Below are 210,370 nucleotides of genomic sequence, written 5' to 3'. Positions count from 1 at the left end.
GTGGTGGGTGATGACGGGCTCGAACCGCCGACCCCCTCCGTGTAAAGGAGATGCTCTACCAACTGAGCTAATCACCCCCGCTGTGTGGAGTCGCATTATAGGGATCGCGTGAAATGAGTCAACGCTTTTTAAAAGGAAAATGTGCGTTCGTCTTAAAATTAAACAAGATGTTGCGATTTCAGGCAAAAGCGGTAATGCCCTGGCGGATTTTGCGGCAAAGGCAGCGTGAAACAAAGGGTTTGCCGTTGAGGAATCATCTGCTGATGATAGAATGTTGCCCACTTTCTTCTGGATTTATCAGACCTCCCCAATCTGATAGCGTAAAAAGGCAGCTGTTAATGAAAATCAAAACCCGCTTCGCACCCAGCCCAACGGGCTACCTGCACGTTGGCGGCGCTCGTACCGCACTTTATTCCTGGCTGTTTGCCCGCAATCAAGGCGGCGAGTTTGTGCTGCGTATTGAAGATACGGATCTGGAGCGCTCTACCCAGCAGGCTATCGACGCGATCATGGACGGCATGAACTGGCTCAGCCTGGACTGGGATGAAGGCCCTTATTACCAGACAAAGCGCTTCGATCGTTATAACGCGGTTATCGACCAGATGCTGGAAGCGGGCACGGCCTATAAATGCTACTGCTCGAAAGAGCGTCTGGAAGCACTGCGCGAAACGCAGATGGCCAATAATGAAAAGCCTCGCTACGACGGCCGCTGCCGCGACAGCCACGAGCATCATGCAGATGACGAGCCTTGCGTGGTTCGTTTTCGTAATCCGCAGGAAGGCTCGGTGATTTTTGACGATCGGATCCGTGGCCCAATCGAATTCAGCAACCAGGAGCTGGACGATCTGATCATCCGCCGCACCGACGGCTCGCCGACCTACAACTTCTGCGTAGTGATCGATGACTGGGATATGGAAATTACCCATGTGATCCGTGGCGAAGACCATATCAACAATACGCCGCGTCAGATCAACATCCTGAAAGCGATTGGCGCGCAGGTACCGGTTTACGCCCACGTCTCAATGATTCTGGGCGACGATGGTAAAAAGCTCTCCAAGCGTCACGGCGCAGTGGGTGTAATGCAGTATCGCGACGACGGCTATCTGCCGGAAGCGCTGCTCAACTACCTGGTGCGTCTGGGCTGGTCGCATGGCGATCAGGAGATCTTCAGCATCGAAGAGATGAAGCAGCTGTTCGATCTGGATGCGGTCAGCAAATCCGCCAGCGCCTTTAACACGGAAAAGCTGCAGTGGCTGAACCACCACTACATCACTACGCTGGCACCAGAGTATGTGGCGACGCATCTGCAATGGCATATCGAGCAGGAAAAGATCGATACCCGTACCGGTCCTGAGCTGGCGCAGCTGGTTCGTTTACTCGGTGAGCGCTGCAAAACCCTGAAAGAAATGGCTGCTTCCTGCCGCTACTTCTATGAAGATTTTGCAGAATTCGATGCGGATGCAGCGAAAAAGCATCTGCGTCCGGTTGCCCGTCAGCCGCTGGAGCTGGTGCGCGACAAGCTGGCTGCTATCAGCGTATGGAATGCGGAAAACGTCCACCAGGCGATTCAGTCAACGGCGGAAGAGCTGGAAGTGGGCATGGGCAAAGTCGGCATGCCGCTGCGCGTGGCCGTGACCGGAGCAGGGCAGTCGCCTGCGCTGGACGTGACGGTAGAAGCGATTGGGCAGAGCCGCAGCGTGGCGCGTATTGAAAAAGCGCTGGGCTGGATTGCGGCTCGCGAAGCGCAGGCTTAACGGCGCGCTCTACAATAAAAGAACCGGCTGTGGCCGGTTCTTTTTTATCAGCGTTAAAACCTAAAAAGTAAGGATGTTATTTCTCTGCCTGAGAAATATCCAGCCGCAACAACATTCCCTGAATGCCTTCGCGTAACAGTAACGCATAGAGCTTTTCCTGTTCTTCGCTATTCATTTGCTGAATGGACGTCATCAGCAGGGCAGGGAGAGAGTTTTGGGTGACGCGGTAGGTAGCGGTCGGCTCGGCGATATGGCGGGTAGACTTCAGGAAGTTTCTTACATTCTCATCAATATGGATCATTCTGGCCTTACCACCCTGTACACCGGGTTTAGGCACGGTAGTCCACTGCTCTTTCTTGACCCACTTGTTGATAGTCTGACGGCTGAAACCTGTTTCCTGAGCCAGCTCTTCCGGCGTTAACCATTCCTTTTTCATTATGCAATATCCTTTTTGCGTTGATATGTAACGGACATATATTACAGGAATTTATTGTTCGAACAACTAACAGGCAAGACTAAAATGAGCAGATAATTGCTTTCGGGTCGAAATTAGTATCCCTCTGCCCGCAGACAGAGGGAAAGAACGCTTAGCGTGGAGCGACAGCAGAGGTATCCTGCGGACGATAAGCGAGGTAATAGGCCAGGCCAACAAACACCGCGCCGCCAACCGTATTGCCAAGGAACACGGCGACAAAGTTAGGCAGATACTCGGCCCAGCTCAGCTGACCGGCAAAAATAGCGGCCGGTACGATAAACATGTTCGCCACTACGTGCTGGAAACCGATCGCCACAAAGGCCATTACCGGGAACCACATCCCAAAAATCTTGCCGACCATATCTTTACTGGCGAAAGCCATCCAGGTCGCCAGGCAGACCAGCCAGTTACAGCCGATGCCGGAGATAAAGGAGTGCATGAAATCGGCATGAACTTTGGCAGAGGCGATTGCGACGGTCTTCTTCAGATAGTCGCCTTCAGTCATGCCAAGAACGTGACCGAAAAACCAGGCAACGGCGATGCTGCCGATAAAATTGGCGATGGTGACCCAGAACCAGTTACGGACTACGCTAAAACCGCTGACCTGACGCGCAAACCAGGCGATCGGCATGGTCATCATATTACCGGTCAGTAGCTCGCCACCGGCCAGCACGGTCAGGATAATCCCTACCGGAAACACGGCGGCGCCAAGCAGGCCACCGAATGAACCCCAGTCGGCAGGCAGCTGGTTAATAACATGGATATCCAGCAAAAAGCCGGTAGCGATAAAGGCACCGGCGATAAAGCCAAGGATCAGCAGGGTAGGAACGGAAGAACGGCTTTTAGCTACGCCGGCCTGAATAGCGACCGCGGCGATTTCTTTAGGTGAATACAAGGACATAGTGGCTCTGATTCTGGTGTAGTGAAAGAAAGGCTGAACGCAGGCGTTATATAGGCCGTTACTCAGCGCTGACAAGGGCTTGCCCCCCTAAAACGCGAGGAGTTTTGCACGTGAATTTAACAAAAACAAGCATGAATAGATGAACAATTAACGCTCTGTTTACAGGATTAAACCAGCCCGGCTGTGATTGCAGTAATAATGTTGCTGGATTGCGTTCAGGACGTCATATAATCGCCGCTAAAGCCGCGTTTAAGGCAGTTTATGCTGCGTGGGCAACAGGCGCGGGCAGGGAATTCAATCGCTTTGATCGCTTTTTCAGCGATCGATCGCGGATTCGCATTTTGCCGTTGACACCATCAGCCCGGTTTCATATTATGCCCGCCGTCAAGACGACAAAGGTTTTTCGGCTCGGGGGTATAGCTCAGCTGGGAGAGCGCTTGCATGGCATGCAAGAGGTCAGCGGTTCGATCCCGCTTATCTCCACCAACTCAAATCATTTTCTTCTTACATCAATCTCCCTTTTTGCTGCATCTCAATTCAAAATCGCCTGTCTTCTCTGCTATAAAACTCAATACCTGAATCCGTAATCTTTTCCTGTTGCCTTAGCTTGCCGCTGCGCCTGATATATTCTTTAGCAAAGCTCAACGCTTTTCTGTGCTGCGTCTGACAAGCGAATTTAAGCGTGTATACAAATTGTCGCGGGTAAATTCAGTCGGCAGGTTTAGCCCGGAAAAAGCGGAGACATTGGCCTCCGCTGGGATTAGTAGAATGTGGGTTCAGGCTGGCCGCTCGCTATCCTGTAAGCCCGGCGGCAAATGTTAACATCAGTTCAGCCAGCTTTTGCGGCGTCTGTAGCGGCATTAAATGGCCTGCGCCCACAATCACTTCCAGCCGGCTGCCGGGCAGATGAGAAAGCGTTAGTTGCTGCTGATCTTCTGGCGCGGGCACCTGATCGTCATTTGAGCCAGCAATCAGCAGGGCAGGGTAGTTAAGCGTGCCGATCTTCTCAGACCAGTCTTCCCGGCTGCCCGCTTCGGGCCAGGCGCGCCAGGCTTTCAGGTTAGCGCGCTGCGCATCCTGAATAGCAATCTCGCGCAGGGCATCTGGCAGGCGCTCGCTGGCTGCGGTATCCACAAACTGCTCCGCTTCTTCGCGGCTGCCGCTGTAATTTATCTGGCTGGCGCGATCTTCATCGCTCATCGGCTGTGGGCCTGGCGGCGAAGGCGCTACCAAAATTAGCCCTTTTAAGTAGTCCGGCTGGCGGGAAGCCAGCGCTAAAGCTACTTTACCGGTCATGGAATGGCCGACCAGAATGCAGTTTTTCAGGCGCAGATCGCGAATGCTTTGGTCGAACTGCGTCGCCATTGAGGCTACGTCATAGCCTTCCGCTTCGCCTGCGGCGCCAAAGCCAGGCGTATCCAGCGTCACGCAGCGATGCTGCCCGTCCAGCCAGCTGATGGTTGGATACCAGGTATGGCCTGAACCACCCAAATAGTGCAGCAACACGAAAACCGGCGCGTCGTTTTCTTTGCCATGCAGAGAATAAGGCAGCATCAGGACTCCTTGCGTAATTGGTCTTTTACATCGCCAAGGCGGGCTATTGCTTGCTCATCATAGCCGCGCTCACGCAGAGGTTGATTGACTTCTGCTGTCAGATCCGGCACATAGCCTACTAAAATTTCGCCCGGCGCCGCAAAAGTGACCTTGCCCAGCGCTGCGGGTAGCAGCAGCGTTTCCGCTTTTCCCAGCGTCCAGCTTTCGCCAGCCGCCTCTATCTGTAGCGGTTCGCCCAGGTTAGAAATAATGCGCGCGCACTCAAAGCTGTAGCTATACGCAGCGGTAAGCTGCCAGCGCTCCAGCGCAAAATAAGGCCCGGCGCAGCAGAAAAGGCGAGTAACCTGTGCATTTTCCTCCACCGTAAGTCCCTGATGCGGCTGCGTGGTCAGCTCGGGACGTAATTCCGCCAGCAGCGCGTCGATATTCTGCTCACGCTCCTGCGGCGAAATCTCGCTGCCGTCCTCCATGCGCCACGGCATCGCGTGCTGCTGGATATTGGAGGTCTGCTCTATTTCATAAATCAGCGTATCCGGCCCGAAAGAGTGCAGCATACCGCCGGGCACGTAGAAGGTATCGCCGGTTTTAACCGGATAACGCACCATGACCTCATCATAGTTTTCAGCCAGCAGCGCAGAACGCAGTTGTTGCTGGCCAACCCCGGGCTTGATACCCGCCAAACAGGTCGCGCCGGGCGCTGCCCACAAAATATGCCAGGCTTCGCTTTTACCGTTGGGCTGTTGCTCAAGGCGCTGCGCAGCTTCGTCGTCAGCATGCAAATGCACGGGCAGCATGCCCGTCCCGTCAATAAACTTGCTCAGTAACGGAAAATGCGGGCCGCGCCAGCCGGGCGCTACCAGCTCGTCGGGATAGCGTTCAGTGAGTTCATGCAGGCTCATTCCGGCATAGTCGCCGTTTTTTATCGTGGCGCGCATGCCTTCCACATCGCTGACTTCCCAGGTTTCCGCGATGCGTTCATCGGGCAGGCCAGCTTTACCAAGGCGGGTTTTGATCAGCTCGCCGCCGAAAATATGTGTGGCTATCGGCAGCGTCAGCCGTAATGGATAGGCTTTCATTATCGCTCCTTACAGCATGCCCGTTCCCTGACCACGGTCTGCACAAGAGAGCGGGCAAAAAGAGGGGAAAAGCGTGAAGCCGCAGCTCCACGCCTCGGCTATCAGATAATAGCGACGCCGCCGGTCACGGCGATAGTGGCACCAGAGATATAGCTGGCTTCATCGCTGGCCAGCATCACGTAGGCGGGTGCCAGCTCGGCAGGCTGGCCGGCACGCTGCAGCGGCACTTCGCTACCAAAGTTTTTCACCTGCTCAGTTGGCATAGTGGTTGGGATCAGCGGCGTCCAGATTGGGCCAGGTGCCACGACGTTAGAACGAATGCCTTTCTCGGCCAGCAGCGCGGCCAGGCTGCCGGAAAAGTTAACGATCGCCGCTTTGGTCGCGGAATAGGCGATCAGTTTTGGCTTAGGCTGATCGGCATTGATCGAAGCGGTATTCACGATCGAGCCACCAGCAGGCATGTGCGGTACCGCTGCCTTGCAGATATGGAACATCGCGTAGAGATTAGTCTTCATGGTGCGGTCAAACTCATCATCGCTGATCTCATCCAGCGACTCACGGGTCATCTGGAAAGCTGCGTTGTTGACCACCACATTGATTTCGCCAAAAGCTTCTACCGCCTTGCTGACAATCGCGCGGCAGTGTTCCGCTTCGGTCACGTCGCCTGCAACCAGCACGGCCTTACGTCCCGCTTCCTCAACCAGACGCGCAGTTTCTTTCGCATCTTCGTGTTCATCCAGATAGGAAATCAGGACATCAGCGCCTTCACGAGCGTAAGCAATAGCTACGGCGCGGCCGATGCCTGAATCACCGCCGGTAATAATCGCTTTCTTGCCTTTCAGGCGGCCAGAACCCTGATAGCTGGCTTCGCCATGATCGGGAACGGGCTGCATTTCATTAGTGGCTCCCGGCCAGGACTGCTGCTGTTCTGGTAGTGGAGGTTGGGGGCGATTTGTCGTTGACATAGGCTCTCCTCTGCAACCAGCAAAAATGCCGGTAGTTAATGGGTTTAGCTGCTGCCCGAACCGTAGCCAGGGCAGCAACAAAATGAATAGCAAAGCTTTTTTCAGCAGTTTTTAACCGTCAGGCAATAAGCATAGTTAAAAAAAACGAAAGTGCTAAACCGATTCGGCGAGCGGATGAGGAGAGTAAGGCAGGAAAAACGGGCCGCGATAAACGGCCCGGCAGGATCAGGCGTGTAAAGTCAGCACATTAAAACCGTGGGTGCCGTCGCGATCCAGTTGCGCGATCAGGCCATATTCCCACTCAAGGTAGGCCTGCATCGCTGCGGCTGAGTTATCGGTGCCTTCATAAGGACGGCGATAGCGATCGTCCCGACGCTGTAGCAGGCGCGTTTCGCCCTGTTCCACAGGTAATCCCGCCGCGCGCCAGGCCGCATTGCCTCCTTTTAACACCGTTACTGGTTTTCCGGTCAGCGCCGTTAACTCTTCCACGGCGTAGCGGGCCAGCAGGCTGCTGCCGCAGGTTACCACGTAGCGCTCCGCTTTCGGCAGCGCGGCATCGCCCTGCAACGTCAGCAAAGAGCGCTGAAGCCAGGCCGCGCCGGGAATATGGCCTGCGGCGTAGTTGGCGCTGGTAGTAAAATCCAGCACCTGCGTATCGCCAGCTTCCAGCCATGCCGCCAGCTCAGTAGGTTCAACCTCCGGTAATTCCGACAAAGGCGGTACTGCCGGTTTCCAGTCGCCGCGTGCGGTAAAACTTTCTCTGCTCGCATCGTCCACTACCGCGACATCCCAGCCCATTTGCGCCAGCCAGGAAGCGCTCATCTCGGCGCGCGCTTTTTTATCGTCGATCAGCACAATAGTTGCGCCGCGCACGCTGGCATAGTGATCGGTTTCCTGTACCAATTGACCGCCAGGAACGTGACGGGCCTTTGGCAGATGGCCTGCCGCGTACTCTTCGGCATCCCGCACGTCGAACAGATAAACCGTGCGCTGCGTTTGCTGCTGCAATGCTGCCAAATCGGCAAGCTTAATGCGCTTAACGCCCGCGCGATCGGCGACTTCTCTGGCGCTGCGTGCCGCCTGAAGCTGCGCCGTTTCGCTTACCTCACCATAGCGGCGGCTTTGCTGATGCTCCAGCGCCAGCCCGGCCAGCGTCCAGCCGATAGTGCCATTTCTTAACGCATAAACCGGATTGCGTACGCCCGCGTTAACCAGCGACTGCGTGCCGATAATGCTGCGAGTGCGGCCCGCGCAGTTAACAATAATTTTCGTCTCGGGCGACGGTGCCAGATCTTTGGCTCGCAGCACCAGTTCCGCGCCCGGCACGCTGATGCCGCCTGGAATGCTCATGGTTTGATATTCGTCGAAGCGGCGGCTGTCCAGCACCACGACCGGCTCGCCGCTCTGCAACAGGGCATTGACCTCTTCCGCCGCCAGCGAAGGCGTATGGGCGCGGCTTTCAACCAGCTCACCGAAAGCTTTGCTTGGGGAGTTAACATCGATAAAAAGCTCGCCGCCTGCTTCGCGCCAGCCCTGTAAGCCGCCAGCCAGCAGCGCCACGTTGCCGTAGCCCAGCGCAATGAGTCGCCTCGCCGCTACCTGCGCCAGGCCTTCACCGTTATCGTACAGGGTAACAGGCGTCGACAGACGTGGAATACGGTTAAGAATTTCGATTTCCAGCTTCGACAGCGGAATATTTACCGCAAACAGCGGATGCCCGTCCGCGTAGGATGCTTCTTCCCGCACATCTACCAGCGCGATTTCCTGGCGCTGTAACAGGGCATAGCGAATATCGCCAAAGTGACGTAAGGGCAGTGAAGTTTCAGCCATGTGAGAGATCCCAGATATTAGGTAAAAAAGCGTTGTTATAGCCGGAGATAAAAGGTTTTTCGTCGCCGTTGTCGCTATAGACGGCGCGTCTTACCGCGCCGATATTGCCGCCGTAAACGTGAATGCTTATCGACGTGCGATCGGCAAAAGCATTGCTGACCTGATGGATATCGCCAACTTCAGGCGATACAGCTTCCACATCGCCAGGGTTAAGGCGAACCGGTTGGCCCTCAGCGCGTAGCTTACCCTGATTGTCGCGGCTAAAATTTTGCGAAACCTCTGCGCCGCGCAGCATGCCAATTAGCCCCCAGACGCGATGGTCATGCACCGGCGTGGACTGGCCCGGCCCCCAAACGAAGCTGACGACGGAAAAGCGTTGCAGCGCGTCGGCATGCAACAGGTATTGCTGATAACGCTGTGGGTCGGGCTGCGTAAAAGGCTCGGGCAGCCAGTCATCGTGACGAATTAGCTGCTTAAGCAGTTCGCCGCCCTGTTGCAGGATCCTTTGCTCTGAGGGATCTGCCTCAAGCAGCTCTGCCAGCCCGCCGACAAAAGCGCGCAGGCGATGATGTTGCGGTTCACTCATGGGCTGGCTCCTGATTAGCGATGGCTACCGGGCTGGTGGTTTGCGTAGCGGTTTCGGCTACCTGATTAGCCTGACCTGACAGCTGATAATCAAAGGCCTGGCGGACGTCCACGGCTTTCGGCAATACCCGGTAGCGATAGAAAAAGTCGGCAGAGTGCTGCAGCGTATCTGCCAGCGCAGGCGAGAAATTCACCGGGCGAATCTGAGCATCGGCGATCCAGCGCTGGGTAATGCTTTGCGGCATCCCTAAAGATTTGCTTAGCGCGCTGGCAAACTCGGCTGGGTGCCGGGTCGCCCAAACCTGTGCTTTAGCCAGACGGGCCTGCAAATCGGCGATAGCCTGGCGTTTGGCCGGATCTTTCAGTGATTCTTCACGGGCAAGCGCGTAGGAATAGCCAGAAAGAATGCCTTTTCCGCCGCCCTGAGGCACCAGCACCGCTTTATCCACGACCAGCGCCGAAGAAACATAGGGTTCCCAGGTGGCCCAGGCATCTACAGCGTGGCTCGCCAGCGCGGCGCGGCCATCGACCGGCCCGAGAAAGCGCAGCTTGACGTCGTCAGGTTTCAGCCCGGCGCGCTCAAGCAGCCCCAGCACCAGATAGTGTCCCCAGCCGCCGCGGTTAACGGCAATCTGTTTACCTTTTAAATCTTTCAGGCTGTGGATGCCGCTATCGGGTCGTGTCAGTAGCGCAATACTGTCGGGATTGTTTTGCCAGGCGCCTACAGCCTTCACCGGCGCGCCAGCGGCATAAACAAACAGAAAAGGCAGATCGCCGGTAAAACCGACGTCCAGCGCGCCAGCGTTTAACGCTTCCTGTACCGGCGCGCCTGAATCAAAGGAGGTAAGTTTCAAATCGTAAGGCAAATTATTCAGCTCGCCGGACTCGCGCAGAGAGATAAAGCGATCGCCCTTAACGTCGCCCAGCCGGAGTGTCACTTTTTCTGCTGCGGCGGCGGTAGCCACAATCGAGAGCAGGATGGCGGCAACCAGACGCATCAGGCGCTCCTTGCAATACGGCGTGCCGCAACTTTTTCGCGCGTCAGCGGGATCAGCTCTTTGCCATATTCCAGCGCGTCGTTCAGCGGATCGAAACCGCGGATCAGCACGCTCTCAATGCCCAGGTTGTAGTAATCCAGCAGCGCGTCGGAAACCTGATCCGGCGTGCCCACCAGCGAGGTGGAGTTATAGCCGCCGCCAACCAGTTTGGCGATGCCGGTCCAGAGATTTTTATCCAGCCGATCCCCTTCATTCGCGGCGGCGAACAGGCGTTCAGCACCCACGCTCTGCGGTTTCGGCAGGCCGAAATCGTGACCGGAGGCCAGCAGCTTCTGCCGGGCCGTTTCGCGGATATACTCCGCCTTCTCCCAGGCTTCTTTTTCCGTAGCGGCGATAATAGGGCGGAACGAAATATTAAAGCCGATCTGCCGTCCGTGACGGGCAGCGGCAGCGCGAACGGTACGCACGGTTTCAGCTGCGCCAGCCAGCGGTTCGCCCCATAGAGCGAAGGTATCAGCGTGCTTAGCCGCGACGCTAATCGCTTCCGGCGAAGAGCCACCAAAATAGATTGGCAGATGCGGCTGTAATGGCTTAACGGCGGAAAAAGCCTGCTCGGCCTGGTAAATCTCGCCTTGATGATCGAAAGGCTCCGTGGCAGTCAGGCTGTTTCGCAACACCTGCAAAAACTCGTCGGTACGCGCATAGCGTTCGGCTTTATTAAGGAAGTCGCCGTCGCGGCGCTGTTCAGCATCGTTGCCGCCGCTAATAATATGCACCGCAAGGCGGCCATCGGTGAGCTGATCCAGCGTTGCCAGCTTGCGCGCGGCGAGCGTAGGGGCAACAAAACCAGGACGATGCGCCAGCAGAAATTTAATTTTAGAGGTGTTTGCCGCCGCATGGGCCGCTACCAGGAAACCATCGGGCTGATCTGACCAGTAGCCGACCAGCACGCGATCGAAACCTGCCTCTTCGTGGGCGCGGGCGAAGTCAGCAATATACTGCTTGTTAAAAAGGGGGCCGCTGGGCGCGATGATTTCCGAGGCCAGGCGATGGCCGATCATGCCGAGAAACTGAATGCTCATGCTGAATTCTCCGAAGTAGGGGCTGCCGAACGAGGGCGCAGAAGAAAACCCTACTTTCAGAGATGTAAGCTGTGAAATTCCTATATCCACTGAGGAAAGCAGAAAAACAGCTAAGGCCGGTTATGTTTTTTTTGCATAAATAACGCTCAGGATTGGTATTTAGCCAGGTGAAAAAGCGATGTTAGTCTCAGTTTTTTGCCAAACGGAATCCTGTGCATGCTGCGTCTCTCTGTTTTAGCCCTGCTGACCACGCTTTTCACTTCTTCTGCGATAGCCGCCGATACGCTCTCCATAGGCGATCAGCGCGGCAACGCCAAAGCCATTCTGGAAGCGGCTGGCGAACTGAATAACCTTCCTTATACGCTGGAATGGCACGAATTCGCCAACGCGGCGCCGCTGCTGGAAGCGATGCGCGGCGGCTCGATCGACGCCGGTTCGGTGGGCGATGCGCCGCTAACCTTTGCGGTAGCGGCCGGGCTGGATGCCAAAGCGATCCTGGCGACGAAATACGCCGGTAACGCCATTATTGTTAAAAAAGGCAGCGCACTGCACAGCGTTGGCGATCTGGCAGGCAAACGTCTTGCTACGGTAAAAGGCTCTTCCGGGCATAACCTGGCGCTTCAGGCGCTGGCGAAAGCGGGCGTCGACCCGGAACAGGTTAGTTTCGTCTTTACGACGCCAGCCGAGGCGACCCTGGTGCTGGATCAGGGCGGCGTGGACGCGGTTTCCACCTGGGAGCCTTATGTCTCTTTTGCTACCCACCAGTCCGGGGCGCAAATCATTGCGGATGGCGAGAACTATCCGGCGCTGAACTATCTCGTCGCCAGCAATAGCGCTATCGCAAATAAAAGCAGCGAGCTGCACGATTTTAGCCAGCGGCTTATCCGCGCTCGCGCCTGGGGAGAGCAGCATCCGCAAGCTTATGCCGCCGTAATCAGCAAACTGCTGCGCATTCCGCAGGAAGTAGCGCTGGCGAAAGTGCAGCGAGAGGTTAATACCGTGGTCGATAATCAGCAGCAGGTGCTGGCCGTGCAACAGGCTACTGCGGATCTTTATGTCAAAAATGGCCTGATCCCCGCTTCCCTTAAAGCGGACACGTTTATCGATCTCAGCCTCTCGCAGGAGAAATAGTATGCATCTGGCGCTTTATCTCAGCGACACTGGGCTACACGCGGGTGGCTGGCGGCATCCCGATGCGCAGAATCACGATCCCATGGCGCTCGACACCTGGCTCAGGCTGGTGAAAAAAGCGGAAGAGGCTAAGTTCGATTTTGCTTTTGTCGCCGATAAACTCTCTATTGACGATATCTATGGCGACAGTATTACCACCACGGTGCAGTATCGGCCTGGCTATGCGCGCCCGGAACCTATGGCGCTGCTAACGGCGCTAAGCTTGTTTACCAGCCAGATTGGGCTGGGCGGCACGCTTTCCACAACCTACGGCGAACCTTTTCATGCCGCGCGAACCATCGCCACGCTGGATCATTTTAGCGCGGGAAGAGCGGCCTGGAACGCCGTGACCTCCACCAATGATGGCGAGGCCAGAAACTTTAGCCGTCAGCAGCATATGGCGCATAAAGAACGCTATCAGCGAGCCGCCGAGTTTATCGATGCGGTTCACCAGCTTCTCGCCAGCTGGCAGCCGGATGCGCGGGTAGCTGATAAAGAGAGCGGCATCTATGCGCTGGCTGAAAAAGTGCGCTACACCCGTTTCAATGGCGAACATTTTCAAATAGACGGGCCGCTTACGGTTGCCGCGCCACCGCAGGGCAGGCCGGTGCAGATTTTGGCTGGCGTCTCGCAAGATTTTCAGGACGTGGCGACTCGCGTCGCGGAAGTGATATTTACTGTCCAGCCGGAACGGCAGCGGGCGCAGCAATTTTATCAGCAGTTTAAAACCGCTATGGTCGCGCAGGGACGTAGGCCGCAGGCGTGTAAAATCCTCCCCGGCATTATGCCCATCGTCGGCGCAACGCTGCGCGAAGCGGAAGAAAAGCGCCGCCAGCTTGACGAGCTGGTTAACCCGCTGGCCGGGCTTAGCTTTATGTCAGCCAGTATGAATTACGATCTTTCGCAGCACGATCCCGATGCGCTTTTCCCGGACATCTTTGACGCTATCAGCGGTAGCAAAGGGCGTTTCGCTTACGTTATTAGCGAAGCGCGCAAACAGGGTAAAACCCTGGCGGAAGTGGCGAAACGCTATGCGGCCAGCGCCTCTTTTCCGGTGCTGGCAGGCACGCCGGAAAGCATTGCCAGCGAAATGATTGCCTGGGTGGAAAGCAAAGCCTGCGACGGTTTTGTGCTGATGCCGGCCGATATGCCCGCCTCGCTGAACGATTTTGCGGATTTAGTGGTGCCGGAGTTACAGCAGCGGGGCGCGTTCAGAAGTGAATACCGGGGCAGCACGCTGCGCGATCATCTGGCGCTGCCGCTGGCATAAAAGCTGTGGTGTTACGCCCGCCGAAAGCGGGCGCATAAAATTAAAAGGTTTCCTGGATAAAAGGCTTACGGGTGATTTTTCCGGCCTGCTCAGCTTCTTTCCTGGCCTGCAGAAATTGCTTAAGCATGGCGTTTTTTTGCGCGCGGATAGCGTCGTAATCAATTTTAGTGTCGGGGGTTGCCGTCTTCCGTTTGTAGCACATAAATTGCTCCTTTTTTGTCTACCCTGAGGTTATGTAGGCCAGCCTGCTGTCTGACCAGCCGATCGTATATCCTGATTAGTTGAGGAGTATACGCCTGGAAGGTTAAGATTTGTATATTTTCTCGCCTGGCAATCTGCAAGATAACGTCGATTAAAGAGTTGTAGAGAAATAACGTTTCATGCAGCGTAAGAATGATGGCCGTCGGCGGTCTGTCGAACATATCGCAATCGGGATGGTGCTCTGCTTCGATGTTATAGAAACTGATCACGCACAGATTACAGCAGCTCAAATCAGCTTTTGTCAGTTCTTTAAGAAGCGGCATATCGCCAGGCGCTTTCATACAAAAGACCAGCCGGAAAGTGAGCTGACGCTGAAAGTCGGCAGAAAAAGTGAATCTGATATCCATCGTTCTGTAGACGTCAAAGCCCTGTAGCTCGCTGTGTAAAATTTCGTAGTGGCAGTCCGTCATAGCTAATCCTCATCCTGAGACCTGATTGGCTGCTTTATAGCACTACTGTTTATGCGGGTTAAAGGCGTTGAGGTCGTTTCCAGCGTATAAAATCCGTTCACGCGAGACGCAGCACAAAAAAGGGGCGAATCACCGATTCGCCCCTGATACGTTCTTTCGTCTCTTAGCCCAGCACTAAACCAGCAACGGAAGCGGAGAGCACGCTGACCAGCGTTGAGCCGTACAGCAGCTTAAGGCCAAAGCGCGACACCACATTGCCCTGTTCTTCATTCAGGCCTTTAATAGCGCCTGCCACGATGCCGATAGAAGAGAAGTTAGCAAAAGAAACCAGGAACACGGAGAGAATGCCTTCGCCGCGCGGCGACAGCGTACCGGCAATTTTTTGCAGGTCTATCATCGCCACGAACTCATTGGAAACCAGTTTGGTGGCCATGATGCTGCCAGCCTGCAGCGCTTCGCCGGATGGAACGCCCATCACCCAGGCGAATGGATAGAAAACATAGCCCAGCACGCTCTGGAAACTGATACCGAAAAGCGTATTAAACAGCGCATTAACGGCGGAGATCAGCGCGATAAAACCGATCAGCATCGCGGCGACGATTACCGCCACTTTAAAACCGGCCAGAATATATTCGCCCAGCATTTCGAAAAAGCTCTGATCCTGATGCAGATTGCTCAGCTTGAGATCTTCTTCGCTTTCAATGCGGTAGGGGTTAATCAGCGACAGCACGATAAAGGTGCTGAACATATTCAAAATCAGCGCAGCCACCACATATTTTGGCTGCAGCATAGTCATATAGGCGCCGACGATAGACATGGAAACGGTAGACATGGCGGTTGCGGCCATGGTGTACATACGGCGCTGCGACATCTTGCCCAGGATATCCTTATAGGCGATAAAGTTTTCTGACTGTCCCAAAATCAGCGAGCTTACCGCGTTAAAAGATTCCAGTTTACCCATGCCGTTTACTTTGGAGAGCACGGTGCCGATCGCCCGGATAACCACGGGCAGAATACGGAAGTGCTGCAAAATGCCGATTAGCGCGGAAATAAACACGATAGGGCAGAGGACGTTAAGCCAGAAGAACGCCAGGCCTTTGTCGTTCATCCCGCCGAAGACGAAGCTGGTGCCCTGGGCGGCGAAGCCCAACAGTTTGTCGAAGAAACCGGCGAAGCCTTTGACAAAGCCTAAGCCGATTTCAGAGTTCAGGAAGAACCAGGCCAGTAAAACTTCAATGACCAGAAGCTGAACAACAAAACGGACGCGGATATTTTTTCGATCGCTGCTGACCAGTAAGGCCAGCAGCGTCACCACTACCAGCGCCAAAGCAAAATGCAGAATGCGGGACATGAATGCTCCAAATTTGAAGGCTGTTATATTTCGCTGCACATTCTATGTAACAAGTTGCAGAAAAACGAGACTAAAGCCTCAATATAATAAATTCGTATCGACTTAAATCGACAATTCCTGCTCGTTAACTTTCCGGTACTGTTTAAAAAACCACCCAATAACTTGTGGGGGAATAGTTTTTAACCTACAGTAGACATGTTGGTTACAAAGCGGTCACGAAAAACTCTTTTCCAAAGTATAGCAAAGGCTATACTTTTTAGCGTAGGCTATCACAGCGATAAGTTTAACCAGTGCAAATGATGTTGATAATCATTATCATTTGAATGACAATACGCTTCTCGGGTGTATTAAGGGGTATAAGCATGTTTGAAGGCCGCACCGCGGAGCAAAGCGTCCGGAGTTCCCGCAAAATCAAATTTGCGCTGATGGGGCCAGCCTTTATTGCGGCGATCGGCTATATCGATCCCGGCAACTTTGCTACCAACATTCAGGCCGGTGCTTCCTACGGCTACAGGCTGCTGTGGGTAGTAGTCTGGGCAAACATTATGGCGATGGTCATCCAGCTGATGTCCGCCAAGCTCGGCATTGCCACTGGTAAAAATCTGGCGGAGCATATCCGCGATCGTTTTCCCCGGCCTGCCGTCTGGTTTTACTGGATTCAGGCAGAAATCATCGCGATGGCGACCGATCTGGCGGAATTTATCGGCGCGGCCATCGGTTTTAAACTGATTTTCGGCGTTAGCCTGCTACAGGGCGCAGTACTGACGGGCGTGGTGACTTTCCTGATCCTGATGCTGCAAAGCCGGGGACAAAAGCCGCTGGAGAGGGTGATCGGCGGTTTGCTGCTGTTCGTTGCGGCGGCCTATGTAATCGAACTCTTTTTCTCGCAGCCGAAAGTTGTAGATTTGCTGCAGGGCGTAGCCGTGCCGACGCTGCCAACTGCTGATGCAGTACTGCTGGCGGCGGGCGTACTGGGCGCGACTATTATGCCCCACGTTATTTATCTGCATTCATCCTTAACGCAGAATCCCAACGGCGACAGCCGCGAGGAGCGCTACTCTTCCACCAAACTGGATGTGGCGGTAGCGATGACCATCGCAGGCTTCGTCAACCTGGCGATGATGGCGACGGCGGCGGCGGCCTTCCATTTCAGCGGCCATACCGGCGTAGCCGATTTGGATCAGGCTTATCTGACGCTCGACCCGCTGTTGGGTCGCGCGGCGGCGCTGGTCTTTGGCCTGAGCCTGCTGGCCGCCGGGCTCTCTTCCACCGTCGTGGGCACTATGGCGGGCCAGGTAGTGATGCAGGGCTTTATCCATGTCCGTATCCCGCTGCTGATTCGCCGCGTGGTAACGATGCTGCCTTCATTTATTGTTATTCTGGCGGGCTGGGAGCCAACGCGTATTCTGGTTATGAGCCAGGTATTACTTAGCTTTGGTATTGCGCTGGCGCTGATCCCGCTGCTCTCTTTTACCGGCAACCGCGAACTGATGGGCGATTTGGTTAATTCCCGCCTGATGCAGGCGGTAGGCAAGGTAATAGTCGTTATTGTCATCGCGCTGAACTTTTATCTGCTGTTCTCTATGGCAACCGGTATTTAGCGCGACGAAAGCCTGAACGCTTATATTCCTCCCTTTTTGCATTCACGAACCCTACATTTATGTGGGGTTTTTTTATGTTTTCTGCCGGGTAAACCGCAGCCTGACTCCGACTGAATAGAGTGAGGTTATTCTGTTTTTTCCTTGGGCTGGCTGACAGGGTTGTGCAATTAATTATTAATAATCAATAAGTTATTTTAAAAACGTGCGGCGACACAACCGGATAAATTTGGTTTAAGTCCTTTTTGGGATAATGCCAATTTATAGGGCATAACTTTACTCATATTATGGTTTCTTTACGCATTTTTGATGCTTCCTCTTGCCAGGAGTTTTTATGAACATCAAGTATCGTCCGGATATTGACGGCCTGCGCGCGTTAGCTATCGTGCCTGTTTTGCTGTTCCATGCCGGTTTCAGCACCTTTTCCGGCGGTTACGTCGGCGTTGACGTTTTCTTTGTGATCAGCGGATTTTTAATTACTTCGATCCTGTTGAAGGATATTAAAAATAACAGCTACAGCATTATCGACTTTTATGAGCGGCGTATTCGCCGTATCTTCCCCGCGCTTTTCTCCGTCATCCTGTTTGTTTTGCTGGTGGCGCCTTTTGCGCTGCTGCCTGATGACTACAACTTTTTGCCGAAAGAGGTTGCCGGCGCGCTACTGTTTGTCTCGAACATCGTTAGCTGGCGCAAATCGGGCTATTTCTCCAGCGATGCAGAAGAGCGGCCGTTGCTGCATACCTGGTCGCTGGGCGTTGAAGAACAATTTTATATCTTTGCGCCGATTATCCTGTTTTTTATTCTGGTAAAGCTAAAGCGCAAACCCGATCTGTTTCTGCTCGCTATCTTTGCTCTCTCTTTCCTGCTAAGCATTTTCCTCACCCATCCAAAACCTTCTGCCGCTTTTTATCTGCTGCCTTCGCGCACCTGGGAGCTGATGGCCGGTTCTCTGCTGGCGCTGAACCGCGTGCCGAAACCGCGCAGCGCCGCGCTGAATGAACTGATTGCGCTGGCGGGCTTTGCGGCTATTGTCGGCAGCGTATTCTGCTTTGATGCCCATACGGCATTCCCTGGCTACGCCGCAGCGCTACCGGTGTTTGGCAGCGTGTGCATTATCTACGCCGCGCAGCAAACGCTGGTCGGCAAGCTGCTGTCGCTGAAGCCGGTGGTGTTTATCGGGCTGATTTCCTATTCGCTTTACCTCTGGCACTGGCCGCTGATCGTCTTTTTCCGCAACTGGAACCTGCTGATAAATGAAGGCGGTCGCTGGCTGGTGGTGGCAGTATCATTACTGATTGCCACGCTCTCCTGGCGCTTTATCGAACGTCCATTCCGTAACCGCAGCGCCTTCCCGGCGGCACGCCTTTATAAAACCAGCGCAGTCGGCCTGGCTATCCTGGTAGCGGTCAGCGCGGCGACCTGGAGCCAGGGCGGCTGGCCAACGCGCTTTACCCCGCAGACGCAGGCTTTTATTGCAGCGCACCAGGATTTCAGCCCGGCGCGGGGCCGCTGCCACTTTAACGGCGGCGTGCCGGATACCTCCAGCTACTGCCACTTTGGCGAAGCTAAACCTACGGTAGCCGTCTGGGGCGATAGCCACGGCGTGGAACTTTCCCGCGCGCTGGGCAACCAGAATATCTCGCTGTATGAAATTACCTACTCAGCCTGTCCGCCTGCGCTCGATTTCCAGCTGGAAGTACGCCCGGACTGTATTGCGCATAACCAGCGCGCTATCAATTTCCTGGAAGCAGATAAAGCCATCAAGGTGGTGGTGCTGGCCGCTCGTTATGAGGCCTACCCAACGACCTTTTACCGCAATATGAATAAAACTGCGGAACAGCTGATAGCGCACGGTAAGAAAGTGATTATTGTCGGGCCAGTTCCTTCGCCAGGCGTGGATGTGCCCACCACGCTGGCGCGCGGTCGCGATCCGTATTTCACGTTTAATAATCCGGCTATCGAAAATATTCAAAAATACATCGATGCAGACGTAGTGCGCTTTATGCCTTCGTCCGTGCTTTGTCCGCAGAATAAATGCAGCATGCTGGTCAATGGTAAGCCGCTGTTGTTCGACAACAACCATCTGAGTATGGCGTCCGCTAACTATGTGGCAGGCTACCTGTCACGTACCGTTAACGCACAACAAAACAGCGATGGCCGATCGCAAAAGCTGGCAAATCTGTAATAAAAAAAGCGGAAGAGGTAGCTCTTCCGCTTTGACTGCTGACAAACTTAAAGCGATGGAGGGCCTGTGGAGCACTACGGGCCATGGACGGTCCGTACTGAGCTGCTATGGACGGCGCTTTTTGCGTCTTTGCGGAAGACACAGGCCCTCCTGAGCAGGCACCCGCTATTTTGTCATCAACCTCAAGCGGAAGAGATAGCTCTTCCGCTTTGACTGCTTTACCAGCGGCCGTCGTGATGGCGGTCGCGCTCGTGACGCCATTCGCGCTGCCTTTCATGGTCGCGCCAGCGCTGATCGCGTCGCCACTCATGGCGGTGGCGCATCTCCTGATGACGACGCCACTGTTCATGACGCCACCAGCGGCCTTCGCCGTAGCGATAGTTGTTACGCCACCAGTGACCGTCGCGCCAGCGGCCGCCGTCCCAGTAACGTCCATGACGATCGCGATCGCCTAAATGTAGCGACACGCCCGGTGCCAGCATAATCCGGGCGCTGTCAGCCTGCGCTGTGTGCATAGCCAACGGTGATAAAGTCGCCAGCAAGGTGGCGATAAGCAATAAATGTTTCATTTTCTCTCCTTATTAGCGGCACAGCTGCTCCGCCATGGTGCCAGTATTATAAAGAGAAGGTTAAGGTTGCGCCTGGCTAATTCCTAAAAGCGTCAAAAAATTGTTAAGAGAAATGTCATATGGCGAGGCCGCCGCAGGGCGCGGCGGCGAAAGGGTCAGGCAAGAATGCTGTCGATATGTTCCAGCTCGCTCTGGCTGAATTCACGCTGCGCCAGCATGCCAACGGCATCATCTATCTGGCTGGTCTTGCTGGCGCCAATTAATACCGAAGTCACGCTGCTGTTGCGCAGAACCCAGGCCAGCGCCATCTGCGATAGCTTTTGGCCACGCTGCTGCGCCAGTTCGTTCAGCCGCCGCACTTTCTCCATCTTCTCCGGCGTTAACTGCTCGCTGCTCAGAAACCGGCTGCCGCTGGCGGCGCGTGAATCCTCAGGGATCCCTTTCAGATAACGATCGGTCAGCATCCCGCCCGCCAGCGGCGAAAAGGCGATACAGCCAACGCCCTGCTGTTGCAGCACGTCCAGCAGGCCGTTCTCCGGTGCGCGTTCAAACATGGAGTATTTCGGCTGATGGATCAGGCAGGGCGTACCCAGCTGCTTCAGAATGGCGATCGCTTCCGCCGCCAGCTCTGCCGGATAGTTGGAAAGGGCGATATAGAGCGCTTTGCCCTGGCGCACCAGATGATCCAGCGCGGTCATGGTTTCTTCCAGCGGCGTTTCCGGGTCCGGGCGGTGATGATAAAAAATATCGACATACTCCAGCCCCATGCGCTTCAGGCTTTGGTCGAGACTGGCTATCAGATACTTACGCGATCCCCAATCGCCGTAGGGCCCGTCCCACATCGTGTAGCCCGCTTTGGAAGAAATAATCAGCTCGTCGCGCAGTGAAGCGAAGTCCTGACGCAGGATGCGGCCAAAGTTCTCCTCTGCCGACCCCGGCGGCGGCCCATAATTGTTGGCGAGATCGAAATGGGTGATGCCCTGATCGAACGCATGCCGCAGCAGCGCGCGGCTGTTCTCTACCAGCGTGCTGTCGCCAAAGTTATGCCACAGGCCGAGCGATACGGCGGGCAGCTTCAGGCCGCTGCGGCCGCAGCGATGATAACTCATTGTCTGATAACGTTTTGCATCGGGCTGATAGGCCATAGAAGTTCCTGTGCTCGGAGAGAAAGATGCGGTAAGCATCACAGTGTATACGGTTACACTAAGTCGGATCGCGCGGCGGATCGCAACTTGCGGAAAAGCTTTTTACTCATTTATGGCTTTATGCAGCGGCTTATCGCGCGGTAACAAATTTTCAGCAGCAGAATTGCCTTAAGCTGACCATATTTGTGCTTAATAAGGGCAGCTATACTATTGAGCATGCTATTTATGGTGGGCAGTGCGGTTACAATAACGCCCTGGTTCGATTGCAGGAAGTGGTAAAAGTGATTGAACCGGCCTCGCGTCTCTGGCTGGTGGAGGTTATGCTGCCGCAACTGGAGTTATTGCCGCTGCCAAAGCGCCTTGCAGTAGCGCCATAAAGGCAATGGGTGACAAAAAGTCTGATAACGACCTTCAGATTCAGATTGATGCCCGTGGGAAACTGCCGCCGGTGCAGGTAAGGTAGGCGGTCGCAGCGCGATTTTACGCTGGCCCGCAAGGGTTGGGCGTTGTTGTTTGAGTGGGGGAAATTTATAGTGTGTACAAATGACGTAAGCGGAGCAAAACAATAATGACTAAGTATGCTTTGGTAGGTGATGTAGGCGGCACCAACGCGCGCCTGGCACTGTGTGAAGTCGAGAACGGTGCCGTATCACAAGCCAAAACGTTCTCCACAGCAGACTACGATAGCCTTGAGGCGGTCATCCGTTTTTATCTTGCCGAGCAGCAGCAGGATGTCACGGATGGCTGCATCGCCATCGCCTGCCCGATTACCGATGACTGGGTTGAGATGACCAATCATGACTGGGCTTTCTCCACCAGCAAAATGAAAGCGAACCTGGGCTTCGAGCACCTGGAAATCATCAATGATTTCACCGCCGTGTCGATGGCTATCCCCATGCTGACCGAGCAGGACGTGATGCAATTCGGCGGCGGCGCGCCGGTGAAAGACAAGCCGGTTGCCGTTTATGGTGCCGGAACGGGTCTGGGCGTAGCGCATCTGGTGCACGTCGATAAGCGCTGGGTCAGCCTGCCGGGCGAGGGCGGTCACGTCGATTTCGCCGCCAACAGCGAAGAGGAAGATCTGATCCTGGAGGTGCTGCGCGCCGAGCTGGGCCACGTCTCTGCCGAGCGCGTGCTGTCTGGTGCGGGCCTGGTCAATCTTTATCGCGCTATCGTTAAAGCCGATAATCGCGTGCCGGAAAACCTGAAGCCGAAAGATGTTTCCCAGCGCGCGCTGGAAGATAGCTGCACCGACTGCCGTCGCGCCCTGGCGATGTTCTGCGTGATTATGGGGCGTTTCGGCGGCAACCTGGCGCTGACCATGGGCACCTTCGGCGGCGTTTACATCGCTGGCGGCATCGTACCGCGTTTCCTGGAGTTCTTTAAGGCTTCCGGTTTCCGCGCCGCTTTTGAAGATAAAGGCCGCTTCAAAGACTACGTGCAGAATATCCCGGTTTATCTGATCACCCACGATAAGCCAGGCCTGCTGGGCGCGGGCGCGCATCTGCGCCAGACGCTGGGCAGCATCCTGTAACAGAAAAGGGTCGGTTTACCGGCCCTTCAGACTGCTGATAAACGTAAAGCGATGGAGGGCCTGTGGCTGGAGTACTACGGGCCATGGACGGCCCGTACTGAGCTACCACGGACGGTGCTTTTTGCGTTTTTGCGGAAGACACAGGCCCTCCTGAGCCGGCACCGGCATACTTCGGCATCAATCTCCCTTGCTATAGCCGCATCAGCTGGCGAAACTCCCGCACCTTGCTGCGGCTGACCGGCACCTGAAAATCCAGATCGCGCAGCTTCAGCATATAGGTATTGTTAAACCAGGGTTCGATTTCGCGGATCTTGCTTAAATTCACGCAGTAAGAGCGATGACAGCGGAAAAAAGCCTCCTCCGGCAGTCGGCTGCAAAACTCGGTGATATTCATCGACATCACGTACTCTTCCCGCCGCGTATAAACAAAGGTCATTTTTTCGTGGGCTTCGGCATAGTAAATGTCGTTGATATCCGTAACGATAATCCGCTCATCCTTCACCAGATTAATGGTATGTACCTGGCTGCGTGGGCTTTCTGCGCTGCTTTGCGTCGCCTGCTGCAGCGTATTTTCCACTTTGCGCAGCATAGTGATAATACGCATCTCATGATAAGGCTTGAGGATATAGTCAAAGGCCTCCAGCTCAAACGCTTCCACCGCGTGCTCTTTATAGGCGGTGATAAAAACAATCAGCGGCCGATGGGCGAACTTGCTGATATTTTGCGCCAGCAGCACGCCATCCAGCGAGGGAATATTGATATCCAGAAAAATCACGTCCGGCTGATGGTTTTGCAGATACTTCAATACGTCCAGGCCGTCGTCAAAGGTCGCCTCGATCTGTAGCTGGCTGTGCTGGCGGATCAGCCAGCTCAGCTCCTGCTGCGCCAGAAATTCATCTTCTACAATAATGGCTTTCACATCGCTTTCCCGGTTAAGGCGGCGTCAGGCCGCTAGTAAGACAAATCGGGCAGGCTCGCCCCTTTTTTATTAATATAAAAGGCGATTTCAGTGCCCGGATTCAGCCGGTGAATATGCAGTCCTTCGCCATAAAGCAGCCTGACGCGATGATGCACGTTCAGCAGGCCAATCTTGTTGCCAGGCATTTCATTGCTTTCCACCCGCCGGATCACCTCTTCGCTAATGCCGTTGCCTGTATCCCGTACCGCAATACGTATACGTTCGCCGGTATCCTGCACGCTGATAGTGACCACGCCTTTGCCGCGACACGGGTGCACGCCATGCACAATGGCATTCTCTACCAGCGGCTGGATCAGCAAACTCGGTAACGAACAGCTGATATCTTCGTCGATCTCATAGATTACCGTCAGCTTATCGCCAAAGCGCGCCTGCTCAATAGCGATATAGTCTTTGATCTGATAAAGCTCCTTACGGATATCAATGATTTCGTCGTCGTTCAGCTCAAGGTTATAGCGCAGATAGCGAGAAAGATTACTGATAAGCTGGCGCGCGGTGTCCGGATTGATACGGATAGAAGAAGAGATAGCGTTCAGCGCGTTAAAAAGAAAATGCGGATTAATTTTGCTTTGCAACGCACGCAGCTCGGCTTTATTCGCCATCTCGCGTAGCTGCTCGGCACGCGACACCTCCAGCTGCGTGGAGATAATTTGCGACAGCCCGACGGCCATCTCGCGCAGCGACCAGGTAATACGGTGCGCATGGCGATAATAAATTTTCAGCGTGCCGGTGACTTCACCCAGCTCGCGCAGCGGGATCACGATCATCGAATGGATTTCCGGCGTGCGGTGCGCCTCATCATTATTGCGGATAATGATTTCGCCGTTGGCGATAGCTCTGGCGGTGGTGGGGCTGATACCGTCATCGCCTTCGCGATAGTTTTGTTCACCCACGCCAACATAGGCCAGAATCTGGTTTTTATTAGTGATGGCTACCGCATCCGCGTTGATATCGTCGCGAATAATCTCGCACACTTTGCGCAGCGAGCTGCTGTTGACCTGACGGAACAGCGGCAGGGTTTTATTAGCGATATCCAGCGCCAGCTTGGCCTGCCGGGCGGCTATGGCCTCTTTTTCGCCCTCGACGCTCTGGATCAGCAAAACGATCAGGCCAATGCTGGCCGCGCCCAGAATCATCGGCACGGCAATCTCTTCCACTATCGCCATGCCCAGCGCGTATGGCCTGGCCCAGGCCAGAATCAGGATCATCGTCAGCGACTCGCACAGCATGCCGCCGACAATACCCACACTCCAGCGCCGCTCTTTTGCCACCTTCAGATTAATCCAGCCTGAGGCGATACCGGCGATAATGCTGGTAATTAAACAGGGAACGGAAGTCACGCCATGCACATCAATCAAGAAGCGGTGTAGCCCGGCCACCACGCCGGTCACTATGCCGACCCAAGGGCCGAACAGAATGCCGCCGGACATAATAGCGATAGTGCGCACGTTAACCAGCGACCCATCGACATTGATGCCGCTCCAGGTGCCGAAAAGCGCGAACAGCGAAAAAATAGCCGTTACCGCGATCAGCTCCTGCCGGGAGTGCTCATCCTTTTGCAATAGCTGGCGGAAGTGCGGAGTTCGCGTTAAAAAAAACAGACAGATAAGCATTAAGGCGGCGCGGTCTATAACCGCGAGCAACATCTCAAACATCGAATGCACGGGCGCCTCGGCTGGCGATAAAAAGTTGCTCCATAATAAGGAAAGCGGACGGCAAGCGCACAGGGATTTTGCCTGCATTAATAGCTACCCATGCCAAAAAGCGTCATTACCCTCAAAAAGGGGAAAACCTGGTAGCAAAAAGGGGATGTGTTTTGTTTGGTGCCGCAGATAGCTTTACAAGCCGGGCGTGCTGCAGGATAGTCTGTTTGTGGCCGCTTTCAGCAGCAGGCTGCCACGAGTTTTGTTCCCCGTTTGCGAGGCGATTATGCAACTCACTACCGAAAGATTGCTGCTGGCAAAGCTTCAGCCAGAAGACTGGCCGCTGTTTCAGCAGGTGCACAGCGATGCGGTCAGTATGCAGTATATCAGCGCCGTACCGCAGCCAGCGGATGTTCGCCAGCGCTTTCAGACCCGGCTACAGCCCTGGCAGACCACCAGCCTGCATATGCTCTGCCTGACCATAAAACTCAGAGAAAGCGGCGAGCCGCTGGGGCTGATAGGGGCGAATGCGGAATGGTCGCCGTGGCGGCAGGCCGAGGTCGGCTATTCGCTGCTAAGCCAGCAAACCGGCAAAGGCTACGGCAGCGAGGCGCTGGGCGCACTGGCCGACTGGCTGTTTACCGAATGCTGTTTCCACAAGCTGAAAGCGCAGGTGGTCGAGGGCAACTGGCCTTCGCGGCGCATCCTGGAAAAAAACGGCTTTCGGCTTGAGGGCACGCTGAGAGAAAACTATCTGCTGCGCGGCGAATGGGTAAATGACTGGCTGTTCGGCAAGCTGGAATCAGATTAATTCGGCTCGACAGCCTGGCGAATTTTGCGCTATGGTCATCTCTCGACCAGTTTCTGGTCAGCGTCGCTCGGACGGTTCCGGGCGCTAACGTTTACAGAGGTCCCTATGGCTGATATCAGCTCTGCACGCCGTTTTTCCCGTATTGAACGTCTTCCGCCCTACGTTTTTAATATCACCGCCGAACTGAAAATGGCGGCGCGCCGCCGTGGCGAAGATATTATCGATCTCAGCATGGGCAACCCGGATGGCCCTACGCCGCCGCATATTGTCGAAAAACTCTGTTCAGTCGCACAGCGTGAGGATACGCACGGCTACTCAACCTCGCGCGGGATCCCGCGTTTACGCCGCGCTATTTCTCGCTGGTACGCAGATCGCTATCAGGTGGATATAGATCCGGAATCAGAAGCCATAGTCACTATCGGCTCGAAAGAGGGGCTGGCGCACCTGATGCTGGCAACGCTCGACCACGGCGATACCGTACTGGTACCGAATCCCAGCTATCCGATTCATATCTACGGCGCGGTTATCGCAGGCGCTCAGGTTCGTTCGGTGCCGCTAGTGGAAGGAGTAGACTTCTTTAACGAGCTGGAGCGCGCCATCCGGGAAAGCTACCCCAAACCTAAAATGATGATCCTCGGCTTTCCGTCCAACCCAACGGCACAATGCGTAGAGCTGGATTTCTTTGAGCGAGTTATCGCACTGGCTAAGCAATACAACGTGCTGGTTATCCACGATCTGGCCTATGCCGATATCGTCTATGACGGCTGGAAAGCGCCTTCCATCATGGAAATCCCTGGCGCGCGCGACGTGGCAGTAGAGTTTTTCACCCTTTCCAAAAGCTACAATATGGCGGGCTGGCGTATCGGCTTTATGGTCGGCAACAAAGAGCTGGTGGCGGCGTTGGCAAGAATTAAAAGCTACCACGACTATGGCACCTTTACGCCGCTACAGGTTGCCGCTATTGCCGCCCTGGAAGGCGATCAGCAGTGCGTACGGGATATCGCGCAGCAGTATAAACGCCGCCGCGATGTGCTGGTAAAAGGGCTGCACGAGGCGGGCTGGATGGTGGAAGTACCGAAAGCTTCCATGTATGTCTGGGCGAAAATCCCGGATCATTACGCGGCGATGGGGTCGCTGGAGTTTGCCAAACATATGCTGCAGGAGGCCAAAGTCTGCGTCTCGCCCGGCATAGGTTTCGGCGACTATGGCGATACGCATGTGCGTTTCGCACTGATTGAGAACAGCGACCGTATCCGTCAGGCGATCAGAGGCATTAAGGCGATGTTCCGCGCCGACGGTATCCTGCCGGGAACGGCGAAAAGCGAAGAAACCGCCAGCCAGGCGGAGTAAAACCAGCTGCATAAAAAGAGCGCTCTCGTCCGGCGCTCTTTTTTTCCTCGAAACTCACGGCGATCTCTGAAACAGAGCGGGTCGTTATGTCTCAGCGTTGAGGGTAAGCTTGCTGAGCTACAGCATCAGATAAAAAGTGCCTACCCAGGCCAGAAACAAAAACGAAATGCCCATTAATGCATATTTCACTGCAAAACTCCTCTGAGCGACGGCGGCCTCGTCAGCCCGCGCTACCGGTTACTGTGACAGAATCGACCGCTAATTTACCCGCTCCGCCTGATAAAATAAAGTTGCTATCCGCAGGAATTATCTACTTTTTAAGCGCCCTGAACGTCCGGCTCAGCGGCTTAGCTCCGGCACCACCGACATCCCTACTTTAAGACGCGCCAGATCGTCCTGGCCGGGCTCCAGCAGGATCTTCACCGGCAAACGCTGCGCGACTTTGGTGAAATTGCCCGTGGCGTTATCAGCAGTGATAGCTGCGAAGGTAGAACCGGTCGCAGGCGCTACGCTATCGATATGGCCGCGCAGCGTGACGCCAGGCAGCGCATCCACGGTCATCGTCACCGCTTCGCCGATTTGCACATTAGCCAGCTGTGTTTCCAGAAAGTTCGCCACCACATAAGTTTGCTGGAGCGGCACCACGGCCATCAGGCGTGTACCGGCGGAAACCCATGCGCCCTGACGGGCGGCGCGCTGGCCGACAGCGCCATCAATAGGCGCGGTAATGACGGTATAGGAAAGATTCAGGCGCGCCTGATCAACGCTGGCCTGAGAAGCGGCGATATCCGCTTTAGCCTGGCGCAGGCTGGCCTCAAGGACGCCTACTGCTTTACGTGCGGCCAGCGCGGCGGCCTGGCTCTGTCGCAGCTGCGCCGCTGCTTCCTGCATTGATGCGCTGGTTTTCTGCTGCTCGTCCGCTGTCGCAGTGCCGGTTTTTAACAGGCGGCGATAGCGTTCGGCGTTTTGGCCCGCATAGTTCAGCGTCGCCTGGCTGGCCGTCACGGCGGCATCGCTTTGCGCAATGGTCGCCTGCTGCTGCTCAAGCTGCGCCTGTACGCTGCTCATTTTTGACTGGCTTACGGCCAGATTTGCTTCAGCGGTTTCCAGCGCGACGCGATAGTCCCGATCGTCGATCGTCGCCAGCGTGTCGCCCGCTTTAACCTGCTGGTTATCGCCGACGTTGACGGTGCGAATATAGCCGGACACTTTCGGTGCGATAGCAGTGTAATCGGCGGTGACTACGGCATCATCGGTACGCGCCTGGTGGCGGCTCATGGCCGACCAGACGAAAAAGGCGATCGCCAGCAGGATCGCCAGCAGCGCGGCCAGCGCCAGGGTTCTTTTTGCAGGAGTGAAGCTCATCATTATTATCTCGTGGCTTTAGTTTGAATAAGGGTTTGCGGCGGCCAGACGCGTTTGGGCAGCCAGGCGGTCAGCAGCACCAGCAGCAGGGCGAAGCCGATAATCAGCAGATAGGCATCGCTGATGCTCAGGATCACCGCCTGGTGTTTAAGCAAGGTGGCGAAGTGGCTCAGGTTTTCGGTGGAGCTGGCCGAACCGTCCGGCAGCAGCGGCTGCATCGTTGAGGCGCTGGCGCTGTTGTTCGCCGTCATCAGCCAGGGACGGTTGCCCAGCTGATCCACCAGGCTGTGCGAATGAAATTTCTCGCGGTGCGTCAGAAAATTCTCTACCAGGCTGCCTGCCGCCACGCTGGAAAAGCCGCGTACGGTATTAAACATCGCCGAGGCGTAAGGCCCTTCCGGCGGCTGCACTACGCTGGTGGCGCTCATCAGCACCGGCAGGATCAACATCGGCTGGCCAAAGGCCTGCAATACCTGAATCAGCCAGAAGTTCTGCCTGGCCCAGTCGTCGGTAAGCTGCATGCCCATCACGCAGGAGAGGCTCAGCAATGCCGCGCCGCAGGTCAGCATCCAGCGGCAATCCACCCAGCGAATATTCAGCAGGAACGCCATCAAAGGCGCGATCAGCAGCTGCGGCAGACCAATAGTTAACGCCAGCGGCGCGAACTGCACGGTGCGAAAACCTTCAACCTGGCCGAAATAGGCGGATGGCAGAGCGGAGCCGGAGAGCGCCACCAGCAGCACGCCAGCCAGCACCAGCAGCCCGTGCGTCAGGTTTCTTCGCGCCAGCATCTGTAGCTTGAACAGCGGTAGCGGATGCGACCATTCGTTGAATAAAAACACTACCAACAGCGCTATAGAAGCGAGCAGCATGCCCGTAATCAGCGGCGAATTAAACCAGTCGAGCCTTTCGCCCTGCGACAGCGTCAGCACCATCAGCGCAATCCCGCTACAGCCGGTCAGCATGCCGAACAGATCGATCTGCTTAAAGCGCTCCAGCCGCAGCGGATCCTGCGGCAATCCCCAGCCGATCAGCAGGCTGGCGACCAGGATCGGCGGCACTACCTGCCAGAAAACAAACTGCCAGCCTACGGCATCCGTCCAGAAAGCCGCCAGAGAAGCCGCCACGTTGGGGCCGAAAGTGGCGGTCAGCGCATAGGCGGAAAGCCCATACAGCTTGATGCCGGGCGGCAGAAAACGCAGCGCCACCGTCATCAGCAGCGGCGGCAGCGCGCCGCCGAACAGGCCCTGAATCACGCGCAGGCCGATAAACAGCGCTGGCGTGGCGGCAAAGGGCTGTAAAATACCGGTCAGCGCGAAGCCGAAGGCCACGGCCAGCGCGAAACGGCGCAGCGACAAAGTCACCGCAAACCAGGGCGCGATCATCATTGCCGCCACTTCGGCAGCCTGATAGGCCGAGGTAATCCAGGTTGCCTGATCGTAGCTAAAGCCGATAGCGGCGCGGACGTCGGCCAGCGCCAGATCGGTTACGCGATCGTTTAAACCTGAAGTCAGCGCAGCAATCAGCACGCCCACCAGACCCAGCGCCAGACGCAGGGTAAAAGGGTGGGATGCCGGGGCTGCGGGTTGAGCATTCATAGCAGGTGCTCCGCAGAGAGAGTTATTGTGATGCACTGTATTGCATTGTGATACAGTGGCGCTGATATTACCTTGTGGTTAACTGTATTGCAATGTGATACGGCCACGGAAAGAGTGCTAAAGTAACGCCATCAACAAGGAAGGAAATCTTATGTCTGAACCTGTGGCTTTACGTGATGAAGAGCGTACCGGCGGTATTCAGGTTATCTCGCGCGCGGCTAAAATTCTTAATGCGCTGGGCGACAGCCCCAACGGCATGAGCCTGGGCGAAATCGCGCAGGCCGTCGATCTGCCGCGCTCGACCGTACAGCGTATTGTCGGCGCGCTTGATTCCGTTCAGCTGGTTCGTAGCCAGGGCGCGCGCGGCGTACGTTTAGGCCCGGCGTTATTGCGTTTGATCGCCAGCGTGCATACTGATGTGGTAGCGATAGCGCGGCCCTGGCTACAGTCGCTTTGCGATGCCACGGGCGAAACGGTTTCGCTGGCGCGGGCCAGCGGCCTGCAGCTGGCTATCGTGCACTACGTGGTGGCCGACCGCGAGCTGCGCGTGGTGCCGCGCATCGGACTAAATTTGCCGCTTTACAGCACTTCCGGCGGCAGGGCTTTACTGGCGCTGGACAGCGATGAAGAAGCGAGAGCGCTGGTGGGCGAAGCTTATGAGGCTATTACCGAGCTGACCGTTAAGGCTTTTCCCGATCTTACGGCAAGGCTACAGGAGATCCGCCGCAGCGGTATTTCCTACGATCGTGGCGAGACGCTGGAAGGGATCTCCACCATGGCGGTAGCGTTAGATACCATACTGGGACGCTTTTCCATCAGCTTACTGGTTCCTTCTGCCCGTTTCCAAAAGCACGAAGCGCTCTTCCGCGAAGAGATCCTGAAGTGCAAAGAAGCGCTGGTGGATGAAATTGGCAAAGCGGCATTACGTGACTGACAGGAGCGGCAAATGAACAAGCTTTTAGTGGCGGTAGATAATTCGGCGCTGGCGCGCAAAGTGGTTTCTCTGGCGACAGAGCAGGCGCTGGCGCAGGATGCTGACGTAGTAGTCTTATGCTGTGTAGATGCCAGCTACGCCAGTACCACGGCGGATTACGTGATTGAAGCGGGCGAAGATCCCGACGACTTCGGCAGCGCGCTGGATGAGCAAAATACGGCGGAGGCAGCCGTACGCCATGCGCTGGCGCAGCTACAGGGAGGCGGCGTTCGCGCGACCGGGCGGGTGCTGGCAGGCGAATCGGCTGAAACTATCGTGGCGCACGCCAATGCCATCGGCGCAACCATGATTATTATGGGCCGTCGCCATCTCTCTTCTTTTAATCGCTTACTGAAAGGCTCGGTCAGCGCTGCCGTCATCGAGCGCGCCAGCTGTCCGGTATTGGTAGACGTACGCGCTGACTAAAAGGTTTTACGGCACTTCAGGTTAATTTCTCTGCGGGCGCAAAAAGTATACTCTCGCCCGCGTCCCGAATTCAGTGCAAAAAAAAGCCCGCTCGCCGCGGGCATAACTACTTGTAATTATAAATAAAATTCCTGGTGTTACGCAGACATGTCGCTGTGTCTGGACTTATATTGGCATTCATTTTTGCCCGGCGCTACACGGCTTCCTGAATCGATTCAATCGGTAAAATATTGCAAAGCTTACGAAAAAAAGCGCAAAAGCAGCCTTTTCCGATGGAGATAAATCGCCAGATCCGTACCATGCGACGGCGGAGAAGGAGTAAAACATGAAAAAAAACCTAATTGGTGTAATGGCGCTGACGGCCTTGCTGTTAACTGGCTGTACTTCCAACAAGCCTGGCGCATTTGAAAAAGTAGGTGAAGATCCTGCGGTAAATAGCGTGCTCTATCGTTACAACCCTGAAAAAGTAGACAAAGCAGCGATGCTACAGGATGTGGAAAACTATTGTGCAGACAAAGGATTTGATAAGGTTGAACCTATTAAGCCGCAGGAGAGCCGGCTGCCGGGATTAATGAAAGCCTGGTACCAGTGCAATTACAGCATTAAAAGCTAATAAAAAAGGGCGGGTAATTACCCGCCCTGGATACTGCATTTTATTTTTATATTGCCGTGTGCAGGCTTTGCCCGCTTGAGGTCATTACGCCTCTTTTACCAACCCCGATGCGGACCATGATGGCCGCCGTGGTGATAGCCTGGCCCACCGTGGTGGCCGCCGCGATAGCCGTCGTGGATAATACAGCCGCTTAGCATGCTTATTACGCCCAGAATAGCTAAAGATTTAATTAGTTTCATTATGCTTGCTCCCTTCCTTTCCAATAGCTAACACTCTACAAAACAAAAGTGGAGGAATAATGCCGCTTTTGTAGAGTTATTAGAGGAAATATTTCTAAATAATTCATGAGAGAAAGTTTGCTTTTTGTTTGGCCGGAAAGAAATAAGAGAAGGCTTAAAAAAAGGCTCCTTAAGACAGAATGTTCTTAAATAAGCGTGTTGCGCAGCGAAAATACTATAACGAAAATTTGCGTTAATGACAGCAGGAAGAAATTTCCAGGATAGACTTAAGGCAACTTTTTATGACAAGGATACGCAATGAATTATCAGGTTAAAAATGTGCTGGCGGCCCAGGCAGAGCTGGGCGAGTGTCCGGTCTGGTCAGTACGCGAGCAGGTGCTTTATTTTGTCGATATCCTCGCGCCAGCGCTCCATCGCTTCGATCCGCAAAGCGGCGAACATAAAGTGATGCCCATACCTGAGCATATCGGCTGTTTTGGGCTGAACGAGCAGGGTGGTTTCGTTGCCGCGCTACGAAGCGGCGTGGTGTTGCTGGATGAAGAGGGGAAAATTACCCGCCGTGTGGCAGATAACCCCGGAGAAGCGGCCTTTAGCCGTTTCAACGATGGCCGTGTCGATCGTCATGGACGCTTCTGGTGTGGCAGCCTGTGGGAGCCGCAGGATCGCAACGGCGGCAAGCTTTGTCGGCTGGATGAGCATCTGCGCCTGACCGTTGAGGCGGAAGATATCAAAATCTCCAACGGGCTGGCTTTTTCCCCTGATGATCAATGGATGTACCACACCGATACGCCAAATGGCGTGCTGTATCGCTACCCGATAGATGATAAAGGCGATATTGGCCCGCGCGAAGTATTACGTCGTTTCGAAGGCAAAGGCGGCCTGCCGGATGGCGCAGCGGTGGATAGCGAAGGCTTTTACTGGTCAGCGATGTTCGATGGCGGGCGCATCGTGCGTATCAACCCGGAAGATGGCGAAATCGTTGATGAAATTAAGCTGCCGGTGCGCTGGCCGACCATGGTTGCCTTCGGCGGGCCAGAGCTGAAAACGCTGTATATCACCAGCTCACGTGAAGATCGCAGCGCCGAAGAGCTGGCGACCTGGCCGCAGTCTGGCGATTTGTTAGCGGTAGAGGTCGACGTAGCAGGTCTGCCGGAGCCGCTTTACCGTATGGCTTAACGAGAAAGAGCCAGCAAGGCTGGCTAACAATGATGACAAAGTATGCCGGTGGCGGCTCAGGAGGGCCTGTGTCTTCCGCAAAGACGCAAAAAGCACCCTCCGTGGTAGCTCAGTACGGGCCGTCCATGGCCCGTAATGCTTTGCTCCAGCCACAGGCCCTCCATCGCTTCAAGTTTGTCCGCAGAAAGAGCCAGCTTTGCTGGCTCTTTCTGCGCTGGCGGAAAACTTTTACAGCGGCTGCGCCTGGCGCAGCGCTTCCTGCTCTGCAGCTGGCGCATGAGGCAGGCGGATAGTTATGGACATAATCAGCGACAGGGCCAGCAGCGCCATAATCAAGCTAAAGGTCACCATAAAGCCGCCGAACAGCGAGGCAATCAGCGAGCCGAGCACGCTGCCAATACCGAAGCCCAGATAGAGCAGACCATAGTTTTTGGTCAAATTATTCAGGCCGAAAAAGTCGCTGACCAGCGAAGGATAGACGGTAATGGTGCCGCCGAAGCTAAAGGCCACGCAGGCTACGGAGATAAAGAAAGTTGTCTCGTTCATATGGGTAAACAGCATAATACCCATGCCCGCCAGCGATACGACCTGTGCCAGCGTAATCACGCGAATGCGCGCCATTTTATCGGAAAGCACACCCAGCACCAGGCGACCGCTAAGATTGGCGATAGCGATCACCGTTACCGCGCTGGCGGCAGTTTGTGTGGAAAGATTCACCAGGCCTTCGCCGATATCTTTTGCCACGCCAATTACATACAGGCCGCTCATGCAGGCCGTCAGAAACATCACCGCCAGCATCCAGTACTGCGGCATACGCACCGCCTGCGCCAGCGAAAAGTCGCGCATGCTGTTGACGCTGCCGGTCGCTGCCTGCTGTTTCGGCGCATCCTTCATCAACAGCGCGCCCAGAATAATCATGGTCATGGCGATACCGCCCCAAATCAGGAAAGTATTTTCAAGACTGTTAACGCTCAGCAGATAGCTACAGATAAATTTGAATCCCAGACTGCCCAAGCCGTAAGCGCCGATAGCACAAGCGGAAATTACGCCTTTGCGTTCAGGAAACCACTTTACGCAATTGGACAGAGTCATCAGATAGCCCGCGCCGTCGGCCAGCCCTACCAGCACGCCCGCGCTGAGATAAAGCATAAACAGATTATCGGCCTGCGAGGTCAGGAAAAAGCCGCAGGCCATTAGCACGCCCGCGCCGATAGTCACATTGCGCACGCCGAAGCGTTCCTGAAGCTTCCCGGCCAGCGAAGAAGCTACCGCCAGGCCCAGGCTCAACAAACCAAACGAGAAAGCGACCTGGCTGACCGGGGCTTCCAGCTTATGGGAAAGCTGGCCGTTAAACAGGCTCCAGGTATAAACCGAGCCGAGCGCGAACTGCGTAATAATGGTGCCGGCCAGCGTAAGCCAGCGAACGCGGTGACTAACGGGTTGTGTGCTCATGGGATGCTCCCGGGAAGAGTAAGAAATTAAGCACAGAATAATGCGGGTTTTATTAGCGCGGGGGATTGGGGGCATGAACTGCCGCCATTCGGGAATGAAATGCCGCTGGGGCGGCATAAACGGCGGCGGGAAAAACAAGCAAGGCGGGCAAAGCGGCTGCCCGCCGTCAGCACTATTCCGTTGGCTGAAGCCGCAGGCTGCGCAGATCGTTGCCGGTCGGCGTCTGGTGCACGCGCAAACCAAACTCCGGCAGCACGGCGAAAATATGATCGAAAATATCGGACTGGATCCGCTCGTACTCCAGCCAGACGGTGGTATTGGTAAAGACGTAAATTTCCAGCGGCAGACCGTCCGATCCCGGTGCCAGCTGGCGCACCATCAGCGTCATGCCTTTATGGGTATGCGGATGCGCTTTTAGCCAGGCCTCCAGCCAGGCGCGGAAAGTACCGATGTTGGTCATGCGGCGGCCGTTGAGCGGCGTGCTGGTATCCAGACCGGCATTATAGGCCGATACTTCCTGGCTTTTGCTTTCCAGGTAAGGCGACAGCAGCTGGGCACGTTTTAGCCTTGCTATCTCTTCTTCGCTCAGGAAATGGATGCTGGTGGTATCGATATTTACGCTGCGTTTGATGCGGCGGCCGCCCGATTCTGACATCGCGCGCCAGTTTTTAAACGAATCAGAAATCAGCGCGTAGGTAGGAATAGTGGTAATAGTGTTATCCCAGTTGCGCACTTTAACCGTGGTCAGCGCGATATCGACTACAGCACCATCCGCGCCATATTTAGGCATATCCAGCCAGTCGCCCAGCTTCAGCATATTGTTAGCGGAGAGCTGAATGCCCGCCACCAGCCCTAAAATAGGATCTTTGAATACCAGCATCAGCACGGCGGTCATGGCGCCCAGGCCGGTCAGCAGCACCAGCGGCGACTTGCCGATCAGCACGGAAATAATCATCAGCGCTACCAGCAGTGCTGCAATCAGTTTCAGGCTCTGAAAAATACCGCGCAGCGGCATCTGCCGGGCAATCACGCTCTCTTCCGACAGATCCAGGAAAATATCCAGCAGCGAAAAGAACATCAGCAGGCCGAAAACCATTACCCAGACTTCGCTGAAAATCATTAACGCGCTGTAAATCGGCTCGATGCCGGAGAGAAAAAGCTCCAGCTGAATCTGCAAAAACAGACCCTGCATCAGCAGGGCGAAGCGGCTGAACAGCTTGTTGTCGATCAGCGACTTCGGCCACTGACGGCTCGATTTTTCCGCCATGCGCCGCAGCAAAGGCAGCAGGACGCGATGCAGCAGACCGTGCGCGATCAGCGAGATCAGCAGAATGATGGCCAGAACGGCAGTAAGCGCAATCAGCGGCGCATAGGGCAGCGCAAAAGCGTTGAGCTGCGCAAGAATAAACTGGTGCATAAATTGAGTTCCCTTTAGTCAGGCTGTTCCGAAGGTCGCAAAACGAGAAAATAGCGCGCGGCGGCGAAAAAACAGACGTTATGCGGGGCGTCAGGGTAGCCTGGCCGCTGCGGCAAAATCAAATCGGATTTTCCTCAGGCTTTTATGCTGTCTGTTGAGCTGCCTGGTTGTCCGGGCCCGCTCAGGTTTTCACCAGTTTTGCCGATAAACGGGGAAGGCGAGGACTTTTCGTTACTCGCTATCTATCAACCTGGCTTTGCCACTTTTTGACGTAAGGAATTTATTATGCCGGGGATACCAGTTCGTTTATCAGGGAAATTGATTTTTGGCGGCATCGCGATGCTGCTGTTAACCATGCTGCTGGTTTGGTTTGCTATTTCCCTGCGCGGCCAGCCGCGCGTGGTAGCCGCCAGCAACAGTATGATCCAGCAAACCGGCGAAAACATCGTTGGTCAGCTTAACCAGCAGCTACTGCGTGTCGAAGGCGAAGTAGTCAGCGTGGCGCGCCTGGCAGAAGTTTTGCCACACCAGGAAGAGCTGTTTAAAAGCGTGCTGCCGCAAATTATCGACGGCAAGGGCGATAAAAGCATCGCGGGCGGCGGCGTCTGGCCGGAACCCGATGCCTTTACCCAGGGCGTTGCCCGCCGCAGCTTTTTCTGGTCGCGCGGCGCGGATGGCGCGCTGGCTTATTCCGACGGCTACAACGCTGCTGGCAGCGCGGGCTATCACAATGAAAGCTGGTATACCTCAGCCCGTAATGCGTCACGCAATAAGTGCGACTGGTCGGAAGTTTACCAGGATCCTGTTTCTCAGGTGAATATGGTGACCTGTAGCGTTCCTTTCACCCAGGGCGATAAGTTCGCTGGCGTGGCGACTTTTGACGTGCTGCTGGATAACCTTTCCGGCTTTATGCAAAACCGCGGCGGCCTGACCGGCGGCTATGCTTTTGCACTGGATGGCGCGGGCAACGTGCTTTATTTTCCCGGCAGCAAAGATAAGGCGCTAAAAAAATTTAGCGCGCTGGCGGCTGAAAAACCCTGGCTGGCGCCGGTACTGAAAGGCGTGGCGGAAAATAAAAGCACGACCACGCTGAACGGCGTAGAGGACGGCGTGCTCAACCAGAATACGCAGGTCACGCTGTTCAGAATGCCGGATACCGGCTGGGTTATCGGGCTGGTAACGCCGGAAGCGAAAGTTACCGCGCTGGCGGACAACATCCGTCAGGATATCTTTATCGTACTGATCCCTGCGCTGTTGCTCCTGTTGCTAGTAGTGTGGATCTTCGCCCGTCGTCTGGCGGCAAGGCTGGAATCCACCCGCGCGGCGCTGGATGAAATCGCTAACGGCGATGGTGACCTGACTCGCCGCCTGGCCACCGCAGGCAAAGATGAGCTGGCTGAAATCGCGGTCTCGTTTAACCAGTTTGTTGATAAAATCGCGGGCGTTATCACCAGCGTGCAGGCCAGCGGCGTCAATGTCGCCGCCAATGCCAGCTCGCTGGCGGAAAGCAATCAGGCCTTTTCCGCTAAAATCAGCGACCAGGCGGCGGCGCTGGAACAGAGCGCGGCAGCGATGGAGCAGCTCAATGCTACCGTGCAGCTCAATGCGGAAAACACCCGTCTGGCGGACTCTTTTACCGAACAGACGGCGCAAATCGCTCGCAGCAGCAGCGAGGTGATGAACCAGGTAATCGCCACTATGGCCTCGATTAAAGCTTCATCAAGCCGCGTAGGCGAGATCCTCAGCGTGATCGACGGCATCGCTTTCCAGACCAATATTCTGGCGCTGAATGCGGCAGTGGAAGCGGCAAGAGCAGGTGAGCAGGGGCGTGGGTTCGCAGTGGTCGCCTCAGAAGTACGCGCGCTGGCACAACGTAGCGCCTCGGCTGCTCAGGAGATCAAAGAGCTGATCGGCCAGTCTGATACTACGGTATTGACCGGTAGCCGACTGGTGGAAGGCGCAGGCGAAAAGCTGGCGGGGCTGGTCAACGACGTCCTGAAAGTTAAAGAGGTCGTCGGCGAAATCCGCGTGGCGGGCGATGAGCAGAGCAAGGGCATCAGCGAAGTAACGCTGGCCGTCTCGCAGATGGAGCGCAGTATCCAGCAAAACCTGCTGCTGATAACGCAGACGGCGGAAAACACCGAGGCGCTGCGTACGGAAGCCTCGCAGCTGGCTCAGGATATCTCTTCTTTCCGGGTCGCTTAAATCAGGTTGTCTAAGGAAACCCGGCGTAATGCCGGGTTTCAGACTGCTGAACCTGAAGCGATGGAGGGCCTGTGGCTGGAGCAAAGCATTACGGGCCATGGACGGCCCGTACTGAGCTGCCACGGATGGCGTTTTTTGCGTCTTTGCGGAAGACACAGGCCCTCCTGAGCAGGCACCTGCATACTTTGTCATCAACCTCACCCGGCGTCATGCCGGGTTTTTTATCAGCAATAGCGCGGTTTATAGATCAGCGTCTGCATCCAGCCTTCGATATCTTCCGGTTCCTTAATCCCAGCCAAACCGTGCTTACACAGGTAGCGAACCAGGCCTGTAGCTATGGCTAACTCCGTATTGAGGATATCGGCCTGGGAAGGATAGAGCTTGCCTTTCTCCCGATCCGCCTTGCTGACCTGTTTTGCGCACAAACGGGCCGCTTCGATAAACAGCTTGTCATCCACGCGCGCCGGTCTGGCTGCATAAATCGCCAGGCTTACCGCCGGGAAAATATAGAAATTATTAGCCTGGCCAGGATAGCGCGTTTCGCTGCCGATCTTCTCTTCGCCAAACTGTACGCCTGCGGCGAACAGCGCTTTACCCTCGCTCCATTCGTAAGCCTGCTTAGCCGTACATTCCGCATTTTCAGTAGGATTGGACAGCGCAAAAATGATTGGTCGATCGTTGAGGCGGCTCATTGCTTTTACCACGCCTTCGCTAAACAGGCCGCCCTGAGTGCTGACGCCAATCAGCATGGTCGGTTTAACCTGCTCAACGACCTTTTGCAGATCCTTTTCGCTCGCCATGTCACGAGCGTAAACCTGCTGTGAGGCATTCAGGTCATCCCGATCAACGGTAATAAGTCCTTTTTTATCAAACAGCGTAATGGCTCGCCGCGCTTCATCCTTATCCGCGCCTTCCTGCGTCATCGCTTCGACCAGCATATCGGCGATGCCAGTGCCCGCCGAGCCTGCTCCGGCAAACAGCACGCGCTGATCGGTAAGCTTGCCGCCGGTCGTTTCCAGAGCGGTCAGTAAACCGGCGAGTACCACGCTGGCCGTGCCCTGAATATCATCGTTATAGACCAAAGCCTGCTGCTGGTAACGTTGCAGATAGCGAATCGCATCGTCGCCTTCCCAGTCTTCAAAATGGATACAGCAGCCGGGAAAAACCTCTTCCACGGCGGCGACAAACTCATCCAGTAACTCATCCAGCGCCTGCTGCCCGAGCTTTTCCTCACGCAGGCCGGTATAGAGCGGATCCGCTTTCAGCTTTTGATTGCCGGTGCCGATATCCAGATGAACCGGCAGCAGCCCTTCAGGCGGCACGGCGGCGCAGGCGGTATAAAGCTGTAATTTGCCAACCGGGATTGGCGCGCCGTTAGCTCCGATATCGCCCAGGCCAAGAATGCGCCCGCCGGAGGTCACGCAGATAAAACGCACCTCTTTCTGTGGCCAGTTGCGTAAAACTTCTTTCAGGCGGCCTTTCATCTCGCGCGTCAGGTACATGCCTTTAGGACGGCGATAAAGATGGCCATATTTGCGGCAGGCATCGGCGATAGTGGGATCGTATACCAGCGGGATAAAAGTCACGGGATCGGACATCAGGGTGGCGTAAAACAGCGTTTCGTTGCGGTCAGCCAGCTCCTGAAGATAGATAAACTTCTCAATATCATCGGGTTTATTATCCAGATGCTCCAGCACGCGCTGCATCTGGGTTTCCAGCGAATCCACTACCGGTGGCAGCAGTCCTTCAAGATGCGCCTCTGTTCTTTCCTGCTGACTGAAAGCCGTATCTTTATTTTTTATGGCTGAGTGCAACAGGCGATAATCTGGTTTGGTCATTATGTTCCCTTTTGGTCAAAACGGGTCAGGCCCCTACAAGCTAAAGACTAAGCCTGGTCGAGAGACGCCGGATTTGCCGGGACGGAAATGTAACAAAATCAGAGGGAAGGGCGACAAACAGGGTGGAGGGATGGCGCGGCATCCGTGCTGCTTTACTTTTATGCTGCCCGTCATATTGAGCGGTCAGCGCCACGGCGGGAGTTTACTTGATATAGCTACGAATCGCGTCCGCAATAGCTTTGTTGGGGCCGCGGTGATCTTCGCGCTGCTCCGTATCATCTGCGACTTTTTGCAGATATTTATTCAGCTTGCCGCCGGTAGGCACATTGCCATAGGCAATCAGCATTTGCACAATCTGCCGCAGGGCAAGCAGTTCGACGGTAAGGCGTTCAACAACAGGATCTTTATCTGGCATTCGGGGGACTCCGGTAGGGTTTTCCATTCACTTGGTGCCCAGTTTACGCCCGACAGCCAGCAACCAATCCGTGGAATACCGCCACAGAACGGCGTTAAATCCTGGCCGTCGCCTGGCTCAGGAAAGATAAAGCACCGCCTCGGGCGCCTGTAATAGCGAGTAAAGTTCTGTGGAAGTTGCGCCGGACAGATCACGCTGCTGTTGTAGCGAGCTGTAGCGCATCGAACGTATTCTCTTCAGCTGCTGCCAGACCAGAATAGCGGAGGCCGCCAGCGAACAGGTGTTATCGCCTTGTGCGCAAAGCAGCGTGTAATGCCACTCTTCATCCAGTTCGTTAGAGAAAAACTGCACGCTCTCCGCAGGCAGTAGCGCACGCAGATCCGGCAGCAGAAACTGGCTGACGCTGCGGGTAAGACGTAGAGTAAAAGTAGCTGGTCGCATCGCGCATTCCTTGTCGTTAACTGGACGGGTTCAGACGCTGTCGCGCTCACTATGACGCCACTCCTCTGGCCCCATCAGCTATCTTAGAGAATCCCGGTTGAAGTTCAACGCGTTAAAATCGGATTTTGGCCCGGATTAGTTTTCTTTAGCCGACAATTAAAAACAATCAGAGCCATCCGAACAGGAGTAGTCATGAAAAAAAATATGGTGTTTATCGGTGCCTTACTGGTTGCTGGCTGTGCGCAAAATGCACCGGCGCCGTTAACCATGAAAAACCCGGCGGCGGCCTACTGCGTAGAGCAGGGCGGTAAATCAGAAATAGTAACAACATCAAAAGGGCAGACAGGCTACTGCACGCTACCTTCCGGCGAACGCATTGATGAATGGACGCTGTATCGGCGGGATCATCAACAAAGCCGTGCCGAATAAAGGCCGAATATGGCTGGCGCTTTCCGGGTGAAAAGAACGCGTCAGCTAATTTATTATTTCGCTATTATAAATATTTTATTAAATTCAAATTGCGAAATGCAATTCAATAAATTCCTGCAATGGCTATATTAAAGGACACCATCATAGAATGGTGGTCTTTTATTTCAAAGGAAGAGGCATTCCTGACCATATTGGAACTTGATCGGCACCTTTATCTGGATTATTATCGCCTGCCTGTGTTTAGTGGTTTTTTAAGCATTTTTCTTAGAAAAAACAGCGACATGAAAAAGGAGCTCTTCATCAATGTGCGGTAAAAAAGCCATTATTTTTCTATTGATCAGGAAGAGGATATTAGACATTTTTCCTGGGGAAATATTTTCTGATGAATTAAAAAACCTTCATTCTATTAACCCACGTACAGGTAAAAAGGCGATAGCAGCCTTATTCGCTACTTAAAACGTTGAAAGCTGTATTCAGCGCTGGAAATAAAACGGATTTATTAGCTGCTCAGTAAAATTTTTGCAGTTCAGGACTCAGGCAAGGAGCAATTATGAGAGTCACTATAAAAGAAAGGCGGCCCATTGCGGCGCGCGATAAACGTTGGGCGCAGGCCAGCGCCCGCTGGCTGAAAAACCGCGGAGTAACGCCAGACCAGATATCCTTCGCCAGTATTTTCTGCGCGCTATTCGCCGCCGCAGCGTTTTTATTTGCCTTTACGTTTTCTTCTGTCTGGATAAGGGGCTCGCTGCTGCTGCTGGCGGCGATAATGATTCAGGGCAGGTTGCTCTGCAATCTGCTGGACGGCATGGTGGCGGTGGAAGGCGGCCTGGCAAGCCCGGCAGGCCCTGTTTGTAATGAACTCCCCGATCGTATCTCTGACTCGCTGATATTTGTTGCCGTTGGCTACGGTATGCCGCTTATGCCGCAGGCGGCAGCGCTGGGCTGGTGTGCGGCACTGTTGGCACTGATGACGGCATATTTACGCCTGCTTGGCGGCACCTGCGGCCTGAAGCAGCCTTTCTTTGGGCCAATGGCAAAACAGCACCGAATGGCTCTGCTGTTCGGCGGCGCGCTGCTGGCTGCTCTACTGCCTGCCGAGAGTGGGCAATGGCTGCTCTGGCTCTGTCTTTGCATCGTTAATATCGGCACGCTTGTTACCTGCTGGCGGCGGGGCCAGTACCTCTTCATCTCGCTGCGGCAGCAGGCGGAAAAGCAGGGAGAGGAAGATGCAAAATAGCAAAAAAATGCCGCTGGATAAGCGTCTGGCCACCGGGTTTCTGGTTAACCTGTGCCGCCTTTTAACCGGGATCCGCGCCCGCTGGCTCGCGCCGCTGCCGGAGGATCAGGTCAGGATCTATTATGCAAATCACAGCAGCCATCTCGACGGCATGGTGATCTGGGCCAGTATGCCAGCCCATTTGCGCCAGCGCGTGCGTCCGGTCGCCGCTGCGGATTATTGGCTTACCAGTAATATCCGACGCTACGTTGCCACGCGGTTATTTAATTCGGTATTGGTAAAGCGCCGTGCATCGGCAGAAGCCGACGCAGCAGATAATCCTCTGGCGCAGATGTCGGAGCCGCTGCGCAAAGGCGAATCCCTGATAATTTTCCCGGAAGGCACTCGCGGCGATGGCGAAGCAATCGTGAGGTTTAAAAGCGGTATCTGGCACCTGAGCCGGCTTTATCCTCAGGCCGAGCTGGTGCCGGTATATCTGGAAAATCTTAACCGCGTGCTGCCGAAAGGATCCCGCCTTATCGTGCCCATACTCTGTTCAGCAACCTTTGGCAAACCGGTCGCGCCCTGCGGCGAAAAAGAAGAGAAACAGGCTTTTCTACAGCGGGTAAAAGAAGAGCTGGAGGCTCTGAAACCATGATTATTCAGGACAAAGCGTTAGAAATCTTGATCGGCGGACTGTTTGGCCTGTTATTGCTCGCCACGCTGGCTGGGAAGCTACTTGTTTGGTTTAAAGGCCGCTCTCCGGTAATTGATAATCTTAATGCCCGCATCCGCGCCTGGTGGGTAATGTGTATTTTTTCCGTAGCGGCATTATGCTTTGGGCCTGTTGGCTCGACATTACTTTTTGCAGCCATCTCTCTGCTGGCGTTAAGAGAATGCATTACTTTAACGCCAACCCGGCGTGGCGACCATGAGGCGCTCTTCTGGTGCTTTTTTATTATCCTGCCCGTGCAGTATCTGCTGGTTGCTACCCAGTGGTACGGTTTTTTTGCGGTTTTTATACCGGTTTATGCCTTTCTGTTTATTCCTGTCCGCATGGCGCTTGCGGGAGATTCATATAACTTTCTGGAAAGAAGCGCCAAAATTCAGTGGAGCATGATGGCTGCCGTCTACTGCATCAGCCACGCGCCGGCTTTATTGATGCTGCCCATTGCCGGTTTTGAAAATCAGAATATCAAGCTACTGCTGTTCCTGATGATCGTGGTACAGATTTCCGACGTATTACAATACGTTTTCGGCAAGTTATTCGGTAAAAGGCCCATAGCGCCGCGCCTGAGCCCAAATAAAACGCTGGAAGGCTTCGTCGGCGGTATTGCCGCAGCGACGCTGGTTGGAACCCTATTATGGTGGGCAACGCCCTTCACGCCTTGGCAGGCCGCGCTGATTTCTTTGGTTATTACGCTACTGGGCTTTGCTGGCGGGCTCTGCATGTCGGCAATCAAGCGAGATCGCGGCGTTAAAGATTTCGGGGCAATAATCGAAGGCCACGGCGGAATGATGGATCGTATTGACTCGTTATGCTTTGCTGCACCGATATTTTTTCATCTGGTGCGCTTTTGGTTTACCTGAGCCGCGATTGTTTATCAGACGTTGACGTTGAATGTTAAGGCTCAGACGGCTGTCAACGACCTGCTGCGAAAGAGAATGACCGCGAAACATTGGTTTCAGTGGGTTTTTGCGAACTAATACGGATGGCGGCGAACTGTGAAATGGCGTCCCCTGCAGGAATCGAACCTACAACTAGCCCTTAGGAGGGGCTCGTTATATCCATTTAACTAAGGGGACAGCGGCAGGGAGTATAGCGCGTTTTTAGTCGCAGATTAAGCACTTACCCAACTGACTGCTGGTTTTATCGGCAGCTGTAAAGCTTTCATTACTTTTTCTCGGGTGCGATCAACAAAGCCTCTACGCTCTGATAACGTGATTTTTGTTCTGGATCAATATGCGCCCTTTGACACAGGCATAGTGTAGGCCTCGTCCGCTTTTCCACTTCCAGAGAGGTCGCTATGTCCCTGAAACTATCCCTTGCTCTTATCCTGCTGGTCTGGCTTGGCTATGTCGCTTTCGCCAGCAACTTCTACCTGCACACCTTCGCGCTCTTTAACCACTAAGGTGGTTAGCATCAGGCGATAACGGCAGCGACCCAGGCGGGACGTCTGCCGTTCAGGCGCTACTCTTCCTCAGCTGCCGCTTTCTCCTTTTTCTTGCGTCTTTTCTTCGCTTCCGCCTCTGCTTTAGCGCGGGTACTCATATCATTGCGGATTTGCGCATGGCTGATTAGCGCAAAGATAAAGGTACCGCCAATGATATTGCCCGCCAGCGTCGGCAGGGCGAAAGGCCAGATAAACTCCTGCCAGCTGATAAGGCCGTTAAACACCAGATAGAGCACCTCTACCGAACCCACCACGATATGCGCCAGATCGCCCAGCGCCACCAGCCAGGTCATCAGCACGATCACCCAAATCTTTGCGTTGCCTGCTGAAGGAAACATCCACACCATAGTGGCGATAATCCAGCCCGATATCACCGCGTTGGCAAACATTTCGCCCGGCGTATTCTCCATGACCTTTTGACTAATGCTCACAAAAGCCTGCCGCGTGGCGTCGTCAAAAATCGGCATATGGGTAAAGGCCAGCGAGGCCAGCGCCGTGCCAATCAGATTGCCGAGCAGCACCACTGACCACAGCCTCAGCAGCAAAACCAGATTACTGCTGGTGGGTTTATGCATCACCGGCAAAACGGCGGTGACGGTGTTTTCCGTAAACAGCTGCTGGCGCGCCATAATGACAATGATAAAACCAAAGGTGTAGCCAAGATTTTCCAACAGAAACGCGCCGGGCACGCCTTCAAGATGGGCCTGAAAGATGCCTTTCGCCATCAGCGAAGCGCCCATCGACAGCCCGGCGGCAACGGCGGAAAACAGCAGCGCCAGGCTGTCACGCTCCAGCTCTTTTTCGCCATCCTGACGGATCTCTTCGTGAATAGCCGCCGCACGCGACGGCAGTACTTCCTCATCCACTTCTATCTCTTCTCCTTCCTTCTCTTCGCTTTCGACTTCCACATTATCTTCTTTCATTTTTCCTGCTCCCGTTATCGCGGATCGACCATCCTGCCTAAGCGTAGCGGGTTTTAACGTTGCTGAAATGTAACTGTGTTTCCGCATAAGCGTAACAAGGATTTAACGAAGCCTTTTTTTTCAGCAGCGCAGCGGCAAAAAAGAGCATAATAGCGGCAACTTAAGCACATGGCCGCACTAGCCGGGCTGCGATACCATTATCAGCTGTGGTACTATTTCACTCATTATTAACAAGCGCGATGCCACCTGATGCTCCAGGCCCATAATCTGTGCTGCGTACGTGACCAACGGACGCTGTTCAGCGAACTCAGTTTTACCGTTTCCGCAGGCGATATTATTCAGATCGAAGGCGTTAACGGCGCGGGGAAAACTTCGCTGCTCCGTATTCTGGCCGGTTTAAGTCGGGCAGAGCAGGGCGAAGTGCTCTGGCAGCAACAGCCTACCCGTAAACAGCGTGAGGTCTGGCACCGTGCTTTGCTTTATTTAGGGCATCAGCCTGGGGTAAAAGCGGTATTGACTGCACGAGAAAATCTGCAATTTTTTCATGCGGCGGAACCCCTGGAGAAGCTGTGGCAGGCGCTGGAAGAAGTGGATCTGACGGGCTATGAAGAGATACCCGTCGCCCAGCTTTCCGCCGGCCAGCAGCGCCGGGTAGCCCTGGCCAGGCTCTGGCTGAGCGATGCGCCGCTGTGGATCCTGGACGAACCGCTGACCGCGATTGATAAATCGGGCGTCGCGCGGCTGATGCAACTGTTTGCCCGGCATGCCGATAACGGCGGCTCGGTGATCCTGACTACCCATCAGGATCTACCCGATCCAGCAGGGCGCGTGCGTAAAATCCAGCTAACCGCTACGGAGGCAGAATAATGCTGGGACGCATTATTAAACGCGAGCTGCGCGTAGCCTTTCGCAACGGCGCGGAAATTGTCAATCCGCTGTGGTTTTTTCTGATCGTAATCACGCTGTTTCCGTTGGGTATCGGCCCGGAGCCGCAGCTGCTGGCGCGTATTGCGCCGGGCATCGTCTGGGTCGCGGCGCTGCTTTCTTCGCTGCTGGCGCTGGAAAGGCTATTCCGCGATGATTTTATCGACGGCTCGCTGGAACAACTGCTGCTGCTGCCCACACCGCTGCCGATAACGGTATTGGGAAAAATAATCGCACACTGGCTGGTGACCGGTTTGCCGCTGCTGTTGCTGTCGCCGCTGGCGGCGCTGCTGCTGTCGCTGGACTTCGCTACCTGGCGCGCCATGGCGTTATCTTTGCTGCTGGGTACGCCGACGCTGAGTTTTCTTGGCGCGATAGGCGTCGGCCTGACGGTAGGCCTGCGTCGCGGCGGCGTTCTGCTAAGCCTGCTGGTGCTGCCGCTGGCAGTGCCGGTGCTGATTTTCGCCTCGGCGGCCATTGACGCCGCCGGGATGGACCTGGCGATAAACGGCCAGCTGGCGATTTTAGGCGCCATGCTGGTCGCCAGCGCCACGCTGGCGCCTTTCGCTACGGCGGCGGCGCTGCGTGTTAGCGTTCACTAACAATAACAGATCGAAACGCTTTACTTTTACATGAGCAATTGAACTATGTGGAAATGGTTACACCAGTTGGGGAAGCCGGACAGGCTTTACCGAATATGCGGCCGTCTGCTGCCCTGGTTTGCAATCGCGGCGGTCGCCACGCTGGCTACAGGATGGATTTGGGGATTTGGTTTCGCGCCGGCGGATTATCAGCAGGGCGACAGCTACCGCATTATTTATATACACGTTCCTGCCGCAATGTGGTCGATGGGCATCTATAGCGCAATGGCGATAGCTGCTTTTACTGGCCTGGTGTGGCAGTGGAAAACCGCCGATCTGGCCGTGGCCGCTATGGCGCCGGTTGGCGCGGTATTCACCTTTATCGCGCTGGTAACCGGTTCCGCCTGGGGAAAACCGATGTGGGGAACCTGGTGGATTTGGGATGCGCGCCTGACGTCAGAACTGGTGCTGCTTTTTCTCTATATGGGCGTTATCGCGCTCTACAACGCCTTTGACGATCGCCGCATGGCGGGCCGCGCTGCCGGTATCCTGGTGCTGGTCGGCGTAGTGAATCTGCCAATTATTCACTATTCGGTCCAGTGGTGGAACACGCTACATCAGGGCTCGTCTGGTGTTCTCCAGCAGGCTATCGCGCCTTCAATGCGCACGCCGTTGCGCTGGGCAATTGCAGGCTTCTGGCTACTGTTTATCACGCTGACGCTGATGCGCCTGCGTAACCTGCTGCTGTCCAGCGAGCGCCATCGCCCCTGGGCAAAAGAAGTCGCGGAAAAAGGAGCGCGCCCATGACGGCTTTCTCATCCTGGCAGGCTTTCTGGGCGATGGGCGGCTACGCCTTTTACGTCTGGCTTGCTGTAGCCTGTACATTGATTGCGCTGGGCGCACTGGTGTTGCACACGCTGGTTGTCCGCCAGCGGCTGCTGGCCGATATTCGCCAGCGCGAATCGCGGGAACGCCGGATTAAAGCGGCGAAACTAAAAAAGCAGGGAGCACTGCAGTGAATAACCGTCGTAAAAATCGTCTGCTCGTAGCGGTAGCGATCCTGGCCGGTCTTGGGCTGGCTACAGCGCTGGTCATGTACGCGCTGCGTTCCAATATCGATCTATTTTACACCCCCAGCGAAATCCTTAACGGCAAAGGCGAAAGCCTGGAAAAACCAACGCCGGGCCAGCGCCTGCGCGTCGGCGGCATGGTGATGCCGGGCAGCGTTAAGCGCGATCCCAACACCCTACAGGTTTCGTTCAAGCTCTACGACGCTAATGGCGTAGTGAGCGTTAGCTATCTCGGCATTCTGCCGGATCTGTTCCGGGAAGGGCAGGGCGTAGTGGCGCAGGGCGTTCTGGAGCCGGGCAACCTGATAGAAGCGAAAGAAGTGCTGGCAAAGCATGATGAAAAATATACGCCGCCGGAAATTGAGGACGCGATGAAAAAAAACCATAAAATTGCGCAGGCAGGCCAGCCATGATGCCGGAAATTGGCAGTTTTCTGCTTGCCCTCGGCGTGGCGCTGGCGCTGCTGCTTAGCGTCTACCCATTATGGGGGGCTTCCCGCCAGGATACGCGGCTAATGGGGCTGGCCAGGCCGTTGAGCTACGCGCTGTTTGCCTGCGTGCTGGCTGCTTTTGCAGTGCTGGTTCATGCTTTTGTCGTTAACGACTTCAGCGTTGCCTATGTCGCGACTAACTCCAATACGCTATTGCCGGTTTACTACCGAATTGCGGCAACCTGGGGAGCGCACGAAGGCTCGCTGCTGCTGTGGCTGCTGCTGCTCAGCACCTGGACACTGGCAGTGGCGCTGTTCAGCCGCTCAATGCCGCTGGATTCCGTTGCCCGCGTGCTGGCGGTAATGGGAATGATCAATCTGGGATTCCTGCTGTTTATCACGCTGACCTCTAATCCCTTTACCCGCACCTTGCCTGACTTTCCAATCGACGGTAGCGATCTTAACCCGATGCTGCAGGATATCGGCCTGATCTTCCATCCGCCGCTGCTCTACATGGGCTATGTTGGCTTCTCCGTGGCCTTTGCCTTCGCTATCGCCTCGCTGATGACGGGCAGGCTGGATACGGCCTGGGCGCGCTGGTCGCGTCCATGGACCACGGCGGCCTGGGTTTTCCTGACTATAGGTATCGTGCTTGGCTCAGCCTGGGCCTATTACGAACTTGGCTGGGGCGGCTGGTGGTTCTGGGATCCGGTTGAAAACGCCTCCTTTATGCCGTGGCTGGCGGGCACCGCGCTGATCCACTCGCTGGCGGTAACGGAAAAACGCGGCACCTTCAAAGCCTGGACGGTGCTGCTGGCGATTACTGCGTTTTCGCTTAGCCTGCTGGGGACATTCCTGGTGCGCTCAGGCGTGCTGATCTCTGTGCACTCGTTCGCTTCCGATCCGGCACGCGGCATGTTTATCCTGGCTTTCCTGGTAATTGTGATTGGCAGTTCGCTGCTGCTTTACGCCGTTAAAGGCAGCAAAGTACGCAGCCGCGTGCAAAACGAGCTGTGGTCGCGCGAAACTTTTCTGTTAGGCAACAACATCCTGCTAATCGCCGCCATGCTGGTGGTGCTGCTCGGTACACTGCTGCCGCTGGTGCACAAACAGCTGGGGCTGGGCAGTATTTCAATCGGCGAGCCTTTCTTCAATACGCTCTTTACCTGGCTGATGGCGCCAATGGCGCTGCTGCTGGGCATTGGGCCGCTGGTGCGCTGGCGTCGTGACGAGCCGCAAAAATTGTGGAAGCGGCTTGCTATTGCGCTGGTAGCTACGCTGGTGCTTTCTATAGTGCTGCCATGGCTGATGCAGGATCGTATTGAGGCAATGACGGTAGTTGGGCTGCTGATGTCGCTATGGGTAATCTTCCTGACGCTGATGGAACTGCATGAGCGTGCTACCCATCGTCACAGCTTCTTCGCCGGGTTGCGCCATCTCTCGCGTAGCCATTGGGGCATGGTATTGGGCCACCTTGGCGTCGCCGTAACGGTTATCGGCATCGCCTTTAGCCAAAACTACAGCGTAGAGCGCGATGTACGCATGCGCGCGGGCGACTCAGTAGATATCCATAACTATCACTTCGTCTTCCGCGATGTACGCAACCTCCAGGGCGCCAACTACTCCGGCGGCGTCGGTATTATTGATGTCACGCGTAACGGCAAGCCAGAGGCGACGCTGCACGCGGAAAAACGTTATTACAGCGTTGCGCATACAATGATGACAGAAGCAGCAATCGATGGCGGCTTTACGCGCGATCTCTATGCGGCGCTGGGCGAAGAGTTAGAAGATAACTCCTGGGCCGTGCGTATCTATTACAAACCTTTTGTTCGCTGGATCTGGTTCGGTGGCCTGTTTATGGCGGTCGGCGGTATTTTTTGCCTGCTGGATCCGCGCTATCGTTCGCGCAAGAAGGTGGCGGCATGAAAAAAACCCTTTATATTCCGCTGGCGCTGTTCCTGCTGCTGGCTGCCGCGCTGATGTGGCAATTAACGCGTAACGCCAGCGGCGACGATCCCACAAAACTGGAGTCGGCGTTGGTCGGCAAACCTGTGCCAGTTTTCCGGCTGGAATCTCTGGATCGGCCGGGCAAAACTTATGACCAGTCAGTGCTGCACGATGGTAAACCGATCCTGCTAAACGTTTGGGCGACCTGGTGTCCGACCTGCCGCGCAGAGCATCAGTACCTTAACACGCTGGCGGTGCAGGGCATTCGCGTGGTAGGTCTGAACTACAAGGACGATCGCGGCAAAGCCGTTAACTGGCTGAACACGCTGGGCAATCCCTATGCGCTAAGCCTCTATGACGGCGACGGCATGCTGGGACTGGATTTAGGCGTCTATGGCGCGCCGGAAACTTTTTTAATCGATGGTAAAGGCATCATTCGCTATCGTCACGCCGGAGATATGAACGAGCGGGTATGGCGCAGCGAAGTAAAACCTTTATGGGATAAATACAGCAAGGAGGCAGGAACATGAAACGGATTTTACTACTCGCCGCGCTGATCTTTTCTTTCAGCGTGCTGGCGGACAATATCGATACCTATAAATTCGCTTCGGTGGCGCAGGAGCAGCAATATCGGCACCTTACCGAATCGCTGCGCTGCCCCAAATGCCAGAACAACAGCATTGCCGATTCCAATGCGATGATCGCGGCGGATATGCGCCTGAAAGTTTACGAGCTGCTGCAAAACGGGCAGACGCCGGAGCAGATCAAAGCCTGGATGGTGGCGCGCTATGGCAATTTCGTCACCTACGAACCACCAGTAATGGCTTCAACTCTGATCCTCTGGGCTGGCCCGGTGCTGTTTGTTGTGGCAGGCGCGCTGGTAATAGTTTTACGCAGCAGAAAACGCACAGGTGCCGTGTTGGATGCAGAGCAGCAGGCGCGGCTCGACGCGCTTTTAAATAACAGGAAAAAACCATGAGTGGATTCTGGCTCACCGTTCTGCTTTTACTGACGGCCGCCAGCGCGCTGCTGCTGTTTGCCGGAGGCCGCAAGCGCGCCTCGCTGGCAGCAGATCGCGATACGCTGAACAAAAACTTTTACCAGCAGCGTCTGAAAGAGCTGGAGCAGGACGAAGACCAGGGCGTGGTAGCGGAGCGCCCGGAAATGATCCGCGAGCTACAGCAAACGCTGCTGCTGGATATTCCGCAGGATGAGCAAATCCGCGAGCGCGCCGTCAGCCGCTGGGTACTTCTGCCCGGCGTACTGATATTAGTGCTGGTCAGCCTGGGGCTTTATTTCAAGACTGGCGGTTTTGCTCAGGTACTCGCCTGGCAGCAGGTTAATAACGAACTGCCTCAGCTGCGCGCGCAGCTGATGGATCCGCAGGCAAAGCCGCTGACGATGGAGCAGCTTGCCCGGCTTGGCCTTGGCATCAGAACCTCGCTGCAAAAGGATCCGCGCAACGTCAACGACTGGCTGATGCTGGGCCGTATCGGTATGGTGCTTAACAATGCCGCAACCGCGACCCAGGCTTTCCGCCGTGCTCTACAGCTGGCGCCGGAAAACCCGGAGGTCAGGCTAAGCTATGCCGATGCGCTAACGCGTTCGCAGGATCCGCAGGATAATCGGCAGGCTACGGCTATGCTGAACGAGATGCTGAAAAACGATGGCGACAACATTCGCGTGCTCAGCCTGTTGGCATTTAATGCTTTTAGCCAGCAGCGCTACGCCGAAGCGGTAGCGACATGGCAAAAGCTGTTACAATTGTTACCGGCTAACGATAAGCGCGTGGACGCCATCCGCCGCAGCATCGAACAGGCTAAAACCGAATCCGGCGGCCAAACCAGCCGACTGGCATTAACCGTAACGCTGGCGGCGGGCGCAGAAAAATCCTTGCCTGCGGATGGGATCCTGTATATTTCAGTTTCTGACGGCGTGTCGAAAGTGCCGGTGGCGGTGAAAAGAGTGCCGCTGAGCCGTTTCCCGATCTCGCTGACGCTGGATGACAGCAACGCCATGATGCCCGAGCGTCTGCTTTCCGCTCAGCATCAGGTGCAGGTCAGGGCGCGCATTTCGCGCGACGGCAGCGCTAACCCGCAGACCGGCGACTGGTTCGGCGTCAGCGCGGTCACGCCTTTTGATGGTCAACAGCAGCTGGCCGTTGAGATTAACCAACAGCAGCCGTAGTCGGCTTTATTTAACAGGGAGAGAGAGATGAACTACCGCGTAACGGCCGTAGCGCTGGCCAGCGTTCTGCTGATTGGCTGCGCCAGCTCGCAGACGGCGGATGAGCCGCAGGGGCGCTCCGATCCGCTGGAAGGCTTCAACCGCACGATGTTCGATTTTAATTACAACGTGCTGGATCCCTATGTGGTCCGTCCGGTTGCCGTTGCCTGGCGCGACTACGTGCCTATGCCCGCACGCACCGGCCTGAGCAATTTCCTCGGCAACCTGAGCGAGCCTTCCACCATGGTGAACTACTTTATTGAGGGCAAACCTTATAAAGCGATGATCCACTTTAACCGCTTCTTCCTGAACACGGTTTTAGGGCTGGGTGGCTTTATCGACGTGGCGGGTATGGCTAATCCGGCGCTGGTAAAAGAAGAGCCGCGCCGCTTCGGCAGCACGCTGGGCAACTACGGCGTCGGCTACGGCACCTATGCCGAGCTGCCAGGCTACGGCAGCTTTACGCCGCGTGAAGACGTAGGTGGCCTGGTGGACGATCTCTATGCGCCATTAAGCTGGCTGACCTGGTGGATGACCGCTGGCAAATGGGCGCTGGAAGGCGTAGAAACCCGCGCGCAGCTGCTGGACTCCGATGGCATCCTGCGCAACTCGAAAGATCCTTATGCCTTTATGCGCGCGGCCTATTTCCAGCGGCACGACTTCCTTGCCAGCGACGGCAAGCTAATCCCGCAGGAAAACCCCAACGCCGCCGCTATCCAGGGCGATCTTGACGACATCGACGCCAACTGATTGCATCCGACCAGAAAAGCAAAAAGGCCCGATGCGGGCCTTCAGATTGCTGACAAACCTGAAGCATTCGTCAGGCCTGGCTCTTTTACAGCAACACGGCGGCTTGATAGCGGCAGAGGCAGAGCGGATAAGTGGACCGTTTGGCGCATGGACGCGCCAACCGAGCCCACAGGGACCGTGTTCACGGCGTGTCCATGTTCCGCTCTGCCTCTGTCGCTCTGTCACCGATTTAAACGCAACATGGGGTTTGTCATCGACCTCAAAGGCCCAATACGGCCTTTATAATCAGAACTTATAGTTAAAGCTCGCGCCGTAAAGCCAGGCTTTGCCGGTAGAGCGGAAAGTATAAGGCCCTTCCTCAATGGTCACATGCTGGCCATGCATATAAGAAAGCCCCACGTCCACAGAAGCATCCTGGTTAAAGGCGTAGGATGCGCCAGTACTCAGCCACAGGCGATCCTGATCCGGGATGGAAATTGAACGTTTATCGGCCGGTACCGGGCTATCGTCAAAGGCGATACCGGCGCGGAAAGTCCAGTTATCGTCATAGAAATAAGAGGTGCCCAGCGCGATGCGATACGCATCTTTATAACTCTCATCTTTGTAAAACAGCGTCTGGCCGTTGCTGCCGGTCGCTTTCAGTTCCTGGAACTGGCTCCAGCTTGTATAGGCCATGCTGTAGTGCACGGCCCACTGCGGCGCAACTTTATGATAGCCGGAGATTTCCCACATTTCCGGCAGGTTCAGCGTCAGCGCGCCCGGAATGGTCGAGCCGCCCGTGCCAAAAGGCAGGCCTAAATTACGCGCCTGGTTAACCGGATTGATATAGCCTGGAATGCTGCTCTTATAATCCCCGTCGAAATCAACTTTCACTTCCGAGCGGTAAGTCAGGCCGAAACGGTTATTCTCGTCGACTTCATACAGGATACCGGCGTTCCAGCCGTAGCCCCACTCATCGCCTTTCAGGTGCGCGATTTGCGTATCTGCCGGGAAGCCCAGCGCGCTGCCCGCTTCGCCCGCATAGCGTTCGATTTTGGCGCGCGCGTAGACGGCGTCAAAGCCTACACCAAAGCTGAAGTGCTGATTCAGGCGGTAAGCCGTACTTAAATTAAAATTAACGGTTTGCAGGTCGGTTTTGCCCGCATAAGGGCCTGCTGCGTAGTCATTATTAAATTCTGTCGCCAGTCCGTAGTTAGAGGTGGCGGAGGCGCCGAGCCACCATTGATCGCTTAACGGCTGCACATAGTGAATATTAGGTACCCACTGTGTTGGCGCGATATTGTTGGCATTCAGACTTTGGCCGCTGGCGCTGGTGCCGTCAATGCTGACACCGGGATCGATAAATACTGCGCCCACCGAGAACATAGGGCGATCCATCAACGCCATCGTAGCCGGGTTACGGCTGGCGGAGGCAGCGGTATCGCCCATCGCGCCTTCGCCTGAGTAAGCTCGGCCCAGACCAATAGCGGAAAACTCATTGAGCTGGAAGCCGGCAGCGAAAGCCTGAGAAGAAATAAGGGTCACTGCGGCTGCTAAAGCAGACTTCGCAAACAGGTTTTTATGGTTCATGACCATAACCTCTTTATCTGATTATTATTCATGCCGTCGCCTGAGCAACGGCTGGACGCTAAAGGGGCTGAAAGACGGCTAACTAATCAGACCAGTGGCCCCAGTATAGGTCTGGCCCCCGTTATTGTTGCAATATTGTTTTATAAAGTTTTCTAAAATGATCAATAAAAAGCGATCTGCTTAACAAAAACCTTCTGGTCTTGCCAGAGCGCATTGAGTCTAGCCTGTTTCAGATCAAATTTATCGTCGATTTTCATTACTTAAAGCTGTCTGTTCACCGAATTGCCGGACAGAAAAAGAGGGCAGGCGTAGAATAGATCTCTGTGACCTTAAGCCTGCGCCCCTGGCGCACGTTAACCGGAGGATCTTATGACCCATGCCATAAAAAAATGCAGCGCCAGCGAAACCGCCGCCTGCTGCTGTGTGGATGTCGGAACCGTCATGGACAACAGTGACTGTACCGCTTCCTGGTGCCGTCTCTATGCAAGCCGCCAGCAGGCCGAAGCTGCCCTGCAGCAGCTAATTGAAAAAGCGCGTCAGGTCGAGTCGGAACCCTGTGACATCATTGGCCGTTTCGAAGATAAACCGGATGGCGTCCAGCTCGACGCTTCATTCACCTTCTGCTGCCAGGCGGAAACCATGATTTTCCAGCTGGGGCTGCGCTAGCGCTCGCCACACGGTTTCGGCGGTGCTGATTTTCTGCCGTACAATGAGTGGGTCTTGCCCGCTCATTGTTCCAAAGCGTGGCTCTTCTCGCAAATTTCCTTTCAATATTATGCAAAATGTAAAAATCTGGTTAACAATAAACAGGTCAGACCTCTTTTGGCAGTGATGCCGCCGATTTTTACAGGTGATTAATGAAAACCCTACTGACGCGTCAGGGGCAGCGCATAGCTATTACGCACGGTCTGCGTACGCCTTTCGCCCGCCAGGCCACGGCGCTACAGGAAATTCCCGCCATTGAGCTGGGCCGCATGGTGGTCAACGAGCTGCTGGTGCGCAGCGAGCTGCCGCCGGAAATTATAGAGCAGCTGGTATTTGGCCAGGTCATTCAAATGCCTGAAGCGCCAAATATTGCGCGGGAAATCGTGCTTGGCGCAGGTTTAAGCGTGCATACCGATGCCTATAGCGTCAGCCGCGCCTGTGCTACCAGCTTTCAGGCCGTCGCCAACGTGGCCGAAAGCCTGCTGGCCGGGACTATTCAGGCCGGTATTGCTGGCGGTGCCGACTCTTCCTCCGTATTGCCTATTGGCGTCAGCAAAAAGCTGGGGCGCGTGCTGGTGGACCTCAGCAAAGCCAAAACGCTGCTGCATAAGTTTCGGTTGCTCAGCCAGCTTCGCCCGCACGATTTACTCCCTGTACCGCCAGCCGTAGCGGAGTATTCCACCGGCCTACGCATGGGCGATACCGCCGAGCAGATGGCGAAAAGCTATGGCATCACGCGGGAGCAACAGGACGCATTGGCGCATCGCTCTCATTTGCGCGCGGCTAAAGCATGGGAAGAGGGCTGGCTGGCGCAGGAAGTGATGACGGCTTATGTGCCGCCGTGGCGCAGCCCTTTGCAGCAGGATAATAACGTCCGCCTGCACTCAAACCTGAAAGACTACGCCCGGCTGCGTCCCGCCTTTGACCGTAAGCACGGCACGGTGACGGCCGCCACCAGCACGCCTTTAACTGACGGCGCGGCAGCGGTAGTGCTGATGACGGAAGCCAGGGCAAAGGAGCTCGGCATTGCGCCGCTCGGCTATCTGCGCAACTATGCCTTTACCGCCATCGGCGTGCAGGAAGATATGCTGCTGGGCCCGGCCTGGGCTTCGCCGCTGGCGCTTGATCGTGCAGGCATCACCTTAGCCGATCTGACGCTTATCGATATGCACGAAGCTTTTGCGGCGCAGACTTTAGCTAACCTTAAGATGTTCGCCGATAACAAATTTGCTCGCGAAGTGTTGAATCGGCCGCAGGCGCTGGGCGAAGTGGACGAGGAGAAATTCAACGTGCTGGGCGGCTCTATCGCTTACGGCCATCCCTTTGCCGCCACCGGCGCACGGATGATTACCCAGACATTAAATGAACTGCGGCGTCGCGGCGGTGGTTTAGGGCTGGTCACAGCCTGCGCCGCTGGCGGCCTGGGCGCGGCCATGGTTCTGGAGGCGGAATAATGACGGCCTTTACCTTTAGCCTGCGTGCAGACAACGTGGGCGTCATTACCTTTGACGTGCCTGGCGAAAAACTGAATACGCTCAGGGCGGAATTCGGCGAGCAGCTGCGTGAGGCTATCGCTCAGGCTCGCCGTCAGCCGCAGCTTGCCGGTCTGGTATTTATCTCCGGCAAAGCGGATTCTTTTATCGCAGGCGCGGATATCACCATGATCGCCGCCTGTCGCTCGGCGGAAGAAGCGGCCGCGCTCGCACGTCAGGGGCAAAAGATCATGGCGGAAATTGCGGCGCTGCCTTTTCCGGTCGTGGCGGCTATCCACGGTGCCTGTCTGGGTGGCGGACTGGAGCTGGCGCTGGCCTGCCACCAGCGCGTCTGTAGCCTGGATGAAAAAACGCGGCTGGGGCTGCCGGAAGTGCAGCTGGGCCTGCTTCCTGGCTCTGGCGGTACGCAGCGGCTGCCCAGGCTCATCGGCGCTTCGCAGGCGCTGGATTTAATGCTTACCGGCAAAACGCTGCGTGCGAAGCAGGCGGCGAAGCTGGGGCTGGTGGAAGAAGCCGTACCTCGCTCTATCCTGCTGGAAACAGCTGTCGAAAGGGTGCTGAAAAGCCGACTACCGCGTCGGGCGTTGCCGCTGCGCGAGCGTCTGCTAAATTCGCCGCCGGGGCAGGCCTTACTGTTTAAGCTGGCGACGCGGCGGGCCGAAGCCAAAACCCGTGGCAACTATCCGGCAACGCGCAAAATTCTTTCTGTGGTACGTACAGGACTCAGACATGGCCGTAGCGCGGGCTATGCTGCTGAAGCTAAAGCGTTTGGCGAGCTGGCGATGTCACCGGAATCAGTGGCGCTGCGTGCGCTATTTTTTGCAACCACGGAAATAAAGAAAGAGCAGGGTGCCGAAGCCATGCCCGAAGAGCTGAAAAAGATCGGCGTGCTGGGTGGCGGGCTAATGGGCGGCGGCATCGCTTACGTCACTGCCTGCCGGGCAGGTCTGCCGGTGCGTATTAAAGATATTAAGCCTGAAGGGATCAATCATGCGCTGAAATACAGTTGGGATCTGCTGGGGAAAAAGGTTGCCCGCCGCCACTTAACCCCGGCGGAACGCCAGCGGCAGATGGCCCTGATCGGCGGCGGTATGGACTACCAGGGATTTCGCCATCGCGATGTGATTATCGAAGCGGTATTTGAAGATCTGTTCCTGAAACAGAAAATGGTGGCGGAAGTGGAAGCCAGTACTGCGCCCGCGACAATTTTCGCCTCCAATACTTCCTCGCTGCCAATCCACGAAATCGCTGCTCACGCGCGCAGGCCAGAAAATATCATTGGCCTGCACTATTTCAGCCCCGTGGATAAAATGCCGCTGGTCGAGGTGATCCCGCATGCCCAAACCAGCGCTAAAACCATAGCTACTGTGGTCAAATTAGCCAGGTTACAGGGCAAAACGCCGATTGTTGTCGCCGATCGCGCGGGTTTCTACGTCAACCGCATCCTGACGCCCTGCATCAATGAAGCACTGCGCTGCCTGCTCGAAGGTGAACCAATAGAAAATATTGACGGCGCGCTGATGGATTTTGGTTTTCCCGTTGGGCCAATCCAGCTGCTTGACGAGGTTGGCATCGATACCGGTGCTCATATTCTGCCGGTGCTGGAAAAAGCCTGGGGCGAGCGGTTTAAAGCGCCGCCAGAGCTGGAGGCTATCCTCAACGATAACCGTAAAGGGCGCAAAAACGGTCGGGGCTTTTATCTTTACGCTAAAAAATCAGGCGGTAAAAAGCGTGCGGATGCTACGATCTATAAATTACTGAACCTGAATCCCAAAACGCACCTTAGCGCGGAACTTATCGCCCAACGCTGCGTGTTGATGCTGCTGAACGAAGCGGCCAGAGCTTTTGACGAAGGCGTGATCCGCTGCGCGCGCGATGGCGATATCGGCGCGGTATTCGGCATTGGCTTCCCGCCGTTTTCGGGCGGCCCGTTTCACTATATGGACGCGCTGGGCGCGGGCCGGATAGTGGCACAGCTGGAGCAGCTTTCCCAAACCTGCGGCGCGCGTTTTACGCCCTGCGAGCGCCTGAAAAAAATGGCGCAAACGGGAGAAACCTTTTACAAAACGGCAGTTAAGGTGAATACCCAGCCTGATTCAAAGGGTTAGATCGGCGGCCTTTGGCAAGTGATATCAACGCCTCAATAACGGCAGGTTATTTTGTAAACAATCGGTTGACTTGCCTTTGGGCATTAGGGTACAACACAGCGTTCATTCACAGAGTGAAGAGTCGGAAAACGCGGTTTTCCGGCGTTTATGTTTAATAACAGCGGTGCACTATGCAAGTTTTCATTATGCGTCACGGCGATGCGGCACTGGATGCAGCCAGTGATGCGGTAAGACCTTTGACTCATTGCGGCTGCGATGAATCACGACAGATGGCGGGCTGGCTCAACGGCCAGACGGTGGATATCGATCGGGTGCTGGTCAGTCCCTATCTGCGAGCAGAACAGACGCTCTCAACGGTGCGCGAGGCGCTGATATTGCCTGCGGAGCAGGAAGTATTACCGGAGCTGACGCCGGGCGGCGATCCTGGCCTGGTGGCCAGCTATCTGCAGGTACTGGCAAAAGAGGGCGTCAAAGCCGTGCTGGTGATCTCCCATCTGCCTTTGGTGGGCTATCTGGTTTCTGAACTTTGCCCGCAGGAGGCACCGCCGATGTTCGCTACCTCCGCCATCGCCAGCGTAACCCTGGACGGCGAAAGCGGCTGCGGCAAGCTGGAGTGGCAGGTTAGCCCACGGCGGCTGGCAAAAGCGATGTAAACGGCCGCGCGCTGGCTGGATAAAAGCGCCAGCGCTTTCCCGTCCTGATAACCTCTCGCTACGGCAGCTCGGGCGGCTGCCACTCTTCCACTTCTATCAGCACCAGCAGTGCGGCATCGCCGCCGAACAGCTTCGGTGCCTGGTGAAAAGCCATCACCATAGGATGCTGCGCCAGCCACAGCGGCGTTTGCTGTTTCAGCACGTGCTTGCCGTGACCGTGCATTACGCTGGCGCAAAAAATATGTTCGCGGCGGCAGGCCGCAATCAGCGCTCCCAGCTCCTCTTTTGCCTGCTTCTGCGTCAGTCCGTGCAAATCCAGAAAGATTTCCGGCGTATAGTCGCCGCGCCTGAGCTTTTTCAGCTCGTAATGGCTGACGTCGCTGCGCACGTAGCGCACCGGCCCTTCGTCGGAAAGCAGCGGCTGGAATTCGTCGGAAAAGTAGTGGCTGTTATCCATTTGCTCTGACAGCAGGCGCTTTTGCGGCACCTGCGAAAGTTTTTTCTGCGGCGTTTTATGCACCACGGTGTCCTGAGCCAGCCTGCGCGTGCCGGTCATCAATCCACGAAACAGCGCTTCATCTTCGGCGCTCAGGGGCTGTTTTTTACTCATCATATCCTCGGGCGGCGGGATTATCCGCAATATTGCCCTCAGTCTACCCTTTCTGCAGCCTGCAAATAAACAAATGTCAGTTTTTTCACGCCCGTGCGCTGGATTCTCGTCAGCTTCATGGCAAACTAGCTGCCGAGTTGAGTTTGGCCTGTGGAGGGCACTTTGGACAAAATTTTCGTTGATGAGGCAGTCAGTGAGCTGCATACCATTCAGGATATGCTGCGCTGGACGGTCAGCCGCTTCGCGGCGGCGGATATCTGGTACGGCCACGGCACCGACAACCCCTGGGACGAAGCCGTTCAGCTGGTGCTGCCTACAATCTATCTGCCGCTGGATATTCCGGAAGATATGCGTACCGCGCGTCTGACCTCCAGCGAGCGTCACCGCATCGTCGAGCGGGTGATTAAACGTATCAACGAGCGCCTTCCCGTCGCCTATCTCACCAACAAAGCCTGGTTCTGCGGCCATGAGTTCTATGTGGACGAGCGCGTACTGGTGCCGCGTTCGCCGGTAGGCGAGCTGATCAACGAACGCTTTGCTGGCGTTATCGCGCATGAGCCGAAACATATCCTGGATATGTGCACCGGCAGCGGCTGTATCGCTATCGCCTGCGCTTACGCCTTCCCGGAAGCGGAAGTCGATGCCGTAGATATCTCTACGGATGCGCTGGCCGTAGCAGAACAAAACATAGCCGCACACGGCATGGAACATAACGTCACGCCAATCCGCGCCGACCTGTTCCGCGAGCTGCCGAAAACGCCTTACGATCTTATCGTCACCAATCCGCCTTATGTGGATGAAGAAGATATGGACGATCTGCCCGACGAATATCGCCACGAGCCGGCGCTAGGCCTGGCAGCGGGCCGCGATGGTCTGAAGCTGGCGCGCCGCATTTTAGCCTGCGCACCGGACTACCTGAGCGAAGAGGGCGTGCTGGTGTGCGAAGTAGGCAACAGCATGGTGCATATGATGGAACAGTATCCCGACGTGCCTTTTACCTGGCTGGAGTTCGCCAACGGCGGCGACGGCGTATTTATGCTGACCCGTCAGCAGATTGTCGACGCGCAGCACCATTTCAGCATTTATAAAGATTAAGCCCGGGTCAGAACAGATGAGAACCCTGAGCGCGGCCAGGGTTCAGCATGGCAGGTAAATAGCCGCTTAAAGAACAATCCAGGAGTTTTAATGGCTGGTAACACTATTGGACAGCTCTTCCGCGTCACAACCTTTGGTGAATCTCACGGACTGGCGTTGGGCTGTATTATTGACGGCGTGCCGCCCGGTATTCCGCTAACGGAAGCGGATCTGCAGCACGATTTGGATCGCCGCCGTCCCGGCACCTCGCGCTACACCACCCAGCGCCGCGAACCGGATCAGGTGAAAATTCTCTCCGGCGTATTTGAAGGCGTGACCACCGGCACCAGCATCGGCCTACTGATTGAAAACACCGACCAGCGCTCACAAGATTACGGCGCGATCAAAGATCTGTTCCGTCCCGGCCATGCAGATTATACCTACGAGCAAAAATATGGCCTGCGCGACTATCGCGGCGGCGGGCGTTCATCCGCACGCGAAACCGCAATGCGTGTGGCGGCTGGCGCTATCGCCAAGAAATATCTAGCCCTGAAGCACGGCGTGAAAGTGCGCGGCTATCTGGCGCAGATCGGCGACGTGGCCTGCGAGCTGAAAGACTGGGATCAGGTCGAGAAAAATCCTTTCTTCTGCCCGGATCCGTCTAAAATTGAGGCGCTGGACGAGCTGATGCGTGCGCTCAAGAAAGAAGGCGATTCCATCGGCGCGAAAGTCTCGGTAATGGCGGAAAACGTGCCGGTAGGTTTGGGCGAGCCGGTCTTCGACCGTCTGGATGCCGATCTGGCGCATGCGCTAATGAGTATCAACGCGGTAAAAGGCGTGGAAATCGGCGACGGCTTTGCTGTAGTCACCCAGCGTGGCAGCGAACACCGCGATGAGATCCGCGCGGAAGGCTTCCAGAGCAACCATGCTGGCGGCATTCTGGGCGGCATCAGCAGCGGACAGCCGATTCTGGCAACGCTGGCGATGAAGCCAACCTCCAGCATCACGGTGCCGGGCAAAACCATCACCCGCACAGGCGAAGAGGCAGAGATGATCACCAAAGGCCGTCACGATCCTTGTGTAGGGATCCGCGCCGTGCCGATCGCGGAAGCGATGATGGCGATCGTGCTGATGGATCATTTACTGCGTCATCGCGGCCAGAACGCGGACGTGCAGACGGTAATCCCACGCTGGTAATCATCATGAAAAAGACGCTGTTCGCGCTGTGCGGCCTGCTGCTCAGCGCTTCTACCCTGGCGGCCACGCCCTGGCAGTCGATTCAGCAGCCGATAAGCGGTTCGCCGCAGTCGATAGGCTCTTTTGCCAACGGCTGCATCGTTGGCGCGCAGCCGCTGCCGCTTAACGATCCCACTTATCAGGTAATGCGCCAGGATCAGCGTCGTTTTTATGGTCATCCCGACCTGATCCTGTTTATTCAGCGTCTTGGCGCGCAGGTGCATAACCTACAGCTGGGCGAGGTACTGATCGGCGATATGGGCATGGCGGCGGGCGGTCGCTTCAGCAGCGGCCACGCCAGTCATCAGACCGGGCTGGATGTGGATATCTGGCTGCAGCTGCCGAAAGCGCGCTGGAGCTCGCAAATGCTGCTGAAGCCGCAGCCGCTGGATTTGGTGACGGCAAACGGCAAAGACGTGGTGGCTCGGCACTGGCAGCCGGAAATCGACAGCCTGATTAAACTGGCAGCGAAAGATGACGATGTTACGCGCATCTTCGTCAATCCGGCGATTAAAAAACAGCTTTGTGCGGATGCGGGCAGTGACCGCGACTGGCTACGCAAGGTGCGTCCATGGTTTGGTCACCGCGCGCATATGCACGTCCGTCTGCGCTGTCCGGTAGGCAGCATGGAGTGCCAGGACCAGCCAGCCCCGCCGCCGGGCGACGGCTGCGGCGCAGAGCTGCAAAGCTGGTTCGAGCCGCCAAAACCGTCCGGCGCACCGGTAAAACGCGAGCCGCCGCCGTTGCCTGCCTCCTGCCAGGCGCTGCTGGATAAACATCTGCTTTAGGAAAAGAAAATGGAATGGTTTGCCGTCAGTCCGCTGCTGCTTGGCGTGCTGTTTTGTATTGCCGTGCTGGCCGCTTTTATCGACTCTATTGCCGGCGGCGGCGGGCTGCTGACTGTTCCAGCGCTGCTGGCAGCCGGGCTTTCTCCGGCTCAGGCGCTGGCGACGAATAAATTGCAGTCGGTAGGCGGCTCTTTCTCCGCCAGCCTCTACTTTATCCGGCGCAAGGCGGTAGATCTTAAGGCCCAGCGACTGAATATCCTGATGGCCTTTATCGGGTCAATTATCGGCGCGGTGCTGATCCAGCATATTCAACCGGGCCTGCTGCGTCAGGTGCTGCCGCTGCTGATTATCTCTATCGGTCTCTATTTTTTACTGATGCCTAAGATCGGCGAAGAAGATCGCCATCGTCGCCTGCACGGCCTGCCGTTTGCGCTGGTGGCGGGTGGCTGCGTTGGCTTCTATGATGGTTTTTTCGGGCCGGGCGCAGGCTCCTTTTATGCGCTGGCCTTTGTCACGCTCTGCGGCTTTAACCTGGCGAAATCCACCGCGCATGCCAAGGTGCTGAACTTCACCTCCAATCTCGGTGGCCTGCTGTTTTTTATCTTCGGCGGTAAAGTAGTGTGGGGCACTGGACTGGTCATGCTGATCGGCGCCATCTGCGGCGCGCGGCTGGGCGCCAGGCTGGTACTGAGCCGTGGCCAGCAGTTAATCCGGCCAATGGTGGTTACCGTTTCCATTGTCATGAGCGCGAAGCTGCTTTATGACAGCCACGGCGCGGAAATCGCTGCCTGGTTCCGCCATTTAGCGGGCTAAGTTTTTATCCTGACGCGTCGTAAGACGTGAATTTTGCAGAAGAGAACAATGCGTACTCACGACTATCCGCAGCTGATTGAGATTTTCGACCGCTGCTTTTTTGCCGATTATCAGACGCGCCTGGTAAAGGGCGATGATGAACCCATTTATCTGCCTGCCGATGATGAAGTGCCTTATCACCGTATCGTCTTCGCTCACGGTTACTATGCCAGCGCGCTGCATGAAATTTCGCACTGGTGTATTGCTGGCGCGGAGCGGCGCAAGCTGGTGGATTTCGGCTACTGGTATTGTCCCGACGGCCGCGATGCCATGACGCAAAGCCAGTTCGAAGCGGTGGAAGTTAAGCCGCAGGCGCTGGAATGGATGTTTTGTATGGCGGCGGGCTTTCCCTTCAACGTAAGTTGTGACAATCTCAATGGCGATTTTGAGCCGGACCGCATCGCGTTCCAGCGCAAGGTACACGCGCAGGTAATGGCTCATCTGGAAAAGGGAATTCCGTCACGGCCAGCCCGTTTTATCGCCGAACTGGGTCGCTACTACTCAACCCCGCCGCTGACCGCAGCGCAGTTTCCCTGGCCGGAAGATCTCTGACCAGCATGGTAAATAAGGAATTGTATGATTGATGAATTTGAAGCGCGTATCCTGGCCCTGATTGACAATATGGTGGAAAGCGCCAGCGACGATGAGCTGTTTGCCAGCGGCTATCTGCGCGGCCATCTGACCCTGGCCGTGGCGGAAATCGAGCAGTCGGGCGAGCACACGCCGGAAGCGCTGCAAATCCAGGTGCTGAACAGCCTTGAAAACGCCATCCACGCCGGCGAGCTTTCTCCGCGCGATCAGGCATTGGTGCTGGGCATGTGGGACAATCTGTTCCTGCAGGCGCGCCATCCTTCCTGAGTTCTTAAGGCGGCCTTGCGCCGCCTGAATCTTAGCCTGCCGCTTTTACCGCTTTGCCTTTTAGCAACTTTCTGACCCAGTAGCGATTCGGATGGGTGGCCGCCAGCGTCTGGCGATCCAGCGGTATCGGCTCGCCGCACAGCTCTGCCGCCAGCGCTTCTGCTGCCAGCGGGCCGCTGCATAATCCTCTTGAACCCAGCGCGCCCAGCACGAACAGGCCGCGATAAACCGGCGCGGGTGCGGCATCGGCTTTGTTCTGCGCCAAATCCGCGTACTGCTCCAGCGTTTGCTGATAGTCCGGCAGTGGGCCAAGCATTGGCAGGTGATCGCGGGTAGCGCAGCGCACGCCGTTACGGGCGCTGCCTGCGCTGACGTCAACTTCCTGCGGCCATTTAGCCTGCGGCAGACAGCGGATTAAACGCTCGCGGTTTTCCTGCTGATCTTCTTCCCGATAAGCGGTAGAACTGTCGGCGCGATGATAGCTGGCGCCAATGCAGTGATGCTGATTACGCGGGTTAACCGGCGTCAGATAGCCATCATAGCACAGCACCTGTTTTAGCTGGCCCAGCATCGGCGCGGTAGGGATATGGCTGACCTGGCCGCCAACGGCATAGGCAGGCAGTTTTTCGCTTTGCGACAGGGCGGTCAGCTGATGGCCAGTCGCCAATACCACATTGCGATGCGTCTGCGCGGGTTTATCGGTGAAATCGAGTCGCCAGCCTTCCGGGATAGCAGAGAGCTCCGCCAGCGCATGATGCCAATGTACGATTAGCCCTTGCTGTTGTGCCAGTGCAAACAGGGCGGGCGTTAGCTGCCCCGGAGAGAGCCAGCCGCCAGCCGGATAGGCGATGCCGCCGCAGCCGGTTTCCACGCCGCACAGCGCTTCGGCTTCCTGCCGGGTGACAGGGCGGGCTATCTCTTCTGGCAGCCGCATTGTCAGCATTTTGGCGATTTTATCCGCGCTTTTCTCATCCCAGCCTAGCTGGGTTACGCCGCACCACTCATGGTCGAACGCTACCGACAGGCTATCGTAAACCCGGCGGGCGAAGGTAAAAGCGGCAGGAAAAAAGCGGGCCAGCGCCGGATCGTGATGGTTCAGCAGCGGATAAAGCGCGCCCTGGCGATTGCCGGATGCGCCCTGAGCCGGTTCGCCGTCGGCGCTATAAAGCGTGACCTTTTTGCCGCGCCGCAGCAGCGCCAGCGCCAGCAGCGCGCTGGCTATCCCGCCGCCGATCAGCGCGATATCCTCGCCTTCCGCCGCCGGACGGTGATACCAGGGCGCTGTGGCTGGCGTCTCGATCGCTTTTTCCAGCACGCCCGTGAGCATTTCCCGCTTGGGCCCGAAGCCTTTGCGCTTGCTAAGGGTAAAGCCCGCCTCTTGCAGACCCCGGCGTACAAAACCAGCCGAGGTAAAAGTCGCCAGCGTACCGCCGGGACGGGCCATTTTTGCCATGCAGGCGAACAGCTGCGGCGTCCACATATCGGGGTTTTTCGACGGCGCAAAGCCATCCAGAAACCAGGCATCGACCTGCTGATTAAGGCTCTCGTCAAAAGCGGGGATCAGTTCATTGATATCGCCAAACCAGAGATCCAGCGTAACGCGCCCGCCATCCAGCAGCAGCCGGTGGCAGCCGGGCAGGGCGGCGGGCCACTGTTCACGCAGCGCGCGCGCGTAGTCTGCCAGTTCCGGCCAGCTTTGGTGCGCGCTGGCAAGATCCTCTATGCTCAGCGGGTATTTTTCGCAGCTAATAAAGTGCAGGCGTTGCAGACACGCCTGCGGCGCCCCGGCGCGAAAACGAGCAAAAGCCTGCCAGAGCGTTAAAAAATTCAGGCCGGTGCCGAAACCGGTTTCCGCCGTGATAAACAGCCCGCGAGGATGCTGCGCGAAACGCTCGGGCAACCCGTTGCCGCCGAGAAACACATAGCGGGTTTCTTCCAGGCCGTTTTCATTGGAAAAATAGACGTCGCCAAAGGTTCGGGATACAGGTGTACCCTGTTCATTCCAGCTTAGTTCTGCATGCTCAATCGGGGCGCTGTTCACGGCAAAAGCTCTGTTATCTTGTGGTGTTGCGATTGTAATCTTCGGGGCGCGCCCACGCAAATTTACAAAAGTTAAGCGCTGGTTGGACTTGTTCGGCTTACAACTGTACGCTAAAGTGCGTGTCGAATCCTAATATAAGTAGTTAACGAGGTATTGAATGAAACGTGCAGTGATTACTGGCCTGGGTATCGTTTCCAGCATTGGTAATAACCAACAGGAAGTCCTTGCATCTCTGCGTGAAGGGCGTTCCGGCATTACCTTCTCTCAGGAGCTGAAAGATTCCGGCATGCGTAGTCACGTCTGGGGCAACGTCAAACTGAATAAAGACGAAATCTCCAGCCTCATCGATCGCAAAACCCTGCGTTTTATGAGCGATGCGTCCATTTATGCCTATATTTCCATGCTGGAAGCGGTGAAAGATTCCGGTCTGACCGTTGACCAGTACCAGAACAACCCGCGTGTAGGCCTGGTAGCCGGTTCTGGCGGCGGCTCGCCGATCAACCAGGTAGCCAGCGTCGACGGCATGCGCGCTAAAGGCCTGCGCGGCGTTGGCCCTTATATGGTGACCAAGGCGATGGCTTCTGGCGTTTCCGCCTGCCTCGCGACCCCGTTCAAAATTCACGGCGTTAACTACTCCATCAGCTCCGCATGTGCTACCTCTGCGCACTGTATCGGCAACGCTGTAGAACAGATCCAGCTGGGCAAGCAGGATGTCGTTTTTGCTGGCGGCGGCGAAGAGCTGTGCTGGGAAATGTCCTGCGAGTTCGACGCCATGGGCGCGCTCTCCACTAAATACAACGAGACGCCGGAAAAAGCATCCCGTACCTATGACAGCAGCCGTGACGGTTTTGTTATCGCGGGCGGCGGCGGCATGATCGTGGTGGAAGAGCTGGAGCACGCGCTGGCACGTGGCGCGCACATCTACGCAGAAGTGGTAGGCTACGGCGCTACCTCGGACGGCGCGGATATGGTGGCACCATCAGGCGAAGGCGCAATGCGCTGTATGCGCCTGGCGATGGAAGGAGTGGATACCCCAATCGACTACCTGAACACCCACGGCACCTCTACGCCGGTTGGCGATGTGAAAGAGCTGGGCGCGATCCGCGAAGTGTTTGGCGACAATACGCCAGCTATGTCCGCAACCAAGGCGATGACCGGCCACTCTCTGGGCGCAGCAGGCGTGCAGGAAGCCATCTACTCGCTGCTGATGCTGGAACACGGCTTTATCGCGCCAAGCATCAACATCGACGAGCTGGATCCGGCGGCAGAAGGTCTGAATATCGTGACCAAACCAACCGAGCAGCAGCTGACTACCGTAATGTCTAACAGCTTCGGTTTCGGCGGCACTAACGCCACGCTGGTAATGCGCAAGCTGTAATCGCCTCAGCGATGCAGAAAAAGGATGCTCGCAAGGGCATCCTTTTTTTATTGGCCGCTGTCGCGACACTTTACACAAAGGTGGGAAGGAAGCAGCGCGTCTTTAATATCCTGCTGTTTTTACTCTGCTAAACACAGTTTTTATCCCGGTAAATAATCCCGCAACCTTCTTCGGTTATACTCCTGTGTTCGGCGCTATTCGCCACCTTATTCTTTGTTATTAAGAAATTTTACGCCATGCTTGAGGCCCGTGTTTTGATCCTGTAAAAACGCCCCTTAAGTTATCACCAGGAGATACGGGATTCTATGTCTTCCTCTGCTCATCAACAGGGTTCCCGGGCGCTGGGTTCCATCTCTTTCGCCATATTTCTAACCTATCTGACCGCAGGTATGGCGCTGCCGGTTATCCCGCTGTTTGTTCATCAGGAACTTGGATTAAACAACGTGATGGTCGGCGTGGCGGTCGGCATACAGTTCTTTGCTACCTTACTGACGCGCGGCTATGCCGGAAAGCTGGCTGACCAGCGCGGCGCAAAACGCACCACGCTCCAGGGAATGCTGGCCTGTATGCTGGTTGGCATAGCTTATCTGCTGGCGGCAGCGCTGCCGGTGTCAGTGATAACTAAATTTGCGCTGTTGGCATTGGGGCGGCTGCTGCTGGGTTTTGGCGAAAGCCAGCTGCTGACCGGCAACCTGACCTGGGGAATGGGACTGGTTGGCCCAAAGCGCTCCGGCCAGGTGATGTCCTGGAACGGCATGGCTATCTATGGCGCGCTGGCAGCAGGCGCGCCGCTGGGACTGCTGTTGTACCATCGCTGGGGATTTACAGCGCTGGGTATTGCCACCGTTATACTGCCCGTTTTCGCGCTTCTGTTTAATTTTTGGGTTAAAACTGTGCCAACACTCGGCGGCGAACGGCCTTCACTATGGAAAGTGGTTGGGCAGATCCTCTCGCCAGGCTTTGCGCTGGCCCTTCAGGGAACGGGTTTTGCCGTGATCGGCACTTTTACCACGCTTTACTTCGCCAGCCAGCACTGGAACAACGCCGGTTTTGCGCTAACTGCATTCGGCATGGCTTTTGTGCTGGTGCGCCTGTTTTTTGGCTGGATGCCGGATCGTCTGGGCGGCGCGCGCGTGGCGCTGGTCTCGCTGGCGATTGAAGCTAGCGGACTGCTGCTGCTGGGACTGGCAAGCAACGGCTGGCTGGCGCTGGCGGGCGCGGCGCTGACCGGCTGCGGCTGTTCGCTGATTTTCCCGGCGTTGGGCGTAGAGGTAGTCAAACGCGTTGCGCCGCAGGTTCGCGGTACCGCGCTGGGTGGGTTCTCCGCTTTTCAGGATATTGCTTACGGTGCCAGCGGCCCGCTAACCGGCGTGCTGGCTACCTCGCTGGGTTACGGCTCCGTTTATCTGGCTGGCGCGCTTTGCGCGGCGATCGGGATTGCCGTCACCTGTGCCAGCCGCTTTAGAGGCGGCGCTGCGAGCCATGCTGATTATCAGGGTTAAATACGTTAATCTGACACAACCTGATTAATCGTATAGCTATTTTTTATGAAAAACCGCCTGACAATCAAGGATATCGCCCGGCTCAGCGGCGTGGGAAAATCAACCGTATCGCGCGTGCTGAACGGCGAGCAGGGCGTCAGTGAGAAAACCCGCGAGCGGGTGGAGGCCGTTATCCATCAGCAGAGGTTTACGCCTTCGAGATCGGCCCGCGCCATGCGCGAGAAAAGCGACAGAGTAGTTGGCATTATCGTTTCGCGCCTGGATTCGCCAGCGGAAAACCGGGCGGTCAGAGCTATGCTGCCGCTGTTTTACCAGCAGGGGTTCGATCCCATTGTAATGGAAAGCCAGTTCGATCCCGCCCTGGTTCAGGGACATCTGCATATGCTGGCGCAGCGCTATGTGGACGGCGTGATTTTATTTGGCTTTAACGGCCTGACGGCGGAAATGCTCAGCGCCTGGCAGGAAAAAATGGTGGTAATGGTGCGTCACTACGCCGGTTTTTCTTCGGTATGTTACGACGATGAGGGCGCGGTTAATCTGCTGCTGGACAAACTCTACCAGCTCGGCCATCGCCACATCAGCTACCTGGGCGTCACGCAAAGCGACGAAACCACGGGCGCCTGCCGCTATCAGGCCTATCTCGCTGGCTGCCGACGATTACAGCTTAGCCCGCGCAGTGAATTAGGGGAGCTGACTTACCAGTATGGTTTTGAGCGCGCTGCCAGCGTGCTGACGCCGGAAACGACCGCGCTGGTTTGCGCTTCGGATAGCATTGCGCTTGGCGCCAACAAATTCTTACAGCAGCAGCGGCTCGAACACGTGCAGGTAGGCGCAATCGGCAACACGCAGCTGGCTGGTTTTCTGTTTCCAAAAACCTTGTCGGTTGAGTTCGGCTATGTCGAAGCGGGTTTGCAGGCGGCCAGGCAGCTGCTTGCTCAGCTGAACGAGGGGGCAGACAGGCAGAGCTTTATTATTCCCTGCAAGTTTCTCTGAATCTTATTTGTCAGTTTTCACTCTTTTTTTGTGATCTCGTTTTAAAAATGGGAACGTTCCCTTTTTTGCGGAAATTAATTACCGCTACACTCGGGTTGTGAAAATATCACTGCGTCTCTGGGTTTGTTCATTATGAGTTAAATGATCTTATTTGTTGTTTGAGTGTTAATTAAATATTTATTTTAAAATAACGGATGTCAAAAAAATACACCTTCAAATATTTAATATTACATATTTGGGTGTTTGTTTTTATTTTTAACAAAAGGGATTACCCGTGGAAAAGATAAAGCAAAATATCGACCGCCTGATCGAGCTGGTGGGCGGGCGCGCTAATATTGCCGCCGTCAGTCATTGTATTACCCGATTACGTTTCGTGCTTAATGATGCCGCGCTGGCTCAGCCCGGGATGATTGAAAACCTGCCTATGGTTAAAGGCTGTTTTACCAACGCTGGTCAGTTTCAGGTAGTTATCGGTACGGAAGTCAGCAACTATTACCAGGCGCTTATGGCCGCAACGGGGATGAGCGAAACAGACAAGGAACAGGTTAAAGTCGCGGCGCGGCAAAATATGAAATGGTCGGAAAAGGCCTTTTCTCACCTGGCGGAAATATTCTTCCCGCTGCTGCCCGCTTTAATTTGCGGCGGTTTAATTCTGGGCTTTCGCAATATTATCGGCGACGTGCCTTTTTCTGATGGAAAAACGCTGGCGCAGCAGTATGCAGCCTTACAAACTCTTTACGATTTTCTTTGGCTGACCGGCGAGGCGATATTTATGTTTTTGCCGGTAGCTGTCTGCTGGTCAACGGTAAATAAAATGGGCGGCACGCCGGTATTAGGCATAGTGCTGGGCGTTACCCTGGTTTCTCCGCAGCTGATGAACTCCTATCTGTTGGGACAGCAGCTGCCGGAAGTCTGGAACTTCGGCTGGTTCGCCATAGAAAAAGTCGGCTATCAGGCGCAGGTTATTCCTTCAGTACTGGCCGGTATGGCGCTGGCCTGGATTGAACTGCGTCTGAAAAAATGGGTACCGGATTATCTCTGGCTGGTGGTGGTGCCGGTAACGACCATTTTGCTGAGCGTTTTCCTGGCGCATGCGCTTATCGGGCCTTTCGGCAGGCTAATCGGTGACGGCGTTGCCTGGGTCGTTAAAGCCATGATGACCGGCAGCTTTGCCCCGATAGGCGCCGCGCTGTTCGGCTTTCTTTATGCTCCGCTGGTGGTCACCGGCATCCATCAGACCACGCTGGCAATCGATTTGCAGATGATCAACAGCATGGGCAGCACGCCGCTCTGGCCGCTGATTGCGCTTTCCAATATCGCTCAGGCTTCTGCGGTGACCGGCATCATTATTATTAGCCGCAAGCTTAACGAGCGTGAAATCTCCGTGCCCGCTGCAATCTCCGCCTATTTAGGCGTCACCGAACCCGCAATGTACGGCATCAACCTGAAGTATCGCTTCCCCATGCTGTGCGCCATGAGCGGTTCCGCGCTGGCTGGCCTGCTGTGCGGCCTGACCGGCGTGCTGGCCAACAGTATCGGCGTCGGCGGCCTGCCGGGCATTTTATCCATTCAGCCGCAGTTCTGGTTGATTTTCCTGGCGGCAATGCTGGTGGCGATGCTGGTGCCGCTGCTGCTGACTCTGCTGGTTTACCGCTACAAAGCCAGGCGCGGCGAGCTGCCTGTTTAATCAATTTTATAAGGGATTAGCGTTATGAGTAACGAGCTTGCCTGGTGGCAACATGGTGTTATCTATCAAATTTACCCTAAAAGCTTTCAGGACAGCAGCGGCAGCGGCAGCGGCGACCTTAAAGGCATTATCTCGCGGCTGGACTACCTGCAAAAACTTGGCGTGGATGCGCTCTGGCTGACGCCGATTTATGCTTCGCCGCAGGTCGATAACGGCTATGACGTGGCCGACTACTACGCCATCGATCCTGCCTACGGCACCATGGAGGATTTTGAACATCTGGTCGCCGAGGCGCACCGGCGCGGTATCCGTATTGTTATGGATATGGTGTTTAACCATACCTCTACCGAGCATGCCTGGTTTCAGGCGGCGCAAAATCCCGATAGTCCATACCGGCAGTTTTATATCTGGCATGATGGCAAAGAGGGCAGCCCGCCGAACAACTGGCGCTCTAAGTTCGGTGGCCCGGCCTGGCAGTGGCATCAGGCCAGCGGGCAATACTATCTGCATCTGTTCGCCGTAGAGCAGGCCGATCTCAACTGGGAATATCCGCCGGTGCGCGAGGCGCTGAAGCAGGTTTGCCGCTTCTGGGCAGAAAAAGGCGTAGACGGCCTGCGTCTGGATGTCATTAACCTGGTTTCCCGGCATCCCGATCTGCCGGACGATGAGCAGGGCGATGGCCGACGCTTCTACACCGATGGCCCGCTGATCCATGACTATATGCGGGAAATGAGCCGGGAAGTGTTTCAGCCGCTCAGGCTGATGACCGTGGGCGAAATGTCCTCTACCACGCTGGAAAATTGTCGGCAGTATGCGGCCTGCGACGGCAGCGAACTCTCCATGACTTTTAACTTCCATCACCTGAAGGTCGACTATCCCGGCGGGGAAAAATGGACGCTGGCCGCGCCGGATTTCGTTGAGCTGAAGCGCATTTTCAGCCACTGGCAGCGCGGCATGCATAACCATGCCTGGAACGCGCTGTTCTGGTGCAACCACGATCAGCCGCGCATTGTTTCCCGCTTCGGCGACGAGGGAGCGCTACGTGTGCCCGCGGCGAAAATGCTGGCGATGGTGCTGCACGGTATGCAGGGCACGCCTTATATCTACCAGGGCGAAGAGATTGGCATGACCAATCCGGGGTTCAGCCGCATTGAGCAATACCGCGACGTCGAAAGCCTGAACATGTTTGAGGAGCTGCGGGCCGCAGGCAAAAGCGAAGCCGAGCTGCTCGCTATCCTCGCCAGCAAATCCCGCGATAACAGCCGTACGCCGATGCAGTGGAGCGCGGCAGCCAATGCGGGCTTCACCTCAGGCGAGCCCTGGCTGAGCTGTGCGGAAAATTATCCTGCCATCAACGTCGATCGGGCGCTGGCCGATCCCGATTCCGTTTTTTACACCTATCAGCGCCTTATCGCGCTGCGCAAAAAGCATCCGCTGCTGACATTCGGCGATTATGAAGATCTCGATCCGCAGCATCCGCAGCTGTGGATCTACCTACGGCGCTGGCAGGGTCAGCGGCTTTTAGTGGTCGCCAATCTGGGCCGTGAACCGTTGCTTTGGCAGGGCGTACCGGCGCAGGAAGGCTGGCACTGCCTGATCGGCAACTATGCCGATGCGCCAGCACAGCCCCATCCCCATCAACTACGACCCTTTGAGGCCGTATGGTGGCTGAAGGAATAGCGTTAACAATTTTTATAAAGGGAATAATTACATGAAAAACAACAGCAAACCTCTGAACAAAATAGTCGTTGCCGCTGCGGTAGCCGCTGCGTTTTCCACTCCGGCCATGGCGGTCGATTTCCATGGCTATGCCCGCTCGGGGATCGGCTGGACCGGTAGCGGCGGTGAGCAGCAGTGTTTTCAGGCCACGGGCGCGCAGAGCAAATATCGCCTGGGCAATGAGTGTGAAACCTACGCGGAGCTGAAGCTGGGTCACGAGGCCTGGAAAGAGGGCGATAAAAGTTTCTACTTTGATACCACGCTGGCCTATGCCGTTTCACAGCGTTCAGATTTCGAAGCGGTGTCGCCGGGCTTTCGCGAAGTTAATATCACCGGCGTCAATCTGATCGATGCGCTGCCGGGTTCAACACTCTGGGCCGGTAAGCGCTTCTACCAGCGGCACGATGTGCATATGATCGACTTCTACTACTGGGATATTTCCGGGCCGGGCGCCGGGCTGGAAAATATCGATCTGGGCTTCGGCAAAGCCTCTCTTGCCGTGACTCGCAACAGCGAGGCGGGCGGAACCCAGGGTTATCTGGATACCAGCCGCGAGGAACGTCCGACCATCAACGATGTCTTTGACGTGCGCCTGGCGGGTTTGCAGACTAACCCGGGCGGCAGCCTGGAGCTGGGCGTGGATTACGGCCGTGCTAATGTGCAGGAAGGTTACCGACTGGCAGAGAATGCCAGCCGCGCGGGCTGGATGGTGACTGCCAGTCATACGCAAGAGCTGCCAGGCGGCAATAATAAATTCGTGGTGCAGTACGCGACGGATTCAATGACCTCGCTGGGCAACGGCCGCAACGAGGGCGCGTCGGTTAATAATAATGGCCAACTTTTCCGCGTGCTGGATCACGGTGCAATTGATTTCAACGATCGCTGGGGAATGATGTACGTAGCTATGTATCAGAACATCGACCGCGATAATAAAAATGGTACGCAGTGGTATACCGCTGGCGTGCGCCCAATGTACAAATGGACGCCGATTATGAGTAGCTGGCTGGAGGCCGGTTACGACAACGTTAAGTCACAGCGCACCGGTGAGCGCAACAGCCAGTATAAAATCACTCTGGCTCAGCAGTGGCAGGCGGGCGAGGGCATCTGGGCGCGTCCGGCGCTGCGGCTGTTCGCCTCCTGGGCTAAGTGGAATGAAAAGTGGGGCTACGATACGGCGGGAACGGCCTATAGCGATACCAGCCTGCACACTTTTAGCCGCGGCAGCGACAGTGAAGTCACCTTCGGCGGCCAGATGGAAATCTGGTGGTAAGACGCTAAAACAGCCGCGCCAGCCTGGCGACCGCGCTGACAATCTCCGCTGGCTCCAGGGCAGAAAAGCCCAGCAGCCAGCCTTCCTGCCGCGCTGTTCCCTGATAAAGAGGCGACAGCCGCGGCAGAATTAACCCCGCCTGTAAAGCCCGCTGCGTTAGCCTTTCTTCGCCGCCATCCGGCAGCCGCGCCGTTAGCTGGAGGCCGTGCTGCTGACTCAGCGGTTCCAGCCTGTCGCCAAGCCGGGCCGAAAGTTCCGTCAGCAGTAGCTCGCGGCGGCTGCCGTATAATTTACGCATTAGCCGTAAATGAGCCTGAAAATGTCCGCGATCGATAAAATCCGCTGTTACTGCCTGCATCAGCTGCGCGCTGTGCCCGTCCATCACGCTGCGCAAACGGCACAGCGGCTCCACCAGCGCGGGCGGCACCACCAGATATGCCAGCCGGAGAGAAGGAAACAACGTTTTAGAAAAGGTGCCAAGGTAGAGCACGCGTCCGGCCTTATCTAAACCTTGTAGCGCGGGTGCGGGCTGCACGCCGTAATAAAATTCGCTGTCGTAATCATCTTCAATCAGCCAGCTATCGTGCGTGCGGGCAAACTCCAGCCATGCCAGACGGCGAGCCAGGCTCATCGGCACGCCGGTAGGATACTGGTGGGAAGGCGTAAGATAGACCAGCTTTGCTGCGGGCCGGTCAGGCACTATTGCGCCGCAGTCGTCCAGTTCCAGCGCCGCGGGTATGGCGCCCGCACTGACAAAAGCATGGTGAGCGCCGCTGTAGCCTGGCTCCTCCAGCCATACGCTGTCGCCCGGATCGCACAGCAGCATTGCCAGCATCTGCAATGCCTGTTGAGAACTGGTAAGGATGACCACCTGCCCGGCATCGCAGCGTACGCCGCGCGACTGCCCCAAATAGCGTGCCACCGCTTCGCGTAATTCTGCCAGCCCCTGCGGCGCGCCATAACCCATGACTTTTTCTGGCGCGTGGCGTAAACGCTGCGCAACCAGCCGTCGCCAGATATCCTGGGGGAAAGCACGCAGGTCCGGCGAACCTGCGGCGAAGGCCTGGGGAAACAGCGGATCGTTACAGCCGCCGGTAGCGACAATCTGGTTTGCGCGCGAAGAGAGCTGTGGCGTGGCTTGCGGCAACGCTTTTTTTACCGGTTGCGCTATCGCCAGCCCGGCAGCGACAAAAGTGCCTTTACCGCTCTGGCGCAGCAGGCAGCCTTCGCTTTCCAGCTGCGCGTAGGCTGCTTCTACGGTCACTCTGGAAAGCGCTAAATCGGCAGCGAGCAGCCGCGAAGAGGGCAGACGCTCGCCCTGGCGTAGCGAGCCTTCAGTAATGAGCTGGCGTAGCGTAGCGCAAAGCTTCTCCCGCCGCGTCCGCGCCTGCTGCGAGGCGAAAATCTGGATCAGCGGCACGCTGGTTAACGGCATAGTGGTCTTATTATCCGGCTGAAATGGGTATTATTTTTAAGGCCGTTTCACCCTATCATCAGGCCGATAATAAACAAAGGAGTTCTCGCTATGACCATTTCCGCCGTTTTACAGTTTCCGCCGCCTAACCCCATGCAAAGCGAGGCCTGGCTGAGCGCAAAGCTTGCCTGCTACAGTGATGCCTGGGATCTGGCGCAGGATCTCGCCAATGGCGTTGGCGAAATTATGGTGATCGACACTCGCTCAGCGGAGCAATATCGTGAAGCGCATATTCCCGGCGCGATAAGTTTTCCCCATCGCACCATGAACGCAAAGACGCTGGCGGCGCTGGATAAAAGTAAAGTTTATATTACCTACTGCGACGGTATAGGCTGCAACGGTTCCACCAAAGGCGCGTGGAAGCTGGCTTCGGCGGGGCTGCGGGTCAAAGAACTGATTGGCGGGCTGGATTTCTGGCTGCGCGACCGCCATCCGATCGCGCAGGGAGAAGAAGCGGGCGGCTGGCCGCAGCAGAGCTTACAGGAATGTGGCTGCTGAACTCAGAGAAAAACCCACAGCAGGAAAATAAACAGCAGCAGCGCGGCAAAAGCCGTCACGGCCGGACGGGTGGTTAGCGGCCTGAGCGCCAGCGGAACATAGCCGGAGACAATCGGCTGCGGATGGATTTCGCTATCGGCCAATGGCAGCTCTTTTAACCGCTCCGCCCGACGGGCGAACAGCAAATTCATTAAATCCTGCGCCTGCGCGGCGGTCAGGATCGCCTGCGGCGGCAGCTGGAAACGCTGCTGGCTTGCCTCTTCCAGCATGCGCTGCTCCACGTGATCGGAAGGCACCTTCAGCGAGGAAAGCAGCGAATGCAGCGTCGGCGCTGGCTGCTGGCTTAGCGTCTGGCTGACTTGCAAATACTGGGTCAGCAGCGGGAACAGGCGCGAAGGGATAGGATCGCCGCTGTGCAGGTTCACCACCTTCAGCACCGAACTCCACAGTTTAACCGGCTGCTCGCCGGTAGCCGCAGCCAGGCGCGCCACCTGCTGATTCAGCGCGTGATGCTCCGCTGGCAGCAACGAGCGGTCGGTTACGCGATTCTGCTGCGGCTGCGGGATCGCCATCTGGCCGTTTTGCAGCATCGTCAGTACCTGGCGCAGCTGATCCGGATTCAGCGAGCTAAGCACGGTATGGCCAAACTGCTGGCGAATAAAATCGCTGACCGCCTGGCGATTGTTGCCCTGGGGCAACAGATCGCTGAGCTGCTGAAACAGCTGGCGCGTCGCGTGCGTATTCTGTACCTGCGCCAGCCGCGTATTCAGGAACTGCTCTGCCGCCGGAAAATGACGCGCCAGTAGCCCGGCATCGTTCTTTACGCCGACTTCATGGCGCAGACCCGCCCAGAGTTCGGGAGACTTCAGCGTACTGAGCGACATGATTCTGACAATCAGCCTTTCCAGCGTGGTGCGCTGAGCGGGCGTCAGCGGCTGATCGCCCGCGCCGGTACGGCCGGTATCAGCGGCGCTCGCTCGTTCGCCGGGTAATGGCGCGCCGGGGCCATTAAGAGGTTGCATGGCAAAATCCTTAACTCAACACTGTCCGGAAAGCGCCGGAAAAAAGGGGATTGGCTATGATAACAATCCCGTTACCTGATAGGTAGTAGCGCCGCGCCGCGCGGCGGATTATTTTTCAGGAATCCGTGGCGGTACGCGCAGTTTTGCGGAACCGCAGCGGTGTACGCAGCCGCTGCGCCAGGATTACGCCGCATAAAGTGACGCCGCCGCCGATAAAGTGGTAGCTGTGCAGCTGCTCATGCAGAAAAAGCACGGCGATAATAGCGGTGAAAACCGGCGTCAAATTCATAAAGATCGACGCGGTGCTGGCGCCCATACGCATTACGCCCTGGATCCACAAAAAAGGCGCAATAATCGAGGCCGGAATAGCGGCGAACAGCACCAGCGGCAGATTCTGCCCGTTTAGCGCCACATCTGGCGCCAGCAAAAAGCCCGGGAGCAGGAACAGCACGCCAAACACAATCTGCACGTAAAGGCTCTGCCAGTTTGGCAGCGGGATAGCCCAGCGGCGGGTCAGTACGCCGTACAGCGCATAAGAAGTAGCGGCGGCAAACATCATCAGCTCGCCCATCCCCATGCCCTGCGTCAGCAGCCGTTCAGGACTTCCCTGGCTAATCAGCCACACCAGCCCGCCAAACGAAAGTACGCTGCCGATAAGAATGCCCAGCGTTGGCGCTGCTTTAAGTAGCGGAATGCTAATCAGCACCGTCAACAGCGGAATCAGCGAAACCAGAATCCCCATCGAAAGCGCGCTGACGCTATGCGCTGCGTAATAGGCCAGGCTCTGGTACAGCACCATGCCAAGCAGGCCCAGCGTCATCAGCTTCCACCACAGCTGCCTGACCAGGACGCGATTGAGCCAGACCACCGGCAGCACAAAAGGCGTCAGCGCCACCAGCGCTATCAGCCAGCGGTAAAAAGAAATAGCGGCGGGCTCGATTACACCAGCGGAGACTTTGCTGACGATAGCGTTGAACGACCAGATCAGCACCGCCATCAAGGGATAGAGAAAATTCATTGTTATGCCTGAAACAGTAATAGAACCCGCAGAGTGTACCCGCCTGCTGCTGCAAATAAACAGCCTTTCTTGCCGCGAATGCTTTTTCGCGCCGTACGATGCGTAAAAGTTGCTAAATCATTCCCAATTGTCGTTTGTGTATTTTTTGTTGCATACAGATACTCAATGCGGAAGCTACAGGAAATTACCTCTGTATATCATGAAGATAAGAAAAAACTATGGCAGAACGCCCCGAAGGCTTTTACTCCTTTTTCTGCAAAGTACAGAATTAATTCAGGAAATGACAGTTTGGTGACGACAAACTGAAAAAGGGAATTTGCACAGGAGAAAAGCGCTAACGTCCCCACCTCTTATGCAGGAAAAACTATGAGCCACTCACCTGAACTGCACGCTTCGCTCGGCGACGGATTATCCAGCCGCCAGGTTACGATGATCTCTATCGCCGGCATTATCGGCGCCGGTCTGTTTATCGGTTCCGCCAGCGCTATTGCGACTGCCGGCCCGGCGATACTAATCTCTTATGCCCTGACGGGCTTTCTGGTTCTGCTGGTTATGAGGATGCTGGGCGAAATGGCGGTAATGCAGCCCGATTCCGGTTCGTTTTCCACCTACGCCTCGCGGGCGCTTGGCCCCTGGGCTGGCTTCACCATCGGCTGGCTCTACTGGTGGTTCTGGGTATTGATTATCCCGGTAGAGGCGATAGCGGGTGCCAATATCCTTCACGCCGCGCTACCCGCCGTGCCCGCCTGGGCCTATACGCTCTCCATCATGACTCTGCTAACCATCACTAATCTCTTCAACGTAAAAAACTTCGGCGAATTTGAATTCTGGTTTTCCATTATTAAAGTGGTCGCCATTATCGCTTTTATCGTCGTCGGTATGGTGGCGGTGGCAGGCTACTGGCCGCTGGCACGCATTAGCGGCATCTCGCGCCTGTGGGATCATGGTGGCTTTATGCCGCACGGCAGCGGCGCCGTTCTCTCGGGTGTACTGATCACTATCTTCTCTTTCTTTGGCGCAGAAATTGTCACTATCGCCGCCGCCGAGTCGAAAAATCCAGGCCAGCAGATCCGCCGCTCAACTAACCTGGTGGTTTACCGTATTGCCTTATTCTATCTGCTGTCGATCTTTCTGGTGGTCTCGCTGGTGGGCTGGAACGATCCACAACTGAAAGAACAGGGAAGCTTTCAATACGCGCTGAACGTGCTGAACTTGCCAGGCGCTGACATTCTGGTTAGTACTGTAGTGTTTATAGCGGTGTGTAGCTGTATGAACTCTGGTCTCTACACTGCCTCGCGCATGTTTTACTCGCTGGCGCAGCGCGGTGATGCGCCGAAAGCAGGCATTCGCGTTTCCGCAGGCGGCGTGCCGCGCGTGGCCGTGCTCTGCTCGACGCTGGCTGGTTTTGCAGGCTGCCTCGCGAATTATGCTTTTCCCGGCAAGGTATTCGATTTTCTGCTCTCCACTACCGGTGCTATCGCGCTGCTGGTCTACCTGACGATTGCCGTTTCCCAACTGATTATGCGCCGCAGGCTGGAGCAGAGTGGCCAGACGCCAGCGTTTAAGATGTGGTTGTTTCCGTGGCTGACGCTGTTTACCATCGGCATCATTCTGCTGGTGTTGGGCTATATGTTTATCTCGCCTGACTACCGTTATGAGACGCTGATGACCGGTGCTGTGGCTGTGATTATGCTGATGTTAAGCTTTTACGTTACGCGTAAACGCACGGCGCAGCAGGCCAGCCGCAGCAAGATGCAGCCGCAGCGCGGAACTATGCCAACCACGCGCTAAGGTTTACCAACGAATAACGCAAAAAGCCATTCTCACGAATGGCTTTTTTAGACTGCTGACAAAGCTAAAAAAGCGTGAGTAAACATTTGTTTTTTACAGTAACTCTGCTGCTTTGTCACTGATTCAAACGCGACCTGGGGTTTGTCATCAACCTCAAGCCATTCTCACGAATGGCTTTTTTAGCTCTGGGCTAGGCGAAAATACGCAGCGCCTGGCCGGTGTGATAAAGCGTAAAGCCGTTTTCAAAAGCGCTGGAGCGCAGGGAAGAGTAAGAGACGGGCTTATATTGCTGCATGGGTAAAGGCAGCAGCGACTGCTCGCCGGTGGCAAGGTAGTGCGCAAAGCCTTTGCCTGTCGCCGTTCCTGTCGTAACGCCGCGCCCGTTGTAACCCGTTACTGCCAGCATGCCGGGCTGCGGCTCAAAAATGCGGAAGGTATGGTTTGGCGTAAAGCCGATAGTGCCGGTCCAGAAACATTCCCACTGTACCTTACGTAAAAAAGGGAAATAGAACCTTAGCTGACTATTCACCCAGCCGCGGATCCATGCTGCAGGTTTGCCCTGCGCCGATCCCATGCTGCCAAATAGCAGCCGGTTTTGTGCATCCCGGCGGATGCTGCTCAGCACCGTTTTAGTATCCCAGGAGCCCTGGCGGTGCGGGAAAATAGTCTGCGCCTCGGCGCTTTCCAGCGGCGAAGAAGCTACCTGAAAATACCAGGCCTTAAAGAAGTTTTGTTTCACCGTAGACCAGTCTTCTTCGGTATAGGCGTTGGTTGCCAGCACCACGCGCGACGCTTTTACTGAGCCTTCCTCGGTCGTTATCGTCCACTGTGTGCCGCTGCGGCTGACGCCTTTTACCGCGCTCTGCTCATAAATAGCCGCGCCGTTCTGTTTCGCAGCACGTGCCAGGCCGCGTGTATAGGCTGTTGGGTTGAGCGTACCAGCGCGTTTATCCAGTAGGGCCGCCGGAACATTTTCGCTGCCGACCAACTGCTGTGCTTGCTGACGGTTAAGCAGCTCTACGGGCGCGCCACGGCTGGCTAACTGTTCATAGCGGCGCTGCAAATCTTTGATACCGTTTTCGTTGTGTGCCAGATGCAGCGTACCGCTACGCGTGGCGTCGCAGGCAATGCCATATTTATCTATCAGCGAAAATACCAGCGCGGGCGCTTCACCCATCATGCGCGTGACTCGCTCGCCGTTGTCGTTGCCCAATATCTTCAGAATATCGTTGGGTGGGATCCAGGCACCGGCGTTAACCAGGCCGACATTGCGGCCCGAACCGCCACTGGCGATATAGCCAGACTCCAGCACCGTGGCCGAAATATTATTTTCAGCCAGATGCAGAGCGGTAGACAAACCGGTAATGCCTCCGCCGATAATGACCACGTCGCTCTCAACTGACGACTGTAGGCGGGGAAAGGAAAGAGGGGGTTCAGACGAGGTATTTTCCCACAAACATTTCTGCTCCATACGGACTCCGGACAATTAACCGCGTTGATTGAAAAATTTTAATTTTGCCGCCGGGGAAAGATAAACAGGCCGCCGGAAAGTCCGGCGGCAGCAATAAAACTAATTGAATTTAATCCCCTGAGCCAGCGGTAATTCACGGGAATAGTTGACGGTATTCGTTTGGCGGCGCATATAGCTTTTCCAGACGTCCGAACCCGATTCCCGGCCGCCACCGGTCTCTTTTTCACCGCCAAAGGCTCCGCCGATTTCCGCGCCGCTTGGGCCAATATTGACGTTCGCGATACCGCAATCACTGCCGGTCGCAGAAATAAAGGTTTCAGCTTCACGAATATCCGTGGTGAAAATAGAAGAGGAAAGCCCCTGCGGCACATCATTATTTAAGGCGATGGCTTCATCCAGCGTATCGTAGGCCAGTACGTAGAGTATTGGCGCGAAGGTCTCTTTACGGACAAAATCCGTCTGGCTTTCCAGCTCGACGATCGCAGGCGACAGGTAATAGCCCTGGGCATATTTATTTTCCAGCACTCGCTCACCGCCAAATACTTTTGCGCCCTGGCTTTTTGCCTGCGCCAGCACGGACTGCATAGCCTGGCAGGCCTCTTTATCAATCAGCGGCCCGACCAGCGATCCATTTAGCGGATTGCCGATGCTGATATTGCTGTAGGCCTGTTTCAGGCGTTGTACCAAATCCTCTTTAACCGAACGATGCACGATCAGACGACGCAGTGAAGTACAACGCTGGCCAGCGGTACCTACGGCAGAGAAAAGAATCGCGCGTAAAGCCATATCTACATCGGCGGCAGGCGTAACAATCATTGCGTTGTTGCCACCAAGCTCCAGGATAGAGCGGCCAAAACGCGAGGCGACCTTCGGCCCGATTTCAAGTCCCATCCGGGTACTGCCAGTGGCACTAATCAGCGGAACGCGAGCATCGCCGGTAAGCACTTCTCCGGCTTCACGTTCGCCCAGGATGACCTGGCTTAATCCTTCCGGTGCTTCGTCGCCGAACTGCTGAATGGCTTTATCCAGCAGCGCCTGGGTTGCCAGCGCACACAGCGGCGTTTTTTCTGAGGGTTTCCACAGCAGGCTGTTGCCGCAGACCAGCGCCAGCGCCGCGTTCCATGCCCAGGGCGCTACCGGGAAATTAAAGGCAGTAATAATGCCAACCACGCCCAGCGGATGCCAGGTTTCGCGCATATGGTGTCCTGGACGCTCAGAGGCGATAGTCAGACCATACAGCTGGCGAGACTGGCCGACCGCCAGATCGCAAATATCGATCATCTCCTGCACTTCGCCCAACCCTTCCTGCAGAATTTTACCGCACTCCCAGGTGATTAATGCGCCCAGCTCTTCTTTATGCTGGCGTAGCTGCTCGCCAAATAGCCGCACCAGCTCACCACGACGCGGTGCCGGAATTTTCCGCCATGCTTCGAAAGCACAATGAGCAAGCTCAATACGGCGCGTAACCTCTTCCGGCGTCTGTAAATTAATCCGGCCAATAACGCTGCCATCAATTGGCGAGGCCACCGGATAATCGCCTGCAAGATAATCTTTTTCCGCTACGCCCATTTGCTGCATCAGCTCTTTAATCATGCCATCACCTGTTATCTTATTGACAAAAATATCGTGTAATTCAGTATTGACGGCAGCCGTTAGCGGAAACAAACGACATTTTTTATTCAATTCATTCCGGGAAGTTGTGAAGTCATATGAATCGTCGATACATGCCCTCATTGATATCCATGCAGTGTTTTGAAGCCGCCGCCAGGCATTTAAGTTTTACCAAAGCGGCAGAGGAACTAAATATTACCCAGAGCGCAGTCAGTAAACAGGTAGGCCAGCTCGAATTAATACTGTCTGCCGTGCTTTTTCAGCGCGTGCGCAAGCGTCTACAGCTTACGCCGGAAGGCTCGGTTTATCTTACGGAAGCGCGTAAGGTACTGACCCAGGTAGAAATGTCGACTCGCTACATGCTTTCTTACGGCAGCCGCAACGAGGTGTTGAATGTGAATACGCTGCCCACCTTTGGCGTGCGCTGGCTGATGCCGCGCCTCAACGGTTTTCGCTTTAAACATGCCAACATTTACCTGAATATTTCGAGCCGTATCGATCTTTTCGATTTCGATAAAGAAAATATCGACATAGCTTTTTATTATGGCCGGGGCAACTGGCCCAAAGCCCGCTGTAGCAAACTGCTGGATGAAATCGTCGTGCCGGTCTGTTCGCCAGACATCCTTCCCGCTTCGCCTCTTGCCTCGCCGCTGGAGCTGACCCGGCTGATCCTGCTGCAAAGCACCACGCGGCCGGAAGCCTGGCATGACTGGTACGAGCAGCAGGGTTTGCACACCGAGCACAGCTATCACGGCCCGCGCTTTGAAACTTTTATGCTTTCCATTCAGGCGGCCCGCATCGGCTGCGGCGTGGCGCTGGTGCCGCGCATGTTTGTGGAAGAAGAGCTGGCGGAAGGCAAGCTGGTCATCCCCTGGAACTATGCAATGAAAGAAACCCACAACGCCTACTACATTGCCGTGCCTGAACACGCGCAGGAAGCGCCGAAAGTTGCCGCTTTTATGGCATGGATGAAGGAAAAAAGCCTGGCCTGTTAAACCGATACCGGAAAAAAAGGAATGGATAACGCCTTTTTTTTCGTTTGAGGCCGCGCAATGGCTTTGTTTAACTCTCCCTTATCTTTTCCGCAAAAGGAATAAATAATGGAGTTTTCCTTAATCAGCCGTTCAATAAACATAGTTCATCCTGTTTGTATTGAGCGCGGCAAAAATGCCGAAGTCTGGGATGTCTCCGGTCGGCGCTTTCTTGATTTTATTGGCGGCATTGGCGTCTTAAATTTAGGACACTGTCATCCACTGGTGGTTGAGCGTTCGACGCAGCAATTGCAAAAATTAATACACTCGGCTTTTAACGCCGTGCCGCACCAAAAATATCTCGAATTAACCCGTGCGCTGAATAACTTTATTCCGCTGGGCTATGAAAAAACTTTTATGCTCACCAATAGCGGTACAGAGGCGACGGAAAACGCGCTGAAAATTGCCCGCGCCAGCACGGGCCGCCAGGCCGTCATCGCTTTTGACGACGCTTTTCATGGCCGCACGCTGGCGGCGCTGGCGCTGAACGGCAAGGTCAAACCCTATAAAAACCAAATTGGTCTGCTGCCCGGCACGGTCTTTCACGCGCCTTTTCCCGGCAAAGATTCCGGTGTTACTGCTGAAGAAGCCAAAGCGGCCGTTCTGCGATTGTTCGAAGTAGAAGTGGCGGTTACTGACGTCGCCGCCATCATTATTGAACCGATACAAGGTGAGGGCGGTTTCCGTAGCCTTGATGCTGCGTTCGCCGTCTGGCTGCGCAGGCTGTGCGATGAAAACGGCATTGTGCTAATTATGGATGAAATCCAGTCAGGCTTTGGCCGCACCGGTAAAAAGTTCGCTTTCGAAGCGCTGGGCATCGAGCCGGATCTGCTGCTGATGGGGAAAAGCATGGCTAACGGCCTGCCGCTGGCGGCAATAGCGGGCAAAAAAGCGATCGTAGACGCGCTGCCACGCGGTGGGCTTGGTGGCACCTATTCGGGTAACGCAGTAGCCTGCGCCGCCAGCCTTGCTGTTATCGAAACCATGACTACGACCAGCCTGGCGGAGTGGGGTGAGGCGATGGAAAGCGCTATTGTTAAAGCGCATCAGCGCTGGCATGGCGATCTGCCGATGATCGGCGAACTCACCGGAACGGGCGCGATGCGAGGCATCGTATTTAAAGATACAGCTAACGCCACCGGCGCAGAGCATCTTGATACGTTGCTTGCCGCAGCCCGCGAGGCTGGCATATTGCTGATGCCCAGCGGCCGTTATCGCAATATCTTACGCCTTCTGCCGCCGCTCACCACGCCGCCCGCTATCCTCGAAGAAGGTTTTTTGCTGATAGAACAAGCGCTGTTTAACCTGCGCGCTTAACTTCATATTTCTTGTGAGGCCAGACTATGACCCAGCTTGTTTCGCCCGACCTAATCCGCGACCGGTTTTCCAAAGCAATGTCGCAGATGTACCAGCAGGAAGTGCCTCAGTACCGCACGCTGCTTGATATTGTTAAAGAGGTTAACGACCGCTATCTTCAGGCGCATCCTGATACTTTTGCGGATGCTGACAATAGCCGGGAACTAAACCGGCTGGTGGTAGAACGGCACGGTGCCATTCGCCTTGGCAAAGCGGAGGAACTGGCGACTATGCGCAGGCTTTTTGCGGTGATGGGCATGTATCCGGTCAGCTATTATGATCTTTCTGCTGCGGGCGTGCCGGTACACGCCACGGCTTTCCGTCCAATTGATGAGCGGTCGCTGCAATATAATCCTTTCCGTGTGTTCACCTCGCTGCTGCGTCTGGATCTGATTGTGGATACTGCTCTGAAGCTGAAAGTGCAGCAAATCCTGGACAAGCGAAATATTTTTACTCCACGCGCGCTGGAGCTGACTGAAATAAGCGAGCACCAGCAGGGATTAACCGCCGCACAGGCAGAAGAATTCGTCACGGAGGCGTTAAAAACCTTTCAGTGGCACAGTGAAGCGCAGGTAGATATGGCAACCTACCAGTCACTGCTGGACCAGCATCGGCTGATCGCCGACGTAGTCTCTTTCAAAGGACCGCATATTAACCATCTTACGCCACGCACGCTGGATATCGACGCCGTGCAAAAAATGATGCCGGAAAGAGGGATTGCGCCAAAAGAGAGCATAGAAGGGCCGCCACCGCGTCGGGTTCCTGTTTTGCTGCGCCAGACCAGTTTTAAAGCGCTGAGCGAAAAAATTATTTTTACCGACAGCGCCGAAGGCAGGCATACCGCGCGCTTTGGCGAAATCGAACAGCGCGGGCTGGCGCTGACGCCTGCAGGACGCGAACTTTACGACAGGCTTCTGCAACAGCCTGCTACACATAAGGCTGCCGACAGTTTCGCTGCTTTCCCGGATAATGAGGAAGAGCTGCGACGGCAGAAACTGGGCTATTTCCGTTATCGCCTGAAGCCGGGCAAAGTGTTGCCGGACAAGGTTTCGCGCGAAGAGCTGCAAAGTTTAATAAGTGAGGGCATTATTGAGACCAGCCCCATTATCTACGAAGACTTTCTGCCGGTCAGTGCGGCTGGGATCTTCCAGTCGAATTTGGGTAGCGACAGAGGATCGGTCAGCAAAGGCAATCCCAATAAAGCGGCGTTCGAAGAGGCGTTGGGCCGTCAGGTAATAGACGAGTTTTCGCTTTATCAGCAGTTGGAGGAGGCCTCGCTGGCGGGCATATTTACCCGGCAAAGTGAGCGCTTTTTTTGACTCATGCCGCTGCCCGGGCCTAAAGTTAGCCGAACAGGCAAAGGCTTAAGGAGTATCACAATGAAAACCAGGCTGGTTATGCTGCTGCTAACTTTATTGCTCGGCGTGGGCACCGCTTATTCCGCTACGCAACAGGAAGTCGATCAACGACTGGATTTCCTGTTCGGCTCCCATCAGCAATACCATGATTTTCTGACCGATCTACAAAAAGCCGTGGCGGCAAAAGATAAGGCTAAAGTCGCCGCAATGGCTTCTTATCCGCTGAAGGTCGGCCTGAAAGGCAAAGAGAAAACTTTCCGCAATCCGGCAGCGCTGAAAAAAGGCTATGACAGCGTGTTTACGCCTGAGCTGAGCAAAATCATTCTCGAACAGAAATATGAAGATCTGTTTGCGCGCGATCGGGGCGTAATGGTGGGCGACAGCGGCCAGCTCTGGTTTAGCGGTGTGTGCGCGGATAAGGCCTGTAAAAAAAGCCGCGTGCTGATCATTCGTATTAACCAGTAAAGCAACGAGGTCTTAACCCTTTAACGCCGGTCGATCTCTACGGCTGGCGGCTTGCCTGCGCCCTCTAAATTACCTGCCTTGCCGCACCGCAAGCTTATCCCTTACGCCGCTTTATGGCAGAATAGCGCCCCTCACCGTTACCGAGCAGGAAACCGATTGTGAAAATTCTCGTTGATGAAAATATGCCTTACGCCCGCGAACTCTTCAGCCGCACCGGTGAAGTGGTCGCCGTGCCTGGCCGTCCCGTGCCGCAGGCCGAGCTGAACGATGCCGATGGCCTGATGGTGCGTTCCGTCACTAAGGTTAACGCTGAGCTACTGAGCGGCAAGCCGGTTAAATTCGTCGGCACGGCTACGGCAGGCACCGATCATATTGATGAGGCTTTTCTTCAGCAGCAGGGCATCGCTTTTTCGGCCGCGCCCGGCTGCAACGCTATCGCCGTAGTGGAATATGTTTTTTCCTCGCTGCTGTTACTCGCCGAGCGCGATGGTTTTGAGCTGAAAGATCGTACCGTCGGCATCGTTGGCGTCGGCAACGTTGGCGGTCGTTTGCAGACTCGCCTGGAGGCCCTGGGCATTCGCACGTTACTGTGCGATCCGCCGCGCGCCGATCGTGGCGACGAGGGCGATTTCCTGCCGCTTTCCCAACTGGTTGCTGAAGCCGATATCCTGACTTTCCATACGCCGCTGTTTAAACAGGGCGAGTACAAAACGCTGCATCTTGCCGACGAGGCGCTGCTGATGGCGCTGCGTCCCAACGCCATTTTGATTAACGCCTGCCGCGGCCCGGTGGTGGACAACCAGGCGCTGCTGAAGGTGCTGGAAAAGCGCCGCGATCTCAGCGTGGTGCTGGATGTCTGGGAACCGGAGCCGGAGCTTTCTTTGCCGCTGCTGGAAAAAGTGGATATCGCCACTGCCCATATCGCGGGCTACACGCTGGAAGGCAAGGCGCGCGGCACCACTCAGGTTTTTGAAGCCTGGACGGCTTTTCTGGGTACTCCGCAGCAGATCGCGCTGGAAACGCTGCTGCCCGCGCCGGAATTTGGGCAGATTACCCTACGCGGCGAGCTGGATCAGCCAACGCTGAAAAGACTGGTGCATCTGGTGTATGATGTGCGCCGCGATGACGCTCCGCTGCGTAAAGTTGCGGCCATACCGGGCGAGTTCGATCGCCTGCGTAAAAATTATCTGGAGCGTCGCGAATGGTCGTCGCTACGCGTGCAGTGCGATACCGCTAGCACCGCAGAGCTGCTGTCGAAGCTGGGATTCGGCGCTTTTTGGCAGTCGGATAGCTAAAAATTCAGGCGGCAGGCTGCGAAAAATTCTGAATCGTCGGGCGGTGGCGTCACCGCCCTCTGTTTTTTATGTACATTATCTGGAGTAAACCAACATGTCTGACGGCTGGAATATTGCGCTACTGGGCGCGACAGGCGCAGTAGGGGGAGCAGTACTGGAACTACTGGCCGAGCGCCAGTTCCCGGTTGGTGAGCTGCATTTGCTGGCGAGCGAGCGCAGCGCGGGTGAGAGCCTGCGTTTTGAAGGCAGAACGCTGCTGGTCGGCAACGCCAGCGATTTTGACTGGTCGCAGGTGCAGCTGGCCTTCTTCGCTGCCGGACGCGAGGCTTCCGCGCGCTATGCCGAAGAAGCCGCCAGCGCTGGCTGTCTGGTGATAGATACCAGCGATCTTTTCGCGCTGGAGCCGGATGTGCCGCTGGTAGTGCCGGATGTCAATCCACAGGTGCTGGCGGACTACCGTAACCGCAATATTGTCAGCGTAGCCGACAGCGTCACCAGCCAGCTGCTGTGCGCGATCAAACCGCTGGTAGATCAGGCCGGGCTGGGCCGTTTGCAGGTCACCAGCCTGATCGCAGCTTCGGCGCACGGCAAAGCCGCCGTAGACTCGCTGGCGGGTGAAAGCGCGCGGTTGCTGAACGGTATCCCGGCGGAAGAGAACTTCTTTGGCCGCCAGCTGGCATTCAACATGCTGCCGCTGCTGCCGGATGCAGAAGGCAGCGTGGTGCAGGAGCGCCGCCTGGTCGATCAGGTGCGCAAGGTGTTACAGGATGAGGGCTTGCCGATCGCGGTATCCACCATTCAGGCGCCGGTTTTCTATGGTAATGCGCAGATCGTCCACGTAGAGAATCTGCGGCCTATGTCAGCGGAAGAAGCGCGTGAGGCGCTGCTGCAGGCGGAAGATATCGCGCTCTCCGATGAAAACGATTATCCAACGCAGGTTGGCGATGCTTCCGGCAACGCACAGCTCAGCCTGGGCTGTCTGCGCAACGACTACGGTGTTCCTGAACTGCTGCAATTCTGGTCGGTGGCGGACAACGTACGCTTTGGTGGCGCACTGATGGCGGTTAAAACCGCCGAGAAGCTGGTGCAGGAGTATTTCTGGTAATGACGGCAGAGACTTATAAGCTGGCGTTAGGCATTGAATACGACGGCAGCCGCTATTACGGCTGGCAGCGACAGCAGGAAGTCAGAAGCGTGCAGGAGAAGCTGGAAAAGGCGCTCTCACAGGTAGCTAATCATCCGGTAGTGGTATTCTGCGCCGGGCGAACCGATGCCGGGGTGCATGGAACCGGCCAGGTGGTGCACTTTGAAACCACTTCGCTGCGTAAAGATGCCGCCTGGACGCTGGGCGTTAACGCTAACCTACCGGACGATATCGCAGTGCGCTGGGTAAAGCCGGTGGCGGAGGATTTCCACGCCCGCTTTAGTGCCACCGCGCGGCGCTATCGCTACGTTATCTATAACCGCCGTCTGCGTCCGGCTATTCTACACGGCGGTGTTACGCACTATTACCATCCTCTGGATGCGGAGAAAATGCAGCGCGCGGGGCAGGCGCTGCTGGGCGAAAACGACTTTACCTCTTTTCGCGCCGTGCAGTGTCAGTCGCGTACGCCCTGGCGTAATGTGATGCACCTTAATGTCAGCCGTCACGGGGCTTATGTGGTGGTGGATATCAAAGCCAATGCTTTTGTGCACCATATGGTGCGCAACATTGTTGGTAGCCTGATGGAAGTAGGCTGTGGAAATCAGCAGGAGAGCTGGATAGCCGAGCTGCTGGCGGCGAAAGACCGCACGCTGGCGGCGGCGACGGCTAAAGCCGAAGGGCTTTATCTGGTCGCGGTCGATTACCCTGAACGTTACGATTTACCACGTCCGCCGATGGGACCGCTGTTCCTCGAGGATTAACGCATTAAGGAACCCGCTATGGAAGTGATTCACACCCTCATCGACTTTATTTTGCACATCGATGTGCATTTGCAGGCGATGGTGGCGCAGTACGGCGTCTGGATTTACGCCATTCTGTTTTTGATTCTGTTTTGCGAAACGGGGCTGGTGGTCACACCTTTTCTGCCCGGCGATTCTCTGCTGTTTGTGGCGGGCGCGCTGGCGGCAATCCCGGATAGCGCGCTGAATGTGCATCTGATGGCTCTGCTGCTGTGTGCGGCGGCTATCATCGGCGATGCGGTGAATTACACCATAGGGCGGCTGTTTGGCAACAAGCTGTTCAGCAACCCTAACTCGAAGATTTTTCGCCGCAGCTATCTGGATAAAACCCATCAGTTCTATGAGCGTCACGGCGGCAAGACCATTATCCTGGCCCGCTTTGTGCCCATCGTCCGAACCTTTGCGCCTTTCGTAGCCGGGATGGGCAAAATGTCCTATCGCCATTTCGGGCTGTTTAACGTAGTGGGCGGCGTGCTCTGGGTAGTGCTGTTCTCTTATGCCGGTTACTTCTTTGGCAATCTGCCAGCGATCCAGAAAAACCTGCACTATCTGATCATCGCTATTATCCTGGTGTCCGTGCTGCCGGGCGTAGTGGAAGTGTTGCGCCATCGCCGTGCGGCGCGCCAGCAGAAAACGCAGTAGCCTTTTTAGCGCCCGCACGCTGACAGCAGCGGCGGGCACTTTTTTCTATCCTCTTTCCCCCTTTTTCTTGCTTCTTCTACTTTTTTTCCCTGTTTTCCTCAACGCTTTCATCCATTCCCTGAATTTTGCCGTTATGGTCGCAGAACGCCTCGCGAATGAGAAATAAACAGCCTGGAGTCCCGGTATGCCGCGGCATTGAAGAGAAAATCGCTCCCTTGACGAATAGGTAGCGCACCAAACTGTTTTATGGTGTAATACCGCCTAATTCTCAGGCGATAATCTGTGTTAAGTATCTGATTTAGCACAACAAACAACATAACAGGTCATCAATGAGCTGGATTGAAAGAATTCTCAACAAGAGCACAATTACCCCATCGCGCAAAGCCAGCATTCCGGAAGGGGTCTGGACCAAATGCGACAGCTGCGGCCAGGTTCTCTACCGCGCCGAGCTGGAACGTAATCTGGAAGTTTGCCCGAAATGCGATCACCACATGCGTATGCACGGACGTGAACGCCTGCACAGCCTGCTGGACGAAGGTTCGATGACCGAACTGGGCAGCGAGCTGGAGCCGAAAGATGTGCTCAAGTTCCGGGATTCCAAAAAATACAAGGATCGTCTGGCTGCGGCGCAGAAAGACACCGACGAAAAAGACGCGCTGATCGTGATGAAAGGCACGCTGCACGGTATGCCGGTTGTGGCGGCCGCTTTTGAGTTCTCCTTTATGGGCGGCTCTATGGGTTCTGTGGTTGGCGCGCGCTTTGTTCGCGCCGTTGAGCAGGCTTTAGAAGACAACTGCCCGCTGATCTGCTTCTCCGCCTCCGGTGGCGCACGTATGCAGGAAGCGCTGATGTCGCTAATGCAGATGGCCAAAACCAGCGCCGCGCTGGCAAAAATGCAGGAACGCGGCCTGCCTTATATCTCGGTGCTGACCGACCCGACTATGGGCGGCGTTTCCGCCAGCTTCGCGATGCTGGGCGATCTGAACATCGCCGAGCCGAAAGCGCTGATCGGCTTTGCCGGCCCGCGCGTTATCGAACAGACCGTGCGTGAAAAACTGCCGCCGGGCTTCCAGCGCAGCGAGTTCCTGATCGAGAAGGGCGCTATCGATATGATCGTGCGTCGTCCGGTAATGCGCTTCAAGCTGGCCAGCGTGCTGGCGAAGATGATGAATCTGCCGCAGCCGCAGGAAGAACGTCTGCAGGAAGTGGAAGAGGCGCCGCAAAGCCCGGAAGCCTGACCGATAACCGAAAGGGCGCACGTCGCCCTTTCGCCAATGAATCGTAACCAGTGAACGGGATACATGGATAATCTTCCTCAAGCCACGTCGCCTTTGGTCACGTGGCTTCATTATCTTGAGAATCTGCATTCTCAGGCTATCGAACTTGGCCTGGCGCGCGTTCAGCGCGTTGCTGCCCAACTCGACCTTCTTAAACCTGCGCCCTTTATCTTTACCGTCGCCGGCACTAACGGCAAGGGAACCACCTGCCGCACGCTGGAAACGCTACTGATAGCCGCAGGCTATCGCGTCGGCGTCTACAGCTCGCCGCATCTGGTGCGCTATACCGAACGCGTGCGCATTCAGGGCGAAGAGCTGGCGGAAGCCGATCACACCGCATCCTTTGCCGATATAGAAAAAGGGCGCGGCGAAACATCCCTGACCTATTTTGAATACGGCACGCTTTCCGCGCTGTGGTTGTTTAAGCGCGCGCAGCTGGATGTGGTCATTCTTGAAGTTGGGCTGGGCGGCCGTCTGGACGCCACCAATATCGTCGATGCTGATGTCGCCGTAATCACCAGTATCGCCCTCGATCATACTGACTGGCTTGGCCCGGATCGTGAGAGCATTGGCCGGGAAAAAGCGGGCGTGTTTCGCGGTGGCAAACCCGCAGTGGTTGGTGAACCCGACATGCCGCACACTATCGGCGATGTAGCCGACGAGCTGGGCGCGAACTTGCTGAAGCGTGGCCGGGATTGGTCATACAGCGTCGGCGAAAGCAGTTGGAGCTTTACCGATGCGCACGGCACGTTAAGCGGCCTGCCTTTGCCGCAGGTGCCGTTGCCGAATGCCGCTACCGCGCTTGCCGCGCTACGAGCCTCGTCGTTAAAAGTTGACGACGCCACGCTCTACGAGCTGGATAAAGCTATTTTGCCTGGCCGTTTTCAGACCGTTGGGACGTCGCCACGCATTATTCTGGATGTGGCGCACAACCCGCATGCGGCAGGCTATCTGGCCGGGCGCCTGGGTGAGCTGCCAAAAACCGGTCGTGTGCACGCCGTAGTGGGCATGCTGCACGACAAGGATATCGCCGGTACGCTGGCTTGTCTGGCGCCGCAGGTAGACTGTTGGTACTGCGCGCCGCTGGAAGGGCCGAGAGGCGCAACGGCAGAGCAACTGCTGGCGCATTTGCCGGGCGCGCAGACTTTCGCCAGCGTGGCGGCCGCTTTTCATCAGGCGAAGCAGCAGGCCAGAGTGGAGGATATCGTACTGGTGTGCGGCTCTTTCCACACCGTCGCGCAGGTAATGGAAACGCTGGAAACGGAGAGTGGCAGTGGCAAGTAAGTTTCAGAATCGTTTAGTGGGAACGGTTATTATAGTGGCGCTGGGCGTGATCGTGCTGCCGGGCCTGCTGGATGGCAAGAAAAAGCATTATAAAGAAGAGTTCGCCGCGATCCCGCTGGTGCCCAAGCCTGGCGACCAGCAGGAAACGGAAATGGTGCCGCCGGTTACGCAGTCGCTGCCGGCTCAGCCGCCGGAAGGCGCGGGCACGGCGATAAAAGGCCAGACCAGCGAAAACACTTCGCAGGCGGAAAGCGGTTCTACCGCGCCGCAGGCCAACAACCAGCCGACCGTGGTGTCGCCACCGCCGGTGCGTCACGTTGAGACAAAACCGGTAGAAAAGCCGGTAGAGAAGCCAAAACCGCAGCCGAAGCCCGTAGAGAAGCCGAAACCGGAACCCAAACCGGAGCCGAAGCCTGAGCTAAAACCGGCCCAGCAGGAGAGCGCGCCGAGCGGCCAGGCCTGGGTCGTGCAGCTGGGCGCGTTGAAAAACGCCGCTAAGGTTAATGAGATCGTCGCCTCGCTGCGTCTTTCTGGCTATCGCGCCTTTACCGTACCTTCGACGCCGGTGCAGGGCGAGATCACCCGCGTGTACGTTGGGCCGGATGCCTCAAAGGCTAAAATGCAGGGCGCTATCGGCGAGCTGAAAGGCATTTCCGGGCTAAGCGGCGTAGTTAAACCTTACAGTGCTCGTTAGGTTCTCACTATCGTTGTAGAAGACAGTGCCTTTCAGGCGCTAAACCAGGCCGCCGCTTCACGCCGGGCGGCGGCCTGTAAAAAGAGCTAAAACAAACAGTTGCCGTGGCATAGCGGCCAGCCTGTTTTCTTGTTTTCCCCGCAGGCGCAAGGCTGGTTTTTTTCACGCCCGGTTTTCATCAGGACGGCAAAGGAAAAGCTACGCAAACGTTTTCTTTTTCTGTTAGAATTCGCCCCGAACTCAGGTTGCGTCCCTGTGTCGCCCAGTGCCGCCGCGGCATCGCGCACAGAAACGCCGCCTGATCAGAGGCACAGTCGCTGGAAGAGTTCATGGTCTGGATAGATTACGTCATTATTGCGGTTATTGGTTTTTCGGCTCTTGTCAGCCTGATCCGCGGGTTCGTTCGGGAAGCACTATCGCTCGTCACCTGGGGTTGCGCATTTTTTGTCGCCAGTCATTACTACTCCTTCCTTGCTGTCTGGTTCACAGGTTTTGAAGACGAACTGGTTCGAAATGGAATCGCCATTGCGGCGTTGTTTGTCGCCACGCTAATCGTTGGGGCGATAGTCAACTATGTGATTGGCTCGCTGGTTGAAAAAACCGGCCTGTCGGGAACCGACAGGGTGCTGGGAGTCTGTTTCGGGGCATTACGCGGCGTACTGATTGTGTCGGCCATGCTGTTTTTCCTTGATACCTTCACCGGCTTTTCCAAAAGCCAGGACTGGCAACAGTCCCAGCTGATTCCCCAGTTTAGCTATATTATCAGGTGGTTTTTCGACTACCTGAAAAGCACGTCGAGTTTTTTACCCCGGTAATCGAACCGGGGTTGCGGCTTATGAGGAAATGACCACATGTGCGGTATTGTCGGGATCGCCGGTTTTATGCCGGTCAACCAGTCGATTTATGATGCGTTAACGGTGCTGCAGCACCGTGGCCAGGATGCCGCAGGCATCGTTACCATTGATGCCCTAAACTGCTTTCGCCTGCGTAAAGCGAACGGTCTGGTGAGCGATGTTTTTGAAGCCCGCCATATGCAGCGTCTGCAGGGCAATATGGGCATCGGCCACGTCCGCTACCCGACCGCCGGAAGCTCCAGCGCTTCCGAAGCGCAGCCTTTCTACGTTAACTCGCCTTACGGCATCACCCTGGCGCACAATGGCAACCTGACCAACGCTCACGAGCTGCGTAAGCAGCTATTCGAAAGCGGCCGCCGCCACGTTAACACCACTTCCGATTCGGAAATCCTGCTCAATATCTTCGCGCAGGAGCTGGATCGTTTTCAGCACTACCCGCTGGAAGCAGAAAACATTTTTGCTGCAGTGGCGGCGGTGCACCAGCACGTGCGCGGCGCTTACGCCTGCGTGGCGATGATTATCGGTCACGGCCTGGTGGCTTTCCGCGATCCTAACGGCATTCGTCCGCTGGTGATCGGCAAGCGCGCGATGAAAGATGGCCGTAATGAATATATGGTCGCTTCTGAAAGCGTGGCGCTGGATACGCTGGGCTTTGAATTCCTGCGCGACGTAGCGCCGGGCGAAGCGGTTTATGTCACTGAGAAAGGGCAGCTGTTTACCCGTCAGTGCGCAGAGAATCCTAAATTCAATCCGTGCCTGTTTGAGTATGTCTATTTTGCTCGCCCGGATTCCTTCCTGGATAAGATCTCCGTCTATAGCGCGCGCGTGCGGATGGGCACCAAGCTGGGCGAAAAAATCGCCCGCGAATGGGAAGATCTGGATATCGACGTGGTTATTCCAATTCCGGAAACCTCCTGCGATATCGCGCTGGAGATGGCCCGTATCCTGAATAAGCCGTACCGTCAGGGGTTTGTGAAAAACCGCTACGTAGGCCGCACCTTTATCATGCCGGGCCAGCATCAGCGTCGCAGCGCGGTACGCCGCAAGCTCAACGCCAACCGTGCAGAGTTCCGTGGCAAAAATGTGCTGCTGGTAGATGACTCCATTGTGCGCGGCACCACTTCGGAGCAGATTATCGAAATGGCGCGCGAAGCGGGCGCGAAAAAAGTCTATCTGGCTTCGGCCGCGCCGGAAATTCGCTTCCCTAACGTGTACGGCATCGATATGCCAAGCGCCACCGAGCTGATCGCCCATGGTCGCGAAGTAGACGAGATCTGCAAGCTGATCAAAGCCGATGCGCTGATTTTCCAGGATCTGGACGATCTTATCGAAGCGGTACGCGAAGAGAATCCGGATATCGCGCAGTTTGAGTGTTCCGTATTTAACGGCGTCTATGTGACCAAAGATGTCGACCAGCGCTATCTGGAACATATCCAGTCGCTGCGTAACGACGACGCCAAAGCGGTAGCGCGCCAGAACGAAGTAGAAAACCTGGAAATGCACAACGAGGGCTAATTTCCCTGCGGGTTTCCTGGTATCATGGGTCGGAAGCAATTCCGGCCCATTTTTTTTGCGGTGCCGACACAGCATGGCTAAGGACTATTATGAAAAGACTTATCATCGGCATCTCGGGCGCCAGCGGCGTTATTTACGGCGTGCGCACGCTGCAAATCCTGCAACAGGTCGGCAATGTAGAAACGCATTTGGTAATGAGCCAGGCGGCGCGGCAGACTCTGGCGCTGGAGAGCGACTACTCGGTGCGCGACGTGCAGGCAATGGCGGATGTTGTGCACGACGCGCGGGATATCGCCGCCAGCATCTCTTCCGGCTCCTTTAAAACCGATGGTATGGCGATCCTGCCCTGTTCAATGAAAACCCTCTCCGGCATCGTGCACAGCTACAGTGATGGTTTACTGACGCGCGCGGCGGATGTAATCCTGAAAGAGCGCCGTCGTCTGGTACTTTGCGTACGCGAAACGCCGCTGCATCTTGGGCACTTACGTATGATGACTACGGCAGCGGAGCTGGGCGCAATTATCATGCCGCCTGTGCCAGCTTTTTACCATCGTCCCGAAAAGGTGATGGATATCGTCGATCAGACGGTTAACCGCGTGCTCGATCAGTTTGATATCGAACTGGATAAGGATTTATTTACGCGCTGGCAAGGTGCGTAGACGCCCGTCTCCTGCTTTATTTTGGTGCAAATTTTCCGCTAAAAGCGCTTTGCGTGCAGAAATTGCACCAAAGCGGCGCATTGGCAGCGCTTCTGATTGCCGCCATAGCGCGTTTTGTTAACCTGCCGCTGGCTTTAACCGGGCTTTTTCCTCTGAGTAAATATGGCATGAAAGCTGCAAGTGTTTACGCTGGCCCATCCATAATAAAAGTGACTCTGAGGATAATCTATGAAAAAGCAGGTTATGGCTCTTTCTCTGCTACTGGCTATTTCTGCCAGCAGCGCCTTTGCCGCCGTGCCAAAAACGCTGCGTATCGGCACCGATCCAACCTACGCGCCGTTTGAATCCAAAAACGCTCAGGGCGAGCTGGTGGGCTTTGATATCGATCTGGCAAAAGAGATCTGCAAGCGCATGGCAACCAGTTGCACCTTTGTGGAAAGCGATTTTGACGCGCTTATCCCGTCGCTGAAGGCGAAGAAGATCGATGCGATCATCTCCTCGCTTTCTATTACCGAAAAGCGCCAGCAGGAGATCGCTTTTTCTGAAAAGCTCTATGCGGCGAATTCACGCCTGATCGCGCCGAAAGGATCGAAAATCGAGCCGACTATCGCCTCGCTGAAAGGTAAAACCATTGGTCTGCTACAGGGCACCACCCAGGAAACCTATGCCAACCAAAACTGGCGCGCTCAGGGCGTTACCGTTACGCCTTATGCCAATCAGGATCTGGTCTACCAGGATCTGACCGCAGGCCGTATTGATGCCGCTTTCCAGGATGAAGTGGCCGCCAGCGAAGGCTTCCTTAAGCAGCCCGTCGGCAAAGATTACGCCTTTGCCGGCCCGGCAGTGAAAGATGACAAAATCTTCGGCGTGGGCACGGGTATCGGCCTGCCTAAAGAGAACACCGAGCTGAAAGCCGCTATCGATAAAGCTTTCGCTGAGATGCGTAAAGACGGCACCTACGACAAGCTGGCGAAAAAGTACTTCAACTTTGACGTGTACGGCGGTTAAGAAAACCTGTCAGGGGGCGGCGCTGGCGGCCCCCGATTCGCTCCGCGTGACGGAGCCCTGACTAAGACGGGAAACGGCTAATGCTGTACGGCTACTCTGCAATTATTTTCAAAGGCGCGATGGTAACGCTGGAACTGGCGCTCAGCTCGGTGCTGCTGTCGGTGGTTCTGGGGCTGATCGGCGCGAGCGCAAAACTCTCCAGGCGTCGTCCGCTGGCGATGCTTTTCGAAGGCTACACTACGCTGATCCGTGGCGTCCCCGATCTGGTGCTGATGCTGCTAATCTTCTACGGTCTGCAAATCGCGCTGAACCAGCTTACCGATTTGCTTGGCGTCAGCCAGTTCGATATCGATCCCATGGCGGCAGGCATTATCACGCTGGGGTTTATCTATGGCGCCTATTTTACCGAAACCTTTCGCGGCGCTTTTATGGCGGTACCGAAAGGCCAAATCGAGGCGGCTACCGCTTACGGTTTTACCAGCGCGCAAATTTTTCGCCGTATCCTGTTTCCGGCCATGATGCGCTATGCGCTGCCGGGCATCGGCAATAACTGGCAGGTGATCCTGAAAGCCACCGCGCTGGTCTCGCTGCTGGGCCTGGAAGATGTGGTAAAAGCTACGCAGCTGGCGGGCAAAAGCACCTGGCAGCCGTTTTATTTCGCCATTGTGGCCGGCGTGATTTACCTGATATTCACTACGCTCTCCAACGGCGTACTGTGGTGGCTTAACCGCCGCTATTCTGTGGGCGTGAAGAGGGCAGAGCTATGACCGATATCTTGCAGGAATACTGGAAAGCTCTGCTGTGGACGGACGGCTATCGCTTTTCCGGCGTGGCGATCACGCTGTGGCTGCTGGTGGTCTCCGTAGCGCTGGGCGGCTGTCTGGCGGTACTGATGGCGATTGCCCGCGTCTCCAGCCTTAAAGCCGTGCGCTTTCCGGTCTGGCTGTTTACTTATATTTTTCGCGGTACGCCGCTATATGTGCAGCTGCTGGTGTTCTATTCCGGCATGTACACGCTGGAGGTGGTCAAGGGCAGCGAACTGCTCAACGCCTTTTTCCGCAGCGGCCTGAACTGTACGCTGCTGGCGTTAACGCTGAATACCTGCGCCTACACTACCGAAATTTTTGCTGGCGCTATCCGCGCGGTGCCGCATGGCGAAATCGAGGCGGCGCGCGCCTATGGTTTTTCGACCTTTAAGCTGTGGCGCTGCATTATTCTGCCCTCGGCGCTGCGTATTGCGTTACCCGCCTACAGCAATGAAGTAATCCTGATGCTGCACTCCACGGCGCTGGCCTTTACCGCGACCGTACCCGATTTGCTGAAGGTGGCACGCGATATCAATTCCGCTACCTATCAGCCGTTTACCGCTTTCGGCATTGCGGCGGTGCTCTATCTGCTGATCTCTTATTTGCTGATTAGCCTGTTTCGCAAGGCGGAGCGGCGCTGGCTGGCGCATGTTAAGCCTTCATCGACCCATTGAGTAGAGTTATGGCCACTAAATTAAACGTTACCGAGCTGCACAAAAGCTATGGCGATCATGAAGTGCTGAAAGGCGTTTCGCTGCAGGCAAAAGCCGGCGACGTCATCTCCATTATCGGCTCTTCAGGGTCGGGGAAGAGCACATTTCTGCGCTGCATTAACTTTCTGGAAAAGCCCGGCGAAGGCTCAATTGCCGTTAACGGCCAGCCGATCAACCTGGTGCGCGATAGCGACGGCCAGCTAAAAGTTGCTGATAAAAAGCAGCTGCGTGAACTGCGTACCAGCCTCACCATGGTGTTTCAGCATTTTAACCTCTGGAGCCATATGACGGTGCTGCAAAACGTAATGGAAGCGCCGATTCAGGTATTGGGTTTAAGCAAGGCCGAAGCGCAGACGCGAGCAATACGTTATCTGGATAAAGTCGGTATCGACGAGCGGGCAAGAGCGAAATATCCGGTGAACCTTTCCGGCGGACAGCAGCAGCGCGTTTCAATCGCCCGCGCGCTGGCGATGGAGCCGGAAGTCTTGCTGTTTGATGAGCCGACTTCCGCGCTGGACCCAGAGCTGGTCGGCGAAGTGCTGCGCATTATGCAAAAGCTGGCGGAAGAGGGCAAAACCATGGTGGTGGTGACGCACGAAATGGAGTTCGCCCGTCACGTTTCCAGCCATGTGATTTTTCTGCATCAGGGCAGGATCGAAGAAGAAGGGCCGCCGGAGGCGCTGTTTAATAATCCGCAAAGCCCGCGCCTGCAACAGTTTTTGTCGGGCGCGCTGAAGTAGAGCCTGTGGCTGGCGGGGCCTGAGTTACACCACATCCGCCAGCGCTTCATCCAGCTGATACCAGCGAAAGTTAAAGCCCGAATCCTCCAGCCGTTTCGGCAGCACGTGCTGGCCGCCCAGCACCAGCACCGAAGATTCCCCCATCATCAACTTGATTGCGCTGGCCGGTGTGCGCATAAAAGCGGGGCGGTGTAGCGCCTTGCCTAACAGGGCGGCGAATTGCTCGTTGCGAACCGCATAAGGCGCCACCATATTAAAGGGGCCGCGCAGCTCAGGGTTATCCAACAGCCACAGAATGGCGTTGAGCATATCTTCCAGGTGGATCCACGGCATATATTGCTGGCCGCTGCCAAGCGGGCCGCCGATACCCAGCTTAAAGGGCAGTTTCATTTTGCTCAACGCGCCGCCTTCTTTCGCTAATACCACGCCGGTGCGCAGCAGACAAACGCGGGTTCTGTCGCTGTCGGCGGCCTTCGCCAGCTTTTCCCAGTGCGCGCACAGCTCATGGGTAAACTCCTGATGGCCCGGATCCTCCTCTGTCATTACCAGATCGCCAGTATCGCCATAAAAGCCTGTAGCCGAGCCGGAAATAAAAACTTTTGGCGGCGTAGCGCTGGCGTTGATCAGCGTCGCCAGCTTTTCGGTAATCTGCCAGCGGCTTTCGCACAGCTGCTGCTTTTGCTGTTCTGTCCAGCGTTTGTCGGCGATAGGTTCGCCAGCCAGGTTGATTACGGCATCCACACCGTCCAGATTGCGCTGCTGATCCAGCCCTGACCACAGGCTGACTTTTTCGCCCAGCTTATGACGAGCGGTAACAACGTCTCGGGTTACTACGCTCACGCTGTCGCCGCGTGAGAGAAGACGAGGAATCAGATGGCTGCCGATCAGACCGGTGCCGCCCGTGAGTAAAATATGCATGCTGTCTCTCCTCAGAACATAGCGCTAATGCCATAAGCTTAGGCGAAGTTGCCAGACGTAGCGGCGCGGCCTGAAAACTTCGCCTTATCGCAGGCAATTCCACCCGAAAAGATCAGCTTTCCTGAGACTGTTGTTTCTTATCGGACAGCGCCATCACCACAAATTTTTGATAGCACCAGCCAACGGCGATTAAACAGAGCCCGAGGCCGAGGAAAGAGAGCGGCCGGTAAAAGCCTCTGAGCTCCGCCATATCCCATAAAAAGAGCTTGGCGATAATCACTGCCAGCACCGTTAGCGCGGCCCGGCGCAGCAGAATATTAGGCCAGCGGATAGAGGCATACATTACCACGATGGCGACGCACATCCACGTTAGCGAATAGCAATACTGCTCGCCTGCAAAAACAATGGCGCTATCCAGCCTCTCGCCGTGCCAGAGCTGACGAACCGTGAGCGTAATAAATACCGTGCTCAGCACGGCTATTGTGCCAGCCAGCCAGGGCTTTAACCTGATATCGCCAAACTGCTTTGGCCCGTAGAGTAAAGCCACGGTTAAAACCAGAGCCGGTAAAGCAAAGGCAACGGTAACCAGATTAAGTATGGGCAGGCCACCGACGTTTTGCGCCGACCAGAGCGGGTTAAACAGTGTCAGAGAGGCGGCGGTAAAGAGCAGCATGCAGCCAAAGCCTATTGCCGAGGCCCAGCGGTAGAGCAGGCTTAAAGCGCTGGCCGAAGCGGCACGATAGCCCCAGAGCACGGCCATAATGCCAAAGGTCAGCCCATGCAGCGCGCAGTCGCTAAGCGAGGCAAAATCCAGCGACAGGCGATAGCTGCCGTGCAGCAGATGGCGTAGCTCAATATTGAGCCATAGCGACAGCAGATAGAGGGCGCTGGCCGTCAGCCAGCCCGGCATCTGTTTATCAGCGCGGCCGGGATAGCATTTAGCGCTCAGCCACAGGCAAAGCACGGGCAGGCCAAAACCGTACAGCGTCCAGGGAAGCGTCCAGTCAGCAAAATGCAGCGGAGAGGGATAATCCATAATGGCTGGATTAAAGGAAAGGCGAAGCGTCAGCAGCAGCGTCTGCGCTTTCAGGATCCAGTGCAGCAGCGAAATGCTACGCCAGCGCTCCCATAAGGTCAGCAGTAAAAGCTGCAGGCCGAGCAGGATAGTTAAGGTAACGCCGCTGAAACAGATATAAAGGCCGAACAAGAGCGCCAGCTGCGCTGCGGCCTGAATTAGGGTACGTACCGGGTAAGCAAGACGACGATAAATATCGCTAAAAAGATTCCAGCCAAAATAAACGGCAAGGCAAACCGCCATGATTACCCATTTCAGTATTGGCTCAAAGGAGTGCGGGGCGGAAAAATAGACGGCGGCCACCAGGGTTAAGGGAATGCCGGTTGCCAGCGCAGCCCACCAAATTTTGCGCAGGAGCGGCTGCGTCAGGCAATACAGGCCATAGCCGCCAAAAATAATGGCAAGTGCGATAAGAAAAGGTAAAGCCTCTGTCCACAAGAAGGATCGGTTGTGAGCGATATACAGCTGATAAGCGATGGCCGCCGTTGCCGCCATCAAGGCAAACAGATCCAGCGATGGCGAGCGACGAGCCAACAGCAAAAGGGCAAAACAGCCGATAACCAGCGTGGAAGAGGCAAGCAGGGAGGCCTCTTCGGCTACCGTCAGGCCAACCAGCATTAGCGTAGCGACAAGGCCGGTCAGCAAAGGCTCTTTCAGCGCCGCCGGCCACTGCTCCCAGCCGCCGCGACGCCTTGTTTTGCTGCGTAGCTGCCAGCCCAGATGCGGCCAGGCCAAAAAGCCCCAGCTGGTCAGCAGCAAGAATAGCGAGCGCGCTGGCTGATGCGCCTGCGGAAAATAAAAAAAAGAAATCGCCAGCCAGAGATAATTGCCGATCATAGCGCCACGCCACAGCCAGCAGCGGTAAACCCTCGTCATCAACGCGATGGAAACAAAACTGACCAGCGCGGTATAAAAAAGCAATGCGGTCATATTACCGCTGCCGGTAGAGACAAACAGCGGCACAATATAGGCGCCCAGAATGCCAAGAGCGGCCATAAACGCGCCCTGACGCAATGCCAGCAGCATCGCCAGCAGCGAAACGGCAATCAGGCCAATAAACAGAACCGATACCGGGTAAAGCTCGTAGAGATTTTTCCCGGCCAGCAGCGTGGCGTAGAGCCCGATAACTCCCGCGCCAGCCAGCGCCGCCGGAACATACCTTGAGTTCGCCAGAGGCAGCTGAAAGCGGGATCCTCTGAGCCACTCGCTGCCTGCCACCATCGCCAGGCTGAGCGTAGCGGCGGCGCCTGTGCGTAATCCTGGACCGAACAGGCCATAATCGCTGCCCATTTTCAGCAAAAATATCACTCCCAGCGCCATGATCGCGCCGCCTGCCCACACCATCCAGCGCGAAGCAAATTCCTGCTCGATCCATTTCCACCAGTTCATTGCTTCCCGGGAGAAATTCAGGTCGATCAGCGAACGCCAGCTGGCGGGTTCCTGCAAAGGATCTCTCTGCTCAGAAGGTATTGGTTGAGAAGAAGCCACGGAAGACGCGGCGCTAACGGGCACTGGGATAACTTCCGGCGCGGCAGTCTGAAAGGGAGTCGGCAAGACAGCAGAAGCTGCTTTATTGTCCTCCGCTACGGGAGGCGAATTAATCTGAATTGGTCGGATATTATCGCAGCGGCTGGCGTTATCGCTTTCTTTGATTACCGTTACCTGAGGGGGAAGCGATTGTGCCTCGCTGCTTTTTTCCTGTCGGCGGTTAACGCTTGCTGAAGGTTTCCGTAGTGAATATTCAGGATCGGCCTGCGATTCTTTTATTTTTTCGCAGATTTCCGTTAGCTTGCTTATCTGTTCCGTTATTTCCTTATAAAAATAAATTACTAATATAATTAGTAAAATACTAAAACCCATTTCCATTTTTTCTTCCATTTTAAAGACGCCTGCGGCGCTGTCCAGGATAACCCTATATGGTTACGTTGTGAAACAGTAACCGGAGTGAGTATATCTGCGGGCAAGAAAAATTTCAGCGGTTTTGGTGCTATCACCAAAGCTTGCCAGCGCAGCGCTTTCAGCCAGAGATTGCCTTCTGCGAAAAAAATAGGTAAACAAAAGGCAGACGCCGCCTTGTAAGGAACTCAGGATGAACTATCCCAACGTTGTTTTGTGGTCAGATGCCTGTTTTTTTAGTCCCTATGTGATGTCTGCTTTTGTCGCGCTGAGCGAGAAGGGCGTGCCCTTTTCTGTCAAACGTGTCGATCTTGCCAGCAACCAGCATCTACAGGAAGCCTACGGTGCCGTTTCCCTGACGCGCCGCGTACCTGCTTTGCAAATTGATGATTTTCTGCTTTCCGAATCTTCCGCCATCGCCGACTATCTGGAAGAGCGTTTTCCGCCGCCGGAATTTGAACGCCTTTATCCACGCAACAGAGAAAAGCGTGCAAAAGCGCGTGAAATTCAGGCCTGGCTGCGCAGCGACTTTCTACCGCTGCGTCAGGAGCGTCCAACCGAGGTGCTGTTCGCCAACGAGAAGTTCGCACCGCTGAGCGAAGCGGCACAGGCGGCGGCTGCCCGGCTTTTCGCCGCTGTGGAACAACTGTTGCCCAACGGCCAGCAAAATCTTTTCGGCGAGTGGTCGATTGCGGATACGGATTTGGCAATAATGATTAACAGGCTGGCGCTGCATGGCGACAGCGTGCCGGAGCGCCTGGCAGACTACGCCCATTTTCAGTGGCAGCGAGCCTCGGTGCAGCTTTGGCTGTCTGAATCTTCAAAAGACGCTGCGCAATGACACGGCGGGATCATTAATTTAGCACCGCCCGTGGCACACTGCGCGGGCAAGCATAAACAAGCGCAAATGCGCCAGACAGATAAGGGTCAGGAATGGTGGAGCAAGAAAGCGGCACGGAATGGGTAGATATCGTTAATGAAGATAACGAAGTAATCGCACAGTCCAGCCGTGCGCAGATGCGGGCGCAATGCTTGCGTCATCGCGCAACCTATATCGTGGTGCACAACGGCGCAGGGAAAATTCTGGTGCAGCGCCGGACGCAGAGCAAAGATTTTATGCCGGGCATGCTGGATGCGACGGCTGGTGGCGTGGTGCAAAGCGGCGAAGATATGCTGGAATCGGCGCGCCGCGAAGCGGAAGAAGAGCTGGGGATCGCAGCCGTTCCTTTCGCCGGACACGGTCTTTTTTACTATGAAGACGAGCACTGCCGCGTCTGGGGCGGACTTTTCAGCTGTGTTTCCCACGGGCCGTTCGCCATGCAGGAAGAAGAAGTAGACGAAATATTCTGGATGACGCCGGAAGAAATCACCGCGCGCTGCGATGAGTTTACCGATGATTCGTTAAAAGCGCTGTCGCTGTGGCTAAGCCGCAACGGCGAGCAAAACCGCGCGAAAGCGGAATCGGAAGCATAAAAAAAGGCCGCGCAAGCGGCCTTCAGACTGCTGACAAACCTAAACCGTTTTTGGATTTTGGCTTTTTTCTACAGCAACACAGCTGCTTGATAGCGGCAGAGGCTGAGCGGATAAACGGACCGTTTGGCGCATGGACGCGCCAACCGAGCCCACAGGGACCGTGTTCACGGCGTGTCCGTGTTCCGATCTGCCTCTGCTGCTCTGTCACAGATTTAAACGCGACCTGGGGTTTGTCATCAACCTCAAGGCCGCGCAAGCGGCCTTGTTATTTATCGCGTTAGCGAGTTTCGCGAACGGCCAGACGAGGCTGCGTTCTGCGGCCCAGCATGCCCAACCAGCCTGCGATAGCGGCTTCAACCAGCAGGACAATCAGCGTTATCCAGCTTGCTTTTGCCGTGGCGGCAGCTGCTTTATCGCCAGCTTCGCGCGCTTTCTGCTCGGCCTGTTTTTTCAGTTCCTGATACTTCTGGTAAGCCTGCTCGTAGCTCTGCTGAGTCTGAGCGACGATCTGATCGACTTCCTGATCGCTTTTGCCGGTACGCGCTTTAATGATGTTTTTCAGCGCGTCAACGTCGGCGGCCTGAAGCGTGGCCTGGTTGCGCTGGATCACGCCGCTAAACCAGTTGGTCAGATCCGTATCCGCATTCTGCTGATTCTGCGCAGTGTTTTCAGCCTGGTTTTGCGCAGTATTGGCTTCCTGGTTGGCATCCTGCTGCAGTTTCTCCGGCTGCAGTTCCGGCTTGCCGGTCTGGCGCAGCGTGGTTTCCAGCTCGTTCTGCAGGTTATTTAGATCGATATTGTTTTCCTGCAGCTTCTGCTTAATGTTCTGCCCGACTGTAGGCGCAATAGAAGAGATACCGTTGCCTAACATGCTGAAGCCGGAACCCAGTACGCTGGCGGTGCCGCTGACCGCGCTGCTGAGCACGGCGACTACCAGCCAGACGCAGACCAGCGTATTAACGGCCCACATCAGCAGGCCGTGCAGCGCGCCTTCACGCTGGGCCAGACGCCCGGTAATATAGGCACCGGCTCCCACGGAGATCAGCATGCTCAGCCCTGTCCAGATCGTGGCGCCCGTGCCCAGACCGTCAAACGGGTTCTGCTCTTTTAACGGATCTATAGTGGTGGCACCTACTGCCGTTCCCAGAATGGTTAACAGCAAATAAATAACCACAGATAAGATAACGCCTGCGAAAATAGCGCTCCATGAAATACGCTTTAGCGGAATACCGCTATTTACTTCATTGTAAACCGGATGAATGTGATTATCGCTCATGAGAAAACTCCCTTGCCTGATATAGGTGTGGTTCCTGATGACACTATTATCGAAAAGACTCAACTTCTTGCCATGATAAGCCTGGCACCGGAAGCTGAATTCTACCAGGAATTATTTCTTCTGTATTTTTTTATATAAATATCAAAAGGAAAGGCTGTGATATCGCCCGTTGCGGCAGGGAATGGAAGGCATGAGGGAAATAGCGGTTTCTCGATTATTCGCGCGAGAAAGTTATTTTATTTCCTTACGAAAAAGGCGGACCTTTCGATCCGCCTTAATTTAAAGCCTGACTCAGGCTTCGGCCTGTTTTGCCTGAATGGCAGTCAGCGCGATGGTATAAACGATATCATCCACCAGCGCGCCGCGTGACAGATCGTTAACCGGCTTACGCATGCCCTGCAGCATTGGCCCGATAGAGATAAGATCGGCGGAGCGCTGAACGGCTTTGTAAGTGGTGTTGCCGGTGTTCAGGTCGGGGAAAATAAACACCGTAGCGCGACCGGCTACTGGCGAATCCGGCGCTTTAGATTTGGCTACGTCGGCCATGATGGCAGCGTCGTATTGCAATGGGCCATCGATCACCAGATCCGGGCGTTTTTCCTTGGCCAGACGGGTCGCCTCGCGCACTTTTTCTACGTCGCTGCCCGCGCCGGAATTGCCGGTAGAGTAGGAGATCATCGCCACGCGCGGCTCAATGCCGAAAGCAGTAGCGGAATCTGCCGACTGAATAGCGATTTCGGCCAGCTGCTCCGGGTTAGGATCCGGGTTGATTGCACAGTCGCCATAGACCAGTACCTGCTCCGGCAGTAGCATAAAGAACACCGAAGACACCAGCGAGCTGCCCGGCGCAGTTTTAATCAGCTGCAGCGGTGGACGAATAGTATTGGCTGTAGTGTGTACCGCGCCGGAAACCAGGCCGTCTACTTCGCTGCGCTCCAGCATCATGGTGCCGAGCATCACGTTGTCTTCCAGCTGCTCCTGCGCTACCACTTCGGTCATACCTTTGCTTTTACGCAGTTCGACCAGGCGGGGAACATAGTTTTCGCGCACGACGGCCGGATCGACAATCTCAATACCTTTACCCAGCTCTACGCCTTGCGCTGCGGCCACGCGCTGGATCTCTTCCGGATTACCCAATAGTACGCAGGTAGCGATGCCGCGTTCGGCACAGATGGCGGCGGCTTTCACCGTGCGCGGCTCGTCGCCTTCCGGCAGTACGATGCGTTTGCCAGCCTGGCGAGCCAGCTCGGTCAACTGATAGCGGAACGCTGGTGGTGACAGGCGACGGCTGCGTTCAGAAGCTGCGGTCAGCGATTCGATCCAGTCGGAGTTGATATGGCTGGCCACATACTCCTGCACGCGCTCGATACGCTGGGTATCATCGCTCGGCACCTCAAGGTTGAAGCTTTGCAGGCTTAGCGAGGTTTGCCAGGTGTTGGTTTTAACCATAAACACCGGTAGGCCGGTAGCGAAAGCTCGCTCGCACAGGCGTTGAATTGGCTCATCTATCTGATAGCCGCCGGTCAGCAGGATGGCACCGATTTCCACGCCGTTCATCGCTGCCAGGCAGGCGGCGACCAGCACGTCCGGACGGTCGGCAGAGGTAACCAGCAGCGAACCCGGACGGAAATGCTCCAGCATATGCGGCAGGCTGCGGGCGCAGAAAGTCACGGACTTAACGCGGCGCGTAGCAATATCGCCCTCGTTGATAATCTTCGCGTTAAGGTGATGGCACATATCAATAGCGCGGGTCGCTATCAGATCGAAACTCCATGGCACGCAGCCCAGCACCGGCAGTGGGCTATCGACCAGCAGCTGCTGCGGATCGATATTGGCCACGCTGGCTTTGGTGGAATCGTCGAAGATTTCTGACAGATCGGGACGGGTGCGGCCCTGTTCATCCACTGGCGCATTCAGTTTGTTAACGATAACGCCGGTAATGTTTTTATTCTTGCTGCCGCCAAAGCTGCTGCGGGTCAGCTTAATACGCTCGTGTAGCTCTGACGGCGAATCGTTGCCTGGCGACATCACAAACACGATTTCCGCGTTCAGCGTTTTGGCGATTTCATAGTTCAATGCGGAGGCAAACTGATGCTTACGGGTCGGCACCAGGCCTTCCACCAGCACCACCTCGGCATCTTTGGTGTTTTCGTGGTAGCGCGCGATGATCTCTTCCATCAGCACGTCCTGCTGGTTTGCGCCCAGCAGCGACTCGACGTGGCTCATCTGCAGCGGTTCAGCGGCCGGAATGGCGGAGTTCGAGCGAATAATCAGCGTCGTCTGGTCGAGGGAATCGCCGCCGGAGCGAGGTTGAGCGATAGGCTTAAATACGCTCAGACGGACGCCCTTACGCTCCATGGCGCGAATAACGCCGAGACTGACGCTGGTAAGACCGACGCTGGTGCCGGTCGGGATTAGCATTATGGTACGAGACAAAATAGACCTCTCAAAATTAGACCCGCGCTATCGTAATCCGCTATAAGCTGCCGGAAAACGATGCCGCCAGGTTTCCTGATGCCTGAAACAACACCGCCAGCCTGGGCTGACGGTGTTCACTTAAGCGGTTAAACGGCTGGCGTCCTGCGCAATCACCAGCTCTTCGTTGGTGGGGATAACGATAGCAGGTCGGGTGCCTTCTTTATTGATAAATCCGGCCTTGCCGAAGCGGGCGGCCAGGTTGCGTTCATGGTCAGTAGCAAAGCCGAGCAGCGCCAGCTTGTTCAGCGTCAGCTCGCGCACCATGGCGGCGTTCTCGCCGATGCCGCCGGTAAAGATTACCGCATCCAGACGGCCATCCATCAGCGCCGTGTAGGAGCCGATATATTTGGCAAGACGATGGCAGTAAACGTCCATCGCGCGCTTCGCGTCTTCTTTAGTCTCGTAGTTGTCTTCCACATAGCGGCAGTCGCTGGTTACGCCGGTCAGGCCAAGCAGCCCGGACTCTTTGGTCAGCAGCTTGTTGATGGCATCCACGCTCATACCCAGAGTATCGTGCAGGAAGAAAACGATCGCCGGGTCGATATCGCCAGAGCGAGTGCCCATTACCAGGCCTTCCAGCGGCGTCAGGCCCATTGAGGTATCCACACATTCGCCGTTGCGGATCGCGCTGACGGAACCGCCGTTGCCAAGATGGCAGGTAATGATATTCAGTTCGCTCAGCGGCTTGTTAAGCACTTTAGCCGCTTCGTGGGTTACGTAGTAGTGGCTGGTGCCGTGAGCGCCATAGCGACGCACGCCGTGCTCTTCATAAAGATGGTATGGCAGGGCGTAGAGATAGGACTCTTCCGGCATGCTTTGATGGAACGCGGTATCGAAAACCGCCACGTTCTTATCAGAAAGATGCGGGAAGTTTTTCATCGCTTCATCAATGCCGATCAGGTGCGCCGGGTTGTGCAGCGGAGCAAAAGAAGAAGCATCCTTAATGCCCTGGATAACCGCCTGGTCGATCACCACGGACTGGGTCAGTTTCTCGCCGCCGTGGACGATACGGTGGCCTATTGCAGCGATTTGTGCTGACAGCTCTGGTTTTTGTGCCAGAATAGTTTTAACGATGAAGTTAAGAGCCTCGCTGTGAGCTGCGCCAGCGCCCAGTGCTGCTTCCTGCTTATCGCCTGCCATTTTCCATTTGATGCGCGCTTCGGGTAAATGGAAACATTCGGCTAAACCGGAAAGGTATTCGTCGCCGTTTGCGGGATTGAGGATAGCGAATTTTAATGATGAGCTACCGCAGTTCAAAACCAGAACTAACTTACTCGACATGGCAGGTCCTATTGGTTGAGGGTGGCGAAAAAAAACTCAATCAGACTATCAGCGTAGCGCATGAAAGCTGGTACATTAATGATGAACATCATGCTGACGGTAAAATTTGTCCGAAAGCAAAAAAATTTCATAAAAATCACAAGATTTTTTGAATTTGTGCCGGCTGGCGAACTCCTGGAGTGCACAAACGCAGCAAGCATGTAACAGCCATTCAACAATCGCGCACAGGATAACCAGAGTGCCCTGTAAAGACAAAATTTTTTGAAAGTTGTCAGGTAAAGTTGGTGTATTCCGTTTTTTGTTTAATTTTTATCCCTGAAGTTGAGGTCAACCATGGCAAACGAATCCGGCTCTGTCGGTTGGTTTAAACTGTTCCGGAGCGGGCAGCATTATATGAAAACATGGCCCGCCGATAAGCGGCTGGCGCCTATGTTTCCGGAAAACAGAGTGGCGACAGCGACGCGCTTTGGTATTCGCTTTATGCCGCCGCTGGCCGTTTTCGCTATGACCTGGCAAATCGCGCTGGGCGGTCAGCTCGGCCCGGCCGTCGCCACGGCGCTGTTTGCCTGCAGCCTGCCAATGCAGGGGCTATGGTGGCTGGGTAAGCGCTCCGTAACGCCGCTGCCGCCCGGGCTACTCAACTGGTTCCATGAGGTGCGCGAAAAGCTGCAGGCAGCCGGGCAGGCGCTGGCGCCCGTAGAAGGCAAGCCAACCTACCAGTCGCTGGCCGATGTGCTAAAGCGGGCCTTCCGGCAGCTGGATAAAACTTTTCTCGACGATCTCTGATTTTTGCGGTTTTTGCCGTTACAGCGGCAAAAACCGTGTCTGCATCAAAGAACCAGCGCTTTGCTCTGCCCGCCGCCGCGGGTTATGCGATCCTTGCGTCATCCTAATTTCATTCTGTCCAGCGGACTCAGGAGTTAATGATGGAAATGACCCATGCGCAACGTTTAATCCTTTCTAACCAGTACCGGCTGATGAGCCTGCTGGATCCCGACAACCTCGAGCGCTATCGCCGCCTGCAAACCATCGTAGAGCGCGGCTATGGCCTGCAGATGCGCGAGCTGGATCGCGAGTTCGGCGAACTGCCGGAAGCGGTTTGCCGTACCGTTATCGATATTATGGAAATGCATCATGCGCTGCACGTGTCCTGGACAAATCTGAAAGATGCCGCTGAAATTGAAGAGCGCCGCCTGCAGTTTCTCGGCTTCGACGCGGCTACCGAAGCGCGGTACTTAGGCTACGTGCGGTTTATGGTGCAAATCGAAGGCCGCTATACTCAGTTTGATGCGGGCAGTCACGGTTTTAACGCCCAGACGCCGATGTGGGAAAAGTATCAACGCATGCTGGCCGTATGGCACACTTGCCCAAGACAGTATCATCTGAGCGCGAACGAAATCGCGCAAATCATTAACGCCTGAGAAGGAACATGTAGTGAAGTGTAAAGGTTTTCTGTTTGATTTGGACGGTACCCTGGTGGACTCTCTGCCAGTGGTCGAACGCGCCTGGACTAACTGGGCATCGCAGCACGATATCGCAGCGGACGACGTGCTGAATTTTATCCACGGCAAGCAGGCTATCACCTCACTGCGTCATTTTATGGCCGGCGCTTCGGAAGAGGCTATCCAGCAGGAGTTTCTGGCGCTGGAAAAAACGGAAGCGGAAGATACCGACGGCATCGTAGCTCTGCCGGGCGCGGTTCAGCTACTCGCTACCCTGAATGAGCTACGCATTCCCTGGGCTATCGTGACCTCCGGTTCTTTACCGGTTGCCACGGCGCGGCGCAAGGCGGCTGGCCTGCCGGAGCCGGAGGTCTTTATCACTGCGGAACGCGTGCAGAACGGCAAGCCGGCGCCGGATGCCTATCTGCTCGGTGCTCAACTGCTGGAGCTGGAGCCGGAAGAGTGCGTGGTAGTGGAAGATGCCGCCGCAGGCATTCTCTCCGGGCTGGCTGCCGGAAGCCACCTGATCGCCGTCAACGCTCCGGCCGATGCACCGCGCCTGGAAGAGGCGGATATGCAGCTCAGCTCGCTGGAGGAGCTGATTATCAGCAAAAACGCCGATGGCTCCATCGACGTGCACCGAAAGCACTAAGTTATGATTTAGCCCCGCATCCGCGGGGCTTTTTTATGGCATCCTGCCCAAAGTTTTGTCACAAACGGGAAGCGGATGTGAATAAAGAGCTGGTCTGGGTGCTTGGTCTGTTAGCCATAGCGGTTGCGCTGTTTGTCAGCGGCAAAGTGCGTATGGATGTAGTAGCGCTGCTGGTCATTATTGCCTTTGTGCTCAGCGGCACATTGTCTTTACAGGAGGCTATGGCTGGCTTCAGCGACGCCAACGTTATCCTGATCGCCGCGCTGTTTGTGATTGGCGAAGGCCTGGTACGCACCGGCGTGGCGCTGAGAATGGGCGAATGGCTGATGAAAATGGCCGGCAGCAGCGAAGCGAAAATGCTGATCCTGCTGATGCTGACCGTCGCCGGGCTGGGCGCTTTTATGAGCTCTACTGGCGTGGTGGCCATTTTTATTCCGGTAGTTATCAGCGTGTCGGCGAAAATGAACCGTTCGCCGGGCAGGCTGATGATGCCGCTAAGCTTTGCTGGCCTGATCAGCGGCATGATGACGCTGGTGGCCACGGCGCCGAATCTGGTGGTTAACAGCGAACTGATGCGGGAAGGTTTGCCGGGCTTCAGCTTTTTCGATGTGACGCCGATCGGCCTGGTGGCGCTGGTGCTGGGCATCGGCTACATGCTTATCGCCCGCTTCTGGCTGGGCGCGGCGGAGACTAAACAGGCCAGAAAAGGCCAGGAAAGAACCTTTCGCGATTTGATCCGCGACTACAAGCTGAGCGGCCGGGCGCGCCGTCTGGCTGTTCATCCGGGATCTTCACTGATCGGGCAGCCGCTGGACGATCTGCAGCTACGTGAGCGCTACGGCATCAACGTAGTAGGGCTGGAGCGCTGGCGTAAATTTCGGCGGGTTATGGTGCCGGTTACTGGCGTAACGCAATTTCGCGCGCGCGACGTGCTGCTGATTGATATGTCCGCCGCCGATATCGATATTCGCGAGTTTTGCAGCGAGCATAAACTGGAACCGATGATCCTGCGCGGAGAATACTTTTCTGACCGGGCGCAGGATGTGGGCATGGCGGAGGCGCTGGTTTTTCCTGATTCAGAACTGCAGGGCAAAACGCTGCGGGAAAGCGCTTTTCGTACTCGCCATGGCGTTAGCGTAATAGGCATTCGCCGCCGTGGAGAAGTGCTACAGGGCAACTTAAGCGATCTGCCGCTGGAGCTGGGCGACTGCCTGCTGACCATCGGCGACTGGAAAAAAATCAGTCAGCTGCAGCAGCATAAGCGAGATGTACTGCTGCTCAGCCTGCCTGCAGAAGTCAAAGAGGTCGCTCCCGCCAGTAGCCAGGCGCCGCACGCTATCTTTTGTCTGGCGCTGATGGTGGCGATGATGCTGACCAACGAAATACCCAATCCCGTTGCGGCATTAATAGCCTGCCTGTTAATGGGCAAGTTTCGCTGTATCGATATGGAAAGCGCTTACCGGGCTATTCACTGGCCCAGCATTATTCTGATCGTCGGCATGATGCCGTTCGCGCTGGCGCTACAGAAAACCGGCGGTATTACGCTGATCGTCGAGGGGCTAAGCAATCTGGCGGGCGGCTATGCGCCGCACGTGATGCTGACCTGCCTGTTTGTGCTCTGCGCCACTATTGGGCTGTTTATTTCTAATACCGCTACCGCCGTGTTGATGGCGCCGGTAGGTATTGCGGCCGCGCACCAGATGGGCGTCTCGCCTTATCCTTTTGCCATGATGGTGGCCGTGGCCGCTTCCAGCGCCTTTATGACGCCGGTATCCAGCCCGGTCAACACCCTGGTGCTTGGGCCGGGTGGCTATCGCTTTAGCGATTTTGTGAAGACCGGCGTGCCTTTTACCCTGCTGATCATGGCGGTCAGCGTGGTACTGGTGCCGCTGCTTTTTCCTTTTTAGCCGCTGCTAGAGCGACTCCTGGCTGATCTCATCCAGCGACAGGCTGAAACTTGGCACGAACACTTCGACAAAGTAGTCCATCTCCGGGCTTTGCCGCTGCGTCAGCGTCTTTTCCAGCCGCGCTTTAGCCAGCTGGAATTCATGGTTACCAGCAGAAAGCTCCTCAAGGCATTTCAGATAGGCGCATAGCGCGTCCGCCTGTTTCACGATGCCCATTTCCTCTTCGCTGCGCTGCTGCTCGTCCAACAGCGGGCGCCAGGCGCTTTGCAGCTCTTCCGGCAGCATCTCAATCAGCTTGTGCTGCGCTATCTTTTCAATCTTTTTATACTCATTGGCGATCTGCGCGTTGTAATACTTCACCGGCGTCGGCAAATCGCCGGTCAGTACCTCGCTGGCGTCATGATACATCGCCATTAACGCGATGCGTTCGGCGTTCAGGTTGCCGTTAAATTTCGCATTTTTGATCACCGCCAGCGCATGAGCGACCATGGCCACCTGCAGACTATGTTCGGAAACATTCTCCGTGCGTACGTTGCGCATCAGCGGCCAGCGGTTGATCAGCTTAAGGCGGGAAAGGTGGGCGAAAAAATGGCTCTGGTGCATTGGGGAGATTCCTGTGCCTGAAAACCAGAGCGGAGGAGCCCGCTCTGGCGTCACGGTGATTTACAGAATGTAGCAGTATTGCCCGATTCGGCTACTGGCGATAGCCTTCCAGGAAGCGGCCAAACTTGCCGATAGCCATTTCCAGATCGTTGACATGGGGCAGGGTGACGATACGCACATGGTCCGGCCATGGCCAGTTGAAAGCGCTGCCCTGAACCAGCAGCACTTTTTCCTGCAGCAGAAAATCCAGCACCATTTTCTGGTCGTCATGCAGGTTAAATTTTTTGGCGTCTATTTTAGGGAACATATAGAGCGCGCCGTCCGGCTTCACGCAGCTGACGCCGGGGATATCGTTGATCAGCTCCCAGGCACGCTGGCGCTGCTCATAAAGACGGCCGCCGGGCACGATAAATTCGCTAATGCTCTGATAGCCGCCCAGCGCGGTCTGAATGGCATGTTGGGCAGGGACATTGGCGCAGAGGCGCATCGAAGCCAGCATTTCCAGCCCTTCAATATAGCCTTTAGCGTGTTTTTTCGGGCCGTTAAGCACCATCCAGCCCTGACGGAAACCCGCCACCCGGTAGGTTTTAGAGAGGCCGTTAAAGGTAATAGTCAGCAAATCTGGCGCCAGCGCGGCGATAGAGTGGTGCTGCGCCGCGTCGTACAGGATTTTGTCGTAGATTTCATCGGCGAAAATGATCAAATTATGCTGTCTGGCCAGCTCGACGACTTCCAGCAGCAGCTCCTTGCTGTACACTGCGCCGGTTGGGTTATTTGGGTTAATAATCACGATACCGCGAGTGCGTGGCGTGATCTTACTGCGAATATCATCAAGATCCGGGAACCAGCCGGCAGACTCGTCGCACAGATAGTGCACCGCTTTGCCGCTGGAAAGCGAAACGGCAGCCGTCCATAAAGGATAGTCGGGCGCCGGTACCAGCATCTCATCACCGCTGTTCAGCAACGCCTGCATGGACTGAACGATAAGCTCCGACACGCCGTTGCCAATATAGACATCTTCAACGGTAATATCGCGCAGGCCGCGGGCCTGGTAGTGCTGTACGATAGCCTTACGGGCCGAATAGAGTCCCTTGGAATCGCAATAGCCCTGCGCGCTGGGCAGGTTGCGGATCACATCGACCAGGATTTCGTCAGGCGCTTCAAAACCAAAAGGCGCCGGGTTGCCGATATTCAGCTTAAGGACTTTATTGCCTTCTTCTTCAAGGCGTTTGGCTTCTTTTAATACCGGGCCACGGATGTCATAACAGACGTTGTCGAGTTTGCTGGATTTATCAATTGGGGTCATTTCATTCGCCTTTGGCTGAGCCGCATTCCTGCCGTGGAAAAGTAAACCCGCACAATGTACTCCTGTCGCCAGCGCTTTTGAAGTCTGGCAGCAGCCTCTGGCGCTTCTGTTAAACGCTTTAATCTGAAAAAAGTACCGGCAGGAAAGCATTTCGCCCAATGAAGGATTAATAAAATTTACAGCTGCTCAGGCGGCAGAAACGCACCGGTGCCGCGGTTGACGGATAAGCAAAGCGGGCGATTTTTGTAAAAATAAGGTAAAATTGCTGGATTAATCCGGGTTGAAACTATTCAGAATTATTTAACTAGCGCAGCAACTATCGCCTTGTTAGCTCCAAATAGATCGCCAGTAACGGAAGTAACAAAAAGAGGCTGAGATAGCATCCAATGCTGACATATTGTTACTAATTGATAAATTTCTATGCCGTAAAGCAGAGTTATGAGGCCATTCTCAATAAAAACTTATTTTACTGATAAGAATAATCGGATTTAGGCTTAAAAAGTAATCGTCAGTATGTCAGGATAACCCTCTGGGGAAAACGGGCATGACGGGCTGGTTTCCTGAACGACATTCAGCGCGTTTTATGGCGCTTAATGTTAAGCTTTGTTTATTAGTGTTTCACTGTGACTACAGCACCCTGAGCAAATGATTTTTGACGGGTGTTTTACACTGACAGCAATGTGGCCGAAAATCGGCGCGACGCCATCCCTGCCGGACGCCGCACCGAAGTATGACGCGGCGTGCATTAGTGATGGTTCAAACGCACAGACCTGTCAGCGGCTTTGTTACGGCAAAAGTCGGGCATATTGGGCCGCTGGGGCTTTGCGTTTGCGATAGAAGGTAGTGACTGCGTTCATTACATCAAGGTTATCCCGGTATCTTGCTGATACACAGGATAGCAACACCAGGTAGTAGTATTTTAAAAATCTTATAAAGTGAAGAAAACATGACTAGTGCAAATCGTCCAATTCTCAATCTCGATCTCGATCTGCTCAGAACCTTTGTAGCGGTCGCCGATCTCAATACTTTTGCCGCTGCTGCCGCAGCAGTTTGTCGTACGCAGTCTGCCGTCAGCCAGCAGATGCAACGTTTAGAGCAGCTGGTAGGTAAAGAGCTGTTTGCGCGGCACGGCCGTAACAAACTGCTCACGGAGCACGGCATCCAGCTGCTGGGCTATGCCAGAAAAATTTTGCGCTTTAACGATGAGGCCTGCACTTCCCTGATGTACAGCAACATCCAGGGCGTGCTGACTATCGGCGCTTCCGACGATACCTCGGATACTATTCTGCCTTTCCTGCTTAACCGCGTAACCTCAGTTTATCCAAAGCTGGCGATCGATGTTCGCGTTAAGCGTAATCCATTTATGATGGAAATGCTGAACCAGGGCGAAGTAGACCTGGTTGTCACTACCTCCAGCCCAATGAACTTTACCTGGCAGGTACTGCGTACTTCTCCAACGCTATGGTATTGTGCAGCGGATTATGTTTTCCAGCGCGGAGAAGCCATTCCGCTGGTGCTGCTGGATGAGCCAAGCCCATACCGCGATATGGCTATCGATCACCTCAACGAGGCTGGTATCCCATGGCGTATCTCCTATGTGGCCTCTACGCTGGCTGCCGTTCGTGCGGCCGTTAAAGCGGGCCTGGGCGTAACCGCTCGTCCGGTAGAGATGATGAGCCCGGAACTGCGCGTGATGGGCGCGGCAGAAGGGCTGCCGGTACTGCCGGATACGGAATACCTGCTGTGCCGTAATCCGGAAAGCGATAACGAACTGGCGCTGGCTATTTTCAACGCCATGCAATCCAGTAACGATCCCTATAATCTGACGGCTACCGGCCAGGATAGCTCGATCTTTGCTGATGAAGATGAATAAATAAATCATTATTCTATCTTTTTGAATCAAAAGACATAAAATTCAATTTTAGTGTAAAAAAGCCTTTTCATGGTTCTTTAACCGGAAAAGGCTTTTTTTTATGGCTAAAGTTGTACTTATACCCTTTTTCCTTTCCTGATAATTTCCTGCCTGAAGTAAAAAGCAGCAGTCTGGTTTTTGGGCTGCGGCCAGCAGAGAGCAAGCAGTAAAAAATTGGCCTGAATTGATTTTGCGCATATCGGGCTGGCTAATTTTTTCTCAAAAAAGACAAAACCCTGCTTTGGATCAAAAAAATACCCCCTGAAAAAGAGAGGAAATGCGTGCGTTTCCTGCGAGAATAGCCTTTGTTAAATCCGTGATCCATGTATGGAAATACCCGCTACACTTTAGTGCAGGGCCCTCCACTGACACGATTTAGCGCAATATTTGCGCATCAAATGTTAAATAAATGCTACTTATGTAAAATAACCTGCGGATACTTTTATGAAAGTTGACAGAAGGTTATATAAAGGAGTAAAAAACCCCATAAAATTGCTGCTTAATCGACAAAGACAGCATAATTTATCTGGTTTTTTATTTTTCCCTTGAATCGGGGCACCAGCCAACTGCCGGCCATGAGAGCAGACCCTGACGCCCCCTTTATTGAGTTAAGCAGAGTGTATGTCAACAACCACTGAAGTCGTCGCTCATCATTGGGCGTTTGCCGTATTTCTGATCGTCGCTATTGGCCTGTGCTGCGCAATGTTGGCTGGAGCATGGTTTCTGGGCGGAAAAGCTCGCGGAAGGTATACAAATACACCTTTTGAGTCCGGTGCCGCGCCTGTCGGTACTGCCAAGCTGCGCATGTCCGCCAAGTTCTATCTGGTCGCTATGTTCTTCGTCATCTTCGACGTAGAAGCCCTCTATCTCTACGCCTGGTCAACCGCTATCCGCGAAAGCGGCTGGATCGGTTTTATCGAAGCCACCATCTTCATTTTGGTTCTGCTGGCTGGTCTGGTTTATCTGGTGCGTATTCGCGCGCTGGACTGGGCGCCTGCGCCACGGCGCGTGGTGGTCAAGCCGACCGTTTCGCATTCCAATAGTCACAAGCAGTAAAAGCGAGGCATAACAATGGACTATACGCTAACCCGCGCGGATCCTAACGGTGAGAACGATCGCTATCCGCTGCAAAAGCAGGAAATCGTTACCGATCCGCTGGAAAAGCACGTTCATCAAAGCGTTTATATGGGCAAGCTGGAACATGCTTTGCACGATATGGTGAACTGGGGACGTAAAAATTCCCTGTGGCCGTTTAACTTCGGCCTTTCCTGTTGTTACGTAGAGATGACAACTTCTTTTACCTCAGTGCATGACGTAGCGCGCTTTGGTTCGGAAGTTATTCGCGCCTCGCCTCGCCAGGCCGATTTTATGGTGGTGGCCGGTACGCCCTTTACCAAAATGGCGCCGGTGATTCAGCGTCTTTACGATCAGATGCTGGAGCCGAAGTGGGTGATTTCCATGGGCGCCTGCGCCAACTCCGGCGGTATGTACGATATCTATTCCGTGGTGCAGGGCGTAGATAAGTTCCTGCCAGTGGATGTTTATATCCCCGGCTGCCCGCCGCGCCCCGAAGCCTATATGCAGGCGCTGCTGCTGCTGCAGGAATCGATTGGCAAAGAGCGTCGCCCGCTCTCCTGGGTGGTTGGCGACCAGGGCGTTTATCGCGCCAATATGCAGTCCGAACGCGAAAGAAAGCAGGGCGAGCGCATTGCGGTCACCAATCTGCGTACCCCGGATGAAATTTAAGAGTTAACGAACAGGGCCCGTTCAGCACGCAGACAAAAATAACACGCGCGCGGCCTGTTCTGACGCCAATACTGAGCGCCTCTTCGCAGGCCCACAGGGTGAAAGACCTATGACAGATTTAACCACGCAACATCTCGCTCAGCCAGAGTGGCAAACCCGGGATCACCTGGACGACCCGGTGATCGGCGAGTTGCGTAACCGTTTTGGGCCAGATGCCTTTACCGTTCAGCCAACCCGCACCGGCATTCCGGTGGTTTGGGTAAAGCGCGAACAGTTACTGGAAGTTGTCGAGTTTCTGCGCAAGCTGCCGAAACCTTATGTGATGCTGTATGACCTGCACGGCATGGACGAGCGTCTGCGCACGCACCGCGCCGGCCTGCCTGCGGCAGATTTTTCCGTGTTCTACCATCTGCTCTCTATTGAACGCAATCGCGATATCATGCTCAAGGTGGCGCTGTCTGAAAAAGACCTGCACCTGCCGACTATTACCAAAATTTTCGCCAACGCCAACTGGTACGAGCGTGAAACCTGGGAGATGTTTGGCATCACCTTTGACGGCCACCCGCACCTGACGCGCATTATGATGCCGCAGACCTGGGAAGGCCATCCGCTGCGTAAAGACTATCCGGCGCGCGCCACCGAGTTCGATCCCTTTGAGCTGACAAAGCAGAAAGAGGATCTGGAAATGGAGGCGATGACCTTTAAGCCGGAAGAGTGGGGCATGAAGCGCGGCACCGCCAACGAGGACTTTATGTTCCTCAACCTTGGCCCTAACCACCCCTCTGCGCACGGGGCTTTCCGTATAATCCTGCAGCTGGACGGCGAAGAGATCGTCGACTGCGTGCCGGATATCGGCTATCACCACCGCGGCGCGGAAAAAATGGGCGAGCGTCAGTCCTGGCACAGCTATATTCCTTATACCGACCGTATCGAATACCTCGGCGGCTGCGTTAACGAAATGCCTTACGTGCTGGCGGTAGAAAAGCTGGCAGGCATCAAAGTGCCTGAGCGCGTCGACGTGATCCGCGTCATGCTGTCCGAGCTGTTCCGCATCAACAGCCACCTTCTCTATATTTCGACTTTTATTCAGGACGTCGGTGCCATGTCGCCGGTGTTCTTTGCCTTTACCGATCGCCAGAAAATTTATGACGTTGTGGAAGCTATTACCGGTTTCCGCATGCATCCGGCCTGGTTCCGCATCGGCGGCGTGGCGCACGATCTGCCGAAAGGCTGGGATCGCCTGCTGCGTGAATTCCTTGACTGGATGCCGAAACGCCTGAAGGCCTACGAGCAGACCGCGCTGAAAAACTCGGTGCTGATTGGCCGTGCTAAAGGCGTTTCTGCTTACGGTCTGGACGAGGCGCTGGCCTGGGGCACTACCGGCGCGGGCCTGCGCGCTACCGGGCTGGACTTTGACGTACGCAAATGGCGTCCGTACTCCGGTTACGAAAACTTCGATTTTGAAGTGCCGATCGGCGATGGCGTAAGCTGCGCCTATACCCGCGTGATGCTGAAAATGGAAGAGATGCGCCAGAGCATGCGCATCCTCGAGCAGTGCCTGAAAAATATGCCGGAAGGGCCGTTTAAAGCTGCCCATCCGCTGACCACGCCGCCGCCGAAAGAGCGCACGCTGCAGCATATCGAAACGCTGATCACCCACTTCCTGCAGGTTTCCTGGGGCCCGGTGATGCCGGCCAACGAATCCTTCCAGATGATTGAAGCCACCAAAGGGATCAACAGTTACTACCTGACCAGCGACGGCAGCACCATGAGCTACCGCACCCGCGTGCGCACGCCGAGCTTCCCGCATCTGCAGCAGATCCCTTCCGTGATCAACGGCAGCCTGGTATCCGATCTGATCGTTTACCTCGGCAGTATCGATTTTGTTATGTCAGACGTGGACCGCTAATTATGCACGATCAAAGAATTGCGATCGAAACGATCGAGGATAAAGAAGCTTTCGTGCTGAGTGCCACCGAGCACGATGCTATCGAGCATGAAAAGCACCATTACGAAGATGCCCGCGCGGCGTCGATCGAGGCGCTGAAAATCGTCCAGAAACAGCGCGGCTGGGTGCCGGACGGCGCTATCGACGCTATTGCCGACGTGCTTGGCATTCCTGCCAGCGACGTCGAAGGCGTAGCCACGTTTTACAGCCAAATCTTTCGCCAGCCGGTTGGCCGCCATGTGATCCGCTACTGCGACAGCGTAGTCTGCCATATCACCGGCTACCAGGGGATTCAGGCGGCGCTGGAACAAACGCTGAAAATCAAGCCCGGACAGACCACGCCGGATGGCCGCTTCACGCTGCTGCCGACCTGCTGCCTGGGCAACTGCGACAAAGGCCCAACGATGATGGTGGATGAAGACACGCATGTGCATCTCACGCCGGAAAACGTCGTTACTTTACTGGAGCAGTATCAATGACCATTAAAGAGATCGTGCGCACAGCGGAAACGCACCCGCTAACCTGGCGCATGCGCGAGGACAAGCAGCCGGTGTTCCTTGACGAATACCGCAGCAAAAACGGCTATGCAGGCGCGGAAAAAGCACTGAAAGGCATGGCGCCGGACGAAATCGTCGCGCTGGTAAAAGATTCTGGCCTGAAAGGGCGCGGCGGCGCGGGCTTCTCCACCGGTCTGAAGTGGAGCCTGATGCCGAAAGACGAATCCATGAACATTCGCTATCTGCTGTGCAACGCCGATGAAATGGAGCCGGGTACCTATAAAGACCGCCTGCTGATGGAGCAGATGCCGCACCAGCTGGTGGAAGGCATGCTGATCAGCGCCTTTGCCCTGAAGGCTTATCGCGGCTATATCTTCCTGCGCGGTGAATATATCGAGGCTGCCGTCAACCTGCGTCGCGCTATTGCAGAAGCGACAGAAGCGGGCTATCTCGGCAAAAACATCATGGGCACCGGCTTCGATTTCGAGCTGATGGTGCATACCGGCGCAGGCCGCTATATCTGCGGCGAAGAAACCGCGCTGATCAACTCGCTGGAAGGCCGCCGCGCCAATCCGCGTTCCAAACCGCCGTTCCCTGCTTCTGCGGGCGCCTGGGGTAAGCCGACCTGCGTAAATAACGTCGAGACGCTCTCCAACGTGCCTGCCATCCTTGCTAACGGCGTCGAGTGGTACAAAGGCATTTCGAAAAGCGAAGATACCGGCACCAAAATGATGGGCTTTTCCGGCCGCGTCAAAAACCCTGGTGTTTGGGAGCTGCCATTCGGCACCACGGCCCGCGAAATTCTCGAAGACTACGCGGGCGGCATGCGCGACGGCCTGAAATTTAAAGCCTGGCAGCCGGGCGGCGCGGGAACCGATTTCCTGACTGAATCGCATCTGGATCTGCCGATGGAGTTTGCCAGCATTGGTAAAGCGGGCAGCCGTCTGGGTACCGCGCTGGCGATGGCTGTCGATCATGAAATCAATATGGTGTCGCTGGTACGCAATCTGGAAGAGTTTTTCGCTCGTGAATCCTGCGGCTGGTGTACGCCATGCCGCGATGGCCTGCCGTGGAGCGTGAAAATCCTGCGCGCGCTGGAGCGTAAAGAAGGGCAGCCGGGCGATATCGAAACCCTGCTGCAGCTTTGCCGCCAGCTTGGCCCAGGTAAAACCTTCTGCGCGCACGCGCCGGGCGCGGTCGAGCCGTTGCAGAGCGCCATCAAATATTTCCGTGAAGAATTCGAAGCAGGCATGGCGCCTCAGGTTTACAGCAACGCGCACGCTATCGCCGGTATTCAGGCGAACCTGTTGAAGGCGCGCTGGTAGAAAAAGAATCGTGTTTAACGCTCTTACGAGCCTTACTTGAGCAATTTCACTATGGCTACAATTCATGTAGACGGTAAAGAATACGAGGTCGACGGCGCGGACAACCTGTTGCAGGCTTGCCTTTCGCTCGGCCTTGATATTCCTTATTTTTGCTGGCATCCGGCGCTCGGTAGCGTCGGTGCCTGCCGCCAGTGCGCGGTAAAGCAATTCCAGAATGCCGAAGATACCCGTGGTCGCCTGGTGATGTCCTGTATGACGCCTGCGTCCGACGGCACCTTTATCTCCATTGACGACGGCGAAGCGAAAGAGTTTCGCGAAAGCGTGGTGGAGTGGCTGATGACCAACCACCCGCACGACTGTCCGGTCTGTGAAGAAGGCGGCAACTGCCACCTGCAGGATATGACCGTTATGACCGGTCATAGCTTCCGCCGCTATCGTTTTACCAAGCGTACCCACCGCAATCAGGATCTTGGCCCGTTTATCTCCCACGAGATGAACCGCTGTATCGCCTGTTATCGTTGCGTTCGCTACTACAAAGATTACGCCGACGGCAAAGATTTGGGCGTATACGGCGCGCACGACAACGTCTATTTTGGCCGTCCGGAAGATGGCGTGCTGGAGAGCGAATTCTCCGGCAACCTGGTGGAAATCTGCCCGACCGGCGTGTTTACGGATAAAACCCACTCGGCGCGCTACAACCGTAAATGGGATATGCAGTATGCGCCAAGCATCTGCCAGCAGTGCAGCGTTGGCTGCAACACCAGCCCGGGCGAGCGCTATGGCGAACTGCGCCGTATCGAGAACCGCTATAACGGCACCGTAAACCAGTACTTCCTGTGCGACCGTGGCCGTTTTGGCTACGGTTACGTCAACCTGGAAGATCGTCCGCGTCAGCCAATGCAGCGTCGCGGCGACGACTGGATCGCGCTGAACGCCGAACAGGCAATGCAGGGCGCGGCGGATGTGCTGCGTCAGGCGAAAAAAGTAATAGGTATCGGCTCACCGCGCGCCAGCGTAGAGAGCAACTTCGCGCTGCGCGAGCTGGTGGGCGCGGAAAACTTCTCGACCGGCATTCCGGCAGGCGAGCAGGCACGTCTGGAACTGATGCTGAAAGTGCTGCGCGAAGGCGGCATCCATACTCCTGCACTGCGTGAAATTGAAAGCTACGATGCGGTGCTGGTACTGGGCGAGGATTTGACCCAGGTCGGCGCTCGCGTTGCACTTTCCGTGCGCCAGGCCGTGAAAGGCAAAGCGCGAGAAATGGCGGCGGCGCAGAAAGTAGCCGACTGGCAGATCGCGGCAATTATGAATATCGGTCAGCACGCCAAACATCCGCTGTTTGTCACCAACGTTGATGAAACCCGTCTGGACGATATCGCCGCGTGGAGCTATCGCGCGCCAATAGAAGATCAGGCGCGTTTGGGCTTCGCCATCGCTAATGCGCTGGATGAAAGCGCACCTGCGGTCGAAGGCATCGAGCGTGAGCTGAGCGGTAAAATTGATGTGGTGGTTCAGGCGCTGGCCGGGGCGAAGAAACCGCTGATTATTTCCGGCGTACATACCGGTAGCGAGGCGATGATCCAGGCGGCGGCCAACGTAGCCAGAGCGCTGAAAGGGCGCGGTGCGGATGTCGGCATCACGCTACTTGCAGGCGCGGCCAACAGCGTAGGCCTGGGCATGATCGGCGGCAAACCGCTGGATGCGGCGCTGGACGAGCTGGAAAACGGCGCGGCCGATGCAGTAATCATCATGGAAAACGATCTCTATCGTCACGCGCCGAAAGCGCGGGTAGATGCGGCGTTGCGCAATACGCCAAACGTGATCGTGGTGGATCACCAGCGTACTGCCACCACCGAAAAAGCGGGTTTGATCCTTTCAACCGCCAGCTTTGCGGAAAGCGATGGCACCGTGGTTAATCAGGAAGGCCGCGCGCAGCGCTTCTTCCAGGTTTACGATCCGGCTTACTACGACAATAAAATCCAGATGCTGGAAAGCTGGCGCTGGCTGCACTCGCTGCAAAGCACGATCGCCAGCCGCGAAGTGGACTGGACGCAGCTCGATCACGTGATCGACGCCTGTGTACGTGCGCTGCCGCAGCTGGCAGCCATTAAGGATGCCGCGCCGGACGCCAGCTTCCGCATTCGCGGACAGAAACTGGCACGTTCGCCGATCCGCGCCAGCGGCCGTACCGCCGCTCGCGCGAACATCAGCGTGCATGAACCGCGCCAGCCGCAGGATAAAGACACCATGTTCGCCTTCTCTATGGAAGGGAACAACCAGCCGAGCGCGCCGCGTTCGCAGATCCCGTTCGCATGGGCGCCAGGCTGGAACTCACCGCAGGCCTGGAACAAATTCCAGGATGAAGTGGGCGGCAAGCTGCGCTTCGGCGATCCGGGCGTGCGTCTGTTTGAGGCAGGCGAAGGTCAGCTTGAGTGGTTTACCAGCGTGCCAGAAGCTTTCGCGGGCCAGGAAAAGGGCTGGCGTGTCGCGCCATACTTCCATCTGTTTGGCAGCGAAGAGATGACTCAGCGTTCGCCGGTATTCCAGCAGCGCATGCCGCTACCTTACGTAATGGTTAATCCGGAAGATGCTGCAAAACTGGGCGTCAACGCGGGCGCTACCGTCGCCTTTAACTGCGCGGGCGAAACGCTGCGCCTGCCGGTGCGTTTCTCGGCAGCGCTGCGGGCAGGGCAGGTCGGTTTACCGTTGGGCTTGCCTGGCGTACCGCCGTTCCTGCTGGGCGCAAGCATTGAAAATCTGCAGGAGGCAACGCAATGAGCTGGCTGACACCGGAAGTTATTGATGTCCTGATCGCCGTAGGCAAAGCGCTGGTGATCCTGTTTGTGGTGGTTGGCTGCGGCGCTTTTATGAGCTTCGGCGAACGCCGCTTGCTAGGGCTGTTCCAGAACCGTTATGGGCCGAACCGCGTTGGCTGGGGCGGCTCGCTCCAGCTGGTGGCAGACATGATCAAGATGTTCTTTAAAGAGGACTGGACGCCGCCCTTCACCGACCGCGTGATCTTTACCCTGGCACCGATGATTGCCTTTACCTCGTTGCTGCTGGCGATGGCGATCGTGCCGGTTACTTCCACCTGGATGGGTGCAGACCTGAATATTGGCCTGCTCTTCTTCCTGATGATGGCGGGTCTGGCGGTCTATGCGGTGCTGTTCGCAGGCTGGTCGAGCAACAACAAATACTCGCTGCTGGGCGCAATGCGCGCCTCGGCGCAAACGCTGAGTTATGAGGTGTTTCTTGGCCTGTCGCTGATGGGCGTGGTGGCGCAGGCTGGTTCTTTTAACATGGTCGATATCGTCAACAGCCAGCAGCACCTGTGGAACATTATTCCGCAGTTCTTTGGCTTTTTGACCTTCGCCATCGCGGGCGTCGCGGTCTGCCACCGCCATCCTTTCGACCAGCCGGAAGCAGAGCAGGAACTGGCAGACGGTTACCATATCGAATACGCCGGTATGAAGTTCGGCCTGTTCTTTGTCGGTGAATACGTCGGCATCGTCACCGTCTCTTCTTTGATCGTGACGCTGTTCTTCGGCGGCTGGAACGGTCCGTGGCTGCCGCCGATTTTCTGGTTTGCGATTAAAACGGCTTTCTTCATGGTGATGTTTATTCTGATCCGTGCGGCGCTGCCGCGTCCGCGCTATGACCAGGTAATGTCGTTCGGCTGGAAAGTTTGTCTGCCGTTGACGCTGTTGAACCTGCTGGCCACCGCCGCAGTGATTCTGTACAACGCGCAGTAAGAGGTTATTACCATGAAAATTAAAGACATTCTGGTAGGGTTCGGCACTACGGTACGCAGTATCGTGCTGATTGGCTCAAACGCCTTTGCTAAGCGCGAAACCCAAATGTATCCGGAAGAGCCGGTTTATCTGCCGCCGCGCTACCGCGGCCGCATCGTCTTAACCCGCGATCCCGATGGCCAGGAGCGCTGCGTTGCCTGTAACCTTTGCGCAGTAGCCTGTCCCGTAGGCTGCATCTCGCTGCAAAAAGCGGAAACGCTGGATGGCCGCTGGTATCCGGAATTCTTCCGCATCAACTTCTCGCGCTGCATTTTCTGCGGCCTGTGCGAAGAGGCCTGCCCGACTACGGCGATCCAGCTGACGCCCGATTTCGAACTGGGCGAGTTCAAGCGCCAGGATCTGGTGTATGAGAAAGAGAACCTGCTGATTTCCGGGCCGGGCAAATATCCGGAATACAACTTTTACCGGATGGCGGGCATGGCGATCGAAGGTAAAGACAAAGGCGAAGCGGAAAGCGAAGCCAAACCCATCGACGTCAAGGGCTTGTTACCTTAAGGAGCCAGGCATGGAATTTGCGTTTTATCTTTGCGGACTGGTGGCGGTGCTGACGACGCTGCGCGTCATCACCCACACTAACCCGGTGCACGCGCTGCTGTATCTGATTATTTCGCTGCTGTCGATCGCCGGCGTGTTCTTCTCGCTTGGCGCTTACTTTGCCGGCGCGCTGGAAATCATCGTATACGCAGGCGCTATCATGGTGCTGTTCGTCTTTGTGGTGATGATGCTCAACCTGGGCGACAGTATTCAGGCGCAGGAGCGCGAGTGGCTGAAACCGGGCGTCTGGTTCGGGCCTGGCCTGCTGTCGCTGCTGCTGCTGGTGACCATCGTCTACGCCATTCTCAGCATTAACGATCAGGGTATTGATGGCGCGATGATCGACGCGAAAGCGGTCGGCATCAGTCTGTTTGGCCCTTATGTGCTGGCGGTGGAGCTGGCTTCCATGCTGCTGCTGGCTGGCCTGGTGGTGGCTTACCATATCGGTCGCGAGCAGCGCCCGGGCGAAGTGCTGAGCAACCGTCCGGCCGACGCGGTGAAAAAGGAGGAACACGCATGATCCCTTTGCAACACGGCCTTATCCTGGCGGCAATTCTGTTTGTGCTGGGGCTGACTGGCGTAGTGATCCGCCGCAACCTGCTGTTTATGCTGATAAGCCTTGAAATCATGATCAACGCTGCGGCGCTGGCCTTCGTGGTAGCAGGCAGCTATTGGGGACAGGCGGACGGCCAGGTAATGTACATCCTGGCAATCAGCCTGGCCGCCGCCGAGGCGAGTATCGGCCTGGCACTGCTGCTGCAGCTGCATCGCCGTAGCCAGAACCTCAATATTGATAAAGTGAGCGAGATGCGCGGATGAATCTTCTCTATTTAACTATTTTATTTCCGCTGATCGGTTTCGTGCTGCTGGCTTTTTCCCGTGGCCGCTGGTCAGAAAATTTGGCCGCGACGGTAGGGATGGGCTCCGTAGGACTGGCCGCGCTGGTTACGCTTTATGTCGGCATAGACTTCTTCGCGCAGGGCCAGCCGGTCTTTAACCAGGCGCTGTGGACATGGATGCAGGTCGGCAACTTTAATATCAAAGTTAACCTGACGCTGGATGGCCTCTCCCTGACCATGCTCTCGGTGGTGACGGGCGTTGGCTTCTTTATTCATATGTTCGCCTCCTGGTATATGCGCGGCGAAGAGGGCTATTCGCGCTTTTTCGCCTATACCAACCTGTTTATCGCCAGCATGGTGGTTTTGGTTCTGGCCGATAACCTGATGCTGATGTATCTGGGCTGGGAAGGCGTGGGCCTCTGCTCTTACCTGTTGATCGGCTTCTATTACACCAATCCGGACAACGGCGCGGCGGCGATGAAAGCCTTTATCATCACCCGCGTCGGCGATGTCTTCCTGGCTTTTGCGCTGTTTATCCTTTACAACGAGTTGGGCACGCTGAATTTCCGCGAGATGGTCGAGCTGGCGCCAGCGCACTTTGCGGCGGATAACCACATGCTGCAATGGGCCACGCTAATGCTGCTTGGCGGCGCGGTTGGTAAATCGGCCCAGCTACCGCTGCAAACCTGGCTGGCGGATGCGATGGCAGGCCCAACGCCGGTTTCCGCGCTGATCCATGCGGCAACAATGGTTACGGCAGGTGTCTATCTGATCGCCCGCAGCCACGGCCTGTTCCTGTTAACGCCGGAAGTACTGCATCTGGTGGGTATTATCGGGGCTATTACCCTGGTGTTGGCAGGCTTCGCCGCGCTGGTGCAGACCGATATCAAACGCGTGCTCGCTTACTCCACCATGAGCCAGATCGGCTATATGTTCCTGGCGCTGGGCGTGCAGGCCTGGGATGCGGCAATTTTCCATCTGATGACGCATGCCTTCTTTAAAGCGCTGCTGTTCCTCTCATCCGGTTCGGTGATCCTGGCCTGCCACCATGAGCAGAACATCTTCAAAATGGGCGGCCTGCGCAAAAGCATTCCGCTGGTCTATGCCTGCTTCCTGGTAGGCGGCGCGGCACTGTCGGCGCTGCCGCTGATCACCGCAGGCTTTTTCAGTAAGGATGAGATCCTGGCAGGCGCGCTGGCTAACGGCCATATCAACCTGATGGTTGCGGGTCTGGCCGGTGCCTTTATGACCTCGCTCTATACGTTCCGCATGATTTTCATCACCTTCCACGGCGAAGAAAAAATCCATGCGCACGCGGGCAAGGGCATTACCCATCATCTGCCGCTGATTGTGCTGCTAATCCTTTCAACCTTTATCGGCGCGCTGATCGTGCCACCTTTGCGCGGCGTTCTGCCGGAAACCACCGAGCTGGCGCACGGCAGCGTGCTGACGCTGGAAATCACTTCTGGCGTGGTGGCAATTGTCGGCATCCTGCTGGCAGCGTTTCTGTGGCTGGGCAAACGCTCGCTGGTCAACAGTATTGCGCAGAGCGCGCCGGGCCGTTTCTTCTCCACATGGTGGTTTGCTGCCTGGGGCTTCGACTGGCTCTATGACAAAGTTTTCGTCAAGCCTTACCTGTTCGTGGCCTGGCTGCTGTCGCGCGATCCGCTGAACGCCATCATGAATGTGCCAGCGCTGTTTTCCCGCCTGGCGAACAAAGGGCTGGTGGTCAGCGAAAGCGGCTATTTGCGCTGGTACGTGGCTTCCATGAGCATCGGCGCCGTCGTCGTCCTCGCGCTGTTGATGGTTGTATAAAAGTTTGTGAGCGGGGCAGAGCGGGTTGCTGTGCCTCAATAAAAGCATGTGAAATATTCCCCGTATAAATGGGCGTTATCGGCGAAGGGAGTTTGTTTTCCGCCAGCGCGCAGCAACCGCAGCATACCCAAGTATGTGAGGATTGCGAGCACTGCCGGAAAGCAAAATACCGAGCAAGATAGCCCAAACGGGGACATAGAGAAGGGAAAATTCCGCCATGTTATTACCCTGGCTAATACTCATCCCGTTCATCGGCGGCCTGCTTTGCTGGCAGTTTGAACGCTTCGGGAGCAAGGTGCCGCGTTGGATCGCGCTGATCTCTATGGGGCTGACGCTGGCGCTCTCGCTTCAGCTCTGGCTGCAGGGCGGTTACTCGCTGACCCAGGCTACCGGATTGCCGCAGTGGCAGTCTGAATTTCTGGTTTCCTGGATACCGCGTTTTGGCATTAACGTGCATTTGGCGCTGGATGGCCTGTCATTGCTGATGGTAGTGCTGACCGGCCTGCTGGGCGTGATGGCGATCCTCTGCTCCTGGAACGAAATTGAAAAATGGCAGGGCTTTTTCCACCTGAACCTGCTGTGGATCCTGGGCGGCGTAATCGGCGTGTTCCTGGCTATCGACCTGTTCCTGTTCTTCTTCTTCTGGGAGATGATGCTGGTGCCGATGTACTTCCTGATCGCACTGTGGGGACATAAGGCGTCGGACGGGAAAACGCGCATCACGGCGGCTACCAAGTTCTTTATCTACACCCAGGCGAGCGGGCTGGTGATGCTGATCTCCATCCTGGCGCTGGTGTTTGTTAACTACAACGCGACCGGGATCTGGACGTTCAACTACGCCGACCTGCTGAAAACGCCGATGAGCAATACCGTCGAGTATCTGCTGATGCTGGGCTTCTTTATCGCCTTTGCGGTAAAAATGCCGGTGGTGCCGCTGCATGGCTGGCTGCCGGATGCGCACAGCCAGGCGCCGACGGCGGGTTCCGTTGACCTGGCGGGCATCCTGTTGAAAACGGCGGCCTATGGTCTGCTGCGTTTTGCGCTGCCGCTGTTCCCGAATGCTTCCGCCGAGTTTGCGCCGATTGCGATGTGGCTGGGTATTATCGGTATTTTCTACGGTGCCTGGATGGCTTTCTCGCAGTACGACATCAAGCGCCTGATCGCCTACACCTCTATTTCGCATATGGGCTTCGTGCTGATCGCCATCTACACCGGCAGCCAGCTCGCTTTCCAGGGCGCGGTAGTGCAGATGATTGCCCACGGTCTTTCTGCCGCGGCGCTGTTTATCCTGTGCGGCCAGCTCTATGAACGTCTGCATACCCGCGATATGCGCCAGATGGGCGGACTGTGGTCGCGCATCAAATGGCTGCCTGGTCTGTCGCTGTTCTTTGCGGTGGCAAACCTGGGGATGCCGGGAACCGGTAACTTTGTTGGCGAATTTATGATCCTGACCGGCAGCTTCCAGTCGGTGCCGGTGATTATTGTTATTGCCACCTTTGGCCTGGTGTTCGCTTCCGTTTACTCGCTGATTATGATGCAAAGAGCCTATTACGGCGCGCCGAAGTCGGAAACGCCGCTGCGGGGCATGTCGCCGCGCGAGTTCCTGATGATTATGGTGCTGGTGGTTCTGCTGCTGCTGCTGGGCGTTTACCCGCAGCCGATACTGGATACCTCCCATGCTGCGATGAGCAATATTCAGCAGTGGTTTACCGCTTCAATTTCAACTACAAGGCCGTAATTCGCCATGACAATAACTCCTCAACAATTGATCGCGCTGCTGCCTATGCTGATCGTCGGCTTGACGGTGGTGGTGGTGATGCTCTCCATTGCGTGGCGGCGCAACCACTTCGTCAATGCCACGCTGGCGGTCGTCGGGCTAAACCTGGCGCTGCTGTCGCTCTGGTTTGTGGGGCAGGCGGGCGCGATGGACGTCACGCCGCTGCTGCGCGTCGACGGTTACTCAATGCTCTATACCGGGCTGGTGATTTTAGCCAGCCTGGCGACCTGCACCTTCGCCTATCCCTGGCTGGAAAACTACCCGGATAACCAGGAAGAGTTCTATCTGCTGGTGCTGATTGCGGCGCTGGGCGGCGTAGTGCTGGCAAGCGCCAACCATCTGGCTTCGCTGTTTATCGGCATTGAGCTGATTTCTCTGCCGCTGTTCGGCCTGGTGGGCTATGCCTTCCAGCTGAAACGCTCGCTGGAAGCCAGTATCAAGTACACTATCATGTCCGCCGTGGCTTCCTCTTTCCTGCTGTTCGGCATGGCGCTGCTTTATGCCAACTCCGGCAATCTGGGCTTTGTCTCGCTGGGCCGTAGCCTGAACGATGGCATGCTGCAGCAGCCGCTGTTGCTGGCAGGACTAGGTATGATGATCGTCGGCCTGGGCTTCAAACTCTCGCTGGTGCCTTTTCACCTGTGGACGCCGGATGTCTATCAGGGCGCGCCCGCGCCGGTTTCGACTTTCCTGGCGACCGCCAGCAAAATCGCTATTTTTGGCGTGGTAATGCGTCTGTTCCTGTACGCGCCTGCGGCTGATAGCGAGGCTGTACGTCTGGTGTTGGCAATTATCGCTTTCGCCTCGATCCTGTTCGGCAACCTGATGGCGATTTCGCAGAGTAACATCAAGCGTCTGCTGGGTTACTCTTCTATTGCGCATCTGGGTTACTTGCTGGTGGCGCTGATTGCTATCCAGACCCATCAGCTGTCGCTGGAAACCGTCGGCGTTTATCTGGCAGGTTACCTGTTCAGCAGCCTGGGTGCCTTTGGCGTGGTCAGCCTGATGTCTAGCCCGTATCGCGGCCCGGATGCGGATTCGCTTTACTCCTATCGCGGTCTGTTCTGGCATCGTCCAATCCTGTCGGCGGTTATGACGGTAATGATGCTGTCGCTGGCGGGTATCCCGATGACGCTGGGCTTTATCGGTAAGTTTTACGTGATCGCCGTGGGCGTAGGCGCGCATTTGTGGTGGCTAACCGGCGCTGTGGTAGTGGGTAGTGCGATTGGTCTTTACTACTACCTGCGCGTTACCGTCAGCCTGTATTTGAATCCGCCGGAGCTGCTACAGCGCGATACGCCTGCCAATTGGGCATTTACCGCTGGCGGCGTGGTAGTACTGATTTCCGCGATTCTGGTACTGCTGCTGGGTGTCTATCCGCAGCCGTTGATTTCGCTGGTGCAGATGGCGCAGCCGCTGATGTAAGTCTAAGACTTAACGGGCTCCCGGGAGCCCGTTTTCCTCTAAACCTTATTGCAATTTCCAGACATAGTCAGTTTGTTCATAACCGGGATACATTTTCTTCATATAGTCCTCATAAAAATTCCGGAAAGACATTTTGCCATCTAAATCGAATTCCCCTTTTTGCGGATCGTAGAAGGATACGCGGCTTGAGTTTTTATCATTGTAGAGCGCGCTGGTATCTATACTGCCATTTTCGGGATTTCTTTTGAAAAGAATATAACCACCGGGGTAAAAAACGCCTGCTGTTCTGTAGGCTACAATTTTATCTATATTTTTCCCCAGCAGGTAATTTACACAGTCAGGAGGGATAAAATCATGCCTGGAACCTTCTGTGCTTTTAAGTAACTGAAGCAAATCTTCCTGCAAAATCTTATCGTCATTTTTTTCAGGAGAAAACGCTGAGCTGCCTGCTAATTTCTCTGTAATCCATTTTAAAGCTAAAGAAATCCCCAGATATTCATTTTTAGTATCCACTATATTAATTAAATTATTTTTATTGAATACGGATTTGCGGTTTTCAATTATATCGCTGCAGTCTTTTTGGTATGCATTTTTCAGCTTCTCTCTGTCAGCGAAAGCGAGTTTCTTCAATACGTCGGGTGTCTTCGATTTCTCTACTGGATACTCGTTATTGTTAAAATTACTTTTTGAAGGGTTGCTGGTAGATTGTTGATGGTCGCTAAGCGTTTCTTCAGCATTTTTTAAATATTCAATCAGCTCCTTTGCCCCACTCAGGCTGGCTTCTTCGTGCAGTTTTACGCCTTGTATTAAAGGGTGATTCTTGGCTAAAAAAGCTGCCTTTGCGCCCAGGTCTCTTTGAATGCAATTAAGAATATTTAGCCAGGATGGTGACAATGAGTTTAAATTAACACCAACTGACTTAAATGCTTCAATAATCGCGGTCTCGCATTCTATTCTTGAATTCTTTTGTGGCTGGATTTCAACATCTTTTCGGGGTTGCGGCGTAATGTTCAGGGGTGGTTTTAAATTTTCCATCCACCGTGCGCATTGGTTCTTCATATACGAAGATAAAGGCCCGTTATTTATTGATTTTAAATTGTAAAGCAGCTTTGTACTTCCTGCTGATAATGGGATGCTTTCATTTTTTATAAAAACGCACCTGGCTTCTTTTTTTGTAAGTCCCAGTTCGGTGTTAGCCAGTTTTACCAGTTTTGTCAGGGTTTTATTTGAAAGTGAGCTGTTGTAACTCTTTTTTTGTAGCGCTGATAAAAGGGTGTCTTTTTTAATGTTAATTTTATTGCTGCTAATATTCATATCATCCTCCTGAAAACAATAAGATATCCAAACGGAAAATATTTTTATATCAAAAAACACTCTTTTGATATTAAGTGCTTATATCATCAGTATTTTATCTTGAGTCTGAAAATAAATTTAATTACAATTAAATTTCCTTAACCTTGTACAGCCTGTAAAGCAGGGAGGCGAAAATAAACTTAATCTGGCAAGATTTACACCATAGCGAACTGAGCACTGCGCAGCTTTACCAAATTTTGGCGCTACGCAATGCGGTATTTATTGTTGAGCAGGCTTGTGCTTACCAGGATGTGGACGGCGCAGATTTGGCAGGCGAAAACCTGCACCTTCTGGGGCTTTATCAGAATCGGCTGTTGGCTTATGCCCGACTGCTTGCACCTCAAAGCGACAGCGAGCCGATCAAAATAGGGCGGGTTATCGTTTCTGGCGAGGTGCGCGGGCTGAAGTTAGGACATCGTCTAATGGAACAGGCTATCCTTAGCTGCGAGCGACGCTGGCCGAGGTTGCCGATTAAACTTTCTGCTCAGGCACATCTTCAGGCTTTCTACAGCCAGTTTGGCTTTTTGGCATATGGCGAAATTTACCTTGAGGACGGCATTCCCCATGTGGATATGGTGCGCCAGCCTTAGTATTACCGTCCTGGCCTGCATCAGACCAGGGTTTCTACAGCCAGTAGCGTCATTCTTCTGGCAACGTGCTTTAATACCTGCTCGCGTTGTGCAGCAGGCATATGGCTTTCCCTGTAGGTATTGATAACCAGCTGGTGATTGCCGATAACGTCTGTAAGCCACTTTCTCGCCAGCCTCGGGTTGATATCCATACCTTCCGCAAGCTGAACAAAATCCACTCCCGTATATTCACCATAGGGCGAATCTATGCCGGGCGCGCTATCCCTATCGTTTTCCTCAAGTGCGAGCAGCGGTAAAGCAAGGTATTCATTGAATGCCGCAGGATAGGGGGCGACGCTGATAAAGTCATAAACGGGGGCCAGGTAAGGTCGGCCCGATTCTGGATGGAGAATACCGAAATTGCGCAGATGAAAATCGTTATTGCCCAGGACGTAAGCATAAACGATGCGCAAAAACAGATCCCGCTTATGCTTCAGACCGTTATTAACGTGGTCGTTTAGAAAACAACAGGCTCTTTCATAGCTGACGCTCCTTTTACCCGCAATATGGCCATACTTATCATCAATCCCCATTGCGCCATCAAGCTGCTCCTGGTGAAGCCTTTTTTCATTCTGCCGATCGTATCTTTTAATAATAAAAGCAAGTTCATCTGACTGTTTAAAGCGTATCAGACCGAACGGTGGTACAGAAAAACGTAGCCGCTTCATTACCATCATTGTGGCGTGCTCGTTTTCGGCGAAGGAAGGATAGGCTTCCGGCGAGGGTTTCAGGATATAGCCACCATTATTGTTAACTACATTCAATTCGCCGCTTTCAAGCTGTAGAGAAAGCTTGGGCTGATAGCCTGAAATACTCATTCCCTTTTGACGTTCAGGCTGCTTCTGAATAAATTCGCTGCGGGTAAACGACAGCAGCGGTACAGCCAGTACCTTGCCAAAAAGCTCCCGGAGACCTTTACGGCAATAGCCCGTGGCTGCTTCCGTTTCTTTTAACAAAGTTGAACTGATTAAACAGCGTTCCGGATTCATTGGGCTATCTCTCTGAGCACTACCGCACCGAGCAAATCTTTGCCGTTTTGCATCAGCATGCCCAGTAGATCTTTGTTGTCAATCTTTTGCAGTTCGGAATAGCGCGTGCGTAGCCAGCCTTCCGGCGCCAGGCCTTTAAAGAAAGGATGAAGATCCTTGCTAAAATATGGCTCAGGTCTGACAGGCATACTTAGCGACACGGCCGGGCCGTTATAATACGGATAATAGGTAAAATTATAGCCTTTAGCGCTTTCGCTTAGCCTGCCTGCAGCAAGGTCGTACAGCAGTACTTCTACCGTTCGAGCCATATTCTAATCCCCAGCTCATGCAGCAGGCTATGCAGATTAGCAGCTCTGGCCCCGCCCGGATCGCTAATCATACGTTTAAAAGTAGAAAGCGAGACGTTGATTTGAAGCGCCATTTCTTCATAAGTCACGTGCTGGCGTTTGAGTTCTCGCACTATAAGCCGGGAAAGGAGCGGAAAATCAAACATCGAAGCGCTTTTATCAGGAGCAAAGTTATTCATTGTAATCCAGCCGAAAAGTTCATTTTTGACACTTTAGGCCCGTTAGCGAACCACATCAATAGCCATTTGTTGTAAATTCAACCAAAATTGTCAAATTTGAGACTTTTGACCCAAATTTGCTCGGGTGTGGGCAGTGATAACAGTAAAAAGGTCAAAATTGACCTTTTCAAGGCTGTTCAAAGGTGGTCAGAGCTAAAAAAAGAACGGCAGTAACCTTTATCAAGGTATGCAGAGTGGCCAGAATCGTTCAGCGCTAAAGCTAACAGGGCGAGCCTGCGCTCGCCCTTGACACTTAGCCCGCCGTCATCTGGCGGTCATCGACATATTTACGCTTGTCCGGCGCTGGCGGGAAATACTGATAAAGCCAGGTCTCGGTTAGCGTCTCGTCTTTGGTGCGCAGGAACAGGCGCAGATTAACCGGCTCGACGGAGTCGCTGTTCGGATACCAGTCAAACAGAATGCGATAGCCGTTGATCGGCTCAACATAGAGAATTTCCACCTGTTTGAAAGTGCCTGATGTTACCGTAATAACCGGCTCGATACCCTTTGGCGCAGCCGCTTGCAAATCGCCGCCGACAAAATCTACCGCAAAACGGCGTGCCCACACATCCGGATAGTGTTCGCCCGGCGCCCAGCCTTCCGGGAAGCCGCCCATGCCGGTACGCGTTGCTTTTACGCGTGCAAGGTCGCTATGAACCGGCGGCAGGCCGCTCCAGTAAAGCTTGTAGCTGAAGCTGTGCTCGCTGCCAGCCTTGATACTCTCTGTAGGGCGCCAGAAGCAGGCAATATTATCCAGCGTCTCACCCGTAGTCGGGATTTCCATCAGGTTAATGGCGCCTTTGCCCCATTTGCCCACAGGCTCTACCCACAGGCTTGGGCGCTTGTTGTACCAGCCAATCACATCCTGATAGTCCTGGAAATCGTGATCGAGCTGCAGCATACCGAAGCCGCGCGGGTTTTCATCCTGATAAGCGTTAAAAGTCAGACGCTGCGGATTATTTAACGGGCGGCAGATCCATTCACCGCTGCCGGTCCACATCGCCAGGCGATCGGAATCGTGAATTTGCGGGTGGATGGTATCGCACATACGGCGTTCGTTGGTACCGCAGCTGAACATGGTGGTCATGGGCGCGATGCCCAACTGGTCAATATCTTTACGGGCATAAAGGTGGTTTTCCACCTCCATCGCCACGCGCTTCTCTTCGCAATGGATAACAAATTTAAAAGCGCCGGTGCAGCTTTCGCCATCCAGCAGCGTATAAACGGTAAAAGTAGTATCGTCCGCTTTCGGCGTTTCAAACCAGAAGGCGGTGAAATCCGGGAACTCTTCTTTGCTGCCGAAAGTGTTAATGGCGACGCCGCGAGCGGAAAGACCATACTGATAAGTGTCGTCAACCGCGCGGAAGTAGCTTGCACCCAGGAACGAGACGATATCTCGTTTTGCCAGCTCCGGCTTTTTAAATGCGCGGAAGCCAGCAAAGCCTAAATCAGTTTTGCCTTCCAGCTGTTTGGTATCAACGTTCGCATCGTTGTAGTTAAACAGCTCGGGACGGAAGTGAATTTCGCGAGCCTGACGGTCGGCATCTACAGAAAACATACGCAGGCGGCGCTTAAAGCCCATGCCGACGTGGAAAAACTGGACATCCAGTTCGCGATCGCCGTTGCCGTTCCACAGCGAGTGATTCGCATCATACTGAATTTCGTTATAGGCCTGCGGCGTTAGCGTTGCCAGCGTCTCGGGCAGAGGCGCGGGAGCGCCGCCGTAGGGCTTCTGCGCCAGCGAAGCGGCCATCTTTTGCAATACGTCAAAATCAAAACGCTTCGCCGTGCCGTCGGCGATATCGGTATCGGCCCAGGCGGCCTGAGCAAACAACGTCGACAAACCGGACATCCCGCTAACCGTAGCGAAAGCCATTGACGCCTTCATAAACATTCTTCGATTCATGCCAGAGTCATATCCTTTGCTGAACGGAATTGTTAAAACTGCGCTATATCTGTGGCCATAAAAGCCTTTTTGTAGCTGAATTATGAGCGGGTCACAGGGAAATACGACAGCTTGTGGCGTCAGAAATTCAGTCAGGCAAAATTTAGCAGATAAATCTGACAAAAGCAGGCGGTTGCCGGAAAGCAATATCAGTGGATTCCTGGCCGGGCAAACAAGCAGAGCGGCAAAAAGTGTCTATAGTTACTGGTATTATTCGCACAAGGAGACGTTATGGCTAATACAATTGAACCACAAGAAACCAACCTCGATGACGATCTGGCTCTGCTGACCGAAACGCTGGAAGAGGTGCTTAAGTCATCTGGCGATCCGGCCGATCAGAAATATGTTGAGCTGAAAGCCAAAGCGGAAAAATCGCTGAATGAGGTGAAATCCCGCGTCAGCAATGCTTCTGATACCTATTATCATCGTGCGAAACAGGTTGCTAATCGTGCCGATGAGTATGTGCATGAGAAACCCTGGCAGGGCATTGGCGTAGGCGCTACGCTGGGCCTTGTTGTCGGCCTGCTGCTGGCGCGTCGCTAAGCCGTTTGCGCTGGATAACGGGCATCCCAACGGGGTGCCCGTTTTGTTTTCAGCAAGGCGCGTTAAAAAACTGAAAATAGCACGTTAATCCTGGCCTAAATCAAAATTACTCCCTGAGGGCACTCTTATACTTCCCGCTGCTTGTTTGATCTGGAGTGGGCGATGTCGCACAGTATCTTCAACCGGCGCTGGGCCGCCGCGATTCTGGAAGCCTTATCTCGTCACGGCGTACAGCATCTCTGCATTGCGCCCGGCTCGAGATCCGCGCCGCTGACGCTGGAAGCCGCTGCCGGAAACCTGTTTTGCCATACCCATTTTGATGAGCGCGGCCTGGGCTATCTGGCGCTGGGCCTGGCGAAAGCCACGCGAGGTCCGGTGGCGATTATTGTTACTTCCGGGACGGCCGTCGCTAACCTTCTGCCAGCGGTGATCGAGGCCAGCCTTACCGGCGAAAGATTGATCGTGCTTAGCGCCGATCGCCCGCCTGAACTGATCGACTGCGGCGCTAACCAGGCTATTCTCCAGCCAGGAATCTTCGGCCAACATATTGCCGGGGCGCTCAATCTCCCCAGACCCTCAGCGGACATCCCCGCTCGCTGGCTACTCTCTGCCATTGATGCACTGCTTCAGCAGCATCCCGCTGGCGCCGTGCATATCAATTGCCCCTTTGCTGAACCTCTCTATGGCGGAGAGTCGCAGGCGTTTAAAGCCTGGCATGACGAGCTGGGCAAATGGTGGCACGAAGAAACGCCGTGGCTGTCGATACAGGCGACGCGGCCAACACCTTTTATCAGCGGCTGGCCGTGCTGGCGGCAAAAGCGCGGGCTGGTTGTGGCCGGGAAAATCACTGTACAGGAAGGCATTGCGCTGGCTCAGTGGGCTGAAGAGCTGGGCTGGCCGCTGTTAGCCGATATTCAGTCGCACACCGGCGCGCCGTTGCCCTGTAGCGAACTCTGGTTGCAGGAGGAACACGCGCTGCAGGCGCTCGCAGATGCCGAGCTTATTGTCCAGTTCGGCGCAAGGCTGACCGGAAAAAGACTGACGGGCTGGCTGGCGGAGGCGAAATCGGCGGAGCGCTGGCTGATAGATCCTTTGCCCGGACATTTGGACCCTGCCCATTGCCGCAGCCAGCGGATCGTGGCGGATATTGGCGAGTGGCTCGCCGCGCATCAGGCTGTCGCCCGGCCTGCATGGCTACCTTCTCTGCATTCGCTTGCTGTAGAAACGCATGCCGCGCTCGCTGCTGAATTGCAGGAGTTTGGCGAGGCGCAGCTGGCGTTGCGCCTGTCGGAACTGTTGCCGCACGAGGGCGCGCTGTTTCTGGGCAATAGCCTGACCATCAGGCTGGCCAATGCCTTTGCCCGCTTGCCAGTAGGCTATCCCGTATACGCCAGTCGCGGTGCCAGCGGTATTGACGGGCTAATCGCAACGGCTGGCGGCATACAGCGCGGCAGCGGTAAGCCGCTGCTGGCAATCGTGGGCGATCTCTCCGCGCTTTATGACGTTAACAGCCTGGCGCTGCTCGGTGGGCCACTGGTGCTAATAGTGGTGAATAACGGCGGCGGCCAAATTTTCTCGCTGTTGCCAACGCCAGAAGCGGAGCGGGAGCGCTTCTTCACTATGCCGCCGCAGGCAGATTTCGCCAGTGCCGCCAGCATGTTCGGGCTGAACTACCGCCAGCCGCAGGACTGGCCTTCGCTGCTTGCCGCTGTTGAAGCGGGCTGGCAAAACAAAACGGCTACGCTGATTGAACTAAAAGTTCCGGCAGAACAGGGTGCGCAATGGCTGGCTGGAGCCTGGCGAAAATGATACTGCATGCGCGCTGGCAGGGTGCTCACCGCAGCAACAGGCCGGTGCTGGTCTGGCTGCACGGCTTTCTCGGCAGCGCTGAGGAGTGGCAGCAGGTGCAGACATTTTTTGGCGACTGGCCGCAGCTGAGTATCGATTTGCCCGGCCATGGCGGTTCCCGGGCGCAGCGGGTCAGCGATTTCGGGCAGCTCTCGGCGCGTCTTCATGCCACTTTACAAAACCACCGTGTGCAGCGCTACTGGCTGATCGGCTATTCGCTGGGAGGTCGCATCGCGCTTTATTATGCCTGCCGTTACGCGGATCCCGCGCTGGCAGGCGTTGTAGTAGAAGGTGCCCACTTCGGTCTTGTCTCAGAACGACAACGGGCGCAAAGGCTGGCCAGCGACCGGCATTGGGCCAGCGAATTTCAAAGGCAGCCGCTGGCCGCAACGCTGGAGCAGTGGTATCGCCAGCCGGTATTCGCTGATTTAAGTGAACCGCAGCGAAAAGCGCTGATCGCCTTGCGCTCTGATAACGATCCGCAGGCGCTGGCCGCCATGCTGCTTAGTACTTCGCTTGCCCGGCAGCCTTGCCTGTTAGCGGAAATCCGTCAGCTTCCTCACTTTCACTATTTTTGCGGCGAGCACGATGCCCAATTTCAGCGCCTGGCCATGCAGGCCGGGCTGGTAACGACAACTATCGCGACAGCGGGCCATAACGCCCATCGCGCCTGCCCGCACGCCTTCGCCGAAGCTCTGGCGCAAAAGCTCAACACCTTTTAAAGGAGAAATCATGATCTGTCCCGACGAAGCTATGCTCTATGCGCCCACAGAGTGGCGGCCATGCGGCGACTATAGCGACATTCTCTTTCACAAAACGCCGGATGGCATTGCCCGAATTACCCTTAACCGGCCGGAAGTCCGCAACGCTTTCCGACCGCAGACTGTTAAAGAGATGCAGCACGCGCTGGACGATGCGCGGCACGATGAGCAGATCGGCGTCATCATACTTACCGGCGCGGGCGATAAAGCTTTCTGCGCTGGCGGCGATCAGAAAATTCGCGGCGATTACGGCGGCTACCGTGATGAGAGTGGCGTGCATCATCTCAACGTCCTTGATTTACAGCGGCAAATTCGCACCTGTCCTAAGCCGGTTGTCGCTATGGTGGCGGGCTATGCGGTCGGCGGCGGCCACGTTCTGCATATGATGTGCGATTTGACTATCGCAGCGGAAAACGCGCAGTTCGGCCAGACCGGGCCGAAAGTGGGCTCCTTTGACGGCGGCTGGGGCGCTTCATATATGGCGCGCATTGTCGGGCAAAAAAAGGCGAGGGAAATTTGGTTCCTGTGCCGCATGTATAACGCTCAGCAGGCGCTGGAAATGGGGCTGGTCAACGCGGTGGTGCCGCTGGCCGAGCTGGAAAAAGAGACGGTGCGCTGGTGCCGGGAAATGCTGCAAAACAGCCCAATGGCGCTGCGCTGCCTGAAGGCGGCGCTCAACGCCGATTGCGACGGCCAGGCGGGCTTGCAGGAGCTGGCGGGCAACGCCACCATGCTGTTTTATATGACGGAAGAAGGGCAGGAAGGGCGCAATGCTTTTAACCAGAAGCGCCAGCCGGACTTCAGCCAGTTTAAGCGAAACCCGTGATGCGCCAGGTAACGCTATTTAATTACAACATACTAATGGATGCGGGCGTGGTGCTTCGCGATCGGCGGGTAACCTCGCGTTGTGGGCTGCTGGTCAGGCTGGAAGAAGCGGGTCGTGAAGGTTGGGGAGAAATCGCGCCGCTGCCTGGTTTCAGCGAGGAAACATTAACCGAGGCGCAGGCGGAAGCCGCGCGCTGGTTGCAAAGCTGGCGCAAGGGCGAGGTAACGGCAGAATCTTTACTGGTTCCGGGAGCGCGGCAAAACGCAAAACTGCTGCCTTCCGTGGCCTTTGGCGTGAGCTGTGCGCTGGCTGAGCTGCACGGCCTACTGCCCGCTGCGGGCAACTATCACAGCGCAATGCTCTGTACGGGCGATCCGGATGAATTAATCATGCAGCTGAACCAACAGCCGCAGCCGGTCGCTAAAATGAAAGTCGGTCTGTACGAAGCCGTTCGCGACGGAATGATAGCATCACTGCTGCTGGAAGCTGTTCCGGCTCTTTCGCTGCGGCTGGATGCCAACCGACAGTGGAGCCTGGCAAAAGCCAGGCAGTTCGCCCATTTCGTACCGGAAACATTGCGTTCACGTATCGCATTTATCGAAGAGCCATGCCGCACCCAAGAAGAGTCCAGAATATTCGCACAGGAAACGGGTATAGCGTTCGCCTGGGATGAAAGCACCAGAGAACCGGACTTTGCGCCAGTGGCAGAACCCGGGCTGCACGCCCTTGTTCTCAAGCCGACGCTAATCGGCAGTCTGGCAAAGGTAAGACAGCTAACGACGCAGGCACAGCAGGCGGGGTTGAGCGTGGTAATCAGCTCTTCGCTGGAGTCGAGCCTGGGCCTGAGCCAGCTGGCGCGGATAGCAGACTGGCTGACGCCAGGCGTCGTGCCCGGACTAGATACGCTGTCGCTGATGCAGCAGCAGCTGGTGCGCACCTGGCCCGGATCGTCGCTGCCGCTGGCGTCGCCGGAAAGCCTGGAAATATATGAGCGCGCCTGACGACTGGCCCTGGATGCATTGGGCACGGCGCGCATCGGAGCGGAGCGCGCTGACGGTAAACGGTAACGTCTGGAGCTGGGCGCGGCTGGCGGAACGGGTCGAAATGCTGGCGATCGGCTTCCATCGTCAGGGCGTCCACGTCGGCAGCGGCGTAGCTTTGCAGGCTCATAACAGCGAGCAGGCATTATTGGCATACCTGGCGCTACTTCGCTGCGGCGCGCGCCTGCTGCCGCTAAATCCTCGCCTGCCAGCCACCCAGATAGCGGCATTGCTACCCTCGTTAAATATCGATTATGCGCTGACCCTGAGCGGCGAAGCTCCTGTTACTCTCCCTGCGCTGCGTGTGATATCTGAATCCGGGTTCCTTCAGCATGGCTGGCAGAAAGATGCCATCGCTACCTTAACTTTAACTTCCGGCTCTACTGCCTTACCTAAGGCTGCTGCCCATACTTTCAGTGCGCATCTCGCCAGCGCACGCGGCGTAGCAACCACACTCGGCTTCAGCGCCGAAGAGAGTTGGCTGCTTTCTTTGCCGCTGTTTCATGTTTCCGGGCAGGGCATCCTCTGGCGCTGGCTCTACAGCGGCGGCAGGCTGGTGCTGGCGGATGACTCGAGCAAACAGCAAGCGACCTTCGCTTCGCTGGTGCCTACGCAGCTTTGGCGTTTGTTACGCCATTCAGAGCTGCGGCTGCGCACCGTGCTGCTTGGTGGCGCGGCTATCCCAAATGAGCTTACCAGACAGGCCGAAGAACGTGGCGTTGCCTGCTGGTGCGGCTACGGCATGACGGAAACGGCCTCGACTATAGCGGCGAAAAGAGCTGACGGCGGGCCGGGCGTCGGAAAGCCGTTGCCAGGACATCGTATTAAACTGGTAAACGGCGAGATAGCGCTTCAGTCCGCGGCTTTAGCGTGCGGCTACTGGCGCGATGGCGATTTGCTGCCGCTTACTGACAGCGATGGCTGGTTTTTTACCCGGGATAGTGGAGTCTGGACGCCTGACAACTTGCTAATCAATGGTCGGCTGGACAATCTGTTTTTCTCGGCAGGCGAAGGGATCCAGCCAGAGCAAATCGAAGCGGTGCTGGCACAGCATCCGGCGGTGGAACAGGTTTTTATCTTGCCGCAGCCGGACGAAGAATATGGCCACAGGCCGGTAGCGCTGGTGGCGCTCAGAGATAAATCATCGCTTTTGCAGCTCCAGGCCTGGGCTGTCGACAGGCTGGCCGGTATTCAACGTCCGGTAAGCTGGCATCCGCTGCCGCAGTTGCACGGCGGCGGAATAAAGCCTTCTCGCAAGCAGCTCGCAGATTGGCTTTTACAGCGACAAAAACAGTAATGCCGGAAAAATTCCGGCATTTTAGTGGATTTGCCTGATACAACCTGCATCTCCGGCGTTCGCTATTACTCGCCTTTTAGCGCTTTTTCTACCCCTGCGCCATAGGCCGGATGCACCTGATAAAACAGCGCCAGCTGACGCTGCTGGATGAATTCCGGGATCTGGCTCAGCTCGCCGGCGATACGCTGGAACATGCGCTGATGCTCTTCTTCGCCCAACAAATTAAACAGCGCGCGCGGCTGGGTAAAATAGTCCTCGTCCTCGCGATGATTCCAGTGGTCAGCCGCGCCTTCCAGTGACAACGGCGGCTCGCTGAAATCCGGCTGCTCCTGGAAAACGTTAAAGCTGTTCGGCTCATAGGTTGCGCCGTTGCCGCTGTTGCCGTCCACGCGCATCGCGCCGTCGCGGTGATAGTTATGGAAAGGGCACTTCGGCGCGTTCACCGGGATCTGATGATGGTTCACGCCCAGGCGATAGCGGTGCGCGTCGCCATAAGAGAACAGACGGCCTTGCAGCATGCGATCTGGCGAGAAGCCAATGCCGGGCACCACGTTAGCCGGGCTCATCGCGACCTGCTCAACCTCGGCAAAATAGTTATCCGGGTTGCGGTTCAGCTCAAACTCGCCCACCTCAATCAGTGGATAATCGGCGTGCGGCCAGACTTTGGTCAGGTCAAACGGATTGTAAGGCGTGGACGAAGCTTCCGCCTCCGGCATAATCTGCACGTAAAACTTCCAGCGCGGGAAATTCCCCTGTTCGATAGAGTCGAACAGATCGCGCTGCGAGCTTTCGCGATCGCGGCCGATCAGCTGCGCGGCTTCGTCATCCATCAGGTTCTGAATACCTTGCTCGCTGCGGAAATGAAACTTAACCCAGAAACGCTCCTGGTTATCGTTGATAAAGCTATAGGTATGGCTGCCGAAGCCGTGAATATGACGATAGGAGCGTGGCAGGCCGCGATCGCTGAAATCAATAGTTAACTGGTGCAGCGATTCCGGTAACTGTGAGAAAAAGTCCCATTTGTAGGTTGGATTACGCAGATTAGTGCGCGGATCGCGTTTTACTACATGGTTCAGATCCGGGAATTTCAGCGGATCGCGCAGGTAGAAGACTGGCGTATTATTGCCAACCAAATCCCAGTTGCCTTCTTCAGTATAAAATTTCAGCGAGAAGCCGCGAATATCGCGCTCGGCGTCCGCGCCACCGCGTTCACCGGCAACCGTGGAAAAGCGCATAAACAGATTGGTTTTTTTACCCACTTCGGAAAAGATTTTTGCCCGGCTGAAGCGGGTAATATCCTGCGTTACGGTAAAGGTGCCATAGGCGCCAGAACCTTTAGCGTGCATGCGACGCTCCGGGATCACTTCACGATCGAAGTGGGCCAGCTTCTCCAGGAACCAGACGTCCTGCAGCAGCATCGGGCCACGACGGCCTGCGGTCATGGAATTATTGTTATGGGCGACCGGCGCGCCTGAAGCTGTGGTAAGGCCTTTTTTATTCATGATGGCGTCTTTTCCTGTACGGTTTTGTCTTTTAAATATCGCTGTTTGATTGCTTATTCCTATTCATAGCGCCATTTTGCCTTGCCGCGCTTCGCTCTGACAATCTGGCCCTGGCTATCGCTGCCATTTGTTAAGCCAAAGAGAGAAAAGGACATTGTGTTTCTGCGAGGAGCTTCATAGAGTTAAGGAAACCTGAACCTTTCGGAGAAGACCATGATCAGAGTGGAAATGCTGTCCACCGGCGATGAAGTGCTGCACGGGCAAATTGTGGATACCAATGCGGCCTGGTTGGCCGAACTGCTGTTTCAACAGGGATTGCCTATGACCAGCCGTCAGACGGTCGGTGACAGTATGGAAGAGCTGGTCAGCGTGCTGACTGAACGCAGCAAGGTAGCGGACGTGCTGATCGTCAACGGCGGCCTGGGGCCAACCAGTGACGATTTGAGCGCGGCAGCGGCGGCGAAAGCGGCAGGCGTCGGGCTGGTAATGCAGCAGGAGTGGCTGGCGAAAATGGAGGCTTTTTTCGCCGGACGCGGCCGCAAAATGGCCGACAGCAACCGCAAGCAGGCGGAAATCCCGGCGGGCGCAGAGATGATAGATAATCCAATCGGCACGGCGTGCGGCTTTGCGCTGGAGCTAAACCGCTGTTGGATCTTCTTTACGCCGGGCGTGCCGTCAGAATACAAAATGATGGTTGAGCAGCAGATCCTTCCCCGACTTAAAGCCCGTTTCCCGATAGAAGATCCTCCGGTTTGCCTGCGTCTGACGACCTTTGGCCGTGGCGAAAGCGATCTTGCTTCGGAAATCGAGCCGTTGCCGCTGCCGGAAGGCGTGGTGATGGGCTATCGTGCCTCCATGCCGATTATCGAACTGAAACTTAACGGCCCGGCGTCAAAGCTGCCGGAAATGGAGCGGTTCTGGCAGCAGGTGCGTGCCGTAGCTGGTGAAAGCATTATCTTTGAAGGTTCTGAAGGACTGCCCGCGCAGCTGTCGCGTCGTCTGAAAGAGCAAAATTATCGCCTTGCGGTGAGCGAGCAGTTTACTGCCGGGCTGGTGCAATATCAGCTCACTTCCGTACAGGCGCCGCTGGCTGCGGGCAACGTGCTGCCTGCGCAGGCAGAAAGCCTGGAGGAACTGATGCAGAGGGCAAAACAACTCGCTGCAGCGGACAATGCCGAACTGGCACTGGTGATTGGCGGAGAGCGAGACAATCAGCTCGGTTTTGCCCTCTATACGCCGGAAGGCAGCCAGGCGCAGCGGGTGAAATTCAACAATAGCCGCCACGGCCTGAAAGCGCGTCAGGATGTGGTAGCGATGATGGCGCTGAATATGCTGCGCCGCTGGCTGGATGGGTTGGCGGTCGCGGGTGGTCATGGTTGGATAGATGTGGTGGAAACGCGCTCTTCTTAACTATCGGTCGGTTATAAATTTCTCCTGGCCTGCTTGCGTGTCAGCGACAGTAGGTCAGGATAAATAATAAACAAAAACGTCTTGCCGATCCGTCTGAGTTTGTATAAAATTTTGTACAAATCAGCAAGGGGAGCATGCCGATGGAAAAAGAAAAGGATATCGACTGGCGCGGATCTTCTTACGAAGATCTTCTCGCTTTTCCGGATGCAGCAAAAAAAACGGCAGGTTTTGAGCTACACAGATTACAAAATGGCGAATTGCCAACCAACTATAAATGGATAAACAGATGGGGCGCAGGGATTATAGAAATCCGCCTCGAAGAAAACACGGATGCGTTTCGCGTAGTCTGCATTGTTAAGTTTGAGGAGGCTGTTTACGTGCTGCACAGCTTTCAAAAGAAATCACAAAAGACCAGTAAAGAAGATAAAGGCATTATCGAAGCCCGCTATAAAGGCGTGATTGCGGAAAGGAGCAAAAAAAGATGAGCGATAAAATTGATACTAAGTCCCGTCATATCACTAAAGCCGACGGCAACGTTTTCGCCGATCTCGGCTTTGCGCCTGAAGAGGCCGCTTCGCTGCTGGCGCAGTCGCAAGCTGACATTGCCCGCACTAAAGAGATGAAACAGCAAATGATGACGGAGATAGCGCGCTGGATCACCGAGCACGATTACAAACAGGAAATTGCGGCAAAGATGCTGCAGGTCTCGCGCCCGCGCGTATCGGATGTGGTAAATAAAAAAACGCATCTTTTTACGCTCGATGCGCTGGTCAGCATGTTGAGCAATATCGGCAAAAAAGTTCGCCTGGTTATTGAATAAAAAAATCCGTATCCCTTATGGGTACGGATTTACTTTTTCGCTAAAGATGCAGGATCTCTATCTCGATATCGCCTTTGGCCTTGCAGCAGCAGGGCAGGATCTCTCCCGGCTGCACAAAGGCCAGCGGCGTTTCTGCGTAGCTGACTTCACCCCTTACCAGCCGCGTACGGCAGGAGCCGCAGTAGCCTTCACGGCACTGAAACTCTACCTGATAGTTATGCGCTTCCAGCGTCGCCAGCAGGTTAGGGTGATGCTCAGCGCACTCCAGCCGCGTGCCGCAGGCGCTGAGGGTAACAAAGGTTCGCATGCTTACAGCTGGAAGTCGTCGAAGTCGTTTTCGCCTACTTCGGAATCGATCTGGCCAACCAGGTAAGAGCTCACTTCCACTTCCTGCGGCGCAACCTGCACGTTGTCAGAAACCAGCCAGGAGTTGATCCACGGAATAGGGTTAGAGCGGGTTTTAAACGGCAGCTCCAGCCCAACCGCGTTCATGCGGATGTTGGTGATGTACTCGATGTACTGGCAAAGAATATCTTTGTTCAGGCCGATCATCGAGCCGTCGCGGAACAGATATTCTGCCCACTCTTTCTCCTGCTGCGCCGCCAGTACGAACAGATCGTAGCACTCCTGCTGGCACTCTTTGGCGATCTCCGCCATCTCTGGATCGTCTTCGCCGCTGCGCAGCAGATTCAGCATATGCTGAGTGCCGGTCAGGTGCAGCGCTTCGTCGCGGGCGATTAGCTTGATGATTTTGGCGTTGCCTTCCATCAGCTCGCGCTCGGCGAAAGCGAAAGAACAGGCGAAGCTGACATAAAAGCGAATCGCCTCCAGCGCGTTGACGCTCATCAAACAGATATAAAGCTGCTTTTTCAGTTCGCGCAAATTAACAGTGATGCTTTTGCCGTTGACCTGATGCGTGCCTTCGCCCAGCAGATGCCAATAGCTGGTCATCTCAATCAGATCGTCGTAGTAGCCAGAAATATCTTTGGCGCGCGACAGGATCTGCTCGTTGGTAACGATATCATCGAACACAATCGCCGGATCGTTGACGATATTGCGGATGATATGGGTGTAGGAGCGCGAGTGGATGGTTTCAGAAAACGCCCAGGTTTCTACCCAGGTTTCCAGCTCCGGAATCGAAATCAGCGGCAGCAGGGCCACGTTCGGACTACGGCCCTGAATGGAGTCCAGCAGCGTCTGATATTTCAGGTTGCTGATGAAAATATGCTTTTCATGCTCGGGCAGACCCTGATAGTCGATGCGGTCGCGCGAGACGTCCACTTCTTCGGGACGCCAGAAAAAAGAGAGCTGCTTTTCGATCAGCTTTTCGAAAATACCGTATTTCTGCTGGTCGTAGCGGGCAACGTTAACCGACTGACCGAAAAACATCGGTTCGTTCAGCTGATCGTTTTTATTTTGCGAGAACGTGGTGTAAGCCATGACATTATCCAGTGATGAGGGCCGGCAAAACCGACCCGACACATAATCAGGGGGCGAAGTTCGCCCCGCTTTCGTTAAATTTTGCAGGCGCCGCTTTCGCAGCCGTCATCCTGAATGGATGGCGCCAGGTCGTCCTGGGCATCTTCCGCGCCGTCACGGGTGTTCTGGTAATAAAGCGTTTTCACGCCGAACTTATAGGCGGTCAGCAGATCTTTCAGCAGCTGCTTCATCGGCACGCGGCCGTTGGCAAAGCGCGTTGGATCGTAGTTAGTGTTCGACGAGATCGCCTGATCGATAAACTTCTGCATCAGGCCCACCAGCTGCAGATAGCCATCGTTGTTCGGCATATCCCACAGCAGCTCGTACTGATCCTTCAGACGCTCATACTCCGGCACCACCTGGCGCAGAATGCCATCTTTGGAAGCCTTGATGCTGATATGGCCGCGCGGCGGCTCAATGCCATTGGTGGCGTTGGAGATCTGCGAAGAGGTCTCTGACGGCATCAGCGCGGAGAGCGTGGAGTTGCGCAGGCCGTGCGTTTTGATCGCCTCGCGCAGCGCTTCCCAGTCCAGGTGCAGCGGCTCATTGCTGATCGCATCCAGATCTTTCTTGTAGGTATCGATCGGCAAAATGCCTTGCGCATAGGTGGTTTCGTTGAACCACGGGCAGGCGCCTTGCTCCTGGGCCAGCTCGTTAGAGGCCTTCAGCAAATAGTACTGAATGGCTTCAAAAGTTTTGTGCGTCAGGTTATTGGCGCTGCCATCTGAGTAGCGCACGCCGTGCTTCGCCAGATAGTAGGCGAAGTTGATCACGCCGATACCCAGCGTACGGCGGCCCATTGCGCCACGTTTAGCCGCCGGGATTGGGTAATCCTGATAGTCCAGCAGCGCATCCAGCGCACGCACCGCCAGCGTTGCCAGCTCCTGCAGATCGTCCAGGCTCTCGATAGCGCCCAGGTTGAAAGCAGACAGCGTACACAGCGCAATTTCGCCGTTCTCGTCGTTGACGTCCATCAGCGGTTTAGTCGGCAGCGCGATCTCCAGGCAGAGATTAGACTGGCGAACAGGTGCGATAGCCGGATCGAACGGGCTGTGGGTGTTGCAGTGATCCACGTTTTGAATATAGATACGGCCGGTCGAAGCGCGTTCCTGCATCATCAGCGAGAAGAGGTCTACAGCTTTAACGCGCTGTTTACGAATGCTGTCGTCTTTCTCATATTTGGTGTACAGGCGTTCGAACTCATTCTGATCGGCAAAGAAAGCGTCATACAGGCCAGGCACGTCGGACGGGCTGAACAGGGTAATTTCTTCGCCTTTCAGCAAACGGGTATACATCAGCTTGTTGAGCTGCACGCCGTAGTCCATATGACGCACGCGGTTGCCTTCCACGCCGCGGTTGTTCTTCAGCACCAGCAGGCTCTCGACTTCCAGATGCCACATTGGGTAAAACAGCGTGGCCGCGCCGCCGCGTACGCCGCCCTGTGAGCAGGACTTTACCGCCGTCTGGAAATGCTTGTAGAAAGGAATACAGCCAGTGTGGAAAGCCTCGCCGCCGCGGATCGGGCTGCCCAGCGCACGGATGCGGCCAGCGTTGATGCCGATACCGGCACGCTGGGAAACATATTTCACGATAGCGCTGGAGGTCGCGTTAATGGAATCCAGGCTGTCGCCGCACTCGATCAGGACGCAGGAGCTGAACTGGCGGGTTGGGGTACGCACGCCGGACATAATCGGCGTTGGCAGCGAAATTTTAAAAGTGGAAATTGCGTCATAGAAACGTTTTACGTAATCCAGACGCGTCTCACGTGGGTAGCCGGAGAACAGGCAGGCCGCCACCAGAATATAAAGGAACTGTGCGCTCTCGTAGATATCGCCGCTGACGCGGTTCTGCACCAGATATTTGCCTTCCAGCTGCTTCACGGCGGCATAGGAGAAGTTCATATCGCGCCAGTGGTCGATAAAGCCGTCCATCTGCTCGAACTCTTCCGCGCTGTAGTCTTCCAGCAGATGGCGATCGTATTTACCCAGATCGACCATGCGTTTCACCTGATCGTAAAGCTTTGGCGGCTCAAACTGGCCGTAGGCTTTTTTACGCAGGTGGAAGATCGCCAGGCGCGCGGCCATGTATTGGTAGTCCGGCGCGTCGCGGGAGATCAGGTCCGCAGCGGATTTGATGATCGTCTCATGGATATCGGAGGTCTTGATGCCTTCGTAAAACTGAATATGGGAACGCAGTTCAACCTGAGAGACGGAAACGTTTTGCAGCCCTTCTGCAGCCCAGTCAAGCACGCGGTGGATTTTATCCAGATTGATGCGTTCGGTGCGGCCATCGCGTTTAGTGACAAGCAGGCTCTGATTCATGTGGCGGTTTATCCTGTCCGTGAGATCGAAAATATCCCCCGTTTATACACAGAATGCTCAGATGTGAGTAACTCTGTGGATAAACACTATATATAGGGGGTAGGCGAAGTATTGATAACAATATGGTGGTTATTTTAGTAATTTCTCTGCGCTTAACAAGCCTTGACGGCAGGGCGATTTTACTGATCGCTGCCTGGCAATTTTCCTAAGTCCGCGTTTCTCAAGGCCCCAGGTCCTTGTCAACATCCAGGAAAAAAAATTCAAAAATTTGCTGACCGCAGCTTTATTGCTCAGCCTTGAAAAGCGGTGATTTTTTTTGCGCAAAAAGTATACTTCAGATCGTAGAAAAGTCCTGGCGAGCGGTGAAAAAAAGCGCTTAAGAAGGCGGAACAGAAGCCGGGCAAAAGAAGAAAAAGAGATAACCTCAGTAAAAAATAAGCCGCGCTGAACCAGCGCGGCATAGTTAACTTAAGTGAACCCTTAAGAAAGCAAAGTTACTCAGCCGGACAGTGCGTATGCACCATATAGTTAACATCAACGCCAGGCGCCAGCTTGAACTTGTTAGTCAGCGGATTATAGTGCAGGCCGATCATGTGGCGTTCGCGCAGCGGCGTCTCGTCTACCCAGTTCAATAGCTCGCCCGGACGAATAAACTTCTTAATATCGTGCGTGCCGCGTGGCACCATACGCAGTATGTACTCCGCGCCGATCACGGCCATCAGCCAGGATTTGCTGTTGCGGTTTAGCGTAGAGAAGAACACCTCGCCGCCCGGCTTGACCAGTTTGGCGCAGGCATGCACTACGGAGCGCGGGTCCGGCACGTGCTCCAGCATTTCCATACAGGTCACCACGTCATACTGACCAGCGAACTGCTCTGCGTGCTCTTCCACGGTTTGCTGCACATAATTAACTTTAACGCCGCTTTCCAGCGCGTGCAGGCGGGCTATCTCCAGCGGCTCCGCGCCCATATCCAGACCGGTCACTTCTGCGCCTTCACGCGCCATGCTCTCTGCCAGGATGCCGCCACCGCAGCCAACGTCCAGTACCTTTTTACCGAACAGGCCGTCGCTGTGCTGAGCAATATAGCCAAGGCGCAGCGGGTTGATGCGGTGCAGCGGCTTAAACTCGCCTTCCAGATCCCACCAGCGCGACGCGACCGCCTCGAACTTGGCAATTTCCTGATGATCCACGTTAGCCGTGGCGCTGTTTTGCTCTGCCTTCATTGTTTCTGACTCCCTACATGTTTGGCTCCAGTATACATCTTTCTGCAGGTAAGCGGCCTGGAGGATATCAGCGCGCGAATAAAGCGTTCACAACGACGCTTTCCGTTCACCATGGGGCCTAAAGGTGATATACTTTCGCACCTTTAAATCCGGGTATAATTTAGAAGGAAAGCGCCTCCATGAGTGACCTGGCCAGAGAAATCACACCGGTCAATATCGAAGAAGAGCTAAAGAACTCTTACCTTGATTATGCCATGTCGGTCATCGTTGGCCGTGCATTGCCGGACGTCCGCGATGGCCTGAAGCCAGTACACCGTCGCGTGCTCTACGCCATGAACGTGTTGGGCAATGACTGGAATAAACCTTATAAAAAGTCTGCCCGCGTCGTCGGCGACGTTATTGGTAAATATCACCCGCACGGCGACACCGCCGTGTATGACACCATCGTCCGTATGGCGCAGCCGTTCTCGCTGCGCTACATGCTGGTAGATGGTCAGGGCAACTTCGGTTCCGTTGACGGCGACTCCGCCGCGGCAATGCGTTATACCGAAGTGCGCATGTCCAAAATCGCCCATGAGCTGCTGGCAGATCTGGAAAAAGAGACCGTCGATTACGTGCCGAACTATGACGGCACCGAGCAGATCCCGGAAGTAATGCCGACCAAAATCCCGAACCTGCTGGTTAACGGCTCTTCGGGCATCGCCGTAGGTATGGCGACCAATATTCCGCCGCACAACCTGACGGAAGTGATCAACGGCTGCCTGGCCTACATTGAAGACGAAAACATCAGCATCGAAGGGCTGATGGAGCACATTCCTGGGCCAGATTTCCCGACCGCCGCCATCATCAACGGCCGTCGCGGTATTGAAGAAGCCTACCGCACCGGGCGCGGCAAAATTTATATCCGCGCGCGCGGCGAAGTAGAAGTAGATGCCAAAACCGGTCGCGAAACCATTGTCATCCATGAAATTCCTTATCAGGTGAACAAAGCCCGCCTGATCGAGAAAATGGCAGAGCTGGTTAAAGAGAAGCGTCTGGAAGGCATCAGCGCGCTGCGCGACGAATCCGATAAAGACGGCATGCGCATCGTAATTGAAATCAAACGCGATGCGGTCGGCGAAGTGGTGCTCAACAACCTTTACTCGCTGACCCAGCTGCAGACCTCTTTCGGCATCAACATGGTGGCGCTGCATCAGGGCCAGCCGAAAATCATGCCGCTGAAGGATATTCTGGAAGCCTTCGTTCGTCACCGCCGCGAAGTGGTGACACGCCGTACGATCTTTGAGCTGCGCAAAGCACGTGACCGCGCGCATATCCTGGAGGCGCTGGCAATAGCGCTGGCTAACATCGATCCTATTATCGAGCTGATCCGCCGTGCGCCAACGCCAGCGGAAGCCAAAGCGGGTCTGGTAGCGCGCTCCTGGGAGCTGGGCAACGTTTCCGCCATGCTGGAGCGTGCGGGCGATAACGCCGCGCGTCCGGAGTGGCTGGAAGACGAGTTCGGCATCCGCGACGGCCAGTACTACCTGACCGAGCAGCAGGCCCAGGCGATTCTGGATCTGCGTCTGCAGAAGCTGACCGGCCTGGAGCACGAGAAGCTGCTGGACGAGTACAAAGAGCTGCTGGAACAGATCGCTGAGCTGATCCACATCCTGGAAAGTGCCGAGCGCCTGATGGAAGTGATCCGCGAGGAGCTGGAGCTGATCCGCGATCAGTTCGGCGACAAGCGCCGCACCGAGATCACCGCCAACAGCGCCGATATCAATATCGAAGACCTGATCAATCAGGAAGACGTTGTGGTTACGCTGTCTCATCAGGGCTACGTGAAGTATCAGCCGCTGACGGATTACGAAGCGCAGCGCCGCGGTGGCAAAGGCAAATCGGCAGCGCGCATTAAAGAAGAAGACTTTATCGACCGCCTGCTGGTGGCCAACACCCACGATACGATCCTCTGCTTCTCCAGCCGTGGACGTCTCTACTGGATGAAGGTTTATCAGCTGCCGGAAGCAAGCCGTGGCGCGCGAGGACGTCCAATCGTCAACCTGCTGCCGCTGGAAGCGAACGAGCGCATCACTGCGATCCTGCCGGTACGTGAATACGCGGAAGGCTGGAACATCTTTATGGCGACCGCCAGCGGCACCGTGAAGAAAACCGCGCTGACCGAGTTCAGCCGTCCGCGCAGCGCCGGTATTATTGCCGTCAACCTGCGTGAAGACGACGAGCTGATCGGCGTGGCGCTGACCAACGGCAGCGATGAAGCTATGCTCTTCTCTGCGGCAGGTAAAGTGGTACGCTTCGCCGAAAGCGCGGTGCGCGCTATGGGCCGTACCGCATCGGGCGTGCGTGGCATCAAGCTGGCAGAAGGCGATCGCGTAGTGTCACTGATCGTGCCGCGTGATGAGGGCGCAATCCTGACTGTCACGCAGAACGGCTACGGTAAGCGTACCGCCAATAGCGAGTACCCGACCAAATCGCGCGCGACCCAGGGCGTTATCTCCATCAAAGTGACGGAGCGCAACGGCCCGGTTATCGGCGCGGTGCAGGTAGTAGACAGCGATCAGATCATGATGATCACCGATGCCGGCACGCTGGTACGCACCCGCGTATCGGAAGTCAGCGTAGTGGGACGCAACACTCAGGGCGTTATTCTGATCCGTACTGCGGAAGATGAAAACGTAGTGGGTCTGCAGCGCGTGGCCGAGCCGGTAGCGGAAGAAGAGCTGGACGCTATCGACGGCAGCGTGGCAGAAGGTGACGAGGATATCGCGCCGGAAGTAATCGAAGACGATGCGCCGGAAGGCGACGAAGAAGAGTAGCTTCTTCCGTTTTAAGCGCCAGAGGCCGGTTCACTGAACCGGCCTCAGACTGCTGAACCTGAAGCGATGGAGGGCCTGTGGCTGGAGCAAAGCATTACGGGCCATGGACGGCCCGTACTGAGCTGCCACGGACGGCGCTTTTTGCGTCTTTGCGGAAGACACAGGCCCTCCTGAGCAGGCACCAGCATACTTTGTCATCAACCTCAGGCCGGTTCACTGAACCGGCCTTTTTTTATGCGTCGATAAAAAGCTGGAAGACGCTACGCAAGAACGCTACGTAAAACGGACGCGGAAAGAGCGGGCTGCTATACAGGCAGGGCAAACTAAGGAGGGTTGTCATGCAAATTAACATCGAACGCTATTTTTCTGCGCTGACGGGCAGGGGAGAGAGTTATCTGGTTAGTGTACGAAAGCGGGACGGCAAGACGCGGGAATATATTGTGGAGATAAACCCGCTGCATAAAGCAATGCACTTTCTTTTCACCGGAAACTGGACGCAGGAATATGTTGAAAATTTTGCCTGGATGCTGAGCTTTTATCCCCATGATGCGCTATTCTGGCCTGGCGAAGGCGGTCGTTTTGCGCCAGACAGCGCCATGCGTTACACGCGTAAAGAGTTGGAAATGCTGATGGTGCAGGGGATCGGCGCGGCCATAAAGGATTTTTCACGGCGCCGCCAGCCGCTGATGCTGGTAGCGGCGGCGATCCGCGAGAATTTGGGCAGGATGTATCATCGTCTTCTTCTCCGGCATGCAGAGGCGGCCGGTTATTTTTATCATCAATCATACGTGCAGGAGGCTCTATATGTTATTGAGAAAAACAGAGAAAGCGCGCAGCCCGCGCAGCTCAGCAGGCCGACCCGGCAGAGACGAGATTATCGCGCTGTCGCTGGGATGTATGCATGAATATGCGGAAAAGCTGGCCGTGCAGGCGCAACAACAGCGCGATACCACAGCGCAGCGGCTACCGGATGGAGGCTGCGCAGAAAGTTCTTAAGCAGAAGGCCGGTTTTATGCAGAAAACAGCGCGCTGAGGATACGGGCAACTGGCTTTTTTGCGGCTCTGGCGGTACTGTAGCGGGATCGAATTTGTTATTCCGACCAGCCGCCACTGTAGGTTCCGTTTGAAATATTTAGTCTCGTTCAGAACAACGTTAAGGATCTCCCGCTATCTGTTCCGGGCACTGGCACTGATGCTCTGGACGCTGGGCGCGCTGCTGACCACTTTTTATATCATTAACGTCCTGCACGAAAAAGAAGCGCAGGTGCGGCAGGAATTTAACGCCAATTTTGAGCAGGCCCAGTGGTATGTTCGCCATTCGGCAGACGTTACGCGTGAACTGAAGTACATCGCCGAAAACCGGCTTAACGCTTCCGCCAACGGCCTCGACATCCTCAACGGCACATTTACCGGCAAAGCCGCGCCGCCGCAATTTTACCCGCTCTATTCCGATTCAGACTGTAGCGCGATGAGCGATATCTGGCGCAGCTCGCTGGAGTCGCTCAGCTACTTTTTACACTACTGGAAAGCCAATTTCGCCTCTGCCTATGAGCTGAACCGCGTATTTTTTGTCGGCGGCGAAAGCCTGTGCCTGGCGGACTTCGGCGTCGGCAGCGCCACTGCTAATCGTGAGCGGGCGCTGAAATCGCTGCATGAGCGCATCCTTAAATACCGCAACGGCAATGAAGAAGAGCGCAAAAGCAGCTTCTTCTGGATAGCGCCCGCCGGGCCCGGCCAGCCTGGAACAGGCTATTACTATATGGTGACCCCGATTTATGTCGCCAGTAAAATGACAGCGCTGTTGGGCATCGAACAGACCATTCGCCTGGAAGATTTTGTTATTCCCGGCAGCTTTCCGATTGGCGCTACCCTGCTTGATGCCAACGGCCAGCGGGTACTCTTTTCTTCCCGCGCTGACAGCCGCCTGTCGCTGGACGACCTGCCAGATGACAAAACCTGGTTTGGCTATATCAACGGCTATCGGCAGCTGGTGCTGAAAAAAGCGCTGGCGCCTTCTTCCCTGACCATGGTCTATTCGGTAGAGACCAACGAGATGGTCGCAAAGCTGAAAATGCTGATCGTGAATGCGATCCTGCTGAATGTAATCAGCGGCATTATTCTGTTTACGCTCGCCTGGCTGTTTGAAAGACGCATGTTTTTGCCTGCGGAAGATAATGCTCACCGGCTGGAGGAGCACGAGCAGTTTAACCGCAAAATTGTCGCCTCGGCGCCGGTCGGCATCTGTATCCTGCGCACCAGCGACGGCACCAATATTCTCAGCAACGAATTAGCGCATAACTACCTCAGCATGTTGACTCAGGAAGACCGCCAGCGGCTGACCGAAATCATCTGCGGACAACAGGTCAATTTCGTTGACGTGCTGACCGGCAGCAACACCAATTTGCAAATCAGCTTTGTGCACTCGCGTTATCGCAATGAAAACGTGGCGATATGCGTGCTGGTGGATGTCAGCGCGCGTGTGAAAATGGAAGAGTCGCTGCAGGAAATGGCGCAGGCGGCAGAGCAGGCCAGCCAGTCGAAATCGATGTTTCTGGCAACGGTGAGCCACGAGCTGCGTACCCCGCTTTACGGCATTATCGGCAACCTGGATCTGCTGCAAACCCGCGCGTTGCCAAAGGGCGTAGAGTCGCTGGTAACGGCGATGAACAACTCCTCCAGCCTGCTGCTAAAAATCATCAGCGATATTCTCGACTTCTCCAAAATCGAGTCGGAACAGCTGCGCATTGAGCCGCGTGAATTCGCCCCGCGTGAAGTTATTACCCATATCGCCTCCAACTATCTGGCGATGGTGGTCAAAAAACGCCTGACGCTTTGGTGCTTTATCGACAGCGACGTGCCGGTAACCCTGGATGGAGACCCGATTCGCCTGCAGCAGGTCATTTCCAACCTGCTCAACAACGCCATTAAATTCACCCATACCGGCGGTATAATTTTGCAGGCCTACGTTAAAGATGGTTATCTCGCCTTCCGCGTGCGCGATACCGGCGTCGGCATTCCGGCAAAAGAGATTACCCGGCTGTTCGATCCCTTCTTCCAGGTCGGCACCGGCGTACAGCGGAATTTCCAGGGCACCGGGCTGGGTCTGGCGATCTGCGAAAAGCTGATCAATATGATGGACGGCGACATCGAAGTAGATTCCGAGCCCGGCATGGGCAGCCAGTTTATCGTGCGTATCCCGCTCTATAACAGCAAGGTAAAAACGCCCCTGCGCCATGATGGACTGGAGGGGAAAACCTGCTGGCTGGAGCTGCGTAACGAGGCGCTGGCCGCTTTCCTGGAAAAGCTGCTGGGCGAGCATGGACTGAAAGTGCAGCGTCTGCATGAGCAGAGCCGCTGCGAACCGGACGATGTGATCGTAACCGATTACGATTTTCAGACTGAACAACCGCATCGGGCGACCATTCGCTTCGACGGTAGCCACAACGACGGCCCGCAGGAGCTGGCGGCAGGACGCTGGGTCTACGGCACGACCACGCCGCACGAACTGCCAGCGCTGCTGGGGCGCATCTATCGGGTAGAGGTAGAAATGCCGGATGCGTCAGGGCTGTTGCCGGAGACCGAGGAGAAAAGCGTCAGCAACGAGGACATTCTGATTCTGGTGGTGGACGATCATCCGATTAACCGCATGCTGCTTTCCGATCAGCTCGGCTCGCTGGGCTATCGGGTAAAAACGGCGCAGGACGGCGTGGATGCGCTGAACGTGCTGAGCCGCAACGAAATAGATATCGTGCTCACCGATGTGAATATGCCAAATATGGACGGCTATCGCCTGACGCAGCGGCTGCGGCAGCTGGGCCTGACTTTCCCGGTGGTCGGCGTGACCGCCAACGCGCTGGCGGAAGAGAAACAGCGCTGTATGGAAGCGGGCATGGATAACTGTCTCTCCAAGCCGGTTACGCTGGATACATTGCAACAGACGCTGGCATTTTATGCTGAACGGGTCAGGAAAAGCCGGGAAGGGTAATAATTTTAGTTAGCCGCGTGTAAACCTGGCGTCTGAACGGCAAGGGCGTGGGAAGACTGGATTTCAATGCCCTAAAGAAAAAGTCCCGGCCTTGCGGCCAGGACTTTGTCAGCTGTGTAGCGCCAGGCCGTTGCCGGACACTAACAGAACAACAGGCGAGAATTAATCTTTATCGACCGGCATAGTGCTGACCGAAGAAAGATAGTTCAGCAGAGCAATATCATTATCCACGCCCAGCTTCATCATCGCTGATTTCTTCTGGCTACTGATGGTTTTGATGCTGCGGTTCAGCTTTTTGGCAATTTCCGTGACCAGGAAACCTTCGGCGAAAAGACGCAGCACTTCGCTCTCTTTTGGCGACAGGCGCTTGTCGCCGTAGCCGCCCGCGCTGATTTTCTCCAGCAGCTTAGCCACGCTTTCCGGCGTGTATTTCTTGCCTTTTTGCAGGGCGGCCAGCGCTTTCGGCAGATCCGTCGGCGCGCCCTGTTTCAGCACGATCCCTTCGATATCTAAATCCAGCACGGCGCTGAGGATCGCCGGGTTGTTGTTCATCGTCAGTACGATGATCGACAGATCCGGGTAGTGACGTTTGATATATTTAATCAGCGTGATACCGTCGCCGTATTTCTCACCAGGCATCGACAGATCGGTAATCAATACGTTGGCATCCAGCCGGGAAAGACTGTTGATTAAGGCTGTGGAATCTTCGAACTCGCCGACCACGTTGACCCATTCAATCTGTTCGAGTGACTTGCGAATGCCGAACAGAACGATAGGATGGTCGTCAGCAATAATTACGTTCAGGTTGTTCATATTATTGGTTACCTTGCTGCAGCAGTTCGTTGACGTAGCGGTCAATTTCACTGGTGGTATTTTTAATGTTGGAATTGTCGCACTCGGTTATGTGCTGTTCTAACGTTTCACAAAGCTGCTTGCCTGGTGTCAAATTGAGCATGGCAAACACGCCCTTCAGGCGGTGCGCAGTCTGAGCAAGCGAACTCAAGTCCCTTTCTGCCGCCTCATTATACAATCTCTTTACATCATCTGGTACTGTCTCGACAAAGAGCTGGAAATAGCCCGGCGCGAACAGCTGCGCAGGCGCCTCCTCTTCTTCGGGTTCATCCAGGGCCAGCTGAAGCTCAATAAGCTGCAGCAGCGCATCCTGCATGGCGCTGCTGATATTAAAGTTAACCCTGAAGCGATCGCGGGAAAGCGCCGTATAGCCCGCTTCATCATCCGTCAGCAGCAGCGACCAGGCCGTCATGCTGGCCGGATCGTCCGTGAGCAGCACATCGTGATCCTGGCCGGAAAAGCGCTCATCGGGCGTAATGCAGCTGGCGCCCCAGTTTTCCAGCTGGCGCACCACGATCTTTCTTACCTCATCCACGTTGATATCGATTAGCGCCGTCAGGCCTTCCAGTAGCTTCTCTTCCCGATCCTGCTGATGCTCCTGCGGCGCATGTACCTGAATACTGTAGCGGGTGCCAATATCGGGACGCGCGACAATCTCAAGATGGCCGCCAAGCTGCTTGCATAACTGTTTACAAAGGAAAAACGCCAGGCCTGATGCCTGACCAAAACGATCGTGGCTGGTTTCGCCCAGGAAAGGAAAATCGGTGTTGCCCATTTCATCCGTGGTCAATCCGGCGCCGGTATCCACCATTTCAATCGCCAGCCGATCCGGCCGGTCGGCAGGATGGCTGATTTCCAGGGTAATGCGTCCCCAGCTGGTGCTGGTGATGGAGTAATGCAGCAGCGTACTCAGGATTTTATAAATTGCCCGGCGGTCGCCAAAGCGATTTTCGTCGCTGTTAAGGCGATTGCTGACCACCAGCTTCAGGCCTTTGCGACGCAGCGAGGGCAGGGCTTCCGTTACCAGCTCGTCCAGCACGCTTTGCAAATTAAACGCCTCGGCGTCCGGCGCCCAGTCGTGAGTCTCCAGACGATTTAGCAGCACAATATCGTCCACCAGACGTCGTAGCGCCTGCGCTTCCTCCAGCGCATCTTCCAGCCGGTCTCCCGGCTGCGCGGATTCGATAGCCTGCAGTTGGCCAATCACATTAGTCAGCGGGCGATTCAGGGCATGTCCCAGATTTTGCAACAGCTGCTGTCGCGTCTGGTGACTTTTATCCAGCACCTGCTGCGCCTTCTGCAATTTTTTGTTTACCAGCAGCTCACGATCCTGATCGCGCATCATAAAAAGCTGGGTATTGGCGGCCAGCATGCTGCGCGCATGGCGGATTTCATAAACTTCATTATTAACGGTGGCCTGCAACACGCCCTGATGCTGATCGGACATATTGATAATTTTTTGCAGATTGAGGTGCGGCAGCAGATGCTCCGCAATCTTATTGCTGATAATAGTGCGGTTGCTGGCAAAATCGTATACCAGCAGACCAACCGGCAGGCTGGCGACGATCTCATCGTTGAGGATACGCAGCGACTCCAGCTCGGCACTCTGATTTTCACTTGGCCGCAGCGACTGCTGGCGCAGCAGCAGCAGACCGGCCAGCGAAAGCAGCAGCAGCGCAAAATTGGCCAGCAGCGGCCACATCAAATTGCGCAGCGTATCCGTAATTAAACCGAGAACAGGGATGCGGTAGACCAACTGTAACGGCGTGCTGGTCAGCGAAGCGGAAATCTCTACGTTGGGATTCAGCAATGTGACTCTGGTGCTGTGTGCACCCTCACCGTCATCGTCGGCGCTGTTGCTGTTGCTGCTGGTGGTGTCCTGCTTGAGTTGGAAATTCTCCAGCGGCATATTCAGCGGGATAAGATCGTTGATCGGTAAATCGAAGGCGACAACGGTAGCCAGATGTCCCGGCTGGTTAAAGGTGGTGCGCACGGTAAAATAGTGATCGTTTTGCCAGGTGAAACGGCGCAGCGGCGAGAAGCTTTCCCGCTCATCCAGCGCGTTAGCCTGTTGCAGCATCTCTGCGCGGCGCGCATCAACGATGGTGCTAATGGCACTTTCTTTATAGCGCGTCGCCATATCTTTTAACGGCAGAGTAGAGATCAGGATCAAACTGTTGTCCTGGCCATTAAGAAAGTACATAGACCAGGTGCTGTTCTCTGCGCCCCAAAGCGTATCCAGATAGTTGGACATACGCAGCGTCATATCCAGCGTACTGCTGTCATGAGAGCCAAAAATCAGCGACTCGGTTTTACGGCGGGTTTTTTCAAGATAGTAAACGTCAGGACGCAGGCGGCTTTCCTGCAAACTGTTTGGCGGTGAGCCAGCGGCGCTGGCCGCCAAATTTTCATAAATCTGCCAGGTAGCGAAGCGATAAGTATCGATACGCTTTTGCATAGCGTGCGCAACATCCGCCATAGCGTAGCGTTTATCAGTCAACCAGGCATTGACCGCATTGTGGATCATAAATCCTGAAGCCAGCAGCAGGGCCAGAATAAACATCACGAAAAAGCGCGTAACGTTGCCTGAGGTCAAAGGGAATTTATAAGGCATCATAACCGTGGAGCCCCAGTAAACGAGCCGTCATGCAGGTGCCACGCGTTCGCGGGCAGCGCGGTTGCCGCATAGAAGTAGCGTCCCGCCTGCGGCCTGGGCAAGCGAAAAAACGCGTTGAGTGCTGCCAGCTCGCTGGCGCTTGCGGATCTGGCATCCTGAGTCGTCATAGGTTCCGTTAAAAGCTTGTCGCAGTAAGCGCTACTTTTTATCACATTTCGCTAAATTAAAGAAGAAGAGGCCGCAAACTGCTTGCCGGATCCAAAGCGGCAAACCCGGTACGGCGCGGGCATTTCTGTTAATAACCTGGAAAAACGACGCTGTTAACCAATTATTGCGTCTAAAGCCGATTTTACAGACAACTCCTGGTGAACTGCGCTTTATCTTAACTTAACTCAAATCTTTGGCGGCAGTTAAAAAATAGTCGCTTCACGCCTGGACGCTGGCTGATTGCCTGCGTAATTTTTGTGCATTTTAAAAGCGACTAACGAATGCCGGTTCAGGCATAGACTAATGAAATTTTCGTGATAAGAAAAAAATTTGCCGCAGTAAATCGACTTTATTGAACGTGGAATATTAACCATTTTTACATTTCCACAAAAAAAATCTTTAAGCCAAATCAATTTATTAACACTTATTTTCATCAGCATTTCTTTAGTTTTGGCATCTTTTGGAATTATGCACTAAGCCTTTTAATTAAAAATTTTTATCTAAACGATAAGTAATAATCAAGTCACTTTACGTGGTTTTTCTTACTATCAAAAAGACAAAAGTGAAAAAAAATAGCGTATCAGCGCCTCTTTTTAAGTTGTTTTTGCTGTCTCTCTCCCGCTTGGGAACTTCGTTGCACCAGGTAAAGCCGTCTGCCTCCGGGCCAGGCGATCTATTACTTTGCGCGTAACACTGAAGAAAATCTTCATGTTTACGCGCGAAACATCCAAATGTTTGGTGCACAAGAGGTTACTATGGCTCAGCTTACTGACGGCAGCGTGGATATTCTCTCACGCGACGATGGCAGAATTCTTTCTCAGGTCGCAGCAGGGAACTCCAACAATACCATTCTTCTGAATCAACCCAGCGTAGTCAGGATCCACGGCACCCGGGCAATGGTGACCGAGTTCGAACGCCAGGGTAACGATCTTATTGTGCACATGCGCGATGGCAGCGTGAAACGCTATCAGCAATTCTTCTTCGATGACGTTGACGGCGATCACAGCGAGCTGGTTTTCGATGACGGCGTGAACCCGCCAGAGCATGCACTATTTCCGGTAACCAGCGAATTTGCCGATGCGCAAACGGCAATGGCGATTACGCCGCAATATGAATCCCTCGGTACGCTGGAGCCTTTGTTGCTGGCGGATACTGGCGCGACGACCGGCGTGGTCACCGCGGCAGGTATCGGTGCGTTGGGCTTGGGTGCGGCGGGTATAGCTGCGCTGGCTAACAACGGTGGCGGTGGAGGTGGTGGTGGGGGTGCCGATACTCCGGTCGCTACGCCAGCCATCACTGTCAACCCTTTTACCGGCGATGATTTCATCTCGGTAGCCGAGAAAAATTCTGCGCAAACGCTGAACGGCACCACTACAGGTACGGAAGCGGGCAATACGGTTACTATTGTTCTCAATGGCGTAACCTATACCACGACTGTAAGCGCCGATGGCAGCTGGAGCCTGACTTTGCCTGCGGCAGCGCTTGCCGCTTTGCCTGACGGCAGCAATACCCTGACGGTTAGCGTAACCAATAACGCAGGCGCAACCAGCAGCGCGACGGATACTTTCACCGTTGAAGCCGGCACAGTTACGCCAACCACGCCTTCCATTACTGTCGCCGCTTTTGCTGGCGATGACGTACTGGACAACAGCGAACAGCAAACCTCACAAACCATCAGCGGCACTACCACTAACGTGCAGCAGGGCCAGACCGTTACCGTTACGCTGAACGGTCAAACCTATACCGCTACCGTTGATGCCAACGGCGCATGGAGCGTGGCGGTGCCTGCCACCGCGCTACAGGCGCTGGCCGCCGGTACGGCCACCATCACCGCCACCGTAACCGATGCGGCGGGCACGGCGGCAACCACGACCCACGACTTTACCGTCAACGCTGCCACAACCGTTCCGGCAATCGCCATTGATACTTTTGCAGGCGATGACGTGCTGGACGGTGCAGAACAGCAGCTTGCGCAGACCGTCAGCGGCACTACCACTAACGTGCAGCAGGGCCAGACCGTTACCGTTACGCTGAACGGGCAAACCTATACCGCTACCGTTGATGCCAACGGCGCGTGGAGCGTGGCGGTGCCTGCCACCGCGCTACAGGCGCTGGCCGCCGGTACGGCCACCATCACCGCCACCGTAACCGATGCGGCGGGCACGGCGGCAACCACGACCCACGACTTTACCGTCAACGCTGCCACAACCGTTCCGGCAATCGCCATTGATACTTTTGCAGGCGATGACGTGCTGGACGGTGCAGAACAGCAGCTTGCGCAGACCGTCAGCGGCACCACCACTAACGTGCAGCAGGGCCAGACCGTTACCGTTACGCTGAACGGCCAAACCTATACCGCTACCGTTGATGCCAACGGCGCGTGGAGTGTGGCGGTACCTGCCACCGCGCTACAGGCGCTGGCCGCCGGTACGGCGACCATCACCGCCACCGTAACCGATGCGGCAGGCACGGCAGCAAACGCCACTCATGACTTTACCATTGAGCCCGCCACCGTCAGTAGCATCAGCGTCGGTGAACTAAGCGGCGATGGCTATCTTAGTGGCGCGGAAGCGCAGTCCGATTTAACCGTATCCGGCTTTTCCACCGGTTTACCTGCAGGCACCGTTATCAGGGTCTCGCTGGGCGGACGCTCCTACACGGCTAACGTAGGCGCAGACGGCAGCTGGAGTACTACAGTTCCGGCGGCCGATCTTCAGCAGCTTTCGCAGGGATCGAATTTGCTTATCGCTTCGGCGACGCTTGCAGATGGCACAGTGGTGCAAAACAGCAGCGCCGCCGCGCTTAACGTTCTTACCGCCGAACCGAATGCCAGCATTGATGTTCCCTTCGGCGACACCGTCCTCAGTGGAAGCGAAGCAGGTACCGATCAGACTTTGACTGGAAACACCGGTGTTGCAGGCGCCGGGCAGACAGTTACTGCAACCGTAGGCGGCACGGATTATACCGGGACGGTAAATAATGACGGTAGCTGGAGCGTTTCCATCCCATCTGCCACGCTACAAAATCTACCGCAGGGCAGTAATGATATTACCGTGGTGGTCACCGATCCCGCAGGCAACAGCGCTACCTCAACCACGCCGGTTAACGTAGTTACCGCGCCGCCATCGCTTACCGTTACGCCGACGGATACCACGCTAAACCAGAGTGACGTTTCTCAACCGCTAACCTTGAGCGGAGTAAGCCCGGACAGCCAGAGCGTTGCCGTTACGCTAAATGGCGTGACCTATAACACTACCGTTAATCCTGACGGTAGCTGGAGCGTGAATATTCCGGCTTCTGATTTACAGCAGTTACCGAGCGGCGACAACCCTGTAACCGTGGTCGCTACGGATAGCTACGGCAACAGCAACTCGCAGGAAATTCCGCTTAGCGTTGACACGACGCCGCCGCTGGTGACGGTTAATACGCTGAGCGGCGACGGCTACGTCAATGCCAGCGAAGTGACTCAGCCGCTGATTATCACGGGCACCACCGAACCAGGCAGCACGGTGCTGGTACGTTTCGATAGCGTAGATCTGACCGCCACCGTAGATCCGGATACCGGGATTTGGACGGCCACCTTAAGCCCGGAAGACCAGGCTGGCATCCCTGACGGTACCTGGGTTGTTAACGTGACCGCCACCGATGCCGCTGGCAATATCGGGCAGACCTACAGCAAAGTGACTTTTGCCACCACGACGCCGGCAATCACCCTGAATGAGCTAACCGCCGACGGAACGCTGGATGGCGCCGAAGCTGCGGTAGATCAGCGGTTGACCGGCACCGTAACCAACGTTGCCGCAGGGCAAACTATTACCCTGACGCTGGCGGACGGCTCCACCTACACAGGTACTGTAGAATCCGGCGGCGGCTGGGGCATTACGCTACCTGCGGCTACGCTGTCCGCTCTCGCTAACGGCACGCAAAATTATTCCGTAAGCGTTAGCGATGCCGCTGGCAATACAGGCAATGCCACTGGCAGTTTTGATGTGGCAATAGACAATAGCGTGCCGACGCTGGCTATCTCGCCAATCAGCGGTGATAACGCGCTGAACGCTACTGAAGCGCAGGCGGATTTGGTTATTGGTGGCAGCAGTGCTGGCCTGGCCGCCAGCACGCCCCTAACCGTTACTTTTAACGGCGTGGACTATGCCACAGCTGTTAACCCGGACGGTAGCTGGTCTGTGACCGTGCCTGCTGCTGCGCTGTCTGGCATAGCTAATGGCAGCTATACCGTTACCGTCGCTGGCGTAGACGCAAACAGCAATCCGGTGACTGTGGACAGCGATTTGGCTGTTCGCACTTCTTTCCCGGCGGACATTATTGTTAACTCGCCGTTTGGCGACGGTATTCTGAACGCGGCGGAAAGCACAGTAGCGCAAACGTTGACCGGCAACAGCGGCGTGAATTTCGCCGATCAGGCCGTGACGGTGACCGTGGACGGCGTGGATTATGCCGCTACGGTTGATACTTTCTCCGGCGCCTGGAGCGTGGCTTTGCTGCCTCCGGCACTGGAATCTTTGCAGGACGGCACGGCTAATATTGTCGTGACAGTATCAGACTCGCTGGGTAACACGATTTCATCGACTACGCCGTTTACGGTAGATACCGCCGCGCCAGCATTGGATGTGGCCGTGCCGGGCGATAATGGCACTATCAACAGCCAGACCCAGAACCAGCCGCTGGCCGTTAGCGGCACCGCGGAAGCGGGCAGCACCGTTAGCGTAGCGTTAGATGGCGTTACTTATCTCACTGCCGCCGACGCTGACGGCAACTGGAGCGTGAATGTTTCTCCTTCCACGCTGCAAACGCTGGCCGATGGAAAATATGATATTACCGTGACCGCCACGGATGCTGGCGGTAATCAGACAACGTCACGTACGCCGATCACCATTGATACAGCCGCGCCTGCGTTAACCGTGTCGCCGATCTCCGGCGATGGCTATTTAAATGCGGCTGAACACGCGGCGGATCTTAGCGTAGCCGGAACGGCCGATGCGGGTTCAGCAGTGGTTGTTACGTTAAACGGCGCGACTTATAACGCTGTTGCGGATGAAGGCGGCAACTGGAGTGTCAGCGTTCCGGCTGCCGATGTCGGCGCGCTGCCGGATGGCGCTTACAGTGTGAATGTGCAGGCTACGGACAGTGCAGGCAATACGACTGCTACCACGCAGCCATTGCAGGTTGTTGCCGCTGCCGCTTCTCAACCTACAATTACCGTGGCGCCCTTTACTGGCGACGGTGTGCTGGATGGCGCTGAAAAAGACCTTAACCAGCTGGTTACCGGCACGACTACTAATGTTCAGGCCGGACAAACCGTCACTGTCACCCTGAACGGCGGTCAGTACACCGGAACCGTGCAGGCAGACGGTAGCTGGAGCGTGCTGGTGCCTGCTGCGGCTTACTATGAGCTGCCTGATGGCCCGCAAAACCTGACCGTCAATGTCGCCGATGCCGCAGGCAACACGGCGACAGCTTCCTCTGGCTACACCATTGACGATACCTTCAGCGCTATTGCTATCGGTGTCATCAGCGATGATAACGCCATCAGCGCCGCCGAAGCGCAAAACCCGCTGGTGATCCACGGCAGTACTCGTTTTGTTGCCTTCGGCGCGCGTATTCTGGTGCGCTTTAACAACGTGGATTATGAAACCACCGCTAACAGCGATGGTAGCTGGTCGGTTACCGTGCCTGCCAGCGCACTCAGCGGTCTGCCGAATGGCAACCAGACAGTCACGGCGACAGCGACCGATGAAAACGGCAACCTGATTACCACTACGCAAAGCCTGGATTCCGCCGTTAATCCTGATTTCAGCGTAACGCTCAACGAGCCCTTCGCTGACGGCGTGCTGAACGGCGCGGAAGCCGCTGTGGATCAGCTAATTTCCGGCACCACCGGCGTTAGCGGCAGCGGCCAGAGCGTTAGCCTGGTGCTGAACGGCATTACCTATACGGGCACAGTTGATGCTGACGGCAACTGGTCGGTACAGCTGCCGAGCGCGGTACTGCAAAGTTTGCCGCAGAATGAAAACACGCTGACCGTGACCGTTACCGATCCGGCAGGTAATACTTCTTCGCTAACCAATACTTTTGACGTTAATACTTCAACGCCGATCCTGACGCTGGATCCTGTCGCTGACGATAATCGTCTTAACCTGGCGGAACAGGGCCAGCCGCTGACAATTAGCGGTACCGGCGATGAGGGCGACGTAGTCACTCTGGTATTGAATAATACCACTTACACCGCGACGGTGGATGGTACCGGCAGCTGGAGCATCGATCTGCCAGCGGCAGCGCTGCAGGCGCTGACGGACGGCAGCTATCCTGTTTCGGTCAGCACGGTTGATACGGCTGGCAACGTCTCATCGCTGGTTCGCACGCTGGATGTCGATCTGACGCCGCCGCCAGTCACGGTTAACGTCGTCGCTACTGACGGTTACCTGAATGCAGCGGAAGCCAGCCAGCCGCTGGTCATCAGCGGCACGGGCGAAACCGGTAACACCATTAACGTCGCGCTGAACGATGCTAACTATAGTGTTATTGTTGGTGCCGACGGTCAGTGGACACTAACCGTGCCCAATACAGCGGTTAACGCGCTGGCGGACGGCAACTATACGCTGAACGTTACCGCTACCGATCCGGCCGGAAACACAGCCGTAGCCAGCACGCCGCTGGTGGTCGACACCAGTGCGCCGACCATTGTTATCAACGATCTGACCGATAACAACATTATTGATGGCGCGGAACAGCAAACCGATCAGCTACTTACTGGTACCGTAACCAATGCGGAAGCTGGCCAACAGCTGACGATTACCTTAAACGGCGTGGAATATACCACTGCGCTGCAAAACGGTGGCGCATGGCAGATCACCTTGCCAGCGGCCGATTTGGCCGGGTTGGCTAACGGTACGCAAACCATTAGTGCGACCATAACGGATCTGGCTGGCAATGCCGCCACTGCAAGCAAAACCTTTACCGTAGACAATACCCTTAGCAGCGTAGCCTTCGATCCGCTAAGCGCTGACGGCTATCTGAACGCAGTCGAGGCGCAGACAGATTTGACGGTAACCGGGTCTACCGCCAACGTGGCGGAAGGTAGCACAGTGACCTTTACGCTGGGCGGCCAGACCTATACCGGCACCGTAGCAGTTAACGGCAGTTGGACGGTAACGGTGCCTTCGGCAGATCTGCAGGCGCTGGCGGAAGGGCCGCAAACGGCTACGGCCAGCGTAGTGGCAGAAAATGGCGCGACCGTTACCAGCGAAAATACGCTCAATGTTTATGTGGATCGCGTACCTGAGCCTACGCTGCAAACGCCATTTACCGATGCTATTTTGACCAACGATGAGGCTGCCGTAGCGCAGACGCTGGCAGGTACCACCGGTCAACAGGGCGATGGCCAGACGGTAACGGTCAACATCGGCGGTACGGATTATGCCGCAACCGTCAATAGTTCCGGCAACTGGACGCTGGCTTTGCCGCCAGAAGTGTTGCAGGCGCTGCCGCAGGGCGATTCAGAAATCACCGTGACGGCAACTGACGTCGCTGGCAACGTTGCAAGCATTACGCCAGCACCGGTCATCACCGTCGCTACAACATTACCGACGCTGACCCTGGATCCGGTAGCAGGCGATAATGTTATTAATGCGGATGAGCAGGGCGCGCCGCTGACGGTTAGCGGCACCGGCACCGTCGGTGATGATATTACCGTTACGCTGAACGGCACTGAGTACACTACTACAGTACCTGAAGGCGGAGCCTGGAGCGTAACAGTGCCAGCAGCCGATCTGGCCGCGCTGGCCGACGGGCCTTATGTGCTACAGGTCAGCGCCAGTGATGCCTTTGGCAATACCTCTACGCAGAACCAGGGGCTGTCAGTCGATACCGCCGCACCGACCTTTACGGTCGATCCGGTTACCGGCGACAACATCATTGATGGCGTCGAGCAGGGCCAGGCGCAGGACATTACTGGTACAGGCAGCGAAGGCGATACCATTACCGTCACGTTGGGCGGCGAAACCTTTACCACTACCGTACCGGCAGGCGGCCAATGGTCGGTTAGCGTACCGGCAAGCACCCTGGCTAACCTTACGGAAGGCGACAACACGCTGACCGTTGCAGCTACTTCGCCTGCGGGCAACGCCACCAGCCAGGATACGACTATTGTGCTGGATAGCGCAGTAGACGTTAATCTGGTTATCAACGCCGTCACTGGCGACGACTTAATTAACGCCGCCGAGGCCGCACAGGGCTTTAACGTCACCGGCAGCGTGCCGGATGATACCACGGCAGTGGTAGTGACTTTCAATGGCACGGATTATCCCGCAACTGTAGGCGCAAACGGCCTGTGGAGTGCGGCAATCCCAGCTACGGCGCTGGCTGGCGTCGCAGATGGCGATTATCAAATCACCGTCACCGCTTCGCCTGCGAGCGGCGGCAGCCTGTCGCTGCCGCGCACCATTACGCTGGATGCTACGCCGCCAGCGCTGACGGTAGCGGCTATCAGCGACGATAATTTCCTGAATGCCGCCGAGCAGGCTCAGCCGCTGGATATTACCGGCACCGGCGAAGCGGGTGATAGCGTGCGCGTGACGTTAAACGGCGTCGTTTACACCGCCACGGTAGGCGATGATCTTAACTGGACGATCACTGTACCGGCGACGGACACCATTGCGCTGACCGGAAGCAGCTATCCGGTAACCGTAACCGCGACAGATCCGGCAGGTAACGCCACTACGCAAACCAGCACGCTGGCGGTAGATTTAACCGCGCCAGCATTAACGGTTAATCCGCTTAGCGGCGATGGCGTGCTCAATGCTGAAGAGCAGGCGCAGCCGCTGACCGTCAGCGGCACGGCAGAGAACGGCGCGACTATTACCGTCACGCTGGAAGGAACGGACTACACCGCTACGGCTGCGGCCAACGGTCAGTGGACGCTGGATATTCCGGCAGCCGATCTGGCTGGCCTGACTAACGGCGACTATACGCTGACCGTGTCGGCTGCTGATGCGGCAGGCAACGTCACATCGCAAAACAGTACGCTAACTGTTGTTGCAGATGCCGATACGCTGCCAACGCTGACGCTGGATAATTTTGCGGGCAACAACATCCTGGACGGTGCCGAACAGCAGGTTAGTCAGGAGATAAGTGGTACCACTACTAACGTTCAGGCAGGGCAGGTTGTAACTGTTACGCTAAACGGCACTACATATGATGGCGTGGTGCAGGACAGCGGTGCCTGGAGTGTGACTATTCCTTCTGCGGTGCTGGCGCAGCTGCCAGCGGGCACGCAAACCTATACCGTTTCGGTAGGCGATACGGCGGGCAACCCGGCGACCGCTTCCGGCAGCTTCGATGTCAATACGGATATCAGCGCGGTAGCCATTAATCCGCTTAGCGATGACGGCTACCTCAACGCTAACGAAGCGCAGAGCGATCTGACCGTTAGCGGCGCGGTATCGAATATACCGGAAGGCAATACCGTCACGGTCACCATTAACGGTGTTGACTACACGGCTGCGGTGGCTGGCGGCGCATGGAGTTTGACGGTTCCGGCAGCCGATTTGGCCGCACTGCCTGAAGGGCCGGTGACCGTTAGCGCCAGCGTACCGGACGCCGACGGCAATGCCGTTACCAGCGATACGACGTTGAACGTGGCTATTACCACGCTGCCGGTGCTAACCATTGATACGCCATTTACCGACGGCACGCTGAATGCGGATGAGGCCGCAGCGGCCCAGACGCTGACCGGTACCACAGGTATCACTGGCGACGGACAAAGCGTCAGCATTGCTATCAATGGCAACAACTATATTGGCACCGTAGACGGTGACGGCAACTGGAGCATTATCCTGCCGCCAGAAGTCCTGCAGGCGCTGCCGCAGGATGACACGATCACCACGGTTACCATTAGCGATGCAGCTGGCAATACGGCTGCTTCTGTGCTGACGCTGAACGTGGATACGCTGCCGCCAGCAGTTGCCGTGGGCGATATTGCAGGCGACAACATTGTTAACGCGACGGAACAGGCCAGCGATCTGCCGATTAGCGGAACAGGCGAAGCGAATGCCACGATCGTAGTAACGCTTAACGGCAACGATTACACCACTACGGTCGGTACCGATAATCAGTGGACGGTCACCGTACCGGCGGCCGATCTGGCGAATCTGGCAGACGGCAGCTATGTGGTCACCACTACCGCTACCGATACAGCGGGCAATAGTGCCAGTACCGAAAGCCCATTGACGGTGAAAGCCAGCGCAGCCGCGCAGCCGACCATTAGCGTCGATCCTTTTGCCGGCAATGATACTCTTAACGGTGCCGAACAGCAGGCTACGCAATATCTTAGCGGCACCACCACTAATGTAGAGGCGGGCCAGCAGCTAACTGCAACGCTTAACGGTGTGGCATACACGACTCGCGTCTTAGCCAGCGGTGCGTGGCGCGTGGCTATTCCTTCATCCGCACTGGCTGCTTTAAACGACGGTACGGCGACCTTCAGCGTGGCGGTTAGCGACGCAGCGGGCAACCCTGTTACCGTTACCCGTGAATTTACCGTCGACAGCACTGCGGCGGGCATCAGCATCGATCCGCTCAGCACCGATGGCTATCTGAACGCCACGGAAGCGCAGGATTCGCTGATCGTAACTGGCACAACTACAGGCGTGGCTCAGGGCGCAACGGTTACGGTTGATTTCAATGGCCAAACCTTTACTGGGCTTGTGGGCGCGGGCGGCGCGTGGAATGCCGTTATTCCGGCTTCAGCACTGGCAGGACTAGCGGATGGCGCAGCTACGCTGACCGCCACGGTAACCGACGCCAGCGGCGCGACGGCGACCGGCACCGGTACGCTGAATGTGCAGGTCAACGATCTGCCTGCGGCAGCGGCAGATGCACCGTTTAACGATGGCGTACTTAACGGCACCGAAGCGGCAACCGATCAGACTCTGACCGGATCAACTGGTGTAACGGGCGATGGACAAACTGTTGCCGTTGTAGTCGGGACAACGACCTATACCGGCAACGTGGATGCGAACGGCAACTGGAGCGTCACCATACCGACGGCGGAACTACAGGCGCTGCCGCAGGGAGCAAACACGCTTCAGGTTACCGTGGCCGATGCGGCAGGCAACACCAGCGCGCTAGCCGTGCCTGTTACTGTTGATACCGCAGCACCAACTCTGACGCTTGATGCGGTTGCAGGCGATGGCGTTGTTAATGCCAGCGAAGCAGCGGCGGATATCATCGTCAGCGGCGGCAGCACTGGTGCGGAAGAGGGGCAAATCGTTACCGTCTCCGTCAACGGTCAGAGCTACACTACGGCTATTGCGGCAGATGGCAGCTGGAGCCTTGCGCTTCCGGCTGGTCTGCTACAGGCCTCGCCGGATGGTACTTATCCGCTGACCGTCAGCCTCAGCGACGCGGCGGGTAATACGGCTACTCAGGCTACGGACATTACTCTTGCCACTACCGCGCTACAGCCAACGCTGGATACGTTGTTTGATGATAATTATCTGAGCATTACCGAAGCGCAAAGCGACCAGACGCTGAGCGGCACTACCGGCGCTACTGGCGCAGGGCAGGCCGTCACCGTCAATATCGCTGGCACAGACTATACCGCTACGGTAGACAACGACGGCAACTGGACGCTGCCGGTCAACGCCGCCACGCTACAGGCGCTGGGCGAGGGCATCCAGACCGTCACAGTGACTGCCACGGATGCGGTCGGCAATACGGGCACGGCTGCGACTTCAATCAATGTCGACTACACAGCGCCAGCGCTGACGATAGATCCGGTTGCGGGCGACAATACGATCAACGCAGCGGAAAGTGTTGGGCCGATAGCTATTACGGGTACGGCCTCAGCGAGCGAAGCGGGCCAGCTGGTCACCGTAACCTTCAACGGCGTGAACTATCAGCAAACCGTGCAGGATGACGGCAGCTGGACAGTAAACCTGCCGTCTGAAGTTACGCAGGGGATCGCAGATGGTACCTATGCGGTAAGCGCCAGCCTGACCGATGCGGCAGGCAACGTCACGACTCAGGCGCAAACTGTTACCGTCAGCGCCAGCCAGGCGAGCCTGCCGACGCTAACGCTCGATCCGATTAGCGGCGATAACTACGTCAACCAGAGCGAAGCGGGTGCCGATCTTGCCATCACAGGTACCACAACCAACGTTGGTGAAGGGCAGACCGTAACCGTCACGTTGAATGGTACAGCTTATACTGCTCAGGTTCAGGAGGATGGTAGTTGGGCCGCGACGATACCAGCGGCCGATATCGGCGCGCTGGACGACGGCGCGCAAACGTTGGTCGCTACGGTTGTCAACGGCGTAGGCAATACCGGCGGCGCTTCTGGGGAGTTTACTCTGGTAGCTCAGCCAACCAGTCTGCCAGCCATTACCGTCGATCCGCTAACCGGCGATGATGTGATAAACAGTCAGGAAACGCAGAGCGATGTCATTGTCACCGGTACTAGCCAGAGTATTCCTGAAGGCGGAGCCGTTACGGTGACGCTGAACGGCGCGACTTACACTGGCGCGGTGGATGTTGACGGCAACTGGAGCATAACGCTGCCTGCGGCCGATGCCCAGGCGCTGGCGCAGGGAACCAATACCCTTACCGCCAGTGCCAGCGATGTGGCAGGCAATGTGGCAACGGCCACCAACGACTTTACCGTCGATACCGCCGCGCCTGTGCTGGAGGTCACGCTCAGTTCCGGCGCCGACAATATCCTGAACGCGGCGGAAGCCGCAGCCGGTCTGTTAGTCAGCGGGACTACCGAAGCGGGTCTGCCAGTTAGCATTACTCTTAACGATAAAGTCTATGCGGCTACGGCAGCGGACGACGGCAGCTGGAGCCTGACCATCGCCAGTGGCGATCTGGCGGCGCTCAGCGACGGTTCGAATCTGCTTACTGTGGTAGTAACCGACGCCAATGGCAACGCGTCGACCAATATCACCGATCTTAACGTCGCCATTAACGCTCTGCCGACGCTGACGCTGGACACGCCGTTTACCGATGGCCTGGTCAACGCTACCGAAGCCGCAACGGATCTGACGGTGAGCGGTGCGGCGACCAATCTTGCTGCCGGAACGCCGGTAACGGTAACGATCGGCGATCAAACTTTCACCGGCGCAGTCAACGCCGACGGTGCGACCTGGAGCGCGACCGTTCCGGCAGGTACGTTCAATACGCTGGGCGATGGTATCTATCAGCTGACGATAGCGAGCGCGGATGTGGCAGGTAATCCGGCAACCGCTGGAGCCAGCGTAGAGGTGCTGGCGACGACGCTGCCGACCGCCGCCATTAATACGCCATTTGTCGATGGCCTGTTAAACGCGGCGGAAGCGGGTGTCGATCAGACCATTAGCGGCACAACCGGTACTACTGGCGCGGGCCAGACGGTCACGCTGGATATTGATGGTACGCCGCTAACTGCTACCGTAGACGACAATGGCAACTGGACAGCGACGTTAACGCCAGCCCTGGCGGCCACGTTGGGCAACGGCGATCACGCAATCAATGTTTCGGTCGCTGACGCCGCAGGCAACGTCAGCACCGATTCGCTGACTTATACCGCTATTGTCACCGGCTTGCCAGTCCCAACGTTGACGCAGCCCTTTGCGGATGGCGTGTTGAACGCCGCTGAAGCCGCGGCGGGCCAAACGCTGACAGGTTCAACGGGTATTACCGGCGCGCAAACTGTTAGCGTGGATATTAACGGCACGGCCTATCAGGCGACTGTCGATTCCGCCACCGGAGAATGGACGTTACCGCTCGGCGCAGATGTGCTGACTGCATTGCCTGACGGCACGCTGCCGGTTACGGTCACGGTGACGGATGCCGTAGGTAACGTCGGCACGGCTACTGATTCGGCACTGGTTGCCGTTAACGTGCTGCCTGCCGTCACCATAGATCTGCCATTTACCGATGGCCTGCTCAATGTAGCGGAAGCGGCAACAGCGCAGACGCTAAGCGGTAATACCGGACTGGTGGCTGCCGGACAAACGGTAAACGTCACCATTGATGGTGGCGCGCCGCTGGCCGCTACCGTTAATGAAAATGGTAACTGGACACTGGATCTGACTTCCGACCAGCTAACGGCGCTGGGCAGCGGCACTCATACCTTTGCGGTAACCGCTACCGACAGCGCGGGCAATGCCAGCACCACCACGCTTGACTTCGACGCGTTGCTGGAGCTACCGCAACCGACTATAAGTGCGCCGCTGTTTACCGACGATATCCTGAATATCGCCGAGGCAGGCGCGCCAATCACCTTAACCGGTACTACTGGCGTAACCGGCGCCAATCAGGGTGTGCAACTCCAAATTGATGTGGCGGGCATCATTTATACCGGCACTGTCGATGCTAACGGCAACTGGCTGGTATCACTGCCAGCGGGAGCGTTGAGCTCGCTGGCAGATGGCGCGCATTCTGTAGACGTCACCGTGATCGATGCCGCTGGCAACATCAATACTAATACCCTCGGCTTCACCGCTGCTCTGACCGCGCCAACGCCGACGCTGGATGTGCCGTTTGACAATGCTTACCTCAACGCAGCCGATGTTGCGGCAGGCGCCTCGCTGACCGGCTCAACCGGTCTGACAGGCGCAGGCCAGACGGTAGCCGTAACAGTTGGCGGCAGCACCTATAACGCTGGCGTGGAAGCGGACGGCAGCTGGACATTGGCGCTAACCCCAACGCAGTTGAGCGCGTTGGGCCAGGGCGTGCAAAACTACACCGTAGTAGCGACCGATGTCGGCGGAAACTCAGCAACGGCTGCGGGCAGCTTTACCGTTGATACCGCGCTGCCGACCGTCACCATCGATGCTTTAACCGGCGATAACGCGCTGGATTACGAGGAAAGCCTGACTACCCAAACGCTTACCGGTACGGCTACCGACGCGAGCGAAGGCCAGACGGTGACGGTTACTATTGGTACGGCGACGGCTACCGGCGTAATAGCGGCAGACGGCAGCTGGTCAGTGAACCTGACGCCGGAACTCATGGCGCAGCTGGGCACTACGGGCGATACCGGCACTATTACTGCCTCTGTCACTGACCTGGCGGGCAATACAGGTACAGCTACCGCCGCCGTAGCAGTAGATCTGACGCCGCCAGCCACGCCAATCCTGACGCTGGATCCGATCTCCGACGATAACATCGTTAACAGTTCTGACGGCGCGACGCTAACGGTAAGCGGCACCTTCGCTAATCTACCTGCAACAGGCGGCGTAGTGTCCGGAACCGTTGCCGTCACTATTAACGGAGTAGCACAAACAGCCACGGCTGCGGTAGACAGCGAAAACGGCACCTGGACGCTGACCGTCCCTAACACCGCAGCGAATATCGCGGAAGGCACAGCAACGGTGACTGCTACGCTGACCACCGATCAGGGCACGACGCTGAATGCCTCCAGCGAAGTGCTGGTGGATCGTATTGCGCCGACTGTTACCATCAATGCCTTTACGGGCGACGATGTTCTTAACAGCGCGGAAGCGGCAGCTACCCAGACCATCAGCGGTACGGCTTCTACTTCAGAAGCGGGCAGAGCGGTTAACGTCACGCTAAACGGCAAAACCTATACGGGCGTTGTGCAGGCGGACGGCAGCTGGTCAACCGCAGTGCCTTCAGGCGATCTCCAGGCGCTGGGTCAGGATGGACAGACCATTACCGCTACGCTGACCGATGCGGCAGGCAATACCGGCACGGCAACCCATGACTTCACCGTCGATACCGCAGCGCCACTGATTGAAGTAGATGCGCTGCTGGGCGATAACCTGTTGAACGCGGCGGATATCCTGACTACTCAGGTATTGACCGGTACGGCATCCGGTGCGGAAGGCCAGACCATCGGCCTCTACCTGGGCGACAGTTCGCCAATCGCTACGGCAGTAGTCAACGCCGATGGTACTTTCAGCCTCGATCTGACGCCGGAGGTATTAGGTAGTCTGACCGACGGTACGCTGGTATTTGGCCTGCGTGTTAATGACGCGGCGGGTAATGCTACTGACGCCACTTTGACAGTAAACAAAGTAGTCAATGCGGCGCTGAACCTGGTGGTGGATTCCGTCTTCGGTGATGGCTTCCTTAACGCGGCCGACACGGCGGTAGCCCAAACCATCACCGGCCTGGCAACCTCAGCCGGTATCGGTGCTACCGTCTCGCTGGAGCTGGGCGGCACCACGCTCACGGCGAACGTTGGCCAGGATGGTCGCTTTGCGCTGGTAGTACCACCAAGCCTGCTTGGTTTGCTGAGCGATGGCGATACCGCGCTAAACATCGTGCTGACCGATGCGGCGGGCAATACCCGTACCGTTGGCGAAACTGTTACTGCCATTCTGGAAGCGCCGGTTATTAATGCGCTTACCGGGCTGTTTGGCGGCGATAACCTGCTGAACATCGCGGAAGCGGCGGTAGCGCAAACCGTTGGCGGCACCATTAACGGCACGACCGGCTCTACGGTTACCGTTTCGCTGGGCAGCAAATCTTACCAGACCACGCTACAGGCTGGCGGCGCATGGAGCGTCAGCATACCGGCGCTGGATCTGGCCGCGTTGACCACCGGTAACCAGACGCTGGGCGTCTCGGTCACCGATCCGGCGGGGAATACCTCTTCCACTTCCGCCACTATCGGCATCTTTACCGCGCAACCGTCGATTACGCTTAGCCCAATCTTCGGCGACGGCATCCTGAATATTGCGGATGCGCTGACTAACCAGACTATCAGCGGCACGGTAAATAACGTCGCGGCTGGTTCGACTATTAACCTGACGTTAGGCAGCTCCACCATTCAGGCGACGGTAGGACAGAACGGTGCCTTTACCGCAACAGTTACCCCGGACATTCTGGGCACGCTGACCAGCGGCAACCTGACCGTTGGCGCCAGCGTTACCGATGCGGCTGGCAATACGGCTTCCACCACGGGTAACCTGTTGGCCAAACTCACCGCGCCGGTAATTAATATCGCGCAGCTGTTTGGCGATGGCCTGCTCAACGTGGCGGATGCGGCGCTGGGACAAAACGTGACCGGTACTATTACTAATGCCGGAGCGGGTGCCAGAGTGGTAGTCACTGTAGCTGGTACGCAGCTGGTTACCGCGACGGCGGCGGACGGCAGCTTTAGCGTCGCCCTGACGCCGGATATCCTGAAAGGCCTGGCTAACGGCAACCTGACCGTCGGCGTCAGCGTTACGGACAGCGCGGGCAACACCAGTTCGGCGACGGCTGGCGCAGTTGTCGGCCTTACGCTGCCGACTGTTACGCTGGATCCGGTCTTTGGCGGCGATGGCGTGCTCAACCTGGTCGAATCGCTGTTAACGCAGACCATTAGCGGCAGAGCGACTAATGTAGCTCAGGGATCGACTGTTACCATCAGTTTGGGCAATACCACGGTAACGGCTGTTGTCGGTGCCGACGGGGTTTATAGCGCGCAGGTTTCACCAGCTATTCTCAGCACCTTACTGGACGGTAATCTCACGGTCGGCGTTTCCGTAACGGATACGGTAGGCAACACCGCCAGTACCAGTGCTGGCGTACGGGTTGGTATCCATACCACGCCGAGCCTCACGGTTAACACCGTATTTGGGGACAGCGTACTCAGTGCTAACGACATCAACGTAGTGCAGACCATTAGCGGGACAACTCGTAACGTGGCCGCCGGTTCCATTGTTACCGTAACGCTGAATGGCAAAACCTATACCGCCTCCGTTAACAGTAGCGGCGGCTGGACGCTAAACGTGCCGAAAGCGGATCTCAGTGCGCTGGCTAACGGCATACTAACGGTCAACGCGTCGGTAACAGATAGTTATGGCAATACGGCTACCAATACCGGACAACTGGTCGTCATCGCCCAGACACCGCCGACGGTCACCGTTTCCAGTATCTTTGGTGATGGTCTGCTGAACGCGGTAGACGCGCAGAGCACACAGACTATCAGCGGTTCTTCAACCAATGCCGAAGGATCGATTCTGACAGTGCGCGTAGGCACCGCAACGCTGACCACTACCATCAATGCTAACGGCACCTGGAGCGTTTCGGTTCCGTCTGCGGTATTGGCCGCGCTGCCGGACGGCACCGCTACGGTTAATGCCAGCGTCACCAACGCAGTCGGTAACACGGGGTCAGGTTCTGATACGGCTACGGTGAGAACCCACACGCTGCCGACTGTTGCTATTACCAACAGCACGGTCTTCGGCGGCGACCACTACCTCAACCTTAGCGAGGCCAATACTGCTGAAACCATTAGTGGTACCTCAACCAATGCGGTCGGTAGCACGGTAACGGTTAATATCGCGGGCAATGTCTATACCACTACTGTAGGAACTAACGGCGCATGGAGCGTAACGGTGCCTTCTGCTACGCTGCGGGCCATTGCCGATGGTAACTACACCATTACCGCAACCGTCACCGACGCAGTGGGCAACACCTCTACCGGCAGCGATACCTTCACCGCTATTACGCACAATCTGCCAGCTATTGGCGTCGATCCTGTGCTGAGCCTGGTAAACGTATTGGTCAGTGGATTGACTGTTACCGGCGGCACGCTGAACCTGGCGCAGGGCACTACGCTAAACGTAACGCTTAACGGCACCACGGTGACAGCTACAACCGATGCGCTGGGCCGCTATAGCGCGAAATTCACCGGAACCGTACTGACCGCGCTAAATCTTAACTCTATCGTTACCGTTACCGCGGTGGACGCAGCAGGCAACCGCGCCACTACCAGCAATACGCTGTTACTGGGCTCGCTGCTGCCAGCCAGTACTACCTCGACGGCAGCGGCGGCAACCGCGTTGCTGGCTGTGGCGGCAGACGACTCTACTTCTATTGCCTCTACTGATACCAGCAACACGGATACGGCTACCACAGCAGTTACCGCAAGAGTGGCAACGGTTAGTACCGATAGCAGCGAGACGCACAGCGCAACTACCAGTACGACTACGGAAAGCGCTGCTAGCGATACCAGCGCCACTACGACCAGCGAAACGGCTGCTGGCACTGCCGCCGTTCTTGACGACAGCACCGTAACCACGGTTGCCACATCGGAAACCGCTGCCGCCACCGACGACAGCGGCTACAGTATCGGTGGTCTTGTTATTGCATTGGCGGATGGACAAACGGTAGAGGGCGCTTCGGTAGAGGGCAGCAGCGGCAACGACACGGTTACGCTAAGCAATCTGAACTTTACCCATATTGACGGCGGTGCGGGAACGGACACCTTAGTGCTGAACGGCGAGAATATGACGCTGGATCTCACTGCGCTTGGGCTGAAGGTAGAGCATATCGAAATCATCAACCTGGGCAGCAGCGGCACCAACAGCGTCAAGCTGGATCTCAACGAAGCACTGAATATTACCGATAAACAAACCGACGATTTGATAATCAAGGGGGTAACAGGCGATCAGGTGACGCTGACCAATGGCGATGGCGGTACCTGGGCCACCACGGCACAGAAAACGCTGGACGGCCAGGTTTATGATGTCTATCACAACTCGGCGTTGGATACGGCCAACACCCTGGGCGATGTGCTGATCCAGCACAATCTCCAGGTTCATCTGGTGTAACAAAGACTACCCTGCGCAGGAAAATGATTCTTGCGCAGGGGCTTTAATGGTAAGGGCTGTTTAATTGTTTCGGTACTGAAATGCAACGTTTACATAAAATTACAATGTAAGGATTGCGTTATTTTTACGTAAGGTGATGTAAGCGGCATTTATAGAAAAAAGTTGTCTTAAGGGCAATTTTCCAGATTTACGCCAGTAGTAATCTATGCTGGCGAGCGTTAGCTTATGCCAATCCAGCGTCGACTGTTCACCTTAAGACTAAATGTAAGTCATTGAGGTTAGTAGCGGTATATTGAGCCGGCGCTCGGTCTCTGGCAAAGAGTGGTACTGATTTAATTTGCCTGCAGAGAAACTCTGCGTCCAGCATTGAGCATTTTTTATTTGGCTGTCACCTTAACCATTATCCTTGTTGCGGATTCTGTTTCATCCCTGGAGTACCGGGTCAGGCTCAGCGCCTTTTCAGGCCGCTGGCCGCTGCATGCCTGCGATAAGTAAAGATTTTCTTCACTTTTACGCAGCGCTGCTTTATTCACTATTCGGTATAAAAGGGGAAGATCATGGCGTATTCAGATACGAGCCGCGTTACCATCGTATCGCTGGTAAGCGGTCAATTACTGCTGCCACCTGCTGACAGCGGTTCACAATTCAATCCCGGCGAGCCAGCAATTATTACACTGCAGGGCGCGCCTTCTCAGGTTTCTTCTTATCAACAGCAAAACGACGATCTTATTCTGCAAATGCAGGATGGTAGCGATATCCGTTATCAGCAGTTCTTCACCGTAGTCGATGGCAAGCAGAGCGAGCTGCGCTTCCAGCAGGAAAACTCGCTCCAGCAGGCGGTATTTGCCGAAACCTCACCAGGCGATACGCAGACTGCCGCCAGCCTGACGCCTGCCTGGCAAACGCTCGACAGTGTGGCATCAACAGCCGCGTCCGGTGAGACACAGCCAGCCTCAACTTTAACCGCGGCCCCGTCTGCGGTTACGGCAGAATCAGCAGAGGCCCCGGTTTCAACTGAGGCCAGTGTGGAGACCCTTTCAACTACCTCGCTGCCGCAGCTGACTATTAATCCTGTTACCGGCGATAACGCGGTCAATTACCAGGAAGGGGTTTACGGCATTGAGTTCACCGGCACCGCTGCCGGTCTGCCCAACGATACACCTGTTACCCTGACGCTGGACGGCAAAACCTGGACAGGCAGCGTCTATAACGGCGAGTGGCTGGTACAGATAAACGATGACGAAGTGGCGACCATCAAAGATGGTACTTATAACGTCACTGTCAGCACCGCGGACGGCGCCAGCATCAGCCAGGATCTGCTGCTAATCACCCATTACAACAGCAGCAATCCGACGGTAACGGTAAACGACGTTACGTTGGCCAACGCCGTGGATCACGATGGGCAGACCTGGTACACGCTCACCGGCACTATGGAAATGCCGCTGCCGCTGAAATCCTTCTCGGTGCAAAGTCTGGAAACCATGAGCTGGCGCGAGGGCGTGATTAACGCGGACGGCAGCTGGAGCGTAGAAGTCAGCGCGGACGATCTGCGTGAAGGCTTCAATAACCTCAATTTCGGCGTACTGGACGGCGCAGGCAACTGGTTCGAGCAGGGCGTCAGCGTCAACGCCGACCTGACCACGCCGGTTGATGCAGGCGGCAGCAGCGTGGAAGCGCTTGCGCTGGTGGCGGAAGTCAACCCGACCGATGGCGAAACCGCACAGCCAGCAGAAATCTCGTCCACTAGCCTGCTACCGGAGCTGACTCTCAACTCTGTCACTGGCGACAACGCAGTCAGCTACCGGGAAGGTATTTACGGCATCGAATTCAGCGGCACCGCCGCTAATCTTGCCAATGATACGCCGATTGAGCTGACTCTAAACGGAAAAACCTGGACTGGCGGCGTCTACAACGGCGCATGGATGATACAGATTAACGATGACGAAGTGGCAGCAATTAAAGATGGTACTTATCAGGTAACCGTCAGCGCTACGGACAGTGACGGTAACGGCACCAGCCTCAGCCAGGATTTATTGCTGATTACCCACTATAACAGCAGCAATCCGACGGTAACGGTAAACGACATTACGCTGGGCAACGTCGTGGATCATGATGGGCAGACCTGGTACACACTTACCGGCACCATGGAGATGCCGCTGCCGCTGAAATCCTTTGCCGTGCAGAGCTATGAGATGATGAGCTGGCGCGAGGGCGTAATTAACGCGGACGGTAGCTGGAGCGTGGAGGTCAGCGCGGACGACGTAGGCGATGGCTTTAATAACCTGACTTTCGGCGTATTGGACGGCGCAGGCAACTGGTTCGAACAGGGGATCAGCTTCAACGCGGATCTGACTACGCCGGTCGATGCGAACAGCGTCGAAGCGCCCGCGCCAGTGGTGGATGATAACCCGACCGATGCGCCCGTGAGCGGCGGCGCGGCAGAATCCACCGAGCCAGCGGCGGTCAGCGGCAAGCCTTCACTGACTATCAACAGCTTTACCGGCGATGCGGTTCTGAGCGCGGCGGAGAAGCAGAGCGACCAGACGCTGAGCGGCACCACAAAAAATCTGGCGGCGGAAAGCACGCTGACCATCAAACTCAACGGCGCAACCTACACCACTAAGCTGGCAACCGACGGTAGCTGGAGTGTGGATATTCCGGCGGCCGACCTGCAAGTTCTGCCGGTCGGCGCTAACCGCATCAGCGTTAGCTTTGCCAACAGCGCTGGCGGTACCACCACGGCCAGTAAAAACATCACCGTGGAAGCCTCTGTTCCGCCCGCAGACGCGCCACATCCGCAGCCGACTATTGATACCCCGTTTGGCGACGGGCTGATGAATTCGCAGGAACATTACCAGGCCACAACGCTGACCGGCTCCACTGGCGTAACGGGCGCAGGCCAGAAAATCGCTTTGACCATCGACGGTGTCAGCTATGCAGGAAGCGTGGACAGCGAGGGCCACTGGAGCGTGCCGCTTTCCCTTGAAACGCTGAGGGACGCGAGTCTTGATGAAGGCGCGCATACTATTACGCTCACCGCAACGGATGTCTGGGGCCAAACTGGCACTGCCACCAGCGACTTTAGCGTGGATACGCAGGCGCCAACCGTTACCGTAAATACTTTGGCGGGCGATGGTCTGATTGATGCTACCGAAATCAGCAGTCCGCTGGTGATTGCCGGCACGGGCGAAGCGGGCAGCGCCATTAACGTAAAATTTGGCGAATTTAGCTGGAACGGTACGATCGACAGCAATGGCCGCTGGCAGGTCAGCGTACCGGCGGCTACGCTGCAAGGTATGGAAGAAGGCAGCTACAACGCTATCGCCACCGTTACGGACAAAGCTGGAAACCACAACTCCAATGCAGCAACGGTGCAGATTTATGCCTCAGAAGAGTTGCCTGAACTGACCCTCAATCCCGTGACGGGCGATAACGCTATCAGTTATCGGGAAGGGATTTACGGTATTGAGTTTATCGGCACCGCCACGCACCTGCCAACCTACACGGCGATAGAGCTGACCATGGATGGCAAAACCTGGGGCGGCAGCGTTTACCAAAATGAGTGGCGGGTGCAGATCGGTAGCGAAGATGTAGCAGCAATCAAAGACGGCAACTATAAAGTCACCGTCAGCGCTACCGATCAAAACGGCAACAGCACCAGCATCAGCCAGGATCTGCTGTTGATCACTCACTACAACAGCAGCAATCCACAAGTCACCGTCAATGAGATGACGCTGGCTAACGCTGTGGAACACGATGGGCAGACCTGGTATACGCTCAGCGGGACGATGGAAATGCCGCTGCCGCTGAAATTGTTTGCCGTGCAGAGCACCGAGATGCTGAGCTGGCACGAGGGCGTGATTAATGCGGACGGCAGCTGGAGCGTGGAGGTCAGCGCGGACGATCTGCGCGATGGCTCCAACAGCCTGGTTTTCGGCGTATCGGACGGCGCAGGTAACTGGTTCGAACAGGACATCAGTTTTAATGCCGATCTAACCACGCCGGTCGGTGCAAGCGGCGGCGCCGCCGAAACGCCAGTGCCGGTTATAGATGATAACCCGACCGACGGCGATACCACGACGCCAGCACAACCCCAGGCCGACAGCACGCTGACTATCAACCCCGTTACCGGCGACAATGCGGTCAGCTATCAGGAAGGTATTAACGGCATTGAGTTCACCGGCACTGCCGCCGGTCTGCCCAACGATACGGCCCTTACCCTGACGCTGGATGGCAAAACCTGGACAGGCAGCGTCTATAACGGCGAATGGCTGATACAGATAAATGATGACGAAGTAGCGGCCATCAAGGATGGCACGTACAGCGTCACTGTCAGCACCGCGGCCGGTACCAGCGTCAGCCAGGACCTGCTGCTTATCACCCATAACAACAGCAGCAATCCGACGGTAACGGTACACGACATCACGCTGGCCAACGCCGTGGATCACGATGGGCAAACCTGGTACACGCTCACTGGCACCATGGAAATGCCGCTGCCGCTAAAATCCTTCTCCGTGCAGAGTCTGGAAACCATGAGCTGGCGCGAAGGCGTGATTAACGCGGACGGCAGCTGGAGCGTAGAAGTCAGCGCGGCCGATCTGCGCGAGGGCTTCAACAACATGAATTTTGGCGTGTCGGATGGCGCGGGTAACTGGTTTGAGCAGCCTATCAGCGTTAACGCCGATCTGACCACGCCAGCGGAGCCGGGCGGCGGCACCGAAGTACCCGTACCGAATCCGGAAGATAACCCGAGCAACGGCACGCCGGAGCCGACTATAAATACTCCGTTTGGCGACGGCGTACTAAACCGCGCGGAAAAACTGCATAACGAAACGCTGACCGGAACTACCGGCATCCTCGGCACCGGCCAGGTTGTTACGGTGATTATCGGCGGTAAATCGCATGCGGCCACGGTGGCTAACAATGGTGAATGGAGCCTGCTGCTGACCCCAACCGACATGAAGCAGGGCTTTGGCAATGGTCTGCACAAAATTGTGGTTATCGCTGCCGATGCAGTAGCGCACAAGGCCAGCATCGAAACCAGCTATACGGTAGACACCGTTCCGCCGAAAGTCACAATCGACACGCCGTTTGGCGATAGCATCCTGACCCTGGCAGAGAAGCAGCAGAACGAAACGCTGACCGGCACCATTGACGTTACCGGCGGCGAGCAGAGAGTCAGGGTAGTTATCGGCGGCGTAGCTCACTGGGCCACGGTAACCGATGAGGGCCACTGGAGCCTGGCGCTGACGCCAGCCGATATGCAGCAGGGCTTTGGCGATGGCAAGCATGGTATTCAGGTAACCGCATTTGATGCGGCGGGCAACAGCGCCACCATTAATACCAGCTACGTTGTGGATTCCACTCTGTCGGTTGCTTCTTCCACAATCGAGGATACGGCCACCGCAGCTAAAATCCAGGTCGCTGACTCATCTGCGACCAGCACTATGACGGAGCAGGGTTCGGAGGAAACCAGCAGCGTCGCAGTAGCACAAAGTAGCCACAGCGAAAACATCGACGGTCTTGCGCAGATCGTCGGTACGGAAGCGGACGATCATTTCACGCTTTCCACGCTCAACCTGCTGAGTAATCTCAACGGCGGTGGCGGCCAGGATACGCTGGTATTAAACGGCTCGCACGAGACGCTGGATTTCGCCTCGCTGGGATTGAAAATCAGCAGCGTGGAAACCATTGACCTGGGTTCCTTTGGCAGCAACAGCATTACGCTGGGGCAAAAAGATCTGCTGGCATTGACCGATAACGGCAGCGAAACGCTGACTATCAAGGGCGCGGACGGCAACGCCGTGACGCTGAGTACGGCGGAAGGCGGCGTCTGGAATAATGCAGGCCAGCAAACGGTCGATGGCCAACAGTTCGATCTTTACCACAACGCCTCTGCCAGCCATGAAGGCACGCTGGCGGATATTCTGATTCAACATAATTTACAGGTGCAAACAGCCTGATGCTATTGGCCGGAGCCTGAGGACTCCGGCCTTTTTAGCAGGAATAAAATAAAGTCTCACAGGGATTAGGGTTATTTAAGGGGCTCGTTATATTTACTAATAAAGTTAAGCGATGATTATATTTAAGATAGTTAAAACAGGCATAAGCCATTGTGCCGCATTGTAAGTGTTTGGTTATATTTAGGTAAATTTTACTAATTTAAATCTGCAATATAACGTTAACGTATCCTTTTGCTTCTTTAGGATTTTCGCCACTGGTAAAGGCTATTGGCACAGACTAACTTGTTTTTATCCAGCGTCTGCCATTCGTTTTTAACTCTATTTAAAGCTTTGAGGTTAATAGGGTTACGCTGAATAAAAGCCTGAAGTCTGGCAAAGAGTGGCGCTATTATTATTCTTATTTCACCTGTATTCCATTTATTTACCTGGCTCTTATTGATTATTTTATAGCCGCTCCTCTTGTTACAAATTATTATCTGCCCAACCGGGTTTCGGGCCAAAAAATCAGCGCATTTTTGCGACGCTGGTCGCTGCGTGCTGGTAAAAAGTAAAATTTTTCTTTACTTTTATCTGGCGCCACTTTACTCATATTTTATGAACAAGGGGATCCACATGGCGTATTCAGGCTCAGGCCGCGTCACTATCGTGTCGTTAACAAGCGGACAGGTACTCGCTCAGCTTTCTGGCATCGATTCTCAGGTTTATGCCCTCAGCGAACCCGGTATCGTTACGCTACAGGGCACGCCTACGCAAATTTCTTCCTGGACAAAGCAGGAGGACGATCTGATCCTGCAGCAGCAGGACGGCACCACAACCCGTTTCCAGCAGTTTTTTAGTGTGGGCAACGGCACCAGCCAGCTTGTTTTCCAGGACGGTTCGGTGTCGCAGAAAGTACAGCTAACGGTGGGAAATGCTCTTAGCGAAGGCGTGACGGCGCTTACGCCAGTGTGGAATACAGCACAGGAAACCTCAGCAGCCTCAACGCTTAGCATCAACCATCAGTCCACCTCAGAAGCCGTTGCCGCTGCCACACAGAATACCGGCGAACCGCTCGCCAGTCCGCGGCCCACCATCGACACGCCTTTTGGCGACGGCTGGCTGAATAGGGCAGAGAAAAACGAGAGCGAGACGCTGAGTGGCACCACCGGCGTTACTGGTGAAGGCCAGAGAGTTAGAGTGGTTATTGGCGGCGTGGCCCACTGGGCCGAGGTCACCGACGAGGGCAACTGGAGCCTGACGCTGACGCCGGCAGATTTGAAGCAGGGCTTTGGCGATGGCAAGCACGCTATTCAGGTAACCGCTTTCGATGCGGCGGAAAACAGCGCCACCATCAATGCCAGCTACACCGTGGATACCGTTCCGCCCCGGCCCACCATCAACACGCCGTTCAGCGATGGCATCCTGACTTTAGCAGAGAAGCAGCAGGACGAGACGCTGACCGGCACCACCGGCGTCACCGGCAGCGACCAGCGGGTAAGAGTGGTTATTGGCGGCGTAGCCCACTGGGCCGAGGTCACCAGTGAGGGCAACTGGAGCCTGACGCTGACCCCGGCGGATTTGAAGCAGGGCTTCGGCGACGGCAGGCACGCTATCCAGATCACCGCTTTCGATGCGGCAGATAACAGCACTACCATCAATGCTCATTACACCGTGGATACCTCGCCACTGGCTGTGACCATTGACAGTCCCTCCGACGATGGCCGCATCGACCTCAATGCGCTGACTTCGGGTCTCACCATCAGCGGGACGGCAACGCCAGGCACAGCGCTTAATGTCACCTTTGGCGCGTTCAACGATCCTCACTGGAATCTGAACGTGGATAGTTCAGGCAAGTGGGCGGTCACGCTGACCCAGGCAGAGCTGCAGGATCTGGCACCCGGCGACTACGCTATCAAGGCCACGGTTACCGATGCGCAGAACGTCAGCGCCAGCACCGAGCTGGACGTTAACTTCTATGATGTGAACGTTACGCCGACCCTGACGATTGGGCTGGTGACAACGGATGATATCGTGTCGGCGCAGGATTTAAGCCAGCCGCTGGAGCTTAACGGTACCGCCAGCGGGTTCGCGCCCGCCACTAATATCGTGGTGAAAATCGGCGACAGCGTTTTTTATGGTCTGGTGGACGGCGCCACCACCTGGCATGCCACTATTGATGCCGATGCGGTTGCAGCCATCGCGGACGGCAGATACACGCTGGAGGTCAGCGCGGACAACGGCACGCAAACCGCTTCCGCCGACCGCAATATTATTCTTTATACTCACGCCCACAGCAGTGACCCGACGCTAACATTCAATGAGCTAACCGCCGATGACCTGGTAACGCGTGACGGCGTGCAGTACTACGAGCTGAGCGGTACCTATACCGAGGGCGCGCTGCCGGCCAGCAACGTGTCGTTATACGGCGGCACTCTGCTAAATTATTATCCGTTAACTATCAACAATGACGGCACCTTCAGCGTCGAAGTGCGAGCCGATCAAATTACCTCGACGGCCAGCTTCCACGTTGACTATAACGATATCATCGGCAATGACGAGCAGTCCCTCCAGTATATCCATCTGCCCGATCTGCCGGGTGAGCTCGGCGATCCCGTCGCTACGCCGCATCCGATCATCGATACGCCGTTTGGCGAAGGCGTGCTGACGCTGGCAGAGAAAAAAGAGGGCGAAACGTTAACTGGCAGTACCGGCGTTACCGGTAGCGGCCAGTCAGTACTGGTTGTTATTGGCGGTAAGCCCCATGCGGCAACGGTCACCAAAGAGGGCAACTGGAGTCTGGAACTGACGCCGGCTATCCTGCAGGAAAGCGGTTTTGGCGAGGGCAGGCATCAAATCTATGTCAAGGCCACCGATGCAGACGGGCACTCCGCTTCGACCACCGTCCCTTATATCGTGGATAATTATCTGCCAACGGTTACCATCAACGACCTCTCCGCCGACAACAGAATAGATCTCACCACGGTCAATTCCGATCTCACTATCAGCGGCACGGCAACGCCGGGTGCCAATGTGTACGTGACCTTTGGCGCCTTCAACGAGCCTAACTGGAGCTTTACCGCCGACAGCACCGGCCAGTGGTCGGTAACGCTGCCGGAAGCGGATGTCCAGGCACTGGTATCGCAGCCGGGCAATTACGCTATCAAGGCCACGGTAACCGATGCGCAGCACGTCAGCGCCAGCACCGAGCTGGACGTCAACTTCTATGATGTCAACGTCACGCCAGCCCTGACGATTGAGCCGGTTGCTACGGACGATATAGTATCGTCGCAGGATCTCAGCGTGCCGCTGGAGCTTAACGGTTCCGCCAGCGGCCTTGCGCCCGGCACGGATGTGGTGGTGAAAATCGGTGACAGCACCTTTTACGGTCAGGTGGCTGGAGGAAGCTGGAACGCCACTATCGATGCCGATGCGGTCAAAGCGCTTGCGGATGGCAAATACACGCTGCAGGTCAGCGCGGATAACGGCACACAAACCGCTTCCGCTGACCGTGATGTGACGCTTTATACCCATGCCCACAGCAGCGACCCAACGCTGACCTTTAATGAGCTGACCGCTGATGATGTGGTAACGCGCGACGGCGTGCAGTACTACGAGCTGAGCGGTACCTATACCGAAGGTGCGCTGCCGGTCACTGATGTCAGCCTCTACGGCGGTGAGACGCTGAGCTACTACCCCCTCACCATTGCGGCGGATAACACCTTTAAGGTGGAAATTCCGGTGGTTAACTACGGTTCGATAGAGTTTAACGAGCTTGCCGTTACCTACAATGACATCGTGGGCAACCCGCAGCAGAACCTGCGTGACGTCGTCCTGCCGGATGCGCCGTCCGCAATCGAGGACACAGCCAGCTCATCCGCAGCATTAGTCGATGACTCATCTGCGGCGGCTGGTGCGGCGGAGGAGAACAGCACGGATGTCGCCACGGCGCAAAGTAGCCACGGCGATAGCGCTACGCAGGCTACCGGTACGGAAGGTAACGATCATTTCACGTTCTCTACTCTGGATCTACTCAGCAATCTGAACGGCGGCGCTGGTCACGATACGCTGGAGCTGAGCGGATCTCATGAAGTGCTGGACTTCGCCTCGCTGGGTCTGAAAGTCAGCAGCGTGGAAACCATCGATCTCGGCGCGTCCGGCAGCAACAGCATCACGCTGGGGCAGAAAGATTTACTGGCGCTGACCGATAATGCCAGCGAAGCGCTGACCCTGAAAGGCGCGGATGGCAGCACGGTAACGCTAAGCACTGCCGAAGGCGGCGTCTGGAGCGATGCCGGTCAGCGCACGGTCGATGGACAGCAGTTCGAGCTATACCATAACTCAGCCGCCAGCCATGAAGGCACGCTGGCGGATGTTTTAGTGCAACATAATCTGCAGGTTCAAACAGCCTGATAAGTCTGGCCGACGCGGTAATCCGCGTCGGCTTTTTTATGGCAAAAGGAAATAAGGAAGATGGTGCCAAGATGAAGAAAGTGTGGGTATCTTTGTGCCTGGCCGCAGCCTGCGGCACCGTGACACAGAGCGCGCTGGCAGTAAAACAGCAAAAAGTGGCGTTTAACTGGCGCGCTGCGCCAACCGAGGAGCAAATTTCAACGCTGACGTTACGTGAGGCGATTCTCCGGGCCTTTGCCCGCAACCCGAAAATTTCCGAAGCCGCTGCGCAAATTCGCGTGGGCGAGGCCGATCTGGATGCCGCTCAAAGTGCCTGGTATCCACAAATTTCCCTTAATGCCACCGGGGGCAGCTCGCAGCAAACCTATTCTTCAGGCACCGTAAGAAATAAAGGTTCCGGCGGCATTACTCTTAGCCAGCTGTTATGGGACTTTGGCCGCACCAACGGCGCCATCGACGAACAGCATGAGCTCTCCGATGCTTACCTCTATGCGCTTTACGACTCTATGACCACCGTAGCGCAGGACACTTTGCAGGCCTATCTCCAGGTTAAGCGCTATCGGGCGCTGGTGGAGGCGGCGAAAAACAACGTTGCCTCGCTGGAACATGTTAAAGACATCGCCCATATGCGTGCCGACGCCGGACTAAGCTCACAGTCGGATGTGCTACAGGCGGAAACCCGCATTGCTGGTATGCGTGCCACTATGGAGCAGTATCGGGCATCAGAGCGTTCGGCGCTGGCGCAGCTCACCGTGCTGACCGGCGTGGTTCCGTCGGATTTACCTGAACTACCACAGTCCTTGCTGAAACAGCAGGTCACGCTGGATAAAATTGCCTATGAAAATAGCGCTGCCGTGCGCAGCGCGGAGGCCAAACAGCAGGCGGCAAGAGAACGTGTCCGCCAGGCCTCATCCAACCACTGGCCAACTATTAAAGTGCTGGCGGGACGGACTCGCTACGAAGGTAACAGCACCACCAACTCCTACTGGGATAACCAGCTACAGCTACAGGTCGAAGCGCCGCTCTATCAGGGCGGGCTGGTCAACGCCAAAACCCGCGCGGCAGAAGGCGACCGCGAAGCGGCCCAGGCTGCCGTCGAACAGTCTAAACTCGATATTAACCAGAGCGCCTCTACCGCCTACGCCGATATGATCGGCGCGCAGCAGCGGCAGGCCGCAGGTGAACAGCAGTTAAGCAGCGCCGACCATACTCGTTCGGTCTATGCCGATGAATATAAATTAAACAAGCGCAGCCTCAACGACCTGCTGAGCGTTGAGCAGGATGTCTTTCAGGCTGACAGCAGCCGTCTGACCGCGCTTTACGACGGCTGGGACGCCACCGTGCGCTACGCCGCCGCCGTTGATAATTTGCTGGATATTATGGGCATCGATCGTGAAGCCACCAGCGGACAAACCCTGCCATCGCTCTGATGCCAAACAAGATAAGGCTGTACTTATGACCAAAACCGCGAGCACCGAAAACTGGATTGACGCCATGCTGCGCGTGGCGGCGCGCTTCGGCAAACCGGCGGACGGCTCTACGCTACGCCAGCAGATGCGCTGGTTTGAACATCTCTCGCCTGCACAGCAGCTGGAAAGGCTGGCCGGTCTGCTGGGCTTACACCTGACCATGATGCCGCGCGACAAAATTCGCTGGCGACAGGAAGTGACGCCGGTAGTGCTGATTATGGAAAACGGCAGCGTGGTAGTGGTGGAAACCATCGATGCCGAAGGCAAGGCGCGCTACTGGCTGAGCGACGGCGGCGATGTAGTGCGGGAAAGCGAACTTTCGCTATTGCTGGCGCAGAGCAAAGAGCAGGTTGGCATCGTCGGCGTGGCGGCGCGCGGCCGCGACGCACGCATCGACGAGTTCGTCAAGCCCTATAAAAAACACTGGTTTTGGGAAAATTTTCGCGGCATGGGCCGCCGCATTATGGAAATCTCGCTGGCCTCCGTGGTCGGCAACGTGCTGGCGCTGGCTGGCATCCTGTTTTCGATGCAGGTTTACGACCGCGTTATCCCGGCTCAGTCGCAGCCGACGCTCTGGGTGCTTTTTGCCGGGGTACTGATTGCCGCAGCCATTGAATATATGATCCGTCTGATGCGTACCCAGGTTTCCGATCTGATGGGGAAACGCATCGATTTAAAAGTCTCCTCTATGCTGTTTGCCCGAGCGATGAACATCCGCAACGAGGCGCGGCCCAAATCCACCGGCTCTTTTATCTCGCAGCTGCGGGAAATCGATCAGGTACGCGAGCTGTTGACCTCTACTACCGTAGGCGCGGCGGCAGATATGCCTTTCGTTATTCTGTTTTTGTGCCTGATGTTCTTTATCGGCGGACCGCTGGTAATCATTCCGCTGCTGGCGATCCCGCTGATCGTCATTCCGGGCCTGCTGGTGCAGATCCCAATGGCGAAGCTGGCGCAGCAGGGGTTGCGTGAGGGCGCGTTACGTAACGCAGTGCTGGTAGAAACCATTGAAGGGGTGGAGGACATCAAATCCCTGCAGGCGGAGCCTTACTTCCAGCGCCAGTGGGAGCAAACGCACGAGGTCAGCGCCACGATCGGCATGCAGCAGCGGCTGTGGGGCGCAAGGCTGACCGGCTGGGCCTCTACCGTGCAGCAGCTCACCTACGCCAGCATGCTGGTATTCGGTGTCTATCTGGTGCTGAACGGCGATATCACCACAGGTACGCTGGTCGCCAGCAGCCTGCTTTCCTCACGTACCATTGCGCCGCTGATGCAGCTAACCATGGTCTTTTCCCGCTGGCAGCACGCCAAAACCGCCATGAAGGGGCTGGATGAGCTACTGAAAAAACCGCTGGACCAGCCGGAAGAGGGCGAGATGGCGCATTGTCCGACGCTGACCGGCCATTACGATCTGCGCGGCGTGCAGTACAGCTACGATGAAGAAAACGTGAAAAACGTTGTCACGATTAACCAGTTACAGATCAAGCCGGGCGAACGCGTGGCGATTCTGGGCAAGGTGGGCGCGGGCAAATCGACATTGCTGAAACTGCTGGCCGGACAGGCGATGGCGACGCAGGGCAAAGTAATAGTGGATGGCGTGGACGTGCGGCGTATCGATCCTGTGGATCTGCGCCGTCAGCTTGGCTGGCTTTCACAGGATTCGCGCCTCTTCTTCGGCACGCTGCGACAAAACCTGATGCTGGGTAACCCGCACGCCAGCGAACAGGAGATGCTCCAGGCGCTGAAAGTCAGCGGCGCGTTAAGCCTGGTGCAGCAGGACGCCGCCAGCCTGGATCGCATAATCAACGAGGGCGGGCGCGGCCTCTCCGGCGGTCAGCGACAAATGGTAATGCTTAGCCGCATGATCCTGCGCCAGCCGCAGGTGGTGCTGATGGATGAGCCGACCGCCTCCATGGATGAAGCGCTGGAAGATTACGTTATCCGCCAGATGAAAGAGTGGCTGTCGGGACGTACGCTGGTGCTGGTCACGCACCGGCCAGCGCTGCTGAAGCTGGTGGACAGGATTATCGTCATGGATAACGGCCGTATTATTGCCGATGGCCCGCGCGATGAGATTTTACGCGCCGCCTCCGCGCAAGCGGTAAAACAAACTGCCGGACAGGGAGACGCAGCATGAGCCTGATACTGATTGACCGTAGCCTGAAGCGTAATGAAAGGCGCACTTCCGCTATTATCTGGCTCTGCGCCGCCGCGCTGGTCATCTTCTTTATCTGGGCGCATTTCGCCATCCTGGACGAAGTCACGGTGGGCACCGGCAAGGTCACGCCTTCCAGTCGCGCGCAGGTAATTGAAAGCCTGGACGGCGGGATCGTTAACCAGCTTAACGTGCACGAAGGCGATATTGTGGAAAAAGGCGAAATCCTGGCTCGTCTGGATCCCACGCGCTTCCAGTCCAATTTTGGCGAGGCCGCGGCTAAAGCCCGTACGCTACGCGCTTCGGCAGAACGGCTGCGCGCCGAGCTAACCGGTGCGCCACTGGAGTTTAGCGCAGAAACATTAAAAGAGCCGGAGCTGGTAGCGCGTGAAACGCAGCTCTATCAGTCGCGCCGCCGCAACCTCACGGAAACGGTCAGCAACCTTACCCAGTCGATGAAGCTGGTGCAGGACGAACTGCGTATGACTGAACCTCTGGTAGCGAAAGGCGCAGCGGGGCAGGTAGAAGTAATCAGGCTGCGCCGTCAGATCAGCGATCTGCGCGGCAAAATCGATGAGGCGAAAAATGACTATGCGGTGCGCGCGCGTGAAGAGCAGGTCAAAAACAACGCCGATCTGGATGCCCAGCTTCAGGTACTGACCGGCAAAGAGGATCAGCTGACTCGCGCCACGCTTTACTCGCCGGTGCGCGGTATCGTTAAGGATATCCAGGTTACTACGGTCGGCGGCGTCTTACAGCCGGGCGGCAAACTGATGGAGATTGTGCCGCTGGAGGATCAGCTGCTAATCGAAACCCGCATCAACCCGCGCGATATCGCTTACATCCGCCCAGGCCTGCCCGCCGTGGTAAAAATCACCGCTTATGATTCGTCAATTTACGGCAACCTGAGCGGCGAAGTAGAAACCGTGTCGCCAGATACGCTACAGGACGAGGTCAAGCGCGACCAATATTACTATCGCGTTTACGTCCGCACGCAGAAAGCGGAGCTGGTCAATAAGGCTGGTCGAAAGTTTCCGATAGTACCAGGCATGGTGGCGAACGTTGAAATTAAAACTGGCCAGAAATCGGTAATGGATTATCTGATTAAGCCGCTGAATAAAGTCAAAGAGTCGCTGCGCGAAAGATAATAAATAACGCCGCTGAATAGTGAATAAGATAAATATCTCCGCAGGGGAAGTATTCATTATTCGGCGGTTTTTTTTACCTGACAGCTAACCGGAAAAGATAAAATTGGCTGCGGTCCGGTAAGCCAGAGGCAAAAAAAAAGCCGAACACAGGTTCGGCAGAAAATTAGGGTAAAACAACTCATTCGGGGGATGAATGAAGGTAATAATGAAATAAAATGATGATAGCGAAAGTATTATATAACCACTCTGCTACTTCGGTTTATCATTCAGTGCTTACCTGAGTAACATTTCATAAGTTGATAAAACATTACCTTAGCATAAAGACTTGACAAAGCGTGCGCTATTTTTACCACTCTGTGCGGCTTTAATCCTGCCTGTTAGTATCATTTTGCAATATTTAATTTACATAATGAAACACATTCCGAAATTTAGTATCATTTTCTTTATAGATTATTACTGACTGGTCTCTAACATGTGGGTGCCGTCTGAATTTTCGACATTCGGCGCGCAGTGGCAAATAAGGCTTATAACAAGAGGGTAATAAAAATGAAACTTCGCGTTCTCTCACTGATGGTTCCGGCAATGCTGATTGCCGGCTCCGCAGGCGCCGCAGAAATCTATAATAAAGACGGGAATAAACTTGATCTGTTCGGCAAAGTCGATGGTCTGCACTACTTCTCTGACAACGACGGTTCCGACGGCGACCAGTCTTACCTGCGCTTCGGCTTTAAAGGCGAAACCCAGATCAGCAACGAACTGACCGGCTACGGTCAGTGGGAATACCAGGCGGCGCTGAACACCACCGAAAACGAAGGTACCGCTAACAGCTACACGCGTGTGGGCTTTGCCGGTTTGAAATTCGGCGACGCGGGCTCGCTGGACTACGGTCGTAACTACGGCGTGGCTTATGACATCGGCGCATGGACCGACGTACTGCCAGAGTTCGGCGGCGACACCTACGGCGCGGATAACTTTATGTTCCAGCGCGCCAGCGGCGTAGCGACCTACCGTAACAACAACTTCTTCGGCATGGTCGACGGCCTGAACTTCGCTATTCAGTATCAGGGCAAAAACAACAGCGGTTCCGAGCTGGATGGCCGTGACGTGCTGGCACGCAATGGCGACGGCTGGGGTCTCTCCACCACTTACGATCTGGGTTCCGGCTTCGGTATCGGCGCGGCGATGTTCAGCTCTGATCGCACCAACGAGCAGAACAACAACACAAACGGCATTCTGGGCAACGGTGACAAAGCTACGGCCTATACCGGCGGCCTGAAATATGATGCGAACAACATCTACCTGGCGGCGATGTACACCCGCTCCTACAATGCGACCCGCTTCGGCGACAGCCGCACCGCTGGCGATATCTACGGCTATGCCAACACCGCGGATAACTGGGAAGTGGTGGCGCAGTATCAGTTCGACTTCGGCCTGCGTCCTTCTCTGGCCTTTGTCAGCTCACGCGGCTCCGATATTGAAGGCTACGGCTCGCAGAACCTGAAAAAATACGTTGATGTAGGCGCGACCTACTACTTCAACAAAAACATGTCTACCTACGTTGACTACCAGATTAACCTGCTGGATGACAACAACTTCACCGACAACGCCGGTATCAATACCGATGACGTGGTGGCACTGGGCCTGGTTTACCAGTTCTGATTGCAGTGGGAGCGCCTTGCGCGCTCCCGCATCTTTCTTCCCGCCTGTTCCTACGCTTATCCCTTCACTGCACGCTTTTTCAACGGAAACGTGGACGATTGAGCTGTCTGGTATGCGTCTGCTTGTAATGCTTGTAGCCGGCAAAGATAATCAACGCAACACAGACGAAAGGCAGCAGATAGTAGATCATAAAGACCTCCATTAGTGCGGCAACGGTGCCGCGATAAAGTGGGTAAAACAGATATACTGAGTAGCATCCACCAGAAGATCAAGCCTGCCCGGCCCGGCAAAACGCTGCATTTTCGACCATTCAGGGCCAGAATAAGTATCAAGGTAGTTTGCGTAAATGAAGAAGAAATGGCTCTACTTTCCTGTTATGGCAGCATTTATTCTCCTTTCCGGTTGCGATAATCCTCGTGAAAGTCCCGGCGCTTCCGCGCTGGTGCTGGAAGGACGCACTATGGGAACATTCTGGAGAGTCAGCCTGGCCAATGTCGACGCTTCACGCCAGGAAAAGCTGCAAAAAGCGGTGCAGAGCCTGCTGGACAGCGACGACCAGGAACTCTCCACCTGGAAGAAGGATTCGGTAATTTCTCGCTTTAATCAGTATCGCGGCAGCGAGCCGCAACCGGTCAGTGACAATATGGCGGATATCGTCACTATGGCGCTGCGGATCGGGCAGAAAACGGCCGGGAAAATGGATATCACCGTCGGGCCGCTGGTTAATCTGTGGGGTTTTGGGCCGGTTAAGCAGCCGAAAGCCACGCCGACGCAGGCGGAGATCGAAGCCGCCCGCGCGCTGACCGGCTTGCGCCATCTACGCGTTATCCAGCGGAGCGAAGGCGCTTATCTGCAAAAAGATCTGCCGGATCTCTATGTCGATCTCTCCACGATGGGGGAAGGTTTCGCTACTGACCATTTGGCGCGCCTGATGGAAAAAGAGGGCATTAATAATTATCTGGTTTCTGTCGGCGGCGCGGTGCTGACGCGCGGCCACAACGCGGAAGGCAAAGCCTGGAAAGTGGCGATACAGAAACCCACAGATAAAGAAAACGCGGTACAGGCGCTGGTGGATTTACAGGGCCACGGCATCAGTACTTCCGGCAGCTACCGCAACTACTATGAGCTGAACGGCAAACGCATTTCGCATATCATCGATCCCACTACCGGCGAGCCGATCCAGCACAAGCTGGTTTCCGCCACTGTTATCGCTACCACCGCGCTGGAAGCAGACGGTTGGGATACCGGTCTGATGGTGCTGGGCGAGGAAAAAGCCAAAGCGCTGGCGCTGCGCGAGCATCTGGCGGTCTATCTTATCGCCAAACAGGGCGACAGCTTTACCAGCTGGATGTCACCGCAGTTCAAAGCCTTTATCCTGCCGGAGAAACCGTAACTTTAACCAGCCGGTCGCCGTGAGCGGCCCGCTAAGGAGCCATGATGCTGGACTTATTTGGCGAAGAAGCGCCCTGGTCGGAACCGCTGGCCGAGGGCGCGGTGATCCTGCGGCGGCGCGCGCGGGATGAAGCGGAAACGCTGCTAAAGCTGGTTGACGATATCGCCGCGCAAAATCCTTTTCATCATCGTATTACGCCGGGCGGCCACCGGATGTCGGTGGCGATGACCAACTGCGGCGATTTTGGCTGGTCGACAGATTCGCGTGGCTATCAGTACAGCGAATTTGACAGCGCCAGCGGTCGGCGCTGGCCGCCGATGCCGGAACTCTTTCGCCAGCTGGCGACGGACTGTGCCGCCGAAGCAGGCTTTCCCCGCTTTCAACCCGATGCCTGCCTGATTAACCGCTATGCGCCGGAGGCCAAACTTAGCCTGCATCAGGATAAAGACGAGCAGGACATGCGCCAGCCTATAGTTTCGGTTTCGCTTGGCCTGCCCGCCGTGTTTCAGTTTGGCGGTTTCGAACGCGGCGATGCGGTGCAGCGCGTGCTGCTGGAACATGGCGACATAGTGGTGTGGGGCGGGCCGTCGCGCCTGCGCTACCACGGTATATTACCGTTAAAAGCAGGCAGCCATCCGGCTACCGGCGCGTTTCGCTACAACCTGACTTTTCGCCGCGCCTTTCGGTAAACGAGAATTATTATTGCTATCGTCCCGCTTCTCATTAAACTGCAGGCTGCTCAGCTTAACGGGATGGTTTTATGGAGTTGCTTCGCGTCGTTTACCGCCAGTATCGCTGGCCTTTTGTGCTGGTAATTGCGCTCAGCCTGCTCAGCGCCGCGCTGGGGATCGGGCTAATCGCTTTTATCAACCGAGAGTTGATAGTCTCGCTGCACGCCGGCGCCTGGCTGCTGCCGAAATTCCTGGGGCTACTGCTGCTGCTGATGGCGGTGACGCTGGCCTCACAGCTGGCGCTGACGCTGCTTGGGCACTATTTCGTCTACCGGCTGCGCGGCGAGTTTATCCGGCGCATTCTGGATACCCAGGTTGAACGCATTGAGCAGATCGGCAGCGCCCAGCTGCTGGCCGCGCTTACCAGCGATGTGCGCAATATCACCATCGCCTTTGTGCGGCTGCCGGAGCTGATCCAGGGCATTATATTGACTCTGGGATCGGCGGCTTATCTGGCCTGGCTTTCGGCGCAAATGCTGCTAATCACTGCGGTCTGGCTGGTTATCACTATTGTTGGCGGCTGGCTGCTGGTTTCCAGAGTTTATCGCCATCTGGCTAAGCTGCGCGAAACCGAAGACGCGCTTTATGCTGACTATCAGACAATTATCGAAGGGCGCAAAGAGCTGGCATTAAATCGGCAGCGCGCGCAGCAAATTTTCGAAACCGTCTATCAGGAAGATGCCCGCACCTATCGCCACCATATAGTGCGCGCCGATACCTTCCACCTCAGCGCGGTAAACTGGTCAAATATCATGATGCTGGGCGCTATTGGGCTGGTGTTCTTTATGGCTAACGGCCTCGGCTGGGCCAACACGGCAGTAGCGGCGACCTACTCGCTGACCCTACTGTTTCTGCGTACGCCATTGCTCTCTGCCGTCGGCGCGCTGCCAACGCTGCTGAGCGCCCAGGTCGCTTTCAACAAGCTAAACACTTTTAAGCTGGCGCCTTACCAGCAGGGCTTCGAACAGCCTGCCGCCGCCAGAAACTGGCAAACGCTGGAGCTGCGCGATTTGGTGTTTCACTATGGCGACGGCGGATTTGCCGTAGGCCCTGTCAATATGACGCTACAGCGGGGCGAACTGGTGTTTTTGATCGGCGGCAACGGCAGCGGTAAATCGACGCTGGCCATGCTGCTTACCGGGCTTTATCAACCGGTATCCGGGCAAATCCTGCTGGATGGCGTGCCGGTAGCGGCGGCGGAAATGGCTGACTATCGCCGTTTGTTCTCCGCCGTGTTCACGGATGTGCATCTGTTTGACCGCCTGATCGACGGTAAAGGCGAACCGGCCGATCCGGCTCAGGTACAGCTGTGGCTGGAGCGGCTGCAAATGCAGGACAAGCTAAAGCTGGAAGGCAATCGCGTGCTCGACCTGAAGCTGTCAAAAGGGCAAAGCAAGCGGCTGGCGATGTTACTGGCTACGGCAGAGCAGCGCGATATCCTGCTGCTGGACGAGTGGGCGGCCGACCAGGATCCGCATTTCCGCCGCATCTTCTATCGCGAGCTGCTGCCGTGGCTGAAAGAAATGGGCAAAACCGTGTTCGCTATCAGTCATGATGACCACTATTTCCTGCATGCCGACAGGCTGCTGGAGATGCGCGAAGGGCGGCTCAGCGAACTGACTGGCGAGGCGCGCGACCAGGCGACGCTGGACGCGGTGAAACGCACCGGCACGGATTAACCGGCTGGCGCATATGTTCTGCACTAATACTTATTAGTCAGTAGGATAGCACCAGGCTAAAGTGAAGATGACGGTGCATGCCGTCACGGACTTTCCCGTCGTCTTGCCGATCTGGCCAATGCCGGACTGATCTCGTATCAGCCCGGCTTTTTTACGCCTGCGGTGCTACTATCCAGGTAATTAACCGATTTTCTTCCAGCTGTACGTGACCGGTAAACAGCCTGCCAACCGGAAAGGCTGGTGACAAAGCGCGGGTAAGCCGCAACGTTACGCTGCTCATTGTGGCATCGCAGGCGATGATTTCTGCCTCGCTAAAATTCATAAACTGGCGAAAAGGCGGGAATAGCGCTTTATACAAACTCTCTTTTAACGAAAAGGCCGCGGTCAGCGCACTGGCGAAAGGAAGACCGCTGGACAGCAGTAATTTAGCTTCACGCGGACTGACAATCATATCGCGCATCTCTTCCGCTGTTTCAGGCCGCATGATCTCCTCGACATCCACGCCCAGCAGCTTTCGTGCTGAAGCTTTAGCCAGCAGCAGGCTGACGCAGGTTCGGCTATGCGACAAAGAACCCACTATTTCCTGCGGCCAGATCGGCGCACGATCGGCATCGTTAGCTAATATGAAATTCTTAATGCCAAATTGATTTAGCTCGAAGCGGACGCAAACGCGGCTGGCAAGATATTCGGCACGACGTTTAGCTACCGCTTTATTTAACCGGGAAGGAAAGGGCAGTTGAAAATCCTGGAATAAATCATCGTTATAAAGAGCAGGCTGATAGCGGGCCTGTAGCAGCAGGACATCGGGATGCCCTGCCGGAGAGATGCGGCTGACGATGGTCACAAAATTGTTTACGGAAGGAGAACCATCCGCAAGAAGCGCCAGTCCGCCTGACATCAGGCTGTTTGATTCGGAACGCATTACGGCCTCTGCTCAATTTCAGAAAGAGAATTAGAGCAGCTTCGCGTGCCGATAGCAAAAGCGCGACGCAGGTTACTCGTTAGGAGGAATAGTTAAGCCTTTCAGCGAGACCACAAAGTGCTCATGCCCGCGGGAAATCTTTGCGCCGCGGTCGCACCAGTGGCTTGCAAACCGAAAAAAATCATCGCTGTCAATGTCATAGGCCAGTTCAACCTTGCTGATACCGGATTGCAGCATCTCTTCAGCGTCCCTGTAACTCTTTGCCTTAATCGTTGCCATTGGATTACCTGTATTACCGCCTCAAAAAGTGTAGAGACAGGCTATGTCAGTTATGTGACATTTTTGTTGCGGCGTTTCGCTTTGAGATTTTCGCCACCTTTAAAAAACCGTAACAGGCTGGTTACCTTTGCCGTAAAATAGATTTAAAATTAATAATATCAGTACGTTAAGCATAGAAAGGTAAGGAATGTTATGGCTTTAAATGGTCCTGGCTTTATTTAAAGCTATGCTGTGCCGTCAGCGCAGGGAAAAGTAGGGGCGACTGGCTGAAAAACCGAGGCGGGTAGACTTCTTCTGGTCGGGATTTTCCCCATCCGCAGCATTAATCCGCTGTTTGACGCAGGTTGCCTTGCTAAAACTGGAGCGGTCAGCGGGAATCGAACCCGCGTCTTCAGCATGGGAAGCTGAGGTAATACCATTATACGATGACCGCATGGTGGGTCGTGAGGGGATCGAACCCGCGACCGATGGATTAAGAGTCCACTGCTCTGCCAGCTGAGCTAACGACCCACGCGCGAGGTAAAATAGCATATCCCGGCGCGTCTTTATTGAGCAATATCAAAGGAAAAGAAGGTTTTAACGGACTGCGGATGGCGCAGCAAAGCTGCGCCTTATACTATTTTACTTCAGTAATAATGGTATTTTCCTGGGGTACTGTTTTATCCCG

General features: G+C 55.8%; 163 protein-coding genes and 5 tRNA genes (1 of these 168 cut by a window edge). 109 read left to right on the top strand and 59 right to left on the bottom strand.

Going from position 1 to position 210,370, the window contains the following annotated elements; all coding sequences use genetic code 11:
• Position 1 precedes the first annotated feature (1 nt).
• A tRNA-Val gene (locus ACETPC_RS06265) sits at positions 2 to 77 on the bottom strand.
• Positions 78 to 338: 261 nt separating this feature from the next.
• Between ACETPC_RS06265 and gltX the strand changes: the two genes are divergently transcribed.
• Positions 339 to 1,754 carry a glutamate--tRNA ligase gene (gene gltX / locus ACETPC_RS06260; protein WP_380179646.1) on the top strand — a complete coding sequence of 472 codons (1,416 nt, stop codon included), beginning with the start codon at positions 339 to 341 and terminating at the stop codon, positions 1,752 to 1,754.
• Between the two features lie 76 nt (positions 1,755 to 1,830).
• Here gltX and ACETPC_RS06255 read toward each other — a convergent pair whose 3' ends face one another.
• Positions 1,831 to 2,190 (bottom strand): YfeC-like transcriptional regulator, encoded by a 360-nt coding sequence (locus ACETPC_RS06255; RefSeq protein WP_380179645.1) that lies wholly within the window; start codon positions 2,188 to 2,190, stop codon positions 1,831 to 1,833.
• Between the two features lie 151 nt (positions 2,191 to 2,341).
• Entirely contained in the window at positions 2,342 to 3,130 is a 789-nt protein-coding gene (locus tag ACETPC_RS06250) for a formate/nitrite transporter family protein (protein ID WP_380179643.1), read from the bottom strand.
• Between the two features lie 410 nt (positions 3,131 to 3,540).
• On the opposite strand from ACETPC_RS06250, the gene ACETPC_RS06245 reads away from it, so the two are divergent.
• Positions 3,541 to 3,616, top strand: a tRNA-Ala gene (locus ACETPC_RS06245).
• A gap of 306 nt (positions 3,617 to 3,922) precedes the next feature.
• Here ACETPC_RS06245 and ACETPC_RS06240 read toward each other — a convergent pair.
• The 7 genes from ACETPC_RS06240 to ACETPC_RS06210 all read right to left on the bottom strand — a co-directional run bounded on the left by ACETPC_RS06240 (position 3,923) and on the right by ACETPC_RS06210 (position 11,220).
• Entirely contained in the window at positions 3,923 to 4,684 is a 762-nt protein-coding gene (locus ACETPC_RS06240) for an alpha/beta fold hydrolase (protein WP_380179641.1), read from the bottom strand.
• A complete protein-coding gene (locus ACETPC_RS06235) occupies positions 4,684 to 5,760 on the bottom strand; it encodes a class I mannose-6-phosphate isomerase (RefSeq protein WP_380179639.1) in 1,077 nt (358 codons plus the stop codon). Before ACETPC_RS06235 ends, ACETPC_RS06240 begins: the two co-directional genes overlap by 1 nt.
• Before the next feature lie 101 nt (positions 5,761 to 5,861).
• Complete coding sequence (locus ACETPC_RS06230) at positions 5,862 to 6,725, bottom strand: glucose 1-dehydrogenase (RefSeq protein WP_380179637.1); 864 nt, start codon at positions 6,723 to 6,725, stop codon at positions 5,862 to 5,864.
• A 225-nt stretch (positions 6,726 to 6,950) separates the two neighbouring features.
• Complete coding sequence (locus tag ACETPC_RS06225) at positions 6,951 to 8,555, bottom strand: rhodanese homology domain-containing protein (RefSeq protein WP_380179636.1); 1,605 nt, start codon at positions 8,553 to 8,555, stop codon at positions 6,951 to 6,953.
• The gene (locus tag ACETPC_RS06220) at positions 8,548 to 9,141 is read right to left on the bottom strand and encodes a cysteine dioxygenase (protein WP_380179634.1); all 594 of its coding nucleotides are present in this window, start codon (positions 9,139 to 9,141) and stop codon (positions 8,548 to 8,550) included. Before ACETPC_RS06220 ends, ACETPC_RS06225 begins: the two co-directional genes overlap by 8 nt.
• On the bottom strand, positions 9,134 to 10,138 hold the full coding sequence (locus tag ACETPC_RS06215) for an ABC transporter substrate-binding protein (protein ID WP_380179633.1): 1,005 nt from the start codon (positions 10,136 to 10,138) through the stop codon (positions 9,134 to 9,136). Before ACETPC_RS06215 ends, ACETPC_RS06220 begins: the two co-directional genes overlap by 8 nt.
• On the bottom strand, positions 10,138 to 11,220 hold the full coding sequence (locus ACETPC_RS06210) for an LLM class flavin-dependent oxidoreductase (RefSeq protein WP_380179631.1): 1,083 nt from the start codon (positions 11,218 to 11,220) through the stop codon (positions 10,138 to 10,140). The genes ACETPC_RS06215 and ACETPC_RS06210 overlap by 1 nt, the downstream gene beginning before the upstream one ends.
• A 216-nt stretch (positions 11,221 to 11,436) precedes the next feature.
• Between ACETPC_RS06210 and ACETPC_RS06205 the strand changes: the two genes are divergently transcribed.
• Both ACETPC_RS06205 and ACETPC_RS06200 read left to right on the top strand, forming a co-directional pair.
• Positions 11,437 to 12,351: an aliphatic sulfonate ABC transporter substrate-binding protein gene (locus ACETPC_RS06205; RefSeq protein ID WP_380179629.1), complete on the top strand. Its 915-nt coding sequence runs from the start codon at positions 11,437 to 11,439 to the stop codon at positions 12,349 to 12,351.
• Position 12,352: 1 nt separating this feature from the next.
• Entirely contained in the window at positions 12,353 to 13,660 is a 1,308-nt protein-coding gene (locus ACETPC_RS06200) for an NtaA/DmoA family FMN-dependent monooxygenase (protein ID WP_380179627.1), read from the top strand.
• Between the two features lie 40 nt (positions 13,661 to 13,700).
• On the opposite strand, the gene ACETPC_RS06195 is transcribed toward ACETPC_RS06200, so the two are convergent.
• Complete coding sequence (locus ACETPC_RS06195; RefSeq protein ID WP_380179625.1) at positions 13,701 to 13,862, bottom strand: hypothetical protein; 162 nt, start codon at positions 13,860 to 13,862, stop codon at positions 13,701 to 13,703.
• A 178-nt stretch (positions 13,863 to 14,040) separates the two neighbouring features.
• Here ACETPC_RS06195 and ACETPC_RS06190 point away from each other — a divergent pair, with 178 nt between their 5' ends.
• Positions 14,041 to 14,295 carry a hypothetical protein gene (locus ACETPC_RS06190; RefSeq protein ID WP_380179623.1) on the top strand — a complete coding sequence of 85 codons (255 nt, stop codon included), beginning with the start codon at positions 14,041 to 14,043 and terminating at the stop codon, positions 14,293 to 14,295.
• Positions 14,296 to 14,494: 199 nt separating this feature from the next.
• On the opposite strand, the gene ACETPC_RS06185 is transcribed toward ACETPC_RS06190, so the two are convergent.
• On the bottom strand, positions 14,495 to 15,682 hold the full coding sequence (locus ACETPC_RS06185; RefSeq protein WP_380179621.1) for a NupC/NupG family nucleoside CNT transporter: 1,188 nt from the start codon (positions 15,680 to 15,682) through the stop codon (positions 14,495 to 14,497).
• Positions 15,683 to 16,044: 362 nt separating this feature from the next.
• Here ACETPC_RS06185 and ACETPC_RS06180 point away from each other — a divergent pair, with 362 nt between their 5' ends.
• Together ACETPC_RS06180 and ACETPC_RS06175 are read left to right on the top strand one after the other, a co-directional pair.
• Entirely contained in the window at positions 16,045 to 17,283 is a 1,239-nt protein-coding gene (locus tag ACETPC_RS06180) for an Nramp family divalent metal transporter (RefSeq protein ID WP_380179619.1), read from the top strand.
• A 331-nt stretch (positions 17,284 to 17,614) separates the two neighbouring features.
• A complete protein-coding gene (locus ACETPC_RS06175; protein WP_380179617.1) occupies positions 17,615 to 19,465 on the top strand; it encodes an acyltransferase family protein in 1,851 nt (616 codons plus the stop codon).
• A gap of 218 nt (positions 19,466 to 19,683) precedes the next feature.
• Here the strand turns inward: ACETPC_RS06175 and ACETPC_RS06170 are convergent, their stop codons facing one another.
• Positions 19,684 to 20,034, bottom strand: coding sequence for a zinc ABC transporter substrate-binding protein (locus tag ACETPC_RS06170; protein WP_380179615.1), 351 nt, complete (start codon positions 20,032 to 20,034; stop codon positions 19,684 to 19,686).
• Positions 20,035 to 20,189: 155 nt separating this feature from the next.
• Positions 20,190 to 21,179: an L-glyceraldehyde 3-phosphate reductase gene (gene mgrA / locus ACETPC_RS06165; RefSeq protein WP_380179613.1), complete on the bottom strand. Its 990-nt coding sequence runs from the start codon at positions 21,177 to 21,179 to the stop codon at positions 20,190 to 20,192.
• Positions 21,180 to 21,364: 185 nt separating this feature from the next.
• On the opposite strand from mgrA, the gene ACETPC_RS06160 reads away from it, so the two are divergent.
• Both ACETPC_RS06160 and glk read left to right on the top strand, forming a co-directional pair.
• Positions 21,365 to 21,556: a hypothetical protein gene (locus ACETPC_RS06160; protein WP_380179611.1), complete on the top strand. Its 192-nt coding sequence runs from the start codon at positions 21,365 to 21,367 to the stop codon at positions 21,554 to 21,556.
• Positions 21,557 to 21,747: 191 nt separating this feature from the next.
• Positions 21,748 to 22,713: a glucokinase gene (gene glk, locus ACETPC_RS06155; protein ID WP_380179609.1), complete on the top strand. Its 966-nt coding sequence runs from the start codon at positions 21,748 to 21,750 to the stop codon at positions 22,711 to 22,713.
• Between the two features lie 190 nt (positions 22,714 to 22,903).
• On the opposite strand, the gene ACETPC_RS06150 is transcribed toward glk, so the two are convergent.
• Together ACETPC_RS06150 and ACETPC_RS06145 are read right to left on the bottom strand one after the other, a co-directional pair.
• A complete protein-coding gene (locus ACETPC_RS06150) occupies positions 22,904 to 23,632 on the bottom strand; it encodes a LytR/AlgR family response regulator transcription factor (protein WP_380179607.1) in 729 nt (242 codons plus the stop codon).
• Positions 23,633 to 23,664: 32 nt separating this feature from the next.
• A complete protein-coding gene (locus ACETPC_RS06145; protein ID WP_380179688.1) occupies positions 23,665 to 25,335 on the bottom strand; it encodes a LytS/YhcK type 5TM receptor domain-containing protein in 1,671 nt (556 codons plus the stop codon).
• Between the two features lie 283 nt (positions 25,336 to 25,618).
• Here ACETPC_RS06145 and ACETPC_RS06140 point away from each other — a divergent pair, with 283 nt between their 5' ends.
• Positions 25,619 to 26,143 (top strand): GNAT family N-acetyltransferase, encoded by a 525-nt coding sequence (locus ACETPC_RS06140; protein WP_380179605.1) that lies wholly within the window; start codon positions 25,619 to 25,621, stop codon positions 26,141 to 26,143.
• Positions 26,144 to 26,248: 105 nt separating this feature from the next.
• Complete coding sequence (gene alaC, locus ACETPC_RS06135) at positions 26,249 to 27,493, top strand: alanine transaminase (protein ID WP_380179603.1); 1,245 nt, start codon at positions 26,249 to 26,251, stop codon at positions 27,491 to 27,493.
• Positions 27,494 to 27,610: 117 nt separating this feature from the next.
• Here alaC and ypdK read toward each other — a convergent pair whose 3' ends face one another.
• The 3 genes from ypdK to ACETPC_RS06120 form a co-directional block, all read right to left on the bottom strand.
• A complete protein-coding gene (gene ypdK / locus ACETPC_RS06130; RefSeq protein WP_246762156.1) occupies positions 27,611 to 27,682 on the bottom strand; it encodes a membrane protein YpdK in 72 nt (23 codons plus the stop codon).
• Positions 27,683 to 27,832: 150 nt separating this feature from the next.
• Complete coding sequence (locus tag ACETPC_RS06125) at positions 27,833 to 28,858, bottom strand: HlyD family secretion protein (RefSeq protein ID WP_380179686.1); 1,026 nt, start codon at positions 28,856 to 28,858, stop codon at positions 27,833 to 27,835.
• Between the two features lie 5 nt (positions 28,859 to 28,863).
• The gene (locus ACETPC_RS06120; protein WP_380179601.1) at positions 28,864 to 30,456 is read right to left on the bottom strand and encodes an MFS transporter; all 1,593 of its coding nucleotides are present in this window, start codon (positions 30,454 to 30,456) and stop codon (positions 28,864 to 28,866) included.
• A 151-nt stretch (positions 30,457 to 30,607) separates the two neighbouring features.
• Here ACETPC_RS06120 and ACETPC_RS06115 point away from each other — a divergent pair, with 151 nt between their 5' ends.
• The 3 genes from ACETPC_RS06115 to ACETPC_RS06105 all read left to right on the top strand — a co-directional run bounded on the left by ACETPC_RS06115 (position 30,608) and on the right by ACETPC_RS06105 (position 32,468).
• Complete coding sequence (locus ACETPC_RS06115) at positions 30,608 to 31,390, top strand: IclR family transcriptional regulator (RefSeq protein ID WP_380179599.1); 783 nt, start codon at positions 30,608 to 30,610, stop codon at positions 31,388 to 31,390.
• A gap of 12 nt (positions 31,391 to 31,402) precedes the next feature.
• Positions 31,403 to 31,855 carry a universal stress protein gene (locus ACETPC_RS06110; protein ID WP_380179597.1) on the top strand — a complete coding sequence of 151 codons (453 nt, stop codon included), beginning with the start codon at positions 31,403 to 31,405 and terminating at the stop codon, positions 31,853 to 31,855.
• A gap of 325 nt (positions 31,856 to 32,180) precedes the next feature.
• Positions 32,181 to 32,468: a hypothetical protein gene (locus ACETPC_RS06105; protein ID WP_380179595.1), complete on the top strand. Its 288-nt coding sequence runs from the start codon at positions 32,181 to 32,183 to the stop codon at positions 32,466 to 32,468.
• A gap of 95 nt (positions 32,469 to 32,563) precedes the next feature.
• Here ACETPC_RS06105 and ACETPC_RS06100 read toward each other — a convergent pair whose 3' ends face one another.
• Entirely contained in the window at positions 32,564 to 32,707 is a 144-nt protein-coding gene (locus ACETPC_RS06100) for a hypothetical protein (protein ID WP_380179593.1), read from the bottom strand.
• Positions 32,708 to 33,004: 297 nt separating this feature from the next.
• Between ACETPC_RS06100 and ACETPC_RS06095 the strand changes: the two genes are divergently transcribed.
• Entirely contained in the window at positions 33,005 to 33,883 is an 879-nt protein-coding gene (locus ACETPC_RS06095; RefSeq protein WP_380179591.1) for an SMP-30/gluconolactonase/LRE family protein, read from the top strand.
• A gap of 228 nt (positions 33,884 to 34,111) precedes the next feature.
• On the opposite strand, the gene ACETPC_RS06090 is transcribed toward ACETPC_RS06095, so the two are convergent.
• A complete protein-coding gene (locus ACETPC_RS06090; RefSeq protein WP_380179589.1) occupies positions 34,112 to 35,335 on the bottom strand; it encodes an MFS transporter in 1,224 nt (407 codons plus the stop codon).
• 172 nt (positions 35,336 to 35,507) lie between these two features.
• Positions 35,508 to 36,752 carry a mechanosensitive ion channel family protein gene (locus ACETPC_RS06085; protein ID WP_380179587.1) on the bottom strand — a complete coding sequence of 415 codons (1,245 nt, stop codon included), beginning with the start codon at positions 36,750 to 36,752 and terminating at the stop codon, positions 35,508 to 35,510.
• Between the two features lie 285 nt (positions 36,753 to 37,037).
• On the opposite strand from ACETPC_RS06085, the gene ACETPC_RS06080 reads away from it, so the two are divergent.
• Positions 37,038 to 38,957, top strand: coding sequence for a methyl-accepting chemotaxis protein (locus tag ACETPC_RS06080; protein WP_380179585.1), 1,920 nt, complete (start codon positions 37,038 to 37,040; stop codon positions 38,955 to 38,957).
• A gap of 224 nt (positions 38,958 to 39,181) precedes the next feature.
• Here the strand turns inward: ACETPC_RS06080 and ACETPC_RS06075 are convergent, their stop codons facing one another.
• The 3 genes from ACETPC_RS06075 to ACETPC_RS06065 all read right to left on the bottom strand — a co-directional run bounded on the left by ACETPC_RS06075 (position 39,182) and on the right by ACETPC_RS06065 (position 41,651).
• The gene (locus ACETPC_RS06075) at positions 39,182 to 40,795 is read right to left on the bottom strand and encodes an NAD-dependent malic enzyme (protein WP_380179583.1); all 1,614 of its coding nucleotides are present in this window, start codon (positions 40,793 to 40,795) and stop codon (positions 39,182 to 39,184) included.
• A 202-nt stretch (positions 40,796 to 40,997) separates the two neighbouring features.
• Positions 40,998 to 41,210, bottom strand: coding sequence for a hypothetical protein (locus ACETPC_RS06070; protein WP_380179581.1), 213 nt, complete (start codon positions 41,208 to 41,210; stop codon positions 40,998 to 41,000).
• 117 nt (positions 41,211 to 41,327) lie between these two features.
• On the bottom strand, positions 41,328 to 41,651 hold the full coding sequence (locus ACETPC_RS06065; protein WP_380179579.1) for a hypothetical protein: 324 nt from the start codon (positions 41,649 to 41,651) through the stop codon (positions 41,328 to 41,330).
• Positions 41,652 to 41,843: 192 nt separating this feature from the next.
• Here ACETPC_RS06065 and ACETPC_RS06060 point away from each other — a divergent pair, with 192 nt between their 5' ends.
• The 4 genes from ACETPC_RS06060 (at position 41,844) to ACETPC_RS06045 (ending at position 44,886) form a co-directional block, all read left to right on the top strand.
• Positions 41,844 to 42,080, top strand: coding sequence for a DUF333 domain-containing protein (locus tag ACETPC_RS06060; protein ID WP_380179577.1), 237 nt, complete (start codon positions 41,844 to 41,846; stop codon positions 42,078 to 42,080).
• Positions 42,081 to 42,630: 550 nt separating this feature from the next.
• Positions 42,631 to 43,317, top strand: coding sequence for a CDP-alcohol phosphatidyltransferase family protein (locus ACETPC_RS06055; protein ID WP_380179575.1), 687 nt, complete (start codon positions 42,631 to 42,633; stop codon positions 43,315 to 43,317).
• Positions 43,307 to 43,954, top strand: coding sequence for a lysophospholipid acyltransferase family protein (locus ACETPC_RS06050; protein ID WP_380179573.1), 648 nt, complete (start codon positions 43,307 to 43,309; stop codon positions 43,952 to 43,954). Before ACETPC_RS06055 ends, ACETPC_RS06050 begins: the two co-directional genes overlap by 11 nt.
• Complete coding sequence (locus tag ACETPC_RS06045; RefSeq protein ID WP_380179571.1) at positions 43,951 to 44,886, top strand: phosphatidate cytidylyltransferase; 936 nt, start codon at positions 43,951 to 43,953, stop codon at positions 44,884 to 44,886. Before ACETPC_RS06050 ends, ACETPC_RS06045 begins: the two co-directional genes overlap by 4 nt.
• Positions 44,887 to 45,027: 141 nt before the next feature.
• On the opposite strand, the gene ACETPC_RS06040 is transcribed toward ACETPC_RS06045, so the two are convergent.
• Positions 45,028 to 45,102, bottom strand: a tRNA-Arg gene (locus tag ACETPC_RS06040).
• Positions 45,103 to 45,487: 385 nt separating this feature from the next.
• Positions 45,488 to 46,393: a formate/nitrite transporter family protein gene (locus ACETPC_RS06035; protein WP_380179569.1), complete on the bottom strand. Its 906-nt coding sequence runs from the start codon at positions 46,391 to 46,393 to the stop codon at positions 45,488 to 45,490.
• Positions 46,394 to 46,642: 249 nt separating this feature from the next.
• On the opposite strand from ACETPC_RS06035, the gene ccmA reads away from it, so the two are divergent.
• The 10 genes from ccmA to mlaA are packed head-to-tail and all read left to right on the top strand — an operon-like array spanning position 46,643 to position 54,321.
• A complete protein-coding gene (gene ccmA / locus ACETPC_RS06030; protein ID WP_380179567.1) occupies positions 46,643 to 47,260 on the top strand; it encodes a cytochrome c biogenesis heme-transporting ATPase CcmA in 618 nt (205 codons plus the stop codon).
• The gene (gene ccmB / locus ACETPC_RS06025) at positions 47,260 to 47,919 is read left to right on the top strand and encodes a heme exporter protein CcmB (RefSeq protein ID WP_380179565.1); all 660 of its coding nucleotides are present in this window, start codon (positions 47,260 to 47,262) and stop codon (positions 47,917 to 47,919) included. Before ccmA ends, ccmB begins: the two co-directional genes overlap by 1 nt.
• A gap of 45 nt (positions 47,920 to 47,964) precedes the next feature.
• Positions 47,965 to 48,705 carry a heme ABC transporter permease gene (locus ACETPC_RS06020; protein WP_380179563.1) on the top strand — a complete coding sequence of 247 codons (741 nt, stop codon included), beginning with the start codon at positions 47,965 to 47,967 and terminating at the stop codon, positions 48,703 to 48,705.
• Positions 48,702 to 48,917: a heme exporter protein CcmD gene (gene ccmD / locus ACETPC_RS06015; protein WP_380179561.1), complete on the top strand. Its 216-nt coding sequence runs from the start codon at positions 48,702 to 48,704 to the stop codon at positions 48,915 to 48,917. Before ACETPC_RS06020 ends, ccmD begins: the two co-directional genes overlap by 4 nt.
• Positions 48,914 to 49,381: a cytochrome c maturation protein CcmE gene (ccmE, locus tag ACETPC_RS06010; protein ID WP_380179559.1), complete on the top strand. Its 468-nt coding sequence runs from the start codon at positions 48,914 to 48,916 to the stop codon at positions 49,379 to 49,381. The genes ccmD and ccmE overlap by 4 nt, the downstream gene beginning before the upstream one ends.
• The gene (locus tag ACETPC_RS06005) at positions 49,378 to 51,324 is read left to right on the top strand and encodes a heme lyase CcmF/NrfE family subunit (protein WP_380179557.1); all 1,947 of its coding nucleotides are present in this window, start codon (positions 49,378 to 49,380) and stop codon (positions 51,322 to 51,324) included. The genes ccmE and ACETPC_RS06005 overlap by 4 nt, the downstream gene beginning before the upstream one ends.
• Positions 51,321 to 51,875: a DsbE family thiol:disulfide interchange protein gene (locus ACETPC_RS06000; protein ID WP_380179555.1), complete on the top strand. Its 555-nt coding sequence runs from the start codon at positions 51,321 to 51,323 to the stop codon at positions 51,873 to 51,875. The genes ACETPC_RS06005 and ACETPC_RS06000 overlap by 4 nt, the downstream gene beginning before the upstream one ends.
• Positions 51,872 to 52,324: a cytochrome c-type biogenesis protein CcmH gene (locus ACETPC_RS05995; protein WP_380179553.1), complete on the top strand. Its 453-nt coding sequence runs from the start codon at positions 51,872 to 51,874 to the stop codon at positions 52,322 to 52,324. The genes ACETPC_RS06000 and ACETPC_RS05995 overlap by 4 nt, the downstream gene beginning before the upstream one ends.
• Complete coding sequence (gene ccmI / locus ACETPC_RS05990; protein ID WP_380179551.1) at positions 52,321 to 53,532, top strand: c-type cytochrome biogenesis protein CcmI; 1,212 nt, start codon at positions 52,321 to 52,323, stop codon at positions 53,530 to 53,532. Before ACETPC_RS05995 ends, ccmI begins: the two co-directional genes overlap by 4 nt.
• A 27-nt stretch (positions 53,533 to 53,559) precedes the next feature.
• Positions 53,560 to 54,321, top strand: coding sequence for a phospholipid-binding lipoprotein MlaA (gene mlaA / locus ACETPC_RS05985; protein WP_380179549.1), 762 nt, complete (start codon positions 53,560 to 53,562; stop codon positions 54,319 to 54,321).
• A 285-nt stretch (positions 54,322 to 54,606) separates the two neighbouring features.
• Here the strand turns inward: mlaA and fadL are convergent, their stop codons facing one another.
• Positions 54,607 to 55,890 carry a long-chain fatty acid transporter FadL gene (gene fadL, locus ACETPC_RS05980; RefSeq protein ID WP_380179547.1) on the bottom strand — a complete coding sequence of 428 codons (1,284 nt, stop codon included), beginning with the start codon at positions 55,888 to 55,890 and terminating at the stop codon, positions 54,607 to 54,609.
• A 369-nt stretch (positions 55,891 to 56,259) separates the two neighbouring features.
• On the opposite strand from fadL, the gene ACETPC_RS05975 reads away from it, so the two are divergent.
• The 4 genes from ACETPC_RS05975 to sixA all read left to right on the top strand — a co-directional run bounded on the left by ACETPC_RS05975 (position 56,260) and on the right by sixA (position 60,849).
• On the top strand, positions 56,260 to 56,556 hold the full coding sequence (locus ACETPC_RS05975; protein ID WP_380179545.1) for a YfcZ/YiiS family protein: 297 nt from the start codon (positions 56,260 to 56,262) through the stop codon (positions 56,554 to 56,556).
• 191 nt (positions 56,557 to 56,747) lie between these two features.
• Positions 56,748 to 58,049 carry an acetyl-CoA C-acyltransferase FadI gene (gene fadI / locus ACETPC_RS05970; protein WP_380179543.1) on the top strand — a complete coding sequence of 434 codons (1,302 nt, stop codon included), beginning with the start codon at positions 56,748 to 56,750 and terminating at the stop codon, positions 58,047 to 58,049.
• Positions 58,049 to 60,196 (top strand): fatty acid oxidation complex subunit alpha FadJ, encoded by a 2,148-nt coding sequence (gene fadJ, locus ACETPC_RS05965; RefSeq protein ID WP_380179541.1) that lies wholly within the window; start codon positions 58,049 to 58,051, stop codon positions 60,194 to 60,196. Before fadI ends, fadJ begins: the two co-directional genes overlap by 1 nt.
• 170 nt (positions 60,197 to 60,366) lie before the next feature.
• Positions 60,367 to 60,849, top strand: coding sequence for a phosphohistidine phosphatase SixA (sixA, locus tag ACETPC_RS05960; RefSeq protein WP_380179539.1), 483 nt, complete (start codon positions 60,367 to 60,369; stop codon positions 60,847 to 60,849).
• Positions 60,850 to 60,907: 58 nt separating this feature from the next.
• On the opposite strand, the gene smrB is transcribed toward sixA, so the two are convergent.
• Entirely contained in the window at positions 60,908 to 61,459 is a 552-nt protein-coding gene (smrB, locus tag ACETPC_RS05955; protein WP_380179684.1) for an endonuclease SmrB, read from the bottom strand.
• 162 nt (positions 61,460 to 61,621) lie between these two features.
• Here smrB and prmB point away from each other — a divergent pair, with 162 nt between their 5' ends.
• The 6 genes from prmB (at position 61,622) to ACETPC_RS05925 (ending at position 66,267) form a co-directional block, all read left to right on the top strand.
• Complete coding sequence (gene prmB / locus ACETPC_RS05950) at positions 61,622 to 62,554, top strand: 50S ribosomal protein L3 N(5)-glutamine methyltransferase (protein WP_380179537.1); 933 nt, start codon at positions 61,622 to 61,624, stop codon at positions 62,552 to 62,554.
• A gap of 90 nt (positions 62,555 to 62,644) precedes the next feature.
• Positions 62,645 to 63,730, top strand: coding sequence for a chorismate synthase (gene aroC, locus ACETPC_RS05945; protein WP_380179535.1), 1,086 nt, complete (start codon positions 62,645 to 62,647; stop codon positions 63,728 to 63,730).
• A 5-nt stretch (positions 63,731 to 63,735) separates the two neighbouring features.
• Positions 63,736 to 64,557 (top strand): penicillin-insensitive murein endopeptidase, encoded by an 822-nt coding sequence (gene mepA / locus ACETPC_RS05940; protein ID WP_380179533.1) that lies wholly within the window; start codon positions 63,736 to 63,738, stop codon positions 64,555 to 64,557.
• Between the two features lie 9 nt (positions 64,558 to 64,566).
• Complete coding sequence (locus ACETPC_RS05935; RefSeq protein ID WP_380179531.1) at positions 64,567 to 65,370, top strand: sulfite exporter TauE/SafE family protein; 804 nt, start codon at positions 64,567 to 64,569, stop codon at positions 65,368 to 65,370.
• Between the two features lie 48 nt (positions 65,371 to 65,418).
• Complete coding sequence (locus ACETPC_RS05930) at positions 65,419 to 65,961, top strand: elongation factor P hydroxylase (RefSeq protein ID WP_380179529.1); 543 nt, start codon at positions 65,419 to 65,421, stop codon at positions 65,959 to 65,961.
• Between the two features lie 24 nt (positions 65,962 to 65,985).
• Positions 65,986 to 66,267 (top strand): YfcL family protein, encoded by a 282-nt coding sequence (locus tag ACETPC_RS05925; protein WP_336139120.1) that lies wholly within the window; start codon positions 65,986 to 65,988, stop codon positions 66,265 to 66,267.
• Positions 66,268 to 66,298: 31 nt separating this feature from the next.
• Here ACETPC_RS05925 and mnmC read toward each other — a convergent pair whose 3' ends face one another.
• Positions 66,299 to 68,308 (bottom strand): bifunctional tRNA (5-methylaminomethyl-2-thiouridine)(34)-methyltransferase MnmD/FAD-dependent 5-carboxymethylaminomethyl-2-thiouridine(34) oxidoreductase MnmC, encoded by a 2,010-nt coding sequence (gene mnmC, locus ACETPC_RS05920; RefSeq protein WP_380179527.1) that lies wholly within the window; start codon positions 68,306 to 68,308, stop codon positions 66,299 to 66,301.
• Positions 68,309 to 68,465: 157 nt separating this feature from the next.
• On the opposite strand from mnmC, the gene fabB reads away from it, so the two are divergent.
• The 6 genes from fabB to ACETPC_RS05890 all read left to right on the top strand — a co-directional run bounded on the left by fabB (position 68,466) and on the right by ACETPC_RS05890 (position 76,857).
• Positions 68,466 to 69,686 carry a beta-ketoacyl-ACP synthase I gene (gene fabB, locus ACETPC_RS05915; RefSeq protein WP_380179525.1) on the top strand — a complete coding sequence of 407 codons (1,221 nt, stop codon included), beginning with the start codon at positions 68,466 to 68,468 and terminating at the stop codon, positions 69,684 to 69,686.
• A 305-nt stretch (positions 69,687 to 69,991) separates the two neighbouring features.
• Complete coding sequence (locus ACETPC_RS05910; RefSeq protein WP_380179523.1) at positions 69,992 to 71,188, top strand: MFS transporter; 1,197 nt, start codon at positions 69,992 to 69,994, stop codon at positions 71,186 to 71,188.
• Between the two features lie 45 nt (positions 71,189 to 71,233).
• Positions 71,234 to 72,181, top strand: coding sequence for a trehalose operon repressor TreR (gene treR / locus ACETPC_RS05905; RefSeq protein WP_380179522.1), 948 nt, complete (start codon positions 71,234 to 71,236; stop codon positions 72,179 to 72,181).
• 274 nt (positions 72,182 to 72,455) lie between these two features.
• Entirely contained in the window at positions 72,456 to 73,868 is a 1,413-nt protein-coding gene (gene treB, locus ACETPC_RS05900) for a PTS trehalose transporter subunit IIBC (protein ID WP_380179520.1), read from the top strand.
• A gap of 24 nt (positions 73,869 to 73,892) precedes the next feature.
• Positions 73,893 to 75,548 (top strand): alpha,alpha-phosphotrehalase, encoded by a 1,656-nt coding sequence (treC, locus tag ACETPC_RS05895; RefSeq protein ID WP_380179518.1) that lies wholly within the window; start codon positions 73,893 to 73,895, stop codon positions 75,546 to 75,548.
• 31 nt (positions 75,549 to 75,579) lie between these two features.
• Complete coding sequence (locus ACETPC_RS05890; RefSeq protein WP_380179516.1) at positions 75,580 to 76,857, top strand: maltoporin; 1,278 nt, start codon at positions 75,580 to 75,582, stop codon at positions 76,855 to 76,857.
• Positions 76,858 to 76,861: 4 nt separating this feature from the next.
• Here ACETPC_RS05890 and ACETPC_RS05885 read toward each other — a convergent pair whose 3' ends face one another.
• Positions 76,862 to 78,292: a PLP-dependent aminotransferase family protein gene (locus ACETPC_RS05885; RefSeq protein WP_380179514.1), complete on the bottom strand. Its 1,431-nt coding sequence runs from the start codon at positions 78,290 to 78,292 to the stop codon at positions 76,862 to 76,864.
• A gap of 90 nt (positions 78,293 to 78,382) precedes the next feature.
• Here ACETPC_RS05885 and ACETPC_RS05880 point away from each other — a divergent pair, with 90 nt between their 5' ends.
• Positions 78,383 to 78,829, top strand: a complete 447-nt coding sequence (locus ACETPC_RS05880; protein WP_380179512.1) for a rhodanese-like domain-containing protein — start codon at positions 78,383 to 78,385, stop codon at positions 78,827 to 78,829.
• Between the two features lie 2 nt (positions 78,830 to 78,831).
• On the opposite strand, the gene flk is transcribed toward ACETPC_RS05880, so the two are convergent.
• Positions 78,832 to 79,851: a flagella biosynthesis regulator Flk gene (gene flk / locus ACETPC_RS05875; protein WP_380179510.1), complete on the bottom strand. Its 1,020-nt coding sequence runs from the start codon at positions 79,849 to 79,851 to the stop codon at positions 78,832 to 78,834.
• Between the two features lie 115 nt (positions 79,852 to 79,966).
• The gene (locus ACETPC_RS05870) at positions 79,967 to 80,869 is read right to left on the bottom strand and encodes a DMT family transporter (protein WP_380179508.1); all 903 of its coding nucleotides are present in this window, start codon (positions 80,867 to 80,869) and stop codon (positions 79,967 to 79,969) included.
• 366 nt (positions 80,870 to 81,235) lie between these two features.
• Here ACETPC_RS05870 and ACETPC_RS05865 point away from each other — a divergent pair, with 366 nt between their 5' ends.
• Complete coding sequence (locus tag ACETPC_RS05865; protein WP_380179506.1) at positions 81,236 to 82,660, top strand: amino acid permease; 1,425 nt, start codon at positions 81,236 to 81,238, stop codon at positions 82,658 to 82,660.
• Positions 82,661 to 82,850: 190 nt separating this feature from the next.
• Here ACETPC_RS05865 and ACETPC_RS05860 read toward each other — a convergent pair whose 3' ends face one another.
• Both ACETPC_RS05860 and ACETPC_RS05855 read right to left on the bottom strand, forming a co-directional pair.
• Entirely contained in the window at positions 82,851 to 84,131 is a 1,281-nt protein-coding gene (locus ACETPC_RS05860) for an NAD(P)/FAD-dependent oxidoreductase (RefSeq protein WP_380179504.1), read from the bottom strand.
• Positions 84,132 to 84,230: 99 nt separating this feature from the next.
• Positions 84,231 to 85,724, bottom strand: a complete 1,494-nt coding sequence (locus ACETPC_RS05855) for an aldehyde dehydrogenase family protein (protein ID WP_380179503.1) — start codon at positions 85,722 to 85,724, stop codon at positions 84,231 to 84,233.
• 116 nt (positions 85,725 to 85,840) lie between these two features.
• On the opposite strand from ACETPC_RS05855, the gene gcvA reads away from it, so the two are divergent.
• The 18 genes from gcvA to hisP all read left to right on the top strand — a co-directional run bounded on the left by gcvA (position 85,841) and on the right by hisP (position 103,383).
• Positions 85,841 to 86,737 (top strand): transcriptional regulator GcvA, encoded by an 897-nt coding sequence (gene gcvA / locus ACETPC_RS05850; RefSeq protein ID WP_380179501.1) that lies wholly within the window; start codon positions 85,841 to 85,843, stop codon positions 86,735 to 86,737.
• A gap of 105 nt (positions 86,738 to 86,842) precedes the next feature.
• Positions 86,843 to 88,090, top strand: coding sequence for an aspartate aminotransferase family protein (locus ACETPC_RS05845; RefSeq protein WP_380179500.1), 1,248 nt, complete (start codon positions 86,843 to 86,845; stop codon positions 88,088 to 88,090).
• Between the two features lie 26 nt (positions 88,091 to 88,116).
• Entirely contained in the window at positions 88,117 to 89,448 is a 1,332-nt protein-coding gene (locus ACETPC_RS05840; protein ID WP_380179498.1) for a VOC family protein, read from the top strand.
• Between the two features lie 60 nt (positions 89,449 to 89,508).
• On the top strand, positions 89,509 to 89,952 hold the full coding sequence (locus tag ACETPC_RS05835) for a hypothetical protein (RefSeq protein ID WP_380179496.1): 444 nt from the start codon (positions 89,509 to 89,511) through the stop codon (positions 89,950 to 89,952).
• Between the two features lie 158 nt (positions 89,953 to 90,110).
• On the top strand, positions 90,111 to 91,247 hold the full coding sequence (pdxB, locus tag ACETPC_RS05830; RefSeq protein ID WP_380179494.1) for a 4-phosphoerythronate dehydrogenase PdxB: 1,137 nt from the start codon (positions 90,111 to 90,113) through the stop codon (positions 91,245 to 91,247).
• A gap of 94 nt (positions 91,248 to 91,341) precedes the next feature.
• Positions 91,342 to 92,352 carry an aspartate-semialdehyde dehydrogenase gene (locus tag ACETPC_RS05825; protein ID WP_380179492.1) on the top strand — a complete coding sequence of 337 codons (1,011 nt, stop codon included), beginning with the start codon at positions 91,342 to 91,344 and terminating at the stop codon, positions 92,350 to 92,352.
• Positions 92,352 to 93,152, top strand: a complete 801-nt coding sequence (gene truA, locus ACETPC_RS05820) for a tRNA pseudouridine(38-40) synthase TruA (RefSeq protein WP_380179490.1) — start codon at positions 92,352 to 92,354, stop codon at positions 93,150 to 93,152. The genes ACETPC_RS05825 and truA overlap by 1 nt, the downstream gene beginning before the upstream one ends.
• An 18-nt stretch (positions 93,153 to 93,170) precedes the next feature.
• The gene (locus ACETPC_RS05815; protein ID WP_380179488.1) at positions 93,171 to 93,833 is read left to right on the top strand and encodes a DedA family protein; all 663 of its coding nucleotides are present in this window, start codon (positions 93,171 to 93,173) and stop codon (positions 93,831 to 93,833) included.
• Between the two features lie 329 nt (positions 93,834 to 94,162).
• The gene (gene accD / locus ACETPC_RS05810; RefSeq protein WP_380179486.1) at positions 94,163 to 95,071 is read left to right on the top strand and encodes an acetyl-CoA carboxylase, carboxyltransferase subunit beta; all 909 of its coding nucleotides are present in this window, start codon (positions 94,163 to 94,165) and stop codon (positions 95,069 to 95,071) included.
• Between the two features lie 63 nt (positions 95,072 to 95,134).
• Positions 95,135 to 96,394, top strand: a complete 1,260-nt coding sequence (gene folC, locus ACETPC_RS05805; protein WP_380179484.1) for a bifunctional tetrahydrofolate synthase/dihydrofolate synthase — start codon at positions 95,135 to 95,137, stop codon at positions 96,392 to 96,394.
• Entirely contained in the window at positions 96,384 to 97,088 is a 705-nt protein-coding gene (gene dedD / locus ACETPC_RS05800; protein ID WP_380179482.1) for a cell division protein DedD, read from the top strand. Before folC ends, dedD begins: the two co-directional genes overlap by 11 nt.
• 329 nt (positions 97,089 to 97,417) lie before the next feature.
• The gene (cvpA, locus tag ACETPC_RS05795; protein ID WP_380179480.1) at positions 97,418 to 97,903 is read left to right on the top strand and encodes a colicin V production protein; all 486 of its coding nucleotides are present in this window, start codon (positions 97,418 to 97,420) and stop codon (positions 97,901 to 97,903) included.
• Between the two features lie 36 nt (positions 97,904 to 97,939).
• Positions 97,940 to 99,457, top strand: coding sequence for an amidophosphoribosyltransferase (gene purF / locus ACETPC_RS05790; RefSeq protein WP_380179478.1), 1,518 nt, complete (start codon positions 97,940 to 97,942; stop codon positions 99,455 to 99,457).
• An 89-nt stretch (positions 99,458 to 99,546) separates the two neighbouring features.
• Positions 99,547 to 100,116 (top strand): UbiX family flavin prenyltransferase, encoded by a 570-nt coding sequence (locus ACETPC_RS05785; RefSeq protein WP_380179476.1) that lies wholly within the window; start codon positions 99,547 to 99,549, stop codon positions 100,114 to 100,116.
• A gap of 228 nt (positions 100,117 to 100,344) precedes the next feature.
• The gene (argT, locus tag ACETPC_RS05780) at positions 100,345 to 101,124 is read left to right on the top strand and encodes a lysine/arginine/ornithine ABC transporter substrate-binding protein ArgT (protein ID WP_380179474.1); all 780 of its coding nucleotides are present in this window, start codon (positions 100,345 to 100,347) and stop codon (positions 101,122 to 101,124) included.
• Positions 101,125 to 101,204: 80 nt separating this feature from the next.
• On the top strand, positions 101,205 to 101,891 hold the full coding sequence (hisQ, locus tag ACETPC_RS05775; protein ID WP_380179472.1) for a histidine ABC transporter permease HisQ: 687 nt from the start codon (positions 101,205 to 101,207) through the stop codon (positions 101,889 to 101,891).
• Entirely contained in the window at positions 101,888 to 102,604 is a 717-nt protein-coding gene (locus ACETPC_RS05770; RefSeq protein WP_380179470.1) for an ABC transporter permease, read from the top strand. The genes hisQ and ACETPC_RS05770 overlap by 4 nt, the downstream gene beginning before the upstream one ends.
• Positions 102,605 to 102,612: 8 nt before the next feature.
• A complete protein-coding gene (gene hisP, locus ACETPC_RS05765; protein WP_380179468.1) occupies positions 102,613 to 103,383 on the top strand; it encodes a histidine ABC transporter ATP-binding protein HisP in 771 nt (256 codons plus the stop codon).
• A gap of 24 nt (positions 103,384 to 103,407) precedes the next feature.
• Here the strand turns inward: hisP and ACETPC_RS05760 are convergent, their stop codons facing one another.
• Positions 103,408 to 104,301, bottom strand: coding sequence for a TIGR01777 family oxidoreductase (locus tag ACETPC_RS05760; protein ID WP_380179467.1), 894 nt, complete (start codon positions 104,299 to 104,301; stop codon positions 103,408 to 103,410).
• 112 nt (positions 104,302 to 104,413) lie between these two features.
• Entirely contained in the window at positions 104,414 to 106,822 is a 2,409-nt protein-coding gene (locus ACETPC_RS05755; RefSeq protein ID WP_380179465.1) for a DUF2339 domain-containing protein, read from the bottom strand.
• Positions 106,823 to 107,465: 643 nt separating this feature from the next.
• Here ACETPC_RS05755 and yfcF point away from each other — a divergent pair.
• Together yfcF and yfcD are read left to right on the top strand one after the other, a co-directional pair.
• Entirely contained in the window at positions 107,466 to 108,113 is a 648-nt protein-coding gene (gene yfcF, locus ACETPC_RS05750; RefSeq protein WP_380179464.1) for a glutathione transferase, read from the top strand.
• A 92-nt stretch (positions 108,114 to 108,205) separates the two neighbouring features.
• Positions 108,206 to 108,745 (top strand): NUDIX hydrolase YfcD, encoded by a 540-nt coding sequence (gene yfcD / locus ACETPC_RS05745; RefSeq protein WP_380179462.1) that lies wholly within the window; start codon positions 108,206 to 108,208, stop codon positions 108,743 to 108,745.
• A gap of 277 nt (positions 108,746 to 109,022) precedes the next feature.
• Here the strand turns inward: yfcD and ACETPC_RS05740 are convergent, their stop codons facing one another.
• From ACETPC_RS05740 to ackA, 3 genes are all read right to left on the bottom strand, one after another.
• On the bottom strand, positions 109,023 to 110,021 hold the full coding sequence (locus tag ACETPC_RS05740; protein WP_380179460.1) for a hypothetical protein: 999 nt from the start codon (positions 110,019 to 110,021) through the stop codon (positions 109,023 to 109,025).
• A 291-nt stretch (positions 110,022 to 110,312) separates the two neighbouring features.
• Positions 110,313 to 112,457, bottom strand: coding sequence for a phosphate acetyltransferase (pta, locus tag ACETPC_RS05735; RefSeq protein WP_380179458.1), 2,145 nt, complete (start codon positions 112,455 to 112,457; stop codon positions 110,313 to 110,315).
• Between the two features lie 120 nt (positions 112,458 to 112,577).
• Positions 112,578 to 113,780 carry an acetate kinase gene (ackA, locus tag ACETPC_RS05730; RefSeq protein ID WP_380179456.1) on the bottom strand — a complete coding sequence of 401 codons (1,203 nt, stop codon included), beginning with the start codon at positions 113,778 to 113,780 and terminating at the stop codon, positions 112,578 to 112,580.
• A gap of 333 nt (positions 113,781 to 114,113) precedes the next feature.
• On the opposite strand from ackA, the gene yfbV reads away from it, so the two are divergent.
• From yfbV to ACETPC_RS05710, 4 genes are all read left to right on the top strand, one after another.
• On the top strand, positions 114,114 to 114,566 hold the full coding sequence (yfbV, locus tag ACETPC_RS05725; RefSeq protein ID WP_380179455.1) for a terminus macrodomain insulation protein YfbV: 453 nt from the start codon (positions 114,114 to 114,116) through the stop codon (positions 114,564 to 114,566).
• Between the two features lie 140 nt (positions 114,567 to 114,706).
• Entirely contained in the window at positions 114,707 to 115,201 is a 495-nt protein-coding gene (locus ACETPC_RS05720; protein WP_380179682.1) for a YfbU family protein, read from the top strand.
• A gap of 13 nt (positions 115,202 to 115,214) precedes the next feature.
• On the top strand, positions 115,215 to 115,874 hold the full coding sequence (locus tag ACETPC_RS05715) for a sugar phosphatase (RefSeq protein WP_380179453.1): 660 nt from the start codon (positions 115,215 to 115,217) through the stop codon (positions 115,872 to 115,874).
• Between the two features lie 77 nt (positions 115,875 to 115,951).
• Positions 115,952 to 117,781, top strand: a complete 1,830-nt coding sequence (locus ACETPC_RS05710; protein WP_380179451.1) for an SLC13 family permease — start codon at positions 115,952 to 115,954, stop codon at positions 117,779 to 117,781.
• 6 nt (positions 117,782 to 117,787) lie between these two features.
• On the opposite strand, the gene yfbR is transcribed toward ACETPC_RS05710, so the two are convergent.
• Both yfbR and ACETPC_RS05700 read right to left on the bottom strand, forming a co-directional pair.
• Positions 117,788 to 118,384, bottom strand: a complete 597-nt coding sequence (yfbR, locus tag ACETPC_RS05705; RefSeq protein WP_380179449.1) for a 5'-deoxynucleotidase — start codon at positions 118,382 to 118,384, stop codon at positions 117,788 to 117,790.
• Positions 118,385 to 118,475: 91 nt separating this feature from the next.
• Positions 118,476 to 119,690 (bottom strand): pyridoxal phosphate-dependent aminotransferase, encoded by a 1,215-nt coding sequence (locus ACETPC_RS05700; protein WP_380179447.1) that lies wholly within the window; start codon positions 119,688 to 119,690, stop codon positions 118,476 to 118,478.
• Between the two features lie 946 nt (positions 119,691 to 120,636).
• On the opposite strand from ACETPC_RS05700, the gene lrhA reads away from it, so the two are divergent.
• The 14 genes from lrhA (at position 120,637) to nuoN (ending at position 137,320) form a co-directional block, all read left to right on the top strand.
• On the top strand, positions 120,637 to 121,563 hold the full coding sequence (gene lrhA, locus ACETPC_RS05695) for a transcriptional regulator LrhA (protein ID WP_380179445.1): 927 nt from the start codon (positions 120,637 to 120,639) through the stop codon (positions 121,561 to 121,563).
• Positions 121,564 to 122,223: 660 nt separating this feature from the next.
• Entirely contained in the window at positions 122,224 to 122,658 is a 435-nt protein-coding gene (locus ACETPC_RS05690; protein WP_380179443.1) for an NADH-quinone oxidoreductase subunit A, read from the top strand.
• Positions 122,659 to 122,673: 15 nt separating this feature from the next.
• On the top strand, positions 122,674 to 123,348 hold the full coding sequence (locus tag ACETPC_RS05685; RefSeq protein ID WP_342908609.1) for an NADH-quinone oxidoreductase subunit B: 675 nt from the start codon (positions 122,674 to 122,676) through the stop codon (positions 123,346 to 123,348).
• A 109-nt stretch (positions 123,349 to 123,457) separates the two neighbouring features.
• Entirely contained in the window at positions 123,458 to 125,257 is a 1,800-nt protein-coding gene (nuoC, locus tag ACETPC_RS05680) for an NADH-quinone oxidoreductase subunit C/D (RefSeq protein WP_380179441.1), read from the top strand.
• A gap of 2 nt (positions 125,258 to 125,259) precedes the next feature.
• Positions 125,260 to 125,775, top strand: coding sequence for an NADH-quinone oxidoreductase subunit NuoE (nuoE, locus tag ACETPC_RS05675; protein ID WP_380179439.1), 516 nt, complete (start codon positions 125,260 to 125,262; stop codon positions 125,773 to 125,775).
• Complete coding sequence (gene nuoF / locus ACETPC_RS05670) at positions 125,772 to 127,118, top strand: NADH-quinone oxidoreductase subunit NuoF (RefSeq protein ID WP_380179437.1); 1,347 nt, start codon at positions 125,772 to 125,774, stop codon at positions 127,116 to 127,118. The genes nuoE and nuoF overlap by 4 nt, the downstream gene beginning before the upstream one ends.
• Before the next feature lie 51 nt (positions 127,119 to 127,169).
• Positions 127,170 to 129,896, top strand: a complete 2,727-nt coding sequence (gene nuoG / locus ACETPC_RS05665; RefSeq protein ID WP_380179435.1) for an NADH-quinone oxidoreductase subunit NuoG — start codon at positions 127,170 to 127,172, stop codon at positions 129,894 to 129,896.
• Positions 129,893 to 130,870 carry an NADH-quinone oxidoreductase subunit NuoH gene (gene nuoH / locus ACETPC_RS05660; RefSeq protein WP_380179433.1) on the top strand — a complete coding sequence of 326 codons (978 nt, stop codon included), beginning with the start codon at positions 129,893 to 129,895 and terminating at the stop codon, positions 130,868 to 130,870. Before nuoG ends, nuoH begins: the two co-directional genes overlap by 4 nt.
• Positions 130,871 to 130,882: 12 nt before the next feature.
• Entirely contained in the window at positions 130,883 to 131,425 is a 543-nt protein-coding gene (nuoI, locus tag ACETPC_RS05655) for an NADH-quinone oxidoreductase subunit NuoI (RefSeq protein WP_253459790.1), read from the top strand.
• 10 nt (positions 131,426 to 131,435) lie between these two features.
• The gene (gene nuoJ / locus ACETPC_RS05650; RefSeq protein ID WP_380179431.1) at positions 131,436 to 131,984 is read left to right on the top strand and encodes an NADH-quinone oxidoreductase subunit J; all 549 of its coding nucleotides are present in this window, start codon (positions 131,436 to 131,438) and stop codon (positions 131,982 to 131,984) included.
• Positions 131,981 to 132,283, top strand: coding sequence for an NADH-quinone oxidoreductase subunit NuoK (gene nuoK, locus ACETPC_RS05645; protein ID WP_034894855.1), 303 nt, complete (start codon positions 131,981 to 131,983; stop codon positions 132,281 to 132,283). The genes nuoJ and nuoK overlap by 4 nt, the downstream gene beginning before the upstream one ends.
• Positions 132,280 to 134,118 (top strand): NADH-quinone oxidoreductase subunit L, encoded by a 1,839-nt coding sequence (gene nuoL, locus ACETPC_RS05640; protein ID WP_380179428.1) that lies wholly within the window; start codon positions 132,280 to 132,282, stop codon positions 134,116 to 134,118. The genes nuoK and nuoL overlap by 4 nt, the downstream gene beginning before the upstream one ends.
• 217 nt (positions 134,119 to 134,335) lie before the next feature.
• The gene (gene nuoM / locus ACETPC_RS05635; protein WP_380179426.1) at positions 134,336 to 135,856 is read left to right on the top strand and encodes an NADH-quinone oxidoreductase subunit M; all 1,521 of its coding nucleotides are present in this window, start codon (positions 134,336 to 134,338) and stop codon (positions 135,854 to 135,856) included.
• A 6-nt stretch (positions 135,857 to 135,862) separates the two neighbouring features.
• Positions 135,863 to 137,320 carry an NADH-quinone oxidoreductase subunit NuoN gene (gene nuoN, locus ACETPC_RS05630; protein ID WP_380179424.1) on the top strand — a complete coding sequence of 486 codons (1,458 nt, stop codon included), beginning with the start codon at positions 135,863 to 135,865 and terminating at the stop codon, positions 137,318 to 137,320.
• Positions 137,321 to 137,365: 45 nt separating this feature from the next.
• Here nuoN and ACETPC_RS05625 read toward each other — a convergent pair whose 3' ends face one another.
• The gene (locus ACETPC_RS05625) at positions 137,366 to 138,634 is read right to left on the bottom strand and encodes a hypothetical protein (RefSeq protein ID WP_380179422.1); all 1,269 of its coding nucleotides are present in this window, start codon (positions 138,632 to 138,634) and stop codon (positions 137,366 to 137,368) included.
• 173 nt (positions 138,635 to 138,807) lie between these two features.
• Here ACETPC_RS05625 and ACETPC_RS05620 point away from each other — a divergent pair, with 173 nt between their 5' ends.
• Positions 138,808 to 139,263 (top strand): GNAT family N-acetyltransferase, encoded by a 456-nt coding sequence (locus tag ACETPC_RS05620; RefSeq protein ID WP_380179680.1) that lies wholly within the window; start codon positions 138,808 to 138,810, stop codon positions 139,261 to 139,263.
• A gap of 20 nt (positions 139,264 to 139,283) precedes the next feature.
• Here ACETPC_RS05620 and ACETPC_RS05615 read toward each other — a convergent pair whose 3' ends face one another.
• The 4 genes from ACETPC_RS05615 to ACETPC_RS05600 all read right to left on the bottom strand — a co-directional run bounded on the left by ACETPC_RS05615 (position 139,284) and on the right by ACETPC_RS05600 (position 142,762).
• The gene (locus ACETPC_RS05615; protein ID WP_380179420.1) at positions 139,284 to 140,291 is read right to left on the bottom strand and encodes a type II toxin-antitoxin system HipA family toxin; all 1,008 of its coding nucleotides are present in this window, start codon (positions 140,289 to 140,291) and stop codon (positions 139,284 to 139,286) included.
• Positions 140,288 to 140,599 (bottom strand): HipA N-terminal domain-containing protein, encoded by a 312-nt coding sequence (locus ACETPC_RS05610; protein ID WP_380179418.1) that lies wholly within the window; start codon positions 140,597 to 140,599, stop codon positions 140,288 to 140,290. Before ACETPC_RS05610 ends, ACETPC_RS05615 begins: the two co-directional genes overlap by 4 nt.
• Positions 140,584 to 140,817, bottom strand: coding sequence for a hypothetical protein (locus ACETPC_RS05605; protein WP_380179416.1), 234 nt, complete (start codon positions 140,815 to 140,817; stop codon positions 140,584 to 140,586). The genes ACETPC_RS05610 and ACETPC_RS05605 overlap by 16 nt, the downstream gene beginning before the upstream one ends.
• A 292-nt stretch (positions 140,818 to 141,109) precedes the next feature.
• Positions 141,110 to 142,762 (bottom strand): glucan biosynthesis protein D, encoded by a 1,653-nt coding sequence (locus tag ACETPC_RS05600; protein ID WP_380179414.1) that lies wholly within the window; start codon positions 142,760 to 142,762, stop codon positions 141,110 to 141,112.
• Between the two features lie 270 nt (positions 142,763 to 143,032).
• Between ACETPC_RS05600 and elaB the strand changes: the two genes are divergently transcribed.
• The 6 genes from elaB to menE all read left to right on the top strand — a co-directional run bounded on the left by elaB (position 143,033) and on the right by menE (position 149,116).
• Positions 143,033 to 143,344 carry a stress response protein ElaB gene (gene elaB, locus ACETPC_RS05595; RefSeq protein WP_380179412.1) on the top strand — a complete coding sequence of 104 codons (312 nt, stop codon included), beginning with the start codon at positions 143,033 to 143,035 and terminating at the stop codon, positions 143,342 to 143,344.
• A gap of 162 nt (positions 143,345 to 143,506) precedes the next feature.
• A complete protein-coding gene (menD, locus tag ACETPC_RS05590; protein ID WP_380179410.1) occupies positions 143,507 to 145,153 on the top strand; it encodes a 2-succinyl-5-enolpyruvyl-6-hydroxy-3-cyclohexene-1-carboxylic-acid synthase in 1,647 nt (548 codons plus the stop codon).
• Entirely contained in the window at positions 145,126 to 145,914 is a 789-nt protein-coding gene (gene menH / locus ACETPC_RS05585) for a 2-succinyl-6-hydroxy-2,4-cyclohexadiene-1-carboxylate synthase (protein WP_380179408.1), read from the top strand. Before menD ends, menH begins: the two co-directional genes overlap by 28 nt.
• Positions 145,915 to 145,924: 10 nt before the next feature.
• On the top strand, positions 145,925 to 146,779 hold the full coding sequence (gene menB / locus ACETPC_RS05580; protein ID WP_380179406.1) for a 1,4-dihydroxy-2-naphthoyl-CoA synthase: 855 nt from the start codon (positions 145,925 to 145,927) through the stop codon (positions 146,777 to 146,779).
• The gene (gene menC / locus ACETPC_RS05575) at positions 146,779 to 147,780 is read left to right on the top strand and encodes an o-succinylbenzoate synthase (RefSeq protein ID WP_380179404.1); all 1,002 of its coding nucleotides are present in this window, start codon (positions 146,779 to 146,781) and stop codon (positions 147,778 to 147,780) included. Before menB ends, menC begins: the two co-directional genes overlap by 1 nt.
• Entirely contained in the window at positions 147,767 to 149,116 is a 1,350-nt protein-coding gene (menE, locus tag ACETPC_RS05570) for an o-succinylbenzoate--CoA ligase (protein WP_380179402.1), read from the top strand. Before menC ends, menE begins: the two co-directional genes overlap by 14 nt.
• 65 nt (positions 149,117 to 149,181) lie before the next feature.
• Here menE and ACETPC_RS05565 read toward each other — a convergent pair whose 3' ends face one another.
• Positions 149,182 to 150,618, bottom strand: a complete 1,437-nt coding sequence (locus tag ACETPC_RS05565; RefSeq protein ID WP_380179400.1) for a catalase — start codon at positions 150,616 to 150,618, stop codon at positions 149,182 to 149,184.
• 213 nt (positions 150,619 to 150,831) lie between these two features.
• Here ACETPC_RS05565 and ACETPC_RS05560 point away from each other — a divergent pair, with 213 nt between their 5' ends.
• The 3 genes from ACETPC_RS05560 to ACETPC_RS05550 all read left to right on the top strand — a co-directional run bounded on the left by ACETPC_RS05560 (position 150,832) and on the right by ACETPC_RS05550 (position 152,848).
• On the top strand, positions 150,832 to 152,028 hold the full coding sequence (locus tag ACETPC_RS05560; protein WP_380179398.1) for a nicotinamide mononucleotide deamidase-related protein YfaY: 1,197 nt from the start codon (positions 150,832 to 150,834) through the stop codon (positions 152,026 to 152,028).
• Between the two features lie 140 nt (positions 152,029 to 152,168).
• On the top strand, positions 152,169 to 152,513 hold the full coding sequence (locus tag ACETPC_RS05555) for a type II toxin-antitoxin system RelE/ParE family toxin (protein WP_380179396.1): 345 nt from the start codon (positions 152,169 to 152,171) through the stop codon (positions 152,511 to 152,513).
• Positions 152,510 to 152,848 (top strand): helix-turn-helix domain-containing protein, encoded by a 339-nt coding sequence (locus tag ACETPC_RS05550; RefSeq protein WP_380179394.1) that lies wholly within the window; start codon positions 152,510 to 152,512, stop codon positions 152,846 to 152,848. The genes ACETPC_RS05555 and ACETPC_RS05550 overlap by 4 nt, the downstream gene beginning before the upstream one ends.
• Before the next feature lie 40 nt (positions 152,849 to 152,888).
• Here the strand turns inward: ACETPC_RS05550 and yfaE are convergent, their stop codons facing one another.
• The 4 genes from yfaE to ubiG all read right to left on the bottom strand — a co-directional run bounded on the left by yfaE (position 152,889) and on the right by ubiG (position 157,871).
• Positions 152,889 to 153,155, bottom strand: a complete 267-nt coding sequence (yfaE, locus tag ACETPC_RS05545; protein ID WP_380179392.1) for a class I ribonucleotide reductase maintenance protein YfaE — start codon at positions 153,153 to 153,155, stop codon at positions 152,889 to 152,891.
• Positions 153,156 to 153,157: 2 nt separating this feature from the next.
• Positions 153,158 to 154,288, bottom strand: a complete 1,131-nt coding sequence (gene nrdB, locus ACETPC_RS05540; protein ID WP_380179390.1) for a class Ia ribonucleoside-diphosphate reductase subunit beta — start codon at positions 154,286 to 154,288, stop codon at positions 153,158 to 153,160.
• A gap of 74 nt (positions 154,289 to 154,362) precedes the next feature.
• Positions 154,363 to 156,648: a class 1a ribonucleoside-diphosphate reductase subunit alpha gene (gene nrdA / locus ACETPC_RS05535; RefSeq protein ID WP_380179388.1), complete on the bottom strand. Its 2,286-nt coding sequence runs from the start codon at positions 156,646 to 156,648 to the stop codon at positions 154,363 to 154,365.
• A gap of 494 nt (positions 156,649 to 157,142) precedes the next feature.
• Positions 157,143 to 157,871 (bottom strand): bifunctional 2-polyprenyl-6-hydroxyphenol methylase/3-demethylubiquinol 3-O-methyltransferase UbiG, encoded by a 729-nt coding sequence (gene ubiG / locus ACETPC_RS05530; RefSeq protein ID WP_380179386.1) that lies wholly within the window; start codon positions 157,869 to 157,871, stop codon positions 157,143 to 157,145.
• Between the two features lie 179 nt (positions 157,872 to 158,050).
• Between ubiG and gyrA the strand changes: the two genes are divergently transcribed.
• The 3 genes from gyrA (at position 158,051) to rcsC (ending at position 164,672) form a co-directional block, all read left to right on the top strand.
• Complete coding sequence (gene gyrA / locus ACETPC_RS05525) at positions 158,051 to 160,687, top strand: DNA topoisomerase (ATP-hydrolyzing) subunit A (RefSeq protein ID WP_380179384.1); 2,637 nt, start codon at positions 158,051 to 158,053, stop codon at positions 160,685 to 160,687.
• Positions 160,688 to 161,025: 338 nt separating this feature from the next.
• On the top strand, positions 161,026 to 161,592 hold the full coding sequence (locus ACETPC_RS05520) for a hypothetical protein (RefSeq protein ID WP_380179382.1): 567 nt from the start codon (positions 161,026 to 161,028) through the stop codon (positions 161,590 to 161,592).
• A gap of 218 nt (positions 161,593 to 161,810) precedes the next feature.
• Positions 161,811 to 164,672: a two-component system sensor histidine kinase RcsC gene (rcsC, locus tag ACETPC_RS05515; RefSeq protein WP_380179380.1), complete on the top strand. Its 2,862-nt coding sequence runs from the start codon at positions 161,811 to 161,813 to the stop codon at positions 164,670 to 164,672.
• 162 nt (positions 164,673 to 164,834) lie between these two features.
• Here the strand turns inward: rcsC and rcsB are convergent, their stop codons facing one another.
• Together rcsB and rcsD are read right to left on the bottom strand one after the other, a co-directional pair.
• Complete coding sequence (gene rcsB, locus ACETPC_RS05510; protein WP_380179378.1) at positions 164,835 to 165,485, bottom strand: response regulator transcription factor RcsB; 651 nt, start codon at positions 165,483 to 165,485, stop codon at positions 164,835 to 164,837.
• A gap of 1 nt (position 165,486) precedes the next feature.
• Positions 165,487 to 168,141, bottom strand: a complete 2,655-nt coding sequence (rcsD, locus tag ACETPC_RS05505; protein WP_380179375.1) for a phosphotransferase RcsD — start codon at positions 168,139 to 168,141, stop codon at positions 165,487 to 165,489.
• A 962-nt stretch (positions 168,142 to 169,103) separates the two neighbouring features.
• On the opposite strand from rcsD, the gene ACETPC_RS05500 reads away from it, so the two are divergent.
• The 10 genes from ACETPC_RS05500 (at position 169,104) to ACETPC_RS05455 (ending at position 208,502) form a co-directional block, all read left to right on the top strand.
• Complete coding sequence (locus ACETPC_RS05500) at positions 169,104 to 187,916, top strand: Ig-like domain-containing protein (protein WP_380179373.1); 18,813 nt, start codon at positions 169,104 to 169,106, stop codon at positions 187,914 to 187,916.
• 557 nt (positions 187,917 to 188,473) lie between these two features.
• Positions 188,474 to 193,879: a BapA prefix-like domain-containing protein gene (locus tag ACETPC_RS05495; protein WP_380179371.1), complete on the top strand. Its 5,406-nt coding sequence runs from the start codon at positions 188,474 to 188,476 to the stop codon at positions 193,877 to 193,879.
• Between the two features lie 612 nt (positions 193,880 to 194,491).
• Positions 194,492 to 198,268, top strand: a complete 3,777-nt coding sequence (locus tag ACETPC_RS05490; RefSeq protein ID WP_380179369.1) for a BapA prefix-like domain-containing protein — start codon at positions 194,492 to 194,494, stop codon at positions 198,266 to 198,268.
• 71 nt (positions 198,269 to 198,339) lie between these two features.
• Positions 198,340 to 199,698: a TolC family outer membrane protein gene (locus ACETPC_RS05485; RefSeq protein ID WP_380179367.1), complete on the top strand. Its 1,359-nt coding sequence runs from the start codon at positions 198,340 to 198,342 to the stop codon at positions 199,696 to 199,698.
• Between the two features lie 25 nt (positions 199,699 to 199,723).
• Positions 199,724 to 201,874, top strand: coding sequence for a type I secretion system permease/ATPase (locus tag ACETPC_RS05480; RefSeq protein WP_380179365.1), 2,151 nt, complete (start codon positions 199,724 to 199,726; stop codon positions 201,872 to 201,874).
• Complete coding sequence (locus ACETPC_RS05475; protein WP_380179363.1) at positions 201,871 to 203,040, top strand: HlyD family efflux transporter periplasmic adaptor subunit; 1,170 nt, start codon at positions 201,871 to 201,873, stop codon at positions 203,038 to 203,040. Before ACETPC_RS05480 ends, ACETPC_RS05475 begins: the two co-directional genes overlap by 4 nt.
• A 546-nt stretch (positions 203,041 to 203,586) precedes the next feature.
• Positions 203,587 to 204,699, top strand: coding sequence for a porin OmpC (gene ompC / locus ACETPC_RS05470; RefSeq protein ID WP_380179361.1), 1,113 nt, complete (start codon positions 203,587 to 203,589; stop codon positions 204,697 to 204,699).
• 346 nt (positions 204,700 to 205,045) lie between these two features.
• A complete protein-coding gene (gene apbE, locus ACETPC_RS05465) occupies positions 205,046 to 206,092 on the top strand; it encodes an FAD:protein FMN transferase ApbE (RefSeq protein ID WP_380179359.1) in 1,047 nt (348 codons plus the stop codon).
• Between the two features lie 44 nt (positions 206,093 to 206,136).
• Positions 206,137 to 206,781 (top strand): DNA oxidative demethylase AlkB, encoded by a 645-nt coding sequence (alkB, locus tag ACETPC_RS05460; RefSeq protein WP_380179678.1) that lies wholly within the window; start codon positions 206,137 to 206,139, stop codon positions 206,779 to 206,781.
• Between the two features lie 71 nt (positions 206,782 to 206,852).
• Complete coding sequence (locus ACETPC_RS05455; protein WP_380179357.1) at positions 206,853 to 208,502, top strand: multidrug ABC transporter permease/ATP-binding protein; 1,650 nt, start codon at positions 206,853 to 206,855, stop codon at positions 208,500 to 208,502.
• 151 nt (positions 208,503 to 208,653) lie between these two features.
• On the opposite strand, the gene ACETPC_RS05450 is transcribed toward ACETPC_RS05455, so the two are convergent.
• The 5 genes from ACETPC_RS05450 to ACETPC_RS05430 all read right to left on the bottom strand — a co-directional run.
• A complete protein-coding gene (locus ACETPC_RS05450; RefSeq protein WP_380179355.1) occupies positions 208,654 to 209,424 on the bottom strand; it encodes a 4'-phosphopantetheinyl transferase in 771 nt (256 codons plus the stop codon).
• Between the two features lie 72 nt (positions 209,425 to 209,496).
• On the bottom strand, positions 209,497 to 209,703 hold the full coding sequence (locus ACETPC_RS05445) for a hypothetical protein (RefSeq protein ID WP_380179690.1): 207 nt from the start codon (positions 209,701 to 209,703) through the stop codon (positions 209,497 to 209,499).
• Positions 209,704 to 210,062: 359 nt separating this feature from the next.
• Positions 210,063 to 210,136, bottom strand: a tRNA-Gly gene (locus tag ACETPC_RS05440).
• Between the two features lies 1 nt (position 210,137).
• Positions 210,138 to 210,213: transfer RNA gene (locus ACETPC_RS05435), tRNA-Lys, on the bottom strand.
• Between the two features lie 106 nt (positions 210,214 to 210,319).
• Positions 210,320 to 210,370 carry the 3' end of a sugar transporter gene (locus ACETPC_RS05430; RefSeq protein WP_380179353.1) on the bottom strand. 1,164 nt of this gene lie beyond the right edge of the window, so the window shows 51 of its 1,215 coding nt (coding positions 1,165-1,215); its start codon lies off the right edge, out of view — the gene reads right to left on this strand; it ends in the stop codon at positions 210,320 to 210,322.

The organism is Pantoea sp. sgz302252 (genome assembly GCF_042610525.1).
Classification (GTDB): domain Bacteria; phylum Pseudomonadota; class Gammaproteobacteria; order Enterobacterales; family Enterobacteriaceae; genus Erwinia.
The sequence above is the reverse complement of the archived record's forward strand: the minus strand, read 5'-3'. Positions and strand labels throughout refer to the sequence as shown.

What these genes read in the sequence shown, in the direction of transcription:
- gltX (WP_380179646.1), top strand. Translation starts at nt 339, where the DNA reads ATGAAAATCAAAACCCGCTTCGCACCCAGCCCAACGGGCTACCTGCAC.
- ACETPC_RS06255 (WP_380179645.1), bottom strand. Translation starts at nt 2,190, where the DNA reads ATGAAAAAGGAATGGTTAACGCCGGAAGAGCTGGCTCAGGAAACAGGT.
- ACETPC_RS06250 (WP_380179643.1), bottom strand. Translation starts at nt 3,130, where the DNA reads ATGTCCTTGTATTCACCTAAAGAAATCGCCGCGGTCGCTATTCAGGCC.
- ACETPC_RS06240 (WP_380179641.1), bottom strand. Translation starts at nt 4,684, where the DNA reads ATGCTGCCTTATTCTCTGCATGGCAAAGAAAACGACGCGCCGGTTTTC.
- ACETPC_RS06235 (WP_380179639.1), bottom strand. Translation starts at nt 5,760, where the DNA reads ATGAAAGCCTATCCATTACGGCTGACGCTGCCGATAGCCACACATATT.
- ACETPC_RS06230 (WP_380179637.1), bottom strand. Translation starts at nt 6,725, where the DNA reads ATGTCAACGACAAATCGCCCCCAACCTCCACTACCAGAACAGCAGCAG.
- ACETPC_RS06225 (WP_380179636.1), bottom strand. Translation starts at nt 8,555, where the DNA reads ATGGCTGAAACTTCACTGCCCTTACGTCACTTTGGCGATATTCGCTAT.
- ACETPC_RS06220 (WP_380179634.1), bottom strand. Translation starts at nt 9,141, where the DNA reads ATGAGTGAACCGCAACATCATCGCCTGCGCGCTTTTGTCGGCGGGCTG.
- ACETPC_RS06215 (WP_380179633.1), bottom strand. Translation starts at nt 10,138, where the DNA reads ATGCGTCTGGTTGCCGCCATCCTGCTCTCGATTGTGGCTACCGCCGCC.
- ACETPC_RS06210 (WP_380179631.1), bottom strand. Translation starts at nt 11,220, where the DNA reads ATGAGCATTCAGTTTCTCGGCATGATCGGCCATCGCCTGGCCTCGGAA.
- ACETPC_RS06205 (WP_380179629.1), top strand. Translation starts at nt 11,437, where the DNA reads ATGCTGCGTCTCTCTGTTTTAGCCCTGCTGACCACGCTTTTCACTTCT.
- ACETPC_RS06200 (WP_380179627.1), top strand. Translation starts at nt 12,353, where the DNA reads ATGCATCTGGCGCTTTATCTCAGCGACACTGGGCTACACGCGGGTGGC.
- ACETPC_RS06195 (WP_380179625.1), bottom strand. Translation starts at nt 13,862, where the DNA reads ATGTGCTACAAACGGAAGACGGCAACCCCCGACACTAAAATTGATTAC.
- ACETPC_RS06190 (WP_380179623.1), top strand. Translation starts at nt 14,041, where the DNA reads ATGCAGCGTAAGAATGATGGCCGTCGGCGGTCTGTCGAACATATCGCA.
- ACETPC_RS06185 (WP_380179621.1), bottom strand. Translation starts at nt 15,682, where the DNA reads ATGTCCCGCATTCTGCATTTTGCTTTGGCGCTGGTAGTGGTGACGCTG.
- ACETPC_RS06180 (WP_380179619.1), top strand. Translation starts at nt 16,045, where the DNA reads ATGTTTGAAGGCCGCACCGCGGAGCAAAGCGTCCGGAGTTCCCGCAAA.
- ACETPC_RS06175 (WP_380179617.1), top strand. Translation starts at nt 17,615, where the DNA reads ATGAACATCAAGTATCGTCCGGATATTGACGGCCTGCGCGCGTTAGCT.
- ACETPC_RS06170 (WP_380179615.1), bottom strand. Translation starts at nt 20,034, where the DNA reads ATGAAACATTTATTGCTTATCGCCACCTTGCTGGCGACTTTATCACCG.
- mgrA (WP_380179613.1), bottom strand. Translation starts at nt 21,179, where the DNA reads ATGGCCTATCAGCCCGATGCAAAACGTTATCAGACAATGAGTTATCAT.
- glk (WP_380179609.1), top strand. Translation starts at nt 21,748, where the DNA reads ATGACTAAGTATGCTTTGGTAGGTGATGTAGGCGGCACCAACGCGCGC.
- ACETPC_RS06145 (WP_380179688.1), bottom strand. Translation starts at nt 25,335, where the DNA reads ATGTTGCTCGCGGTTATAGACCGCGCCGCCTTAATGCTTATCTGTCTG.
- ACETPC_RS06140 (WP_380179605.1), top strand. Translation starts at nt 25,619, where the DNA reads ATGCAACTCACTACCGAAAGATTGCTGCTGGCAAAGCTTCAGCCAGAA.
- alaC (WP_380179603.1), top strand. Translation starts at nt 26,249, where the DNA reads ATGGCTGATATCAGCTCTGCACGCCGTTTTTCCCGTATTGAACGTCTT.
- ACETPC_RS06125 (WP_380179686.1), bottom strand. Translation starts at nt 28,858, where the DNA reads ATGAGCTTCACTCCTGCAAAAAGAACCCTGGCGCTGGCCGCGCTGCTG.
- ACETPC_RS06120 (WP_380179601.1), bottom strand. Translation starts at nt 30,456, where the DNA reads ATGAATGCTCAACCCGCAGCCCCGGCATCCCACCCTTTTACCCTGCGT.
- ACETPC_RS06115 (WP_380179599.1), top strand. Translation starts at nt 30,608, where the DNA reads ATGTCTGAACCTGTGGCTTTACGTGATGAAGAGCGTACCGGCGGTATT.
- ACETPC_RS06110 (WP_380179597.1), top strand. Translation starts at nt 31,403, where the DNA reads ATGAACAAGCTTTTAGTGGCGGTAGATAATTCGGCGCTGGCGCGCAAA.
- ACETPC_RS06105 (WP_380179595.1), top strand. Translation starts at nt 32,181, where the DNA reads ATGAAAAAAAACCTAATTGGTGTAATGGCGCTGACGGCCTTGCTGTTA.
- ACETPC_RS06100 (WP_380179593.1), bottom strand. Translation starts at nt 32,707, where the DNA reads ATGAAACTAATTAAATCTTTAGCTATTCTGGGCGTAATAAGCATGCTA.
- ACETPC_RS06095 (WP_380179591.1), top strand. Translation starts at nt 33,005, where the DNA reads ATGAATTATCAGGTTAAAAATGTGCTGGCGGCCCAGGCAGAGCTGGGC.
- ACETPC_RS06090 (WP_380179589.1), bottom strand. Translation starts at nt 35,335, where the DNA reads ATGAGCACACAACCCGTTAGTCACCGCGTTCGCTGGCTTACGCTGGCC.
- ACETPC_RS06085 (WP_380179587.1), bottom strand. Translation starts at nt 36,752, where the DNA reads ATGCACCAGTTTATTCTTGCGCAGCTCAACGCTTTTGCGCTGCCCTAT.
- ACETPC_RS06080 (WP_380179585.1), top strand. Translation starts at nt 37,038, where the DNA reads ATGCCGGGGATACCAGTTCGTTTATCAGGGAAATTGATTTTTGGCGGC.
- ACETPC_RS06075 (WP_380179583.1), bottom strand. Translation starts at nt 40,795, where the DNA reads ATGACCAAACCAGATTATCGCCTGTTGCACTCAGCCATAAAAAATAAA.
- ACETPC_RS06070 (WP_380179581.1), bottom strand. Translation starts at nt 41,210, where the DNA reads ATGCCAGATAAAGATCCTGTTGTTGAACGCCTTACCGTCGAACTGCTT.
- ACETPC_RS06065 (WP_380179579.1), bottom strand. Translation starts at nt 41,651, where the DNA reads ATGCGACCAGCTACTTTTACTCTACGTCTTACCCGCAGCGTCAGCCAG.
- ACETPC_RS06060 (WP_380179577.1), top strand. Translation starts at nt 41,844, where the DNA reads ATGAAAAAAAATATGGTGTTTATCGGTGCCTTACTGGTTGCTGGCTGT.
- ACETPC_RS06055 (WP_380179575.1), top strand. Translation starts at nt 42,631, where the DNA reads ATGAGAGTCACTATAAAAGAAAGGCGGCCCATTGCGGCGCGCGATAAA.
- ACETPC_RS06050 (WP_380179573.1), top strand. Translation starts at nt 43,307, where the DNA reads ATGCAAAATAGCAAAAAAATGCCGCTGGATAAGCGTCTGGCCACCGGG.
- ACETPC_RS06045 (WP_380179571.1), top strand. Translation starts at nt 43,951, where the DNA reads ATGATTATTCAGGACAAAGCGTTAGAAATCTTGATCGGCGGACTGTTT.
- ACETPC_RS06035 (WP_380179569.1), bottom strand. Translation starts at nt 46,393, where the DNA reads ATGAAAGAAGATAATGTGGAAGTCGAAAGCGAAGAGAAGGAAGGAGAA.
- ccmA (WP_380179567.1), top strand. Translation starts at nt 46,643, where the DNA reads ATGCTCCAGGCCCATAATCTGTGCTGCGTACGTGACCAACGGACGCTG.
- ccmB (WP_380179565.1), top strand. Translation starts at nt 47,260, where the DNA reads ATGCTGGGACGCATTATTAAACGCGAGCTGCGCGTAGCCTTTCGCAAC.
- ACETPC_RS06020 (WP_380179563.1), top strand. Translation starts at nt 47,965, where the DNA reads ATGTGGAAATGGTTACACCAGTTGGGGAAGCCGGACAGGCTTTACCGA.
- ccmD (WP_380179561.1), top strand. Translation starts at nt 48,702, where the DNA reads ATGACGGCTTTCTCATCCTGGCAGGCTTTCTGGGCGATGGGCGGCTAC.
- ACETPC_RS06005 (WP_380179557.1), top strand. Translation starts at nt 49,378, where the DNA reads ATGATGCCGGAAATTGGCAGTTTTCTGCTTGCCCTCGGCGTGGCGCTG.
- ACETPC_RS06000 (WP_380179555.1), top strand. Translation starts at nt 51,321, where the DNA reads ATGAAAAAAACCCTTTATATTCCGCTGGCGCTGTTCCTGCTGCTGGCT.
- ACETPC_RS05995 (WP_380179553.1), top strand. Translation starts at nt 51,872, where the DNA reads ATGAAACGGATTTTACTACTCGCCGCGCTGATCTTTTCTTTCAGCGTG.
- ccmI (WP_380179551.1), top strand. Translation starts at nt 52,321, where the DNA reads ATGAGTGGATTCTGGCTCACCGTTCTGCTTTTACTGACGGCCGCCAGC.
- mlaA (WP_380179549.1), top strand. Translation starts at nt 53,560, where the DNA reads ATGAACTACCGCGTAACGGCCGTAGCGCTGGCCAGCGTTCTGCTGATT.
- fadL (WP_380179547.1), bottom strand. Translation starts at nt 55,890, where the DNA reads ATGAACCATAAAAACCTGTTTGCGAAGTCTGCTTTAGCAGCCGCAGTG.
- ACETPC_RS05975 (WP_380179545.1), top strand. Translation starts at nt 56,260, where the DNA reads ATGACCCATGCCATAAAAAAATGCAGCGCCAGCGAAACCGCCGCCTGC.
- fadI (WP_380179543.1), top strand. Translation starts at nt 56,748, where the DNA reads ATGAAAACCCTACTGACGCGTCAGGGGCAGCGCATAGCTATTACGCAC.
- fadJ (WP_380179541.1), top strand. Translation starts at nt 58,049, where the DNA reads ATGACGGCCTTTACCTTTAGCCTGCGTGCAGACAACGTGGGCGTCATT.
- sixA (WP_380179539.1), top strand. Translation starts at nt 60,367, where the DNA reads ATGCAAGTTTTCATTATGCGTCACGGCGATGCGGCACTGGATGCAGCC.
- smrB (WP_380179684.1), bottom strand. Translation starts at nt 61,459, where the DNA reads ATGAGTAAAAAACAGCCCCTGAGCGCCGAAGATGAAGCGCTGTTTCGT.
- aroC (WP_380179535.1), top strand. Translation starts at nt 62,645, where the DNA reads ATGGCTGGTAACACTATTGGACAGCTCTTCCGCGTCACAACCTTTGGT.
- mepA (WP_380179533.1), top strand. Translation starts at nt 63,736, where the DNA reads ATGAAAAAGACGCTGTTCGCGCTGTGCGGCCTGCTGCTCAGCGCTTCT.
- ACETPC_RS05935 (WP_380179531.1), top strand. Translation starts at nt 64,567, where the DNA reads ATGGAATGGTTTGCCGTCAGTCCGCTGCTGCTTGGCGTGCTGTTTTGT.
- ACETPC_RS05930 (WP_380179529.1), top strand. Translation starts at nt 65,419, where the DNA reads ATGCGTACTCACGACTATCCGCAGCTGATTGAGATTTTCGACCGCTGC.
- ACETPC_RS05925 (WP_336139120.1), top strand. Translation starts at nt 65,986, where the DNA reads ATGATTGATGAATTTGAAGCGCGTATCCTGGCCCTGATTGACAATATG.
- fabB (WP_380179525.1), top strand. Translation starts at nt 68,466, where the DNA reads ATGAAACGTGCAGTGATTACTGGCCTGGGTATCGTTTCCAGCATTGGT.
- ACETPC_RS05910 (WP_380179523.1), top strand. Translation starts at nt 69,992, where the DNA reads ATGTCTTCCTCTGCTCATCAACAGGGTTCCCGGGCGCTGGGTTCCATC.
- treR (WP_380179522.1), top strand. Translation starts at nt 71,234, where the DNA reads ATGAAAAACCGCCTGACAATCAAGGATATCGCCCGGCTCAGCGGCGTG.
- treC (WP_380179518.1), top strand. Translation starts at nt 73,893, where the DNA reads ATGAGTAACGAGCTTGCCTGGTGGCAACATGGTGTTATCTATCAAATT.
- ACETPC_RS05890 (WP_380179516.1), top strand. Translation starts at nt 75,580, where the DNA reads ATGAAAAACAACAGCAAACCTCTGAACAAAATAGTCGTTGCCGCTGCG.
- ACETPC_RS05885 (WP_380179514.1), bottom strand. Translation starts at nt 78,292, where the DNA reads ATGCCGTTAACCAGCGTGCCGCTGATCCAGATTTTCGCCTCGCAGCAG.
- ACETPC_RS05880 (WP_380179512.1), top strand. Translation starts at nt 78,383, where the DNA reads ATGACCATTTCCGCCGTTTTACAGTTTCCGCCGCCTAACCCCATGCAA.
- flk (WP_380179510.1), bottom strand. Translation starts at nt 79,851, where the DNA reads ATGCAACCTCTTAATGGCCCCGGCGCGCCATTACCCGGCGAACGAGCG.
- ACETPC_RS05870 (WP_380179508.1), bottom strand. Translation starts at nt 80,869, where the DNA reads ATGAATTTTCTCTATCCCTTGATGGCGGTGCTGATCTGGTCGTTCAAC.
- ACETPC_RS05865 (WP_380179506.1), top strand. Translation starts at nt 81,236, where the DNA reads ATGAGCCACTCACCTGAACTGCACGCTTCGCTCGGCGACGGATTATCC.
- ACETPC_RS05860 (WP_380179504.1), bottom strand. Translation starts at nt 84,131, where the DNA reads ATGGAGCAGAAATGTTTGTGGGAAAATACCTCGTCTGAACCCCCTCTT.
- ACETPC_RS05855 (WP_380179503.1), bottom strand. Translation starts at nt 85,724, where the DNA reads ATGATTAAAGAGCTGATGCAGCAAATGGGCGTAGCGGAAAAAGATTAT.
- gcvA (WP_380179501.1), top strand. Translation starts at nt 85,841, where the DNA reads ATGAATCGTCGATACATGCCCTCATTGATATCCATGCAGTGTTTTGAA.
- ACETPC_RS05845 (WP_380179500.1), top strand. Translation starts at nt 86,843, where the DNA reads ATGGAGTTTTCCTTAATCAGCCGTTCAATAAACATAGTTCATCCTGTT.
- ACETPC_RS05840 (WP_380179498.1), top strand. Translation starts at nt 88,117, where the DNA reads ATGACCCAGCTTGTTTCGCCCGACCTAATCCGCGACCGGTTTTCCAAA.
- ACETPC_RS05835 (WP_380179496.1), top strand. Translation starts at nt 89,509, where the DNA reads ATGAAAACCAGGCTGGTTATGCTGCTGCTAACTTTATTGCTCGGCGTG.
- ACETPC_RS05825 (WP_380179492.1), top strand. Translation starts at nt 91,342, where the DNA reads ATGTCTGACGGCTGGAATATTGCGCTACTGGGCGCGACAGGCGCAGTA.
- truA (WP_380179490.1), top strand. Translation starts at nt 92,352, where the DNA reads ATGACGGCAGAGACTTATAAGCTGGCGTTAGGCATTGAATACGACGGC.
- ACETPC_RS05815 (WP_380179488.1), top strand. Translation starts at nt 93,171, where the DNA reads ATGGAAGTGATTCACACCCTCATCGACTTTATTTTGCACATCGATGTG.
- accD (WP_380179486.1), top strand. Translation starts at nt 94,163, where the DNA reads ATGAGCTGGATTGAAAGAATTCTCAACAAGAGCACAATTACCCCATCG.
- folC (WP_380179484.1), top strand. Translation starts at nt 95,135, where the DNA reads ATGGATAATCTTCCTCAAGCCACGTCGCCTTTGGTCACGTGGCTTCAT.
- cvpA (WP_380179480.1), top strand. Translation starts at nt 97,418, where the DNA reads ATGGTCTGGATAGATTACGTCATTATTGCGGTTATTGGTTTTTCGGCT.
- purF (WP_380179478.1), top strand. Translation starts at nt 97,940, where the DNA reads ATGTGCGGTATTGTCGGGATCGCCGGTTTTATGCCGGTCAACCAGTCG.
- ACETPC_RS05785 (WP_380179476.1), top strand. Translation starts at nt 99,547, where the DNA reads ATGAAAAGACTTATCATCGGCATCTCGGGCGCCAGCGGCGTTATTTAC.
- argT (WP_380179474.1), top strand. Translation starts at nt 100,345, where the DNA reads ATGAAAAAGCAGGTTATGGCTCTTTCTCTGCTACTGGCTATTTCTGCC.
- hisQ (WP_380179472.1), top strand. Translation starts at nt 101,205, where the DNA reads ATGCTGTACGGCTACTCTGCAATTATTTTCAAAGGCGCGATGGTAACG.
- ACETPC_RS05770 (WP_380179470.1), top strand. Translation starts at nt 101,888, where the DNA reads ATGACCGATATCTTGCAGGAATACTGGAAAGCTCTGCTGTGGACGGAC.
- hisP (WP_380179468.1), top strand. Translation starts at nt 102,613, where the DNA reads ATGGCCACTAAATTAAACGTTACCGAGCTGCACAAAAGCTATGGCGAT.
- ACETPC_RS05760 (WP_380179467.1), bottom strand. Translation starts at nt 104,301, where the DNA reads ATGCATATTTTACTCACGGGCGGCACCGGTCTGATCGGCAGCCATCTG.
- yfcF (WP_380179464.1), top strand. Translation starts at nt 107,466, where the DNA reads ATGAACTATCCCAACGTTGTTTTGTGGTCAGATGCCTGTTTTTTTAGT.
- yfcD (WP_380179462.1), top strand. Translation starts at nt 108,206, where the DNA reads ATGGTGGAGCAAGAAAGCGGCACGGAATGGGTAGATATCGTTAATGAA.
- ACETPC_RS05740 (WP_380179460.1), bottom strand. Translation starts at nt 110,021, where the DNA reads ATGAGCGATAATCACATTCATCCGGTTTACAATGAAGTAAATAGCGGT.
- ackA (WP_380179456.1), bottom strand. Translation starts at nt 113,780, where the DNA reads ATGTCGAGTAAGTTAGTTCTGGTTTTGAACTGCGGTAGCTCATCATTA.
- yfbV (WP_380179455.1), top strand. Translation starts at nt 114,114, where the DNA reads ATGGCAAACGAATCCGGCTCTGTCGGTTGGTTTAAACTGTTCCGGAGC.
- ACETPC_RS05720 (WP_380179682.1), top strand. Translation starts at nt 114,707, where the DNA reads ATGGAAATGACCCATGCGCAACGTTTAATCCTTTCTAACCAGTACCGG.
- yfbR (WP_380179449.1), bottom strand. Translation starts at nt 118,384, where the DNA reads ATGCACCAGAGCCATTTTTTCGCCCACCTTTCCCGCCTTAAGCTGATC.
- ACETPC_RS05700 (WP_380179447.1), bottom strand. Translation starts at nt 119,690, where the DNA reads ATGACCCCAATTGATAAATCCAGCAAACTCGACAACGTCTGTTATGAC.
- lrhA (WP_380179445.1), top strand. Translation starts at nt 120,637, where the DNA reads ATGACTAGTGCAAATCGTCCAATTCTCAATCTCGATCTCGATCTGCTC.
- ACETPC_RS05690 (WP_380179443.1), top strand. Translation starts at nt 122,224, where the DNA reads ATGTCAACAACCACTGAAGTCGTCGCTCATCATTGGGCGTTTGCCGTA.
- ACETPC_RS05685 (WP_342908609.1), top strand. Translation starts at nt 122,674, where the DNA reads ATGGACTATACGCTAACCCGCGCGGATCCTAACGGTGAGAACGATCGC.
- nuoC (WP_380179441.1), top strand. Translation starts at nt 123,458, where the DNA reads ATGACAGATTTAACCACGCAACATCTCGCTCAGCCAGAGTGGCAAACC.
- nuoE (WP_380179439.1), top strand. Translation starts at nt 125,260, where the DNA reads ATGCACGATCAAAGAATTGCGATCGAAACGATCGAGGATAAAGAAGCT.
- nuoF (WP_380179437.1), top strand. Translation starts at nt 125,772, where the DNA reads ATGACCATTAAAGAGATCGTGCGCACAGCGGAAACGCACCCGCTAACC.
- nuoG (WP_380179435.1), top strand. Translation starts at nt 127,170, where the DNA reads ATGGCTACAATTCATGTAGACGGTAAAGAATACGAGGTCGACGGCGCG.
- nuoH (WP_380179433.1), top strand. Translation starts at nt 129,893, where the DNA reads ATGAGCTGGCTGACACCGGAAGTTATTGATGTCCTGATCGCCGTAGGC.
- nuoI (WP_253459790.1), top strand. Translation starts at nt 130,883, where the DNA reads ATGAAAATTAAAGACATTCTGGTAGGGTTCGGCACTACGGTACGCAGT.
- nuoJ (WP_380179431.1), top strand. Translation starts at nt 131,436, where the DNA reads ATGGAATTTGCGTTTTATCTTTGCGGACTGGTGGCGGTGCTGACGACG.
- nuoK (WP_034894855.1), top strand. Translation starts at nt 131,981, where the DNA reads ATGATCCCTTTGCAACACGGCCTTATCCTGGCGGCAATTCTGTTTGTG.
- nuoL (WP_380179428.1), top strand. Translation starts at nt 132,280, where the DNA reads ATGAATCTTCTCTATTTAACTATTTTATTTCCGCTGATCGGTTTCGTG.
- nuoM (WP_380179426.1), top strand. Translation starts at nt 134,336, where the DNA reads ATGTTATTACCCTGGCTAATACTCATCCCGTTCATCGGCGGCCTGCTT.
- nuoN (WP_380179424.1), top strand. Translation starts at nt 135,863, where the DNA reads ATGACAATAACTCCTCAACAATTGATCGCGCTGCTGCCTATGCTGATC.
- ACETPC_RS05625 (WP_380179422.1), bottom strand. Translation starts at nt 138,634, where the DNA reads ATGAATATTAGCAGCAATAAAATTAACATTAAAAAAGACACCCTTTTA.
- ACETPC_RS05615 (WP_380179420.1), bottom strand. Translation starts at nt 140,291, where the DNA reads ATGAATCCGGAACGCTGTTTAATCAGTTCAACTTTGTTAAAAGAAACG.
- ACETPC_RS05610 (WP_380179418.1), bottom strand. Translation starts at nt 140,599, where the DNA reads ATGGCTCGAACGGTAGAAGTACTGCTGTACGACCTTGCTGCAGGCAGG.
- ACETPC_RS05605 (WP_380179416.1), bottom strand. Translation starts at nt 140,817, where the DNA reads ATGAATAACTTTGCTCCTGATAAAAGCGCTTCGATGTTTGATTTTCCG.
- ACETPC_RS05600 (WP_380179414.1), bottom strand. Translation starts at nt 142,762, where the DNA reads ATGAATCGAAGAATGTTTATGAAGGCGTCAATGGCTTTCGCTACGGTT.
- elaB (WP_380179412.1), top strand. Translation starts at nt 143,033, where the DNA reads ATGGCTAATACAATTGAACCACAAGAAACCAACCTCGATGACGATCTG.
- menD (WP_380179410.1), top strand. Translation starts at nt 143,507, where the DNA reads ATGTCGCACAGTATCTTCAACCGGCGCTGGGCCGCCGCGATTCTGGAA.
- menH (WP_380179408.1), top strand. Translation starts at nt 145,126, where the DNA reads ATGGCTGGCTGGAGCCTGGCGAAAATGATACTGCATGCGCGCTGGCAG.
- menB (WP_380179406.1), top strand. Translation starts at nt 145,925, where the DNA reads ATGATCTGTCCCGACGAAGCTATGCTCTATGCGCCCACAGAGTGGCGG.
- menC (WP_380179404.1), top strand. Translation starts at nt 146,779, where the DNA reads ATGCGCCAGGTAACGCTATTTAATTACAACATACTAATGGATGCGGGC.
- menE (WP_380179402.1), top strand. Translation starts at nt 147,767, where the DNA reads ATGAGCGCGCCTGACGACTGGCCCTGGATGCATTGGGCACGGCGCGCA.
- ACETPC_RS05565 (WP_380179400.1), bottom strand. Translation starts at nt 150,618, where the DNA reads ATGAATAAAAAAGGCCTTACCACAGCTTCAGGCGCGCCGGTCGCCCAT.
- ACETPC_RS05560 (WP_380179398.1), top strand. Translation starts at nt 150,832, where the DNA reads ATGATCAGAGTGGAAATGCTGTCCACCGGCGATGAAGTGCTGCACGGG.
- ACETPC_RS05555 (WP_380179396.1), top strand. Translation starts at nt 152,169, where the DNA reads ATGGAAAAAGAAAAGGATATCGACTGGCGCGGATCTTCTTACGAAGAT.
- ACETPC_RS05550 (WP_380179394.1), top strand. Translation starts at nt 152,510, where the DNA reads ATGAGCGATAAAATTGATACTAAGTCCCGTCATATCACTAAAGCCGAC.
- yfaE (WP_380179392.1), bottom strand. Translation starts at nt 153,155, where the DNA reads ATGCGAACCTTTGTTACCCTCAGCGCCTGCGGCACGCGGCTGGAGTGC.
- nrdB (WP_380179390.1), bottom strand. Translation starts at nt 154,288, where the DNA reads ATGGCTTACACCACGTTCTCGCAAAATAAAAACGATCAGCTGAACGAA.
- nrdA (WP_380179388.1), bottom strand. Translation starts at nt 156,648, where the DNA reads ATGAATCAGAGCCTGCTTGTCACTAAACGCGATGGCCGCACCGAACGC.
- ubiG (WP_380179386.1), bottom strand. Translation starts at nt 157,871, where the DNA reads ATGAAGGCAGAGCAAAACAGCGCCACGGCTAACGTGGATCATCAGGAA.
- gyrA (WP_380179384.1), top strand. Translation starts at nt 158,051, where the DNA reads ATGAGTGACCTGGCCAGAGAAATCACACCGGTCAATATCGAAGAAGAG.
- ACETPC_RS05520 (WP_380179382.1), top strand. Translation starts at nt 161,026, where the DNA reads ATGCAAATTAACATCGAACGCTATTTTTCTGCGCTGACGGGCAGGGGA.
- rcsB (WP_380179378.1), bottom strand. Translation starts at nt 165,485, where the DNA reads ATGAACAACCTGAACGTAATTATTGCTGACGACCATCCTATCGTTCTG.
- rcsD (WP_380179375.1), bottom strand. Translation starts at nt 168,141, where the DNA reads ATGATGCCTTATAAATTCCCTTTGACCTCAGGCAACGTTACGCGCTTT.
- ACETPC_RS05500 (WP_380179373.1), top strand. Translation starts at nt 169,104, where the DNA reads ATGGCTCAGCTTACTGACGGCAGCGTGGATATTCTCTCACGCGACGAT.
- ACETPC_RS05495 (WP_380179371.1), top strand. Translation starts at nt 188,474, where the DNA reads ATGGCGTATTCAGATACGAGCCGCGTTACCATCGTATCGCTGGTAAGC.
- ACETPC_RS05490 (WP_380179369.1), top strand. Translation starts at nt 194,492, where the DNA reads ATGGCGTATTCAGGCTCAGGCCGCGTCACTATCGTGTCGTTAACAAGC.
- ACETPC_RS05485 (WP_380179367.1), top strand. Translation starts at nt 198,340, where the DNA reads ATGAAGAAAGTGTGGGTATCTTTGTGCCTGGCCGCAGCCTGCGGCACC.
- ACETPC_RS05480 (WP_380179365.1), top strand. Translation starts at nt 199,724, where the DNA reads ATGACCAAAACCGCGAGCACCGAAAACTGGATTGACGCCATGCTGCGC.
- ACETPC_RS05475 (WP_380179363.1), top strand. Translation starts at nt 201,871, where the DNA reads ATGAGCCTGATACTGATTGACCGTAGCCTGAAGCGTAATGAAAGGCGC.
- ompC (WP_380179361.1), top strand. Translation starts at nt 203,587, where the DNA reads ATGAAACTTCGCGTTCTCTCACTGATGGTTCCGGCAATGCTGATTGCC.
- apbE (WP_380179359.1), top strand. Translation starts at nt 205,046, where the DNA reads ATGAAGAAGAAATGGCTCTACTTTCCTGTTATGGCAGCATTTATTCTC.
- alkB (WP_380179678.1), top strand. Translation starts at nt 206,137, where the DNA reads ATGCTGGACTTATTTGGCGAAGAAGCGCCCTGGTCGGAACCGCTGGCC.
- ACETPC_RS05455 (WP_380179357.1), top strand. Translation starts at nt 206,853, where the DNA reads ATGGAGTTGCTTCGCGTCGTTTACCGCCAGTATCGCTGGCCTTTTGTG.
- ACETPC_RS05450 (WP_380179355.1), bottom strand. Translation starts at nt 209,424, where the DNA reads ATGCGTTCCGAATCAAACAGCCTGATGTCAGGCGGACTGGCGCTTCTT.
- ACETPC_RS05445 (WP_380179690.1), bottom strand. Translation starts at nt 209,703, where the DNA reads ATGGCAACGATTAAGGCAAAGAGTTACAGGGACGCTGAAGAGATGCTG.